This window comes from Bacillus vallismortis, assembly GCF_004116955.1.
Taxonomy (GTDB): Bacteria; Bacillota; Bacilli; order Bacillales; family Bacillaceae; genus Bacillus; species Bacillus vallismortis.
On record NZ_CP026362.1, the window covers coordinates 2,552,501 to 2,783,186 of the forward strand.

The following is a 230,686-nucleotide window of genomic DNA, read 5'->3' on the forward strand; positions in this document are numbered from 1 at the left end:
CCGGCAGTCACCTTAGAGTGCCCAACTGAATGCTGGCAACTAAGATCAAGGGTTGCGCTCGTTGCGGGACTTAACCCAACATCTCACGACACGAGCTGACGACAACCATGCACCACCTGTCACTCTGCCCCCGAAGGGGACGTCCTATCTCTAGGATTGTCAGAGGATGTCAAGACCTGGTAAGGTTCTTCGCGTTGCTTCGAATTAAACCACATGCTCCACCGCTTGTGCGGGCCCCCGTCAATTCCTTTGAGTTTCAGTCTTGCGACCGTACTCCCCAGGCGGAGTGCTTAATGCGTTAGCTGCAGCACTAAGGGGCGGAAACCCCCTAACACTTAGCACTCATCGTTTACGGCGTGGACTACCAGGGTATCTAATCCTGTTCGCTCCCCACGCTTTCGCTCCTCAGCGTCAGTTACAGACCAGAGAGTCGCCTTCGCCACTGGTGTTCCTCCACATCTCTACGCATTTCACCGCTACACGTGGAATTCCACTCTCCTCTTCTGCACTCAAGTTCCCCAGTTTCCAATGACCCTCCCCGGTTGAGCCGGGGGCTTTCACATCAGACTTAAGAAACCGCCTGCGAGCCCTTTACGCCCAATAATTCCGGACAACGCTTGCCACCTACGTATTACCGCGGCTGCTGGCACGTAGTTAGCCGTGGCTTTCTGGTTAGGTACCGTCAAGGTGCCGCCCTATTCGAACGGCACTTGTTCTTCCCTAACAACAGAGCTTTACGATCCGAAAACCTTCATCACTCACGCGGCGTTGCTCCGTCAGACTTTCGTCCATTGCGGAAGATTCCCTACTGCTGCCTCCCGTAGGAGTCTGGGCCGTGTCTCAGTCCCAGTGTGGCCGATCACCCTCTCAGGTCGGCTACGCATCGTTGCCTTGGTGAGCCATTACCTCACCAACTAGCTAATGCGCCGCGGGTCCATCTGTAAGTGGTAGCCGAAGCCACCTTTTATGTTTGAACCATGCGGTTCAAACAAGCATCCGGTATTAGCCCCGGTTTCCCGGAGTTATCCCAGTCTTACAGGCAGGTTACCCACGTGTTACTCACCCGTCCGCCGCTAACATCAGGGAGCAAGCTCCCATCTGTCCGCTCGACTTGCATGTATTAGGCACGCCGCCAGCGTTCGTCCTGAGCCAGGATCAAACTCTCCATAAAGTAATGGAGCGCAGATTAAGTTCGTCACATCCTGTGACAACATCTGCATGACCTGCATCGTGCAGGCCCCTGACTACGCACATCGCTGTGCGATTTATAAAAAATGAATTAACAGGTACGTTTTGTCTTGTTTAGTTTTCAAAGATCATTTTCACTTCTTGTTGAAGCGACTTTATTAATATAACATTTTGACTTTCTTTTGTCAAATGTTTTTTTGTTTTATTTCTCCGCCGCTGTGAGCTTATTTTTCAGTAGCGCATCAGCGACGTTTAATAATATAACACGGTCAAGAATCAGAGTCAACATCTTTTTCGAAAAAATATCCTCGGTGATAGACAGCCTGTCCTTTCGTTTCTATCTGGCAGACGTTAATCAATCCCTTGTCCGTTAGGTAATCAAGCATAACGCCAAGGTCTTGGGTAAAGTGCTTTAAGTCAGAATGCTGAAGAAGCTCACCGAATTGCCAAATGTCTTTTTCTTTCATCACCTCAAAAAGATGTGCCGACCCGATATCAGATTTAGAATGGATGAGAAAATCATTTGCTAAGAATAATAATTCGAGTCTTTTCTCTAAGCTCTCGTGACTTTCAATCAGCTCGGAATATAATTTGTACACTTGCGGCTCCATCTGGCGCACTTGGCTCCACACCGTGGTTTCCGGATGGAATCCCCTGTCGATTACTTCTATACGCGCTAAATGATGGAGCGCATGAACAACCGCGTTGTAGGCATCTAAAAATTGATTGGCTTCAAAAAAAGCTTTTCCTTCAATATATCTTCTGATTAATTTGCCGTATTCAAGTCCGATCTTCAGTTTGCGCTCAGCAAACGGAAATGTATTCAGCCTGTCAATCAGCTCGGCAATGTATTCATTACGGTCAAACATGACTTTTCCATTTACAATCCAATCTATGATTCTTCTATTTGTCCCGAGCAAAATCCATTCTTTAATCTGAGAATCCGTTACCACATGCAAAGAAGCTGTTTTTTGATCAAATTCATAATGCTTTATAAAAACAGGCTCGTCAGCCTCCTTTACAATCACCAGCAAAGCGGCATCAAAGTTATCTGTTAAGGAAGATGTTCTGTTTCTTCTCTCAATCATAATGACAGCTAATGTGTTGGGATGACTTGCTCTTTCTTGGTAAATTGGACGGAGAAGATTATCCATCACTATTCCTCCAATGCAATTGTTCAATTTTTTTATCTCTACTTGATTCAATTCTATGGTTATAACGAAATTCCTTTTATTCTAAACACATTGAACTATTATAAACAATTTCACTATAAGTCTCCATATGTAAATTCCAGTTCAATCGAAAACATGAAGAAAATCCCATTGGGTTTGTGCTATAGTTAAAGTCAGAGGGGGATGGACATGGCGAAATACTCCAGCAAAATTAATAAAATCAGAACATTTGCGTTAAGTTTGGTTTTCGTTGGGTTTGTCATTATGTACATCGGGATCTTTTTCAAGGATTCAGTTTTGCTATCTAGTTTGTTTATGATACTTGGGCTTTTATCCATCGGGCTCAGCACGGCTGTTTACTTTTGGATCGGTATGCTTTCGACCAAAGCGGTCCGCGTCATATGTCCGGGCTGTGAAAAAGAGACAAAGGTTTTGGGAAGAGTAGACATGTGCATGCATTGCAGAGAGCCGCTGACTTTAGATAAGGGCTTAGAAGGAAAAGAATTTGATGAGTCTTATAATAAAAAGAAAATGTCCAAATAAAATAAGCTGACCGTTTCGTGCGGCCAGCTTATTTTTAATGGTTTTCTTTTTTTGAACACTCTTGGCAGACGCCGTAAATTTCTAAACGGTGGTGGCTTACTTTAAAGCCCGTCACATGGGCAGCAAGCTGCTCCACTTCGTCAAGGCCCGGGTAGTGGAAGTCCACAATTTTGCCGCAGTTTTCACAGATTGCGTGATAGTGATCGGATGTGACAAAATCGAATCTGCTGGAAGCATCACCGTATGTGAGCTCTTTTACCAAACCGGATTCCCGAAATACACGCAAATTGTTATATACCGTCGCTACGCTCATGTTAGGGAACTTCCCTTCCAGAGCTTTATATATATCGTCCGCTGTTGGGTGAGCCATAGAGTTAACGAGATATTCCAGAATCGCATGACGTTGAGGAGTAATGCGAACTCCGGTTTCCTTCAACGTTTCTAAGGCTTCTTTTAGTTCATGTGCAGCCATCCGTCATGCACCTCTCTTCTAAAAAAATTCTTACATTGTAATGTTTATAATTAGTGTAACTCTTTTTACGATAATTTGTCAATTGATATCAGGGCAAAAGTAAGCACATCATTTGAAATTGATAGACATATTTACTTTTCCGACATCTCTTTGAGTGTCTGAAGCGCTTCGGCTACATGGTCTTTTACTTTTACCTTTCTCCATTCTTTAACGAGCCGGCCTTCCTTGTCAATCAAAAATGTAGAGCGCTCAATTCCCATATATTCTTTTCCGAAGTTTTTCTTCAGCTTCCAAACATCAAATGCTTCCGCCAGCTTGTGTTCATCATCAACAAGAAGCAGAAATGGAAGGTTATGCTTCTCTTTAAACTTTCCGTGTTTTTCCTGGCTGTCCGGGCTGACCCCGATAATGACCGCATCCAATTCCTCAAAGCTTTCGTGGCTGTCCCGAAAATCGCATGCTTCGGTTGTGCATCCCGGTGTCATGTCTTTTGGATAAAAGTAAAGCACGATGTACTTCCCTTTATAATCCGCTAACGTTACTGTTTCCCCCTGATCGCCTTTTAACTCAAGATCAGGCGCTTTTTGTCCGATTTCTATCGTCATTTTCTTTACCTCCGGATGTCTTTTTATTAAGCGTATCCAATTCTTGTCCAGATTACAACTGTCGTCCCTTGCGTCTTGAGCCCGAATCCATTGTTCTTGTACGGAAGCATGCTACAATAGAAAAGACGCATGTACATATAGGAGGTTTTTATTCTTGCATACAAAATCAATTGAACTTCACAATGAGGCATTAACGCACATTGTCGGCGGTGTAAACAGCCCGTCTAGATCATATAAAGCGGTCGGCGGCGGTTCTCCCATCGCAATGGAAAAAGCAAACGGCGCTTATTTTTGGGATGTGGATGGCAACAAATACATCGATTATTTAGCGGCGTACGGTCCGATTATTACCGGACATGCCCACCCTCATATTACAGAAGCGATTAAAGAAGCGGCAGAGAATGGTGTTTTATATGGTACACCGACGAAACATGAGGTTACATTTGCAAAGATGCTTAAAGAAGCCATTCCTGCTATGGACAAAGTAAGATTCGTCAATTCGGGGACAGAAGCAGTTATGACGACCATCCGTGTGGCTCGCGCATATACAGGACGGACAAAAATCATTAAATTTGCAGGCTGTTATCATGGACATTCGGATCTTGTTCTTGTCGCAGCCGGTTCTGGTCCGTCAACTCTCGGCACACCCGACTCGGCCGGTGTACCGAAAAGCATCGCAAACGAAGTCATCACCGTTCCATTTAATGATATAGAAAGCTATAAAGCGGCTCTTGATAAATGGGGCAGTGAAATCGCGGCGGTTCTCGTTGAGCCGATTGTCGGCAACTTCGGAATTGTTGAACCGAAAGAGGGCTTCTTGGAAAAAGTAAATGAACTGACACACGATGCGGGCGCTCTCGTTATTTACGATGAAGTCATTACGGCTTTCCGCTTTATGTACGGCGGCGCGCAGGATCTTCTGCAGGTGAAACCGGATTTAACAGCACTCGGAAAAATTATCGGCGGCGGTCTTCCGATCGGTGCCTATGGCGGCAAAAAAGAAATCATGGAGCAGGTGGCTCCGCTTGGGCCGGCTTACCAGGCTGGTACAATGGCAGGCAATCCCGCTTCCATCCTATCTGGCATCGCTTGTCTGGAGGTGCTTAAGGAGGAAGGCGTATATGAAAAGCTTGATCACCTTGGCGCTATGCTGGAGGAAGGCATTTTACAGCATGCAGAAACACACGGCATCACGATTACTGTCAACCGCTTAAAAGGCGCACTCACGGTTTATTTCTCTGATGAAAAGATCGAAAATTACGAGCAGGCAGAACGCAGTGACGGAGAAACATTCGCCAGATTCTTCAAACTGATGCTGGAACGCGGCGTTAATTTAGCACCATCTAAATATGAAGCTTGGTTTATTACAACAGCACATACAGAGCAAGATATTAAAGACACGCTTGCAGCGGTAGAAGATGCTTTTAAACATCTTAAAAACTAGTATCAGACACCTTTGACAGGAGCAGAAAGCTCCTGTTTTTTTATTCATTCGAACAGCGTGTAAGATTTTGGTCTATTTCTCGAAAAATAGCTTGAATATTTGTATCGATCCCTGTATATTACTTAGTTGTTTAGCAAATCAACTGACCGGGAATTTTAAGGATTAGCATTTGCTATGTCATACAATTTACTATAGAAAGGAATGCACGCACAAACCAATGAAACTTGGTGCCCGCATTTTCAAAACCGGGATTGCGATTACACTTGCCCTCTATCTGGCTTCGTGGATCGGACTTCCCTCGCCGATTTTCGCTGGGATTGCAGCGATATTTGCGATTCAGCCGTCGATTTACCGCTCTTTTCTTATTATTATTGATCAGGTTCAGGCAAATATTATCGGAGCTGTGATCGCTACAGTGTTCGGCCTTATTTTTGGACCCAGCCCGATTATGATCGGGTTGACAGCAGTTATTGTCATTACAATTATGCTGAAGCTTAAAATTGAACATACCATTTCGATTGCACTTGTAACAGTTATCGCGATTTTAGAATCCGCCGGTGACGACTTTTTAATGTTCGCGCTGGTCAGAACAAGCACAGTCATCTTAGGGGTGCTTTCTTCTTTTATCGTCAACCTGGTGTTTTTGCCTCCTAAGTACGAAACAAAGCTGATTCATAATACAGTGGAAAACACAGAGGAAATTATGAAATGGATCAGGCTGAGCATGAGGCAGTCCACAGAGCATTCGATTTTGAAAGAGGATATTGAAAAACTGAAAGAAAAAATGATCAAGCTTGATCAGACATATCTTCTATATAAAGAAGAAAGAAGTTATTTTAAGAAAACGACTTATGTGAAATCAAGAAAGCTTGTCCTATTCAGGCAGGCAATTATCACTGCAAACAGGGCGCTTGATACATTGAAAAAGCTGCATCGCCTGGAAAACGACATCTACCATATGCCTGAAGAGTTTCAAGAAACACTGACTGAAGAACTTGATTACCTGCTATACTGGCATGAACTGATTTTGATGCGGTTTGTCGGAAAAATCAAGCAGCATGATGACGCAGATGAAGAAGGCATTCAATATAAACAGCTCTTAACAAAGTCATTTTTAAAAAATCAGCAGAACACAGATGATGAGCTAATCGATTACAATATGCTCAGTATTATGGCAAGCGCCGTAGAATATCGTGATCAGCTTGAACATTTAGAAACTCTGATCACAAGTTTTCAAACGTATCATCCGAAAGACTGCGAAATAGAGACAGAAGAGTAACCCGGTTGAACAGCCGGGTTTTTTTCATATAAAAAAATCTTATATCCTTTGCAGAAAGGATATAAGATTGATGTTCAGCTCAAATTTTGAATGGTAAATAAGTGCTTGTACTGGCTGTCATATTCCATCAGTTCATGATGGGTTCCAGTTTCGGTGATTGTGCCGTTTTCCATAACAACAATCTTATCCGCATGTGTGATGGTCGATAAGCGGTGGGCGACAACAAAGGTTGTTCTGTCCTTTGCCAGTTTGTCCATTGCTTCTTGAATGTAATGCTCGCTTTCCAGATCAAGAGCTGAAGTCGCTTCATCCAAAATGAGGAGCGGCGGATTCTTCAGAAAAACCCGCGCGATTGAGATGCGCTGTTTTTGCCCGCCTGACAGCTTAACGCCTCTTTCCCCCACCCGGGTCTCATACCCTTCTGGAAAACCCATAATAAATTCATGGGCATTGGCAGCTTTGGCGGCTTCGATAATCTCCTCAAGCGTGGCACCAGGTTGGCCGATTGCAATATTTTCCCGAATCGTTTCGCTGAATAAAAAGGTATCCTGAAGCACCATGCCAACCTGATTGCGAAGGCTTCTCGCTTCATAATCGCGAATATCTGTCCCGTCAATCAGCAGCCTGCCGCTTGTCACGTCATAAAATCTCGGAATCAGGCTGACGAGTGTTGACTTGCCTCCTCCGCTCATGCCAACGAGAGCTACAGTTTCCCCTCTATTTACTTTTAAAGAGACGTCATGAAGAATGTTTTCTTTTTCCTTTTCATATTGAAACGAAACATTTTGAAATTCCACTTCACCGCGAATTTGGCCGGCCTTAATGGCATTTGGTTTGTCAGTGAGTTCATATGGCTCGTCAATAAATTCAAACACCCTGTCCATTGATGCGATTGACTGTGTCAATGTTGTAGAGGAATTAATCAGCCTTCTAACAGGATTGTACATTCTGTCGATATATCCGACAAACGCGACCATTGTTCCGACAGTCAGCGGTCCATTAATGACAAAATAGCCAGCGCACGCAATCACGATAAGCGGCGCCAAATCTGTAATGGTATTGACGACTGCAAAGGTTTTGGCATTCCAATTCGTGTGGCTGATGGCTTTATCTAAGAAATGGCTGTTTTTCTCATTGAAATGATCCTGTTCATGATCTTCGATTGCAAAGCTTCTGATAACAGGCATGCCTTGAATGCGTTCGTGCAAATGTCCCTGCACTTGAGCGAGCGCCTGCGAGCGCTCCCTAGTCAGCTTTCTTAAACGGCCGTAAAAATACTTCACTGATATGCCGTATAATGGGAATAAAACGATAGAGATCAGTGTTAATTTAACGTCTAGTGTGAGCATGATAGAGATTACAATCAAAATCGTCAGCATATCGAGCCAGATATTCATCAGGCCAGTAATGACAAAATCCTTTGTTTGTTCCACATCATTGATCACTCGGGAAATGACTTCCCCTGTTCTCGTATTCGCATAAAAACGAAGGCTCAGTTTCTGTATATGGTCAAACAGCTTGGCTCTTATATCGTAGAGCACCTTGCTGGCGGTCCACTGGGCAAAATATTGCCGATAGTATTCAACAGGCGGGCGCAAAATTAAAAATAAGGCGAACATAATCGCCATAATGGTGAACAATGACGTTGTTTTGTCACTGGCCGTGCCGCCTCCTTGAATAATGTCGTCAACTACGTACTTCAGAAGCAATGGGAGAGCAAGCGGAATGGAGAATTTGACAATCCCGATTAACACAGTAACGAAAATTTGTTTCTTATAAGGTTTGACGAATTGCATGTAGCGTTTCATAACCCCCACGTTGATTCCCCCTCTCTCTTTATCATGATGTGTGTGAGCCCATGTGAAAAACCTGTTGTACCCCGCAACAGGTTTTTACGTAACTTTATTTTGTATAGCGCAAAAACCGTTCATACCACATATCGACAAACTCGGGCGCAAACGGTCCTTGGCGCTGGTGAATCCAATGGAGCAGCGTGTTTAAGTAGTCTCTTAAAATACTGTCGATTTCTTTTGGATAATTCATGGCTTTCCGATGATCATCATATTCGTCTTCATCGAGAATATTATAGGTCATGTCAGGAAAAACCTTAACATCTAAGTCATAATCAATATATTTAATTGCTTCGCCATCATAGGCAAAAGGAGAACTGATATTACAATAGTAATGAACCCCGTCTTCCCTCAGCATCCCGATGACATTAAACCATTGTCTTGCGTGAAAATAACAGATTGCGGGCTCTCTGGTTATCCATGTCCGTCCGTCTGATTCGGTAACCATCGTCCGGTCATTGGCTCCAATGACACACATTTCTGTACTTTTTAAGATTGTCGTCTCATTCCAAATTCTATGAATCAGCCCGTTATGCTTGTAGCTGTGAATTTGAATGGTTTCTCCTTCCTTGGGATAGCCCATATTTCTCCCCTACTTTCTATAAAGCCCTGCAGTTAGTATGTCCAAATTTGCTTACCGACAACGTCTTTTACCTATTATAACGTTACAAATTGAAAAATGAAAATAAAAGAGCCATTCCGGCCGGGGAATGGCACATTCCTGCTCTACACAAAGGAAGACGGCTTTTCTGAGCTGCGATATGAACGAATCACCTGCTCTGTCTGCTTTTGAAACATGTCCTGTATATCGGCAAGTTGTTTTCGTTTTACCGCAATTTCATTCCGAATACCGCGCAGCCTTGCACCCCTTTCCAAATGCCGGAGTTCTGCTTCAATTTGTTTGCAGCGGTCGAGCTCTGATTGGAGATCGAGAAGCTTGTCCATCGTCTTCATCTGTTCAATTACGAGCTTTTCAAATTCCGTCATCGGTTCCTCCTTCAGCTTGGCAAAAGTCTAAACGTTCCTCCTATCATTATTTCGATCTTATGTATGCAAACCCTTTGACTCATTCTGTAGACCTTCCACAAGTTTTGTCGTTTTACAAACAGAAAAAAAGCACGTTCATCCTAAGATGAAGTGCTTTTTTCTGTTTCAGTGATTAGCTGTTTTGTTGTTTGTTTTGTTCAGCAGATTGGTTTTGCTGTCTTACCTGCTGTACGTTTGTTTCGCTAGCGAATTCAGTGCCGAATTGACCTTGTTGGCCAGCAGCTGATTGCTGGTTTTGTTTTCTGACTTGCTGAACGTTTGTTTCGCTAGCAAATTCAGTGCCGAATTGGCCTTGACCAGCAGCTGATTGTTGGTTTTGTTTTCTGACTTGTTGTGCGTTTGTTTTGCTGAAATTTTGGTTTGCCATTGTTATCACCTCCACGATCATTAGAATGTGCAGGTGACGGTATGGCTATTCCTCTTTTTAAAAATTTTTAAACGAGCAGCGAGCGTCCGCCATCGATGATAATGGTCTGTCCGCGGATCATGTCAGCCTTAGATGACACTAAAAACTCGACAGTATCAATCATGTCTTTAATTTCAACCATGCGTCCTGCCGGCGTGTTCTGACGCGCATCCTCGAGCAGATCCTCTCTGTTTGGGAAGTGTTTGAGCGCATCTGTGTCAATTGCTCCGCCTGAAACGGCGTTGACGATAATGTGTTTTGGCGAAAGCTCAACCGCAAGATAACGGGTTAACGCTTCTAACGCCGCTTTTGACACGCCAACTGTCGTGTAGTTTTCAAGGTAGCGGATTGAGCCTAATGAACTGATGCTGACGATATGCCCGCCTCCGTTCTTTTCCATTAGTTTGGCCGCTTCCTGGGCGCAGAAAAGCAATGCCTTCGCATTAATGTTCATCGTCCAGTCCCAGTGTGTTTCTTCTAGTTCCATAACAGGTCTCAGAACGCCTGAAGCGGCATTATTTACAAAAACATCAAGTCTGCCAAACGTTTCATCAATTTGCTGAAACATTTCTTTGATTTTTGCCGGCTGTCCTACGTTTGCTTTTACGACAAGCACTTTGACGCCAAGCTTTTCGATTTCTTCCGCTGTTTCCAAAGCGGCTTTTTTGCTGCGTGCATAGTTAATAACGATATTATAACCGTTTTCAGCCAGTCTGATCGCGGCCGCTTTACCGACACCGCGGCTGCTTCCTGTTACAAGTGCGCATTTATTTTGTTCCATTTTTCCTCATCTCCTTGTAGCGTATAGTTCTCTTATTTCCACAAACAATAATGGCAAGAACGTAAAGGGGGTCTTCTGTTATGTATGTCGGACGTGATATGAGCGAATTAAACATGGTATCCAAAGAAGATTGGAAAAACAGTGAACTCGCCTATTTTCATCATGCTTTTCAGCAAATTATGCCTTATTTGAACGAAGAAGGCCAATCAAAATACCGGGAATTAACGCAGGAAATTGAAGCGCGCGGCGGAATGAAAAGCAATGAAGCGGACTACACCCACGGCACGCGCGTTACTTATGATTAAGAACGTTTACGGAGCAGCCGTGTATTCGGCTGCTTCCACTGCCATCTTCCAGATTTTTTGATGTGATACCGGGAACGCAAATTGTTCGAGCTCTTCTGTTGTCACTTTTTTCAACTCAGCGGTATCCGACACTTGTTTTACTTTACCGAAAAACACAGAAATATTCCATACCAGGTGGGTGAAAACGTGCTCGACTACACCTTGCAGATCACTGATGTCAGCTTGTATCCCACAATCGTTTTCTAAAAATGCAGTGAGCTGTTCACGCTCGGTTTTGATCCCTTTTTGTGTTTCAAGATTAGGGAATTCCCACAGGTTGGCGAGCAAACCTTTTGATGGGCGTTTGTGAATATACACCTGTCCATTTTCATCAGTCAGAACGATTGCGGCCATTGTTTTAATCCCGGGCTTTTTCTTTTTGCTTTTTACCGGAAGCTCCCGTTCAGTTCCTTCTTCAAATGCTGAGCAATGCTGTTGAACCGGGCATAGCAGGCATGAAGGTGATTTCGGCGTACAGATCAAGGCTCCGAGCTCCATCAAGCCTTGATTAAATTCAGATGGTTTTTCACTTGAAATAAATGCACGGACTGCATCTTCAAAGATCGTTCTCGTTTTTGGTTTAGCGATATCATCCCAAATGGAAAGAATTCTGGACATGACACGCATCACATTTCCGTCAACCGCAGGAACGGGTTTGTTGTAAGCGATGCTGAGCACAGCCCCCTTTGTATAAGGGCCTACGCCTTTTAAGCCGCCAAATTCTTTCTCGTCTGGAGGAACAATGCCCCCGTATTCCTGTTTCACTTCTTTTACCGCGCTTTGCAGATTTCTGACTCGCGAATAATAGCCGAGTCCCTCCCATGCTTTCAGCACTTTTTCTTCATCAGCATCAGCGAGCGCTTCCACTGTCGGGAATTGTTCCACAAACCGCAGAAAGTAAGGAATCACCGTCTCTACTCTCGTTTGCTGCAGCATCACTTCAGATACCCACACTTTATATGGATCTTGGTCCTCTCTCCACGGCAGAATGCGCTGTTCTCGTTCGAACCATGAGATTAAATCATCGCGAAATTGCTGTATGTCTTTTTGTTTTAATTTGTCTTCAAGTACGTTCATATGTGTTTCTCCCCAGTCTTTCGCGCCCCGCTTTTCTTTAGACTGTTATTTGTTGTACACTAAGGGCACAGTACGATAATATGTTACATTAAATAGAAGTAAAGAAAAAGCGGAAACATATGAGAACGATTAAATCTTTTGAAAAATTGGGTATATGAAAATGGGGAATATTTTATAAAAGTGAGTGGGCAGGACAATCCTGCAAGGAGGTCACCTATGGATACGGGCACACATGTCGTCATGGGCATCGCGCTTGGCGGTATTGCGACGCTTGATCCTGTTGTCGGATCAGATCCGGCAATGGCTCACGCTGTTATGATCGCAACGCTCGCGGGCTCTCAGGCTCCGGATATTGATACTGTGTTAAAGCTGAAAAATAATGCGGTTTATATCAGAAATCACAGAGGGTTTACCCATTCTATTCCCGCTGTTTTGTTTTGGTCTTTGATCATCCCGGCCATACTGTATTTATTTTATCCGCAGGCCGATTTTCTGCACCTGTGGCTGTGGACGCTGCTGGCAGTCGTTCTGCATGTTTTTGTTGATATTTTTAACGCGTACGGAACACAAGCCATACGTCCATTTTCAAAAAAATGGGTTGCGCTAGGGCTGATTAATACGTTTGATCCGTTTATATTTATCAGTCATCTTGCTGCGATTGCGATTTGGTATGCGGGCGGCAGTCCCGGCATCACGTTTCTCAGCTTATATATCATATTGGCTGGTTATTATATGGTTCGCCTGATTATGCAGCTCAGAATTAAACGGAAGCTTCATGAGATGATTCATGATGAAATCGAAAGCATCATTATTTCTCCGACGATGAAATTCAGGCAATGGCGGATCGCAGTTACGACAGCCCATGCTTTCTATGTGGGAAGAAGCATGGAAGGGCACGTCGTGATTCTGGATACGTTTAACCGTGTGCCTGTTCCTGAAACCGAAGTAATGCATGCGGCAAAGCAAGATGATAACATTGGGGCGTTTCTGTCATTTTCTCCGGTTTACCGGTGGGAAGTCGATACGTTTAAAGATCACTATGAGGTAAGGTTTATTGACCTGCGTTACCGAAGCAAAGGCCATTATCCGTTTGTGGCCATCGTTCATATCGACCATGATCTCAAGATTCGCTCATCCTATACGGGATGGATATTCAGCGAAGAAAAGCTCCAGAAAAAATTAAAGCTCGGCTCTATTTAGAGCCGGGCTTTTTTCGTCTGATATACAAAACAGCAAGCAGCAAACTGACGGCCGATAGGAGCGCCGATTGTTTAAAGTATGGCGGGTAGTAGGTCAGTTCAATGTGATTGTCTCCCTTTTGCGCCTGAAAACCGATGAACGCATAGTCCGCTTTTTTGATCGGCTGTTTTTTCCCGTTGATCTTCAACTCCCAGCCTTTTTCATATGGAATTGGAAGCATGATGTACTTGTCTTTTGACAGATAAGAGGTAAACGTCAATTGGTTTTTGTCCCATTTCAGTTTGTCTGCTTTTTCTGTTTTATTTTGCTGTACAGCGCTTTTCAGCGTTTCATAATTTTCTTCATAGAGCGCTATGTTTTTGATCTCATACGTTCCTTCCGGGAGCTTGATTGAAATATGTTCTGATTTAGGCACTCTAATCGTGATATCATTTACCCCGGTCTTATAAATCGATTGATTCGATTTCCTTGTTGTGGCATAATCATTGACCCTTAACCTAAACCCTTTGTCTTTTGCTTTGCTTTTCAAATAAAAGCTGACATAGTAGTCTCCCGGAGCTGATGACGCCTGTTTCGGGGTGATGTTCAGCTCTCCTCCGTTTTCTCCAGTCACAGTAAGCAGTCCTTTTTGATAGCGGGCATGCTTTGTGGTGATGTCCGACTCAGGGATTAGATCGGCCGGTTTGGGTGCCTGCTCTGTCTCCCCCGATGGATCGGCTACTACAATACCTGCCAGCATCGCCTGCTCTTTCGCTAGAACGGGCGATTTGTCCAGCTCGCTTTCGCTGTATATGACATCGGCTGTCTTGACGAAAGGCAACATGTATTGATTTTCATAAACGGCATAATGCTCAGATTCCAAATTCTTTTTGAAGCCGTACGGAACGCTGGCTTCGTTTGTTTTTTCCGTCATATAATACTTGCCGTAAAGCAGGCTGTACAAATTCGCTCTGTCTCCCAAGGACGCATAACGGCTGACGCTTTCCCTCCCCATATCGATGCTCAGATCATGCCAATAGAAGGTCAGCAGATGTTTGTTTAAAATGCTGGAGTAAGCGCTGAATCCATTAAACCCGTAAATGATTGGCGTATTATTGCGGACCCCGTTCATCCAGTCGATTCTCATGAGCGGATCATCGTCTTCCTTTTGTAAACGCCTGATGAGCTCAGATGATTCTTGCCCTTTGTATTCCTCGCCCATGAGATATGCTTTTGTCACACTGTCCAGACCGCCCCCTTCCGAGAGCGCGTATTTTTGATAGGTGTTGGCGACAAACAGCGTAGAAAGAATAACCACACCGTACACAGCAAACTTTGTCCATTTTTTCGCAAAAACCGCAGCAAACAAGGCTGCGATTGTCAGAAACAAGAGCAAGAGAATGCTTTGATTCGCAGGCTTCCCTATGTCCAGCTCATACCTTTGGATATGGTACAAGTAAAGAAGCAGGACAAGGGCAGTTGCCGGCAGCAGTTCTTTGAGCTTCAGCTTGTTCAGCTGTGACAAGCCTGCCGCTGCCGCACCGGCGATCGTAAAGGCAAGAACATACTCAAACCGGTTTTGCGGGGCGGAAAAGCCGTTAAATGCGCTTGCCGCATACGGACTGAAATGAAAAAGAATAAACAGCAGACTCAATCCGGCAAAGAGACGAAACACGCGGTTTTTGTAAAAAGACAAAATAAATAAAAACAGCAGAAAAACTGCCGGCAAAATGATGATCCGGCTTGTAAATAAGATATTATCATCGAAATGAAGCCACTCTATGTTCTCTCTGTACGGAGGGCGCAGGTTGTTAACATAACCGTATACCACCGGCACAAACGCCGCCGCACTGATGCCGAAAGAAATAAGGCCTGAAACGATAAACATTCTGCATTGAATCCATCTTTTCTCTTCATGCTGTTCAAGCCGGATCAGCCATCTAAACAGCACATAAATTGCGATAAATATAAGGTTTATGTATGCAAAGTAAAAGTTGTTGATTAAGGTCATCGAGCACGCAATGATAAACCATGCCGGACGCCGTTCTCTCATGATTTTCTCCGCTCCGAGCACTAACAGCGGAAGCCAGATCATGGTATCGGTAAAGAATTCCCAATACGCTTCGTGGCGGAAATAAATGATTGAGGCACCATATAATACGGCGCCCGTAAACGACGCCGCTCTGTGCTTGAGAAGATAGTGAAAAACAGAAGCGGCTGTAAAGATGATCAGACTCAGTTTGATCACACTGATAAAAACAGCTGACTCAGCCCAAAAAAGCGCATCCGCTTCTCCGATCAGCTGCACGCCTTGAAGAAGCCAGACGACGGCGGCTAATGCAAGAAAAAGAAAGGAAGCAGAAAAATAATAGCCGAGCTGACTGAATGTGCCGCCGCCGAGTCCGAATGTATAATTGTAGAAAAAATTTCCGTGTGTATATTGTTCAAATAATAATTTTTTAAATACGACCATTTGCGCAAGCCCGTCACCCGGACCTGTCATGTATCTGCCGTCCGACCATTCTTTCACAAAAAAAGCGTGAGCCAGAATGGAAGCGAGCAGACTGGCCGCATAGATCATGACATATTTTTTTTTCATATAGATTCTCCAGTCTTGCTTTTAAGATGCAAAAAAGCACCGCTTAGTGATTTCAGTGCATTTTTGTCAGGCGCTGTACGTTTTTCAGTTCGTTCGTTTCAGGTATATCTTTATTCGGGATATTCGCTTCTTTAATCAAATAATGCGGGCGTTTTTTTGTTTCATAATAAATTCGGCCGATATATTCACCTATGATTCCGAGGCTTAACAGCTGAACCCCGCCGAGAAATAAGATTGCTGAGATGATTGTGAAATATCCAGGTACAGAAATGCCCTTAGTCAGAATGTTTACAAATGTGGCAATGATATAAATGATAGAAAGCAGCAAGATGAGAATGCCGGTATAAAAGCATACTCTCAACGGCTTATGATTAAATGAAACAACCCCGTCCATTCCGTAGTTAAACAGGCTGCTGAATGACCATTTTGAGGTGCCGTTTTTTCTTTCTACATTTTCATAAAACACGATTTTCTGATCAAAGCCGATCCAGCAAAACAGCCCTTTTGAAAAGCGGTTGCCTTCGCTCAGCTTCAAAAGAGCATCCACAGCTTGGCGGCTTAACAGCCGAAAGTCTCCGACACCGTCACGCAAATCAACCTCCACCGCTTTATTGATGAACTTGTAATAAAGAGAGGACAGGACTGAGCGGACAGGGCTGTCCCCTTTTCTGTTCCTCTGGGCAATGACTTGATCATAGCCTTCTTCATAGCCTTTGATAAATTCCTTCAGCAAATAGGTCGGATGCTGCAGATCGGCGTCCATGACAATAACCGCCTCGCCTTGGACATGCTCAAAGCCCGCCAGAATTGCGGCTTCTTTTCCGAAGTTTCGGGAAAAAGATATGTATTTTACCCGGTTGGATATCGCTGCCAAGTCTCTAATTTGCTGAAGCGTATCGTCAACACTTCCGTCGTTTATGAAGAAAATTTCATAATCATAATGAATGCTCTTGAATTCCTTTTTCAAGGATTCATGAATGAGTTTGACATTATACCCTTCATTGTAAGACGGGATAATAATCGAGATTAATCCTTGCTTCATTAAGGCACCTTCTTTTTATATTCTTTTTTTAGTATTGCCTTAGGGGGAGTTGCAGACAAATCTTCAGTAAGGCTATTCCTTTTTTAAAAGTCGTTTAAACCTGATTTTTGTTACATTTTTGTCGTGACATTCAATTTTTAATGTTATTTTGTGATGTTTAAAAAAGACTATGAAAAATACGCACAGAAAAAGTCTGCCACTTATGACAGACGATTGGGAGATATTCTGACTTATGGTTTTTTAAGATATTCCAGAATCAGCTGATTGACGATGGCAGGTTTTTCGTGGTTAATCCAATGGGAGGCTTCATCAACAAAAATGAGGTGTCCATTCGGGCAACGCTTTTCCGTCTCTTTCGCAAGCTTCCTGCTTAAAAAGCGGTCCTCCATTCCCCAAATCATCCGGTAAGGTGCTGTTTCACAAGTTACTTTCTCTGACAGGCTTCCTTTTCTGAGGGCTCGGTACCAGTTCAGCATAGCTGTCAAGGCACCCGGCTGTTTCCAGGCTTCTTTGTACCTGCTAACATCCTCAGACGAAAAAAGCTCAGGGCGTGTCGATAACCCAATCGCTTGATCTAATGATTCATAATCATTTTCTTTTAGTGATGCCTCTGGAATGTCAGGCAGCTGGAAGAAGGCGATGTACGAGCTTTTCAGCCATTGCGGAGGATAAACCGGTGTTACGGTTTTCATGATGCCCGGGTGCGGGATATTAATGGCGATCAGCTTTTCAAGATATTCCCGGTGCGTTGAAGCCAGATGCCATGCGACAGCGCCTCCCCAGTCATGTCCAATCACGATTGCTTTTTCATCTGTGAATTGCGTGATCAACCCGATGATATCATCTCTTAATGTATCAATCCGATATGCTTCAATTCCCTCCGGCTTGTCACTGAGATTGTAGCCTCGCTGATCAGGAGCAATGACCCGGTAACCCGCATCGGCTAGCGGTTTGATTTGATTTTTCCAGCCGTACCAAAACTCAGGGAATCCATGGAGCAGGACAATTAACCGACCGTCCTCCGGCCCTGCAGACGCAACGTGGAGCGTGACTCCGTTTGTTTTGACAAACTGTCTTTTAATTCCGTCCACTTCTATCTCCTCCTTGACTGTACGTCATGTTTTTCAGCCTTTTCTCCGTTAGCATAAACGTAATGACACAGGCGGCCATCAGCAGGGCAAGCTGAAAAATGATCAAGTTTGATCTCAGCAGCAGACCCATTGCCATAATCACCAAGCCTGACAGGATCATCAATGATGCACTGTAGCGGTTCGCTTCATTCCATAACCTTTGATCTGACATTGAACGCCTCGTTCTATATCCGTACACACTGTTGATGGATGTGGGAGGAAACAGTTTGATCAGTATGCCTGCAATGATCATGAGACCTCCGCCGATTAAACCAACCAAATGATCATCTCCTTTCTCATTGTTACGTGCAGAAAGAAGAAAAGTTTCATACTCCGGCAAAAAGACAAGCCTCAGCCTGCCTTTTTTATCGTAGCTGTAAGTCCTTTGTCTGAATGTAACCCATGACTCCACCATACTTAACGAATGCCCACGTGAAGTCAAATCCGCCGTTTTCACTGAATCCCCATCCGTGGAATGTTACCTCTGTCCCAGATGATAGCTTCTTGGCTTTTCCGTTTTCGGGTGTCGGTGCGTAGAAGGCTGTCTGTTTCGCCGTTTTCACTTGGCTTGCCGTTTTCATTAAGAAGTGTGTTGAAATATAGGCTTTTTTTCCTTTGAATTGAATGTGAGCCCAATCGGCATTTACGAAACCATTGACTGTGACTTTTTGTTCTGATGATAAAGTGCCAACAATTTTGCCTTTATGATTTGGCTCAGTCCGGACATTCAGCTTTCCTGCTTTTATGATGTAAGAATCAGATGATGGCATACTGACAGATATGTCGTGAAGGGGCGTAGCTTTTGCTGCGGGAGCGGAATGAAGGGATGGTAAAGCCAGGCCTGCGGCAGCTGTTAAAGCGAGCATTACTTGTTTCTTTTTCATACAAAGCTCCTCCTCGCAATTTGACAAGATATTTTTGGTATTCCCTGATTGACAGGGGGGCGAAACACGTTTTGTTTATTTTTATGATGTTCAGGTAATCAAAAGGAAATGAAAAAACCTGCCGGATGCTAACGGCAGGTTGTTTAATGCAAAAGGCCTCTGCTTTGGTTTAAGTAATCATTCACGTTGTCACGGGAGCTTTGGAAAAGGTGAAGCTGGCCGCCATAGTTCTCGATCCATTGTGTGACGATTTTTTCGGTCATTTTTTCACCCTGATAGGCATGTCCGGCTTTTGCATAGGTTGCTTCAAAATCGCTCCATAATAATTCCACCCATGTTTTTGCCTGTATATAGCTGATCATCTCGTTCTTTTCCAGAAGCAGATTTGTCAGTTTCTCAATGTACGTATTCATGTGTCCAGTCTCCTTTCTTCAGGAAAAAAATGACGCTTTAAAACGTGCTGTTCTCCATATACTAACCTTACGTCTTCATCTGGAAAGACGCAACTTTTTGATCTCGAACCTAGGGGGAAATGACATGGTCCGGAATAAAGAAAAAGGATTTCCTTACGAAAACGAAAATAAATTTCAGGGTGAACCGAGAGCAAAGGACGACTATGCTTCAAAGCGTGCTGACGGATCAATCAATCAGCATCCTCAAGAAAAAATGAGAGCCTCCGGCAAACGGTAAAGAAGAACAGCTGCACGCGCTGCAGCTGTTTTTTTACCCTTTATTGACTTGATACTCATACACGCTCTTCTTTTCTGACAAATGTGCGAAGGTAGAAAGCACGAGACCGCATGCAGTCATAAGCGCTCCGCCCGCAAACAGCCACGAATAAGAACCTGTTCCGCTCAAAATCATTCCGCCGATCCACGCACCGAGCGCATTAGCAAGATTAAACGCCGACACGCTGACAGCGGCGGCAATTGTTGTACCGCTCTCAGAAGAAGAAATGACCTTTGTTTGCAGCAAAGGAGGCGTACCGAATGCGCAAGCCCCAAATAAGAACGTTGCAACAATGGCTGCGGCCGGGTAAATGGCGATGTAAGGAAATACAGTCAGAACACCGATCAAACCGATCATCACACCGATCATCGTCCGAGTCAGCAGAGGCATCGGCACTTTTCCCGCAAAGAAATTCCCTGCAACGCCCCCTAGTCCATATGCAAAGAGAGCGCCTGTTATGCCGACTGTGCTGAATCCGGCTGAATGTCTCAAAATCGGTTCGATAAAAGTGTAGGCGATAAAGACGCCGGAATAGCCTAAAATCGTAATTGCGAAGGAATACAGCACTTGTTTGTTTTTAAATACGCCCCACTCATTCATGAGCATCGGGATCACTTTTGGTTTTCTGTTCGGCACAGCAGCCATGAGGCCTAAGAATCCAACGGCGCCGAGTGCTGTAATGATGGTAAATACAGCTCTCCAGTTCAGGACATCTCCGAGATAAGAGCCGAATGGGACACCAAGCATCAAAGCCACTGTCAGCCCGCCATTCATTGAGGCAGCGGCTGCGGCACGCTTTTCCGGCGGAACCATTTCACTGGCAAATACCATGGCGATCGCAAAGAAAGCGCCATGAATGGACGCGGATAAAATTCTTGAGACAGCCAATACCGCAAAATTCGGTGCCAGCGCGCTCATTAGATTGGCTAGGATAAAAATCGCCATCAGCCCAAGCAGCACAGGCTTTCTCGGGAGTTTGACCGCAATGATGGTGACGAGCGGGCCTGTCAGACATACGCTTACGGCATAGGCCGTGACAAGAAGCCCGGCGGATGAAACATGTATATGAAAGTCATTGGCAATCGACGTCAAAATCCCCATCACTGCGTATTCAGTGTATCCGATTGAAAATGTGCAAATCATAAGAACAAAAATAATAAATTTCACTGATGGGTTTTTGATACTCAACGTCATCGCCTCCTTCGATTTTTAAAAACAACGAGTTTCATCTTAAAAGATTATTGGAGTGAATTCAATGATTTTTTCCTTAAAATGCCGTGCAAATGTGCTGAAAATATAAAGAGGCTGATATTCAGCCTCCCTGTTACGCTTGCTTCTGTTCTCGCAATACTGAGATTGGCAGCGCTTCCTCTTGATCAGGGGCCGAGGTTCTGTATCCCCATGCGAAAACGCCGTTTACATAACTGATGATAAACCCATCTTCAGAGCCTTCCACGCGATATGTTTCTCCCGGTGTGAAATCTTCCGGGTTCAGCAAATATGCTTTTGCCATTGCAATTTTCCGTTCGAGCACGGCCAGTTCGTTGATGATGCCGTGCTGTTCAGCTTTTCTTGCTTTTTCAGAAAGTGATGCGATTTCGGTATTGAGTTCGTGCGGTGTCATCTGACTGTATCGTTTCTCCATTTTTCAGCTACTCCTCTTCCTGCAGAAATTGCTCGATTAAATCGAGTGAGAATCCTTTGCGGAATAAAAATTGTTTGACCTTCATGGCGCTTTCATATGAGCCGTCATAGCGGTATTTTCTAAACGCTTTTTCGGCGTGAAGACGCAGCGCTTCTTTCTCCGTGTCTTCATCATTTTCATATTCAATCTGCTCGAGCGCGGCGCTGATGACATCAAATGAGAAACCCTTGCGCTGAAGCTGCATCTGGGCGCGCTGTTTGAGTTCTTTTGTGGAACATTTTTTATCCTTTTTAAGAAGCTTTTCAACATGCTTGACCGCTTCCCTCGTCTGATCCTCAAAGGAAAAGGAACTCAGCGATTCCTTAATAGTATCGTCGTCGATTCCCTTCGCTCTCAGCTCTCTGAACAAAACGTCAGGGCCTTTTCCGTTCGTTTTTTTGTGGGTGCTGACATAGGCCGCGGCAAATTCCTGGTCGTTTAAGTACTTGTAGTCGTTGAGCTTATGGATGACTTCTGCAATGACAGGCGCTGAGGTTTCTTTTTTCTTTAAGTGGTCCTCTACCTCTTTTGTTGACCGCATTCGATAGGATAAAAAGTCAAGCGCACGGTTGAAGCCTTTCTTTACTTCATCGCCGTATTGAATCTCAATAATGTCAAGGTCATCAAGCTCTTTTCCCTTTTTAAGCTCAAATTTTACGAGCACGTCCGCGTCCACACTGAAGGCGTATTTATCATCGAGAAAGATATTGAAGCGTTCCGTATTCTTTTTTTGTGCAGATATTTTTGTAATAAATGGCATCTTAATCTCCCTTCTGAGGCCTGAAAAGCGTTTTCTTTTATGAAAATGAGGTAAAGTATTGTTATTAGAACGATGAGGAGAGATGTTTATGAATATCGCAATGACGGGCGGAACCGGTTTTCTCGGCCAGCATCTAACAGGCGTTCTTACCCGCCAGGGACACCATGTTTATATTTTATCAAGAAACGCAAGGGAAACTGAACAAAAAAATATCACATATGTCCAATGGCTGACGGATGGAGCCGCACCGGAGCAGAAACTTCCTCATATTGATGTCTGGGTAAATCTCGCGGGACAATCGATTTTTGGCCGCTGGACAGAAAAAACGAAGCAGCAAATCCTCTCCAGCCGTATTCATGCCACGCGTGAAGTGCAGCGTCTTATTCATAAACAGAAGGAAAAACCGAAAGCGCTGATCCAGGCCAGTGCGGTAGGCATTTACGGCACAAGTCTTGAGAAGACTTTCATAGAGGATTCCGCAACGTCAGATGAGGATTTTCTCAGCCATACTGCACATTTATGGGAAAAAGAAGGACAGAACATTGAGGCGATGGGCATCCGGACGGTTTATGCGAGATTTGGCGTGATGCTTGGGGAAAAAGGCGCTCTCCCGCTCATGGTTCTTCCTTATAAACTTCTTGCCGGCGGCACGATCGGAACGGGCAGACAGTGGCTGTCATGGATTCATGTCGAGGACGCCGCCCAGATGATTCGATTTGCGATGGAAAACACCGACATCTCAGGACCCATGAATGTCACCGCGCCAAATCCTGTGGAAATGAAGCAATTCGGAAAAACGATTGCACGGGTGAAGCACCGACCGCACTGGCTCCCCGTTCCGGAATTCTTTTTATCAAAAGCATTGGGTGAAATGAGTCTTCTGATTGTGAAAGGACAGCGCGCTCTTCCTAAAAAAGCGATAACCTCCGGATTTCGTTTTACATATTCGGACCTTGAATTCGCGCTCTCACAGCTGATAACGGACAGAAAGGCTGTATAAAAACGGAAGGAAGCGTCAACCTTAAGAATAACATGGTTGAAGGAGGTCCTTTAATGGAAAAGAAGAGGGAGAAACATCAGCAAGGCGCCAACCTGAAGAAAATGCAGGAAGTTCTTTATTCAGGCGAATTTAAAAAAGCGGAAAAAGCTGCTAAGCGGAAATAGGAATACATAGCCCCTTTATGCCAGATACTATGTTTGTTTGATATCACTTTTTAGGGGGAATTTGATATGGGCAGAAATCATATCCACAAAAACCGTGATAAAAACAAACAAAAGCTTCCTCAAGTTCCCGACGCGTTGAAAAGGGAAACTGACGGCGTTTACGAAGAATATTCAAGCGAGCTTGCTGATGCGGATGACCGCGAAGCGCAAGAGCGCGCAAAAGCAGCAGACAGCAGAGCGAAAAAGAAAAATCGTTAATGAAAAACCCCTTGTCTCCGTTTGAGACAGGGGGTTTTTTTACAACTCGGTGAACCGTTCACGGATGGGCGTGCGCTTTTTGACTTCCGGCGCTTCGTCAGGATAGCCCGTTTGTATGATGGCGGCGAATCGTTCATCATCCTGTAAACCAAAGGCCTTGTGCACTTCTTTGTCGTAAAGGATTTTACCGCTTTTCCAAACCATGCCGATCCCTTTTTCCCAAGCAAGAAGCTGAAGATTTTGGATCAAGGAGCTGGTTGCCGCAAAATCATCGTCCCGCGCTCTTTCATTTTCATCTTCTTGAAACACGACGAGCAGAAATCCGGGGACGCGTCCAAGTGTGTTTTTAAAATTTTGAAGCTTTTCCTCTGTCATATCCGGCTTGGATTTTTTAGAGAACGCTGCAAATGTGTTAATTAGGTTTGCTTTTCCCGTCTCACTGGAAACGTAAATAAATCTCCATGGCTCAGTCACTCTGTGATTTGGCGCATATTTTGCCGTTTCAAGCATGTCAAGAATGACTGCCGAAGGCACTGGCTCTTGTTTAAATTTTCGAATCGATCTTCTGCTGCGTATGATGTCCCGCAGTGCTGAATGTTGATCTATCTGTTCGGATTGAGGCATACCGTCTCACCTTCCTAAGCAATTGAAAATGATTATCATTCATAATGATAACGGAAAGTGCATCTTTTTGTAAACCTTCATCTGTATTAGATTTTAAGAATACGGGTTTCTGAGTATACAGCCGTTCCTGTCATGTTCACTTTCACTTGATCGCCTTCTTCGTTAATTTCAATTCCAACCTTTCCGTCTTTCCCGATTTCCTGCCCTTGTTCAATGATAAATTCACGCTGCTTGGCATGACCGTACTGTTTCATATAAGCCCCCATCACACCGGATGCAGTGCCCGTCACAGGGTCTTCTATCGTTCCCGAATACGGGGATGAAAAGTGGCGTCCGTGCAGGTCGCTGTCGGGGTGAACGGTTTCAAAGGTAAACGGGTGGACTGAAGCCTTTGGCAGATCAACTAACACGTCCGGAAACTGTTTGTTATCGGGCCTCATTTTTTTAGAGGCCTTTAATGATCTAAGCGGAACGATAGCTGTCCATATGCCAGTGCTGCCAAACACAATCGGAAGGTCTTCATGAAAATCTTCTTCCGTGATTCCTAGTGCGGCCGCAAGTTTTTTCCGATCGCCTGTAAATGGTTTGAATTGCGGGGAAGCCTGTTCAAGCGTAATATGAATGCGGCCGTCTTTTTCAGAAATCTTCACAGGCAGGGTACCGGCTTTTGTCTGGATGCTGTACGTTTTCCCGGTCTCCAGCATTCCTTTTTCGCATAATGCGTAAAGAGAAGCGACAGTTGCATGGCCGCATAAATTCATTTCGTGTCCAGGGGTAAAGTAACGGAGTTCAAGATCAGCCGACTTGCTATCCCGAATAAAGGAGGTTTCTGAATATCCGGCACGCTCCGCTATGATCTGCATCTCTTCTTCCGTGTAATGGTCTCCCTTCAATACAACGCCTGCGGGGTTTCCTTTGCCGGGACTGCTTGTAAATGCTTCATATTTTAATACCTCTATTTCTTTCACTTGTCTGCCGTCCTTTCTTTATCAATGTCTCTGTTAGTATAGCAAAAACGATTGAGAATTTTCTGTTATTATCAAAAAAACCCATTTTCTTTTGAAAATGGGTCAGATTATTGTTTTAGGATTTTGTCATCTTTTCAGCGTGATTGAAACCTCTTATGGACGAGCATCGGAGCAACCTTTCATAGGTTAGGCAAGACGCGCCGCCGTTCCTTTCAACAAGTGATCACCGAAGCGCAGGACTTGCAACGAGTGCGAGGTTTTATCGACACGCTGGGACCCCGTCTCGTTAGAGGGAGTCTTTTTTGCTTTTGCCGATCAGCCGCGTGACGAGGAACATGGTGACAGAAAGGGATCTGTTTTTTCGGTACGCCAAGTATTTGCCGCGCCACTCCGGTTTGTATTTTTCTTTAAAGGCCCTAAGCCCGCTGAAGCTGTACATGTATCTGACATTATTAAAAATGACAGCGGCAAATCTTTCTGACCAGAAGGATGTAAAGGAGGTGCCGACATTGGACAGTGGCGCCATTCCCATATTAAACGACGTACAGCCTTCCTCCTTCGCCCATAAAAACATGCGGATGAACAATGCGTCCATAATGCCACTCGGGGCGTCATCACGGTAGCGCATCAGATCGACCGAGATCTCCCCTTCTTGGTACATTGGCATGACATTTGCAAACGCAACGATCTCTCCTTCTGCGTTTTTCATGTAGGCAATCGGTGCTTTCTGTAAATATGAGGGATCAAAAAAGCCGAGCGAGAACCCCTTTTCTTTTTTCGAGCCGAGCCATTCATCTGAGATCTGTTTCAGTTCCTCCAAAAACGCCTTAGAAAATGGAGGATGGTCCACATGAAGGGAATATTCCTCCCGCTCAAAGCGGTTATTGATTGCCCGAAGGCCGGCTTTTTTCTTCCCGGTCAAGGTAAACGTATTTAAATCCACATAGGCTTCCTCGCCCAGTTTAAAGAAGTTATAGCCAAAATCGTGATACAGCGCCATGTCAGCTCGTTCAATTTGGTAAAACAGAACACTGAATCCTTTCTGATGCGCTTCGTTCAGAAATTCTTCCAGCACGAGCGAAAACGATTCCCTTTGGCCTGACGGATCACCGAGCACGACCAGCCTTCTGGCGATTTTCCCAAACAGAAGAAGGGCATTCCCATCACTTGAAAAATAAAACCGCTTATCTCCAAGATAGCCGAGATGGCTCAGCGCGTTCCCGCCATTTTCATTTAAAAATGAAGCAAGGCGCTCTGGGTCAGCTTTTTCCCCGATTGGTTTTGTCTTTTTGTGATACACCACTGTAAATAAAAAGAAGAACAGCGGCACAATAATGATCGCCATGATGGTTGCATGGGTAATATGCGAGGTGCTGTGAACGAAATATTCGTGGCGCATCACCTTCTTCATATGGTCCCAAATGAAACCGGCAATGAGGTTATAGTTAAAGAGCGCCACAGTGAAAAGCGCTGCAGCAAATATCATTTGTCCGAGTGTATAGGATGCCTGTTCTCGGACAAATTGTCTTTTCAAAAGCACCAGCAATACGATAATGATCGGCAGTACGAATATCGCACTGATGTTAAGTCCTTTTAAAAAGCTGAACACAAACCCGCCCACAAGCGCTGAAATCGCCATCGTATAGGAGCGTTTTGTCCGTTTATAAAGCTCAATCGGCAAAATCAGCAAAATGAGCGCTGAGCTTAAGGACAGGCCATTGAACAGCAGAAGGGCCGGGTGCGGTATGTGCGGAATAACGGTCAGCCTGTCAATCGGCAGAGATACTGAGGCTAGGACAATCAACCCGGCAACGAACACGATAAGTGAAAGCGAGCCTTGCAAAATTCTGAGTAATATCGCCCGCTGGATGACAAGCAAAACGTTTGTCGTCTCAATTGCCGGTGCGATGCGCGGGTTCGTTTCGAGCCGTTTCATTGTATTTTCAGTCAGGTCTCCGGCAGCAAAGAACAGCCCGAGACCGAATGGGATAAATGAATAGACGAGCCTGTACAAAACAATAGATGTCACAATGGCCTCTTGATGATAGCCAAGCTGCTCCATACCAAGCAAAAACAAAAGGTCAAACGAGCCGAAGCCGCCCGGCACGAGGCTGATCATTCCTCCGATCGACGCGATGACGAACACTCCGAACACAGACCTGATATCAGCATGAATACCCATAGCGGACAATGACAGATAGATGACGGTTCCGGCCATAAGCCATTCGGAAACGGAAGCGCCGATATAAGCGAAAATCGGATTTTTCACTTTGTCCGCATTCTCTTCGTCTCCGCTTTTTCGGCTTTTGATTTTCGCCACCGCCAAAGATACCGGCAAAATCAGCGCAAAACCGATAACAACTGCCCACAGCCAAGGCTTTTCATTGATCATTTTATCCACTGGCAGCACTCGCACGGCGACAAAAACGCTGAAAACGGATAACCCGAGAAGCATAGATGATGTAAGCCAGGCGATTCCTTTTACGAGCGCCCTATGGTCTTTTGTATGCTCCTTATAGAACATCATTCTTAACCCGACCCCGGCTAAACCGCCGAACCCAAGCACATTATTAAATGAATTGGCGATCCAGGAAACCCTGAATACCTTTCCGTTGGTGATCGATAGGCGCATCGAGTATTTCAGGACGTAATCATACAGCGACATGGCCGCAACAGCCAGCAAGCCGACCAATACAAGGATAAATAAGTCCATGCGTTCCAGGCCGTTGATGACCATGAGCGTGCGTTTGAATGACAGATTTGTCAGTTCTTTTTTTGATTGATAAATAACAAATAGTAAAACCGCAATAGGAAAAACAATTTTTAAAACGGATAAAGCATTCTTTTTAATCAGCAATGGTCTCTCCAATCATATTCTAGTTCAATCTGCTTCCCTAATAATCTCCAACCCATTATACACTACCGTTATTTTTCGGACAAAGTCCCGCATGCGGTTTCTGCTCACTTTCTTTCAGGAGTGAAAATCGAGTAATATGGTAAGTGGAGCGAATGATGAGGAAGTGATGAAATGGAATATAATTTACATGATACAACGGTATTAAACGAAAACATTCTTTCATCTGAGGAACGGGAAATATGGGTGCTCTATATGAAAGTACTAACCTCTGCCGGGCTCGGTGATGTGTCCGAGTGGATGAAGCTTGATATGAGCATGCCGCAAATGAAAGTGCTGATGCTATTAAACAACCATGGAACTCTGAAAGTAAGCGATATTGCTGAAAAAATGGGGGCATCTCTGTCCAATACAACAGGGCTGCTTGATCGCCTTGAGAAATCAGGGTTTGTCAAACGGTCACATTCTGAAGAGGACCGCCGCTCAGTGGTTGTTCAGTTGACGGAGAATGCAAAAAATATTTTTCGGGGCCTTTATGAAAAAGGCCACCTGAAATTAAAGCGTTCCTTGGAGCTGCTGTCCCCTGAAGAAAAACAGGCTGTTTCCGAAGGGCTTTCTATCCTTTCCAAAGCATTAGAGAAAGCGAAAAAAGAATAAATCTACCAAGTCTGTCTTCTGCAAACCGTGGAGGCAGGCTTTTTTTGATTGACATTTAATTCACTTAGAATGAATAATATATTTGAAGTGAACAAAAAGGGAGTTGATGAATATGTCTGAAGCATCGATAGAACAGAAAAGCCAAAAGTGGGCGATCAGCCTGTTTACCATCGGTGTGTTTATGGCTGCGCTGGATAATGGTATTATTTCGGCGGCTTTAACAACGATAAACGAGTCGTTTGCCGTTTCTCCTTCCTGGGGGTCGTGGGGCATTACCCTTTATACGCTCGGCCTTAGCGTCAGTGTGCCGATCGTCGGAAAACTTTCCGACTGCTACGGCAGAAAGAAACTCTTTCTCATTGAGGTTTGCCTCTTTGGACTTGGTTCTTTGCTTGTTGCTTTGAGCCAAAGCTTCCCGCTCTTTTTGATCTCACGGCTTATTCAGGCGCTTGGGGGCGGCGGTATTTTCATTATCGGCAGCTCACACATTCTCGCTACCCTTCCAAAAGAAAAACAAGGGAAGGCGCTTGGGCTGCTTGGCGCGATGAACGGGATGGCTGCTGTGCTCGGGCCGAATATCGGAAGTTTCCTGCTTGATTGGACCGGATCTTGGCACTGGCTGTTTCTGATTAATCTGCCAATTGCCGTGTTATTGGTTGTTTTCGGCGCATGTTTTATTGCAGAAACGAAAGCGCCTGTAGCTAAACGGCTTGATACGGCGGGAATCTTCCTTTTATCCTTGTCGATTTTAGCTGTAATGTACGGCATGACGAATCTTGACGGGGCAAATCTCTTCACCAGCTTGGGAGATCCAAAGGTTTATGGGTGTATTGGTTTTGGCATGCTCTGTTTTGTGGGGCTTATCTTGTTTGAAAGGCGGGTTGAACTGCGCGGAGGCGATCCGATTTTGGCTTATTCTCTGCTGCGGAACCAACTATTTCAGCGCACGCTTATCATCGGTTTGTTATCTGGCGGACTCTTGGCGGCGGTCATTTTTATCCCGTCATATGTTGAGCAGTATTTGGGTGTTCCTGCCGCAAAAGCAGGCTATTGGATGACTCCGCTTGCGTTAGCTTCAGGCATCGGCGCTTGGCTAGGCGGAGCGCTCACCGACAAAAAAGGGCCGGTGAAAACCGTTATACTTTCCGGAATTATTTCATGTGCGGGGTTTGCTTTATTTCCGCTCTGGGTGACGGGGAAATGGGAGTTTGTGATCGCAAGTGTGGCAACCGGAATCGGCTTTGGCTTTCTGTTGGGCGCGCCGCTGAACGTCCTAGTATCAGAGGCGGCGAAAACGAATAAGGGCACAGCGCTTGGCACGCTTTCATTGGTAAGGCAAATCGGGCTGACATTGGCGCCGACTCTTTATGCAGGTTTTATCACAGCCGGGTTTGACCAAATCGGTGATGAAATCAAGAGCCGCTTATCGGACAGCGGGCAATCAGAAACGGCAATGCAGATGATGCCGGAGATCGACAGTTCTGATGTTTCTTCTTTACAAGAACAAATCGAACGCATTCCCGTACCTGAAGTCAAAACCGCGATAAGCGATGCCATTCATGCGAGTGTCGCCAGCGGCTACGATCATTTATATGCTGCCGCCGCTTTGATTTCTCTGCTGGTGATTGCCGCTATCAGTCTTCCGGCTTTCCGCCGGAAAAAGCGTTAAGACCAACCCATCCGTTTAGAAAGCTCCGTCATCTGGGCGATATGATGATGTGAGTGCCAGACATACAGCCCGAGCGCGTTCTCCAAGGTCATGACCTCTTTTGTGTCGGGATGATAAAAACCGCGCTGAAATTGCTGATCCGTCAGGGTGCGGAGAAGAGCCGTCCATCTCCCGTGAAGCGCCTGCAAAAGCGCGAGTGAATCGCTTGGATCTGCTGTTTTCGAGTCCTTTAGCTCCGACCACGCTTTTTCATCATATGGACGGATGGCCGGTGTCTCTTCCGTCAAGCTTAATTTAAACCGAATATAGCTGTTCATATGACTGTCAGCCAGATGATGAACCACTTGCCGAACGGTCCACCCCCCGTCTCGGTAAGGTGTGTCAAGCTGGCTGTCCGTCTATGCCTTCAACGGCTTGTTTCAGTTTTGCCGGCACTTCTTCAAGAGCTTGAATCCATTCTGCTTTTTGCTCCTTCGATACAGATTTCCTCGGCTTGTATTCTCCAATTGGATAGCTTAGATTGGCTATTGTCATGGAAGTTCCCCCTTCTGATTCGTCATCTCACTTATTTTACAAGAAAATAGTGCACGCTGCATAAATTAAAACCCGCTGAAAGTTGAAGGAATGGAGGACTGGAATCATTATGTAAACAGAATAAAACAATCGGCAGGAGCCTCTCTCCTGCCGATTGCTTTCACCCTGCGTGATCACGCACTTCCACTGTTGCTTTCTTCTGTTTTGGCTGATAGACCTTCCCCACAAATAAATAACCGTACTTGAATTTATTCAGTGCCCATGAGGTCAAGATCGGGCCGGCTGTACACACGGCAAACAATAGAAGAACAGCCGGTACGGCAGGAATTCCGGGCATATTTGTAAGTAAAACGTAGCCTATGATCATAAAATAGGCATGGAGCAGATAAATCGAAAAGGAATAGTTGCTGATAAACATCATGATTTTTGGCACATGCTTCATTTTCGAAAACAAGTGAAAGCACAGGAAAATCATGCTTGTCGAATACAGCATGATATCAGGCCGTTTCGAGCTGATCATGCCGGTATCCCCGGCATAAGAAACCGTGACAACAAGCGCAGCAGAAGCTAATGCAGCGCCGTATATCACCCAGCGGTATTGGTTCAGCAGCGCTAAAAAGCGCTTGTACTCTTTTCCGCAATAGTAGGCAAGACAAAAGTAGAAGAGCCAGCCTGCGAACGGAACCCAGAAGAACGGAAACGACCCGCCTTCTTCAGAAGCAGGAGCCGGGCTGACCGCTGAGAAATAGCTTAAATAAAAGGCTGTCACCACAAATGAGATGGACAGCACCCATTTCGGCGATGCTTTTTTCAAATACTCGTGAAACATCATGTGCAACATGTAAAATTGAAAGATGACAAGAATGAAGTATCCGATAAAATTTCCTAACAATACATTCGCCAGATACTTTTGCACTATCGCGAGAAAGGTAACCTCTCCCCCCATCGCACTTGTCATCAACAGGGCATCAATAGCCGCGATAAATAAAAAAGGAACGAAAATCACTTTTCCCCGCTTCTTTAAAAAACCGTCAGGCACCCCGCCAGGATAAGAACGGGCCAGCAAAAATTCAGAGATGAAAATGAAAGCAGGCGTGCTGAACATCAGAAGTGTCCGAAAAGAATCTACGGTGTGAGAAATATTTGCGAGAGCTTCTGCTTGAAGCATCAAGACCATTGAAATGATATGGAGCAGGACGACACTTAAGCACGAAATGCAGCGGATCATAAAAATTTCTTTAATTTGCATAACAGCGCTCCTTTTATTTCAAATTTTTAGAAATCGATGGTTGTACCTTAACATGGCCTTTGTATTTGAAAAAGTGCCTAATGTCATAAATGAGAGTATGTATGATTGACGAAATCACTTTTTGGCAGATTTACTCAAACAAGATGCTGTGAGAATCGAAAAAACCTGCTGTAATGGAGACAACAGGTTTTTTCATATGAAAATATTAATTTGTATTGAGGCCTCCGCCATTCAGCCCTTCTTTGATATAGCCGTTCACTTGGCTATTCGAAAGCAAGCCAATATGGCCGATGCCATAAAGCTGGATGTTTCTCGCTCCCTGTAATCGAGACAAGCTATTCATTACGATTTGATCATTTAGGCTGTAGATAGATGTATAGAGGATTTTTTGATTAGGATCTGTACCGGGCAGCGCTACAGATGACACTAAACCATTAGCCCCTCCAAGTGTTACGACATTTTGAATCTTGTTGCCCCCGCCTAGATATTTAATATAATACAGCGTGTTGGCGCCGCCCATACTATGAGCAACAATATCTACTTTTTTGGCTCCCGTCTCTTTTAAAACCCGGTCAATATATGAAGCAAGCTGCGGGCCATTGTTAAAGTTGTTACCTGTCTTATCATAAAAATCAATGGCATACAGTTTGTTGCTTTGCCAGCCTTGAGAAATTAAGTAGTTTTTAATAGTAAAAAAGTTGTATGAGGCACCGCTTATTCCATGAACAAGAACGACAGGATTATGTACTGATTCAGCTTTTGCGCTTGACGGCGGTGCGGCTAGAACAGATAGAATCAGCGATAAACAGATAGTGGATGCAATAAGTATTTTTTTCACGTTCATTCCCCCTTAAAATGTTTGTACCACCAATTTCCTATTATACATAAAAAAACTATTTTGTTAATACCTTTTTTCAGAAAAGTCAATTAAATATATAGTCTTGCTAAGTTTAAGGGGTCCAATATGATAATTTCTGGAACACAAGACCTATCTGCCATCTTTATTTAACAAGCTAACCGGGTTGTGTTCCCTTCCTCCCTTTTCTATAATAAGGGGAATAGGCAGTTAGGATCACAGTTGAGCATTGGCTAATCTTTTTTGTGAAACAGCCATAGACACGGAGGATAGCATGAGAGTATTGAAATACGCCATATTAGGGCTTTTGCGGAAAGGCGAATTGAGCGGATATGATATTACAAGTTATTTTAAAGAGGAGCTCGGCCAATTTTGGAGCGCCAAGCACAGCCAGATTTATCCTGAGCTCAAAAAGCTCACGGATGAAGGATTTATCACGTTCCGCACAACGATTCAAGGCACGAAGCTGGAGAAAAAGATGTACACCCTGACAGACAGCGGAAAGCAGGAGCTGCATGAGTGGCTGATCCGCCATCACCCGATACCGGAGACGGTGAAGGATGAATTTATGCTGAAGGCTTATTTCATTTCTTCCCTGTCGCGGCAGGAGGCTTCTGATTTGTTCACAGACCAGCTGCGAAAACGCAAAGCCAAGCTGTCTGATCTGCAGGGAAGCTATGAAAAGCTTATGGCTTCAGCGGAACCTATATCGTTTCAATCACCGGACTTCGGACACTATCTCGTGCTGACAAAAGCGCTGGAGCGGGAGAAAAATTATGTTTCTTGGCTGGAATCGATTTTAGCGATGATAGATGAGGAGTAGCGGGAGCAGCCTTCGGACCGGACGCGTATGTAGCCTGCTTTCCTTCATGGGCCGACGTAAGGGTTTAACGATATGAAAAAAGCATCTGCCTCGGGGACAGATGCTTTTTTAAGGTCGGAGCGCTTTCAGCCCCGCCGCAAAGGTAATGGCCGCAAAAGCAAGCAAGATCCCGCAAATCCCGAGAATATCTGTGACGTGCGCACCGTTAGCGAGAATCTCAGTCAGCCCGCTCATCGCCCACTTTTGCGGAAGAAATTCAGCGATGGCCTGCATAAATGTCGGCTCAATGTCTATCGGCCAATACATTCCGCTTACCATACACGTTGCGATAACGAACAAGTTGCCGAACGCAAGCTGCTGTTCCGGCGTTCTGACATTGGCCGCAATGGCCAACCCGATGCCGACAACGGTCAGCAGGAAAAGCGATACTAACACAATAACCGCAGCCGGATTGCCCCAGCTGATGCCAAACAGCCAATGGGTAGCGAGAAGCAAGATGCCGAATTGAATCCACCCAATCACAAAGAAGGACAGCACATATCCTGCACCGATTTCTGTCCGGCTGACAGAGGCTGTAAGCAATCTGGACCAGACCCCGTTTTTTCTTGCCTCTAAAATGGTTCCCGCCGCCCCCATCATGGTCAGCATGACAAACAAAATAGAAAAGCCTGCTGCTCTGGAGGCTGTGTCACTTGGGCCAGCCCCTTCTTTTTTATCGCTGAGCGTCTTTCGTTTGACGGCTGGTGCCGCATCTTCATGCTCTTTGGCGATAATTGTTTTATAGGCCGCCTTCCAGCTCTCCCCCGCTGCCTGAGCTGACGTTTTCGCCGCGGCAACCTGAATGTTGAGCTTTGCCAATGTGCTTTCTGCATATTGTTTGGCCATCGGTGCTTCGGACAATTCCGGGCCATGGCGGAAGATCAGCTCGGGATGTTTTCCTTTTTCCAACTGTGTCTGGAACGATCGGGAAATGGTGATGATCCCGGCAATCTTCTTTTGTTTCAGCTTTTCTGACGCTTTGCTTTCAGACATGTTTTCAAATGTATACATATCATCGTGTGTCTTCAGCAGCCGAACATAATGCTGAGAGAGAAGCGTGTCGTCCTGATCTACGATCGCAAGCCGCAGCTTGTCGTCACTGCCGCCGAGCATCCCTCCAAAAACAAAGGTCAGCAAAAGCGGGGCAGCGAACATCATCAAATAGTTCTGCCGCTTCTTGAAAATAAGAGAAAGCTCTATGGCGCAAATGGCTAAGATTTTTTTCACTTGGTGTACCTCCTTATCTTGTATGAAGCCGTCTGATGCCAAGCATGAGTGAACAAAAGCCGATCGCTGCAAAAAGAAGCACAGGCTTTTGAAGGTCAGCCCAGCCTCCTCCTTCCATTAAAGAAAGAAAGCCGTCAAGCGCCCATCGATTCGGCACCGCTTTGGATACAGACTGCAAGAAGTCCGGAAATTGGTACAGCGGCAGCATGGACCCGCCAAGAACCGCAAGCAATTGAATGCCGAAGCCGCCGATCGCATCCGCCGATTTCATATCGCTGATACATGACGCAAGCAACATTGAAACGCCAGATACAGCGGCAGCGTATGAAAGACCGAGTACACTGACAAACAGCAAATTGCCTCCCCAATCTACTCCGAATACTTTGATCGTGACGATCAGGAATATCAAAAATTGTATAATGGCAAACAAATAGGTTCCGAGCCATTTTCCGAAGAGAATGACAGCTTTTTGCGCAGGCGTCATCAGCATTCTGGCAAGCGTTTCCGTCTCTTTTTCCTGTAAAAAGGATTTCGCTCCGACTGTCATATGAAACAGCATAAACATGCAAAGCATGGCCGCCGAATAGTACTGAAAACTGGTAACGGCCTTGCTGCCGACTGATTGTTCTTTCATAGTAAGCTTGTTACCCGTTTCTTTTTCAAGCACCTTGACCAGGTTGTCTGCAAAGTGTGAAAGATCAAGCTTCCCTTGTTTAACAGCTGATGTTTTGCTGACGTAGTCCATTGAAGCTGACGCAGCTTCTTTTACCGTTTTATATTGGTCTATGAACGACGCGGCGGCTGTTTCGATGATGGAACTTTTTAATGTTTGATCAGAAGCAGCATAAACGAAAGCTGATGTTTTGCCGGCTTCCCAACCGTTCGGGATGACGATGCCAACATCGATTTTCTTTTCATCGAGCAGGCTCTTCATCTCATCTTCGCTGCTGGCTTGTATGACCTTTAGTGACTTCATTTTTTTGAGCACATCTGTTTGAAACATGTTCACTGCATCTGACTGGTCTGACTGGACAAAGCCGACTTTGATGCCGTCAATCTGGCTGCCTCCGTCAACAACCGATCCGAGCGCCGCCCCTAAAATACAAGTCAGGATCAACGGCATTAAGATCAGCATCATAACCCCTTTTTTGTCCGTGATTCTGATTTTGACATCTTTCCATGCGATCCACATGCTTTTTTTCATAGCCGTTCCTCCTAATCCCGCAACGTGCGGCCGGTCAGATTCAGAAACAGGCGCTCCAGATTTGGTTCCTGCACTTGAAGAGACAGCAGGTTGATATGGTGGGCAGCGGCCTCCGCAAGCAGTCCGGTGACGACGTTCTCATGGTGTGCCGCAGAAATTTCAATTCTGAGCCCTGACTCATGTACGGTCACATCATTTACATGGGCCAGTGAACGGATCGCAAAAAGAAATGCTTCATCGATTGCATTGACAGTGAGCTGAATAATGGTATCGCCGCCAAGGCGGCTGCATAAATCGGTTTTTGTGCCGATCGCAATCATTTCTCCCTGATCAATAATGCCGATCCGGTCGCATAAATACTCGACCTCTTCCATGTAATGGCTCGTATAGATCACCGTCATGCCCGTTTCATTGAGCTGTTTCACCGTTTCTAAAATGTGATTCCTCGATTGAGGGTCGATGCCGACAGTCGGTTCATCCATGATCAGCAGCTCAGGCTTGTGCATTAAGGCGGCACCGATGTTGATTCTCCGTTTCATGCCGCCTGAGAACGTTTCAATTTTATCCTTGGCCCGCTCAGTCAGGCCGACATATTCAAGGACCTCTGCCGATCTTTTTTTGGCCTCACCGTGCGTAAGTCCGTACATTTTCCCCCAAAACATAAGATTTTCATGAGCCGTCAGCGTCGGATATAAAGCAATTTCCTGCGGAACAACGCCGATTTTTTGTTTCGCTTTGGCGGTTTGTTTGCCGATCATATAGCCGCCCACTGTGATATTCCCGCTGTCATGCGGCACGAGGCCGGAAATCATCGAAATGGTTGTGGACTTCCCCGCACCGTTCGGCCCGAGCAGCCCGAACGACTCCCCTTTTTGGAGGGAAAAAGAGATGCCTTTCACGATTGTTTTCTTTCCATATGCCTTTTTAATGTTTTCTGCTTGCAGCACTTCGTTTCACTCCTTTTGTAATCCCATTGCCATTGTAGAAAAAAGAAAGGCGTGCGGCATGTAGCGGCAGATAGAATGTAAGGCATGAAAAAAAGGCCTTCAACAGGCCTTTTCAAAGAAGCGCATATGCCGAATGTCACATGTCAAAAGTCAGACACACCATGTCTGACCGAATAGATAGCGGCTTGGGTTCTGTCTCTGACAGACAGCTTGCTGATAATGTTCGACACATGATTTTTCACTGTGCCTTCTGTAATGTACAGTTTTTCGGCAATTTCTTTATTATTCAGCCCATACCCCAGCTTAGCCAGAACTTCCAATTCACGCTCGGTCAGGTCGAGCAGCTCCTTAGGTTTATCTGTCTCGTTTATCCCTTTCAGCTGTTTTTCGCGCTTCCATTCATTCAGCATCTGTGCAGTCAGTTCCGGAGGGAGAACCATTCCGCCAGATTGAACCGTCATCACCGCTTTTACAATCGTGTCGGCTGACATGTCCTTCAGCAGGTATCCGCTCGCCCCTTCTTCGAGCGCTTCTGCAATCAGCTCTGAATCCTTGAAGGTCGTCAGCATCAAAACCTTGACACCAGGCAAAGAACTTGTAATCAATTTTGCCCCCTCAACTCCGTTGGAGACCGGCATTCGGATGTCCATTAACACGATATCCGGCTCAAGTTCTTTCGCCTTTTCGAAGGCTTCCTGCCCGTTTCGCGCTGTTGCGATCACATCAAGCTCTTCCCTGAGCTGCAGCAGTGATGCCAGCCCTTCTCTGACGATATCCTGATCGTCGGTAATGATGATCTTAATCATGATAAACTCTCCTTTTGCTGCACGGGCCCGAAGCTCCATTTTTTATTAGCCAGTGAAAATTCGGCGATTACAGTAAACCCCTGATTTTGTTCGCTCTCAAAGCGGATGCTTCCACCATGCTCCGCTGCCCGCTTTTTCATGTTCAATAGGCCAAAGCCAAGTGCCGTCTCGGGATTTCCTTTTCCGTCATCCTTAAAGACAAGGCTGATGTTGTCCGTTGCGCAGGCAAGCTGTATCGAACAAGCTGTGGCGCCCCCGTGCCGTTTGGCATTGGTCAGTGCTTCCTGCACTGTTCTGACCAATGTCGGATGAAGAGATAGCGGGATCAGCGCAGGATCGCCGCTGACCGCAAACTCGGTTGTGACTCCTGCATTTTTGTAAAAGTCTTCTGTCAGCTGTTTCAATGAATCGATTAACGAAGGGTCGTTATCCGTTTGCAGGGTGCGTACTGATAAGCGGACATCATCGAGCGCTTCACGGGCAAGCGTTTCACATACCCCAACGGTCTCCTCCGCTTTTTGGCTGTCTCTTTTTTGCCATTCACGCAGAAGCTGCAGCTGCACGAGGAGCGCCGTCATTTTGTGTCCTACTGTATCATGGATGTCCCTTGCCATTCTGTTCCGCTCATGAATGGCAGTCAGCTCTTCAACCTGCTTCGCATATAAATGGAGTTCCTGGTGCGCAGCAGACAGCGAAAAGTGAGACTCTGTCAGTTCCTGAAACTGCTGTTTTGCCGTTTCCTGCGTATCCAACAGCTTGCGGATTAATTTGCCGACGACTCCGCAAAAGACAACGAATGTCATGCTGATACAATGATCCATAACATATTCATCGCCGAACATACGATATGTACGAATAAGCACAATCAGCCACATCATAAAACAAAAACAAAGCACAGACCATACTGTTTTTCGGTCAAACCCTTTCAAAAAAAAGGTAACAGCAACCGGGCTGAGCAATGTGATATATAAACCTGTACCCGGAAACATGAAACCGAACGAAAAGCCAACTGCAATATCAATCAAACAAAAAATAACGGCATATTTCCCTACTCTTAATAAGAGATGATTTGCTAAGAACACACCCGCACCGCCAGCGATGAACAAATACTCAAACCAACGGTCATCTTTTACAAGAAAAAAGTAAACCGAACAACTTACCATTAAGGTGAAAATCCTAGTAAATATAAGAGCCTTCACGCTCATCACTCCCGATACCCAATTCCTTTCTTATCATACCTGCCTCAGGTCATTTTTTACAGGAGTTTCTGGAAAATAAAAACCGCATATGAACTTTATGTCATATGCGGCGTCTTCCACTTATTATTCAAATTCAACCCATACGGACCCTTGGTCTGCTGAACGTACACAATTCTCAATCCAGCGGATGCCCTCGATCCCTGCGTCAATGTCAGGATAAACCAAGTTGTTCAGTGTTTCTTGATCTTCGCGTTTTTTTGCGTCAATTGCAATGGCACACTTGAGATAAATGTTGGCCCACGCGTCTGACAGCCCTTCGCTGTGTAAAGCGCCCAGACGTTCATCGGCGCTGCACGCACCGTCTAAATACGGCATGCCGCGAACGAGTGTCTGAATAGGCTCTCCCTGCACTTCATACATCAGTTCGTTCGGTTTGCTGTCCCACCATTCGAGGCTTGCTTTTGAGCCGACAATTCTGATTCTGTGGCCATCCATACACCCTGCATTGATTGATGATGTCCACATCGTCCCGACCGCCCCGTTTTCATAATGCATCAGCACATGGGCATTGTCCTCAAGCGGCGCACGGCTGCCGACGAAGCTCTGGCGGTCACACAGCAGTTCTTTGATTTTCATCTGCGGCATAATGAGCTGCGACATATAATACGTATGGGTAGATAAATCGCCCAGCACAAAGCTTGGCCCGGCGATCGCAGGGTCGACACGCCATTTCTGTGCAGCGCTTATGTTCTCGCCCTCATCTGCTGCACAAAAACCGTGTGTGTACTGCAAGTCAACCACACGAATATCGCCGATCTTGCCCTGCTCAATCATCGCACGCATTTGAAGGAGTATTTGATTGCCGGAAAAGCCGTATGTCACGCCGACGATTTTGCCTTTTTTCTCTGCGAGCGTTTTGATTTCATAGCCCTCTTCTGAAGTGAAGAACAGCGGTTTTTCACAGATGACATGAAGATCTGCTTCAAGTGCTGCCTTACAGATCTCATAATGAGTGCCGTTTGGAGTGGCAATCGATACAACCTCTATGCCATCGACTCTTTTCGCTTCCTCCGCAAACATGGTTTGATAGTCGGCATAACAGCGCTCCGCATCTACTCCGAGGTTCACCCCGAAGTCTTTTCCTCTTTCGGCATCGATATCAAAGGCCCCTGCGGTTAATTGAAAGGCAGTATTATCTCTCAACGCTCCAATACGATGTTTATATCCAACCTGGCTGAGCCGTCCGCCGCCTACCATTGCCCAGCGCAGCGGCTTTGAAATGATTCTTTCTCCATTTAGCATCATGAAAACCTCCTATTGGCTGATGGTTTGTTTTAAAGCTTCTACAGAAGTGCGGACGCCCGCTTCAGGCGACATCGTCAGGTCCTCCATTTCTAAGGAAACCTCACCGTCATACCCCATCATTTTGACGACTGAAAAAAATTCCTTCCACCACTGTAAATCCTGTCCGCAGCCGACTGCTACGTAATTCCATGCCCGGTTCGCAGGATCTGTCACTTCTTTTGTTTCTAAAAACCCATTTACCGCGGCTAAATGTCTTTCAATTCTGACATCTTTCCCATGAACATGGTGAATGGCTTCTCCGAGCTTCCTTGCTGCGATGATCGGGTCTGCACCCATCCATAATAAGTGGCTCGGATCAAGATTCAAACCGACCATCGGGCCGACCGCGTTTCTGAGCCGAAAGAGAGTCTCAGGATTATAGACTAATTGAGAGCTGAAATTTTCAAGCGCAATTTTTTCCACTCCGCAGGCTTCCGCTTTTTTGACAAGTTCCTTCCAATACGGAATCGCAACGTCTTCCCATTGATAGTTGAGAATATCTTTTAAAACGGGAGGCCAGCTCACTGTGTATGTGATCCAGTTCGGCACTTTGTCGTCCGGGCCGCCGGCTGGCAGGCCGCTCATCATGATCACTTTTTTGACACCTAATAATCCAGCCAGCTCCATCGTTTTGTCCGTTACTTCTCTGTGCGATTTGCCCAGTTCGCCTGGATCTAAAGGATTCCCCGAGCAGTTTAAAGCGCAAAGTGTCATATTCCGCTTTTCCAGCGCGGCTGAAAGTTCTTCTCTTTTCTTGCTGCTTTGCAGCAATTCGTCAAGATTCAAGTGAGGTGCCGGCGACCAGCCTCCAGTTGTCATTTCAAGCGTATCAATGCCAAGTTCCGCGGCAAAATCGAGCATTTCTTCAAAAGGCAAATGTCCTAAGCTGTCTGTTACATAAGATAGTTTCATTGATAGATTCCTCCTAGTATCTGCAAGTTACGAAAAGTGAGTCGTTTGATTCGGCATTTCCTGATCAGCTTGGCGGCCATACTGGCGGAATGAATGCTCAAGCTGTTCAAGTGACCGCCCTTTTGTCTCAGGCACATATTTTTTCACAAATAGAATCGCTAGAATATTCATTGCGACAAAGATAAAAAATGTTGCCGACATTCCAATATGATTGAGCAAAATGGGAAAGGTGAATCCAATGAGAAAGTTAGCTATCCACAAGCAGAAGGTGCTGATCCCCATGCCAAGTCCCCGCACATGCATCGGAAATATTTCCGAGAGCATGAGCCACGTCACCGTAGAAATGGCAGCCTGCTGAAACGCAAGAAACAAAACGGTCAAACTCAGCACAACATACGGCAGGGCGGGTGTTCCTTCAAGGACAATGGATAAAATCCCGATCAGCAGAAGGGCTGTCATCGTGCCAATCTGTCCGATGATCAGCATGGGCCGGCGGCGGACTTTGCCGAGAAGCCATATCCCAAAAATGACCGCAATAACTGAAATAACACCGTTTGCAATATTGCCAATTAATGCAGCTTCTGTTTGAAAACCGGCTTCTCTCAGAATTTCTGTCCCATAGTACATGATCGAATTGACACCGGTAATTTGCTGTACGATGGCGATTCCGATCCCAATCAATAGAATGCGCCTGATCCACGGCTCTTGAAAATCATGAAAGCCGGCCTTTTTTGCTGTGCCCTCAATCGCATGTTTGATTTCTTTTATTTCCTGCTGAGCCCGGCTGTCTTCACGGATTTGCCGAAGCACCCGCAGAGCGTCACCCATTCTGCCTTTAGCCGCCAGCCAACGCGGGCTTTCAGGCACGATGAGCATTCCGAACCATAACACAACAGCCGGAAGTGTCGCGATGACCAGCATATACCGCCAAACATTTGCGCTCTCCCCCATTGTGCTGCCGATAATGGCGTTAAAGGTGTATGCCAGCAGCTGGCCAATTACGATCATCAGTTCATTTTGTGTCACGATTCGTCCCCTGCGTTCTGCCGGCGAAATTTCCGCTAAAAAGGTTGGAACCGTTACAGAAGCGCAGCCAACCGCCAGTCCGAGCAGAAAACGAAAGGCAATCATCACGGACGCGTTTGGTGAAAAGGTACAGCCAAGTGTGGCTGCGATGAAGAGTAAGGCTAAATAAAGGATCGTTTTTCGGCGGCCGTGCCGATCGGACAGACGTCCTCCAAACATCGCCCCGAAGGCTGCCCCGAAAAGCAGGGAACTCGCAACCAGTCCTTCTGTAACAGGTGTAAGATTGAGTTGACCTGCAGTTGCCATAAAAGGAAGTACCCCATTAATGACACCCGTATCATAACCGAACAACAGGCCGCCGAATGTAGATACCAATGTAATCGTTCGTAAAAGCCCTTTATGAGCTAAGCTTTCTTTTTCTTTTACAGCCTCTTTCTTTTTTGTACTCACGGCTTTCTTCCCCTTCTTTCAAGAATGGCAGAGCACCCGACACCAAGCATAAGCCAATGCATCCCTCCTTCAGAACATTCATTGTTGTAACCGCTTTCTAAAGAGATTATAAGACAACGAGATTTCTCGCGTCTTTATCATATGAAGACATTGTTTTGTCATTTCAGGACATCTTATTCGTGCGGCTTGGCCTGTTCGATTTTTTGAAAAGGTTTATTGATTTGAAATGCGGTCATTTTTGAATCTTTATAAAGGGAGCGGAAAAGCCCTGGTGAGCTGCCGATTTTGGCAGAAAATATGCGAGTGAAATAATGTACTGAGAAACCGATTTCTTCCGCTACTTCTTTAATCGATAGATTCGTTGATTTCAGCAGCTCGGCAGCTTTGTTTATTTTTTCATTTTGGACAAATTCTGAGTAGCTGACGCCCAGTTCTGCTGCAAATAAACGTGATAAGTGCCTCCCTGAGATATGAAAGTGGCTGGCAACATCCGTCAGCTTTAATGGCTGTGACAGATTGTCTTTTATGTGCAGTTTCACCTCTGTCAGCAAAGCAGAGGATGTGTGAATGGGCTGCTTTTGTTTCGGGCGTTGGGCGGACGGGAGAAAGGTTTGGATTAATGACAGGATCAATGCATGCGACAAATGAGATAGGATCTCTTTGTCAAAAGCATCGACAGGCTGCGCTGCTTGCAGCATTAATGTTTTCCAAAGCAAGCCCGGCGGTTCGCCATCTTTCAATTGCATTGTGATAAAGGGGCTTTGTTTCACTTCTTTCATCACTTTGATCCATTCGGCGCTTGACTGATCCTCGCTCAGCTCGAAAGCGACGTAAAAAAGGAACAGCCCTGTTTCACTTTTGATTTGGTGCAAATGCTCCGGCTTTGACAAAAAAATCGTCTGTTCACGAAGCGGATATGTACGATCGCCTTCAAGGTAATATCCTTCACCTCTTACGACGTAACAAATTTCATAAAAGGAATGCTTATGAAGCAGTGTGTTATAGTGGTTCGTCATCGCTCCCCAATAGTGGACGTAAAATGAAACATCCTTTTGCTCTAAGCGATGCACATATTGATTTAAAGCTATTTTGCCTGTCACAAGGTGATTGAGTTCCATGTAAACGCCTCCTTACAAGTTGGTTCTCTCATCATAACAAGGCGAACAAAAATAAAAAATCCCTCTGCCGTTTTTTCGGCAAAGGGATTACAGTCAAATCACAAATAGAATATGGGCTCCGGAAACAGGATCTTTCACCCGGAAGCTGCTTTCCTTTTCTTCGATCGAATATCCGGCATGTTTGACTCGGTCTGTCACTCGATCCAGTTCCTCTTGATGAGGCAGAACAACCTTGTACTCATCTAGTCCGCTGGCATTTGTCGGTTTAGGCGGTGCGTTTTTTCCCGCCCAAATGTTTAAACCGATATGATGATGATATCCTCCGGCTGAAACGAAGAGCGCGGACATGCCCGTATAGTTTCCGACAATGTCAAAGCCCAGTACATCTGTATAAAACGTTTTGGCTTCGTTCAAATCACTGACATGCAGATGAATGTGTCCGATGTTGGTACCATTTGGAAGCATTGTTTTCCGCTCATCTTCGGCCTCTTCCAAAAGACCCTCGATGTCAACAGAGGTTGTCGTCATGACGTAGTTTCCTTCACGATCACGCTGCCACGTGCTGCGGGGGCGGTCAGCGTATATTTCAATGCCATTTCCATCAGGATCAGACAGATAGAGTGCTTCGCTGACCGCATGATCCCCGTGGCCGATGGCAATGCCGTGTTCAATCAGGCGGGCAAGCGCCATACCAAGCTCCTTCCGGTTCGGAAGAAGAATCGCAAAGTGATAAAGCCCCGCTACAGACCGTTCAGGCAAGACAACAGCGCTCGGATTTTCTTCAAGAATAAGCAGGGCGCGTTTTCCATCAGCCGTTAATTGAGCTTGGCGGTCCGTCTTTTGTAAGACTTGAAAACCGATGACGTCACGGTAAAACGCAAGAGACCGCTCCAGACTGCGGATTGTGAGTTTGACATCTCCAATATGTGTGTTTTCATGAATGCTGGCCATGCTGTATGCCTCTTTTCTTATGCTGATACGTTTTCGCTCTTTTTTCCTTTAAACACAAATGGGTCCAGCGCCAAGAAACGGCTTCCTGAAAGCGCAAGGTGGATGGATGTCAAAAGCAGTAGGTAATCAAATTCTGCATTCCCCATGAAAGGCGCTTTCAGCTTGACTGTAATAATGGCTCCGATCATTGTGAGGGCAAACAGGACGCCGACAATACGTGTAGCCAATCCGAAGAAGACAAGCACGCCGCCAACGAGTTCAATCGTTGCGATGACATACGCCATAAAGCTTGGCAGGCCTAGGCTTCCGAAAAATTGGATGGTGCCTTCCATTCCCTGAAACTTTGATAAACCGTGAACAAAAAAGATAATACCTGTCATAACTCTTAAAAGTAATGTGCCGATTTCAAATGATTTATTCATGTTATCCTCCTTGATAAATGTTATCACTTACTTAATGTAAGCTAGTATATATACATAACTTATTTACGTCAAGTAATTTTGTTACATTTTACGAAAATGAAATAAAATTACTATAAAACTGTAACAAAAAAGACCTTTGTGCAAGACAAAGGTCTCAGCGTGTCGACAAACCCTCGCATTCGTTGTCAGGCCTGCGCGTCGGTGCTCACGAATTCCTACATTCGCTGTGCTCCGATGCTCGTCCTTCCTAGACTTCAAAGGTTTTCAATCACGCTGAATAGATGACAAAGGTCTATTTCTCAAATTGGCTTTCATATAAGTCACTGTAAAATCCTTTTTGCCGAATCAGCTCGTCATGGCTACCTTTTTCAATCATTTCGCCGTCTTTCAGTACCACAATCTGGTCCGCTCTTTGAATGGTGTTCAGCCTGTGGGCGATGATGACGCTTGTTCTTCCCTCCATTAAACGGGCGAGCGCTTCTTGAATGTTGACTTCTGTGACGGTATCAATGTTGCTTGTTGCTTCATCCAAAATAAGAAGAACCGGATCGGCAAGCACCGCCCTCGCGATGGAAAGCAATTGTTTCTGTCCTTGGCTAATGCCTGATCCATCTTGCGTCAGCACTGTATCATACCCTTTTGGCAGCCTTTCAATAAAACTGTGGGCATTCGCTGTTTTTGCAGCGGCTTCGACTTCCTGATCAGATGCATCGAGCCTGCCGTAGCGGATATTTTCTCTGATCGTTCCCTGGAACAAGAACGAATCCTGAAGGACAAACCCCATGTTTTTCCTTAGGCTTGAGCGAGTAACGGATCTGTACCGTCGATTAAAATCGTTCCCTCTTTAGGTTCGTAAAAACGCGCGAGCAGGTTGGTGACGGTGGTTTTCCCCGCTCCCGTCGGCCCGACAAACGCGATGGACTGCCCGGCAGGCACGGTAAACTGCAAATGCTTCAATGTCTGCTGCCCCTCGTCGTAACCGAAGGACACATTCCGGAATTCAATACTGCCGGTTTGAATCGGCTGATGTACGGCATTCCTTTCATCCTCGCGCTCCTCTTTTTCATCAAGCACGTCAAACACCCGTTCAGCGCCAGCAATCGCGGACAGCATCGTATTAAACTGATTCGCCAGATCGTTTAAAGGGCGTGTAAATTGCCTTGAATACTCGGCAAAAACGACAATAGTGCCGATCGAGATCCAGCCTTTCAGCGCGAACAAACCGCCGATTGCCGCAATCAACGTAAAGCTTAAGTTATTCAAAGAGTTCATGACTTTCGGGATAAACCCGGAAATCGTCTGTGCCCAGAAGCCCGAGGTCTTGAGCGCAGCGTTTTTTTTGAGAAACTCTGCAGTCATCTGCTTTTCTCGCGAATAAGCTTTGATGACCTTTGCACCCGAAACAGACTCCTCAATATATCCATTCAGCTCACCAAGGTTTTTCTGCTGTTCTTTAAACAGCTTTCCCGTCCTGTTGGTGATCCATTTCAGGCTCGCTGCCATCACCGGAATGATGGTCAGGGTAATCACTGTAAGAAGCGGACTCATGTACAGCATGACTGCAACCGTTCCAACAAAGGTGATGACACTTGATAATATTTGAATGACCGACGTGTTTAAGGTCGAGCTGACATTTTCGATGTCATTTGTCACCCGGCTCATCAGCTCGCCGTGCCGCTGTTTATCAAAAAACGGAATTGGCAGCTCGTGCAGATGGGTGAACAGCTCGCTTCTCATTCTGAACACAGTGCCTTGCGAAACCGTAATCATCCAATAGTTTTGAAACCAGAGCGACAAAGACTGAATCACGTAAATGGAGAGCAAAAGAAGCAAAACGGGTGTCAAGCCGCTGACTGTTTTTCCAACGATAAAATGGTCGATGGCCTTTCCGATCACAAAGGGGCCAAGGAGACCAAATATGGCGCTGATGACAACCATCAGCATGACAAGGATGAGCAGTCCTTTTCGTTCAGCCAAGTAAGACCAGATTCGCTTCAGTGTGCCTTTTGCATCCTTTGCTTTCGCCCGTTTTTTCGCATTTTCATTTTTATCGATTGGCAGTTTAGGATATTGGAAAGGTTTGCGGATGTCTTTTAGCATGACTCGCTTCCCTCCCTTCCGAATTGCGATTCGTAAATGCGCTTGTATAAGTGCGATTCAGAAAGCAGCTCACTGTGTGTGCCTTTTTCAATTAGCTCGCCATCCTCAAGCAGCAAAATCTGATCAGCTTTCATCGCCGTGGTCATTTTTTGCGTAATAATCAAAGTTGTGCACTCATATGTGCTGACCGCCTCAAGCAGCTTCGCCTCCGTTTGCAGGTCGAGTGCGCTTGTGCTGTCATCTAAGAGGAGAATGGCCGGCTTTCGGATCAATGCCCGCGCAATGGAAATCCGCTGCTTCTGGCCGCCGGACAAGTTGACGCCTCTTTGTCCCAATACCGTGTCATATCCATTTGGGAGCTTCATAATCGTTTCATGAATTTGCGCATGTTTGGCCGCTTCCATTATTTCATCAAGTGAAGCATTTTCTTTGCCCCAAGCGATGTTTTCTTTGATTGTGCCGGAAAACAGGAGCACTTCCTGCGGTACATAGCCAATTTGCTTGCGAAGCCCCTCGGCCGGAACATCACGAATCGGCTTTTCATCTATGTAAATCCGGCCTGAATCCGGCTGATAAAGCCGGGGAATGAGCTGGAAGAGCGTGGACTTGCCCGATCCCGTCGCTCCGAGAATCGCGATTCTTTCCCTTGGATTTACGGAAAATGAGACATCTCGCAGTGCTTCTCTGTCCATGTCAGGATAACGAAAGGATACATGCTGAAACACAATCCGTCCCGACAAACGTTCAGATATGACGCCTTCCTCCCGCTCATCACCTTCCGTTTCAAGCACTTCGCCGATCCTATCCCCTGAAGCCTTCGCCCGGGTGAAAATCATAATCAAAAACGGAAACATCGAAAGCGCGCCCGTCATTCGTGTTGCGTAGTTAATAATCGCAACAACATCGCCGACCTGAGTGCCGCCGCTTGTGATACTGGAGGCCCCTGCCCACAAAATCAACAGGATGCAGAGGTTCATCAGCAGCATCAGCACAGGCATCGTGAATTCCACAAGCTGAAAGGCTGAAACCGTTTTTTCCATCAGCCTCGTGTTGGCTTTGATAAATCGTTTGACCTCGTGGCTGCCGCGAAGCAGCGCTTTGATCAGCTTCATCGCGGTTAGGTTTTCCTGCATGACGGTGTTCACCTGATCCAGCCGTTTCTGCACGGAGCGGAACAGCGCCCCGCCCTTCTTTAATACCCAAAGCAAAAACAAGATCAGGATCGGGATCGTCACAAGCAGAAAAAAGCCGAGCTTCACATTAACGGCGAGTGACAGCACAATGCCGCCTGCAATCATTAACGGAGCCCGCAGCATAAACCGCAAACCCATAAAAATCATATTTTGAACCTGTGTGACGTCGTTTGTCAGTCTTGTGATATACGAAGAGGACGAAAACTGTCCAAATGTAGAATAGGAGAAGGACTGGATTTTTTGAAAAAGTCCTTTTCTCGTATCGTAGGAAAAGCTTTGGCTGACATGGGCGGCATAAAAGGAATTCAGCATCCCCGCCGCAAATGATAACGCGGTCAGTCCAATCATGACCGTGCCCCATGTCCACACATGACGGAGATCTTGCTTCAAAATCCCATCGTCGATGATTTTTGCGATCAATAAAGGCTGCATCAGTTCAACCGCAAGCTCCGTCAGCATGAGAGCCAGAGCAATTCCCACCAGCAATGAGTGTGGTTTTAAAAACGATAAAGCCTTTTGCATGTGAAAGCCCCCAAACCCCTTTTTACTCGATTATCTTTTTCTTTACTTTACTATGATGGCCTTTTTGACGGCAAACGAAAACCCTCCCGAACAGGAGGGCTGGCTTTATTGATTCAATATTTTTTCCACACGCTCCCGCATTTGCGGAACGCTCAATCCGACAATCACTTGAAAGGCTTTCCCGTTCCTGACGACACCGTGAGCGCCCAGCGCGCGGAAGACGCTGTCGGGTTCAACCTTTGTTTCATCCTTGACGCTGACTCTGAGGCGGGTGGCGCAGTTTGTGACTTCTGTGATGTTGTCTTTTCCGCCCAATGCTTCAATATACAAAACGGCGGTGTCAGCTGCCGTTTCAGCAGCGGCGGCTGTTTCGTCCCTTTTGTTTTTTCTGTCTCTGTATTCTTTTTTCGAATACAGCTTTGTTTCCTGCTGGTCATCCTTTTCCCTTCCTGGTGTGGCGATATTGAATTTGAGGATTAAAAACCGGAAGACGAAAAAATAAATAGCTGTAAAAGAGAGACCGATCACAATTTGATACACATACGTCATACCGTGGCTGCCAAAGAGCGGTATCCAGTTCAAGGTGGCCGCTTCAATCAGCCCGCCTCCCATGTTTCCGACGACACCCGCCAAATACATAACCGTTGACATTGATGCGGCAAGCACGGCGTGAACCGCAAATAAGAAAGGAGAGATGAAAAGAAAAGTGAACTCAATCGGCTCTGTAATACCGGCGACAATCGCCGTCAGCGTGACAGGAATCAGCAGTCCTGCGACGAGTTTTTTCTTTTCCTTGCTGGCTGTGGCATAAAACGCCAGAGCGATCCCCGGAATGCCGAAGATTTTCGAGTTGCCGTGGAGCGCGAAGCCGCCTTGCGGGAAGAGCTCCTTCAGCGGTTTGGCGCTTTGCGAATATTCGCCGAGATGCTGCGCCCAATACGTGACGATGCCGCCTTCCGCTACAGCAGGCCCATAAATAAACGGGGTGTAAATAAAATGATGAAGACCCGTCGGGATCAAAATCCGTTCCAAAAACGTGTAAATCCAAACGCCCACTGCTCCGGAAGCGACCAGGAAGCTTTGCATCGAGGCAATTCCCGATTGAACCATCGGCCAAATATAAGATACGGCCAAGGCGATCGGGATCATAATGAAGAAGGAAATCATCACGATATACGTTGAGCCTTGAAAGATGCCGAGAAAATCGGGCAGTTTTTTATCAAAATAGCGGTTATGCAAAAAGACGACAATCGAGGAAATAAAGATGGCTCCGATAATGTTGGTATCAAGCGTTTTAATGCCCGCGATCATCGTTAACCCGCTCGTTCCGCCGGCCTCTTGGTTCATATCGACGCCAAATGCGCCTCCCCATACCGTCAAGATCGAGCTGACAAAGTAATTGAATGTCAAGTAAACCGTAAGCGCTTCCAAACAAGCGCGTGCCTGAGCTTTCTTCGCCAAAGCAACCGGGATGCCAATAGCGAATAAAAGCGGCATTTGATTAAATACTGTCCAGCCGCCCTGCTCAATGATATACCAGCACTGGTACCATAACCCGTCAGGATTCGCGAGCGGGCCCATGAGGGTTTTATTTTTAAAGAGCGTGCTGACACCGACGATAATGCCGGCGAACGCGAACAATAGAACAGGCACAAACATCGCGCTTCCAAAGCGCTGAATTTTTTGCATCATACCAGAAACCCCCTGCTACTCAATGTCATTTTTTTCTGCCTCTTTGTAATCAACATATGCGCGGAACAATGCTTCGCCAACGAGAAAAAACGGTGCAAAAGCGACAATTTCCGTTTTATCGCTTAATGTCACAGGTTTGCTTGTCGCATAAAGGTTATGCGGCGTCAGCTGGGCGAGGACATTGTTTTTTAAATTTGTAATGGAAATAAAGGGAATCCCCTTTGCAGAAAGCGTTCTTGCCTGAGGAATCAGCTCCGGCGTTTCTCCGGAAAGAGAAATGATGATAAACAGATCGTTTACTTTAAAATCATCGCGCATCAGATGAAATTCATTTCTGTCTTCAATCAAAATGAGATACCGATGGCGCGGAATAAACATTCTTTGCAGATCGCGGGCGCATATCTTTTGCGCATTTCCCGATCCGTACACGAAAATGCGGTCAGCTTCATCAATCAGCTGGCACATGTCCGTCATGTCCTTTGTCCTTAAGAACTTCAAATTCGCCTCCATATCGTCAAGCAGCTTTTGAAAACTCATACTCTCGCCTTCTTCCGGCTGATCTTCCCACTTTAAAAAGACGCGAAATTCACTGTAGCCGCTGAAACCGAGCTTTTGGGCAAGCCGCAAAATCGAGGAACGCGATACGCTGCAAGCTTTGGCCAGCGCGTCGATTCCAAGGTGATAGCACGTGTGCTTATGATTCAATATATATTTCAAAATATGAAAATCGTTGTCATTTAATTTACTGTAGTGCTGATTAATCAGTTCTTCGAGCTTCATATCAGATCCCCCCATTTTCTTTCTATTATATACAATTACAAATTTGAAAATGGGGGAATTTCAGTTATGAAATGCGGGTTGGGCTTTGATCAAGCTCTGGCCAATAGTCTTGATTGGCCTCTATTAAATCCTCAAGAATGAGCCTTGCCACACGCGCGTTCGGCACTGTTTTTGACAGGATCAGCGCCTGCCACAGCTTTTGGAACGATTTCTCCGCCCACGCTTCAACCGTCAATTTCTCTACAGATACCTGCTGTTCCATCAGCCCTTTTTGGAATTGCGGAATGGTGCCGACGGTGACCGGTTCAGGCCCATTAGAGCCGACGATACAAGGCACCTCGACCATCGCAGTCGGGTCAAAGTTCGCAATCGCGCCGTTGTTTTCAACGATCAACAGCATTCTTTCACCCGTGTTGTAGGCAATTGCCCGAGCCAGATCAACGATATATGATGCGTGATCATCAATTTTGATTTCGCTGTTTTGAGATGACTGCTCGCGTGTGATCATGTCACATTGGCTGAAAATAAAGGCTTCGCGCCCTTCCATCACTTCGTTTGCCCGCGTGTGATTTGGATTTGATTTTTTCACCATATCATCCGGGAACAAGTAATATTGCAAATACGTATTCGGCAGAGTGTCCGGGTCTGCTGCCTGCACATCACGCGCTTTGGCGAACGTGTCATTCCAGCTCGCCTCCACAGCTTCAGCCTCCGTTTTCGGAATGTACCCGTATTGAGATACATGCTCCTTCAGCTTCGGCATTAAATCGTTGCCCTCTTGATCTTGAATCGATGTCCACCAGCCGAAATGATTTAATCCGTAATAACGGACCTTCATTTCTTTTCTTGAGGACAGTCCGAGAATATGCGCCATCCGGTCTTCAATGCCAACCGGCATATCGCAGATGTTCAGGATTTTCGAATTCGGTCTAAGACGTCTCGTTGCTTCGGCTACGATCGCCGCCGGGTTGGAGTAATTGAGCATCCACGCATCAGGCGAATATGTTTCCATGTAATCTAATATTTCAAGCACACCGCCGATCGAACGCATACCGTACGCGATACCGCCCGGCCCGCACGTCTCCTGGCCGACAACTCCGTACTTTAACGGAATTTGCTCATCGAGCGCGCGCATCGCGTATTTCCCTACCCTGATGTGCGCCATGACAAAATCGACATCTGTAAAGGCTTCTTCCGGGTCAGTCGTCGCTGTAAATTCTATATCCGGCGCTTTTTCTCTAATAAATACATCACAGGCGCCCGCAATGCGATCCTGTCTCTCCTTATCATTATCATACAGCTTCAGCTTTCTGATCGGAAACTCCTCCAAATGGTCCAAGAGCATCAGAACAATCCCGGGAGTAAATGTGCTCCCTCCGCCCGCTATGACAATTGAGAATGATTTTTTCTTCATATGACGACCTCCTTGATAACGTTTACAATTCCATTTATATCATGGGAAGGCCCGTTCCGTAACACGTTTGGCGCACTTAGGTCATTTGATCAACTTTAGTGTTTTTTCTCATAGGGCGGGAAATTTCTCGAGTTGCATTGAGAATTAGCAAAAAGAATAAACCAACCTAACATACCTTATTATTATCAAATAAATGTTAGTTAAAAGTGAATGTACCAGGAGAGGATATCAATTGAAAAAAGACAATGGTTTTTTACCCCAAAAAAATAAATGAAGCATTACTAATAGGCACTATTTTACAGATACCATTTGGGATTTCACTTTCTGCATGCTTTATTGATTAATAGACAGTGAGACTCCTCGGGAGATAATATATATAATGATTTTTGTTATTTTCTTTATTATCCCGCTATGTTTACATATTTCTGGTTAAAAAAATATCCAAATCTAAAGAAAAATGTTAGTCCATTTAAAACCATAATAGTAGGTACTAATTATTAAGGAGAAACACTGTGAGAAATATACGGGTTACTTATATTAGAAAAATCTTTTTTATCCTTCATTTGCTCCTTATGACGGGTACTGACACTCGGAGTCTCATTAGTTCCCGACATGACAATAAAACAAAAATTGATTTTATTGATCATTATGTATGTAATGAGCAGCTTGTTTATATTTTTTTATTTTGTATTAAATATGGTTATAAAATCTGTTTTTCATAAATCGTAAGCAATTGACCCTTCATTTTTAGACCTATAGTGAATAGTGCAATTTGTTTAGAGCCTAATTTTCAGGCTCTTTTTTATATACTGTTAGCTCAAAAACATCCGTCTCCCTCATGAAAAAACACCTAATATTAAGCTGATTCCCTCGTGTGGATTCATTTTTTTACCTTTTTTGTAATCTCAAAGTCTCATCAACTATGAAATTTAAGTGAATATACGCCCTTCCAGTTCTTATGAAAAGGTTCTTTTGTACGATTCGGATACATGCCGAATTATTTATAATCATTTATAGAATACATCCATTTGTGCGTGAATTTAGAAAAGGCAGGGGACAAAAGTTGGACTCATATAAAGTCATTGAGCTGGCAAACAAGTACAGTGCGGCCGCGGAAGAGGTCAGAAGCTCCAAAATGCTGCTTGAATCCCGGTTATCTGCAATGGGGGATGATTGGCAAGGGAAAGCAAGAGATTCGTTTGACCAGGATTTCGAGGAAACGAAAGCCGCCTACGATCAATTCGAACAGGAGCTGCTTGAAACGAGCCAGGAGCTGAAGGCCGCCGCCGCCAAAATCGAAGAACGAAAAGCTGAAATTGCCAGAATGGAAGAACTGGAGCGTAAAGCCAGAGAGGAAAGACATAAACTCAGGGGGTGAACAGTGTGTCAGGAAACATTGCAGTTGATCCGGACAAGCTCGAACAGCTGGCAAATGATGTTGTCACTGAATTAACCGATATGGAAAACAAATATAAGGACCTGCATGCGGAGCTGGGGCAGATGATTTTGCAATGCGATCCCCGCTATAGCAGCTGTTTTTCCGGAGTCGGCGATGCGTGGAGTTCAGGAAAAGCGCTTGTCACCAAGCTGAGTGACAATGACATTTTCATCAGGAAAACGGGCGATAAATTTGTTGAACAGGATGATCTATTACGAAAGCTTTATCATGCGTACGACAAATATGGGACAATGACAAGCTTAACCGCTCTCATGCTGACGCAGGGAAAATACTACGGACTCGGGCTTACGACATTCGAAAAACAGCCAAGCGGCTTACATGCCGCCCGTCATTCGAAGCTACTCTTGGATATTTCCGGAGCTGTCGACAGGTCACGTTATCAAAAAGCGGCCAGAGTGCTTTTGAATCCTAAATATTTATTTAAAAAGACAAACCGGCCATTTTCAGATTTGGTACATAAAAAGTTTACAAAGTACTTTCCTCAGGATACGGTGGATTTTTCAAACAGTGTCAGAAGCTACACAAGAGGATTTCTTAATGAAGCCGGCGTACGCTCAACTTTGAAGGATGTCGGAAAAACAGGCTTGAAATTTGCAAAAGGAAATGCCATAACCGCCACACTGCTCACCGGTGCGACCGAAACATTCGGAGCAGGCTTGAAAATAGCTGAAAATTATGCGAAATACCAAGACAAACCGGACGTTCTCAAGCGTGAAAACGCCAAGGCCGTCGGGAATGCTGTGAATAATACGATTTTCATCGCAGGAGGGGCAACGGCAGGCGCTGTCGTCGGCGGCGCCCTTGGAAGTGTGTTAGGCCCTGTTGGTACAGTAATCGGAGGTACAATCGGAGCAACAGCAGGAGGCTTTGTTGGGGAAAAAATCGCAAAATTTACATCAGGCTTTGCTGAAAAAGCAGCTATCAAGCTGAAAGAGCCGATTCACGCTGTCGTTGATACGGCCAAAAAAGGATTGGAATCAGCCGGCAAAGTCGTCAAATCGGTAAATGACGGGATAGATGCAGCAAATAAAACGATACATAAAGGGATAGACAGCGCGAAAAAAGGAATGGAAAAAGCAAAGAAAACAGCGGATTCGCTTATACATGGCGCAACCCATTTCCTCAAAGGGAAATTTTCATTTGGATAGGAGAATAATCAATGAAGCAGTTTACGATCAGCATAGAAGAACTCTTATTTTGTTTTTACAGCGAAGGGTTTTTTGAACAAGGCATGGCCTTGAAGCAAGCCTATTTTCCGGAAATAGAGGATGAACAGCTCGGCGCTTTGTTTGAAGCGGCGTGCCGCTCACTCCTAGCCAAGGATGCGGCGGAATATCGGAATCACCAATATCGGTTAAAGGACGAGTACTGTCCGTTTATCCACGTATTAAACGACGCGGATTATACAGTGAAACTGTCCAAATTTGATGAACAAGGCAAAGAACAGAATGTTTCCTGCCATGTTTCTAAGTTCGGCACTTACTCTCATGAACTGCTGTTTGATGAACAAGTGCACAGCATTAATAAAATGGATTCAAATGACGGATTACTTTCTAAAACATCGGATTTTTTAAATATAATAGATGCAGAGGATCACAAAGAATCATTGATGACTCTGACATCAACCGAATTTGAATTGCTTCTGGAGGGTGCTTCAGACACTCCCACACATCTGAAAGAGTTTCTACATAAGCATGACCACCAAGAGGATGTTACTCGATTCGTAAATGATTTGGCTTTGCGAAAAGGGAAAATGGATACGCTGATGCGCCTTGTTTATGACAAAGACAACTCGCCTGAAGTGGCTGACATGGCTTTCGTCTTGCCTGGGAGCCGTCATACTTGGCTGGTAACATGTATCACCCAAAATGAATTTTCTATCGTGCCAGCAAATAAAGATGTGGTAAAAGAATTACTTTTTTGCTAAAGAGCGATAAAGGAGAATAGCAATTGAAAAACAATGAAGTTATTAAGGTTAAAAGCAGACTGTTTTTTAGAATATGGCTGTTCCTAGCCACAGGGGGCGCCTTTATTGCAGGGGTGTGGCTGGTGTCTGAAGCTCTCACATTTGAATCTAAGTATGCCCTGCTTTATTTGGGCGGCGGATTAATGGCGATTATTTATGGATTAATCACATTTTTTATGGCTCTTCCGGCGTTTACAAGCCGGGGAAATATTATTTTCAGCGTAAAGACAGGGCCTGATGGCGAGATCTTCTCGAGAAAACGAAGTGCGCGTTTTCCTGAGATCAAACGGATTTATATGGGGCGGCATCGTTTCAGTTTAAAGGGGATCTTTTTTGAGGATATCATCATCGAGAAAACAGATGGCAAGGTCGTTCGCATCCCTACCTGGAACATTATCGCCAATCCGCTGTTTTTTGAAGCGGTGGAACGCTATATCCTCCCCCACCTGAATGAAGAGGCGAAAAGCAACTGGATCAGCCAGTTCACGGAGATTCAGAGAAAGGCGTATTTGAAAGAATTTGAGAATAACCCGAAGCTTTAATAACTCTCCTCCTTTATAATTGAAGGGAAAATAGCAAATTGAGGAGTGCACGTGATGCTGATGACCATTCTTTTATTTCTCGCGGCGGGGCTTGCCGAAATTGGCGGCGGGTATTTGGTTTGGCTGTGGCTGAGAGAAGCAAAGCCAGTCGGCTACGGGATATCCGGAGCGCTGATCTTGATTGTCTACGGCATTCTTCCGACGTTTCAGTCCTTCCCTTCCTTCGGCCGTGTATATGCCGCTTATGGTGGGGTGTTCATCGTGCTTGCGGTTCTGTGGGGATGGCTTGTCGACCGAAAAACACCAGATCTTTATGACTGGGTCGGCGCAATGATTTGCCTCATCGGCGTCTGTGTCATCTTATTTGCGCCGCGCGGATAACAAAATGGCCTGCTTATGAAGCGGGCCATTTTTGTTTAGTCCTCTTTTAAGTTGGTCAGCTGTACTTCATGCTCCTCTTGTGGTTCGTCGAGCGGATAAATTCTCGCTGTTCCGCTCTCTTCATTCACATGCTGAATGTAAATAGGAACTCCGTTGTGTGTGACTTTCTTCATGTCGGGAGATTCTACAATTTCTTTCGCCCTTTGAACATTCATTCTAACACCCTCCTTCATACATAATGTTTCCATTTATTGAAAGAAGTATGCTTTAGGATTCAGCGGACAAGTTGAATTTTTTGAGCCGTTTGTAGAAAGTGCTGCGAGGAATCCCGCTGATTTTGGCGGCTTGAGAGATGTTTCCTTTCGCGGATTCAAGCGCTCTAATGATGACCTCTTTTTGGATTTGCTCACGAAGGGTCAGGGCGCCGGCGGCAGCCGGCTTTTTTTGTGCCGGGCTGATCGGCAGTCCTGCGGCCTCAAGTAAAGCGGTAAGCGGCTCATCCGTCAGGCAGCCATCCGGAAATCTAATAGATAGACGTTCAAACACATTAAACAGCTCGCGAATATTCCCCGGCCACCTCCATTGCTTCAGCACATCCAAAAAAGCGGGAGGAAGTTCGCCAGGCCAACGATTTTTCTGTTTGTAGTACTGAAAGAGATCCGGAATATCCTCGGGGCGGTCGCGTAAAGGAGGGAGCTCGATTGGATAGACATGAAGGCGGTAAAACAAGTCCTCTCTGATTTTTCCGCTTTCGGCAAGCTCGCGCAAATCGCCATGTGTGGCGGCAACCACTTTGATATCAACCGGAATGTCTTTCGTTCCGCCAATCGGCGTGATCTTGCGTTCTTGAAGCACCCGTAATAGCGCAACCTGCATTGAATGGGAGATTTCTCCGATCTCATCTAAAAATAAGGTCCCATGATTCGCTTTTTGAAAGGCGCCTTTGTAGCCTTGTCGTTTCGCTCCCGTAAAAGCGCCCTCCGCATAGCCGAACAGCTCGCTTTCAATCAAATCAGACGGAATCGCTCCGCAATTGACAGCAACAAACGGGCCGTGCCGCCGCTCGCTGTTCTCATGAAGCGCGCGGGCCGCAACTTCCTTCCCCGTGCCAGTTTCGCCCGACAGACAGACCGTTGTATCCGCCGCAGCCGCTCGTTCAAGGTTCTTCAGCATTGCTTGCGATCGGCCGCTTTGTCCGATAACTCCATTGAATCGAAACGCTGCCTTTTTCTTTTGTTCCGACAAATAAAAACAAGTGCCGCCATCCCCCACAGTGACGGCTTTTTCGATCGAAAAGCCCCGTTCCTTCACCTCATACAGATGCCGGCCTTGCCAATCAGGCATTGAGGTTCGAATCGGTATGCTCGCGTTGATAATGTGCTGTTTGGCATTGCAAAGCACCATTGGCACACGGGATGCTGCCCTATCGCCAAAACGGTTGATCAGCTCCAGCTCTTTCTCACGGCTTTTGGCTGCCAGTTCCCGTTCCGCGGCATAGGCGATCGCCGTGGCAATGCCGAGCATATGAGGATGCGCGCCTGCCGCCGGACACGATATGTCAATCACCCCCGCAAGGCTGCCATCTTCATGGTGAACCGGAGCGGCTGAACAGTTCCATTGATGGGAAGCGATAGAATAATGCTCTGATCCTTGTATGGCAACGGGCTCACTGATGTGGAGCGCCGTGCCAATCGCATTTGTTCCGACAGCTGTTTCCGTCCAGCACGCGCCTTCGACGAAGTTGATGCGCTTGGCTTCATAGAGCGCACGGGGCTGGCCGTCCAATGCCAGAACAACACCGTCAGAATCAATTAACAGCGCCATCATTTCCATTTCTTTCATGGCAGGCAGCAGTTTTTCCAAGTAAGGCTTAGCGGTCGTCAGGAAGAATGAATGCTTTTTTGACTGCTGATCCAGCTCCGTTTGCTGTAAAACCTTTGGGCCTTTTTCTAAATACGGATTGACCTCAGCTTTTTTGCAGCGATGCCATGACTCGGCGATCCGTTTTCTTAATCGGGCTTCGTCTAGTACACCGTCTTTCACAAAACGTTTCCAGGTTTGCAAATCGTTTGGGATCGAATTCATTTCCTTGATCGCTCCTCCCTTACACGCCGTTTTCATCTATTGTAGGGGAAAAATAAAGCGCTTTCAATAATAAAAAAGCAGACGCTCTGTATTCCATGCGTCTGCTTCTTCCCGTTCTATGCATGCACCGCAAGACCGATTGTGCTTAACAGCGCCTCGTGCAATGTTTCCGATAGTGTTGGATGGGCGGCAATGAAATGCTCAGCCATATCAGCGGTCATCTCACCATTCATGATCGCAGCCGCCTGCCCGATGAGCTCGGTCACATCAGGGCCAATCATCGAGACACCGACGATTTCCCCGAATTCGGGTTCTGCCATGATTTTAACTTTTCCTTCCGCTTGCTGTTTAATGAGCGCTTTGCCGTTTGCTGAAAAAGGAAATTCTCCAATCTTCACATCCCCGTATACGCATCTTGCCTGTTGTTCCGTCATTCCGATGCACGCGATTTCCGGTGATGTGTAGATACAGCGGGGCACATGCTTCTCATTGATTTTGACATCTCTTCCGGAAGCATGGGAAGCGGCGATAATGCCCTCGTGGAAAGCCGCGTGCGCCAGCTGAATGCCTCCGATTGCATCTCCGCACGCATAAATATGAGGCACGTTCGTCTGCATGTGCCCGTTCACCGGAATGCCTTTTGGAGAAAAATCAACACTGGCCTGCTCCAGCTGCAATCCGTCAAGACGGGGTTTTCTGCCAATCGCCACCAGCACATAATCAGCCTTCGTTTTAAACTCCCTCTGTCCGCTTTTCCATATTGCCGTTTTGGCCGTTTGATCCACCCGCTCTAACCTGGATGAAGTATGCACTTCAACACCGTCTTCCTCAAGCTTCTCCTGAAAGAGCCGGGCAATATCTTCATCTTCAGCCGGAATCAGCTGGCCGGCTGTTTCAATGATGGTCACCTTCGATCCCAGTCTGGCAAACAGCCCGGCATACTCACAGCCGATGACACCGCCGCCAATAATGACAAGTGAAGACGGAATGTCAGAAAGGGAAAGCGCATCCTTGCTGTCGATAATCCATTCGCCGTCATACGGGGCGAATGGCAGCTCGATCGGCTCTGATCCAGATGCAATCAAGATTTGGTTCGCCTCTCTGATTTCTTTTCCGTTCTCTCCTTCGATTAAGAGCTTTCTGTCAGAAAGGAAGGAGGCCGTCCCCTTTACAACCTTTATTTGATTTTTCTTCATTAAATATTGAACACCTTGGACAAGCTGTCTGACAACCTGTTGTTTTCGGTTCAGCATTTTGCTCCAATCAACCGAGATCGCACCGGGCGGAAGTTCGACTCCAAAGCGGTCGGCATGCTTGATTTTATCGAGAACGTTTGCGCTTTCTAACAAAGACTTCGTCGGGATGCAGCCTTCATTCAGGCAGGTTCCCCCAAGCGGTCCTCTGTCAATCAGCAGCACGTTTCTGCCCTGCTGAGCCGCGGAGACTGCGGCGGCATAACCTGCAGGTCCGCCGCCGATAATGGCTAGTGTCATGTCTTTTTCACCTGCTTTTCCTATAAAATTAATGCTGCCGGGTCTTCCAAATATGTTATAATCGCCTTCAGAAAGGCAGCCGCAGGAGCACCGTCACAGGCTCTGTGATCAAATGTCAGACTGAGCGGCAGGAGCGTGCTTCTGACGATGTCCTCGCCTTGATATACCGGCGTGTCATAGCTTGCTCCGATGCCGAGAATGCCTGTTTCCGGTGGATTTAATATTGGTGTGAAATGCTCCACTCCAAAAGCGCCAAGGTTTGTAATGGAGAAGGTTGAGCCTTGCAGGTCTCCGCTTTCCGCCCGTCCCTCACGTGCTTTTTTGGCTTGTTCTGAGATGGATTGGGCCAGTTGAATCAACGACTGCTTTTCAGCATGGCGGATCACAGGCACAACTAACCCATTTTCCACCGCCACAGCCATTCCGAGGTGCACATGAGGATGTGTGATGATGCGCTCATTTTGATAAAAGCTATTCAGCGCAGGATGAGCTTGCAGAGCGAGAACGGCGGCTTTTGCCACAAAATGAGTCATCGTCAGCTTTGTGCCATACCTCTCTTCCGCAGTTGGAGAAAGCTGTTTTTGAAGAGCTGCCAGCTTGGTGATATCAGCTTTCATCGTAATCGTCAGCTGCGCGCTGTTTGCCAGGCTTTCCTGCATTCGGGCCGCGATGACTTTTCTCATGCCTGTCACCGGCGTTTCCTTCGCCTTATGCGCAGAAATCGGCTCTGCCCGGTCATTTTTCTGTTCAGCAAGCGCCTTTGTCACATCATCCTTTACAATTCGCCCGCCTGGTCCAGTGCCTTTCAGCTGTTTCAGGTCTAATCCCGCTTTTTCCGCTATTTTTCTGGCGACTGGAGATATTTTGATTCGTTCTTTTTTCGCGGCTGCGGGTTTGTTTTCTTGTTTTTCGGGCTGGACGGCTAGCGGCTCGCTATCTTCTGCAGCAGGTGCTTTCGCCTCTTCCTGCACCGATTCATTGGCGTCCCCAATGTAGCAGATCGCTGTGCCGGGCGGAACCTCTTCACCCTCTTTTACTTTGATATCGATCAGCGTTCCTTTTTCAGGCGCCTCGATATCCATTTCAATTTTCTCCGATTGAATGCTGGCAATGCTTTCTCCCTTTTCAACCGGGTCGCCTACTTTTTTATTCCATATCGATACTTCCCCTTGTTTCATGGCCATTCCCAATTTTGGCATCACTACTTTTACCGCCATTTGTGTCCCCCCTTTAATTCATTGCCGGCTCGCCAAGCAATTCAAGCGTGACGCTGACAATTTGATCTGGTGTCGGCAAATATTGATCCTCAAGCACTGGCGAAAACGGCACCGGTGTATGCGGCGCTGTAATCCGCTTAATCGGCGCATCCAGCAAATCAAAGCCCTTGTCGGCGACAATCGCAGCGATATCTGTGGCAATGCTGCAACGCGGATTGGCTTCATCAATAATGATCAGCCGGTTTGTTTTTTCTAACGATGTGAAAATCGCTTCCTCATCCAGAGGAGACAGGCTGCGGGGATCAAGCACCTCAGCTTCGATGCCTTTCTCTGAAAGCTTCGCCGCCGCACTAAGCGCGGTATTCACCTGCTTGCCGACCGCAAACAGGGTGATATCATTGCCTTCGCGTTTGATGTCCGCTTTTCCGATCGGGATTGTATAATAATCTTCCGGCACCTCGCCCTTCATGTTGTAGGACGTTTTGTCTTCAAAAAAGAACACCGGATCATTGTCTTCGATTGCCGCCAGCAGCAAGCCTTTGGCGTCATACGGATTGGATGGAACAACCGTCTTCAGTCCCGGGATGCTGGTGAATAGGCCATACAGCGCCTGCGAATGCTGGGCAGCGGCCCGGAACCCCGCTCCGTACGTGGTGCGGACGGTAATCGGCACTTGCGCTTTTCCGCCGAACATATAGCGGAATTTCGCGCCTTGGTTGATCACCTGGTCAAAGCACGTGCCGATAAAATCATTAAACATCAGCTCGGCAATTGGTCTCAGCCCGGTTGATGCCGCAGCCATAGCCGCACCCATGTAGCCCGCCTCAGAAATCGGTGTGTCCAGCACTCTTGTGCGCCCGAATTCCTGCACGAGACCCTTCGTGACCCCTAATACACCGCCCCATGCTTCATCATCCTGCAAATGATCGACCGCCGCTCCCCCGGCGACATCCTCGCCGATCAAAAGCACATTTTCGTCTTTTCTCATCGCAAGCTTCATCGCTTCATTGAGCGCGTCTGACATGCTTATGACTCTCGCCATCTCACATTCCCCCTTTTTCGTATGACACGTAGACGTCTGTCAGCAGCTCAGACTCTTTCGGATATGGGCTGTCTTTGCTAAACGAGACGGCTTTTTCAATCGATTCATTGACACGCTTTTCAATGTCTGACAGTTTATTGGCATCTGTTTCTTTTAAAAGATAGTTTTTAAAACCTTGGATGGCATCCTTTTCTTCAAGGTGCTCAGCTCTTTCATTCTTTGTTTTATACGTTTGGGCATCCCCTTCGAAATGGCCGTAGTTTCTGTAGGTCATACATTCGATCAAAGACGGCCCCCCGCCGTTTCTTGCTCTTTCTATCGCTTCCTCGGCTGCCTGGTAAACTGCTAAAATATCTTTTCCGTCCACCGTAACCCCAGGCATATTATAGGCAGCCGCCCGATCGGCGATTGAATCACAGGCCGACGCGTACTCAAATGGAGTGGCTTCACCGTAGCCGTTGTTTTCGGCTACAAATACCACAGGAAGGTTCCATACTGCCGCTAAGTTCAGTCCCTCATGGAAGGTGCCTTGGTTATTTGCTCCATCTCCAAAAAAGCAAACGCTTACATTTTTAGTCTGTTTATATTTAGCAGTGAGCGCTGATCCGCATGCGAGCGTAAATCCGCCCCCGACGATTCCATTTGCCCCTAACATACCTTTATTGAGATCGGCAATGTGCATAGAACCGCCCTTTCCTTTACACAGGCCGGTCGCTTTCCCGAATATTTCCGCCATCATGCCATCCAGATCACAGCCTTTGGCGATACAATGGCCGTGTCCTCTGTGCGTGCTTGTAATGCTGTCTCCATCATGTAAATGAGCGCACACCCCTACAGCTACCGCTTCCTCACCGGCATACAAATGGACGAATCCGGGAAGCACTCCCTGTGCGAACAGCACATGTACTTTGTCTTCAAAGCCCCTGATTTCCAGCATCTTTTGGTACATCCACAGCGCTTTCTCCTCAGTTAATGACAAGCCTTCTCGTTTTAACAATTCCATTTTGTGCGCCTCCTTCTATTTAGGGTTCACATTTATCAATGCAAGAAGTGTGCCAGTCATTAGATCCTGTAAAATCAGCCTTTTCATTTTTACACTGGAGACAATTTGAGACAGGTGTCTCATTTTGTCTCGTTCTGATCCATTTGTCTCGTTTTATGGCATGCAATAAAGACCGGGCACCCCGGTCTTTGACAATGATCGACGTATTTATTTCCTTGGAAATCTTTTAACTGCCCAATTCCTCTGCATCGTTTGGTTGAATGGCTGTTTTCGGAAGAAAATCAACTGAATATTTGACATAACCGAAACCGCCGTCCGCGTCCTTCTGCATACAGTCTACCGTGCCGTTTGCATATGTATATCCCTTTTCATTAAGCGTCTTTCTGACTGTTTCCGCCATCTTTGCGGCATCTGTTTTTGATAACCCGCTCGCGTCTAACTGAATCGTCATGCTCATCGGCGCTTTTTCAGCCAGCTGTTTGTTCCATTTTGTATCTAATGTGAACTGGCCGTTTCCGATGCTCAAAGCAGCGTCAGTTTTTATGATTTGCGGCATCTCTTTTTTTAGATCTGCTTCGATTTCCTTCGATGCTTCTTCATTTACATGTTTTGCCACTGATTCGGTATACGCTTCTTCAATTCCATCGCACGTGACTTTCGGATGGAGAAATCCCTTCGTGCACATTGGATAACGATGAGATTGGGTATTTGCTTGGAACACATATTCAGAGGTTTTAGCGCTATATATCCCATTTGTAATCTTGATTTCTTTATTGGGGTAGGTCTGTTTCACATAAGAAATAAGCTCTTGCTCTGCAGCATTTTTCGTAAATGGATCACCGAACCATACATGATAGGTATATAAGCCGCATCCGAATACCGCAATGGCAATCAAGCCAACCACAAGTTTTTTCATATTCACACCCTTTTCTTGATATGTTGTGCTACAATTCTTGTTTTTCTTCAACAGCCCGATTCAGCGCTTGAAGCATGTAGCCAATGCCTTTGTACGATGACAGCGGCCAGCTGATTCGTTGATGCTCGCCGGTGACGGTGTTTAGGACGCTTCGATATTTTTTTCCGCCAAGCATGACGAGCTCTTCGATATCAGAAAATCCCCTTTCGCAAAATTGGCGGCGCAGCTCCCCTGTTGTCATGATTTCCGGATGACCGGTGCCAAACGTCACATCGTAATTTCCAGATACGATATCATCTGGGCGAAGAAATCCGTGCTTCGCCGACAAAATCACCCACTCATCGAAAAATACTTTCGCATATCGCTCGCACGCTTGATGGAACGGGCTGAGATAAGCGTCTTTCGCCCTTGTTGGACCGTTATCCGGATAGATGTCCCATATTTTTTTCTTGCCGCAGGGGATGATGCATAGTCGTTTCATTTTTCTCTCCCCCCTATTTCTGCTTCATATAATGGTTTTCCATATCCTGCAGTTAGTTCCTCACATTATGTGAAAGAGGCATTAGGTCAAATTCATTTTTACCTTCCAGATGTAAAATCTCCTTTGATCATTGAATACATATATAAATCTTCAAATGTACCACAAGCAAATTCATAATGTCTCAGCAAACCCTCTCTGCTAAAACCTTGTTTTTCTATGAGTTTTATCGATGGGATATTAGAAGGTTCAATAAGAGCTTCAATCCTTTCCAGCTGCAAGTGGTTATATCCATATTTGACGACAGCTTCTAATGCTTCACTGGCGATGCCTTTTCTCCAGTAATCTTTGCGTAATTCATACCCAACCTCAGCTCGATAATGTTTTGCGATTCTATTAAGAAATCCACAACTTCCTATGACGATGCCAGAATCTTTACGTGTAATGCCCCATCTGATTCCTGTACCTCTTTCATATATCGATTTATACCATGTAATCTCTGTACAAACATCACTAGTTGTTTCAAAGGGTTCTAATCCCATCGGCTTCACAACATCTTGATCTGAAAGATAGAGTAGCATATCTTTGGCATCTTCAACGTTTACTTCTCTTAAAATCAATCTTTTTGTTTCAATTATAGGAAATTCTTTCATCAAACTCCCCCCTTCATTGTAGCCCCTATTATTACCATGTATTTTATCTTATCCTTTTAGATAAAAAAAGATAGCAAGGAAAATGATCCCTGCTATCTTGATTCTTATAAGATTTCAACAGTTTCTCGGCAGCATGTCTGCCTGGATATCGAATTTTTCATGATGATGCGGGACGCCAATGTCCTATTCAAGTCATGCCTGTGGGCAATGATTTTACGCACGCGTTCCTTCACATCTCGGTGGGCCTTCTGAATCGGAGCGTGTTTCTATGAATCATTTTAGCGTGCTGCGGGATGATGTTTGCCGGCATTCTGCCCTCAAGTTTCTTAAAAAAGAAGTTGTGGGTATCTTGTATGTACGAGCATATTCATCCATTGTTAATTCAGATAAAAAAGAAGGGATAAAAAAATTAGGCAACCATACACCAAAAAAATTTGGTAACATAGCGGCCTAATAGCGTATATTAACTTGATCCTACATTCGTTTATTCCAACTAACTCACATTAACCACGATCCATTTGTTCTCTAATTACTCTTACATAATAGTCATTTCTCTTTATTAATTCCTCGTGCGTTCCTATATCCTCTAACTGCCCATCTTTCATTACGGCAATTTTATCGGCACCTTTTACAGTGGAAAGTCTATGAGCAATAATGATAAATCCCATATCTCCTCTTAACTGAGAAACTGCTTTAATTAACTCCTGTTCAGTGTCACTGTCAACATTAGAAGTATACTCATCTAATAAGACAAATGAACTTTTTCTTAAAAAGGCTCTAGCAATTGCTATTCTTTGTTTTTGCCCACCAGAAAGATAACTACCATAGTCACCAATATCCGAATCATATCCTTCTTCTAATTTCATTATAAATTCATGAGCGCTCGCTTGTTTTGCTGCAAAAATAACTTCATCATCTGTTGCATTTGGATTTGCATACTTAATATTATCCTTAATTGTTCCATCAAACAACGACGTATCTTGCGAAACAAGGCTAAACCCCTTTCGCCAAATTTGCGGAGGAATATTCTTATAAGAAATGTTATCAATTAGCATGTTGCCAGAGTCTGGTTCGTAGAATCTTTCAAGCAAATTAATAATTGTCGATTTCCCTGCACCGCTCTCGCCAATCAGCGCCAGTACTTCTCCACGACAAACATGTAATGAAAGATTAGCGATGACATTCTCCTTCTTATCATATGAAAAATGAACATTTTCAAGCTTAATCTCATTAAAAGGAAATTCCATTTTACTATCTTTCGCTGTTTTGCTCTCTTCTTCTTTTTCCATTAAAATTCCAAACACTTGTTTTAAGGAACCTTTCGCTTCATGATAAGAGCCAATATTCATCCCAATGCCCGCGACATGTACAATAACCTGGAACAAGTATAAGACAAATGCAACTAACGTACCCATTGTAAGGTCTCCAGAACCTAAACGCCAGAAACCAAATCCAACAACGATTACAACAATCACAAAACCAATCACACTCAATAAAGGATAGATGACGGAATCTATAATCGCTTCTTTAATACTTAGTTGATACATACTAGAAAAGAAATTCTTTCCTTTGGCTTGTTCATCTTCTTCCCTACCATAAGCCTTCACAATTTTAAAATTCCTTAGTATTTGCGAAGAAAATACGGTAACCTCTGATAACTTTTCTTGTCGAGTATAATGAATAAGCTCTATTCTTTTAAAAAGCGGTATAACTAGTACAAAAGTAAGCGGTACAAGCACAATCACTAATATTGTTAGCCAAAAGTCAGTAAACATTAAGACAATAATGGCTCCAATCACAGATATAATGGCCATTACGAAATCTATTAGATCTTTTGTTAAGATGGATGATATTAATGTGGCATCTTCTGTAAGACGACTAACTAAAGACTCAGACTTATTTTTTTGGAAATACGAAACAGGCAGTTTTAATATCTTACTCCATAAAATTTCTCTTAATAGATATACTACTTTTTGTTCCGTGAATTTTATAATAGATGAAGCAACTGTAGAGGACACGCTGTCTGTTATTAACAAGCCAACTACAAGAGCAATTAACGTCCAATCTAGCACTTGGTTTGAAAATTGATCAACAAACTCCTTTACGATCAATGGAGAAATCAAACCAATCGCAGCACTTAGCAACGATAAAGTAAACGCTATAACCAGGGCGACTCTGCTTTTCACTGGTAAAGTATATTTTATAACGTCTACTATTGTTTTTTTAGTCATATGATGTATTCCCCCATGCTGGTTAGTCATAGATACATAGTATAGATTTTTTATTTTATTATAAATTAACTCTTCCAAATAAATTAACTCTTCCAACTCGCTTATCGCTAGATTTTTTTCACAAACGCATTTGACTAATTTTTATTCAGCTTTTCCCTCAAAATTAAAATAAGATCTCGGAAAATAAGGCATGAAAAAGGCCCGGATATCGGAATTATTTATTTTTACCGAAATCCAGGCCTCGATTAGGCAGTGTTTATTTTATTAAACATAACAGATCAAAAATCGAAATACTTCTACTATCGCTCCGCCCCGTCAAGATACTTTTTCTCAAATTCATCGAGCAATGCACGCACTTCATCTGTTGACTTTGTGTTCATGCATTGGTTTCTTAATTCACTTGCGCCTCGGAATCCCCGGAGATAAATCTTGAAAAAGCGAGGAAGGGGCTTGTACGGACGGGCTTCGAATGCTGAATATTGATCATGAAGATCGAGATGCAGCCTTAAGAGATCCAGCAATTCTTTGCTGCTATGCTCTTTCGGCTCCTTTTCAAAGGCGAATGGATTTGTAAAAATACCTCGTCCAATCATAATTCCATCAACACCGTATTGTTCAGCAAGTTTTAAGCCGGTTTCACGGTCAGGAATATCTCCATTAATAGTAAGAAGAGTATCCGGTGCCACCTCGTCACGAAGTTTCTTAATCTCCGGGATGAGTTCCCAATGCGCATCTACTTTGCTCATTTCCGCTCTTGTACGCAGATGGATGGAAAGATTCGCAATGTCTTGTTTCAGTACGTGTGTCAGCCAGTCGCGCCATTCATCCACATCCGTGTAACCAAGCCTTGTCTTCACACTTACAGGCAGTCCCCCTGCTTTTGCAGCTTGTATTAATTCTGCTGCAATGTCAGGACGGCAAATAAGGCCGCTTCCCTTGCCATTCCCTGCCACATTAGGTACAGGACAGCCCATGTTGATATCTAGACCCTTAAACCCTAATTCCGCCATGCCAATACTCATTTGCCGAAAGTTTTCAGGCTTATCTCCCCATATATGGGCTACCATTGGCTGTTCATCTTCTGTAAATGTCAAACGTCCGCGCACACTATCCTTCCCATCTGGGTGACAGTAACTTTCTGAGTTTGTAAACTCCGTAAAGAACACATCGGGTCTGCCAGCTTCACTCACGACATGGCGAAACACAACATCCGTCACATCTTCCATTGGTGCCAACACAAAAAATGGTCGTGGCAATTCACGCCAGAAATTATCTATCATCACACATTCAAATCCTTTCATTATCGATATCAGGCCAAACGTAATGAAGCAAAATTGTTCTGTTACACTTATAGCATGCTGAAGCGCTTCTTATCAAACGATAGTAAATTGTGAACATTATATCTTTACAAACAACATATAAAAAGCAATAAAGCACACCGATCACAGGGTTAGGCACAATACCGGATTTCTGCTGTTTCTGATCAATCGCTGAGGGCTTATCACCCTATTTCCATGAAAGACGCATGAAAAAGACCCGGAAATCGGCAACGTTCATCCTGCCGAAATCCAGATCTGATTAGAACTCGTTTCTATTCATTAGACGATTTCAATACAAGCTTCGCCACCGCTTCCACATGCGCCGTCTGCGGAAACATATCCACAGGCTGAATATAGTCCACACGATAGTCCTTCGAGAGCGCCTGCAAATCTTTCGCAAGCGTGGATGGATTGCAGGAAACGTAGACAAAGCGTTTCGGTTTGACTTTTTTGATCGTGTCCAAGAATGTGCTGTCACAGCCTGTTCTCGGCGGGTCAACGATGACAACGTCCGGACGGAAGCCTTCTTTCGTCCATTTCGGGAGCCAGTGCTCGGCTGTTCCTGTTACGTATGTGGCATTGGCCATGCCGTGTTTTTTGGCGTTTTTCTTGGCATCGTCAATGGATTCCTTGATGACGTCCATGCCGCGGACTTCCTTCGCTCCGTCCGCCAGCCACATGCCGATGGTGCCGACGCCGCAATACGCGTCAACGACTTTTTCTTTTCCCGTTAGCTGCGCCGCTTTTTTCACTTCGTCATACAGCTTGACGGTTTGCTCCGGATTGAGCTGGAAGAAGGCGCGGGCGCTCAGTTCAAATGATACGTCGCCGAGCACCTCTTGGATCACTGTATGTCCGGCGAGCGGTTTTGTTTTCTCACCGAAAATAACAGAGGTTTTCGCTCCGTTTACATTCTGGATAATGGATTTGACCTCAGGCAGGCGCTTTTGGATTGCTTTGACGATTTCTTCCTTGTGCGGAAGGGTTTCTTTTGCTGTCACAAGCACGACCTGCACCTCGCCTGTTTCAAAGCCGACTCGCGTCACAATGGTGCGAACATCGCCTTTTCGTTTCCGTTCATTATAAACAGACACATTGAAGTCCTCTAAAATCCGGCGGACGATGCCTGTTGTTTTGTTGGTTGCCGGATGCTGAACGATGCAATCTTTGATCGGCACGATGTCATGAGAATCAAGGCCGTATAAGCCGGCGATGATGCTCCCGCTTTGCGAGCGCCCGATCTGGAATTGGCTTTTGTTGCGGTAATTCCACGGGTTGTCCATTCCGATCGTTTCTTTGATGTCCATGCTTTCTACTTTAAACTTCGTATGGCGTTCCAGAGACTGAATGACGATATCACGTTTTTCACGAAGCTGCTGGCTGTATGCAAGGTGCTGAAGCTGACAGCCGCCGCATTGTTCATATACGGGACAAGGCGGTGCCACGCGGTGCTCCGATGCCTTGCGGATCTTCTTCACGCGGCCCTCCGAAAACTTCGGCTGAACCTTTGTGGCTTGCACGACAACCTCTTCGCCTGGAAGCGCGCCGGGCACGAAGACGACTTTTTTCTTAAAGTAGCCGACTCCTTCTCCGTTAATGCCAAGACGCTTAATCGTCAGGGGAAAGGTTTGTCCGACTTTCAGTTCGACGGGCGCCTGTTTTTTTTGTTGGTTCACGTTGTTCTCTCCGTTTCTATATAGAGCTTTCTGCAAATGTCAGAAAGTGAAATGTTTTATTCACATCTTTCTAGTATAACATGCTTGCCTAGTTTCCTTCATATTTTTCAAAAACATTTCCATTTTTACTCAATCATTTAGCAGAACAGCCGATACAAGTTATGACTATTACATAAAAGAGGGATAAAATGAAGAAATTTCTAACCGCTGCCTGCGCATTAGGGTTACTATTCAGCGCAGCAGGATGCGGAAACGACAGCACCGCAACTTCTGCAAAAACAGAAAAAAAGGCAGAAGATGAGAGCAAAAATCTGGATCTGCTAAAAAAAGACTTTAACAGTATTACCAAAGAAGAGTGGGATAAAATCTATATTTCCAAAAAGGATTTAAACGGTGCATTTGAAAAAATGACAGAAGCCAATTCCGATGGAGAAAAAGTGGTTAAAAAAGTGGAAATAAAAAACAATACGGTTGTTGTCACCTTCAACAACTCAGACGGAAAATCGATGGAAAACGGTCTCTTGGCCATAGTCTTTGACCAGTTTCTTCGCACATTGTATAAGCATTCGTCTTATTATGACAGCAGCGAACCGACCATTCGATTTGTTGATTTGGACAACCAGCTGGTTCAGGAAAGCGATCAGCCGTTGGATACCGATAATGAAACAGATGATTCAAGCCAAAAATAACGTTTTCACCTGAAATACCGATTCAGACCAAAGCATGACAGTGAAGCTTGATTAATCTCAGGAGGCTGCCGAAAAGGCAGCCTCAGATTGTTGACAAAGACATAAAACGGTTTTTGTTTTATGTCTTTGTCATCTATCAGCGTGATTGAAAACCCTTGAAGTCTAGGAAGGAGGAGCATCGGAGCACAGCGAATATAGGAATTCGTGAGCACCGACGCGCAGGACTGACAACGAATGCGAGGGTTTGTCGACACGCTGAGGCTGCCGAAAAGGCAGCCTTTTTTCATTCGATACTCCTCCACAAATACAAAGACGCATAGCTTAAATAAGGCTCCCACTCCTTGCTCATCGCCAGCATGACATCCTTTGCCGGCTTATCGTCCAGATGGAAATGGCGTTTGATCGCATTTTGGAGTCCGATATCGGCTAGCGGGAACAAATTAGGGCGCCCAAGTCCGAACATGAGGACGTTTTGCACGGTCCATGGGCCGATGCCTCTGATTTTGACCAATTTCTTCATGATATCTTCATCCGTCATGTCCGGAAGCTTCGACAAGTCGAGTGTGCCTTCTGCGATCATCCTTGACGTGTCAATGGCGTATTCCGCTTTTCTCATGCTGAATTGCAGATCGCGCAGATCCTGATAATCGAGATCCGCTATCGTTTCCGGCTTTGGATAGCACCACACGCCGTCCTTCTGCTCGCCAAACGCATGGACAAACCGTTCTGTTAACGTATAAGCGAAGGAAAGATTGAGCTGCTGGTGGATGATGCATTTCATGATGCAGTTGTACACGCTATAGTCCAATATAAGCGGCGTACCCGCATGCTCTTCAAAAATGGCGGACAAACTCGTTTTCGAAAAATGATCGAGAACGTGCTGTAAATCATGTTCCCATTGAAAAATCCGCTTGATTTCCTTCATCATCTCTTCCTGGTCTGTTTCTCCGCTGACAAGAAACTCAGGGGCATCCGCTTGGCCTAATGCCTGTACCTTCACAATGCAGACGTCACCCGCTTGGTTTCTGATCGGCACGCGGATCTCCCGCGCTTCTTTATCCGCCGCATTGAGAGGATCTAAAGAGAGCCTGTCCAGCACGCGGTCAAAATGGTACGGAGGCGTGACAAATACGTTTTCCTTCCACATGCAATCCACCCTTTTTCCGTTTTTGTCCAGTATAACATCCGCTAGGCGGAGAATACCGTATACTTTTCTGATATAGGCCGCATGATATAATGGCAGGTGGAGGGTTGTTTATGATCAACATTACCGCAATGACAACAGAGCATCAGCTGCTGAAAAATATACCGATCGAACGAGTGGAACAGCCTGATATTGCGTGGTACTGGGTTGATTTATACGGCCCGGAGGATACGGAAACGGCAATATTGAGAGATTTTTTTCATTTTCATCCGCTTGCCATTGAGGATTGCTTCCAGCATATGCAGCGCCCCAAGCTTGACCATTATGACGGCTATCGCTTTTACGTGATTCATGCGCTGAATAAGGATACGCTGGAGACGGAGGAAGTGGATATCTTTCAAGGCGAAAGATTTGTCGTCACCTTTCATTTACACGAAACGCCCGGTATCGCCAAAGTCCGGGAGCGTTTGTATGCTTCACCGGACATATTAAAAAAAGGGCCTGGGCATATCACTTATATGATCATGGATCAGCTTGTCGATGAATATTTTCCTCTCGTGTACAAAATTGAAGACAGGCTGAACGAGATTGAAGAAAGCCGTTCTCAGAAAACATATGGAACGCTGATGAACGAGGTGTTTGATCTTAGGACAGATCTTTTGCATCTGAGACGGACGGTTATTCCGATGCGTGATTTGCTCTATCGGATTTTAACCCTTGATCATGTGAAAGAGCATCAGGAAACGAAAGCCTATTTCAGCGACATATATGATCATTTATTAAAATTATCTGAGATTGTGGAATCCAACCGTGACATGACGTCCGACTTAAGAGACAGCTATGTGACACTGAATTCAAACCGGATGAATGCGATTATGATGACACTGACGATCGTATCGACCATTTTTATCCCGCTTACCTTTATTGCCGGTGTGTACGGGATGAACTTCGACTACATGCCAGAGCTGCATTGGGATTACGGATATTTCGCCGTGCTCGGCCTGATGGCTGCGCTTGTGATCGGGATGCTGATATGGTTTGTACATAAAGGATGGTTCAACATATTTAAATGAGGGCAGCGTAAAGCTGTTCTTTTTTATATTGGCAAGCCGCTTTTCATGCATATGATGTTCAATTTGTTTATAATGGAAAAAATGTTCAGGGAGTGATCAGATTGAAAATCGCTGTTATCGGACTCGGCAATATGGGACAGCCCATTGCCCGAAACGTGCTTCAGGCAGGCTACGAATTAACTGTTTATAATCGGACGAAACAAAAAACGGAAGAGCTCGCATCAGAAGGCGCACAGGCAGCGGACACGCCGCGACAAGCGGCTGAGTCCGCTGATATTGTCATCACAATGCTTTCAGATGACGATTCTGTCAGCGCCGTGACATTCGGAGAAGACGGGCTGATTGCAGGATTAGCAAAGAACGGCATCCACATCTCAATGAGCACCATCAGTGTCGAGTTCTCTGAGAAGCTCGCCGCAGCCCATGCGGCAAAAGGACAATCCTTCCTCGCCGCTCCTGTGCTTGGAAGACCGGATGCGGCCGCTAAAGCCGCGCTCCGCATTATCTCAGCCGGACCGGCGGAAGCGAAGCAAACTGCCAAGCCTCTGCTTGACACCTTGAGCCAGCAGGTGTTTGACGTAGGCGAAGAAAGCAAGACGGCAAACGCGGCCAAAATCAGCGTCAATTTTTTGCTCGTGTCTATGCTGGAGGCGTTATCTGAATCATTCTTAATGATGGAAAAGTACGGCTTAGAACAAAAACAATTTTTAGAAATCGCCAGCGCGCTCTTTGGCTCTCCTGTCTATCAAAATTACGGAACCATCATGGCAGAGCAGACATTTGAGCCGGCCGGTTTCAAAATGTCATTAGGGCTGAAGGATACCAATCTGGCACTTGCCGCCGCTGAACAGGTTTCTGCACACCTCCCTCTCGCCGAGCTGGCCAAGAGCCATTTTGAAAGCGGGATTGAAAAAGGATTTGGAGATCTGGATTGGGCCGCACTCATTAAATGTATCAAATAAGAAGAAAGCCTCTCCATTCTGGAGAGGCTTTCAGGCTGTCGAGAAAATCTCGACAGCCTTTATTTTTCCTTAAAATATCCATTCTTCTGTAATAAAATAAAAGAAAGACTAAAAAGGACGGTGTCTTTCTCATGTTCTACACAAGAAATTCTTCTCAAAACGCAGCCGAATTTGTTCTGCTTGACCAACTCGTCGAAGAGGATCATTTGCTTCGAAAAATTGATAAACACATAGACTTCTCTTTTATCATTGAAAAGGTTAAGCCTTACTACAGCGAAAACAAAGGCCGCCCCTCACTCGACCCGCTGATTTTATTCAAAATGATGTTTATCGGCTACCTCTACGGTATCCGTTCAGAAAGACAGCTTGAAAAAGAAATTTACTACAATATGGCGTACAGATGGTTTTTGGGCCTGAATATCAATGACCCAGTTCCGCACCACTCCACCATCAGCTGGAACAGACGCACACGCTTTAAAGATACAACGATTTTCCAAGACATTTTTGATGAGATCGTTCTTCAGGCCATCAATCATGACATGGTGGGTGGACGTGTCCTATTCACCGATTCAACTCATCTGAAAGCCAATGCCAACAAGCACAAATACACAAGAAAAACGATTGAACAGGATACACAAAACTATATCAAAGATTTAAATGAAGCCATTCAAGAAGATCGGGAGGAGCACGAAAAAAAGCCATTACCGGCCAAAGAGGAGGTGAAAGCTGAAAAAGAGATCCGCCACAGTACCACTGATCCGGAAAGTGGATATATGTATCGTGAAAACAAACCGGAGGGTTTCTTTTACTTAGATCACCGAACAACGGATATGAAACATAACATTATCACCGACGCCTATGTTACGCCTGGAAATGTCCATGATTCTGTGCCTTATCTTGACCGATTAGATCACCAAATTGCACGATTTCATTTTGAAGTAGAAGCCGTCGCTCTTGATTCTGGTTATTTAACGACTCCGATCTGTAAAGGGTTAGCCGACCGCCATATTTTTGGCGTTATTGCCCATAGACGATATCACCCTACTAGAGGCTTGTTTCCAAAATGGAAGTTTCATTATGACAGTGAACAAGACAGTTACATTTGCCCGAACCAGCAGGTACTTACATACTCAACAACTGACCGAAAAGGCTACAGGTCATATAAATCAAATCCTGAAACCTGTTCCGCATGCCCATTGCTTGCGCAATGCACAAGATCAAAGAACCGCCAGAAGATCATCACCCGGCATGTATGGGAGGACCATAAAGAAAAGGTCAGACAAAATCGTTTATCTGTTTCAGGAAAAACCCTCTATAAAAAAAGAAAAGAAAAAATAGAGCGAAGCTTTGCAGATTCAAAACAGCTGCATGGGCTTCGCTATTGCAGGTTGAGGGGAAAACGGAATGTGAGTGAACAAGTTCTCCTCACAGCCGCATGCCAGAACATGAAGAAGATTGCCACATACCTAGCCAAGCAGGGCTAGGTATGTGGGAGCTCTTTTTGAGTTTTTGAAATCCGCTGAATAACTAAGGAAACAGCAAAAAACAAAAAAGCTTGTAGAAAAAACGTCGTTTTCTCTACAAGCTGAAAGCCTCTCCATTCTGGAGAGGCTTTCTGGTTACAAGGACGGCAGGTTCATTTCTTTCTCAAACATCAAATCATCAATGCTTTTAAATGTGTAGCCTTGTTTTTTCAGGTCTGTGATCGCATCATCCAATGCTTCGGCATTGTCCTTCGATACGGTGTGAAGCAGGTAAATCGCTCCTGGGTGCGCCTGCTTGATCATATGATCGTAAGCGTATTTACTCCCCTTTTGGCTATTGATTTTCCAATCAACAAAAGCGACCGACCAGAAAACGGTTTGATATCCGAGGCGGTTCGTTTCTTTCAGCACGTATTCACTGAACACGCCGCGCGGCGGACGCAGATACAGGTTGTCCTGCCTTCCCGTAATTTTATAGACCTCTTCATTGACTGAATCGAGTTCGTCCTGAATCTGGTCCGCTGTTTTTTTCGTCAGATCCGGATGGTGAAACGAATGGTTGCCGATAATATGCCCTTCATCAGACATGCGCTTAATCAACTCAGGCTGATCCTTTACGAAATGCCCGGTGACAAAAAAGGTTCCTGTTACGCGGTGTTTTTTTAAGACATCAAGCACTTTTGGCGTATAGCCATTTTCGTAGCCGTTATCAAACGTTAAGTAAATCGTTTTTTCCTTTGTATTGCCTAAATAAAACGCGCCATATTTTTCAATTAAACGGTTTAGCTGCTTCCCGGCATCAGGCGGCTGATGATTGACACTTCGTTTAAAGCCCCAGTTAATCGGGTCATTTGGCACCGCTGTCGCCTGTACTGCGCCCCCGGCAAGCAAGACGGCGGCGCAGCATATTGAACACATCCACTTCATGGCCAGCGCTCCTTCTGCATTTTTTTATATTTTACAGAAAGGCGCTTCGTTTTATACTGACGCTTTATGTCAAAATAAAAAACCGCGGCGTGCGCGCGGTTCTATTCCCAGTCTTTTTTAAAGCGTTCGTATTTGGCTTCCAGGTCATCAAGCATGCTGATGAGCCTATCTATATCTTCAACTTCGGTTGCTTCAGGGTCTAATGAATCAATGACATTCATAAACATGTCGAGTCTGTTCTTTAAATAATCAAGCTGCTGATCCTTATTGTTTACGGCGTTTCCCATTCTGTTCCTCCATTCATTTTTTATTATGGTAGCTCATTTTTTCCCGTTTTTCAATCACTCCGCTACTTGCGCACTTATCAAATCAGGTCTAAAATTAACTGTTGGCAGCATTAGTATGCCCCATTTATAAAGGAGTTAGATAGTCATGACACAAAACACGAAGCTGCGTCCCATTACACCTGAGTTTGACCCTTGGGAAGCCTATATGGATGTTGAACAGTATGGAGACATGCAGCTGACAAACGTTGAATTTACAACGACGACACTGTGCAATATGAGATGTGAGCATTGCGCTGTAGGCTATACATTGCAGCCTAAAGACCCGAATGCTCTGCCTATAGATCTTCTGTTAAAACGGCTGGAGGAAATTCCGCGCCTGAGATCCATCAGTATTACAGGCGGAGAGCCGATGCTTTCTTTAAAATCAGTAAAGGAATATGTCGTTCCGTTATTGAAATACGCCCATGAACGGGGCGTGCGGACGCAGATCAATTCTAACCTGACCCTTGATATTGATCGATACGAATGGATTATTCCGTATCTTGATGTCCTGCATATTTCTCATAACTGGGGTACAGTTGAGGATTTTGCTGAGATCGGCTTTGCTATGATGGACAGAAAACCGACCTTCGAACAGCGGGCGCGTTATTTTGAAAAAATGATCGAAAACAGCCGCACGCTCGTGGATGCCGGGGTGATGGTTTCTGCAGAAACGATGCTGAACAAACGCACACTTCCGCATATTGAGCATATTCACCGCCAAATCACAGAAGATATGAAATGTCAGCGTCATGAAGTCCATCCAATGTACCCGAGCGATTTCGCAAGCGCTCTTGACTCTCTCAGCCTGAAAGAGATGAGACAGGCCATTCACCGTTTGCTGGACATTCGTGATGAAAAGACGTGGATGCTGTTCGGGACACTGCCGTTTTATGCCTGCAGTGCGGACGAAGAGGATCAAAAGCTGCTTCGCCGGCTTCGCGCGGCGAAAAACGTCACAGTGAGAAACGATCCTGACGGCCGTTCCCGCCTGAATGTGAATATCTTCGACGGAAACATCATCGTGACTGATTTCGGCGACACACCGCCGCTCGGCAACATTCAGACGGACAGCCTCCCTTCCGCCTATGAAAAATGGAGAGAGACAAAGCTTGCAAAAGAGCTGAATTGCCACTGCCCGAATGTCCGATGCCTCGGGCCGAATGTTCTCGTCAAAAATAGTTATTATCAAGATGTGGATTTCACAAAACGTCAAGCCAGGAGTTAGATGCGAATGGAAGAAACACTTACAGAGATTTTCCAGAATAAAATCGTCGATATTCTTCTCGTTGCCGTCATTCTATGGATCAGTGTTTTTATCATCAACCGGCTGGTCCAGCTATTTTTTAAACGGACAGATTTTATTGAAGAAAGAAAAGAAAAAACGATTGAAAGCCTTATCCGTTCTGTCACCCAGTACACAGCGACAATCGCTTTTATTTTTTACGTTATTTCTTTATTTGTGCATGATTTCGGCAATATTTTAGCCGGGGCGGGTGTAGCCGGTATTGTCATCGGTTTTGGCGCCCAATCACTGATTAAGGATGTGCTGGCAGGTGTGTTTTTAATTTATGAACGCCAGCTGCACAAAGGCGATTATGTCACCGTCAACAATATGTTTAACGGGACTGTTGAAGAAATCGGCCTTCGCTCGCTGCAAATCCGGGAATGGAGCGGGAAGCTGCTCACCATCAGCAACGGCGAGGTCAGACAAATAGAGAACTATAATATCGATTTTATGCGGATCACCGAATCCTTTCTCATCAGCTTTAAAGAAGACCCAGACCGTGTGTACGGCGTATTAGAAGAGGCATGTGACATGCTGAATGAAGAACTTCGAGACTCATTAAAGCTGGATGAATTCGGCAATCCGGCAGAGCCCTTTCAAATACATGGGATTACCGCATTGAATCAAATCAATCGCGGCGTGGAATTTACGGTAAAAGGCATGGTGAAAGATGACGATTATTTCAGCGCCAGCCTTGCAGTCAGACGGGTTCTTGTTCGAAAGCTCTATCAAAACAATGTGCAAATGCTTGAGGAAGCGGTCAGAATCGAGAGAACGCAATAAACGAAAAAAACTGATTCCGAGTTGGAATCAGTTTTTTGTTTATCTTGGCTGCGAAGCAAGCTGAAAACCAAATGTGACGTGGTCTTGAACCGGAATCCAAGCGCCGATTCCCTGTGACGTGACATTTTTCACGACTAGTTTTCGTTTATTCCCTTTCAGCACTAAGTACACTTCTCCGTAAGTCACTTTTCCTTTTTCATTCACAGCCGGTGCATACGCATTCAGATAACCCAATTTTTTAGGAGCGACTTTATAAATTTGATCCCGCTTTGTGCCCGCTCCGACAACCGTATCGAATGCCAGCGGAAGATTCGTTTTCTTCATCGCTTTTAGCATCATCATGCTTTTGACATCTTCAGCGTTTGGAACCTTAGCTGTCAGGCCGCCCTTCACTTTGTACTGTTGTTCCTGGGCATAATGCATTTCAGCTGTTTCTTTTCCGCCGCGGTTATCCGCACGGTTTGTATTGATTTTTTTGTATTCCCAGTTTGCGACTGTTTCATTTGATTCATAGCCGAGCGCCCATTTCCCGAGAAATATTGTCGCCCGGTAGCCGACCGCGAGCGGTGTGCCGGATACGTTGGATTCATTCAGCATTTTGATGAGGTGCGGGTTTTCAATCTTCACCTCAGAATGATCGAGCAATTCCTTTGCAAGTTTGCTCGGCTGAAGCATCGGTTGATCCTGTGAAGCATTCGGATACGTGTTTTCCTTCGAAATGCTTGCAACTGAGTCAGGAACCTTAAACTGCTTTTTCGCATGGATGGGCTGAACGCCGAAAAAACTAAAGAATAACAACACGATAAGTGTGGAATGAAATAGCTTTTTCATCATATCACTCTTTCTATGGCATTTTCCCTTAGTCTTTTCATCCCGCTTTATTGTTATCCATCATTTTTTCAGGTTATAGAAGGAAAAAGCCGATCGCCATAATGACATAGGCGGCAAGCAGCGTCGCCCCTTCAAACCAGTTGGAATCGCCGTCATTCGAAATGGCGATCATCAAGAGAACGGACGATACCATCGCCACGAGCTCCGGCAGCGTGAACACAAGCGGCATGCTTACCGGGAAGAAGATGGAACAGATCACAAGAACCGGTGCAACAAACATAGCAATCTGCAGCGTCGAACCGACTGCGATTTCAACCGCAACGTCCATTTTATTTTTATAGGCCATAATGACGGCGGACGCATGCTCCGCGGCATTACCGACAATCGCCACGATGATGACCCCGATAAACAGCTCGCTCCAGCCGAACTGCTCAGCTACAGAGTGGAACGTGTGAACCAGGTTTTCAGATATGTATGCCACAGCAATCGTAGCCGCAAACAAGACAATTGTGGCAATCTTGCCTGACCACTCCGGCTCTTCCTCTTCCACATGCTGGCTGTCATTGTTCTTCGGCTGATAAACACCGCGGTGCGTGACGAGTTTAAAATACAGAGCCGCCACATATAACAGCATTAATATAATGCTGATGCCGATGCTTAAATTAAGCTTGCCCACGTCGCCCATCCCTACAGAAAATACCTCCGGAATGACAAAAGCGACAATGATGGCAAAAATCAATAGACCGGAGTTATGGCGCGCATCATGAATATTAAACTCCTGCCGCTTATATTTTAAACCGCCGACAAAAAACGATAGCCCGGCCACCAGCAGCAGATTCCCCAGCACTGAACCGGTTAAAGAGGCAAGCACGATACCGGTCAGGCCCTCCTTCAGTGCAAATAGAGAGATGATTAACTCAACCGCATTCCCAAAGGTGGCGTTCAACAAACCGCCGATCCGCGGGCCTGCGATGATTGATAATGATTCTGTCGCCCTTCCCATATAGCTTGCAAGCGCGATAATCGTTACGCAATACAAGGCAAAGAGAATGACAGAAGGCCAATGCATCAAACTGCCGATTACAGAAAGCGGAACACCCGCCGCCACTAAAATAAAAAAAATACGATTCATAGTGAATTGGCTCCTTTTATATGACTTGTTTTATTTGTATTCTTCACAAAAATCATCATGATTACACGAGGTCGCATGTTCACATGTGATATAGGCTTTTTTCAGGTTGCCTGCTATTGGAAAACATTGTACGATCAACATAGATTCCATATAAGGAGAACAGACACGATGTCACGATTTCATTTTTTTATCCTAGTCTTGCTCGTTTCCATTTCCGGGTTTTCACAAGGCATGCTGCTGCCTGTCATCTCGATCATCTTTGAAACAAATGGGGAATCGGCCGCTATTAACGGCCTGCATGCGACGGGACTCTATATCGGCGTGCTTTTGGCTTCGCCGTTTATGGAAGCGCCGCTTAGAAAGCTCGGATTTAAGCCGCTGATTGTCATCGGGGGAAGCATTGTCATTTTAAGCTTGTTTGGATTTATTTGGCTTCAGTCCGTTTGGATCTGGTTCCTGCTTCGCCTGTTTATCGGAATCGGCGACCATATGCTTCACTTTTCTACGCAAACGTGGGTGACTTCGATATCATCAAAACAAAATCGCGGAAGAAACCTGTCTGTTTACGGACTTTCCTTCGGCCTTGGCTTTGCCGCGGGTCCTTTCATGGTTCCGCTTGTCAAGCTGAGCCCGGCGCTGCCTTTTATCGTGTCCGGCTGCTTCAGCCTGTTTGCGTGGCTTTTTGTTTTCTTTCTACAAAATGCATACCCGGAAACCAGTCCTCACGAAACCAAATCAGACAATAGCTTCAGGCGGTTTTATCAAGCGTTACTCTTTGGGTGGGTTGCCTTTATGCCCACATTCGGCTACGGCTTTCTTGAGACGGCGCTAAATGGAAGCTTTCCTGTATACGCACTCCGGCTGGGGATATCTGTGGACGCAGTGGCGCTGATCCTTCCCGCATTTGCGATTGGAAGCATTATTTTTCAGTTTCCGCTCGGCATCCTCAGCGATAAATACGGGCGGCGAAATGTGCTGCTTGTGATTTTGTTGACAGGAGCGCTTTGCTTTTTGATCGCCGGCGTATTCCCTTCGCCTTATGTGATCGGATGCTGCTTTTTTATGGCGGGAATGGCAGTCGGATCAACCTTTACACTTGGCATCAGCTATATGACAGACCTTCTTCCTCCCCACTTGCTGCCGGCGGGGAACCTGCTTTGCGGCATTACATTCAGCCTTGGCAGCATCCTCGGCCCGATTGCCGGCGGCTGGTATATGCAGACATTTGACAGCGCAAACTTATTTTATTTCATTACCCTCACGCTTAGCGGTATCTGGCTTGCTCTCGTGCTTGGCAAACCGAAAAGCTGGTCACCAGCCGAAACCTATTCTTCATCTTCATAAAAAAAAGCCTAAAACGGTTTGCGTTTTAGGCTTTTTGTCATCTTTTCAGCTTGAGTCAATGCAAGTTTGCCGCATGTTAAAGCCTCCTGACATGACATCAGGAGGCTTTTATGCTAATGATAGCCGTTTTGCCCGTTGGCGCTTCCGCTTGTTTTATGGCTCGGTTTGCTTTTCGAATTTTGTTTGTTATGGCTTCCGCCTTTTTTCTTGCTCATCACGATAGCCCCCCGACATCAATTTGAACCGAAGTTCATTTATAGGATGCGCTAATGGTAGGGATTTTCATCAGGAAGCTTTTTACGTTTATGTAAAAGAGCGTTGATTTCTCCCCCAAGGATAATTAAAATGCCGCTCAAGTAAAACCAAATCATCAGAACGATGATTCCCCCGATGCTTCCATATGTGGCGCTATAGTTCGCAAATGTGCTGACGTAAAATGAAAACAGGGTGCTGACAACGATCCATCCAACGGCCGCAAACAAAGCGCCCGGCATGACAAAACGGAGGGATAGTTTTTGGTTCGGCGCGATAATATACAGGGCGGAAAAAACGATCAGCAGCACAAGCGGGCTGACCCCCCAGCGCACTGCAGACCAAACGGATAAAAACAGATCCGACGCGCCGACGAAGTCTGAAGCAAGCACCCCGATCTGCCGGCCGAATACCGGCAGAAGCAAGGCCACTAAAATCGTAAATACCATGGCAATCGTCAAAAAAATTGAGGTTAGACGAACGATGATAAAAGAGCGGTTTTCATCCACTTCATACGCGTGGTTTAGCGATCGGACGATGGCGTTCATTCCATTAGACGCTGACCACAAAGCCGCGATAATCCCGAATGACAGCAAACCGCCATTTCGGTTGTTTAAGGTTTGTTGGGTAATGGATTCAACGAGGGACATCGCGCTGGCGGGCGCGTATTGTTTGACAACTCCCAGAACATCATCGGTAGAAATGGGAAGATACGCGGTGAGCGTCAGCATAAAAATCAAAAACGGAAACAATGACAAGAGAAAAAAATACGCCAGTTCCGCTGATTTGCTCGGCCCCTCATGCAGGGTGTATCTGCTGAAAAGCTCTTTCAAAAAATTCATGTCGCCTCACCTCGCATGTTTGATCATTTTTTTGAAAAATGCTCTTTCGTTTCTTGCACAAGCTCCATCACTTGCGGCGTTGTTTTCTTCAGCTCTTTCACCTGCTGATTGACAAACCCGACTTCATTTGACAAGGATTGGGCCAGCTTCTTGGCTTCATCCATTTTTGTGATGACCGTGTTTTTCAACAGCTCCGGATTGCTTTTATACAGTGAAAGTTTATGCTTGCATGTCAGCCATCTCATGCCGCATGCCTGTCTTGTCGGCTTATGGAGCAGCGATAATGCTGCGCCTGCCGCAGCTCCGAGAAAAATACCTTTCAGCATCAAACGTTCGTTGTTCATGCAAATTCTCCTTTCACTTACAGTTGTTTTTCTTTTTGAATGGCTGCAAGCAGCTTGTCACAGCCCGATTTGATTAATTGACAGACCTCTTCAAAGTTTCCTGTGTAGTAAGGATCGGGAACATCGGCCAGATCTGAACCTTCAACATAGTCCAAGAGCCTTTTGATATGCGGCGTGTTCTTAAAACCCGCCATGCTTCTGAGACTCCCGATATTTTCTGCATCCATCGCAATCACGTAATCAAAATCGTCCAGATCCTGTTCGCTGACTTGCCTCGCCAGCATGCCCTCAAAGCTGATTCCTTCTCTCTGCAAGATCTCCTGTGTTCCTGCATGCGGCGGATTGCCAATGTGCCAGCCGCCGATACCGGCTGAGTCCGTCTTGATTTTCCCCTCTAATCCTTTTTTGGCTGCCAAGTCCCGAAACATCGCTTCAGCCATCGGAGACCGGCAAATGTTTCCTAAACAAACAAATAACACGCTTATCATGTTGTACAACCTCCCTATTCTTTGCCCATATTTCTCTAAAAAAAAACCTTCATGACTATCTTAGTAGGATGTTCATTTTCTTTTCAACTGATGTCTCCACTTTTTTGAAAACAAGAGCTTGCTCTTAGAATAGGGTTTTTTTCTGATTGAATTCTGTTAGAATAAAACATACCGAATATCGAGCTAAGAAAGGATGGAGCCATTTGTCCAGCCCAAATACAGAAACATTAACTCAAATGATTGAAGAGATTTCCCAAAAACTGAACATGCTGAATGTCGGCGTGATCAAAGCGGAGGATTTTAGCGATGAGAAGATCGAAGACCTCACGTACCTTCACAGCATGGTGATGAAAAAAGAATCATTCAGCCCTAGTGAAATGCAAGCGATTGCTCAAGAACTAGCCTCGCTTCGAAAGTAATGGAGACTGGCCGGAAACCCGGCGAGTCTTTTTTATCATTTTTTATTAAAATAGGTCATGAAAACAGCAAAATGTTCGAATCAGATGTGAAGGAGTACAAGCATGAAAACGACATCTATCAAAACAGCCTCCGGAATGTATATCAACTACTTCTTTCTGGGAATGGTCAACATTATTCTCGCATCCAATATGTCCTCCTTAACAAAACAGTGGAATACCGACCCGACCGGCATCAGTTATGTCATTGCCGCTATCGGGTTCGGCAAGCTGCTGACCTATGGCGTTTCCGGCGTGTTATCAGATAAAATTGGCAGAAAGCCGCTTGTTGTCGCTTCTGCGGGAATCATGTCCGTCTTTTTAGTTGGTATTCCTTTATCACCTAGCTATGAACTTGCGTTTGTGTTCGCCTTATTAGCCGGAGCCGCAAACTCGGCAATGGATGCCGGCACCTATCCAGCCTTAACCGAACTTTTCCCGGGTGCTCCCGGATCGGCAAATGTCTTGGTCAAAGCCTTTATGTCTGTCGGGGCCGCACTTTTGCCGCTTGTGATCACATATTTAGCAGACCACGGCATGTCTTATGGAGTTGCTTTTTATCTCCCGGCAGCAGTCTATGCGCTGAATATCGTTTATTTATCAACACTTTCGTTTCCCAAGAAACAGAAAAAAACCACTAACAGCGGCCAACAGGAAGCTCCGGCTTTCTTGTCTGAACCCGTTTTTCGAAAAGAAGGCGCCGCATTGATCATGATCGGGTTTACATCAACGGCTTTATTTACGGTCTCTCAAATCTGGCTTCCGAGCTATGCTCAAAAAGCAGCTGGTTTGGCTGAATCAGCTTCCGTGCAATTGCTGAGCTATTACAGCATCGGATCTCTGACATCCGTTTTATTATTGGCCGTTCTGCTGAACAGATGGGTAAAGCCAGTCTTGATTACGCTCTTATATCCTGTGATGACTTTATGTACACTCGCAGTCATGCTGACGGTTCATGTGCCAATTGTGCTGGATATCACCGCTTTTTTCTTAGGCTTTTCAACCGCGGGTGTGTTTCAAATCTCCATTACATTAATGACAGAGCTTTTCTGGAAACGCAAAGGTACCGTTACCGGAATTGTAGCGACGGCTTCAAGCATCGCGTCGATTGTGTTGCCGATTGCCACCGGGCTTATCGCAAAAGCGGGAGGCATCGCCCATATCTTTATGTTCGACTTCTGCATTGCGGTCCTCGGAACAGCCGCAGCCGCCTTCTTGTATTATAGATACAGGAAACTGACGGGTGCTCAGGCTGATGTCAAACTGTAATCAAAAAAACGGACGCCCCGCGGGCGTCCGTCGTTTTCTTATTTCTCAAGCAATGCCAACGATTCACGATTAAACGCCGGAATATCATCCGGTGTGCGGCTTGTGACCAATTGATCTTGGCAAACAACCACTTCCTTGTCCACAACGTCGGCACCTGCGTTTTCCATGTCAACACGAATAGACGTATAGCCTGTCGCTTTTCGGCCATCGAGCGCTTTCGCATTGATTAAAAGCTGCGGGCCGTGGCAAATGGCGAATACCGGCTTTTTGTCAGTCATAAACGCTTTCGTAAACTGAACGAAACGGTCGTCAGCGCGAAGCTGATCTGGTGAAAATCCTCCGGGAATCAACAGCGCGTCAAAGTCTGAAGGGTTTACGTCGTCAATGGACGCGTCAACCGTCACTTCCGCGTTCCCCTGCTTGCCTTTTACGGTTTTGCCTTTTTCATTTTCGATAACAGTCAGTTCATGTCCCGCATCTTTAAAGGCTTTCGCAGGCTCAGTGTATTCGCTGTCCTCAAAATAATCTGTCAAAACAACTGCAATTTTTTTCCCCATTTTTCATAACCTCCCGTTTAATCTGTCTACATAAAACACTCTTCCCCAGCCACACTAAAATAAACATTTTCGCAGGCCAGAGAAACGATAAGCATAAATGCCCATCATTTGCCGTTTGACGATATTACATAATACTCATTTTTCTCCCTTTTACAATAATCATAAAGAAATACCTACAAATAGTAACAAAATATTCTTACAATAGGAGCTGTAACACAAATTTCGTTGAAAGGTGGAGAACTGGTGAGAATACAGAAAAGACGAACGTACGTCGGCAACATTCTCCGTATTCTTTTGCCCCCTATTATGATACTTAGCCTAATCCTCCCAACACCACCCATTCATGCAAAAGAAAGCGCGGCCCCTCAAGTGCATCTGAGTATTTTGGCCACGACTGATATTCATGCCAACATGATGGATTACGATTACTACAGCGACAGAGAAACGACGGATTTCGGGCTGGCAAGAACGGCACAACTGATCCAAAAGCACCGCCAGCAAAACCCCAATACCCTGCTTGTGGATAACGGAGACTTGATTCAAGGGAATCCGCTTGGAGAATACGCGGTGAAGTATGAAAAAGACGACATTATCTCCGGCGCGAAAACCCATCCGATTATCAGTGTCATGAATGCGCTGGATTATGATGCCGGCACGCTGGGCAATCATGAATTCAACTACGGGCTCGACTTTCTCGACGGCACGATCAAAGGAGCCGAATTCCCGATTGTAAATGCAAACGTCAAAACAATAAGCGGGAAAAACCGTTATACGCCGTATGTCATTACAGATAAAACCGTCACTGACGAAAACGGCCATGAGCAGAAAGTAAAGGTCGGCTACATAGGCTTCGTTCCGCCGCAAATTATGACTTGGGACAAAAAGCATCTCGAAGGTCAGGTGCAAGTGCAGGATATCGTAGAATCCGCCAATGAAACGATCCCGAAAATGAAGGCGGAAGGCGCAGATGTCATTATCGCCCTCGCCCACAGCGGCATTGAAAAACAAGCCCAATCGCCAGGCGCGGAAAATGCCGTATTTGACCTAGCCACAAAAACAAAAGGCATTGACGCGATCATCTCTGGCCATCAGCACGGACTCTTCCCATCCGCCGAGTATGCGGGTGCTGCCCAATTCGATGTTGAAAAAGGCACGATCAACGGCATTCCAGTCGTCATGCCAAGCAGCTGGGGCAAATACTTGGGCATGATTGACCTTAAACTCGAAAAGACGGACGGCTCATGGAAGGTGGCAGATTCCAAGGCCAGTATTGAATCTATCGCAGGCAACGTCACATCCGGTAATGAAACCGTTACAAACACCATCAAACAAACGCATCAAAACACACTGGAGTATGTCAGAAAACCAGTCGGCAAAACAGAAGCCGATATTAACAGTTTCTTCGCGCAGGTGAAAGATGACCCTTCCATTCAGATTGTGACCGACGCGCAAAAATGGTACGCCGAAAAAGAAATGAAGGGTACCGAATACAAGGACCTCCCGATTTTGTCCGCTGGAGCGCCGTTTAAAGCGGGCGGCAGAAACGGAGCCAATTACTATACGAATATTCCGGCCGGAGATCTCGCCATTAAAAACATCGGTGACTTGTATCTTTACGATAATACCATTCAGATTGTCAAGCTAACTGGAAGCGAGGTCAAGGACTGGCTTGAGATGTCAGCAGGCCAATTCAATCAAATTGACCCGTCAAAAGGCGGCGATCAAGCCTTGCTGAATGACAATTTCCGATCCTATAATTTTGACGTGATTGACGGTGTCACTTATCAGGTCGATGTGACAAAACCGGCGAAATACGATGAGAACGGAAAAGTCATCAACGCGAATTCTTCCCGGATCATCAACCTTTCCTATGAAGGCAAGCCCATCAGCACGAATCAGGAATTTCTCGTCGTCACCAATAATTATCGTGCGTCCGGAGGCGGCGGTTTCCCTCACCTGACAAGCGATAAGATTGTCCACGGCTCCGCGGTTGAAAACAGGCAGGTGCTGATGGATTACATTCTTGAACAGAAAACAGTCAATCCAAAAGCGGACAACAACTGGTCAATCGCACCTGTTTCCGGCACGAATTTGACGTTTGAGTCCTCCCTTTTGGCCAAGCCATTTGCGGATAAAGCAGACGACGTCGCATATGTAAGTGAGGCTGCGAATGAGGGCTATGGTGTATACAAGCTGCAATTCGACGATGATTCAAATCCTGAGCCACCTAAGGACGGACTGTGGGATCTGACTGTCATGCACACAAATGATACGCATGCACACCTCGATGACGCGGCGAGACGAATGACGAAAATCAACGAGGTTCGAGACGAAACAGACCGTAACATTCTCCTTGATGCGGGAGATGTGTTTTCCGGCGACCTGTATTTCACAAAATGGAACGGTTTAGCCGATTTGAAATTGATGAACATGATGGGCTATGACGCCATGACCTTTGGAAACCATGAATTTGATAAAGGCCCGGCAGTGCTTTCTGATTTTCTCAGCGGAAACAGCGCAACAGTCGATCCAGCCAACCGTTATCACTTTGAAGCGCCTGAATTTCCAGTCGTCAGCGCAAACGTCGATGTGTCAAATGAACCTAAGCTGACTTCATATGTCAAAAAGCCGCAAACCTTTACAGCAGGTGAAAAGAAAGAGCCCGGCATCCACCCTTACATTCTGTTAGATGTTGACGGTGAGAAAGTCGCCGTATTCGGTCTGACAACGGAAGATACAGCCACCACCTCAAGCCCGGGCAAAAGCATCGTATTTCATGACGCGTTTGAAACAGCGCAAAACACAGTGAAAACGATTCAGGAAGATGAAAAAGTAAACAAAATCATCGCTTTAACCCATCTCGGGCATAACCGAGATCTTGAGCTGGCCAAGAAAGTAAAAGGCATTGACTTGATTATCGGCGGGCATACGCACACCCTCGTAGACAAAATGGAGGTTGTGAACAACGAAGAGCCGACGATCGTGGCGCAGGCAAAAGAATACGGCCAATACTTGGGACGTGTCGATGTCGTGTTTGATGAAAACGGCGTAGTGCAAACAGACAAATCAAATCTGAGCGTGCTGCCAATTGATGAACATACGGAAGAAAACGCAGAAGCAAAAAAAGAGCTTGATCAGTTCAAACATGAATTAGAGGACGTCAAAAATGAAAAAGTCGGCTATACGGATGTGGAGCTTGACGGCCAGCGTGAGCATGTGCGCACGAAGGAAACGAACCTCGGAAACTTCATTGCGGACGGCATGCTCGCAAAAGCGAAAGAAGCAGCAGGCGCCAGAATAGCGATCACAAATGGCGGCGGCATCAGAGCCGGCATTGACAAAGGCGATATTACACTCGGCGAGGTCCTGAACGTCATGCCGTTCGGCAACACGCTTTATGTGGCCGACTTAACCGGAAAACAAATTAAAGAAGCCCTTGAACAAGGCTTAAGCAATGTGGAAAACGGAGGCGGCGCCTTCCCTCAGGTGGCCGGAATCCAATATACGTTTACATTAAACAAGGAACCCGGACACCGAATTCTTGACGTCAAACTCGAATTACCTAACGGAGACACGGTTCATCTCGATTCCGATAAGACCTATCGCGTGGCAACGAATAACTTTGTCGGCGCCGGAGGAGACGGATACTCTGTCTTTACGGAAGCGTCCCATGGTGAAGACCTTGGTTACGTAGATTATGAGATTTTCACTGAACAGCTGAAAAAACTAGGAAACAAGGTCTCTCCTAAAATCGAAGGACGAATCAAAGAAGTATTCCTTCCGACAAAGCAGAAGGACGGCAGCTGGACACTTGATGAAGACAAATTCGCAATTTATGCCCAAAATACCAACACGCCGTTTGTCTACTATGAAACATCTGAAGGATCTCAGGAAAAGCCTATCAATCTTAAAGTAAATGAAGATCAGGTTAAACGTTTGAAAGAAAGAGAGTCAGATCCTTCATTGACAGTGTTCAACTACTGGTACAGCATGAAGCTGCCAATGGCGAACCTCAAAACCGCAGACACAGCAATCGGCATCAAGTCAACGGGAGAATTGGATGTTTCACTTGCAGATGTGTATGACTTTACAGTGAAGCAAAAAGGAAAAGAATTGAAATCATTCAAGGAGCCTGTACAGCTTTCGCTTCGCATGTTTGATATTGAAGAAGCTCATAACCCTGCTATTTACCATGTTGACCGGAAAAAGAAAACGTTCACTAAGACAGAACAGGGTTCAGTTGACGATGATATCGTGACAGGATATACAACCCATTTTAGTGAATACACGATCTTAAATTCCGGTGCGAACAATAAACCGCCGGCATTCCCGTCCGATCAGCCGACAGGCGGTGATGACGGGAGCAATGGCGGAGGCTCCGACAAACCAGGCGGAAAACAGCCGCCTGACGGGAGCGGAGGAAAAGATACACCTCCCGGCAATGAACCAACAAACGGATCGGGAGGAAACGGATCAGACGGATCGGGAACGGACGGCCCGGCTGGCGGCTTGCTTCCGGACACAGCCACTTCCATGTACTCGTTTCTCTTAGCCGGATTACTGATCAGCGCGCTCGGGACAGCATTGTACTTGCATCAGAGGAGAAAACAAAATAAAGCGAATCAAGCATAAAAAAGAGCTGCTCGTTTTGCGAGCAGCTCTCTTACTTTAAACCCATTTCACAACATCTTCAACAGCAGATCTTGTTTTCGGACGAGGGTCTCTCACACGGTAGCCAAACGCCACCATCACAGAGATGTCGAAGCTTCCGTTTTCCAGAAGGCCTTCTTCTTCAAGAATACGGTGAATGTGATCATACTGGAAACCTTCCACAGGGCAGGAATCAACGCCGATTTGCGCAGCGGCAGTCATCATGTTGCCAAGCGCAATATATGTTTGTTTTGAAGCCCAGTCAAACAATGTTCTGTCACTTTCAAGCAAATGCAGATCGTGTTTCTGGAACTCTTCCGTTTTGCTGAGATAGCCTTCGTAAACGTCCTGAGGCATTTGTTTTACTTCTTTTAAATGACGTTTGATGTAGTCCGCATCGTATTTGATATCCTTCGCTGTACGCGCAAGAATCAGAACGAAATGGCTTGCGGTTGGAAGCTGCTTTTGCGCGCCCCATGTGTATTCGCGAAGCTTCTCGCGAAATTCCGGATTTTGAACGACAACGAATTTCCAAGGCTCAAGGCCGAGTGAACTCGGAGACAGTCTTCCTGTTTCTAAAATAAATTCAAAATCGCTGTCTGATACTTTTTTATTCGGGTCAAATTCCTTTGTCGCATGTCTGAAATGGTATGCGTCCAGAATTTGTTTCTTTACATCTGCCATGTTAAACACCTCTCCTTTTGGTTACTCTCATCTCTATTGTAGCCATTATGATAAAAAGTAAAAGTACGCACATTTTTGTTGGATAGTATCAATTTTGATACCAAACAAAAAAAGCGCGCTGCCGCAGGCAGGCGCCTCTCATTTCCCCCGGCGCGCAAAATCCACAAAGCGGAGTTTGTCAAGGCGGTGTCTGCTTTCCGTATATTGAAAGAAACTCGTATCCTCCAAAAAGACGTAGTTTCTTCACGACAATATGTCGAGCAGCTCCCTGTCCTCATCCATAAACGTCTCAGCGACAATTTCTTTTTTGGGCGCAGCTGATTGAAAGACCGAGTTCTCCTTCTATCATATATATAGTTCTCAAAAATTGCGTTCGTCAGGCGAAACACATACTTCCTGAAAATGTAATCCTTGTCCAAAATCACATGCTCCCCGGCACTCTTTCGAGACTGATGACTTCCCAGATGTCGTTATCCGGATTGGCCGGAGCTGCTTTTGGACCAGCTCTGACGGAGGCTCCAGCCCGTATTTGTGTACAGTTTTTTCTTTTCTTGCCAAGCGTTTGCGCGAGCTCCTTGAAGCCGACAAAGTCTGAGACGGGAAATAGCATTTTTTCGCTAAGAATGGCGGCCTTATCCTCTGATTATCTGGATTTATGGTCCATCCTGCTTAGTTTAGATTGTTTCTTCACATGCAGTCCACAACTTTAATAGCACTTTTATTCTAGAGTGAGAATATCTGAAACAAACAAGGTTACCCTAAAAGTCACAAGCACTAGTTATATAAGACATTGAAAAAGCAGGGTGAGCCTCTATGAATAAACGCGACAAAGCGCTTCAACTCATCAAGGAGCTTGAAAATAATCAAGATAGGCCGATCTCTCCAGATTTGAAGGAAAACCTTGATAATCTGACCTTATTAACAGAGAGCTGCTCAGACATCGTAATTAGGCAATTTGACTTCGGAAACGGGCTGTGCGGATTTATTGTTTATATTGAAGGAATTGTAAAGTCTGAACATATACAGGATCACGCCCTCCGTCCATTCTTGAGGCATCTGACAGATCAAATAGATGAACATGAGGAAGAGCTGCAAAACACACTATCGATATCGAGCGTTGCCGCAGAATCAAGTATAAGCAAAGTGGCTGAATCCATCATTGAGGGAAATGCGGTTTTGTTTGCAGATGGGCATTCAAAATGCCTGATCTTAAAAATCAAAGGCGGTCAAAGAAGAAGCATTCAAGAACCGATCACAGAATCAACCATTAGAGGATCAAGAGAGGGCTTCACTGAAAGCCTCAGGGTCAATACCGCTCTTGTACGCTTTCGCGTCAAAACGCTCCAGCTTAAAATGCTATCGTTTAAAATCGGCACGAAAACCAAAACTGACATTGTCTTGGCCTATATAGACGGGCTTGCCGATCCAAAGGTTATTGACAAAGTGAAAAAAAGAATTAAAAACATCAAGATTGATGCCGTATTAGAAAGCGGATATATTGAGGAGTTTATCGAGGATGACACGTACTCGCCTTTCCCTCAGCTGCAATACACGGAAAGACCCGATACCGTCGCCGCCCAGCTTCTCGAAGGCCGATTTGCCATTTTTACAGATAATACGCCTTTTGTTTTAACAGGCCCGATCACGTTTTGGCAGTTGATGCAGGCCAGTGAAGATTATTATGAGCGCTATTTGATGTCTAACTTAATCCGTTGGCTGCGTTATATGTTTTTATTCCTTGCTCTTTATTTGCCGGCTATTTATGTTGCCGTAATTACATACCATCAGGACTTAATGCCAACAAACTTAATGTTCAGTGTGGCATCTGCCCGTGAACCGATTCCTTTCCCCGCCATCGTAGAAGCTTTAATTATGGAAATTTCTTTTGAGGCTCTTCGAGAAGCGGGAGTGCGCCTGCCGAAAACCATCGGCCAGACCGTCAGCATTCTCGGGGCTCTGGTCATCGGGACAGCAGCCGTTGAAGCCGGAATAGTATCAGCTCCAATAGTGATCATCGTATCGTTAACAGGGATCGCATCTTTTACAATTCCACGATTTAATTTAGCCATTTCCATCAGGATGCTGCGATTCCCCTTTATGTTTCTGGCAAGTATTTTCGGGGTGTTCGGCATTATGCTTGGAACGATTCTCTTAGTGCTCCATTTATGCAAGCTGCAATCGTTCGGCATCCCTTATTTATCCGGGATTTCTCCGTTTAAACGAGATGAAGTAAAAGATATTTTTGTCCGGGCGCCTTGGTGGACGATGACAAGAAGACCTAGCACGTATTCTCGTGAAAACGGACAGAAAGGAGAAAGAAGAGAGGAAACACGAGATGAAAAAGACAATATATAAGGCTGTTGCGCCGCTACTCGCTTGTATACTTCTCGCTGGCTGCTGGGACCGGACTGAAATCAATGACATTGCGTTTGTCGTCAGCTCCGCGATTGATAAGAAAAAAGACAAGTATCAAGTAGCTATGCAGATTCCCTTAGTCGGGCAGTTAGGCGGACAGACAGGGGGAGGTGGCGGCACAACAGGTTCACAAACGTGGTATGTTGATTCCGCTTCTGGCAAAACTCTTAGGGAGACCAGCAACAAGCTGCAAAGTTCATTGTCGCGAACAATTAATACATCCCATAGACGCACGGTTGTCATCGGAGAGAACTTGGCGAGAGAAGGTCTGGCACCGGTATTTGATCTCTTAACGAGAAATCCGCAGAACAGATTGACGGCATTACTATTAATCAGCCAGGGTGAAGCGCGCGATATTATCAATACTGAAGTGCAGCTGGAACAATTTCCAGCGGAGATGATACGGGAACTGGCCATTCTTTCAACAAAACGACCGGTTTTTTTAAGCCGGTTTATGTCGGACTTATTAGAAAAAGGCAATGATCCGTATGCCCCGGTAATATCCGCCACAAAAACCAAACCGGGCGGCAAAGGAAAAAGCAATTTAAAGATTGACGGTATTGCCATATTCAAAAAAGACAAACTGGTGGATATTTTTAAAGATGAGCACCTGACGTCCGCTCTGATTTTGTTAAATCAGGCCCGTCAGCCGGAATTCATTATAGACCTGCCGAATCAGATGGGAAAAGCTTCAGTTCAGCTTCAAAAGTCGGCTGCTGACTTTCGCGCTACTGAAAAAAACGGCAAACTTGCAATGACCGTGGAGATCAGAGCCAAAGGAGTCATCATCGAAAATCAATCCACCTATGATACGGGAGAAAATGACCAATTTTACATCATTCAAAAAGCGGTAAATAAAGCAGTAAAAAAAGATATCACCAGTACCATCCAACGGCTTCAGAAGCTGAAAGCGGATCCTGCCGGTTTTCAGGACAAAACAATAAGAAGCATGGGAATAACGAAAGACTTTTTGAATAAAGACTGGAACGAGGTATACCAAAATATGGATGTAAACGTTATCCCATCTATCGTAATTGAATCGGGCGGCGTTTTGTATAAAACCATCAGCCGTTAAGTGGGGGGCATCAGCATGATCAGCTTTATCACTCAGACAGTGATTGTGTGCATTGCAATATATATATACGAATGGAAAAATTTTTATTCCGCTAATACGACAACAAAATGGGTCTTCAGTCTAATGATTGCAGGAAGTTCTATTCTATGGATTTATCTTAGAGTGAACCCCCTACTCCCGCGGCTCGGCCACCTGTTTAAATATATTCCGTTTTGATACATGACAGAAAGGACGTGCTTTATGAACAAGAAGACTTCTGCCTATCAAGGATTATTTTTCGGAGCGCTGTATACGTTAGCAGTCGGACTGAAGCATGCCCCGATCCTCATGATCGAATCGGCAAAACAAAACGCCTGGCACAGCTACATTCTAGGCGTTATCATCGTCATTCCGGTACTCTGGCTGATGCACAGGCTAATGAAAAAACAGGATAAAAATATCTATGAGCTACTGAGTGATTCCTCACCTATCGCCGGCCGGTTTATCATTTTTCTATTTTCTTTGTATTTCCTGTTAATCAATGCTCATGATATCCGTTTTTTCATCAATCTGATTAATATTTTATTTCTCCCTAGAACACCGATGGCCGTTATTGGCGGCGCCATTATTTTTGTGGCGATCTGTATGGCCAGAGAAGGAAAAGAAACGTTAACGAGAATGGCTCAGATCTTTTTAATTCCATTCGGGGCCTTGTTCTTACTCCTTCCTTTTATGCTGGCCGCACAAATTGAGCTGCAAAATATAACACCGGTCCTTGAAGGGCCAATCCAATATCTTCAATCAGGTTTTTACGCCTTTGGGACAATGGGTGAATTAATCATCCTGCCGCTCCTCTTCTCAAGCCGGAGCGTTCCGCTGAAACACACCATTTTCGCGATACTGCTGGGAGCTTTTTTGCTTGGTGTAATGTTATTTTGTTCTATTGCTGTCTTCGGTCCCAACCTGACATCTACTTTTTTTGATCCGGCTTATATGGTGATCAGACAGATCCGAATTACTGATTTTCTGGATCGTTCAGACCTGATCATCGCGGCCTTCTGGATTCCGGTCATTATGGTGAAGATAGCCGGTTCACTTTATATTGTGGTATACGGGCTTTCCTTTTTACACTCAAAAATCGACCTGAACGCCATGTATACACCAACCGGCATGTTTTCGCTCGTATGCAGCTTTTGGTTCTTCCTAAATACAAATCAGCTGATCGACTTTAACCGAATCAAGCCGATCATCAATGTAGTCATTTCTCTTTTGCTTCCTTTATTCATCTATTTCATCATCAAAAGCAAAGCGATGTTCGGCGCCAAAGCAAAACACTAAGAGTTTTTGGCTTCTTTTGTCTCATAAACAGCATTCTGTTTCGTTTTTCCCCTGTCTTTCAAGTAGTACTGTTCAGATGTGAAAAACTCGGTATACAGCGCTTTTACCTTTCTGCTTAATAACAGCAATGCGATGACATTCGGAACGACGATAAAAACCAATGCTAAGTCCAGAAAGCCCCAGATGGCTTTTGCTCCGCCTGCGGCCCCTATGATGATAGCCGCTAAATAAACGATTTTGATCACATGTCCTGCCAGCCGCCCGAACAGAAATTCAGCTTGCTTCACGCCGTAAAAAATAACAACCATAATGGTCGATATCACAAAGAAGACAAGGGAAATCGAGACGAAGTACCCTCCTCCAGAACCATAATAGTGCTGGAATGCATCCGTCGTCAGTGCCGCCGGATCATTTGAGGCATTTCCCCCTGTCCAAACACCGGATGTAATGACGATAAACGCCGTGGTGGTGCAGACGATCAAGGTGTCAATGACAATGCCGATCACAGACCAAAACCCTTGCCTCACAGGGTGATCCGTCATGGCCGCCGCATGTGCAATCGGGGCTGTTCCCATTCCGGCTTCATTAGAATACAGCCCGCGGGCAAAGCCCCAGCGAACGGTTTCAGCCAGCGCAGCGCCAGCGAACCCTCCAACTGCTGAAGTTGAGGTAAACGCATTCGAAAAGATAAGAGAGAAAAACGCCGGAACCGCTGAAAGATTCGTGAGAAAAATCAGGAGGCCGGCCCCAACATATGCCCCTGCCATAATAGGCACGACGAACTCTGTTACTTTTCCAATCCGCTTTACCCCTCCTATTACCACTAATCCAATCAAAAACGCAATTCCGATTCCCGCGTATATTTTATTGAAAGAAAACGTTTCGGCAAGAGAGACTGAAACCGAATTCCCTTGAACCATAATGCTTGGGATCAGTTCCACGATCAGCGCAACAGAGAAAAATACGCCCAGCCACTTCATCCGCAGCCCTTTTGTTATGTAATACATCGGTCCTCCGACAAACTCCCCCTGCTCATTTTTTTCCCTGTAATGAACAGCAAGCACACTTTCAGAAAACTTAATCGCCATGGCAAATAAGGCAATAAACCACATCCAAAAAACCGCTCCGGGGCCGCCAAACATAATAGCGGCAGGCACACCGACAATGTTCGCCGCGCCGATTGTTGAGCTGAGGGCGGACGTCAATGCCTGAAGCGGTGTGACTGTTCCCTCTCCCTTCGGCTTCTTTCCTACGCTGCCAATCGTTTGCTTAAAGATATATAAAGGATAACGAAATTGAAAACATTTCAGCAAAATGGTGAAATACAATCCCGTTCCCGTCAGCAAAATGATTAGCGGCGGCCCCCACAGCCAATCAGATATACGCTCTACCCATTCTAATAGTCGTTCCATCCCATCACCCTTTTTTCGTTTATGAGTCATTTCCCCCACGACGGATAAACATAAACATTTTAGACAGAGACCATTGGAACATAAAGAGGATGGCTTTTAAAAATCACCATCCTTCTGACAAGACAAATCAGCTGGAAGAAGGTCTGTCTCGTCCAAGCCGATCATATACTTTATTTTTGTAAAAAGCGGATGCCGGCTTTGAAAACATGCCTTTTTTGTCGACAAGCTTATCAAGCATCATCTGCTTTTCGGTTTTTTTTCCGATTAATTGTTCCCGTTCTTTTTCGTCAAGGCACTTTGCGATGAGATGGTCGATGGTCATGAGTTCTTTTTTGAGCGCGCCCTCGTCCTCTGCCATTCCCGCATTTTTTAACATACGGTAGCTCATGCGGAGCGATTCCGGCAAGTGTGCCGCGTCATCCTTGGGCAGCGGTTTTCCCATTCCCGGCAGGTTTTCAAAATCTCCGTCTTTGATAGCCCGCTTTATTTTATCTTCAGACACAATATGGGAAAAATCCATCCTTTCACCTCTTTTCAGTGATTTCTTCTATTTTATCATACAGCAGCCGTTTTTCCATTTTATTACTCTTTTTCTAGGAGAAAACCTTTTTTCACATTAGGCCATATGCAAAGGAAAACATTGATTCGACGGCGTTTTTCGCCACTTTTTCCACCAGACGATTTTCACTTTTCTAATCCGCTGATTCGTGTTATATTTGATACGTTCGTTTTTTCTATCGTTTCGCTCGAACTGTGATCGGAAAAAAGGAGTGTCACAATGAAAACATTTATAAAACAAAGAGGACTGGCCTTCTTCCTCATCGCGGTCGTCCTATTATGGATCAAAACATATGTCGGTTATGTCCTGAATTTCAACTTAGGAATAGACAACACGATACAAAAAATATTGCTTTTTGTGAATCCTCTCAGCTCAAGCTTGTTCTTTCTTGGCTTTGGACTCTTGTTCAAGAAAAAATTACAGCAGACAGCCATTATAGTGATTCATTTTTTAATGTCTTTTTTACTGTACGCAAACATTGTGTACTACAGATTTTTCAATGATTTTATTACCATTCCGGTCATTATGCAGGCTAAAACAAACGGAGGCCAACTCGGTGACAGCGCATTTTCGCTGATGGGACCAGCTGACGTCTTTTACTTTATCGATACGATTATTCTGATCATCTTGGCGATCAAAGTGAACAAGCCTGCCGAAACGTCGAACAAAAAATCATTCCGAATCGTTCTTGCATCTTCCATTCTTGTTTTCCTTATCAACCTGGCAGTTGCGGAATCAGACCGTCCTGAATTGCTCACAAGATCATTCGACCGAAACTATCTTGTGAAATACTTGGGAACATACAATTTCACGATTTATGACGCTGTCCAAAATATCAAATCCAACAGCCAGCGCGCGCTTGCCGATTCCAGCGACGTGACGGAAGTGGAAAACTACATGAAAGCCAATTACGACGTGCCGAATAACGTGTATTTCGGCAAAGCGGAAGGTAAAAACGTGATTTACGTTTCACTTGAATCCTTGCAGACCTTTGCCATCGACTACAAAATTGACGGCAAAGAAGTCACACCGTTCTTAAATAAACTGGCACATGATAACGAAACGTTCTACTTTGATAACTTTTTCCACCAAACGGGACAGGGTAAAACATCCGATGCGGAATTTATGATGGAAAACTCTCTGTACCCGCTGGCTCAAGGTTCCGTTTTCGTAAACAAAGCGCAAAACACGCTTCAATCCGTTCCTGCGATTCTGAAGTCTAAGGATTACACATCTGCCGCGTTCCACGGAAACACGCAGACGTTCTGGAACCGTAACGAAATGTACAAAGCGGAAGGCATCGATAAGTTCTTCGATTCTGCCTACTATGACATGAACGAAGAAAACACGAAAAACTACGGCATGAAAGACAAACCGTTCTTCAAAGAATCAATGCCGCTGTTGGAAAGCCTGCCGCAGCCATTCTATACGAAGTTCATTACCCTATCTAACCACTTCCCATTCGGAATGGATGAAGGGGATACAGACTTCCCGGCTGGAGACTTTGGTGACTCTGTCGTCAACAACTACTTCCAGTCAGCCCACTACCTTGATCAGTCCATTGAACAATTCTTCAATGACTTGAAAAAAGACGGGCTATATGACCAATCGGTTATCGTGATGTACGGAGACCACTACGGCATCTCAGAAAACCACAATAAAGCGATGGCCAAAGTGCTTGGCAAAGATGAAATTACCGATTATGACAACGCTCAGCTTCAACGGGTTCCGCTCTTTATCCACGCTGCCGGCGTGAAGGGCGAGAAAGTTCATAAATATGCCGGAGACGTCGATGTGGCTCCTACCATCCTGCATTTGCTCGGAGTGGATACGAAAGACTATCTGATGTCCGGTTCTGATATCTTATCGAAAGAACACCGTGAAGTGATTCCGTTCCGTAACGGAGACTTTGTTTCACCGAAGTACACGAAAGTATCCGGAAAGTATTACGATACGAAAACCGGAAAAGAGCTTGATGAATCTGAAGTCGACAAATCAGAAGACTCACTCGTCAAGAAGGAACTTGAAATGTCCGATAAAATCATAAACGGAGACCTGCTGCGTTTCTACGAGCCAAAAGGCTTTACGAAGGTAAACCCTGCTGATTATGATTACACAAAACGTGACGAAGATTCTTCCGAAACGTCAACGGATGTTGAAGAGAAATAAGAAAAAGCGGAGAGGTTGCCCTCTCCGCTTTTTTATTTCACAGCAGCTCTCAATTCCTCCGCCGCAAATTCCACATTTGGCCCAATGATGACTTGAACCGATTGCCCGCCTGATTTGACGACCCCTTTTGCGCCCGCTTTCTTTAACAGCGCTTCATCAACCAAAGCGGTATCCTTCACAGTCAGCCGCAGCCTTGTCGCGCAATGATCAATCGTTTGAAGATTTTCTTTTCCGCCAAGCCCTTTCAGCATGATGTTTTCATTGACATCCTGAACAGTGTTTTCATCAAGCACTTCATCCACATCATCATCTTCCCGTCCCGGCGTTTTTAAATTCAATGCCTTAATCAGCACATAAAACACGATAAAGTATACAGCCGCATAGCATATACCTACCAATAGAAGCAGAAGCGGCTTCTCAGCGATTCCGTAACTGAGCACATAATCGATGGCTCCGGCTGAAAAAGAGAAGCCGGAGCGGATGCCGAGCCAGTTGACGAGAAATAAAGACAGCCCGGTTAAGACTGCGTGAACAGCATATAATAGCGGGGATAAAAACATAAAAGCAAACTCAATCGGCTCCGTAATCCCTGTGATAAACGCAGTCAAGGCAAATCCGATCATCATTCCCGCCGTCGCTTTCCGCTTTGACGGCTTTGCAGTCACAATCATCGCCAGACACGCAGCCGGAAGACCGAACATCATGATGGGGAAGAAGCCCGTCATATATGTGCCCGCCGTCGGGTCTTTCGCGAAAAAGCGCGCCAAGTCTCCTGTCACTCCGTTATATTCTCCGAATTGGAACCAGAAAATATTGTTGAGCACGTGGTGAAGGCCAAGCGGAATTAACAGCCTGTTGAACAAACCGAATATGCCTGCCCCGATGCCGCCGAGTCCAAGCATCCATTCTCCAAACGCGTTAATGCCCGATTGAATCGGCGGCCAAACGGCTCCAAAAATGCCCGCTAAAATAATCGTAATGATGGCTGTTACAATCGGCACAAGCCGTCTGCCGCTGAAGAAACCCAGATATTCAGGCAGCTTTGTATCCTTGAAGCGGTTATAAGTATAACCGGCAATTAAACCGGCAATGATTCCCCCGAACACCGCCATGTTGTTTGTTTTATCAATGGTCTTTGTTGCCGCGTCCAGCATCAAATATGAAATCGCTCCTGACAACCCCGCGGCCCCATTGCTGTCCTTTGAAATGCCGATCGCAATTCCGATCGCGAAAATGAGCGGCAGATGATCAAAAACTGCCGTCCCCGCTTGATAGACAAACGGGATATTCAATACATCCTCTCTGCCAAGCGCAAGGATTATTCCAACTGCAGGCAGAACCGCAATCGGGAGCATAAATGACTTCCCGAGCTTTTGTAAAAATGAAAGCATACCCATCCCCCTCATACCCTTTTTTTTCAAATATACCATATAGGATATCTAGTGATCTATACCAATTTTCCCACGGTTCCTTTTTTCTCAGGTTTGCGTGTTTCCTATTTTTAAGACAGTTGTGGTAAGCTTAATCTAGATTATTTAAAAAGAAAGCGGGAATGACAGATGATTGTAACAACCGATCAAGAATTAGAAGGCCTGAAAAAAATCGGAAGAATCGTCGCGCTTGCGCGTGAAGAAATGAAACAAAAAGCGGAGCCCGGCATGAGCACAAAAGACCTTGACCTTATCGGGAAAGCAGTGCTTGATGAGCACGGTGCCGTTTCAGCTCCTGAGAAGGAATATGATTTTCCGGGCGTGACATGCATCAGCGTAAATGATGAAGTGGCTCACGGCATACCCAGCACTTCCAAAATTCTAAAAACGGGAGATCTTGTGAACATTGACATCTCTGCAGAATTTGGCGGCTTCTATTCCGACACAGGCATCTCATTTGTGCTCGGCGAAGGGGAAGAACGCCTTCATAAGCTTTGCCAATGCGCGGAAAACGCTTTTCAAAAAGGGCTGCAGCAGGCAAAAGCAGGCAAGCGCCAAAACCAAATCGGAAGAGCCGTGTATCATGAAGCTCGCTCTCAAGGCTTTACCGTCATCAAAACCCTGACCGGCCACGGAATCGGCAGAAGCCTGCATGAAGCGCCGAACCACATCATGAACTATTATGACCCATTTGATAACGCGCTTTTCAAAAACGGCACAGTCATCGCGCTTGAACCGTTTATTTCAACAAAAGCAGAAACGATTGTTGAAGCTGGAGACGGCTGGACGTTCAAGACGCCAGATAAAAGCATGGTTGCCCAGGTTGAACACACCATCGTCATCACAAAAGATGAACCGATTATTCTGACGAAGCTGTAAAACACATTTCGGGCTGCCAGAAGGTTTAACCTCCTCCAATTGCAGGTAAAACATCACTATTCCGCAGGAGGAGGTATTGCAATGAACAGAGATCCAGAAAAAATCCAAATTGAAAACGAAATGCATGCCATGCATGGCTTAACAAAAGAAGAAATCTTAAAAGACTTTGAGGAATTTAAAGACTACCTGAGTAAACAAGTCAACCGAGGCAAAAAACTGGGATTGGACGACGGCAAACTGGTCAAAAGCGCCGCGATTCTGGGAGATTACCTCGCGAAGCATGAAGAGCCGCACAACAGTGAAGAAATGCTGCTGCAAGAGCTTTGGAGCGTTGCGGACGAAGACGAGAAAAAACATTTGGCACAGCTGCTGGTCAAATTGGTTGATAAGCAATAAAAACAAGAGCCGGGCGCATCTGCTGCCCGGCTTTCTTGATATTTCCACAGCCGGGCAGCAGATATGCTACACTACTATTATGTCTGCGAAAGGAGCCTTTATTTGCATGTGGTTTATCATTTTTGGCATCATCTTTTTCATTGAAGGCATCATATTGACCGTTTACGGCGTGAAGAAAAAAAACGGGATGCTCACATATATCGGCATTGTTTTCAGCATTATGACATTTGGCGTTGTCATCATCAAACTGACCGGCCATTAAATCATATTCAGCCTTTGCTCCGCATATACATACAGAAGAAGATTCGTGCATCTAGTACGAAAGACTTAGTTTTTCCCGCACCTCTTTTCAGCATCTTTCTATAGATGTTACAATGCCAATCGCTTGGTAAAATCCTCTCCATTAGGAGAGATAGGGAAAGGAGTTTTCTGACATGCATTACGGCAGTAAAGGCTGGTATGTGGCAGAATTAAAAAAGCAGGGGATCACGCACCATGAAGGAAGAAAGCTTCAAAGCTATAAAACCCATTTTCTTGCCAACCTGCTTGAAACTAAGAAAAATTAATCTAAACAAAGCTAAAGCCGCGCACGTTGATATGCGCGGCTTTTTTCTATTCAGCGGGCTGCAGCCTGTCCCTCTTTTTCAAAAAGGACGCTCTCCAGCTTTCCGACAGTGTGTCTTCACTTAGTATCCGTTCAATGGCAGCGAGATTGTTCACATCATGGTATTTGATACGGTTAGCAAATTGAACGGATATGTCTTTCTCGCCTCTGGACAGCAACTCCAGTTTAGCGCCGGGAGCCACCCTGCCCTCTTCCAGCACACGAAAATAAAAACCGGTATAGCCCGTTTGCTGAACCTTCAGCACCATTTCCTTCACGCCAAATTTTTTTGCCAGCTTAACACATGGCTGACGCGGCTGGCTGACCTGAACAACAGCTTCATCAAGCTGAAACACATCCCCGATGCAAATATTCTCCTCGGTCAGGCCCATGACGGTCAGATTTTCACCAAACGCAGCGCTTGGCAGCGGCCTTGAGAGGAAATCTTCCCAAAACGGATAATGCTCCGCCGGATAGACACAGACGGCCTTATCAGGTCCTCCATGGTTCATGAGATCCGCCTGTCCGTCTCCTTCAAAATTCTCCCGATACAGCATGACAGCTGAAGCAGCCGGCTGCTTCATGATGCCAGTTTCGATTTTTCTTCCGTCATATTCAAGCGTTTGCGGCTTCCCGAGGTTAAGTGAAAGCACTGAATAGTGCGGTGGTTTCATACATACACATCCCCTTTACAGGTTGTAAAATGATTGATTATCATAAAAAGAAAAGGTGGTTTTTCCATGCTTCAATATCGAATCGTTGCAGACGGCCGGGTTCAAGGTGTGGGCTTTCGCTATTTTGTTCAAATGGAAGCTGACAAGCGAAAACTGGCCGGCTGGGTCAAAAACCGTGATGACGGCCGTGTCGAGATTTTGGCGGAAGGCCCGGAAAACACGTTACAATCGTTTCTTGAGGCTGTAAAGAAAGGCAGCCCTTTCTCAAAGGTTACCGATCTCTCAGTCACTGAATCCAGCACCCTTGAAGGCCATCATCGATTTTCCATTGTTTACTCGTAAGGCTTATCCTGATAAAAGTAATTCGGCTTAACGATTGAGTTATCATAGGAACGGTGGAAGATATGAGTGGCAGCGGGTGAAATCGGCGGAATCAGCCACGTCCAGTCCCCCGTCAATTCCCTGCCCGCTTCTTCCTCCTGTTCTTCAAACCGTTTAAACTGGCTTGCAGCCGTATGATGGTCAACGATGCTGACACCTTGCTTTTTGTACGAGTGCAGCACCGCTTTATTCAGTTCAACAAGCGCTTGATCCTTCCATAAATCAGCATTGTAATCAGCGGCGATGCCGATAACGGACGCCACTTTTTTGAGCTTGTCATATCGCTTTTCATCTGCCAGATTTCTTGCTCCGATCTCCGTGCCCATGTACCAGCCGTTAAACGGCGCGGCATTATAATGAATGCCTCCGATCTCGAGCTTCATATCAGAAATAATCGGCACGCCATACCATTTCAGCCCCAGATCAGAAAACGCTTCGATGTCCGGATGTATGATGGGAACCTCAATCACAAGTGAACGCGGCAGTTCATACCAGACCGGCTGTTGATCGCCTTTCATGCGAAAAATGAGCGGCAGCAGGTCAAAATCGGTTCGCTCTCCGCGCCAGCCAAGCTGCTCGCAGGCTGCGGTCAGGGACCGGGAAGCCGGGTCGCCGATTCTTTCTCCGCCTGACTCATAACCAGCATACCGTATCAGCTGATGATTCCAAATCTCGACTTGCTTTTCACCATTCTCTTCCGGAGGAAAAATCGTAATGGTCGGCCTGATTTTCCCGTTATTTGTGGCGGTTTCAATGTGATGAAAAAGGGCATCCCTCACATCCTCCTTCGTCCGGACGTCACGCCTGTCGATGACATTCAGAGAATTCCAGAACAATCTGCCGATGCAGCGATTGCTGTTTCTCCAAGCCATTTTCGCTCCGTGCGCAAGCTCTTCCTTCGTATGTGTATAGCTCCCGGTCCGGTCAATTTCATTTTTTATGCTATCGAGACGGCCTTTCACTTCCTCTTCCTTCCCCAATTCCTGATAGCATGCGGCAATAAACGCTTTCGCTTCGTTCCAGAGTATTTCTTTTTCTTCCAACAAACTCTCCCCTTAAAATCGCATTGATGCTTTTCATTGTATCGTTTTTAAGCGGGAAGACAAATGATTTTCCTGCATCTTCTTGGAAAAACAATAAAAACACCCGCGCGTGCGGGTGTCAAAGAGACGATAAGCGGTTTGCCAGTTCAGTTAACTCGCTGCGAAAGTTTTTGCCGGCCATCGGTATGCCGTGTCCGGTCAGCAGCGCTTCCGGTTCAAGTCCGGCCAGCTTCTGAATGGATTCAGCCGCCGTCTCTGTGTCAGGCGTAAAATAAGCCGGCGGCCCATGAAGCTCCTGTTTTTGAATCAAGACATCAGCCATTTTCTCCTGCTCCACTGTTATGACAGCATCGCCTGCCACAAGCACACGCCCGTCCTCACGAAATAACGAAATATGGCCGGGGGTGTGTCCGGGAGTCGCGATCCACATCCATTCGTCAAGAAACGGTACAGAGCCGTCTTCCGGCAGTGCCTGCACATGTGAAGAAATATCGATGGCGTGCCGGGGAAACAGCGGCGACAGCTTGGCGACCAGCCCGCTCTTGCTGTCAGGACGGGCCGGTGGATAATCTTCTTTGCCTGTTACATATGGCATTTCCCGAGAATGGATATAAACAGGGACATCCCAATGCGCAAGGAGTTCTTCTATCGCCCCGATATGATCAAAGTGCCCGTGTGTAAGGATAATCGCCTTCAGCTGAAAATCATCGCCAAATCGTTGTTTGGCTTCATCTACAATCATGTCGGCTGATTGAGGCATGCCGGCATCAATTAAAACAATTGAGTGAGGTTCAGAAGGCAGCTGAATAAAATAGACATTTGCAATTTGCACGGTTAAGCCGTGCACTCCTTTTGCCGCTTCAAACCCCGTTCCGCTTCTGACTGAAGTCAGCGGCATATAAGGATCACTCATGAAGACACCTCCGGTATGTTGTTCCCGTTAGTGTATGTCATTACGCCTGATTTATCATACAGAAATCGAAATCGAACCAATCAATAGAGCGATAGCCGTCATGACGATCACTGCGAGAACCGCCCACTTCAAGGCGAATTTTTGATGATCGTCGATGGAAACCCCTACAAGCCCTACAAGCAAATGAGTGGATGGCACAAGCGGGCTCAGCATATGAATCGGCTGGCCGATAATAGAGGCTCTGGCAATTTCCACTTTATCCACACCGTATGCGACAGCTGTTTCTGATAAAATCGGCAGCACCCCGTAGAAATATGCGTCATTCGGCATCAGGAATGTGAAAATGCCGCTTGTTAAGGCCACAATCGCCGGGATCAATCCGCCCATTTGTTCTGGAATCATGGACACGAGCGAAATCGCCATTTCATCAACCATTTTCGTGCCTGTTAAAATCCCCGTAAATACTCCCGCCGCAAAAATCATGGAACCAATGGCCAGCACGTTGCTGGAATGTGCAGAGATACGCTGTCTCTGGTGCTCAAGGTTTGGATAATTTACAATCAGTGCAATACAGAACGCAATAACAAACAGTACGGTTAAACTGACTTTACCCGATACTAAACATCCTATCAAAGAAAGCGTTAACAATAAATTAAACCACCAAAGCTTCGGCCGCTTCCACTCATCTTCAACCGCAGCCGCCGGTTCATTGGCATTAGCCGGCTGTTTCAGTTCAATGACGCCAAGGCGCTTTCGTTCCGCTTTTCCGAGCACATACGCAACCGCCGTCATGCAAAGCATCCCGCTTGCGATCACAGGAATCATCGGCCCTGTAAGCTCAGCCGGATCAACCCCCAACGCGCTCGCCGCCCGCGGTGTCGCGCCTCCCCACGGAATCGTATTCATGATCCCCATGCCGACGCCCGCGATTCCCGCCAGAATAATCGGCCGGATGCCAAGCAGCAGGTAGAGCGGAAGCATCGCGCTTGTCGTAATCATATAAGTGGTTGAACCGTCTCCGTCTAAAGCAACGAGCATCGTAAGTACAGCTGTCCCGACAACGATTTTTAACGGATCTCCTTTGACCATACTTAAAATTTTGCCAACCATCGGATCAAACAGCCCTGTATCAATCATGATCCCAAAGTATAAAATCGCAAACATAATCATGACCGCGGTCGGCGCTACCTGCTGAATGCCCGAAATCATCATATCGCTGACTTCAGTAAATCCAAATCCGGCGATCAAAGCAAATACAATCGGCGTCAAAACTAACGCTGTCAGTACAGAGAGCCGTTTTGTCATGATCAATGCCATAAACACGAGCATCATGAGAAAGCCTAAGATTGCTAACACATCCATTCCCCCTTAAATGAATCCGCTTACATTTTTCTCTTTTATTCCCCTTTTCTTGCCTTTTTGCCATCGTATGTGATTTTCATTCGCAAGTAAATAATTTGGTTTTTTTGTATTTTTAATTTTTTAAAACCGTTTTGTTCTTTTTGATCATTTTTAAGGCACATCAAAAAGATCCCGGAAGGCCGGGATCTTAATTTCCTGTCATCATGCTTTGATAAAAAACGGATTGCTGTGCTAAGAAGCGTTTCGTTTCCCTGCTGTTCAAATAAAAGCTTTCCCAATCCTGTTCTTTTATTTTCCGCTTCCATTCAGGCGAGGATGTAACCTGCTTTAGCGCTTGATCCCAATAAGAAATTTCTTCCTCAGACATGTTTTTCGGGCCCAAAACGCCTCTCCAATGCGAAAATACAAATGGAATCCCCTGCTCCTTCCACGTTGGTACATCAGGAAAACCGGGGAGTCTTTTATCAGATGTGACAGCGGTTAACGTGATATCACCTTGCCGCTCATATGGCTTCGCTTCAGAAAGTGTCATTGAAGCCGCCTCTACCTCATGTCTGATCAGCGCCTGAATGAGCTGCTCGCTGCTGTCATACTGCAAAAATTGAATGTCGAAAGGGTCAATGCCGTACATATCAGCCGCTCTGACAAATGAGAGCTGATCATCATTGCCGAGCCCAGGGGCAAAGCCGATTTTCACCTTGCCGGGATGCAGCTTAATCTCATTCAGCAAATCCTTGCCGTCCGTTAATGCCGATCCTTTTGGCAGCGCAACTGTCTGCCATTCCTTTGAGAGAATGGCGAGCGGAGTAAAATCGTCCGTTTTTAATTTGCTTTGCCCGAGAAGATGATTGCTCAGGATTAAACTGGACGTCATGCTGATGGTCTGTTTGCTGCTTTCGTTAACGTATTTCCAGCCTTTATCTCCTCCGCCGCCCGGTATATAAACGATATGAACCTCATCCTTCACGATCTGCTTCTGCCTCAGAACAGATTGGATTGCCTGTGCTGTGACATCCCAGCCGCCTGAAGGCTCAGCGGGGACGACAATTTCGATTGGCCCATCAGGCAGGCGCGGCGCAGCCGCCTGCCTAATGTCACCCTGCATAAAGATCAATAGCGCAATCAATAGGATTATCCATTTTTTCATATCTAGTCAGCCGCCACATAATATTTTCTCTCCGGCCTGCCGATAATCCCGTATTCAAGCTCTGCTCTCGCCTCTTCCGTTGACACAAGGTACTCGGCATAACGGCGGGCAGTTGTTCGTGACGCCCCCATTTTTTCTCCAAGCTCTTCCGCTGTCAATCCTTCTGACGCAGTTCGAAGCGCTTCCTTAATTTTTCGCAGTGTAATCGAATGAATGCCTGTCGGCAAGTCCTCTGCCGACAATGATGATTTCATGCCGTTCCCGAAAATATGATCGATCATGGATTGGCTGACCTCCGGCTGAGACAAAAGCAGCTTCCTTTTTTCCTTATATTGATTCAGCACCTGTCTGAACCTGTCAGCCGTTACGGGTTTGATCAAATAGTGGGCAACCCCTGCCCTGAGCGCTTCCTGTAAATGACGGGTTTCTGTTGCCGCTGTGATGACCATAATATCCACTTCAGAAAATCGGCTTCGTATCTCGGGAATCAATGTGGTCCCAAGCTCGTCCGGCATATAAATATCCAGCAAAAGCAAATCAGCATTTTGTTTTTCCAAAAGCGCCATTGTTTCTTTAGCGTTGGCCGCCTTGCCGATCATCTTGAATCCATCAAGCTGTTCAATCAATCTCTCGTGGATTTGCGCAACTCGAAAGTCATCCTCCGCAATCGCGATGTGAATCAAATGGATTCCCCCTTTGTTTCTCCTTCGGTATAAACACAGTGAATACCGCACCGCCACTTTTTTGATTCGCCAGTTCAATCCAGCCGCCCAGTTCACGCACTGATTCTTTGACATTGGCCAGGCCGTAGCCTCTCTTCATCCCCTTTGATGAATAGCCTCTTTCAAACACAGCTTCCGTCTTATCGGGCGGCACACCGGGCCCTGTGTCTGATACTTCGATGACAATGTCACGGCCCATATCGGTGATGAAAAACAATACCTCCCTCACGCTTTGATCCGCTACAGCTTCGAAAGCGTTATCAATTAAGTTGCCAATCATCGTAATGAGATGGGACAAGCCGATATGTGCAGGAAGAGGTCCGAGCGAGCTGTTCTCATCAATAGACAGCTTGATCTTTTTTTCCGAAGCTTTGCCCATTTTCCCCAGCAATATCGCCTGCACCTGCTGTGAATGGATATGTTGGAATAAAATATCATGCTGTTCATTCTGTATCGCGTACTCCTCTTTAATCAGATCGATCGCTTCATCATACTCCCCAAGCTCAAGCAGCCCTAAGATCGCGTAAAGCTTATTTGAAAATTCATGGGTCTGCGCCCTGAGATCCTCTGAATATTTGCGAACCTCTGTCAGTTTGTCAATCAGCTTTTTCAGCTCTGTTTTCTCCCGGAAGGTGGCGACAATCCCATACGCCTGCCCGCCTTGAGCCATCACTTTCGTATTGAGAATAAAAACTTGGCCGTTAACACATACTTCCTGGTTCGGAAGCATGTCTCCTTGTGTAAGAGCACTTTTCAGCCCGGCGCCCGGCATCACGTCATCAATAGGGAGTTTGATCACAGGCTCGGGAAGCTTCAGCATCTCAGCCGCCGACACGTTCATCATGGTGACGGAGCCTTCACGATTGGTGGCAATGATCCCCTCTCGAATCGCGAAAAGCATGGCGTTCCTCTCCCGATAAAGAGCGGCGATCTCATGCGGCTCAAGGCCGAGCGTATCCTTTCTGATGCTTTTCGCCAGCGCGGCGGCACCGGTAAATCCGAGCAGCAGCACAAGCACAGCGATCACACTCAAATTGCTCAGATGCTTTTGGATGCTTTGCTCTGTCTCCGTTTGCAGAAAATCAACAGACACGCTGCCAATGACTTGGCTGTATCCCTTCTGCTCTAACATAATCGGCGCGCTTCCTCTAATCACTCTTCGCCCATCCGCTTTTGTTTCAGAAACATGCGAGCCGCCAAACAACATTTCTCTGCTGCGCTCCAGCTTCTTTTGGCCGCTTTTTCCAGAGGTGCTTCGAATGTCCCCTTTTTCGTCCAGCACATAAATGGCATACGCGCCCGTCTGTTCTTTCATTTGTTCAATGACCTCTTGCGTCTCAGCTGCATGCCCCTCTTTACTCACAATGAGCTCTTTAGCCGGCGGCATGTAGGAAATAGTTCTCGCCGTCTGAACCGCCAGCTGCTCTGCCTGTTTCCGTTCTTCCTGTGTATGCTGAACGGCTAACGTAATGGTCAGCACACCAATGACAAAAACAAGCAGAGCCGCAATCAGCCCCATTATTTTTGTTTGCAGGGAAAAATGGAACCGCTTTTTCACCACAGCACCAGCCGTCCTTTCTATCTAGATCATACCATTTTTAGAGGCCATTATCTCATTTTTCAACATTCATTTTCTTGTGAAAGGGTTAGCTATTTTTACAGATGAGTTGGCCGTCTGTTTTATAAACATAAAAAAGGCAGACCTCGGTCTGCCTTTTTCTCTCTACCATATCCCCAATACTTTCCACCATAATCCGCCGATCACAAGCCATACAACAATATGGACGATTGACAGGATAAATCCGATGGACCACCATTTGCTTTGCGGAACGTAGCCTGCTCCGAAGAAGACCGGAGCCGCTCCAGCACCGTAGTGAGTCGTTGATCCGAACAGGTTGCTGAAGAACGCGAGGCTCAGCGCCGCTAAAAGCGGAGGTGCGCCCGCGGCCACGATCACAGCCAAAAATGCTGAATACATCGCGCTGATGTGGGCTGTCGCACTTGCAAAGAAATAATGAGAGTAGAAATACACAACAATTAAGATTAAAAACGCCACAATCCAAGAGAATCCTGATACGGATGATTTCATGGCGTTACTGAACCAAGACACCATGCCTAACTCATTCAAGAAGTTGGCCAGCATGACTAGCGCCGCAAACCAAGTGAGCGTATCCCAAGCGCCCTGTTCTTTCTTAATATCATCCCACGTCAGAACCTGTGATAATAAGAGAACAGCCAAACCGATCAATGCGGTTGTCGTTGCGTCGATTTTGAAGCTGCCGCCAAAAATCCACAGCACTAGCACCAATAGAAACACGATCACCATGGAAAGCTCTGACTTTTTGAACGGTCCCATTTCTTTTAGTTTTTCTGTGGCGATTTTCGCTGCATCCGGTGTTTCTTTGATTTCCGGCGGATACAGCTTGTAAATCACAAGCGGCGTAAGGATTAAGCTGACAAGCCCCGGCACAATCGCGGCAATTGCCCAGCTTGTCCATGTTAAGTCCACCCCTGCGACATCATGGGCCAGCTTGGCAATCAGCGGGTTCGCTGCCATCGCTGTTAAGAACATAGCAGATGTGATCAGATTCCCCTGAAAACCGGTTTTTAATAAGAATGCGCCGATTTTTCTCTCTGTTCCATTTGCCGGGCTTGATCCGAATGTTTCGGATAATGATCTGATAATAGGAAAGATAATGCCTCCTGCACGCGCCGTATTACTTGGAATAGCAGGTGAAAGTATTAAATCACTGAACAGCAGTGAATAAGAAAGACCAAGGGTTTTTTTTCCGAATTTCTGAACGAATACATACGAAATCCTCGCACCGAGCCCGGTTTTGATAAATCCCCGGGAAATAAAGAATGCGATGACGATCAGCCAGATGGTTTTATTCCCGAATCCGCTTAATGTATCCTCAATTGAAAGTGTTCCAGTTAGTGCAGTAACCGCCAATGCAAAAATTGCGATTGCACCCATTGGCAAGGGCTTGGAGATAAAGCCGATAATTGTCGCGACAAAGATCGCAAACAAATGCCAAGCTTTAGGTTCAAGTCCGGACGGAGCGGGAATAAACCAGATGATTAGTCCCACAGCGACAGTAATAAGCAATGGTACAAGTTTTACTGCTGACTGTTTTCCTGCGTCTTTTTCTGAAGCCATAAATAGGTCTCCTCCTATATCCTTGTTTTCTAATCCCCTTTCCCATTTTACTCCTTAACTAAGTTAATAAATAATTTAATTAATTAAAAAACACAAAGGTGAGCAGCCCTTTGTGTTTTTTTCATTTCTTAATTTAGTTTACCCGCACCCGCTTGAGACATAACATTCGACTTCACATTCGCGGAAGCATCAATTGTGCCGTGCAGAGACGGTTTCCAGCCGACAGAGGAACTGAGCCCATTTGCAGCTGATGCGCTGATCTGCGTGCCATTCAACAGTGTGCCTGAGTCATATAAAGCCGTCCCGCCCTTAAACACGCTGATTGTTTTCTCAGCTGACAGTCCCGGTACGTCAATGACATTGTTTTGAGCATAGATTTTAGATGACTTGCCGATCCCCCACGCATAACTGAAAGCATAGCCGGAGGAGCTTTTGCTGCCTTCATAATAGTTGTTGTATACGTGCACTTGCCCGAAACGGACTCTTGGTGCGCGCTGAACGATATTTTTGTAGCGGTTATGGTGAAGCGTAACTTTTAATTTGCCATCATCGGAGGTTTTGCTGTCGCTTGATCCGAAAATGGAGCTTTTATCATGGTCGTGATAATAATTGTAAGACATCGTGATATAGTTGGCACCGTTAGAAACATCGGTTTGGCCGTCATGGTGCTGATATTTTCTGCCGAAATACTTTGGCGATGTGCTGTCAGGACGGGATCCGTCATTAAATGTGCAATGGTCTATCCATATATGCGTGCCGCCATTGATTGTGATGTTGTCATATTGTGAGTTCCAGTTTCCTGAGCTCCCGTCAGTCGGGTCCCATTGCGGAAAATAGTCATAAGCATCCTGGAATTCGATGTTGCGGATAATGACATTATCACTCTTGATTTGGAAGTTTCCGCCCACGATTTTGGCATTTGACCCTGAACCGACAATCGTTGTATTCGCAGGAATGTCAACCAGCACTCGTGCTTTTTGGTTTTTTTGAGAACGTTCTCTGGCTTCTTCCAGTGTGCCGGATGGCTCTTTTTTGCCCCATGTGCTTGGATCATAAGCTTTTAAATATTTGTTCAAGTCGTACTTTGGATCTGCATAATCATCTGCGTCAAGCGGTTTCAGATTGTCATCGACATTCATATCAATCGTTCCCTTGATATAAATGATTTTTGGCGTTGTATTGGTGTCCTTGCCTAATGCAGAGACAAGTTGGTTTCTGTTGCTGACGGTATACACGTTCGACGACGATGCTTTTGATCCGCCTGTCGTGCCCGTCGAGTACGCGCCCCAGCCATCATTTGACCGTAACGTCTGATGGCCTAAATCCGCCGCATTCGCGCCAGCTGGAGTCAACCCTAACAATAGGGCCGTAGCTAACATCACTTTTTTCATTCTCTATGAACCTCCATTTTCTATTTTGTGAGATTTTATACCAATTTCTCACAACGTTATAATATCAAATGGAGGGACATGCAGAACCGAAAATGTTCCTCTGCCTGATTGCGGCATTCAGCAAACATACACCGCAAAGACCGCAAAGGCCGCAAAAAACCCAAAAGGCCAAAGTTGCCTTTTGGGTTATATCTCTGCATTAAGCCCAGGATTTCACTTTTTCATTATCTGTCACAAAGAGAAGCACTTTTCCTTCATCTAAGCGTTTCTCAAATTGAGCGGCCTCATCTTCTGAAAAGCCGATTTCATGAATTTGATTGCGGAGCTCGTCTCCTTTTTTATTAAACATGTTTCCTACCGCGTGCTTGAGACCCGTTTCTTTGGCTCCGATCGTGTTGGCATTCGTGTTGTCTGCCAGCCGTTCCGTTCTATCATCGTCGTGAGCTAAAACGTATACATCCTCTTTCGCGACACCCATTTGCTGTAACTCTTCCACATCTTTCATGAGCTGTTCATCGTTTGTATACTCTTTTACAACTGGTTTCATGTCAATATTCCTCCTTCATGTTTTCTATATTTCTTTCATACCCGATCGCATTTTGATAAAACAGATTCCAGAACATTGAGGAGAAAAACAGGAAGAATGGTAGTAGCCATTTCTTTTCCGCCCATGGTAAAGTGATAGGAGGCAAAAATTTTCAGAAAAGTCAAAATCGATGAGAAACCGCTGCACGGAGCTAACGATCATGAATGGCTGTCTTTATCCGTACGAGCAGGAGGTATGTCTAATGCAATACTTTTCACCAGAACAGCAATACAATGCATGGGTTGTGAGTGATTTAGTGAAACAGATTTTCCATCAGCGGGCCGGCTGTTCGCCAGGAATTCACGAGCTTGCGGTCTTTGCTGAGGAAATATTTCAAATCGATATCGACTTTGTTTTCTCGATCATTATGAATATCGGCGACATTGAATTCGCTCTCCCAGAAGAAATAGAAAAGAAATTATCCAGCTATCTCGGCGCTCTCCTTCCAACTGTCAATGCTGATATGCTTGAAACCTCTAAAGCCAATGCCGATGCCTTTCTATCCCGCAGGCACGGCAACGCTGAATACCATTTATTTGTGTCTGATGATGTTTTCATGAAAAAGCTGTAAAACCAGAGCTTTCTTTATTTAAAAAAGATTGACATGGCAAGCTATCCTATTATAGTGTTTACATGTGATAATGATTCTCATTACAAAATTTTAAAAAGGAAGAATGACATGCGCATCTATTCTAACAAGTTGATAGCCATCATGAGTGTATTATTGATCGCCTGCTTGATGATATCCGGCTGTTCATCCAGCCAGAATAACAGCGGAAGCAGCGAAAGCAAGTCTGAGGATTCCAGAGTGATCCAGCACGAAGAAGGAAAAACGACTGTAAGCGGCACACCGAAACGAGTGGTTGTCCTTGAGCTTTCATTCTTGGATGCTGTCTACAATCTCGGCATTACGCCGGTGGGCATCGCCGATGACAACAAAAAAGATATGATTAAAAAGCTGGTCGGCAGCTCCATTGACTATACATCTGTCGGCACACGCAGCGAGCCGAATCTTGAGGTCATCAGCTCACTGAAGCCTGATCTCATTATCGCCGACGCTGAGCGCCATAAAAACATTTATAAACAGCTGAAACAAATCGCCCCGACGATTGAATTAAAAAGCCGGGAAGCGACTTATGACGAGACGATCGACAGCTTTACAACCATTGCCAAAGCATTAAATAAAGAAGATGAAGGAAAAGAAAAGCTCGCCGAGCACAACAAAGTCATCGACGGTCTAAAAGCGGAGCTACCAAAAGATGAAAACCGCAGCATCGTACTCGGGGTGGCAAGAGCAGATTCTTTCCAGCTTCATACATCATCATCCTATGACGGAGAAATCTTTAAAATGCTTGGCTTTGCACACGCTGTGAAGTCGGATAACGCCTATCAAGAGGTCAGCCTTGAGCAATTAAGCAAAATCGATCCGGATATTTTGTTTATCTCAGCCAACGACGGCAAGACCATTGTAGACGAGTGGAAAACGAACCCGCTCTGGAAAAATCTCAAAGCGGTGAAAAACGGACAAGTCTATGATGCGGACCGTGACACTTGGACTAGATTCAGAGGCATCAAGTCTAGTGAAACAAGCGCCAAGGACGTGCTAAAAAAAGTGTACAATAAGTAGGACAAATGAGAAGCGAGGGGAAATCCTTGCTTCTTCGTTTTTGCAACCAGACGCAGTAAGGAAGTGAGACTGTTGTATCATTCAGCCAAACGGCGCTCATCATCAAGACTGGTGATGTTCTTCATCGCACTTATTCTTTTGATATTTGGTCTTGGGCTGAATCTTTCAGTAGGAGCCTCAGACATTGGCATCATAGAGTCATTGAAATATCTTTTTGTATGGGATGGGTCAAAGGAACAGCTCATCATCTCTACTCTTCGCCTTCCCCGCACATTAATCGGCGTGTTCGTCGGTGCCAGTCTGGCCGTAGCAGGGGCGCTGATGCAGGCCATGACCAGAAACCCTTTGGCTTCACCTCAAATCTTCGGTGTGAATGCGGGTGCGTCGCTTTTTGTTGTTGCTGCTCTCGTCATTCTGCCGGCATCGCCCTATTCCTCCGTTGTATTCGCTTTTGCGGGTGCGGCTGCAGGCGGCGCGATTGTGTATACGATTGCCTCATCCGGCGGAATGACACCTGTCAAGCTGGCGCTGTCGGGGATGGCGGTGCATTTGTTCCTCTCCTCCATGACACAGGCCATCATTATTTTAAATGAGTCGGGAGAGGATGTGCTGTACTGGATGACAGGCGCGATAGACGGAAGCAATTGGCAGGATGTCATGACCATCGCTCCGTTTTCTGTCATCGGCATCGGGCTTGCCCTCGTGTTTTCCGGTTCTATTTCTGTTCTCGGTCTCGGGGACGAAACGGCAAAAGGGCTTGGGCAAAATATGAACGGTATCCGGATTCTGATCAGTTTTATCATTTTCATTCTTTCCGGCGCTTCCGTAGCCGTCGCCGGACCGATCGGTTTTGTCGGACTGCTCATACCCCATATTGTCCGCAAGCTGATCGGAGAGCATTATCAATACGTCCTTCCGTTTTCAGCGCTGTTCGGTGCCATTTTGCTGGTGTACGCCGATGTTCTGGCCAGATGGATTGCCTTTCCTTATGAATCACCGGTCGGCATCGTCACGGCGATTATCGGAACACCGTTCTTTTTATATTTGGCAAGGAAAGGGCGAAATCTGAAATGATGAAAACAACCAGAAAACAAAAACGCCCCTTGCTGGCGATACTCATATTAGCCGTGCTTCTGATCGTTCTGTCAATCATCAGCATCGGCTTTGGTGCGTTATACATTTCACCGGATGCGGTGGTGGCGAATTTGCTGGGACTGGATCATTCCTTTGCATTCATCATCCAGCAATACCGCCTTCCACGGATACTATTAGCGATTTTGGCCGGTTCCGGGCTTGCCGCGGCCGGAGCGATTTTGCAGGGCGTCATCCGCAATCCGCTCGCTTCTCCGGACGTAGTCGGCATTTCAAAAGGCTCCGGGCTTGCGGCGATGGCGGTGATTCTCATCTTTCCTGAATCGCCGGTGTACGTGCTTCCGTTCTCCGCGTTTGCCGGAGCAGCCATTATTGCTGTACTATTGTTAATAATAGCCCGCAAAAAAAGCATTCAGCCCTCTTCATTGGCTTTATCAGGCATCGCATTAGGCGCTGTTTGCCACGCGGGGATGCAATTTATGATGGTCAAGTTTCCGGGCGACGTGAATGCCGCACTCATTTGGCTGACAGGCAGCCTCTGGGGGAGAAATTGGGAAGAAATTAAGCTGCTTGCGCCATGGCTATTGATTCTTTTGCCGATCGTCTGCATTCTCATACCGAAGCTGGATCTTATGTCACTCGGTGATGAGCTTGCACAGGGACTCGGCGAAAACGCCAACCGGCTGAGGTTCATTCTGATTTTCACCGCGGTGGCCCTGGCGGGAAGCTGTGTAGCCGCCGTCGGTTCAATCGGTTTTATCGGCTTGCTTGCTCCGCATATCGCCAGACGGCTTACTGGAGAAAAAGCTAAATATTTACTGCCTGCATCGGCATTGATTGGTGCTATTATTTTATTAATTGCGGATACGTTAGGGCGCAGCATCATGCCTCCGGTTGAAATACCGGCGGGAATTTTGACAGCCGTGATCGGCGCGCCTTATTTCTTATATCTATTGAAATTCGAAGCGAGGAAACAGTAGGGAGAGGATACCATGGGAAAACTGGCTGCGGACCAGCTCACTCTTTCATATGACAGCACAGTGATTATAGACGGAGTCGACTTACAAATAGAAGAAGGAAAAATCACTGCGCTTATCGGCGCCAATGGCTGCGGGAAATCAACAATCCTCAAATCGCTCGCCAGATTGATGTCTCCGAAAAGCGGTACGGTTCTATTAGATGGAAAAGATATACACCGCCAGCCGTCAAAAGAAGTCGCAAAAAAACTTGCCATACTTCCTCAATCGCCCCAGGCGCCTGAAGGATTGACGGTAGAGGAATTATGCTATTTCGGCAGACATCCTCATAAAAAGCTGTTATCCAAGCATACCCAAGAGGATCACGATATGGTAGAGTGGGCGCTGGAAGCGACAGGAATGACGGAGCTGAAAGAGCGGACACTGGATGCCCTCTCAGGCGGCCAAAGACAAAGAGCATGGATTTCCATGGCGCTTGCTCAAGGCACTGATTTGCTTTTGCTTGATGAACCGACCACGTATCTAGACATATCACACCAGATTGAAGTGCTTGAGCTGCTGAAAAAGCTGAATCGCGATCATGGCCGCACCGTTGTGATGGTGCTCCATGATTTAAATCAAGCCGCTCAATATGCGGACTATCTGATCAGTGTACTGGACGGAAAAATTTATAATGCCGGAACACCGGAAGACGTGTTTACCCAGCCGTTTTTCCGTGAAGTCTTCGGCTTGGAATGCTGCATCATGAGAAGTCCGATCGACCAGAAGCCCATGTGCCTGCCGACCGGACTGTGCCCGAAATTACGGGCGACATAAAAAGGAGAGGAACCCCCTCTCCTTTTTTGTATGCCGACTTACCTTTTGTATTTCTTCCCCTCTCCATGTTACAGTGGTGTCAATCAAGTAATAGTAATAGGAGGATGAAAATGACAGCATCTCAACAGCAAATTCAATTAGCAAGACGTCCGCAAGGTGTTCCCGTTCATGAAGACTTTCGCTTTGAAACCATTCAGGTTCCCGAGCCGAAGCAAGGGGAAGTGTTAGTGAAAACACTTTATGTATCCGTTGACCCTTATATGCGCGGCCGTATGCAGGATACGAAATCATATGTTGAACCTTTCGCCTTGGATGAAGCACTCTCTGGCGGGGTGATCGCTGAAGTCGTGTCAGACGGAGAGCATCTGAAAAAAGGAGATATCGTTATCGGAAACCTCGGCTGGCAGGAATTTTCCGCTGTGAGCGAGTCTGCCTTGCGAAAAATTGATACAAGCCTCGCTCCCGCTTCGGCCTATCTCGGCATTTTGGGAATGACCGGCTTAACGGCATATTTTGGACTGCTGGACATCGGGCGCCCGAAAGAAGGCGAAACCGTGGTCGTCTCCGGGGCTGCGGGAGCCGTCGGTTCAACGGTCGGACAGATTGCCAAAATCAAAGGCGCGCGAGTCGTCGGCATCGCGGGCTCTGATGAAAAAATCGCCTATTTAAAACAGGAGCTGCAGTTTGACGAAGCCATCAATTACAAAACAGTGGATGATATCCAAAAAGCGCTTGCAGACGCTTGTCCTAACGGTGTCGATGTGTATTTCGACAACGTTGGCGGCCCAATTTCAGATGCGGTCATGAACCTGCTCAACGAATTTGCCCGTATTCCGGTGTGCGGCGCCATTTCTTCCTACAACGCGGAAAGTGAAGCAGATGACATGGGCCCTCGCGTCCAATCGAAACTCATCAAAACGAAGTCGCTGATGCAAGGATTTATCGTAAGCGACTACTCTGATCGTTTTCCTGAAGGAGCAAAACAGCTGGCCGAATGGCTGAAGGATGGAAAGCTCCATTACGAGGAAACCGTCACAGAAGGCTTCAAAAACATTCCTGACGCGTTTCTCGGCTTATTTAAAGGAGAAAATAAAGGCAAACAGCTGATCAAAGTCAGTGATCCGAACTGACATGAAGGAGGGCAAAAAGCCCTCCTTTTGTTTTTTTATAAAGTCAGATGCGCAAAATCAACGTGAGAAAGCCATCTTCATCAGGTTCCGTGTCTTCCAACGTAAATCCCGCTCCTTGAAAGCAAGCCAAACTGATTCGATTGTCTTCTTCAATGCATGCAGCCCATTCCCGCACTCTAGTAAAATCAGGGTCACCTAGCAGTTTTTTTAATATCTGTTTTCCGTACCCTTGAAGCCGATACAAAGGATTGACGATCAATCCAATATAAGCCCGCTCCTCCACGAACTCCATAACGACCATTCCCGCCGGCAGCTGCCCGTCATATGCCATAATGACAGAATCGTTTTCATCTTCATTCACTCGTGCATACCACACGTCTAAAGGCAGCATCCCATCCATTCTCCGTCTGGTCTCCTTATTCCGGAACCAGTGTTCAATGATTTCCAGCTCAGGCTCCTTCACTATTTGAAACCTGTCTATTGAAGCCATCTCCCCACCCCCGCGCATACTCTTTTCTATTATTTTACAACAAAAAAGAAGGGCTTTCCGCCCTCCTTTATTTTATCTTCAGTTTTCCGCCTGCATAAACAGCTTCACTCAGCTCCACGCCAAGCTTCTTCGCCATTTTTTTCAGCTTTGATTCTTCCAGTTTAGTCACGAGGCTCAGCACGTTGCCTTCTTTTCCGGCCCGGCCTGTTCGGCCTGATCTGTGAACGTAGCCGTCTTCGTCAGGAATATCAGCATGGATCACATATGGCAGGTTTTCAATATCCAAGCCGCGTGCGGCAATGTCAGTCGCTAATAAGAGCGGAAATTCCCCGGATTCGAACGCGGCAATGATTTTCGCCCGCTCCATTTTTTTCGCTTCACTGTGCAGCACGCCGAGATCGACATGGTGATATGCCAGCTTTTCCGCATATACACTCAGGTTGCCGATATCTCTCACAAATACGAGTGCCTGCATGCCTTGAAGCCTTGATAGCTTTTGCAGCAGCTTCACTTTGTCACGCTGCTCGCAAATCAGATATTGGTGCTTCACTTTCCCAGCTTCCGCCTTGCTACGCTGCACCTTCAATACCTCAGGCTCTTGGGCCAATTCGCGGAGCACGTCCTCTGTTTCCTTTTTGAGCGTGGCAGAGAAACACAGAAGCTGGCGGTCTCTTAATGTCGTTTTCATGATTTGCTTGATCGTTTCGCGATGCTCCGGCAGGACAAGCTGGTCCGTCTCATCAAGCACGATCGTTTTCACTTCATGCATCTTTAATTTCTTCGCTTTAATCAGCTCAAATACCCTGCCCGGCGTGCCGACAATGATATGCGGATGTTTTTTCAGCTTTTCGATCTGCTTCTTCACATTCGCCCCGCCGATTAAGGAAGCCGCGCGCAGCTCTGATCCCGCTTTCCAATCCTGAATCACCTGAAAGATCTGCATCACCAGCTCACGGGATGGCGCTAAAATCACTGTCTGCGGATGCTTCTGATCTGGTTTGATCCGTTCCATGACCGGAAGCGCGTACGCCAGCGTCTTGCCTGTTCCTGTCGGCGATTCCGCAATGACATCCCTTCCGTCCATAATCAGCTGAGCCGCCTGTTCCTGAACAGGTGTCGGCTTTTGAAAACCGGAAGCATTCCAATTCTCTTGAATAAATGATTGTGCATTATGTAAAAATGGCCAAGTTTGCGTCATTTTTTTCTCCTCAATTCGTGAAATCTATTCCATAGTATCTCAAAACCTCGCCCGGAACGCAATTTTTCTTTTTCTTTCCTATACCTTTCAACATTCCGATTCCTCCTTTATAATCATAAGGGTAAATAATACACGCCGGCTGTGCGTGTTTGATAAACGATAGAGGTGTAAATATGAGTATTTTATCTGTAAAGGATTTAAGCCACGGCTTTGGTGACCGGGCCATTTTTAATAACGTCTCCTTCCGCCTGCTAAAAGGCGAGCACGTCGGGCTGATCGGCGCAAATGGCGAAGGAAAATCCACTTTTATGAATATTATTACCGGAAAGCTCGAACCTGATGAGGGAAAAGTCGAATGGTCAAAAAATGTACGTGTCGGCTATCTGGATCAGCATACCGTGCTGGAAAAAGGAAAATCCATTCGTGATGTCCTGAAAGACGCGTTCCATTATTTATTTGCGATGGAAGAAGAAATGAACGAGATTTACAACAAAATGGGCGAAGCTGATCCCGACGGGCTCGAAAAGCTGCTTGAAGAAGTCGGCGTGATTCAAGACGCCCTGACGAACAATGATTTTTATGTCATTGATTCCAAGGTGGAAGAAATCGCCCGCGGCCTCGGTTTGAGCGATATCGGATTAGAGCGTGATGTCACCGATTTAAGCGGCGGACAGCGCACCAAGGTTCTTCTCGCTAAGCTTCTCCTTGAAAAACCGGAAATTCTGCTTCTCGATGAACCGACCAACTATCTTGACGAGCAGCATATCGAGTGGCTGAAACGCTACCTGCAGGAATATGAGAACGCGTTTATCCTGATTTCCCATGATATTCCGTTCTTAAACAGCGTCATCAACCTGATTTATCATGTTGAAAATCAAGAGCTGACACGCTATGTCGGCGACTACCATCAGTTTATGGAAGTCTACGAGGTGAAGAAACAGCAGCTTGAAGCAGCGTACAAAAAGCAGCAGCAGGAAGTCGCGGAGCTGAAGGATTTCGTTGCCCGCAACAAAGCGCGTGTCAGCACGAGAAATATGGCGATGTCCCGCCAAAAGAAACTCGATAAGATGGATATGATCGAGCTTGCGGCAGAAAAGCCAAAGCCGGAATTTCACTTCAAGCCGGCGAGAACGTCAGGCAAGCTGATTTTTGAAACGAAGGATTTAGTCATTGGCTACGATTCCCCGCTGTCACGCCCGCTCAACCTCCGCATGGAGCGCGGCCAAAAAATCGCCCTTTACGGCGCGAACGGGATCGGAAAAACGACCTTGCTGAAAAGCTTGCTTGGCGAAATCCAGCCGCTTGAAGGCTCGGTTGAACGCGGCGAGCACCTCTTTACCGGCTATTTCGAGCAAGAGGTTAAGGAAACAAACAACAATACGTGCATCGAAGAGGTATGGAGCGAATTCCCTTCTTACACGCAGTATGAAATCCGGGCCGCTCTGGCAAAATGCGGATTGACAACAAAACATATCGAAAGCCGCGTTTCCGTATTAAGCGGAGGCGAAAAAGCGAAAGTCAGACTGTGCAAACTGATCAATTCAGAAACAAACCTGCTGGTGCTCGATGAGCCGACAAACCACTTGGATGTCGACGCGAAGGAAGAGCTCAAGTGCGCGCTCAAAGAATACAAAGGCTCCATTCTGCTCATTTCCCATGAGCCAGAGTTTTATATGGATATCGCGACAGAAACGTGGAACTGCGAGTCTTGGACGACGAAAGTGCTTTAAATCGAAGAAAACCCGCCTGCTGAAGGGCGGGTTTTTTACTGCCATTTTTTCTGAACGATTCTCAAAAGCTCTCTGTCTTTTAAAATGAGCTGCAATGGCGATGTGAATTCATCAAGTGTCAGCTCTCTTTTGGCAGACAGCTCAACGTCTTCCTCGTTAGCCCATGCGGTGAACCATTCGACGGAAAAGCTGTTTTTCATGATGCTGTATGTATATTGATACAGCAAGGTTGTAATGGGAAGTTGCACGATTCAAAAAGACACTGCCTCATGAGCAGTGTCTTTCGTTATTAATGTCCCGCCTTAATTCCGGCAAGATGTTTACGTCCCATGAGAAGGACAAGCATGCCGACAAAAACGACGATCCCGCCTACCGTATATGGTGTGCTTGCGGTGAAGTGTTCTGACAGCATTCCCGCAATCCACGGAGCGAGCGCGCCGCCGATGAAGCGGACTGAGCTGTAGGCTGAAGACGCGATAGAACGTTCAACCGGCGCAGCCCCCATCACAGCTGTTGTCATGATCGTATTCACCATACCGAGGACAGCACCGGCGACAACGATACATGTAATAATCAATGTCTGATGGCCTGTCCAGATCCCCATGATGATGAGGATGGCCGCAAAAGCGATAAAGAGAACGACGAGCGAACGCACTGTGCCCAGCGCTTTATGCACGAGCGGCGCCGTAAAGACTGACGTAATCGCCAGCAGAAGTCCCCAGCCGAAGAAGACATAACCGAGACCGTGTTCATCTAAATCCAGAACGAACGGAGAATAAGCAAGCAAAATAAAAAATCCAAAGTTATATAAGAACGCCGATGCCGCCATTGTCAGCAGCCCTTTATATTTGAGCGCCTTCATGGCATCAAACACACCGACGCGTTTCGCCGGTTTCGGCAATTTCGGCAGCATGATAGAAATCGCGATTAACGCAATAAACATCAGGACAGATACGCCGAAAAACGGCGCGCGCCATGACATGCTTCCGAGCTCTCCGCCTGCAAGCGGCCCGACAGAAATCCCGAGACCGAGCGCCGCCTCATACAAAATAATTGCTTGGGCGCTGCCCCCGACTGACACGCCGACGATGACCGCAAGCGCTGTTGAAATAAACAAAGCATTCCCTAATCCCCAGCCGCCGCGATAGCCGACTAACTGGGCAATTGAGCTTGAGCTGCCGCCAAGCCCCGCAAACACAATAATAAAAATGAGTCCTAGAATTAATGTCCATTTCGCGCCGATACGGCTGGAAATGGCTCCTGAGAAAAACATCATAAATCCTGTGACAAGCAAATAACTTGTAAACAAGAGTGATACTTCACTAGGTGAAGCATGTAATTGTGCGGCAATTGCCGGAAGAATTGGATCGACCAGCCCGATTCCCATAAAGGAAATCACACAGGCAAACGCGACAGCCCATACCGCTTTCGGCTGGCTGAGCAAGCCTGTTTTCTGATTCACTTGTGTTGTCTTATCCATTTGACTTGACCTCCATTATGATTCCATTAAAAGAAACGCTACAAAATAGCGTTTGGCAAATTTTTCATTCGATTGACTGAATGGCACGTTCCGCTTTGTTTTTCATGCCTTGCAGGCGTTCTTTAAAGCTTTGGAATGTACGGATTTTCTCATCAATCAAATCCAGCTGGTGATTCAGGCTTTCCTGAATTTCCTCCAGTTTTTCTTTCCGTTCCTTAGGGTCCAGTGACAACAAATACCCCTCTTTGTTTAACTCTAGCTGGCGGCTTGTCTCCATGAAATGCTGAAGCTCCTGAAGGGAGAACCCGAGCACCTCTTTTGTGCTGATGACTTTCTCAAGCTCCTCCATATCATCCTCTGAATAAAGCCTTACGCCGCCGTCTGTCCGTTTCGGCGCCGGAATCAAGCCGATTTCTTCATAAAATCGGATGGTACGCTTCGTCAGGCCGCTTCTTTTGGCTACTTGATCAATCTTCATCCATTCCAAGGTAAATCCCCCTTCGCCGTTTCTGTTACCATTATACACCTTTTAAACCTTAACGTAAACGTTAAGGTTTAAAAAACAATAAAAAAAGACGAGCAGCATAAAGCAACCGTCTTTCACATCCTGATTAAGCTATACTTCCTGTCACTGACAGAGATCCTTTTTGAAGGCTTTCAGAAAGCAATTGATACGCAATGACTTTCTTCTTGTATTGTTTGACGACGTCGATATGGTCGTCATAGCTGTATACAAACAGTTTCACATCTTTTTTGCCTTTTTTCATATCTATTACCAACGGCGTGCCGCCGTTTTCCGGATGTAAATAACGCTCTTCGTCACCTGGGTAGATATAATATTTCTCTAGGAAGACAGCTTCGTTAAATTGGGCAATCACCTTCTGTTTCTTTTCACCCTCAAGACGTTTTCCATCTAGGGAGAGAACAGCATTTTCGTCACTCAGCTTGGCGTGCACCGCGAATTTGCTGAGCAGCCATTCCATGACGCCTGTTGGAAGACAGGTTAATACGATTTTCACCAGGCTCATGAGGATTAACATCACGATCGTCCATGTCATACTACATCATCTCCGTTCGTTTTCCATGTGCCGATGACACACCATTTTATCCTATCATAAGCAGGACGTTACGTTTTTGTATATTGTGTGAAAAAAAGCGCGGCACCTGCGGGCCGCGCTTTTTTCAGCTTTCCAGCTCTTCGATCATGAGGGACAATTCTGTCCACCGGTCCATGGCAGCCTCAAGCTCTTCCGCCGTTTTCGCCTGCTCGGCCATCAGCTCTTGGATTTTTCCAAAATCGCTTCCTGCTGCGGCGATGTCAGCTTCGAGCTGATCATGTTTTTCTTCAAGCTGGGCAATTTTATCCTCGATTCCGTCCCATTCAAGCTGATCTTTGTAAGAAAGCTTTTTCCGTTTTTTCTTTGGCTCAGCTTCGGCCGGTTTTGCTTCAGCAGCCGGCTTTTCAGCTGTTTTTTTCGCTTTTGACTCCTCCATATAGTCGCTGTAGGAGCCTTGGAAGCGGGAAATGACGCCATTTCCTTCAAACACAATCAAACGGTCGACGACACGGTCAAGGAAGTAGCGGTCATGGGATACGGTGATGACAACACCAGGGAACTGGTCGATGTAATCTTCCAGGATGCTCAGTGTTTCAGTATCCAAATCGTTCGTCGGCTCATCGAGAAACAGGACATTCGGCTCCTGCATGAGAACCTGAAGCAAGTATAAACGGCGTTTTTCCCCGCCGGACAGCTTACGGATATACGTCTGCTGCATCGAACGCGGGAAGAGGAAACGCTCCAGCATTTGTTCAGCTGTAATGATATCGCCCTCCGCTGTTTTCACGACCTCCGCCGTTTCTTTTATATAGTCAATGACCTTTAACTCGCCATTCATTTCACTATGATCCTGCGTATAATAGCCGATTCTGACCGTCTGCCCGATCGTTATATGGCCGCCGTCAGGCGTATGACGGCCGGCAAGGGTGTTTAACAGTGTTGTTTTTCCGATACCGTTTGGCCCGATGATTCCGATCCGTTCACCCGGTATGATCAGTTCATCAAAGCTGTCGACAAGCATGCGGCAGTCATAAGCGATCATCACGTTCTCCGCTTCAATGACCTGTTTGCCAAGACGGTGAGAGCCAATCGCAAAGTCGAGTGAACCCGATGATTGAGGGCCTTTCTGCTCCTTAAGCGCCTCCACTCGGTCAATTCTCGCCTTTTGTTTTGTGGAACGGGCTTTCGCTCCCCGTCTCAGCCAAGCCAGTTCGCGGCGCAGCAGGTTTTGGCGCTTCGTTTCCTTTTGCTCAGCCTGCGCTTCCCGTTCCGCGCGTTTTTCTAAAAACACTTCATAGTTGCCTTTGTACGTGTAGAGGCTGCCTCGTTCAAGCTCATAAATGCGGTTCGTGACACGATTTAAGAAATACCTGTCGTGCGTCACCAGTATGACAGAGCCGGGGTATTGGCTTAAATATCCTTCAAGCCACTCAATCGTTTCATTATCCAAATGGTTCGTCGGCTCGTCTAAAATGAGCAGATCAGCGGGCTGAATTAAGTTTTTGGCAATCGCCACCCGTTTTTTCTGGCCGCCTGATAGCTCGTTGACTGGCTTTGTTACGTCGTTGACGCCGAGCTTAGACAATACGGTTTTCGCCAAGGTGTTCGCATCCCACGCGTGGTTTGCGTCCATTTTCGCCTGCGCCGCCAGCAGATGCTTCTGGCGCTGTTCATTTTCAGGGTCTTCCCCCAGTTCATACAGTGCTTTTTCATATTCGCGCAAGGTTTTCATCACAGCCGATTCACCGGAATAGATATGTTCCAGCACGGTTTGCCCCGCAGGCAGCTCCGGGTCTTGATGCAGAAATTCGACGTGCACACTGCCGGATGTCGTGATATCTCCCTCTTCAATAGATTCCAAGCCGGCAATCACCTTCAGCAGCGTTGATTTTCCAGTTCCATTCGGCCCGATTAATCCGATTCTCTCATTCTCTTCAATATGAAAGGAGATGTGGTCAAATAATGTCTTATCTCCGTATGTTTTATACAGATGTTCCGCTTTTAATATGCTCATGGTTCTATCAATCCTCACGTAAGTTCATGTGTACATTTTAAATCAGCCGCTGGAATAAAACTAGTAAAACGTCAGACATATTTCATGGAAATAAAGGATAGAAAAAGACCGGGGACATTTGTCCCCGGTCTCTTATTCTTCCTCTAGCGCTTTTTCTGCCATTTTCGCGAGATGCTGCGCGCTTCCTGAAATCTCCTGCATCGTGGCTGAGATTTGTTCAACAGCGGCGGCTTGTCCGTCCGTATGCTGATTAATCGACTCAATGGATTCCTCCAGCCCTTTCAGCAGGCTGTGGATTTTTTTCGTGATCTGATCGATCTGGCCGACATTTTCTTTTGAGTGCGTTGCTAGCTTTCTGATCTCATCCGCGACGACAGAGAAGCCTTTTCCGGACTCTCCTGCTCTCGCCGCTTCGATCGCGGCGTTCAAGCCAAGCAGGTTGCTTTGGTCAGAAATGCCTTTCACGGTTACTGAGATATCGGCGATTTCACCGGCGCTTTCGCTGACCTTTTTCGCCTGAGAGGAAATGCCCGTCATTTGAGATGAAAACCCGTTGATTGAGTCAGAAATATCAGAAATGGCCGCGGCCGTTTGTTCAACGACAGCTGATAAGCTTTCCGCCACATCATGCAGCTTTGACGACTCCTCAAGGCTCGTTCCGAGGCCGACGCCTCCTACCACTCTTCCATTCTCGTCGTGCAGCGGGATGGCACGTGCAATCAATGGGAATCCGAACAATTCTTTCGGAACCATGCTCGTCTTCTTCTGATTGGTGCGGATGGCATCTGTGATAATATCCCCTTCCTGCAGCGGATCACCGGCTTTTACGTTTAGCGAAAAGGTTTTGGCCGGTATATTCACAAGCAGTTTTTCCGTATCGTAAATGCCGATTGTAATATCATCCTGGACCAAGCTGTTTAGATAAGGGGCTACTTTGATAAACGCGTCCAGAAGGTCTGCCGTTTCTTTTTCCGTTCTTATGCTCAATTCCATTCACTCCTTTTTTTATTAATAAGGGAAGCTGCGTTTTTCGTGCTGGACCGAGATCCATTTCAGCGTCGTAAATTCATCAAGGCTCCACTCGCCGTTCAAACGGCCGAGACCAGATTGCTTTTCACCGCCGAAGGCCACATTCGGTTCGTCATTGATGGTCGTGTCATTGACATGAATCATGCCTGTTTCAACGCGCTTCGCAAAAGCCACGCCGCGCTCAAGATTTGACGTATGTACGGCACCGCTCAAGCCAAACGGCGTTTCGTTTGCGATATCCACCGCTTCGTCTTCTGAATCAAACTTCATGAAGGAAACGACAGGTCCGAACAGCTCTTCCTTGGCGATGCTCATGAACGGTTTCACGTCTTTTAAGATCGTCGGTTCCACGATCGTCCCGTTAAATCCGCCAAGCTTCACTGGAACAGCGCCTTCTTCAATTGCTTTTTCAACAGATTTCATCAGCCCGTCCGTCTGTCTGCTGTTGATTAATGGCCCAATAATCGTATCAGGGTCCATTGGATCGCCGACCTTCAGTGATTCCACTTTTGCCTGATACATTTCAAGGAACTTATCATAAATTGATGAGTGAACAAGTACACGGTTGGCCGACATGCAAATCTGCCCTTGGTGTGTAAATCGGCTGAACACCGCCGCATTGACCGCATATTCGATATCCGCATCCTCAAGTACGATGAAGGCGCTGTTGCCGCCGAGTTCAAGAAGCGGCTTTTTAAAATGCTTCATCGCAAGCTGGCCGATGTAGCTGCCGACTTTCGTTGAACCTGTAAACGAGATGATCCGCGGTACCGGGTGTTCGACAAAGCTGTCTCCGATTTCTGCAATGTCTGTGACAACGACATTCAGCAGCCCCTCTGGAATTCCCGCGTTCTCAAAAATTCTCGCAATCAGCGTGCCGCCGCAGATCGGCGTTTCCTCATGCGGTTTGAGCACGACGCCATTGCCGGCTCCAAGCGCGGGCGCCACTGATTTCATCGATAAAAAGAATGGGAAGTTAAATGGGCTGATCACGCCGACCACGCCTGCCGGCACGCGATATAATCTGTTTTCCTTGCCGTCTATTGTTGATGGAAGAATTTTTCCGTCCATACGGACTGGGAACGTTGCCGCTTCTTTTATGATATTTTTCACAAGCCCGATTTCAAAGGCCGCTTTAAGCCTTGTTCCGCCAAGCTCTTCCATAATCAGATAAATGATGGCTTCTTCGTTTTCTTCAATATACGTGACGGCTTTTTCTAAAATGGTTCTTTTCTCAAACGGATTGACCGCATCCCATTTTTTCTTTGCCAGCGCCGCTGCGCGGTACGCTTCATCTACATCGTCAGCAGTCGCTTTTTGGAAAGTTGTGAATGTTTTTTGAGTATAAGGATTTTTGTTTTCCAATACATTTGGGCTGCTGCCCTCCTGCCATTTCCCGCCGATAAACTGTTTATTCAACTCTTCATATTGAAACATGGTCAGCATCTCCTTTTTAATCGAAAGTCATAATGTGGGCGAATCTATTGTTTCTATCGGTTCCCCCTGCATAAAATTGAATATCTTATTAGTAAATTACTATTCTATCCTACGACAACGCTGTTTTGCTTCTATCATTTAAAGTGAAAAAATATTATGTTGACTGCGCCAAATTTCGACAATATCATATAAGAAGAACTGTATATAATGATTAGAATATTTTGAATTTTTCAGGAGGAACTTTGATGAGTTCATTATTTAGAAAAAAAACGCTTGAAACATTGAGTGCGCAGAGCAAGTCAAAAAGCCTTGCCCGTACGTTAAGCGCATTTGATTTAACCTTGCTCGGCATCGGTTGTGTCATCGGTACAGGGATTTTTGTCATTACAGGAACAGTGGCCGCGACCGGTGCAGGTCCAGCTCTCATCATCTCGTTTATTTTAGCGGGTCTCGCCTGTGCGCTCGCCGCCTTCTGCTATGCTGAGTTTTCGTCTTCGATTCCAATTTCGGGAAGTGTGTACTCATACTCCTATGTGACACTCGGAGAACTGCTCGCCTTTTTGATCGGATGGGATCTCATGCTTGAATACGTCATTGCGCTGTCGGCAGTTGCCACCGGCTGGTCTTCATACTTTCAATCCCTGCTTGCCGGCTTCAACCTTCATATTCCGGCCGCACTGGCAGGAGCGCCGGGGAGCACGCCGGGCGCCGTGTTTAATCTTCCGGCTGCGGTGATCATTCTCATTATCACTGCGATTGTCAGCCGAGGCGTCAAGGAAAGCACACGCTTTAACAACGTCATCGTCCTGATGAAAATCGGGATCATTTTATTGTTCATCATTGTCGGCCTCGGTTATGTCAAGCCGGATAACTGGTCTCCTTTTATGCCGTTCGGGATGACAGGCGTCATTGTCAGCGCGGCAACTGTATTCTTCGCGTATCTCGGGTTCGACGCGGTTTCTAACGCTTCAGAGGAAGTGAAAAATCCACAAAAAAACATGCCCGTCGGCATTATTTCAGCTCTTGCCGTCTGTACGGTTCTGTACATCACGGTATCGCTTGTGCTGACAGGCATGATGCCTTATACGAAATTGGACGTTGGAGATCCGGTCTCATTTGCGCTGAAATTCGTCGGCCAGGATGCTGTTGCCGGGATTATATCTGTCGGTGCCATTATCGGGATTACGACGGTGATGCTCGCTTTGCTGTACGCTCAGGTCCGTTTGACGTTTGCCATGAGCAGAGACGGCCTTCTGCCTGGATTGTTCGCAAAGGTCCATCCGTCGTTTAAAACGCCTTTCCGCAACACGTGGCTGACAGGTATCGTTGCGGCGGGAATCGCCGGGTTTATCAACCTCGGAACGCTGGCCCATCTCGTGAACATGGGGACGCTGGCCGCGTTTACGGTCATTTCCATTGCGGTCATCGTGTTAAGAAAGAAACATCCGGAAATCAAAGCGTCCTTCAGAGTGCCGTTCGTTCCGGTTGTGCCGATCATCAGCGCAGGCATCTGCCTCTGGTTTATGTACAGCCTTCCCGGCGTCACATGGCTTTCATTTGCCATCTGGATCGCTGTTGGAACAGTGGTTTACTTCCTGTATTCGAGAAATCACAGCTTATTAAACAAATAATCTCATTTCAGCCGGCGGTGCCTCACCAGCCGGCTTTTCCCTTTTTTTATGTGCTATACTTTAAAGAACCTAGCAGAATGGGAGACAAACTGATGAAACAATACCGCACTTTATTATTTGATGTAGACGATACCATCCTTGATTTTAGAGCGGCAGAAGCATTAGCGCTTCGTTTGCTGTTTGAAGATCAGAACATTCCTTTAACAGATGAAATGAAGACGCAGTATCGAACAATCAATCAAGGCCTGTGGAGAGCCTTTGAAGAAGAAAAGATTACCCGTGATGAAGTCGTGAACACACGTTTTTCCGCTTTGTTCAAGGAATACGGTTATGAGGCGGACGGCGCTTTGCTTGAGCAAAAATACCGCAGCTTTCTCGAAGAAGGGCATCAGCTTATTGATGGCGCCTTTGATCTCATCTCAAATCTGCAGCACCGGTTTGAGTTGTATATCGTGACAAACGGCGTGTCTAAAACACAATACAAGCGTCTTCATGATTCAGGATTATTTCCGTTTTTTAAAGATATTTTCGTATCTGAAGACACAGGCTACCAAAAGCCCATGAAGGAATACTTCGATTACGTGTTTGAACGGATTCCCCACTTTTCAGCAGAGCACACATTAATCATCGGCGATTCGCTGACTGCCGATATCAAAGGCGGACGGCTCGCCGGACTTGATACTTGCTGGATGAATCCTGACATGAAACCAAATGAGTCAAAGATCATGCCAACTTATGAGATTCGCAAGCTTGAAGAGATGTATGACATATTGAATATCAAAAAAACCGTCAGCTGCTAATGAAGTGACCCCCTAAAGTTAGACACGGGTTTTCATTAGGCAGTATTTGAGGCATGAGTTCGGTATTGTACCGGACTCATGCCTTTTAGTTTTGCCTTTATTCGTTTTTGATTGTAGTAGTCAATATATCGTTCAAGTTCTTGCTTTAAGTGTTCGATACTTTCAAATTCTTTTAGGTACAGAAATTCAGACTTTAGGATGCCGAAGAAATTCTCGATCACTGCGTTATCGTAACAGTTGCCTTTTCGGGACATGCTTTGTGTAATCCCGCGTTCTTTTAAGGCTTGCCTATAATGCTTCATTTGGTAATGCCAGCCTTGGTCGGAATGCATAATGGGCTTGTCCCCATCTTTCAAATGCTTGAATGCCTGATCAAGCATCACCGAAACAAGAGAATAAACAGGCCTTAAACCAATCGTATAGGTAATGATCTCACCATTAAACAGATCTAATACGGGCGATACGTACAGCTTCTGCCCAAATAATTTGAACTCCGTCATGTCCGTGACCCATTTTTCATTTGGCTTTTCAGCTTTAAAGTTGCGCGCTAGAATGTTAGGCGCCACTTTGCCGATTGTTCCTTTATATGAACGATATTTCTTCTTTCGAATCATACATTTTAGTCCGAGGGCTTTCATGATGCGCTGCACCTTCTTGTGATTGACCTTTCGTCCCCGATTCTTTAGTTCATCACGAATACGGCGGTATCCATACCGGCCTTGATGTTCTTTAAAAATAAGTTGAACCATCTTTTTTATGTCGGCATCTCGATCAGGGCGATCAAAATGCTTTACGCAGTAATAGTAGGTGCTGCGTGGGATACCTGCGAGCCTGAGAAGTGCTTTCACCGGATACTTATGCCTTAAATCATAGACTACTTGCGCTTTGTCTTGTTTGGTGATTGTTCCTTGTTTTGAACTAAGGCATTCAACTTTTTTAAATACTCATTCTCCATACGCAACCGTTCGTTTTCCGCCTGTAATGCTTCTATTGAGCCTATAGCTGGTGCTTGCTTTCTTGTTTTCTTTTTCATGGACGGACGCCCCTTTTTCTTTGTTTTGAGGGCGTCTGCTCCTTGTGTTTGTACTACGTGCTGCCAGTTCCAAAGCGTTGAGTCAGAAGGCAAATTAAATATCGCAGCTGTTTCTAAGATAGACGTCCCATGTTCATTCATATAGTCAAGTACGTCTAGTTTATATTGGACTGGATAATTTGTATATGACTTTAAGAACGCTTTTTCACCGTGATATTGATATTTTCTCACCCAATATTGGAGTACCCTTTTATGCACTCCAATATGATTTGCGATCACAAGCAAACTCTCGTTGCCGTTTATATAGCGTAAGACCGCGTTGATTTTTTCTTCGTTTTTAAATTTAGCCAAAAGAAAAAGCACCTCCAAATTTTAGACTGTGTCTAAAATTTGGGGTGCACTTCATAATCAGGCTGATGTTTTTTCTTTTAGAAGCGTCTTTTTACCTCTTGATAAATTCTTCACCTTATGAATAATATGGTGATATGCTTTGGTTATATATGTAAGGAGGAGACTCACTTGGCTATCGCCGCCCCGCTAAAAGAAAAAACAGTTCAAAAACCCGGCACGACGGTATATCCGATTTTGATGATCATCGGCATCTGCCACATGCTCAATGATTCGCTGCAAGCCGTGATTCCTGCCATGTTTCCTATTTTGGAACGCTCCATGAGCCTGACGTTTACACAGCTCGGCATCATCGCTTTCACATTAAACATGGTGTCATCAGTCATGCAGCCTGTCGTCGGCTGGTATACCGATAAACGGCCGCGGCCGTACGCACTGCCAATCGGCCTGACCGCGAGCATGCTCGGCATTTTGGGCCTTGCATTTTCCCCGTCATTTGTATCGATCTTATGCTGTGTGTTTTTCATTGGATTAGGCTCGGCCATTTTCCATCCGGAAGGCTCCCGTGTGGCGTATATGGCCGCCGGCACCAAACGCGGGCTCGCCCAATCGATCTATCAGGTGGGCGGAAACTCAGGTCAGGCGATGGCGCCCCTGATCACCGCACTGATCCTTGTGCCGCTCGGCCAATTCGGCGCCGTTTGGTTCACGCTTGTCGCAGCGCTCGCTGTTATGTTGCTGCTGTATATTGCGAAATGGTACGCCGCACGCCTCGGAAGCCTTGCCAAGAAGTCCGGCAGCATACAGAAAACGGCTGAAAACAAGGCAATCTCCAAGTCTGTTGTATCTGCTCTTATTATGATTATATTTCTCATTTTTGCGCGTTCTTGGTACACAAGTGCAATCGGCAACTTTTACACGTTTTACGCGATCGATACATACCACGTAAGCATACAGCAGGCACAAAGCTATATTTTTGTCTTTTTGCTGTTCGGCGCTGTCGGCACGTTTCTCGGCGGCCCGCTCGCAGACCGTTTCGGAAAACGCTTTGTGATCCTCTGTTCGCTGCTGTGCTCGGCGCCTCTGGCGATTCTGCTTCCATTCGCAGGCCCTGTGCTCGCCTATGGCTTGCTCGCATTGATCGGCTTGGTGTTGATGTCCAGCTTTTCCGTAACGGTTGTCTACGCACAGGAGCTTGTTCCAGGAAAAATCGGCACAATGTCCGGTTTGACCGTCGGACTCGCCTTCGGGATGGGCGCGATCGGCGCTGTGGCGCTGGGCGCTCTGATTGACGCCGCGGGACTGACCCCGACAATGATTGCCATCGCCTTTCTCCCTGTTCTCGGCATCCTAGCCTTCCTATTGCCGAGCGATCAAAAGCTGAGAGAATAGCATAGCTGAAAAACCCCTGCCATGCGGCAGGGATTTTTTAATCCAGCTGTATAAAATGAGTGTCAGGCACTGCGTGTTTCGGGATAAAGCCGTCCGCAAAGTCGGGGAATGCCGACTGAATTTCGTCAATCCACCTTTTTAGGTTTAACACATACGGCATATAAATCATTTCAATTGTCGCTTCGTCTTCAATCCGGTAATACCAGCAAAGATTAAACTCTTTTTCCGTCACCAATGTAAACCCGGAGAAATGATAGAAAATCAGCGGTGTTTCATCTATATACACGCGTCCGTCCTTTTGTCCGACTTTATAGTTTTCAATATTCCAAAGCGCTGTATTGGCTCCGATTGATTTGACCACATGCACATCCTTATAATGCGCCGGCCATTTCTCCACATACCTTTGGTCGCCGTACGTCTTTCGTTCCGTATTCATTTCTACCGTACAAAATGCAACGCAGTCCTGTCTCCACTGCCACACCGCTTCATATGCTTCCTTCGTATTTCCGGCACCGACAAAACCTGTATTAAAGCGGCCGGTCCGCTCATAATACGACATGAATCGCGGCGAGTTCCGGTGATCGGTCAAATATAGAGACGCCGCTGGGTTTTCGGCAAAAATACGTGCTGGATCAGAAAAGAAAAATAGATCGGTATCCATGTGGGCAAAGTATTCAGCATCCCCCCATTTGCTCATGACATGGAACAAAAAGGCGGGTTTTAATGTCCAGCAATATTCATGAAACGTTCGATTGCCTTTCGCTTGCAGCAGCTCCGGGTCTTCCATTTCATGCAGCTGCACAAAGGTCACATGCTCCCATGGCACGTGCTGAAGCAATTCATACGCTTTTTGATCGACACACAGCACATATAAATGAAAATCATTGCAATGCTCATGGAGAGAATGAATCATGGGCATGAGCTTAAAGATATGCGTCCTTGACACTATCGTTGAAAAATGAAATGTACTCACCATACCACATCCAATTATCTAAGATCCACGTGCAGCAAATCGTTGACAAGCGCATACAGCGCGTTGGCAAAATCGTTTACGCCTAGCTTTTTCTTCGCTTTTGGCAGAAGCTTACGGACAGATTGCAAATCAAAGTTTTTCGCCGTCACCCTCGGGGCTTTCTTTTGCCAGTCCGGGTCAATATTGCGTTCTTTAACAACATGGAGCAGCTCAAGAAACACATTCAGCAGCATATCGTATTTCTTAGATTCCAAAAGCTTATGAATATCAGCCATGATGCCGTTCGTCATGTCAGGCGGGAACGGCCCGTTAAAAGCGAGATGAACGTCTAAGGACCGGATGTTGTTGTATTTATCGCACATATAGGCAATATTTGCCCGAATATCGTCCACAGACTTACAATTGCTCGGGTGCTCCTGATGAACACTGACGATGTCGCGATGCAGCCTGAACGTCAGTCCGGCCTGATGTAGCCTGATCCCAAGGTCATAATCCTCAAACCCGTACCGCACAATGCCTTCATCAAATAAACCGAGATCAATCACATGCTTGCGTTTGACAGAGGAATTATTCGTGATAAAAAAGCGCCATGGCATATGATAGCCTTTCAGGTCATCGCCGTACTCAACTAAAATCTGCTTGAGTACGTCAATAAAGTCGGTATCAAGGTCAAAGCTTTTATCCAGAAAGCTTCCGTTCTTGATATCCGCTTCCTTCAACAGCTTTTGTTTGTCTTTTTTCGGCATTTCGTCTACGATCTTTGCGAGCTGTTCCTTATGCTCATCTTCAAACCGTTCGTAATAAAAACTGTAAATCCGCTTCCAAAACAAACCGCATACTACGAGATTCTCTTCGTTCTCATGGGCCTTGATATGCTTTGCCACAAGGTCCTTTGCCGCGAGCATATCGCTGTCATGAAAAATCAGGATATCTCCTCTGGCATTGCGAAGCGCCTGATTTCGTCCGTACGCAATGCCCCTGTTTTCTTTAATCCTTGTAAAAACGAGCGGAAAATCCGCTTGAAACGACTCAAGCATCGAGAGCGTTCCGTCCTCAGATCCATTGTCGGCTACAATGACTTCAAATTCTTCATCGCACTCCTGCTCGTTTAACGACAGAAGGCTGTTATAGAGACGCTCCTTTGAATTATATGCAGGAATAATCACGCTTGCTTTCACTTCATTTTCACTTCCTGTATTTAATCATTTATTTGTTGTCATCTTTTGAAGCAAAACCGTTAAATTCAGGGTCTAACGTGTTGATGTGCCGAATGATATGCGGCAGTGTCTTTTGATACAGCTCATGCACAAACGGCAAGTCTGTACGGGTTGTTTCATGGATCTGTTTGATTTCATTGAGGCTGACGATTCGGTAGCCGCTGAAATGGTAAAAGATCAGCGGGCTGCCATCCTCCAACACGATCCGGCCATCTTCCCAAGAAAACGTATGCTGTCCGTAGTTCCAGTGGCCAATGTTCACACCGGGTGTCGTAATGTCACACACATTCGGAAACAGCTCAGACATATAATCCAAATAGCCCTGATCACCGAATTTCCCTTCACCCGGGGCATTTTTGCATTCCTCAAGACAGCGTTCCTTCCACCACTCCAAACAGTCCATGCCGGCATCATCATGCTTGAAGCTGATAAAACCCGAGTTATATTTGCCTAAAAGACGCTGCAGCATGTCAATCTGCTCTCTCTCAAAGGAAGGGATGACGATATCCCCCCGTGAAAGGAGCACCGAGCAGTTCGGCTGGTTTTCAAAAACCAGTGATGGATCGGCGTAAAAAAAGAGATCCCCGTCAATATACGTCACACGCTCCAGTTCGGGATTGCTGTTCAGCACAGCTTGCAGAAAGATCGGCTTCATCGTCCAGCAGTACTCGCTTTGATCTCTTGTTTCCTTCAGCTTCAGAAGCATCTCATTTTCGAACGCGGCCACCGGCACAAGGTTCAGCTGCTTCATCTTTAGCTTCTGTAAGACGCGGTGCGTATCTTCATCCATGCATAACGTATAAATCGGACTGTCTTGATCAACTTGCTCCAACGACTTAAATAACGCGACTGCCTGATATAATCTCCCTTTTGATAAAACGGTGCAATATGCGCTGGTCACAGTCATGTTCACCTCGTTTCATATTACTTTTTGAAGAATTCCGTATACCACTCAATCGTTTTTTCAAGTCCTTCATCAATGGTGTAGGCGGGTGTCCAATTCAGCAGCTTTCTCGCTTTTTCCGCGGATAAATATTGATGTTTGATTTCATTGCTTCCCTGGTTCAGCACCTTCGGCTTCAGATTACTGTTCATTTTGTTCAAGATTTTTTCGACCAGTTCAAGTACAGTCAGCTGAATCTCATTGCTAAAGTTAAAGGCCTCTCCGGCAAGGTTGTTTTCCTCCATTTTTTCTGCCAGAAGCATATACGCCTGAACGGCATCTTCGATATAAAAGTAGTCGCGGACAAACGTGCCGTCACTGCGGATTTCCGGCGCTTCCCCGTTCAGCACAAGCTGAATCGTTTGCGGAATAATCCGGTTGAAGTTCAAATCCCCGCCGCCGTATAGGTTTCCGCACCGTGTGATGCAGACCGGAACCCCGTACGTATGATAATATGTGTGGCTGATCAGATCTGCGCAGCTTTTCGAGACGTCGTACGGATGCTTGCCTTGCAGCGGCATATTTTCATCGTACGGAAGGTTTTCTTGGTCGCCGTAAGCTTTATCGCTTGAAGCGACAATGACCCGTTTGATAAGTGGGTGCTTCCGGCAGGCTTCGAGAATATTCCACGTGCCAAGAATATTCGCTTCAAAGGTCGAAATCGGGTTGCGGTTGGCCACGCCGACAATCGCTTGTGCAGCGAGGTGAAAGACGGTGTCAATTTCATACTCGCCAAGCGCGCGCTCAATCACAGGCAAGTCTTCAAGAGAGCCCCGCACAATGTTCATTTTCTTGATATGTTCTCCCTGGTAAAGGTTGGATTGAGGCACATGATCCCTGACAAGCCCCGTCACGTTTGCGCCCTGTTCGATCAGCTCTTTCACCAAACAGCTTCCTAAGAGACCTGTACACCCCGTAACAAATACGTTTTTATTTTTCCAGAAACTCAAATCAGTTCACCATACCTTCCATACTTGTTGTCCTTGATCCCACATCTTGTTGACTTCTAAGAGGTTTTTATACGTATCGATAGCCGTCCAAAATCCGTAATGGCGGTACACGGCAAGCTCCCCGTCTTTGGCAAGGTTCTTCAGCGGTTCATCTTCGAACATCATGTTCCCGTCCTTCGGCAAATAATCGAAAACCTTGGGACTGAGAACAAAGAATCCGCCATTGATGATTCCGTCACTCGAGGTCTTCTCAGAGAATGTTTTCGCGATGCCGTCCTCAACCGTCAAGGTGCCGAACTGCGAGACTTTGTCAATGCCTGTGACAGTCGCGGCAGCTCCTTTTGCCTGATGATAGCTGATGAGATGGAAAAGATTGATATTGGCCAGCCCGTCTCCATAGGTAAGCAGAAACGTTTCATCGCCGATATAGTCTTTCGCCTGCAAGATTCTTCCAGCTGTCAGCGTGTCTTCCCCTGTCTCCAAAAACGTCATTTTCCACGTTTCGGGCTGTCCCAGTATCTGCACCTCTCCCGTAGAACTGTCGAGAGTCAGGCTGTTATGCTTCCATTCATAGTTGAGAAAGTATTCTTTGATTTTTTCTCCTTTGTAGCCCAAAAGCAGAATAAACTCGTTCACTCCGTAGTACTGATAGATTTTCATAATATGCCATAGAATCGGTTTGCCGCCTATCATGGCGAGCGGTTTAGGAATGTCATTCGTGACTTCACTCATTCTCGTTCCTTTTCCGCCGCAGAGAATGACCGCTTTCATCTCTACCCCTCATCTCTATGAATATTGAGTTCGAAACCTGGTACAGCTTTACAATCTATCAAGGCGTTTCCCCGATAATTTGTCCACTTCAATACCGGTTTCAAAATCTACTGTAATGATATGAGAGAAAGCCGGCCTTGGTGACCAAATGGAATCTATTTTTTCAAGTTGGTTATGTAACCAAAAAAGAGCCTTGAGCGAAGGCAATGTGCCCGCTCAAGGCTCTTTCTCGTCTTATTTGATTTCTTTTTCCTTGCCGTAATGATAGTCAGACGGATCAACGGCTTTGAAATCACTCAGTTTGTGGAATCTCAGCAGGTCTTTGTACAGAACACTGTCTGAAAGGCTCAGCTGCTGGCTCACTCTTGTTTTCAGATTCTTCGTTTCTTCATTCGCTTTCAGTTTTTCACCAGTTTTCGTATCGTAAATGATATTATCGACCGATGTGTACTTCGGCGTCACGAAGTCCCCGTTTCTGAACGCCACTGTGTCATCGTGGTCTTTAGAGAATAAATCAGTGCCAAAGTTGATATATTTCTGTGAATCAATTCCTTGTAAGTGCAGAAGTGTCGGCATGACGTCGATTTCACCGCCATACGTGTGGTTCACTCCGCCTTTTTTGCCAGGAACGCGGATCATCAGCGGCACACGCTGGTTCTGCGCGTTTTGGTAATCTGTAATTTCTTTTCCGAGAATCTCTTTCATCGCGCGATTATGATTTTCGGAAATACCGTTATGGTCACCGTAAATCACGATAACTGAGTCATCATACAGGCCGGCTTCCTTCAGCTCCTTGAAGAATTGCTCAATCGACTCGTCAAGGTAACGGGCTGTCTGGAAGTAATTATCAACCGTTTTATCACCCGTTGTCGCTTTCTTAATGGTCGCATCTTTTTCATCAAGGTTAAACGGATAATGGTGTGTCAACGTAATCAAATGCGCGTAAAACGGCTGTTTAAGAGATTCAAGTTTTGGAATCGACTCTGTAAAGAACGGCTTATCCTTGAGTCCCATATTTACGAGGTTTTCTTCAGACATGTCATAACTGCTTGCGTCGAAGAACTCGTCATACCCAATATGTTTGTAAATCTGGTCACGGTTCCAGAATGATTTGTAGTCACCATGCAGGACAGCGCTTGTGTAGCCTTCCTTCTGGTCTAAAATCGCCGGAAGCGACTGGTATGTGTTTTCGCCTTTCGTCACAAACGCAGAGCCTTCAGGAAGGCCGAAGAGGGAGTTGTCCATTGTCAGCTCGGCATCAGATGTTTTTCCCTGGCCGGTCTGATGGAAAAAGTTATCAAAATACATCATATCTTCTGCGCCGTGTGCGAGTTTATTTAAGAAAGGCGTCACCTCTTCACCGTTCAGCTTATAATCAATCAGGAATGTCTGGAAGCTTTCCAGGTGAATCTTGATGATGTTTTTGCCTTTAGCAGAACCGAAGTACTCGGCATTCGGTTTCGCATAATGAGACGTCGTGTAATTCTCGACGCTTGTTAAATCATCGCTGCTCGCGTAGGCTCTTTGCGATTCCGTTTGAGCCGTCTGCACACCGTCATAAATGGTGTAATTGTAAAGACCTAAATATTTCACGATATAATTGCGGTCAAATGTTCTTGTCAGCAGCTGCGGACGGTCTTTTTCCGCATAGTGCAGGTTGATGAAAAACAGTGCGACCCCGGAAAGGATCACCAAAGACGCAAAGCGTTTTTTCATTTTGTATTCTTTTAATTCAGGTCTCCAGAACAATACCGCAATCAAAATGATGATATCTAAGAAATAGAAAATATCATGAGCGGCCATGATGCTGAAAATCCCGTCTCCCATGTTTCCGACGTTGCCGGACTGTTTAATGTTCGGGAACGTCAGGAAATCGTCAAAGAAACGGTAGAATAAAATATTCGCGTATAACACAAATGTCATCACAAAATCGATAATCAGCATGATAATGGCTGATTTGCGCCCTTTCGCAAGCAAAGCCAGTCCTAAAAAGAAGACAGCGCTTGAGATTGGGTTAAATACCAAGAGGATCTCCTGGGTTGTGCCTTTTACCCCTAGGTTAAACTCTGCTTTGTAAGATAAATACGTTTTTGCCCAAAACAGTATAACCGCCAGCACAAAAAAGCTAAGTTTGTAAGAGAAAAGTTTCTTCATAGCAACCTCTACTTTCTTAAACACTTTAAGTCTTTATTTCTATTTACCTGCTCTTGATTCTGTCTCCAATTCTTTCTTTTCAAACAGAATTAAGGCATCACACAACAAATAAATACACCGGTAAGCCCGGAATATTTATGTTTGGCACCATACCATTTTGATTGCACCTATTTCAAACCAAACACTGGACGAAAGAAGCCTTCGTTTCGTTTCACATTTTTTTCGGGAAATAAAAAAGATTTCTTTTGTCATAAATGCCTTTGAATAAATAGATACCGAGTATAAGAATAACATAAACTAGCAAAAACGAAAAATAGGTCTTGCAGACAGCCTGTCCTGCCAGAGGGCTGTGGCTATTGTATGCACTCATGTTTAGCGTGATCACAATTTTTTCAAAAGGGCAAAAAATTCAGCTGCAAATCCAAAGAAACAGCACAAAAACAAAAAAGCTTGTAGAAAAAAATCGTTTTCTCTACAAGCTGAGACTGGATGCCTCCAGTCTTTACATCCCCGACCAAACATCTTTTGCATATATGCCGGTATCCTGCAGATGTTTCAGCCAGTTTTGCGCTTCTTGTTCGCCGGTGCCATGAACAGACTGATACGCTTTTTGCAGGGCGGCCTCCACATCTGGGGCCATTTTGCTGCCGTCACCGCATACATAGAGCCTGCCTCCGCGATCAAGAATCGAAATCAATGTTTCTGCATGGTCAGCCATGAGATGCTGGACATACGTTTTTGGCATGCCTTCTTTTCGGGAAAAGGCTGTGTGCACAGTGGCGATTCCGTCTTTTTCAAACTGCTCAAGCTCGCCACGGTAAATAAAATCACGATCGTTCCTGCATCCGAAATAGAGATGGGCTTCGCCGAGCGTTTTTCCCTCCCGCTTTAAAGCTGAACGCGCTTGGAGGAAACCGCGGAATGGCGCAACTCCTGTGCCCGGCCCAACCATAATGATAGGGGTTTCAGGGTCTTCCGGAAGCTGAAACCGGGATTCGGGTGTGCGGATAAACACTACGACATCATCACCCGCTTGGCGTTCAGCTAAGTGATTTGAAGCCACGCCCCTGTATTCGCCAAGGCCGCTCCACGCTTGACCGCGCACAATACCGACTGTAATGGATGCTTGCTCCGGATTCACCCTTGGCGAGCTAGAAATCGAGTAATATCTTGGTTTTAACGGCCGTAAAAGCTCTAAAAATCGTTCAAACGGCATATCGCACGCTTCATATTGTTCAAGCAGATCCAGCATGGACATCCGTTTTTGCAAAATTTGTTCCTGGTAGACACCCTCTGCCGCCAGTTCTTCTAATTCGCGTTTATGCGGCGGGCAGACTGTAAATGCCGCAAGCTCCCGTATTTGCGCCCTTGTGGCGGCTTCCTGCACCTCGACGCTGTAGCTGAGAAGGTCTTGCAGGCTGACAGGCCGCCCTAATGGCAGATGCCCCGCACTGCGTCCGCTTGCCGACAATGTTACTTGGTCGGTTCCCTTTAGGCCGAAGTGATGAAGAATCCGGCTGACATTGGTTTGGCTGTTCCTCGGCAATACACCAAGGTGGTCGCCCTCCCGATACCCAATATCCGGCGGCAAAATGATTTCAATGTGTCGGGTGCTGCGACCGCTGTCTGCGGACTGAAGTTCTCGATTTTCAGCGATGGATGCGTGAACCGCTTCGTACGATCGGGCCAGCGGAGACTCTCCAAGCCCTCTGACAAACTGAAGGCTCAGCGTGCCTCGCTCCTTATTGGCGTTTTCATTAAGCTCAAGTCCGAATGCTTTGATGGCGTCTGTCCACATGCTGTTTTTCCACTCGTCAAGCTGCCCTTCAAAATCACCGCTTACATCCCCCTCTCCCCGCGCAGAAAACCGAGTCGCGCCTTTCTCCGCAAACTGCTCATCAATGAATCTCGGCACGTCCTGGTACGTGCTCGCCCAATTGTGATCGCCGCAGCCAAATACCGTGTAATGAACGCCTTCAAGCTCACCCGGTTTGACTTCTTGAAGCCACTGCACGAACTGCCCCGCATTGCTTGGCGGTTTTCCGTTATAAGACGAGGTCACAATGACAACCGCTCCCTCTTTCGGCAGTTTTCCAATCCTGTCGTTCAGCGGTGCCACTTCAGTTCTTACGCCGTGAAGACTGGCTGTATCGGCAAGCTCGCGGGCTACGCCTTCCGCGGTGCCGGTATCAGATCCGTACAGCACGAGAAGCGGGCGGTTATTGAGGCCGATGACCGATGCACCCTTCGTTTCCGCTTTCTCTTTTTGCCCATCAGGCGCCGCTTTTTCAGCTGCCGGGACGTCGGCATGAATGGCCTCCTGATGCCGTGTTTGAACCCTGATCCGGAAATCGCCCGGTTTGAGTGTCAAAGTTTGCTTGATATCAAGCTCATAATTCTCATGGTCAATCAACGTGAAATATTTTAATATCATGCCCAGCACAAGTGTGGCTTCATGAAGGGCAAACTGCATGCCGATACAGGCACGCTGCCCATTTCCGAACGGTTTGTACGCATGATGGGGCACTTGGTCCTGATGTTCAAACCGTTCTGGACGGAATTCCTCGGCATCCTCTCCCCAAGCGTCTCGATCTCGGTGAAGCTGCGGAATCAGCACAGAAATTCTGTCTTTCGTCGTAATCGGGTATTTTCCGCCAATGACTGTGTCTTCCTTTGGATAAAGGCTGAAAGCCGGGGCTGTCGGCCATAAACGCAAGGACTCATTTAAAATCATCCGGATATATTTTAGCTCAAGCACTTGTTTGTAGGCCGGTGCTGCATCCGTCAGCACCCGGTCGACCTCTTCATACGCCTTTTTCAGTTTGCCGGGATGATTCAATAAGAAATAGATCGCAAAGGAAAGCAGGCCGCTCGTTGTTTCATGCCCAGCAATTAAAAACGTAATGATCTGAAAACGGATATTTTCATCATCAAGTTTGTCTCCCGTCTCAGGATCCTCCACCTTCAGCATGCGGGCGAGCAAATCTTTTTCATCCTGATCCCCATCCGCCTTGCGCTCCGCAATAATGCTGTCGACTAACGAAAACATCGTTTGAATATCATGATGAAATTGTCGCTTTGTCCTCACCATCAGCTTATCTTGAAAATCAAGCCGCTGCATCTGGTGCATCGCTTCATCAAGCGCGCGCACCATGCTGTTGATAAACGGGTGGGGCGTTTCTCTATAGTAGCTGTTAAAGCGATAGTTAAACCCGCACAGACCAATCGTGTCCAGCGTCAAACGGGTCATATCCCCTGAGACATCAACTGCTTCATTCGGATTGAGCCTGGCCCATTTTTGAATAAGCTGAACGGCGATATCGACCATTTTCTCATGATAATCCTTCATGGCCCGCTGGCTGAACGTCGGCATCAGAATGTTGTGCGCTTTTCTCCAATTAGGCTCATGCGTCCAGCTTGTAAACAATCCGTCCCCGGAAAACGCGCGAACCTTTTCCAAGGCGCCTTCAATGCTTTTATCGAATCGCTCTTCATCACAAACCTCTTTCACCAGCTCATGGCCGGACACAAAGATCGTGGTGCCTGCAGGTGTGTGCATTTGAAAAATCGGGCCCTGCTCTTCCGCCAGTTTGATCAGCGAAAGTGTCGGTTTGTCTTTATCAATAAGAGGCAGATTGCCGAGCGGACCAAATGTCTTCGGCTGAGGAATCGGGCTTGTTTCCTTCATCGAACCATTCCTTTCCGTATGAAATGCCTTCTATCTGACTACGTTTCCCTTTCATGGTGATGATTATTCCGTTCCTCCGATTGACGTATGAACACCGTTTTTTCTATACTTGAGAAGCTGTACAATACGCGAATAAGGTGAGTTCACATATGGATTTTGAAATTCGATTTTTATCCTTTTATGTCATACAGGTCGAAGGCAAGGACGAGCAGGCGAACAAACAGTTCAAGCACTTCCAGACCCTTGATACGGGTGAATTTGAAGAAAGCGAGCTGAAGGACTTTCTCGACGGGGAGCTGAAAAAAATCGTCAAACGGAAAGCCGACCGCCATCCGCAGTCCGAGCAAGTGCCGACGAAAATCGGCCATTTTATCGTCGAGCCCGGCCACGAGCTCGATTCCAATCCGAATTACAATATGTTCAACCGCGCACGTTTGGCGGAAACAAAAGAGGATTTTAACGAGCTGAGCGAGCAGTTCGTCCGCACGTATCTCGATACGAGCGCGGTCCGCGGCGGCGTATTCCTTGTGGCTTCAGCGGTGCCGAGGAAATACTTCGACGAGTCATTTGTCTTCATTATGAAATGTGACTTTGAGCCGAAGGTCGCCCGCATCTCAGACACGTCATCTCTCATTAAAAAAGTCGAAATGGCGATCACGACAAAAAACATGAAAAGCATCCAATATCCGTACATGCCAGAGGAGGGAATGGTCGAGGAAAGCGAGCTGAAAATCCATCAGGCCTCGCACGCCCGCTATTTCGAAGACTTTCTGAAATTCGTCGAATACGGCGAATCAATGCCGGAAATCATGAAAAACCAGGTCATGAACATGGTACAAGAGCATGTCTACGAGACATTTGAAGACAATAGCGAAGAGCTCAAGCAATTCGAGCAGGACATTGAGATTTGGGAAGCGAGCGAAAAACGGGAAATCCAAGAGCGCCTCGACACCCATCAAGTGATCGAAGCCTCCGCCCAAATCATCGAGCACACGCCAGAGGCCCAGCTGAAAATGAAAGTCGGAGAAACCGAGATTAAAGGATTGCTAGCGGATTTTGGCGACTCCATTCACCTCGCCAAAGTGAACGGGCGCTATGTCGCGCTGATTGAAGCCGAGACGATTTCGTTTGAGAAGGGCAGTTCCCCGGTGGAGTTTTATAAGCCTGAGGGGCTGCATGAGGTGATTGAGCGGATACGCCACAAAACAGAGCAAGATTAAAAAAGTCCAGAATTTAAATCTGGACTTTTCCTATTTAATATCCTTCCCTCAACACCGCATAGCACTCCCCGATCAGTTCTTCCGCTCCCGGCTCTCCTTTCACCCAGAGGTTCTGGACGCTGAGAAGTTCGTAAAGATGCTTGGGGATATCTTTGAAAAGCGTGTTTAAAAACTAAAAAACCCGTCCGATCAGGACAGGCTACAGCGTCTTTTCTTTTGAAGCCGGATACGCATCCGGCTGTTTTTTCTTTATAACTGTAACAAATATGCCGCTGATGACACATGCAATGCCGATCAAATGCACAAGTTCAAACGGCTCCTTTAATATCACACCTGACAACATGACAGCGGAGACAGGAAGAACGGATGTGAAAATGCCAGACACCCCCGCCGGCACCTTCGTCACCCCGCTATACCATAAGTAAAACGCCAAAACGGTGACAAAAAGCGCGTAATACAACACATACGACCAATCCAAAACTGTCGGCACGCTAAAATCAAATGAAGAGGCCTCAAACAAAGCAAACGGTAGAAAAAACAGAAAACCGAAGAGCGATACGAAGGTCGAAATCGCCAATGCCGAAATATGTGGAGATAACTTCTTGGCCAGCAATGTAAACAATGCTTCACCAATGACTGCAGCAATGATCAGCATGTTGCCAAATAAGGCGTGCGGCGTCCCGTCTTGGCTCCCCGCTCCAAATAGATTAATCACCATCACGCCGCAAACCGCCAGCATAATGCCCATCAGTGTCTTTTTCTCTATTTTTTCTCTCAGCAGGAAAAAGGATAAAATACCGATCACCATCGGGGTTGTGCTGGTCAAAATACCGCTTTCCGTTCCCGTCGTATATTGAACCCCATACAGCAGGCAAATACTGAACAAAAAAACGCCTGTGAAAGACTGCACAAGCAAGACAAGCACATCTTTTTTCGTCAAAACCGGAAACCCTTTTTCAATGCAAAACAGCAGGGCCAGCAATACGATAGAAGCGATTAGAAACCGCAACCCTGAGGAAAGAAAAACGGGAATACGCTCGACCATGAGTTTTCCTACAACGACCGAGCTGCCGACGATCGCCATGGCAGATGCCATGGATACATAAGCGCCAATTTGTTTTTTCATCATCTCTTCTCCTGCCTTTTTTATCTATAGCAAGAAGCACCTATCCAATGACAGGCGCTTTCTGATTAATCATCACTGCTCAAAATGCCGAAGAAACGAAGCAGGTTGATGAATAGATTGATAAAGTCGAGGTACAGCGATAATGCCATAACCGGAATTAAGTCTTCTGTAATATGGCGATGTTTGATTTGGTTTAGATCATACAAAATGTAAAGGGAAAAGACGATGGTTCCGATCACGGAATACGCCATCATCGCCGCTGAGTTTAACGGACTGAAAATGTTGAAGATGCCAACCGCAACAAGTGCGAGCACGGCAACCAGCAGAAATGACGACAGGAAGGATAAATCCCTTTTCATTTTCGCGCCAATTGTGCCCAGAACAGCAAAAATGACAAATGTAGAACCAAAGGCTTCAAGCACGACATAGGCGCCGGCGATGGAAGCGTAGTGGCTGACGATCGGAAATAAGGTAATGCCGGAAACAAACGCGAATGTATATACAAACGCATACCCCACCGCTTTTCTCCTGCGCATCCAGAAAGCCAGAATAATCATTCCCACTTCAAGAATAGAAAGCGGCAGCATCAAAGCGGCAGGAACAAATTGGCCGATAAAAAGACCGACAGTCGCGATCAGCAGTGTGAAAACAAAGACTGTCAAAATGCGCTGCATGATCGATTGCTTACTCTCGTGAACCGTAGCTTGCATGTCAAAAATCCTCCTAAAAAATGATCTTAAAGGTCTATTATATAAAAAATGGATGAAATATGTATGTGTTTTAAGGTAAATTTAAAGAAACCAAACACCATTACGCCAAGACTTCCTTCTTTCCTTTTCAGCGAAAAACGATGATTTTCTATTTATCCCCTTTTTGTAAAATTGGGAAAGCCAAAAGGCATATGATCACCCGTTGACGGACAATCATATGCCTGACCATACTTCCTATTGGTTTTCTTCCAATTCATCCACAATACAGCGGACGCCCATGTTTTCTAACGCCTGCTTTAGCGTTCCGTACGTTTCATATTCACTGAAATCAAGCCCCAATTGAATGGATGTCTGGGCCACATCCGGTCGAATCCCTGAAAATACAGCTTTAATCCCTAGTAAGAAAAGCGTTTTTGACAGGTTGTACAGCTGCTGCGCCACCATGGTATCCACGATCGGAACACCTGAAAGATCAACGACAAGGCTTGTGATTTTTCTCTCGATACAGCGGACCGGCACTGTTTCTAAAATGACCTGTGCCCGCTTTGTATCAATGGAGCCGATTATCGGCAATATCCCGATTCCATCCGCAATGGAAATCACCGGGCAGCCCAGCTCAGAAATCAGTTCCTGCTGAGACGTGAGCCTCATCAGCATAAATTTTTGGTACTGCTCCGAAAATTCAATAATCAGCTTATCAAACGACTGATTCACAATGCGGTTCCATCGGTCGGCATCCTCATCTGTGACGATATCCCGATTCTCTTTGATAAACGCAGCGACTGCGCCCCAGAATGAGATTCTTGAGTTTGAAATAGCTTCTACGACCTCATGCACCTGAACATCTTGCTCTACTCTGTTTTTCGCAACGGTTTGCGCCCATTTTGCCATATTTTCTTGAAACTCGGTTTGATCGTCCAGAAACGCGCTTGCGATTGTGATATTGGTAAACGTATGCTGCTCAGTTAGGAGCTTTTTCGTTTCTGCACTTAAATCGTCGGCGGAATATAGCTCGCCTTTCAGCTGACATCGCAAACTGAACCATTTCTCGGTAATACCCGCAGTGTTGTCTATAATATATTGATATAATAATTGATCGATATTCACGGTTTGTCTCCTTTTTCATAATAGAAGCTCTTTTATTATAAAATGATACACCGGAATTGTGAATGGGACTAGGGAAAAATAGAATGATTCTGCTTCACGAACGCATTCCATTTTCATCCATAGGCAAATGCACCAATAAATGCCCGCTCGCATAAACTGCATATGTAAAGTTTACAATGAGAAAGGACGTTATTGCATGTATTATGTCGATCCTTATATGTTTGCCGGGCATTTTTATGAGCCTTGGCCTGCTTTTGAATATGAATACCGTTATCCGGATGGTTACCCATGGTCCGGAATTGGCGGCGGCGGTGTGCCCGGCATTGGCGGCGGTGCTGTGCCCGGCTTCGGCGGCGGTGTGCCCGGCTTCGGCGGCGGTGTGCCCGGCTTCGGCGGCGGTGTGCCCGGCATTGGCGGTGCGCCGCAGGGACCTCCTCCTTCCAAAAAACCCGAGAAACCGAAAAAGCCGCAGGGCGCTCAAGCAGGCACTTATTTAGTTGAACCCGTTGCCATTCAGCCATGCCTCTTCCGCTTTACTTATGTTTGGCTAACCAACGGCAGCTCATTTTGGTTCTATCCAATCATCCTTGGCAGAAGATCAGTCGGCGGCTTTTATTGGGATTCTTACCGGCAGCGTTGGATTTATTTCGCCTTAGACACAAATTTGATAGATGTTGTAAGCTGCTCGTATTAATCGAAAAACGGCCGGTTTTGCCGGCTGTCAGCTTGTAGAGAAAACGACGTTTTTTCTACAAGCTTTTTTGTTTTCTACTGTTTCTTTAGTTGTTCAGCGGATTTCAAAAACTGAAAAAGAGCTCCCACATACCTAGCCCTGCTTGGCTAGGTATGTGGCAATCTTCTTCATGTTCTGGCATGCGGCTGTGAGGAGAACTTGTTCACTCACATTCCGTTTTCCCCTCAACCTGCAATAGCGAAGCCCATGCAGCTGTTTTGAATCTGCAAAGCTTCGCTCTATTTTTTCTTTTCTTTTTTTATAGAGGTTTTTTCCTGAAACAGATAAGCGATTTTGTCTGATCTTTTCTTTGTGGTCCTCCCATACATGCCGGGTGATGACCTTTTGGCGGTTCTTTGATCTTGTGCATTGTTCAAGCAATGGGCACGCGAAACAGGTTTCAGGATTTGATTTATATGACCTGTAGCCTTTTCGGTCAGTTGTTGAGTATGTAAGTGTTTGCTGGTTCGGGCAAATGTATCTGTCTTGTTCACTGTCATAATGAAACTTCCATTTTGGAAACAAGCCTCTAGTAGGGTGATATCGTCTATGCGCAATAACGCCAAAAATATGGCGGTCAGCTAATCCTTTACAGATCGGAGTCGTCAAATAACCAGAATCAAGAGCGACGGCTTCTACTTCAAAATCAAATCGTGCAATTTGGTGATCTAATCGGTCAAGATAGGGCACAGAATCATGGACATTTCCAGGCGTGACATAGGCGTCGGTGATAATGTTATGTTTCATATCCGTTGTTCGGTGATCTAAGTAAAAGAAACCCTCCGGTTTGTTTTCACGATACATATATCCACTTTCAGGGTCAGTTGTACTGTGGCGGATCTCTTTTTCAGCTTTCACCTCCTCTTTGGCTGGTAATGGCTTTTTTCCGTGCTCCTCCCGATCTTCTTGAATGGCTTCATTTAAATCTTTGATATAGTTTTGTGTATCCTGTTCAATCGTTTTTCTTGTGTATTTGTGCTTGTTGGCATTGGCTTTCAGATGAGTTGAATCAGTGAAAAGGACACGTCCGCCCACCATATCATGATTGATGGCCTGAAGAACGATCTCATCAAAAATGTCTTGGAAAATCGTTGTATCTTTAAAGCGTGTGCGTCTGTTCCAGCTGATGGTGGAGTGGTGCGGAACTGGGTCATTGATATTCAGGCCCAAAAACCATCTGTACGCCATATTGTAGTAAATTTCTTTTTCAAGCTGTCTTTCTGAACGGATACCGTAGAGGTAGCCGATAAACATCATTTTGAATAAAATCAGCGGATCGAGTGAGGGGCGGCCTTTGTTTTCGCTGTAGTAAGGCTTAACCTTTTCAATGATAAAAGAGAAGTCTATGTGTTTATCGATTTTTCGAAGCAAATGATCCTCTTCGACGAGTTGGTCAAGCAGAACAAATTCGGCTGCGTTTTGAGAAGAATTTCTTGTGTGGAACATAAGAAAGACACCATCCTTTTTAGTCTTTCTTTTATTTTATTACACGTGAATGGATATTTTAAGGAAAAATAAAGGCTGTCGAGATTTTCTCGACAGCCTGACAGCCGGTTTTGCCGGCTGTTTTTTTATGTTGTTTCAGAGGAAACAAGTTATCGCATGCGAAGAAAGTTCTATTCCGCCATGCTCTTCCTTTGACATTGAGAATGAATTTCATTTACAATTATGTATATATGAAAATGATTGGAGAGGGACAGATGTTTGTTCAGTTGAGAAAAATGACGGTAAAAGAAGGCCATGCAGACAAAGTAATCGAACGTTTCAGTGCTGAAGGAATCATTGAAAAACAAGAAGGTTTGATTGATGTAACAGTGCTTGAGAAAAACGTCCGCCGCGGTGATGAGGAAGTTGTTGTCATGATTCGCTGGGAATCTGAGGATCACTGGAAACAATGGGAAAAAAGCGATGCGCATATCGCGGGCCATAAAGCGAACAAAGGCAAACCAAAGCCAGACTATCTGATCAACACTGAAGTGAGCATGTATCATGTAAAAGCTGTGAAACAAGGGACTCATGAATAATGAAAAGAGCTTGCACGAGCTGCAAGCTCTTTTTTACGGTCATGACGAACCGCTTTCTTCATACGTGGTGACATAAAGCGGCTGGTCGGCATGCCATTCCGCGTATAGGACATCCTCAACCTTTTCAACGCCTTGCTTTTGCAGCGATTGCTTCAGCCATTGTTCATCCACATCTGCTTCCGCCAGATTATCATACACAATCTCCCCATCAAGAATTAACGTAATCGGCAATGACACTTCCTTTACTGGGAGGTTCATATCTTTTCTGGTCGGTTTACCAAAATCGGCTTTCGGGAGTACACTGATCATTCCGTTTGTTTCCAGAATCGCATATTCCACTTCCTGAATCGAAAAACAGCCTTCCTGCCTCAGAAGGCTTTGCAGCTGGTTAATATCAAGCTTGTTTTTCTTCAGCGCCTTGTATTTCACTTTTCCTTTATGAATTACAATATTCGGTTCGCCTTCCAGTAACTTTCTGGACCCTTTTAGCTTTTGTGTAATCAATTCAATCAAATAGATAAGAAAGCCCCATAGGAGTGAAGCAAAAATAATTTCTTTAATCTTGATTTCATGATCATAGACGGCATTTCCGACTAGCTCCCCTAAAATTAAAGCAGAAATAAAGTCAAACGGGGTGAGTTGAGAGAATTGGGTTTTCCCAAGAAACTTCAAGATGACAAATAAAATGCCGAGACCGCAAACTAATTCTATTGCTACATTTACATAATCTCCCACTGTTGATAGCACCTACTTCTTAAAAACTACTACCATTATAGTCAAGTGCCATCTTTCTAAACCGAAACTGCTGATTTCGACCAAAAAATCAGCCCGTTCGCCGGCTGACATTTTTCACATTGTTTGGTGCTTCGCCAGCATGTCATCAAAAAGCGGTTCTGCATCACTGCGGTCAATCGTGACAAGCGGATCATTGAGAAAGGCTTGAAAAGCAAGCGTGCGATTCTTTGTTAAACCGGCTTCCGCCACTGCCTCCTGATTGGACACGTGCCTCGCCGCAATCATTTCCACACTCTTTGGCAGCGCTCCAGAGAAAATCGGCTGGACACTATTGCGGGTAATCAAGGCGTTCGTTTCGACAATCGCATGTAAAGGAAGATTGGAAACTTGGCCTTGATTCGGCACATTTACATTCGTGACAAGTTCACCCACTCCGAGAAGAGCCGCTATGATGCTCACCCCTTCCTCTCCCGATGCCTTCCCGGCAACGCCCCGTTTTTGCACAATCAATTGTTCTGATTCTTTTCGTTTTTCCTCTCTGTCTTGTTTTCTGAATGATACAGGTGTGAGATGAAATTTCCATGATTCAGGCTGTTTGAGGTAAGGGCCGGGAAGAAATTCCGCCAGATGCCTGTCACCCGCAGCGGGGATGGCACCATACGTTTCAAATAAATCAAACGCCACACGGTGCGCCGAACGAAAGACGCTGTCCCTCCAGCTCTCCCCCTCAAGCTCATATCCTGATTCTCCATAATGCGCGCTGAATTCATGGAATATAGGCAACAGATCAATATGGCGGTAAGAGGCTTCCGTAATCCATGTGAAATGGTTAATGCCAAGTACATTGACGCGGATATCCTCACGCCGCAACACATTTGCTCCGAGCCGTTCTTTGACCATTTCCGCAAGCAGCTTTTGCGTGCCGAATACCTCGTGGCAGCAGCCAATCGCTTTGATGCCGGGAAACACTTTATACAGCACTCTTGTACAGACAGACATCGGGTTTGTATAATTGATGACCCATGATTCAGGTGCGTAGTCTCTTATTGCCCGGGCAATTTCGGCAAACATCGGAACAGCCCGCAAGCCTCTGATGATTCCGCCCGGCCCGACAGTATCACCTACGGATTGATAAATGCCGCAGCGCTCAGGCAAGTGGACATCAACTTCCATATCATCCAATGAACCCGGCAAAATGGAAATGATAACGATATCCGCGCCCGATAACGCTTTTTTCATAGTAGAAACCGCTTCATACCTCCATCTGCCGTCTCCGCTGTGATTGCCAATCACTTCATTTTTCTGAGCAGCTTCAAAATCAAGATCGTAGAGCGCCACCATGCCTGACAACCGCTCATCAATCGACAGATCATTCATCAGGCTTCTGGCCCAGCCCTGGGACCCCCCGCCGATATAGGCGATTTTAATCTGGTCTAACGTACTGATATGAAACACTCCCTTTCTCAGCCTTTCACTGATCCGATCAGCATTCCCTTCGCAAAGTGTTTTTGCAGGAATGGATAGACCGCCAAAATCGGCAGCGTCGCAATGACAATGACCGCGAGTTTAATCCCCTGCTCCGGCGGAACGGTATTTTGCATCGTATCGCCATTGGTCGCTGTTAAATCCGATAAAATTGTGACTTGGCGTAGCACCATTTGCAGCGGCCATTTTGCACTGTCATTGATATATAAGAGAGCGTGGAAGAAATCATTCCAAATCCCGACCGCATAAAACAGCGCAAAGGTCGCAATAACCGGCTTTGACAGCGGCAGGGCGATCCGCCAGAAAACGCCGATTTCTGAACAGCCGTCAATTTTTGCCGATTCCTCCAGTTCGCGCGGCAGCTGCTGAAAGAAGTTTTTGATAATAATCAGGTTGAACGGATTAATCGCCATCGGCAGAATCAATGCCCAATACGTATCCAAAAGGCCAAGTGATTTTACGACAAGGTATGTCGGGATCATGCCGCCGGAAAATAGCATAGAGAAAATGACCAGGTTCAATAGCAGATTCCGCCCCTTCACATGCCGCTTCGCCAACGGATACGCCATCGTAAAGGTGAAAAACAGCTGCACAGCTGTTCCGACCACTGTGATGAAGATAGATACACCCATGCTTCGGATGAATGTCGGTGTCGAAAACACATACTTGTAAGCGTCAAGCGTAAAGGTTTTCGGAAAAATAAAGAAGCTGCGCTGGGCAAGTTCCGCTTCTGTCGCAAAGGAACCGGCGATAATGTACAAAAACGGCAAAATGGTAATTGTACCGACACCGCCGAGAAACAGAATGTTACAGACGTCAAACACCCGTCCTGCTTTTGTGTTGTGCATCGTGTGAATGTCAGCCATACCTCTCCCTCCTCTAAAACAATCCTTCCTGATCAAACTTTTTCGCAATATAATTGGCGCCGAAAATCAAGATAATCCCGACAACCGATTTAAACAGTCCGACAGCCGTGCTGTAGCTGTACGCGCCTTGGGTAATCCCCATCATGTATACATACGTGTCAAAAATGTCAGCCACGCTGCGGTTGAGCGAGTTCGTCATTAAATACACCTGTTCAAAGCCAAGATTCAAAAAGCTGCCGATTCTTAAAATTAACAGAACGATAATGGTGCTTCTGATCGCCGGCAGCGTAATATGCCACATTCTCTTGAATCGGCCCGCTCCGTCCATAATGGCCGCTTCATACTGCTCCTGATCAACCGTCGCCAGCGCGGCCAGAAATAAAATCGTTCCCCAGCCCGTCTCCTTCCAGATGCTTTGCATCACAATCATCGGCCGGAACCAGTCCGCGTCCGATAAGAAGGAAATCTGCTCACCTGTCAAGCTCATGATCAATTTGTTGATCACACCTGTATCGACAGTAAAGAAAACAAAGGTGATGCTGACCACGATTGTCCATGAAACAAAATGGGGCACGTAAATAAAGGTTTGGATGCATCTTTTATACACAGCTTTCCTTACCTCATTCAAAAGCAAGGCCAAAATGAGAGGCGCTGGAAAAGCAAACAAAAGATCCAAACTCGCCAGCATGAGGGTGTTGCGCAGCAGCCGGAAAAAATCCGGATTCATAAAAAAGTCTTTGAAATAATCAAAGCCGACCCATTCGCTTTTCCAGAAGCCGAGATATGGCGAATAGTCTTTAAATGCGATCAGCACGCCCCACATCGGCAAATATTTGAAAATCAAAAAATAAAGCAGTCCGGGAATAAGCAGAAGATAAAGCCATTTGTCACGTTTGAACGCAGCCATCCAGCTGATGCCTTTTCCAGCAGTGAGAACAGGTGCATCTCCCTTCTTCGGCACAGTTTCCATAACTGTTCTCCTTTCGTGATACCGGCGCGCCCGCCATACGGCAGGCGCATCGGTTTATTTTGATGATTGATACAATTTGTTTAAGTCCTTCATCAGGTCATTGCCGCCGCTGTTTTTCCAAAGCTCCACCGCATCCTCGAATCCTTTTTCATCAATTTCTCCGATAATAAATTGTGTTCTCGCGTCGAGAATGATGTTGTCAAGCTGGGCTCCTTTTTGGGTATAGACATCAGATACAAGCGACTCAGCCGGGTTAAAGACGGCTATTTTTTCTCCTTCGGTGATGATGTCCTTGCGATGCTGGAAGAGCTTTGTTTTCTGGTCTTCGATGTAATACTCGCTTTTCGGAATCGACATGCTGAACTGTGCCAAGCCTTCATGCTCATACAGGAGAGATTTGTTGTTTTTTTCAAGTGAGGTGAATACGCCGTCCTTGAGCTCGTAATTGCGTCCCTCCACTCCGTTGTTTGTGAGAATCTGCGCTTCTTTATCGTTCATCTTATCTAGGAAGGACAGCACCTCTTTCAGCTCTTTTTCGGTTTTGACGCTTGTTTTTGGTATCGCGATCATCCCTGAGTAACCGGATGTCGGGAAGGTGCGCTTGCCATTCGGCCCCTCAAGCGATCCGACGATATCAATCACATCCTTGTTCGACTCATCCGCTTCCTCCATCGCGCTTTGGATTTGAGACGCTCTGGAGCCGGTATCAACGATGACACCCGCTTTTCCTTTCACAACCGGATCATTCCACTTCGCTGAATCCATGACCGCAAAGTCCTTATTAATCAAACCCTCGTCATATAGCTTTTTAAAAAACGTGAGCGCCTCCATGTATTCCTTCGTTGTAAAATCAGGAATCAGCTTTCCGTTTTCAACGCCGTAGCGGTTCGGGGCGCCAAACCAGATTTGCAGAACATCCCACGGGCTTCCGTTGCCAAGCCCCATCCATTTCGGCACGACCATGCCGTACGTATCATCCTTGCCGTTTCCGTCAGGATCTTTTTCCTTAAAGGCTTTCAGCACTTCATAGAAATCATCAAGCGTTTCCGGCATATCCAAACCGACGTTTTCAAGCCAGTCGGTTCTGATGATCATACACGCTCTGATCAGGTCCCTCGTTCTGTAGATCCCGTATACCTCTCCATTCACCGAGCTGTTCTTTAAAATCTGTTCATCTGCCTGACTTAAATTCTTATAGTCTTTTAAATAAGGAGACAGCTCCCAAAATGCCCCTGCTTTGACAGACTTGATAAAGCCTGCTGATTTATCTTTTATCACAATCGCATGAGGCATCTCTCCAGAAGCCATGACGATATTGAATTTGTCGTTGTAAGATGAATCAGGCACCCATGTGACCTGAATCTCTTTGCCTGTGTATTTCTCCAGTGCTTTTAGTGATGGGCTCTTTTCACTCGGGCTTTCCGGCGATAAGAGCGGCGCCATGATTTTGATCGTGTCTTTCGAGCCGCTTGCTGAATTGGATGTTTCCGAATTGCTGCATCCGGCGATCATCATGGCAGCGAGCGGCAAGGCCAGCCATTTTGTTCGTATTCTATTTTTCATGATGCATAAGTCCCCCTTTTTCTCATTTTGCAATTCCCCTTTGCCCCTTCTAATATAAAGCGCTTACATAAATTCTTGCAACCTTCATTTTTTGCACCAATTCTCCTATGAAATTCCGGCTGTTATCCTTTTTTGCCGGATGTCTCTTTTTTTGCCGGCAGGGCATCTCCGATTAATTCCAGCGCCGCTATGACGTTTAAACACCATTGCGAGACGGTGTTCGTCGTCACCCATGGGAGCTCCTCCAGCTGCGTCCACGTCTCAATACACTCTGGTTTGATCGGAAGCGGTGTATGGCTCAGCTTGTCATCGAGCAAAAGATTCCATGCTTTGGCGGCGAGCTTCTGATCCTGTTTGTTTCTCGCGGCATAGGCTGTCATGGCAGCCGCGAACATCGGCCAATGAAAATGCCCGTCATGCAGCGCACCTCCGCTTCGTTTCCGTTTTTCTTCATCACTGAGTGTGTAAAATTCGCCGAATTCACTCAGCATTTCCTCCCATTCCCGGTCATCAAGAAGCTGAGCCAGCTCCATCCATACTTGCGGCGCGCCAAAGGCGATCATCATATGGTATCCGCCTGCTATGCCGTCGCCCATGTGATGAAGCATCGAGGTCGCCGGATCATATTCAAATGTCGGGCCGGATAATAGGCGAAGCGGCAGCCGCTTCAGGCAGCTGATGCCCGTTTGGATTTTGTGTAGATAATCTGGATTCCCGGTTCGCTCCCATTCTGTCAGCCAATTCGAGCAAAATGCCGCCCAGTCAGGTCCCGTTCTGGCATGGGTCGGATGCTTGCCTTTCTCGTAAAAAGCGCGCATCGGATCGGTTTTGACGAGGGCGTAATCGGCGTCCTTCACTTCTGTCAACAAATCTCCCGTCCGCTCATCTCCCGTCAGATAATAATAAAATTTATAAAGGCCGGCCATGCTGATCCTTGCTTCCTTGCAGCCGCATCCCCAGTGCACCACGTTATGCCGTGAGCCAAGACCTGCGTATTCCCCAAGGTGAAAGCTGTCCGTTTCGCTCGTATGGCGGGTCATCGCTTCCGCCATGCGGAAGATGTCCTCTCGGCCTGAGCGGAAAAACGCCTGCCACAGCCATAAAGTCGGAACGAGCTCATTGTTTTGCCATGCGTATCCGCCGAGATCATACCGCCACATATGCCGAATCGGATCATACGTATGCATGACATCGCCATAATGCCAAAACCCGTACCACCTGCGCTGCTCTACTTCCTTTTTGTAAAATCGAAAGGCGGCGTCGAGCTGTTCTTCCAGCTCTTTTTTGAGCGGATGGGATGTATCAATGACACTCCAAACCCCGAGCGCCTTTGATTCGTAATAGACTTCCGGCTCGCATACAATGAGCGGCGGCGCCTGCCATTTGTCAGCGAGCGCATTGAGGACTTCGTCAGACGGCATGTGCGAAAAGCACGCCAGGCTGATTTCATTTGTGTTGGCAATGCCGGTCGGATCAGAACGCATTTCATCAAAGCCTTCATATGCGCTGGCCACATGGGTGTTTCCTGTATAATGCCGCAAATCCATCGCTTCTCCGTCCGGAGGCCAAAGCCAGACAGTCATTTTTGGGTGGCCGCCGGCAAGGCCTGTGATTTCCAATGCTGACGGATATTTCTCAAAAAAAGACCGCAGGCCGAGGGCAATGCCGCCGTTTTCGCCGCCTGCATAAAAGAGCCCCTTCGCCCGGCTGCCATGCAGCATGCCGACCCACGCATAATCTTTTCCGGTCCGTTTTGACAGGCTGTAATGATCGCTGGAATCCTGAACAAGCTTGACATCGTTCCACACCGCGTTTTGTGTGCCGTGAGCGAACCATTCCTTATGCTCTTCACTTGGAGACAGGGTTTCGCCATTGATTTGGTTTTCATAAAGCGGATACCGTTCATTGAATTTCCGTGTACCAAACAGCTGGGCGGGTTCTTTGTATATCCCTTTCTCTCCCGCAAAACGGAAATGGCGGTTGTACGGCTCCCCTTCGAAACAAAGATCAAATGCTATACCGAGCCCTTTCACGAATTCTTGTTTGCCATTCCTGTCGATCAGCTGCGTATGCACGATGCCGATCTCAGAAAGCCCGGCGTAAAACGTCAATCTAACCACAAACGGCAGCCATTCCTCATTTATTTTTTGAAGGACATGCACACCCTCTATTTTGATTACCGCTTTGACAGGGCCTTGCTTCTCTATCGCCGCACGTTTGATAAGGCTGACAGACGCTTCATGAAAAAGAACCGTTTCCGCCGCCGACTCCCGTCTCGTTTCTCTTATAGCAACGAGCCTCCCGCCTGCGGCGATCGGCTTTCCGTTGATCTGCAAGGATTGAAAGAGATCCGAGCCTGTTTTATGAATGGTACAAATGAGCGTTCCTGTATCCACTTGGATGTCATGCTTTGACTCATTGATGCTGAGCGTTTCGTCTGGCTCCGGGACTTCGCCTTTTTGCACTGTATAGCTTTGATGCTCCTGTTCTCCAAACACTGCCGCGTGTTTCGTCCACTTGATGCTCCCGTCCGGCCAATAGGCGGACGGTTCGCTTTGTACATATTGATTTTCCGCATTTTCATTCACAAGCACCAGACAGTCTGCTTGTTTCAATTCTCCTTTTTTCCATGGCACGCCCCACGTCACACCGCTTGTCACCTTTGGCTGTTCTGATAACCATTTGATTTTTTTCATCAGTTCTCTCCTTCCATAGAAAAAAGCTGATTCGATGCAAAGAATCAGCTGTGATTGTCAAACTGAATCACACGGTATTCATGCGGTCCGACCGCCAGCCTCCCCGCTTTTTCCGAACGGTTCGCCAACAAATCCGTTCCCGCTTCCGGCAATGTTACGCTTCCGCCTTTTCCATCCATATTGACGATGATCCACACAAGGCCATGATCGCCTTTGCGCGGGGCAACGATTGTGCCGGGTGTCACATCCGACCGGACGGAAATGGCCGCTTCAGCCGCGTAATGCCTGACGAGCGCTTCCAGCATCGCATCCCCTTCTTTCCCTGATGGAAGCGAGCCGAGCATAACGATTTTCCCCTTGCCGTGCTTTCGTTCTGTCAAAAAAGCATGGCCTGATCCCGGTCCTGACTCAACCGTGCCAAGAGCATTTCCGCTCTCTGTATCAAATACCGCGCTCCACAGCCCGAGCGGCGCCGTGATGCCAAACGCTTTTCCGGTATTCACATCTTCGTTCATTGGAAAGGTATACAGCGTTTTGATCCCGGCTGTTTTCTCAAGCTCACCAAGGCCGCAAGCGGTATGAATTGTATGCTCGCTTGTGCGCCCTCCTGTCAGCGGCCCAGCGATCCAAATGCCTCCCGCTTCAGCGAATGCTGAAGCTTTGTTGATAAATTCGGAAGACAGAAACGGCACAAATGGCGTAAACAGCAAGCGGTAGCCGTCCAGCGGAACGCCTTCCGGAATAAGGTCACGGTGAATCCCAGTATGGAGAATACGCTCATAAAAATGCGTCACAAGTGAACGGTGCTGGAGTCCCCGATGAGGCTCTGTTTTAATAAAGGCTTTTGCTCTGTCGGAGTATGTCATCGCCACCTCGGCTTGAACAGGTTCTGTCGATAGAATGATTGATTCGATCTCCTTTCTTGCCCGTTCGACCGCCAGTACATTCTGGTAGCCCACGGCCGGCTCACCCCAGGCACTGAGAACCGAACCGTGTGAAATCTCGCTTCCTGAACGCTGCTGGCGCCACAGCCAATAGCAAAAACCCTCGCTTCCTAAGGCATAGGAAGATACGGCTTCGGCCTGTAAATACCCATCGGCATGCGGAAAAGCAAAGCTTTCGAGCGAGGCGGCATACGACGGACTCGTTTCTAAAATCCAGAACGGGCGCCCTTGTTTCAAATTCCTCCACAAATCACAGTTCAGTAAAAAGGCGGAGGCATTTTCCTGCGAAGCGTACGTATCATAGGAGACAAAATCGAGATTCTGAAAGATCCGCTCATTGTCCACGCTAAACATGACAGAGCTGTTATGCGTGATCGGCGCATCCGAATAGCAGCGAATCATTTTGGCCTGTTCATCCGCAAATGAAGCGATCATCTCCATCGAAAACAGCTGATACATTGTGCTTAGAGAGGCGTGATGCAGAAACGGGGCCGGCCCGGGCTGCGGCACCTGCTCAAACGCCTGATACGTTTCGCTCCACACATCGGTTCCCCATGCCTCGTTTAACCGCTCAATCACGCCATAGCGGTTTCTGAGCCAGTCATGCCATAAGTGCAAGCACGTCTCACACATGCATGCTGCAACATGGCATTTAAACTCATTGTCTAGCTGCCAGCCGATCAGTCCCGGGAGCTCGCCAAGCTCCTTGGCGATGCTTGTGGTAATAATGGCGGCTTTTTTTCGGAAATACGGGTTGTTCGTACAAGCATGCTGACGGGAGCCATGCCCCATGACCTCTCTTTTTTCATTTACATGCATGCGCTCCGGCCGGCCGTGAGACAGCCAAATCGGCGGTGTAGGCGTCGGCGTGCACATGATCGTGTCGATGCCGTTGTCATACAGCCGGGTGATGATCTCTTTAAAAAAACCGACGTCAATTTTCCCTTCTTCCGGCTCCATGACAGACCAGGCAAACTCGCCGATCCGCACAACATTCACGCCAACTTCACGCATCTTGTCAATGTCCTGCTGAATCGTTTCCTCATCCCATAATTCCGGGTAATAGCAAGCGCCGTGATACAGTTTTCTCCTCACATTCTTCACCCTTCTTTGATGATCGATTCTGTCAATGGCAGGCCGAGCTCCTTGATGCCTTTTGCCACAAGTTTCGCCATTTCATTTGCGCCTTTCTTTGTAAAATGCGTGTAATCGTTTATTCCTTCCGATACCATAAAATAGGTGTACACCTTTTCCTCACCCTTCTCGGTAAAGAAAGCGAGACTTTTCTCCATGAGATCAATGAGCCGGACATTCTCCTCAGCAGCCGTCTGCTTCATGGCAATGCAATAATCAGGAAAGTCGTTCAAAAACACGCCGTTCTCGTAATGAAAGCGGGCTACAGGAGTGATGAGCAGCGGATGGGCGCCTTTTTCCCGCGCGCCTGCGATATACTGTTTTAAATATTGTTTGTAGGTTGTATAGGGCTCGGTGTAGCGCTCCGGCTTATTTTTCGACGCGTCATTGTGGCCCATCTGCACAAACAGCCAGTCATCCGGCTCAATCACATCCAGAATCGCCTGAAGCCTGCCTTCTTCCACAAACGTTTTCGAGCTTCTTCCCCCGATCGCTCTGTTGATCACCTGAATATGCTCCGGCAGATGCGAGCCGAGAAACTGCCCCCAGCCCCCTTGATTTGTGCTGTCTCCATACGTTTGAACCGTCGAATCTCCAGCAAGATAAATGTGATTTTCCATTTCTCATTCCCCCTCGTTTTTTTCATTTCAACTGGCATCAATCTGGACGGCTTTTTCCTTGAAAAAACCGATCTTTGGTCTTCCTGCTCTTAGCTACGTCATCTTGCCGTATTGTTCAGCCTTTGATTTGTATCCTCCTATAGCGGCGCCTCCGCTTTGCTGCCCGCTATGTACAGGGCGGGCTTCGGCGGTTTTTTCATTCCCGTTCCAAGATAAAAGCCCGTGTGCGGCGGCTGGTTGTAGGCGGTGTTCTGCCAGGCGATGCCGAGCCGGTACACAGGATCGTGCATAAGCGTGTACAAGCGGTGGCCAGTGAGTTGTGTCGTTGTATAGATGCAAAGCGCGCTGCTGTCTTCGTTTCTCCATATCACTTCTTCCCGCCAATCGCCGAACAGGTTGGCCTGAAGAACAGGGTTTCCTTTTGTCCCGTTGTTGGACAGCACGCCTTCCGGCTGAAAAATCGTCTTCAGGCAGCGGTTTTCAGCATCCCATTTCTCAATCTTTGGCCTGCCGACCGTTCCATCCCAGTCATGATCGAGCAATTCCCTGACCAAGTCGCCGTCCCACCAGATGGCGAAATTGGCTGAGGCCGGGGCTTTGTCGCTGATTTTCTCTCCTTTACTGGTAAAAAGGCCGTATGACATTCCGTCATTGCCCGGCGGATCGATTCCCCAGACGAGCGAGCCTTTGTAGTTTGGGTCGATATGAGCCGCCATGCCCCTGCCGACGTCAGTTCCGGCATGAACGCCCCACAAAATCTCGCCGGTTCCGGCATCACGCAGCGACAGACCGTACGGCTTGGTGGCATCCTCATGAACCTGAAATACTTCAAGCCCTTTTCGGGAAGGATCCAAATCCCCTACATGCATCGCGTCTCCGTGTCCGAGCCCCGTTGTATACAAGCCTGTGCCGTCATGATCAACCGCCATGGCGCCGTAAATGATTTCATCCTTCCCATCTCCGTCAACGTCCGCCACACTCAAGCTGTGGTTGCCCTGTCCTGCGTACGCTTCATGGCCCGGCTGATTGGAATCAAATAGCCAGCGTTTTTTGAGCCTTCCTTTTCTGAAATCGTATGCCACGAGTACCGCTCTCGTATAGTAGCCGCGCGCCATCACAAGGCTCGGGCGCTCCCCGTCCAAATAAGCGATCCCGGCGAGAAAACGGTCCATCCTGTTGCCGTAGCCATCTCCCCAATCCTCCAGCTTTCCGCGGGGCGGTTCATATTCCACGGTCGTGAGCGCTTCACCGGTTTCTCCTTTAAACACCGTTAAATATTCCGGACCGGACAGGATTCTGCCCTGTTCGTTCCTAAAATCGGCATGCTCATCGCCAATGATGTGTCCTTTCCCGTCTATTGTGCCGTCGGCTGTTTTCATGGCGATTTCTGCTTTTCCGTCACCGTCTAGGTCATACACCATAAACTGGGTATAATGCGCGCCCGCTCTAATGTTTCTGCCGAGATTGATGCGCCACAAAAAGGTGCCGTCCAGTTTATAGGCATCTATCAGCACGTCCCCGGTATATCCGTCATGGGCGTTGTCTTTTGAATTGGACGGGTCCCACTTCAGGATGATTTCATATTCTCCATCCCCGTCCACATCCCCGACACTGGCATCATTGGCGCTATAGGTGTAAGGCTTTCCGTCCGGCGTCACACCGCCTTCCGGTTTGTTAAGCGGGACCTTCAGGACATTTTCCCGCCAGACGGGAGCTTCTTTGGAAAGCTTTTCTTCCCGCCCTTTATTGACAGCCGCCACCTGGTAAACAGCGTCCGCCGTTCCATTTTGATCAAGAAAATTGGTGCTGTCCGCGATCGGCTTGCGGGTGATCCGCGTTCCATCCCGATAAAGGTGAAAAGCCGTCGTCTCATGATCCGTACCGAGAAAACGCCAGCTGACAAACACGCCCTGCTCTGTCTTGACCGCAATTAAACCTCTGGTCAAGTATTCCATCTGCCTCTTTTTTGGTTTCATTTTAGAGGGAACGGGCTGCGCGCAGCCCGTTCCTTCCCCCCTTTCTGTTAAGGTGTATACATATTCGGTTTTGCCTGTTCCGCCATGCCGTCACCTAAAAAGAAGCTTGTATGCGGCGGCTGGTTGTACGCGACATTTTGCCAAGCGATGCCAAGCCGGTACACAGGATCGTGCATCAGCGTGTACAGCCTATGCTCAGTCGGGATGGTCGTCGTGTAAATGCGCAGCGCACTGCTGTCCTCTGTTCTCCACACCACTTCCTCGCGCCAGTCCCCAAGCAGATCAGCCTGAAGCGCCGGTGTTGCTTTTGTGCCGTTGTTGGCGGCCGCGCCTGATGCAGTCAGGACATTTTTCGATACGCCGTTTTGATAATCCCACTTATCGATCCGGTTGCTGTCCAGCTGTTCCCGCAGCAGATCGCCGTCCCACCAGATGCCGAAGTTCGTCGAGGACGGGGCACTGCTTCCGATTTTGATCCCTTTCGCTGTGTAAAGAGAACCGTTTGCCCATACTTCCTGTCCCGGATAACGCGGGTCGATATCAGCAGCCATGCCCCGGCCTACATCCTTGCCCGCATGAACGCCCCAAAGGATTTTACCGGTTGCCGCATCACGGAAGGATAAGCCGTATTTCGCGTTTTTATCCTCATGTACCTGGAATACCTCCAGACCCGGCCGGCTCGGATCAAGATCCCCGGTATGGAGGGCATCCCCGTGTCCCAAGCCAGTCGAATACATGCCTTTGCCGTCATGGTCTACAGCCATTGAGCCGAAGATGATCTCATCTTTCCCGTCTCCGTCAACATCGGCGATGCTCAGGCTGTGATTCCCCTGTCCGGCAAACGCTTCATTTCCCGGCTGCGAGGAATCAAATGTCCATAGCTTTGAAAGTTTACCGCCTCTGAAGTTATAGGCAACAATCATGGACTTTGCATAATACCCTCTCGTCATAATCAAGCTCGGCCGCTGTCCGTCGAGGTAGGCAATCCCAGCTAGAAACCGGTCCACCCGGTTGCCGTAGCTGTCCCCCCAATCCGACACTTTGCCGCGGGCCGGTTCAAAGTTTGTTGTAACAAGCTCTTTCCCGGTTGCACCTTGAAACACCGTCAAGTATTCCGGCCCTGAGAGCACACGCCCCTGTTCATTTCTGTAATCAGCGTTGGCATTACCAATCACTTTGCCCGTGCCGTCTTTTGTCCCGTCCGCCGTTTTCATCGCCACTTCCGCTTTTCCGTCACCATCAAGGTCATACACCATAAACTGGGTGTAATGCGCTCCCGCTCTGATGTTTTTGCCGAGATTGATCCGCCATAGCTTCGTTCCGTCCAGTTTATACGCGTCAATCAACACGTCACCCGTATAGCCATCCTGTGAGTTGTCCTTTGAATTTGACGGGTCCCATTTCAGGATCAGCTCGTATTGCCCATCTCCATCCACATCGCCAACACTGGCGTCATTGGCGCTGTACGTGTAAGCTTCGCCCTTTGGCGTCGTGCCGCCAGCCGGTTTATCCAGCGGGACCGAATGATACGGCTGCGCCCATACAGAGGCTTTTTCAGAAGCCGCCTGTTCGGTTCCTTTTACGACAGCCCGCACCGTATACGTTGAGCCAGCCGATCCGTTTTTATCCACATAATTCGTGGTTTTGACAGGTGAAGCATTCAGCTTTTGCCCGTCTCTGTACACATTGAACGAAACAGATGCGTTTTCAGTGCCAAGAAACCGCCAGCTGACAAAAATCCCGCCATCCGTCTTGACCGCCACAAGCCCCCGGTTCAACGCTTCCATCTGCCGGGCTGCCCCTTCAGCTTTCACAGGACATACAGAGGCTCCCATCACCAACAAGACCAGCAGTGTAACAGCGGTAAACATGCGTTTCCTTCGTGTGTTCATCAGACAGCTCCTTCTCATTTATTTGTAAGCGCTTACTTAAATTGGATTTTATGCGCTGTATGAGCTGCCTTCAATTTCACTTTTTTGCATCCGCCTTATTCAGACACTGCACTTTTTTGCGAAACTGGCACTTTTTTGTTACCCGGCTTGGCGGTGCTGGGCCTCCGTCTTTTGAAACCCTCTGAAAGCAAAAAACATCGACACTAGCCCAAATAAACAAGGGCCGTAAAAGGGGATCAAGCCCGGGAGCGTATACAGCAAATAAAGGACAAATCCACATCCGATCAGCATACAGCCGGTTGTCATCGGCCGCATGGCGCCAAACAGCAGCGCTTGCGGAATATATTTACGGAGCGGGAGCTGGTAGTGCACGTAAAGGGGAAACACATACATTAGGGCAATGATATACAAAAACCCAGCAAGCAACGTGCAGCTTGTTACGGCAAAGGACAGCCAATCCGTACTGGCAGAAAAATAATGATAATTCGCGGACAATATGAGCAAAAGAGCCGCAAACGCCAAACCAATCGCATTGACCTTGAGAAACTCTTTTTTGTAGGTATCAAGAAATAACGGAAACACCGGGATATCCTTTTGCCCCATCAGCCATTTCCGTATGACGGCACACATTGCGGCTGTACTCGGCGCCCACCCGAAAAGAACGCCGCCCAAGAGCGTAAACAATAGCCACAGCCCGTTGAGCCACGCGATTTTCACCACCGCTTCGCAGCCCGCATAGAGCGCATCCGTTACCGTTGTTTTCATCTTCTCACCGCTTGATGCACGGCAAAATCTCGATAAGCCGCTTTCATGGGCGCCATCTGCCGGAACCCGATTTTCCCTTTTGTTAACAGAGGCCCATATGTGCTGCCGTCGTCCGTCCACTCAAGAATGGGCAGATCATTAATTGAAAAGTGCACATAGCCTTTGTCTTTGATGAGCTTCATATGGTACGGAGAATCAGCGTCGTCTGGAGAAGGAAGCGGATCGGCTCCCATCGCGGTGAGATGGAAACCGTAGCTTTTTCTTAAATTGCAGGTGCGGAACGCTCTTTCCTCCGCGTATTTTCTGCGGAAATACGATAGGTGAAGCGCGTTGATATCCCCTGAATGATATTCGGGGTACTTTCCCGTCCTGTTCTTGAGACTTGGATCAAACAAATCCTCGCCGCCAATCCCCGCAGCGGAAAAAAACAGCATACACAGTCCAGGCTGCTCAATCGGGGAGAAGTCCCACGTCACAATGATGCCGTCCGGAAACGTTTCCGGGCACCAATAGACAAAGTGCGCTTCGTCCTGAACATGCGACAGGTGTAAGCGATGATCGCCAAAAGAGATCTGTCCGCCTCCCTCCATCCGCCAATCCTTCACATCGCTTGCTGACCGGAGCGGATTGCGGTACAGGCACGCGCCTTCCTTATACATATTCTTTTCCCTCCCGGCTCACAAGATGATCCTTCAGCGGAAGGCCGAGTTCTTCAATGCCTTCTGCCACAAGCTTCGCAACCTCCTTCGCCCCTTCTTCTGAAAAATGCGTATTGTCTTCAATGCCGTCCGGATAATTCGGATGTTCATTCGGCTGAAGCCAAACGAACAATCGCTTCGACTTCTCCGGCCCGTATGTTTCATACAGCACCTTTGTTTTCGCCAGCAGGTCGATCACAGGCACATCAAGCTCCTTCGCCAGTGCTTTCATCGCATCAGGATACTCGCCAAGTGTATGCTCGATCCGCCCGTTTTCATCAAAACGGCGGCGCTGCACTGATGTGACGAACACAGGATGCGCTCCCTTTTCGCGGGCCGTATCGACAAACAGGGTGAGAAATTGCTGAAATGTGGAGTACGGCTTCGTCCCCCGGGGTTTTTGGTCATTGTGGCCGAATTGAATAAACAAATAATCTCCTTGTGTGATGCGCTCGGCAATTGCCTGAAGCCTTCCCTCCTCCACAAAAGAATAGGTGCTCGCCCCTCCTTTGGCGTGATTGTGCACCTTCACATCTTCAGAAAACAATTGCCCGAATACCTGGCCCCACCCCGCCATTGGCGCTTCATGAGGCGGGCAGTCACTCACGGTGGAATCCCCCGCTAAAAACACTTGAATCGCTTTTTCCATCACATGTTCTCTCCTTTCACGGCGTTTCCTGATACATTTGCCTGAAGACACCCGGCGGCACGCCGACTTGTTTTTTAAAAATCCGATTAAAGTAATTGTGGCGATAGCCGACTTCTTCTGATACATCAAGTATTTTTTTATCCGTATTCACCAGCAGCTCTTTCGCCTTTTCAATTCTGATTTGGGTTACATAATCAATAAAATTAATGCCGGTTACTTGCTTAAACGCCTTGCTTAACGTATATGAATTCATGCCAAGCTCATCGGCACAGCTTTCCAGCGAAATATCCGCCATATACTGTTCGTGAATCATGGCGATCACACGATCCGCCAGCTGCTTCTGGTGTCTGTTTTTTCTGCCCTCAAGCTTGGATAGGTAAGGCGTAACGACAGCATCCATCAGCCAGGCCGCCGCCTCATATGGTTCGCGCAATTCTGAAATTTCAAGAAGCAGCTCCCGGCATTGAAACAGTTCGCTCGGATTGAGCCCGGAGTGCAAAATATCCTCCTGAATGCGGGAAAGCAGCTGTATCAGGGCGGAGTGCACATGTCTGTCTATGGCCGTCTTCTCCGCCAGTTCCTCCATGCAGATACGAATCAGTTCCCCGGCTTCCTGTTTTCTTTCCAGCCGGATGGCCTGAACAATTTGTTTTTCCAACTCAAAAGGGTAATAAGGGGCCGACTGCTCATCCTGAGGGAAGTTTGTCTGCAAATCAATCACCTGATGCCGGTTAGCAAACTGCCTGTGGGATTTGCCGCTTTTCACATCCTGATATAATGAAGGGATTTCCGAGATGAGCTCCGTCTTTCTGCTCATCGTCCCGGTCAGGTGTAAACCGGTTACATCACAAAATTGGTGTGCTAAGTCCGTTACATACGCCTTCAGATCACCTCTGTTTGTTTTCATTACAAGCACGGTGACGGAAAGCCGGCCGACATCAAGAATGGAGGGCTGAAAACAGTGTTTTGCCGCAAGCTCCTCGGCGAGATTGGTCAGAGTAAATACAGCGAGCTGTTCATCATCAGGCCGAAAGATGCTTGTTTCACAGCGGAGGCCTGTCACCTGAAGATCAAGCACCTGAAACTTTTTTTCTCCGATGTTCCATCCAGCCTCTCCCATTCGTGATCTGAGACTTGCCTCGTTTTCATAATAAAAATCGCCCTGCAAGAGATGCTGCAAAAAACTTTTTTTCATATGGGGCGTCTGCCGCAGAAGCTGCTCTTGAAGCTTCCGGCTTTCAAGGGATAGGTCATGCCATCTCTTTTCAATCCACTTGAATTCATCCTCCCCGGACACCTGCCACGTTTTCTTCTCTCCGCCGGTAAACAGGCCAAGCAAATGCTGAATAGGACGATAGATTTTTTTTGAAGCGTACCACGTCATGCAGACCGCTAAGCCGATGCAAATGACAAGCATGGTGATGATCACTTTTGATAAAAACACCATCGGCGCTGTAATAGCTGAAAGAGGCGCCGCTGACACAAAGGTCCACTGCTGATGCATGCGGTTCAGTTTTCCAAATGAGACAGAATACACCTTGCCCTCCCATTCCATCTGAAAATGGCCTTTCCGGTCCGGCCGTTTTTTCACCTCTTCAATTAAAGTCTTTTCTATATCCTTTTCTCCTTCATGAAAAAGCACTTCCCGATTTTGATCCAGAAGCAGGGCACTGCCATCAGGATAAGGGGACAAGCTTTGCAGGATCGACTCCATTTCTTTCTGATCAACCGCCAGCATGATCGCGCCGAACGGTTTCTCCGCCGAGCCCGGAATGAGCTGGATCAGCATCGCCTGATTTCCATATCGCTCCCAATAAATGCTGTTGTCCGAGGCAAGCAGCGAGCGATAGTGGCGAAGCGTCTCCTGTTCTGTCAAAGGGCTGTATTCGGGACTCAACACAAGAGGCCGGGGGCTGTTCAGAAAGATGGAAGCCTGCTCGATCAGCGGCTGCTGGTCCCGTAAAAGAAACAGCTTTTTCGTTAATTGATAGGAGAATGTATAATCTTTCTCCAAATCCTTTTCTGCCAATCCATTCATCAGCGAAGAATCGTATGCCATCTGGGTGAGAGTCAGCTCCAGCACGCCGAGCTTTTCATCCATCCGGCTGACTTCCCGCGCCACCTGTGTTTCATGCGACCTCTGCAGTTCCTTCTCCACCTTATCGATCGAAAGAAAATAGATAGCGCCGCCAGTCAGCAATCCGGGAATACAGGCAATCACCAAAATGAAGACAAAGTTTCTTTTGAAATACGTTCCCTTCCAGCGTGAAACCCGTTCCTTCTGTTGAGGCTGTTTTTTCATCCCTTTCCCCCCGCCGCCATCTCTACTGGTACACGCGTTTTTTCGTTCTCAGCACATCAGCAAGAAACGTCAGCGCAAGTCCCTGTCCCCAACCTTGTATTCGTTTGTAAGGCACCTGTTTGTATCCTTCGGCATTTTTCATGACGGCTGTTCCGGCCGATACCTTGCTGACCCGTCCGTCCTCTTCCACCGCATCCAAAATGGCGGCTAGCGATTTCTGCACATATTTTGTATACAGTTTTCCGTTCGACAAAAGAGCAGATGCAATGCCCGCCGATGCCGAAACCTCGAGATACGAATCCGAATCATCCAAAATCGTATGCCAGAGACCTGATTCATCCTGCAGCCGGACGAGCGCGCTCAGCTGGTCTCTGAGAGAGCCGTCAATGATCATAAAAGAAGAGTGCGTCACCTCAATGAGGGGAAGCGCCTTCGCCATCGTGAGTGCCGCCCAGCCGTTCGCCCTGCCCCAATAAATCCCCGACAGATGATTTTGCGCTTTGTTGTCCCAGGCGTGGTAGTACAAATTCGTGACAGGGTCCTGGAGCACGTCTTCATGTCCGTGAAACTGGCGCAGGCCGTCTTCAAAATAATCCTCACGCTCCATCACCCGCCCGATTCTCAGCATAAACAGCCCCGCCATCATCAGCGTATCCGCCCATGCCTGCTCAGGAAACACATAATCCGCGGAATTAACCGTATGCTGAAGAATCCCCTCGCCAAAGCGCGGCGCTTTATGCAGCACATATTCAGCCATCTCACCCGCCGTTTCCAAATACACATGATCACCCGTCACCTTGTGGAGAAACAAAAGCGTATGGCCGATGGAAACCCCGTTGATCGAAAGCGGCGGCAGCCCATCCTCCAGCTGTTCATCCACCCACGTTTTTAGCAGATTGATATATTCCTCGTTTTCCGTCGCTTCATACGCCTCCGCCACACCGTAAAACGCGACGCCGCCCGGCCAATCCCATGCAAAATCCATCTGAAATGTCCGTTTCACAATGCGGTCAATCACGGATGTAACCTTTTCTTCATCAAAGATAAGCTGTGCCATCTGCAACACTCCTTTTATTTTAATCCGGTCGTGCTAATGCCCTGAACGATATATTTCTGAAACATAAAGAAGACAAGAATCACAGGCAATAACGAAACGGCCGACATGGCAAACATCGCACCCCAGTTCGAAGCCGATTCCGTATCGAGGAAAAGCTTCAGCGCAAGTGAAACAGGGTAAAGCTCAGGTTTATTCAAGTACAAAAGCGGCTGAATCAGCTCCTCCCACTTCCAATAGAAAGAGAAAATCGCAGATGTCGCAAGCGCCGGGGCAATCAGCGGCAGAATGATCCGCCAAAAGCAGGCAAATCGCCCGCATCCGTCGATTCTCGCCGCTTCATCCAATTCCACGGGAATCGTCCGGATGAATTGGATCATCAGAAAAATAAAAAACGCATGCCCGAAAAATGGCGGAACGACAATCGGTTTAAAAGAATTCAGCCAGCCCAATTTCGCAAACAAAATATACTGCGGAATCATCAGCACTTCATGCGGCAGCATTAACGTCCCCATCATGCAGACGAACCAAAACGCTTTTCCCTTAAACGGGATGCGCGCAAATCCGTACGCAATGACAGCCGATGACAGGACGGCGCCGATTGTGGACAGCCCGACAATGATCGCAGAGTTTTTAATAAAGGTCAGAAACGGCTGCCCCGCAATGCCCTTCCATCCTTCAGCATAGTTGCTGAGAATAAAAGGATCGGGAATGAGAGAATGGGAGGTTGTGAAAATACTGGAGCTTTCCTTAAACGAGCTGACAAACAGCCAAATGACCGGATACAGCAATAACACCGCCAGCGATGCTGTAAACACATGGAACAGTATGCGCTTGAGCTTGACGCGCCCGGCTTTTTTTCTCTCAAAAACCGGGTCTTCTCTGACAGGCTGGTTGACCGGCTCCATCCGTCATTCCTCCTTTGACTCGTAATGAACCCAATAGGCCGATGTTTTAAACAAAATCAGCGTAATCAGCCCGACAATGATCAGCATGACCCACGCCATCGCCGATGCGTAGCCCATTTGAAAATAGTTGAACGCCCGCTGGAACAAATAGAGCGAATACAAAAGCGTCCCGTCAAGCGGCCCGCCCTCACCCTTTGAAATGATATAGGCAGGTGTAAACGTCATAAAAGCAGAAATCGTCTGCATCACTAGATTAAAGAAAATAATCGGCGTGAGAATCGGCAGCGTGATTTGAAAGAAGCGCTGCACCCGATTTGCCCCGTCCACACTGGCCGCTTCCAAATACGAAGACGGAATATTTTTCAGGCCGGCCAGAAAAATCAGCATCGACGATCCGAACTGCCAGACGGACAGCAAAATCAATGTCCACAGCGCGCTAGTCGGGTCCTGATACCAAAGAATTTTTTGATCAATCCCCACAAAAAACAGCAGTGCATTGATGACCCCGTCATTGCCAAAAATATTGCGCCACATAATCGCCACGGCCACGCTCCCGCCAATAATTGAAGGCAGATAAAAGAGCGTTCTGTAAATAGCCGTTCCTTTTGATGCATTGTTTAAAATGACAGCGATAAAAAGCGCGAAGCCAAGGCGGAGCGGAACTCCGGCAAGCACATACGTAAACGTCACCTTGAGCGACTGCCAATACTTTTCGTCACCCGTAAACATTTCCTTGTAGTTGTCGAGCCCGATCCATTTCGGCGCCGTAAACAAGTCATAGCTTGTGAAGGACAGAAACAGGGACGCTCCCATCGGAATCACCGTAAAGCAAAGGAACCCGATAATAAACGGAGAAATAAAAGCGTATCCCGCCAGATTGTCTTTTCTCATACTCCGGCTTTTTTTCATTGCGTCAGCCCCATTTCCCGTCAATTATTCCTCTCTAAAATTTCATTGGCCTGCTTCCGGAACGTTTTGGCGGCTTTTTCCGGTGTTACCTTCTGGAACAGAATCTGATCAGACGTATCCTTCAGCAGCTTGATGACCTCCGCGCTTCCCACCGGTTCCGGCGGATCGGCTTTGCTGATGTGTTTTGAAGCGTTTTCTACATATTCCACAATATTGGCCTCTTCCTCATTCAGCTTCGGTTTAATCGCGTCTGCCACCTTGTCGGATACCGGTACGCCCCGCTCGCCTTTGATCAGCTGGTTCGCTTCTTCATTATTGACGAAGAAATCAATAAATTTCGCGGCCTCTTTTTTATGCTCAGAGCTTTTCGGAATCGAAAACAGCATACTCGGCTTCAGCGTCAGCGCCTTTTCCTGCATTTGCTCCGGCGGCAAATACAGAGACAGCGGCGAGTCTGTCAGCTGTGCAAATCCCAAATACTGATTGGAGTAGTTCCACGTAATCGCCGACTTGCCTTTCACGATAAAGTCGTCCTCCATCCCTTTAATCTGTGCGCTTTCATCAGGTGTTGGGGATGTTTTCGCTTTCACCAGCCTCAGCTGCCGTTCAAAATAATCGACAAACAGCTGATCATCTTGATACGCGAGGCCTGTGCCGTCTTCTTTATAAAAACGCTCACCCTTCGTTCGCAAATAATAAGGGAAGAAAATATCAGGCGGGTGCATGCCGTTAGAGCCGTAAACGCCGGCATTTTCCTGAAGGTCATACGCCAGCTTTTCGTAATCCTCCCACGCCCAGTTTTCCTGATTGATGGACACACCCGCTTTCTTCAGCAAATCATCATTCGCAATCACAGACAGCACGTTGACGCCCAGCGTAAACCCATAGAGCTTATTGTCGATTTTTCCGCCCGACAGCATATTCTCGTCGATTGAACTGACATCAATCGTTCCATCCTTTGTATACGGCGTTAAATCTTCCAGCTGGTTCTTCTTTCCGTACTGTGCCAAATAAGCGGTATCCATTTGAATGACATCGGGAAGCTGGCCGGCGGCAGACATCGGCGCGAGCTTTTTCCAGTAGTCATCCCAGTTCGCAAATTCGGCATCAATATGGACATGCGGATTCTTTTTTTCGTAAAGTTCAATTACCTTCGTTGTATAATCATGCCTTGGCTGCCCGCCCCACCATGCAATTCTGAGCGTAATGTCTTCTTTTTTCCCTGATGCCTCTTCACCCGCGGAACATCCGCTGAAAAAAAAGACGCAGACAAGCGACAGCAGCACGTAACAAATCTTCTTCAAACCAATCCCCCCTTTAATGTAAGTGCTTACATTTTATTGTAAAGCGTTCAGTGAAGGCGAAACACTCAAAAAACAGTGGCGAAAGTAAAAAAAACAGAGATGGCTATCCTGCGGAAGCGCCTCCCTGTTTTCTTCTGAATTCTGACGGTGTCAGCCCGGTATATTTTTTAAAGACGAGACTGAAATACTTCGGATTATCGCCAAAGCCGATTTCTTCCGCGATGTCTGAGACACTCGCGTCCCGCCTGATTTTCAACTGCTTCATCGCATGCTCAAGACGCACTCGCGTCACGTATTGGGAAAATTTCTCTCCTGTTTCCTGTTTAAATAATTTCCCGAGATAATCGGGATTCATAAACAGCATATCCTTCGCCGCCCATTTTAAGGATAAATTCGGATTTGCGAGCTCATCGGCAACAAGCCTGATCATTTTCGAAATCACCGCGCTCCCGTGCAGGTCACCAGACGCTTCAACGGTATCCCGAAACAGCTGCCCTGCGTGCCGGAGTTCTCCCGTCTGGCTGATTGCCATCTGATAGTCTGTGAAGACGTCCGCCGCCTTTTCAGCGGCGTTCTCTTCCACAGCGAGCACCGTCCAATCTCCGCTGCTGCAAACCGCTGTCAGCGCCGAGCCAAGCGCTTCTCTAACCGCGGAATCAATAGATTGTTCCCCTTTTACAATCAAAAGGCGGACCTTTTTTCCGGCAAGTGAAGGCGGCGGTGACAGCTGGGCCACTCCGGCGATCAAGCCCTCCAAGTATTGATCGGCGGCAAAGGAACGGATATGATCGAGCTCATGCTTCAGATGAGCGGTTCTCTTTTGCCGCATATCGTGCTGCTTCAGCTCGGCAATGATTTCCTCCAACGAGCTGATAATCTGCTGTTCATTGCAGGGCTTCAGCAAATAATGTTTCACTCCGTATTTCATTGCTTCCTTCGCGTATTCAAACTCTCCAAAACCCGATAAGACGATAAATTGAACCGACGGATTGGCGGCTGACACCTTTTTAATCAGCTCAAGCCCGTCCATGCCGGGCATTTTCACGTCTGTGATGACAATATGCGGCTGGTTATTTAAAATCTTGTCATACGCTTCATTCCCGTTCTGCGCTTTGCCGATTAAAGAAACGCCAAGCGCCTCCCACTCAATGATTTCTGCCATTCCCTCAAGAATAATCCTCTCGTCATCAGCCAGCAATACTTTATACATCACGCCACCTCATTTCGGCACGGTATTGTGATCACAATCCTTGTTCCCTTGTCTTGTTCACTTTGAATGCGCAGGCCGTACGGTTCACCGAATGTCAGCTTGATGCGTTCTCGAATATTCCAAAGTCCGATTCCTCTCCCCACCGAAGTTTCGAGAATTTGTTCATCCATGCCGGGACCGTTATCTTCGACCGTAATACAAACACAGTCCTTCATTTTTTTCGCCTGAAGGCGGAGGGCGCACGGCCTTGTGAAGGGCTCAAGCGCGTATTGAATCGCATTTTCGACCAGCGGCTGAAGCGTCAGTTTCGGAATAAGGCAATGCTTTACTTCTTCGTCTATATCCAAAGTAAAATTCAGGCGCTCTTCAAATCGAAACCGCTGAATGGTCATATAGTGAAGAACGATGTCCGCCTCCTCCTGAATGGTCACTGTATCTTTTTTCATATGAATGCTGTTTCGCAGCAAAAAACCGAGCGATTCCACCATTTTCGAGATTTGCTTTTGCTGATTCGCTTTGGCCAGCCAATTGATGGACTCAAGCGTGTTATATAAAAAGTGCGGGTTGATCTGGGCTTGCAGTGCTTTCAATTCGGTTTCTTTAATGATGAGCTGCTTTTCCACATTTTCTTCCATAAGCTCGTTAATTCGTTTCATCATCACAGTAAAATGGCGGTTCAGCATGCCAGCCTCATCTTGTGTATGTTCCGGCAGAGAAAGCGATACCCCCGCTTCAATGCCGCCGTCCTGCACCGATTTCATCGCGGACACAAGCTGCTCGATCGGCTCCGTGATACTATTGGCGATTTTCCTTCCAGCAAGCAAAACCACACAGAAAAACAGGAGAAAACACGTGCCGATCACCGTTTTCATAAAGGAAATTTTTTCGAACATCTGATCAAAGGGGATGACGTTATAGTAGCTCCAATTTTGATAGGATGATTGAAGGAAAGAAATAAAGTACCGTTTGCCATTCTTTTTTATCAGGTCATAACCTGGATGCTTCAGCGTCTCCTTTGCCGCCTCGGGCGCAAGCACCGAGGCATGTGCAGAATACACCAAGTTCCCGCCTTGGTCGGCGATCATGATGTCTCCGACCGCATCGCCCCAATCCTTCGGCAAATCACGAATCATCTGTTTCACATTGACTTGGATCAGCACCATGCCCAAGTCGTTCAAACTCAGCTGGCGATACGATCTGATCTGCCGCGCTGAAATCAGGACAGGATCTGAACCGCCGAGCGTCATCCAAAGATTTCTTCCGTTTTTCGCTTTGGCTCGTGTAAACACCTCTTCCTGCTGCTGCTTCAACATGTCTGAAGAACTGCTTCCGGCTGAATACGCTGAGCCGCGGGCATCAATCAAATGAATGGAATCGATGTACTTTTCATCTCCGGCATATTCCGCAAGCTGATCCCACAGCTCCTGCTTCATTTGATACTGATCATACGTATCATCACGATGTTGCATGCTCAGGATGCGCTGAATCTGTTCGTTCGTAATGATTTCATATGACACATCCTCAATCTTCTTCAGCTCGTCTTCGATCCTTTCAGAAGACATCCGCAGCACCTCCGAAGACTTGCGGTAAATCTGCTCATCATACACATGAAAGGCGTACTGCACCCCGCTGTATACAAACAGAAAGGACACGGCCATAATGAAAGATAGAAACACAAACAGCTTATCCCTAATCTTCATCCGCCTGTACCAGCCCGCAGCTCTTTTTTTCATGCTGCCTTTTCTTTCTCCTGACGCTGATCCATTGACTGAAACGCTTTAAAGGAAAGCTTCGTTAAGATCAGGCTAAGCAAACTCCCGCTGAAAAACAGCAGAAACGTTACGTGAAACAGCATGAGAAACAACACACCGACTGCGCCCGCCGCCATCATGAGCGTCACCGCAGGACGGCTGAAGGCAATCAAAAAGCTGATGCTCAGCACTTCTCTGATTTTCACATCAAAATGAGAAAACACCGGAAACACATACAGGACAACAAATGCAAAAATCAAGCTGATGCTCAAAAACACATTGACGAGCACAGGCTGATTCATCTGCGCCGCAATCCGCATATCCGCAAACAGAAACAAGCCGGCCGTCACAAGAATGAGCCCGAGAATCTGTGCGGCCCGCCACTCCTTTTTGAATGCCTGAAAAAAGACAGAAAACACCGGGGCATCCATGTTCCCCTTCGCCCATTCTCTTGCCACTGAAAACATCGCGGCAGTAGCGGGCATCAAACCAAACACAACGAGGCCCGCAAGAGAAAATAACAGCCAAAGCACATTCAAATAGGCCAGTCTCATCACCCACGTGCAAAAACGATTCAGCCCATTCGCCACACTGTGTATCAACAATATCACCTTCCTGTTGTAGAAAACGCTTTCATTCCAAAGTAATATGTATTTCTCCTTTCGAAAGAAAATTCCTGCCTCCCTATAAAAATTCGACATCACAAGAAACATCAGCCTTATCTATTCCTGTATCGCATGATGGCCTTTTCGATCAAATACCCCGCAATGGCTCCGCCAATGACATGAAATCCAAGCACACCGAGCATAGCACCCTCCCAGCCGCGTACATAAACGAGGCTATACCAGATCGCAAGCACACCAAGGACAACCAGCCCTGCCAATATCCATTCCGGCCATCTTTTATCAGGAAGTTTCACCCTAACAAAAACGGATGCGCCTGCGAAAAGACAAGCCGTCAAGATCCCTGCCAGCAAAACAAATGACCACATTCCCTGTCCCTCCTTTTAGAAAAAGACAAAAAAGCCTCCTGCAAAGGACGCTTATTCTGCCGACATTTCTTTTTCAAACAAATGATATCCAGATGCATCAGCACCCCTGAAATCATATCCCATTCGCCGGTAAAACGAGTGCAAGGCGTCATTATCAGCGACACAGTCAAGCCGAATCCGTGTTTTCCCCGGATAGTCAACACCCGTCTCTGCCCAATGAAGGATACGCGCACCAAGCCCTTGTCCCGCAAACCGGCGGCTGACCGCCAAACGGTGCAAATAAATGGACGCGTCATGCCCGTCGTCTCCCCAAAGTGTCCGGTCCCACTCGCTCGGTTCCGGCAGCAGCATCACGACAGCCGCAAGCTCTTCGTCTTTTTTAAACACAAACACATGCCCATTTTCAATTGAACCCGCGATATCATGAGTATCTTGTCCTTCCAGCAGACCGCTCCATTGGTTAGAGCCCCGGTCCCGGAGCCATTCAGCTGTTCGGACGAGCAGCCCGGTAATCGATTCTGCATCCTCATACACGGCCGGACACGCGCAAATTCCATCAGCTAGTGTTTCATTCGTAATCTTAAAAGGTGACATAAAGGCCTCCCAATCAAAAAGTAAACTTTCACCCACCTTGATTATAATGCAGACCTGCCAGCAAAAACAGACATTTTCTCTGTATGTAAAAGGGTGCATGAAAGAGAGGCCCGGCTGCCCGTTAGAAAAACTTCTTCTTATCCCGCTCTTCTTTTAAAATCTCCACCGCTTCTCTGAAGCGCATGGAATGCACAATTTCACGCTCCCGCAAAAAACGAAGGGAATCGTTCAAATCAGGATCATCCGAGATATCAATCAGCCATTGATACGTCGCCCGCGCTTTTTCCTCTGCCGCAATGTCTTCGTATAAATCGGCAATCGGATCGCCCTTCGCTTGGATATAGCTCGCTGTAAACGGCACGCCCGCCGCATTATGATAAAACAGCGCGCTGTCATGATTCACGTAATGTTCGCCAAGCCCCGCTTCACGCAGCTGCTCCGGCGTGGCGTCTTTCGTTAACTTATACACCATAGTCGCGATCATTTCCAGATGGGCAAATTCCTCCGTGCCGATATCTGTTAAAAGGCCGATGACTTTATCAGGAATCGTATACCGCTGGTTCAAATACCGGAGTGCCGCGGCCAGCTCACCGTCCGCTCCGCCATACTGCTCAATCAAGTATTTCGCCAGCGTCGGATTGCACGTGCTGACCTTAACAGGGTATTGCAGCTTCTTTTCATACACCCACATTCAGGCATTCCTCCTTATACTTGCCACGGCCAAGGCCCTTGATTCCAATCCCAATCCTCGCCCGCGGGGCTGTTGCCGTACTGCAAAAGCGGCCCGTAAGAGGATTCGAACTTTCTTTTTAAGTGCCTTGAATAGCCGGAGTATTGATTGAACTGCTTCAGCGCGTCTTCATCATGAGGATGTGTATCTAAATAAAGGCTCAGCTCAACAAGCACAAAATCCGCCGCCTGTATTTGCTCTAGCTGACGGTAATATTCGGCATCAACCTTTTTTGCCATATGCGTCTCCCCCTCGATAAGGGTTTTCATAAAAATCATAGAGATCCTTCCAAAGGGTGCCTTTCCTTAAAGCCTCCATCGGCGAAAACTGTTCCATATGCTCAGGCTGAAACGCCATATAGAGATTGGGCGGCGTTCTGTAGTACTTCTTCCCTATGGGCGGACAGGGATCAAAACGGCTGTGAAAGGGCGTATATGATTTGACAGGCGTAAACGGCTGCATATCCTTCATTCCGGTTCCTCCTTTCTCAAAAACAATGACCTTAATAGGTATGAGGCGGGAGGTATGATTATGACTGAAACTGCTAATAAGGAAGCTTGATCTGCTCCTCAATCCCCGCGATACGGAGCGGGCCCAGCAGCGTTAAACGCGTTAACTGATTCGCCATAAATAACGGACTGTACTTCATGCCGCTCTCCAGCCAGGAACAAATGACCCCGATATGAGCGGATGTGATATAGCTGATGAGAATCTCTTTCGGCACCTGTAGCGCCTTGTCTGATTCCTTAATGGAAGAAAGCAATTCCTCGTAAATTCGCTTCTGTACGAACTCCGCCATAAGACTTCTGAATTGCGGCAGACCCCTGTCGCTTAGCATCACTTGAAAGTATTCGGCATGTTCATGGATGTACTCAAATAGCTTAACAAAAGATAAAGGCGGATGATCCTCATCAATGCTGACCGGTTCGACCGGCGTTTTCGGCTTTACCTGACGGATCAAATCATCTAGAACCTCGGTCATGCTTTGAAACAGAAAATCCTGTTTATCCTGATAATGCAAATAAAAGGTGCCGCGGGTGAGGTCCGCTTTTTCCGTAATTTCCTGAATCGTAATCGAGTTGGCATCTTTTTCTTTCAGTAGAGCAATTAAAGCATCTCTTAAATATTGGTTTGTTCGTCTGATTCTCGGATCGACTTTGCGTTTTTTAGACATTTTTTTCCTCCTTGTCTAACTTTCATTTTCTTCTGAACAAATCTTCTGCGGATGTCTACTTCTAAACATTTGAGCGTTCTCTGTTTATTGACCTTTCTCTAAAATCTACTGTACCATGAACGTACATCTTGTACATGGTGTAAAGTAATGAACATAGTGTTCATTATCTTTCTAAACGAAGCTTCGTTACGTAAAATGAGTGCACTCCATCTAATCTCACCCGCTATGATAAAGAGAGGAGTCTTTGCCATGAATGGAAAAATCGCTTTAGAAGAGCATTGGGAATCTCCTGATTTTCCGGCTACAGGAAGCCACAATTTTACTGACGATGAGTATTTCAGCGCTGTCCAAAAACGATTGCAGGAATTCGAAAACCGAATTGAAGACATGGATCGAAACGGCATCCAAACGTCAATTCTCTCCTTGACACAGCCTGGAATTGAAGGCATCACTGATCCTGAGCGAGCGGTGAAACTCGCAAAGCAAATGAACGATCACGCTGCGGAATTCTTCGTTTCTAAGCACCCTGACCGCTTTAAAGCATTTGCCGCGGTGCCGTTGCAAGATCCTGAAGAAGCCGCGAAGGAACTCGAACGAGCCGTAAACGAACTCGGCTTTGTGGGCGCCTTGATCAACGGCTACAGCAACATCGGGGACGAAAACAATGCCCAATATTTAGACGAGCCCCAGGTGCGCCCTTTCTGGGAAAAAGCCGCACAGCTAAAGGTTCCCGTCTACCTGCATCCGCGTATCCCGCTGCCGAATCAGCAGCGCATTTATAAAGGCTACGAAGGGCTTCTCGGTTCAGCGTGGGGCTTCGGTTTTGAAACAGCAACACATGCCATCCGCATGATGCTCAGCGGCCTTTTTGACGAATACCCTGATTTGACTGTCATCCTTGGCCACTTAGGCGAGGGCCTGCCGTTTACATTGCCGCGGGTTGAACACAGACTTCGCCATCAGCGTCCTGAAACCCATGGCAACCATCAGAAAGCGCCGACTGAATACCTCCGCAAAAACTTTTATCTCACAACAAGCGGCGTGTTCAGAACACAGGCCCTAATTGATACATTGTTGGAGGTTGGCTCAGACCGCATCCTCTTCTCCGTCGACTATCCGTATGAAACGATGGAAGAAATCTCTTCCTGGTTTGACCAATGCCCAATCAGTGAAACGGACCGATACAAAATCGGCACTGAAAACGCGGCTAAGCTTTTTCAATTGAATCAATAAAAAGAAGACCTTCGGCAGAGCCGAAGGTCTTTCTAGATTAATCAGTCCTTGCAGCATAAGCAGCCGCAAACCTGCCGCCTCTATTCTCTGCTACAGATCGGAACGGAAAACCCGGCGTCCCCACACAGCTCCGTTGATCCCCGCCGCTTTGCCTCATTTAGAAACAGGAACAATAAAGCGGAGAAATCTGTTTCAGCCGATATCCGTTAAAAGGCCAATGACTTTATTCACAATACACATTTCAGCATCAGCAAATCGTACCCTTTCACCGTCCGGTGGGAATACGCCCCCTGTGCCCGAACTCAATCAAACGGTTAGCGATTCGATTTCAGACTGAACAGTCAAAACAAAAAAACACCCTTGGTTTGCAAGAGTGTCCCTTTTTACCTCATCTTTATTTATAGCCGCCTTGTCCCCAGTGGCCCATATGGTGGTGATTATCTTTTCCATCATGATGGGGGTTACCCTTATGATGATGGGGATTCCCATCATTCTCATGATGCATGCCATAGCTCGGAGAACTTACAGTTCCAGGATAGCCTCCATAGCCTCCGCCTTGCATACCGTAGCCCGGGTAGCCTCCGCCTTGCATACCGTAGCCCGGATAGCCTCCACCTTGCATGCCATAGCCCGGATAGACCCCGCCCTGCATACCGTAGCCCGGGTAGCCTCCGCCTTGCATACCGTAGCCCGGGTAGCCTCCGCCTTGCATACCATAGCCCGGATAGCCTCCAGCTTGCATGCCATAGCCCGGATAGCCTCCGCCTTGCATGCCATAGCCTGGGTAGCCTCCTTGCATGCCATAGCCTGGAGAAACGCCAAAACCAGGTCCGCCATAGATATGTCTTGTATCCATATCGTTCATATTCACTCTCTCCTTCACATAGGTTACAGTCCAGAGTATGAGAATACCTGACAGATCGTATAGGCGGCCGCCCATATACAGCTCATACAAATTCAAGGGAGAAGAAAAAAACAGGCTGTGGCAGCCTGCTCATTTTTTATTCACCTAAATCTACGTTGTGGTACACCTGCTGAACATCTTCCAAATCCTCTAATGCATCAATCAATTTTTCAAACTGTTCCTTCGCATCATCTGGAAGCTCCACTTCACTTTGCGCAAGCATCGTCAGCTCGGCAACAGTAAATTCTTCAACACCGGCGTTTTTAAACGCCTCCTGCACCGCATGGAATTGATCAGGCTCGGCATACACGATGGCGCTGTCATCCTCTTCCAAAATGTCACGGACATCAACATCCGCTTCCATCAAGATTTCAAGCGCTTCGTCAGCTGATTTGCCATCTACACCGATAACTGCCGTCGCGTCAAACATATAAGCAACAGATCCGCTCACACCCATGTTTCCGCCGTTTTTCCCAAATGCTGCACGCACTTCCGGCGCTGTACGGTTTACATTATTCGTCAGCGCATCAACGATGATCATTGATCCGTTCGGCCCGAAGCCCTCATAACGAAGCTCATCGAAACTTTCTTCCGCTCCGCCCTTCGCCTTCTCAATCGCACGCTCAATGATATTTTTCGGCACGCTGTACGTCTTCGCGCGCTCAAGCACAACCTTCAGCGCCTGATTGGATTCCGGATCAGGCTCGCCCTGCTTTGCCGCCACATAAATCTCACGCCCAAACTTGGCATAAATCCGACTCGTATTCGCGTCCTTAGACGCCTTCTTCTCTTTAATATTGTTCCACTTACGGCCCATGTTGCTCCACTCTCTTTCATATATATCAATCTACATATTGTGATTCACTTTATCCATTATACCTCAAATGGTTTGGTTGTTTCGAGTCTCTTGCGTCAGAAATAGAAGGAATGCCGCGGGTGAAAAAGCGAACGTCTGCGGAAAGCAAGAAAAAGCCCTAGCTAAGGGCTTTCTCCTTCTGGTCACTTATAAGATGAGGGGCATGATCGATAGACGTCGTGTTTCGATCCGTTGATTCCTTAAAGTCCCCGGAATTTGTCAAGAAAAGAAACGAACTACTTCCGCAAATCAGGGTAACAGCAAGGCACATCATTACTTTTTTCTTAATAAGCATATAAACACTCTCCTTTTTGAATTTCTTCTTGCGCTTTCAGCACTTTTCGATAAAACGCGGCAGCGAGTTCAAAATGGCAGCGGCTCTCAAAAACAGCGGCAGCACTTCGGGCACAGGCTTCCATGTAAGCGTGCAGGTTCTTTTTCTCAAAATAGCTTAAAAGATCATGAATTTTGCTTTCGTCAACAGCTTCTTTGTACACGGTTTGCAAGAACGTATACAATTCTTTATAGAATTGATAAGAAGTCAGTTGCGGATTGTTTGTGATATGCGCCAATCCTTCTTCTATTGACCGAAACGCCTCTTGTATCCGGCCAGCTTTACATCGTGTCCAGCTTAAACCTAACAAGACTTTCGGAAGCAGATCAGGTACCGTTTCTCTGCTTATTTTCGCCGCTTTTTGAAAGTGTTCTATCGCCATATGATCGTTTCCTGATCTGTCATAGCTGTTCGCGATGTTCAACAAAGAAATGGCGATAAACCGGTCGTTTTGAATATCCATTGCCAATTGCAGCGCCGTATCTAAATGCGGGAGCGCTCTGTCATAACGCTTGAAATCATCATAGTTGCCGGCGATCACAAACAAGCTTTGTATCGTTCTAATACTGTATAGAGGATGTTTTTGATAAATATCTAAGGCCTGAAGGATATGGTGCATTGACACATGGGTTTGCTTCATATGGTAATATGCTTCTGCCACTTTAAAATGGAATTCCGCTTTCTCGATTTCATCTGACACAAACGGCAGCTCGTTCTCCGCCTCGCGATAATATCCGATCGCTTCCACGTATTCTTTCTGATCAAATTCATACATGCCGCGGAAAAACAAAGAGTAGTATTTCAAAAGACCTGTGAGTTTTTTCTGAGGAGTTTCAATCGTTTCCCGAAGCTCTGTCACTGTAGGGCGATTCCCGTATGATTGTCCCGGCTCCAAATAATCCAGCATCAGCTGGTGCCGAAAACACATGAGAGAATAATAGATCAGCAAGTCCTGATCCTCTTCCATCTGCTGAATGTCCTGCTCCACCTCCGCTTTGAGAATCTCAGCATCCGGAACACTAAATTGACGTATCATCTTATACCAGTCATTAATCTTAACACCAACACGCGAAGATGGTATGGCTTGACCCAACGGCTTCCCTCCCTCTATGTAAGATATGTCATATTCTATCAATCCAAAAATTTGAAAACAAGACGAAAGGAAGAAATTGTTTTTTCATCCTGTCAATTCGTTTTTCTCAAAATAAATAATGCCTGACAGAGAAATCACATCAGAATCTGTCAGGCATTACGTGTTATCCATTCATTTGATTCATATGGGCCATAATCTCTTGAGACACCAATAAAGGATTGTCCAGCATGGAATAATGGCTGCATTCCGGAAGCACTTTAAACGTGGAATTCGGGACCGTCTCCTGCAGCTTGAATCCCCAGTATGGCGGAAGGTACCGATCATATTGCCCATACAAAAACGTGGCCGGTACGCGCACTCCCTGAAGCCCGGGAACCACATCTTCTGTTTGATGATGTTCAAGCGCGAGGGAAGCTTCCTGTAACTCCCTTGGCCCGTTTTCATGATCAAACGGCGCGATAAAAGCTTGAAGAATCTCGGGTGTAACCATCTGCTGATGAAAGATCCCTTCTCTGATCATCCGCTCAATGAAATATGGAGACGGCTCAAACTCAGGCGCTGTCGGATACCGCAGCGATACAACTTTAGGGAGCGGCCAATTGCTGAAGGCCACGCCATCAATTACCACAAAACTGTCTACCCGGTCCGGATACTGGACGGCTAATATTTGCGCGACTCCTCCGCCCAGATCATGCCCGACAACGTTTACTTTCTGAATACCGATCATATCTAGCAGCGATATGATGTACTGCGCCTGCATCGGAAGGGTCAGCTCTTCTTTTGCCGCCCTGCCTGAAAGTCCGTATCCAAGCATATCAGGGGCAATAACAGTGTACTGCTTGGCCAGCTGCGGGATCACATTCATCCACAAAAAAGAGTTTGTCGGAATTCCATGTAACAGCAAAATCGTTTTGCTGCCGACACCTGCAGTCCGGTAAAACAATTTGTGCTCGCCAATCTGTATTTCTTTCTGAAGCATGTCCAAGCAAAAGCACCTCCTGAATAAAACTCATTATTTGTTGTTCCCTTTTTATGTAATATTACTCAAAAAAGCCTTTCCATTTGATCATTGGAAAAGCTTTCACCTATGGTTCACTCATTCCCGACATGCTGATAGTGCTGCAGCGTCAGCCGCTGCATTTGTTCACTGGCCATCGGAACAAATGCACCATTTCCTCTTCTGATCAGTCGGGTATACAGCATTTGCAACGCGGCATCTTGGAAAGACATTTGAAGATGAATATTCCTCACGTTAGGATGTTTCATCATTAATGCGGAATTAAAATTATCACTTCCCATGAGTTTTGCGGTCGACCTAGCCTCAAGAGCAATATCTTTTTCAGCAGCCGAAAGAGCCCCTGAATGCTGGTGAAAATGCACGTGCGGCATCTCAGGCAAATGCACCTCACTCGTTTGATCCGGGTTGATCAGTGCCAGCATCGCCGTGACATGAGTTCTTAAAAGATTCGCATGCAATTGGATCAAATCCCTCAAATCGCGATGCCCAACAGCAGATCCGTATGCTTTCAGCTTAGAAATCACACCTTCATGGGTGCTCAAATGCTCTGCCATTATCCCCAGATCTACGGCAGGAAGTTTCATCAACATCCCTCCTTTATGGTCTGTATAGGCTATGAACGATCGAAAAAATGGTGCATTGTTTTCCCAAAGAATGATGAAAATAAAAAACAATGATTCGAATCTATATAAAAGGAGCTTTCGCCAATGCCTATTCCTCAACTGATCATTAGGCTGATTATCGCCTTTATCACCTTGTTGGTGTTAACCAGACTGATGGGCAGAAAAGAAATCGCCCAGCTGACCTTTTTTAACTTTGTTTCAGCCATTTCGATTGGAACCATTGGAGCCTCGCTTGCCATTGACTCTACCCTCAGCATCAGAAATGGATTCATCGCCCTGTTTGCCTGGAGCGCTTTTACAATCATCGTCGGATTTCTGGATATTAAGTTTCCTGCTATTCGATATGCGGTTGAAGGGCAGCCGGTCATCTTAATAAGAAAAGGCAAAATAATGGATAAGCAGTTAAGAAGCGTCCGTCTTGATCTCGATGCTTTGCAAACCTTACTGCGTAAAAAAAATATATTTTCCTTAGCCGATGTCGATTATGCCATTTTTGAAACGGACGGCAGTCTCTCCGTCCTGAAAAAGCAAGCAAAACAAAACGTGACGAAAAAGGATATGAACGTTCAAGGTGAAAATACAACTTCAAACGTTTCCCACCCCGCTTCAGTCATAGCCGATGGGAAAGTGAGAGAAGACAACTTAAAAAAATTGAATCTGAACAGACAATGGCTGATGGACCGGCTAAAAGAATCCGGCATCCAACAGCCTAAAGAAGTATTTTATGCAGAAGTTCAAACAGACGGCACTCTGTATATTGATAAAAAAGAGAATTCTCCATCTGAATAAAAAAAGGGCTTGAAACAGTCTCATCTCCACTGTTTCAAGCCCTTGTTTGACTCAATGTTAAACCGCCTGTTTACAAGCCTCGGCACAGGAAAAACAAGCTTCCGCGCAATCCTGACAATGCTCTTTGTCATGCTTTTTGCATTCATTTCCGCAAGCCTCGCAAATCGCCGCGCAAGCCTGTGTCAGCTCGGAAACAAACGGCGTGCCTCTTACAATCGATTGCGCTACATACGCACAAATATCAGCACATTCCCGGTCCAGCCGAATGCAATCCGCCATCATATTTTCATTTTCTTCTTTTAAACAGGCGTCATAGCAATGGTTGCAAGCCACCATGCAGTCGTGAAGTGTCTCAACTAGCGATTGATATTGTTCATATGCCATTCGTAAACCTCCTCAAGAATGATTTCATTTATACCATATCCACTTCCCCCGCTTGTAAAACATGACTCCCTTATTAACAAAAAAGGTCTATGTCCACAACACAGATACGTTGCGGCATAGGCCTTTCGTTTATACCAAATACGTATTTACCAGCTCGTAACAGCGCTCTTTCGTCCGCTTTTCCAATTCCATCACTTTGTTGACGCGTTCTAATGGAACCGCTCTCTTCTTCCTTATGCTGATCTGCCGCCGCATCTCTATCCTTTATCCATTGGCGCTGCTTCATGCGCAAAGCACCATTTCTGAAGAAGAAAGAGACTGAAATACACTCAATCAACCACAACAAAGCCCTGAACCTTCACCTGTTCCTCAGGCAAATCAAACTGATAAAGCGTCTCCTTAGAATGGATATCAAACACACCCACATATCCCCCAATGCCCTGCTTATGCTCTTCCTGGGCAACTATATAAAGTTGATCCCCCTTAAACTTCGCCTCCATATAAGGAAATGTCAAGCCGTATGTCCGAAAAGAAAAATCCTTCTCATACTCCAGCAAGTTCGCCTCGCCCTCTTTGTCTTCATACGTCACGTAAAAATAGCCGCTTTCTTTGTCATAGTACACGGTATCAGCGTATTCAAGATCATCAGGATACCGAATATATTTCGTCTTCCATGTCCCTTTTTCAATAACAGTCAATTTATGCTCTGAGCTCGCGACAATAAAATCCTCGGAGTCTGCGAATTGATCTGCATATGAGGCTAAGCTCAGAGTCTCTATGATTTCCTCTGTTTTTCTGTCGATCACGTAAATAGACATGCTTTGAATGATATAAATATAGTTTTCATCACTGGCCCCCATCTTGACAAGCGAAGGCAAGGTGAGCCGATATTTCTTCTTCGTTTTTCTATCGTTTATATGGATCTCATTCCCTATCGTATCAACATTATAAGCCTTTACAGAGACATCCTTCCCCTCATACCAAAACGCAAAGGGATTTGGCAACGGATGCTCTCTGATCACATCCTTCTCAAGCGTGTAATAAAACGGCTCGTGCTCAGCTAATAACAAAATGTCCGTTGATGCGTCAGATTTCGTTTGAATGTAAGGCACATCCGCCACCTTAAACGTGCGCCTGTTAAATCGTTCGCCTGTTGAGGTCGAAAGCAGCATGCTTTCTTTAATGAAAGGATTGGAGTAGATAAAAAAGATGCGGTCTTCTTCGGGGAGGATGGCGGAAGTTGTGACCGGATATGTACTTTTATTTTGAGAGTAAATATATACAGCCAACATAAAAACACTTGCGAACAAGCCTAATAGTATAAAACGCTTCTTCATATAACCAACTCCCAATATATGGTTTTGAACTTATATCGTTTTCAACATGTTCTATACATTTCCCTTGTTACCCAATAAAAAAAAACTTCTCAATGGAAGTTCTCACTTATTTTTCTCATAGGATTGTTTGATCAATCCCATGATATATTCAATGTGTTCATCATCTTTTATGAAAATCTCATAGTCGCCATTTCCCCAATGGCCGGTCTCAGAGACATCTCGCATTCTATCTTCGGGATCATCCAATTCTCCCTTTTTCATATTCACCCACAGCTTAAGTCCGCTTTTTAAAAGAAGAATATCAGTGAAATTTCGTTTATTTGACGTAAACGCAATATAAAGCTTTGTCGGTTTGATTGAAATATGATCGTCCATATTAAAAATGAATTCCTTTAGCTGCTCATAAAGCTCTATGACGTCAAACGGCTTATCTGCAAGATGATCCTCTTCAGAAAACACTTTAATTTCTTTACTGACCTCTTGAATGGTCTCACTTTGCCGCGAAATGGTCTTAATCGACTCGGATACGCCATCCGCTTTCATTTGGTTCAACTGAATCAGATCATTTTCGTATCTTTTCATCTCCCATAATTCAATGGGCAGATCTTTAAAATGGATAGATTGCTTTTGATACACCGTAAAAACAGGAGATATAAAAATAACCTTCGACTGCGACCAATCCACATCATCACGCCTTAAAGGAAGATCATGATTCTCATTGTACTCAAGAATGAAATCCGCTTTATGATTGAGCATTGCCGCTAAGTAGGCGTAGCCCTGATCAACAACACTGAAGTTTTTTGTATTTTTATACTCGATAATCACGAAAGCATTTGTCTCATCATCAAACGCTAACGTATCAATGCGGAAATTGCTGATCCTGAATTCAGACTTCACAAACCTGAGCCCCAACATCCGCTGAAGGTTGATTTCACATAAATCCTGAATCTCCTTTTCTTTCTTAAACGGTTTCTCGCGAATATCTTCGATTTGATTTTGGTTGTTTACTTTATAGAGATACATAGGGCTGCTCCTTTACTCAATCTAACTATGCTAACGCTTCTTCGCTACAAAAAGTTTACCATATGAAACAGAATCCAAGCACAAAGACACGGATCAAAAGTCTAGTTTTTTCTTAAAAATAAGTTCTGACAGCCATTCTTTCCCGCTCCGTGGTAAAATTTTGATATTGAGTGTAAAAAAGAAGGGAAATGGTCATGAAAGTATTTGAAGCGAAAACACTGCTTTCGGAAGCGACAGACCGTACAAAAGAGTACAAAGAACTAAGAACGCAAATGGTCAACTTGAGAAAAGCATTAAAAAGCGTGGCCGATCTTGGGGACAGCGAATTCTCAGGAAAAGGCGCAAGCAACATCAAAGCATTCTACCACGACCACGTTGGTGTCACCGACCAATGGATCGACTATATCGACATGAAAATCGCATTTTTCAACAGCATCGCCGGAGCCGCCGAGGACAAAGGCCTCTCTGACGCATACATCGAAGAATCCTTTCTGGAGCACGAACTGGCAAATGCCCATAAAAAATCAAAGGCCATCATGTCCGGACAGAAAAAAGCGATGAAAGACATCCTGAACGATATCGACAACATCCTCCCGCTCGACCTGTTTTCAACAGAAACCTTCAAAGACGAGCTGGCCGATGCCAACGACAAACGCAAAAAAACACTGGAAAAATTGGACGCCTTGGACGAAGACCTAAAGACAGAATACGCCCTGTCAGAACCAAACGAACAATTCATCAAATCCGACTTCCAAAAGCTCCAAGAAGCAACAGGCAAGGGCAAAAACGCCACACCCATCCACTACAACGCCAAGGCGTACCGTGAGAGTGACATACATAAGAAAAAAGGCGACATTGAAAAGCAGACTGAGGCTTACTTGAAGATTAAGAAAGAGGAAGCGAAGGAACGCGAGATTGAAAAACTGAAAGAAAGACTGAAAAACTACGATTATGCGGATGCCGATGAATTCTACGAAATGGCAAAAACGATCGGCTATGAAAATCTGACAGCAGAACAACAGAGATATTTCACCCAAATTGAAAACACGCGTGAACTCGAAGCAGGCTTCAAAGGGGTTGCCGTCGGCCTTTATGATTCCGGGAAAGACGCGGTCGTAGGCCTGTGGGATATGGTCACAGATCCGGGGGGAACCGTTGAAGCAATTACAGGAGCTGTGGCTCACCCGATCAAAACGTATGAAGCCATTTCAGCGGCAATCGAAGAATCGTACCAAAAAGACATGGTGAATGGTGACACCTACTCACGAGCAAGATGGGTGTCATATGCGGTTGGCACTGTTGTCACATCAATTGTCGGCACAAAAGGTGTTGGCGCCGTCTCTAAAACAGGCACAGCTGCCAAAGTGACGACCAAAGTCAAAACAGCAGCAAGCAAATCAGCAAAAGCTCAAAAAGCCATCACGGTCTCAAAACAAACCGTTGATCACATCAAACAAAAAATAAACACAGGCATAGAAGTATCAAAAAAACACGTCAAAACCAAATTAAATCAAATCGGAGATCTCACACTTGCGGATATTCTCCCCTATCATCCCCGTCACGATTTAGTGCCGGCAGGCGTTCCTTACAACGCAGTCAATGGGGTCACACTTAAAGAGGGACTTCAGAAATTCGCCAAGGTCATCCTGCCGAAACCGTACGGAACTTCTTCAAGCGGAAGAAGAACTCCAGCGCCAGTTGTACCGCCGGTAACCGTCAAATACGGCGAGCATTATGCAAAATGGAGCAGAAAGAAAGTACTGAAGCCGAATGTTGTCTATAAAACAAAAGAAGGCTACACGTACACCACTGACAACTATGGTAGAATTACAAGTGTCAAAGCAGACTTGCAGCTGGGAGAAGCAAAACGAAACCAATATGCACAGTCGAATGCTGGAAAGCCCCAAGACCGAAAGCCTGACGATGACGGAGGCCATTTAATCGCCACCCAATTCAAAGGCTCAGGCCAGTTTGACAATATCGTGCCGATGAATTCTCAGATTAATAGGAGCGGTGGGAAATGGTATGAGATGGAGCAGGAGTGGGCAAAAGCTCTAAGCAAAAAACCACCTAAAAAAGTAGCAGTTCAAATAGAGCCAGTCTACTCTGGGGATTCACTTAGACCATCATATTTCGATGTAACCTACAAAATTGGGAGCAGAAAAGAAATAAGCGTCTCTATTAAAAATCAGTCTGGGGGTTAAAAGAATGGAAACTAGGAAGATGCAAGATTTGTATCAACTTATTGGAGAAAAACTCAATGACATCATACCTGGTGAATGGACAAAGATATATCTTTATGCAGAAGTATTAGATGATTCCACAATGGTTCTTTTTCACTTCAGAACACCAGAAAATAATCAAATTATTTATTCACAAGATATACCTAACCATTACAACGTAAGCAAGGATATCTTCAAGACGTTGTTAAGAGAGCTAAGAGAACTTTTTGAAGAGCTAAGAACTGAACACAGAAATAATAACGATGATGTTTGGACGAACCTTACACTAACATTGGATCGTAGCGGAGAATTTCAATTAGATTATAATTATGATGATATTTTAGCATCAGAATTAGATGGATATGAAAGAATCGCAATATGGGAATATAAAAACCTTGGTATTTTGCCTGAAGATGAGGATGATAAAGAATTTGTAATTAGCTACCTCGGTCTATAATTAAAAAATAGCTCAGCCCTACTCTGCTGAGCTATTTTTTATAAATCAATTTCAATCTAAAATAAAGAAATTTTAGAGGTTTCTATAATGAGGCTAACCTTTCTCAAGACAATTATCTATCATTATGCAAACAACCTAATATACTACCAGAAGAAATAAAGTCATTTGTAAAATCAATGGAGATACATTTTGAGAATATAAGCATGGATGAAATATGTCCCTCAGCTGCTTATCAGTTTGAATTTCCTAAATTTGAGAAGAATGAGTTTCATGTACACTATACCAGTAAACTTATGATTTCAAAATTTGCTCCTGTCTATTACCTGCAACACCATTTTCACAATAGAAAATGGTGATCCCGAAAGAGCAACTCCCGTGTTAGATGGTTTCAGTACACAATCTTATTCTATACCTCAACAGAAACTAGACACAAAACTGAATTAAATCTTAAAAGAAATGGGATACATTGCTCTTACTTACCAAGAGAACGAAGTCATTTGTGATCTTGATATAAAAACAGAGCCTTTATTCGGCCCCAGAATCACGGTAGAAACTAGCATTATTTCGTGACTTGCTAGAACTTTGCCCATACTAGATGCTGGAGGATTACTTTTTTATAATCTAACATTACCTTAATAGATCATCTGTCCTGAAAGATGAACTCTATAAATGTCTTGAACCAAATTATAAATTTCAAAAAACAACGAACTTGTCTCATTTCCTTAACTTGTATATAAAGTTATTAAATGTTAGTATTTTACTTGAAGGAATAAAAAACTATTAAAAGGGAGATGACTATGAAAAAAATATTGTGTTTTGTTTTAATTTCTGCGGTGACATTAGGTTCTTCACTTTTCGTATCAGAAAACGCACAAGCGAAAAGTGTACAAGTTCAATCCGAAAATGAAATTGAATTTGATTTAACTAAGAATGAAAAGCAAGAGTTTACGTTTGAAAATGAAAAAGGACAAACTGTAAAAGTAGGAATGGAACCAATCAATGATTTTCACATCAATAAAGACTACACAATCGGAAAAGGGACAACTACATGGCGGACATACTATGATGTAGGAACACTCATGGGAAGTTTTCATTCAACAATTTATGTTCCAAGTAAGGGATATTCTCAAATTCAAGAAGTCTATAATCCACAAAATAGAGGGGTAGGAGGAACTATAACTAATGATAAACTATCACTTATCAGAAAAACACAGACTTCATCATTACCTGCCCTTGCTCAATATCGTTTAGAATACAAAGTAGGGATTGGAGATTTTGGTTACTCTGGGACAGCAACTCTAACATTAAAGGTAAAAGGGACGAAGGTAACTACTGAACAATCAGGATTTTATTGGTGATAGTAAAGAGGATGTTTCTTACAAGAGACATCCTCAGCTTGTAGAGAAAACGACGTTTTTTCTACAAGCTTTTTTGTTTTCTGCTGTTTCTTTAGTTGTTCAGCGGATTTCAAAAACTAAAAAAGAGCTCCCACATACCTAGCTCTGCTTGGCTAGGTATGTGGCAATCTTCTTCATGTTCTGGCATGCGGCTGTGAGGAGAACTTGTTCACTCACATTCCGTTTTCCCCTCAACCTGCAATAGCGAAGCCCATGCAGCTGTTTTGAATCTGCAAAGCTTCGCTCTATTTTTTCTTTTCTTTTTTTATAGAGGGTTTTCCCTGAAACAGACAAACGATTTTGTCTGATCTTTTCTTTATGGTCCTCCCATACATGACGGGTGATGACCTTCTGGCGGTTCTTTGATCTTGTGCATTGCGCAAGCAATGGGCATGCGGAACAGGTTTCAGGATTTGATTTATATGACCGGTAGCCTTTTCGGTCAGTTGTTGAGTATGTAAGTACCTGCTGGTTCGGGCAAATGTAACTGTCTTGTTCACTGTCATAATGAAACTTCCATTTTGGAAACAAACCTCTAGTAGGGTGATATCGTCTATGCGCAATAACGCCAAAAATATGGCGGTCGGCTAACCCTTTACAGATCGGAGTCGTTAAATAACCAGAATCAAGAGCGACGGCTTCTACTTCAAAACGAAATCGTGCAATTTGGTGATCTAATCGGTCAAGATAAGGCACAGAATCATGGACATTTCCAGGCGTAACATAGGCGTCGGTGATAATGTTATGTTTCATATCCGTTGTTCGGTGATCTAAGTAAAAGAAACCCTCCGGTTTGTTTTCGCGATACATATAACCACTTTCCGGATCAGTGGTACTGTGGCGGATCTCTTTTTCAGCTTTCACCTCCTCTTTGGCCGGTAATGGCTTTTTTCCGTGCTCCTCTCGATCTTCTTGAATGGCTTCATTTAAATCTTTGATATAGTTTTGTGTATCCTGTTCAATCGTTTTTCTTGTGTATTTGTGCTTGTTGGCATTGGCTTTCAGATGAGTTGAATCAGTGAAAAGGACACGTCCGCCCACCATATCATGATTGATGGCCTGAAGAACAATCTCATCAAAAATGTCTTGGAAAATCGTTGTATCTTTAAAGCGTGTACGTCTGTTCCAGCTGATGGTGGAGTGGTGCGGAACTGGGTCATTGATATTCAGGCCCAAAAACCATCTGTACGCCATATTGTAATAAATTTCTTTTTCAAGCTGTCTTTCTGAACGGATACCGTAGAGGTAGCCGATAAACATCATTTTGAATAAAATCAGCGGGTCGAGTGAGGGGCGGCCTTTGTTTTCGCTGTAGTAAGGCTTAACCTTTTCAATGATAAAAGAGAAGTCGATGTGTTTATCAATTTTTCGAAGCAAATGATCCTCTTCGACGAGTTGGTCAAGCAGAACAAATTCGGCTGCGTTTTGAGAAGGATTTCTTGTGTGGAACATAAGAAAAACACCGTCCTTTTTAGTCTTTCTTTTATTTTATTACAGAAGAATGGATATTTTAAGGAAAAATAAAGGCTGTCGAGATTTTCCGACAGCCTGAGGATGTTTCTTATAAGAGACATCCTTTTTTCTTATAATCAATTAGACCTCCGCCTTTTAAATGCTCTCACAATCGCATATACAATACCAATTACAACTAAAACAGAAATTATTGCAGTTCCTAATGGCATTCAATAACCTCCTAACGAAAAATTTCCTTTTTCATTTATTATTTTAAATCACCTTATACAAATGTAAACCCATTTATAACCTTTTGATCCTTTATGCTCACTATCAATTTGAAAGTTATTATGAATTAGAGTTTAAGGAGATGAATATACCATTTGATGATGCACTTTTAAGCCTTCTTGCTTTGTTAGCTTCTTAAATCTCTCAGAGACTGCAGATAATTATTGTCATTGTATTAATTATCCTTGGTAATTATGATTGTTGTAATTGCCTCTTTGTCAATTCATACTGAGAATTGTTATGAAGGAGAAACTCAGGTATAAGATTAACAGATTAATACCTTTCATATCTTAGTGAAAAAGAAGTTGTAGGATTATAATGGGCAGATGGATGATTCTGTTATCTGACTCAAAAAGATGGTTCATGCCCGCAAACAAATTCAGAGAGGGGATTGTTTGTATGAAATGTAAACTGACTTTGTGCGCTGTAATTGCTTTGATCGGTGTAAGCTTTATCAGTTCTTCCTTAGGCAATGAAGTAAATGTGGCATCCAGAAACATGACAAGCAAAGCTGCAAACGATTCAACGAACTCCCTGGAAGACAAAGCCATCTTTGACAAGGAAATGACGATTGCAGAAAACGGAACGCTTGGTTAAGGCAAGACGCAGCTTTGGGCTGCGTCTATTTTTCTGAGAAAATAGGTGACAAAGCGATAGAATGTTTATGTTCAAACTCTATATGCCGGCCCAAACCAATTCCTTAAAAATAAGATAGGTGGAAGCAATGTATAACCAATTACGAGAAATAGTAAACCTTTTAGAAAAGATAAATAGCTACTGTCAAACAAATACAATTTCCGTTGAACAATTTAAAGAACAACAAGACAATCTAAATGACTTATCTGCAATAATAAACGATATGGATAAACTTCTACAAAAGAGTAAACGCATTGATCTTAACAATGTTCAAGAAGTTGATCTACTCTTGTTCGAAATCCACAAAATGACAACCTTACTTGAATGGCATATACCCGAAATAAGTGATTTAAATATAAGATTGCTGAAGAAAAACATGGAAGCATAAGCATTTTCTTTAACAATAAAAAGGCAACACCCAACAAAGGGGTTAGTTGCCTTCTCTAATTTCAAGTACAGCCACACACTCCACATGATTCGTATGCGGAAACATATCAACAGGCTGCACTTCGCGCGTCGCATACCCGCCATCCTCAAGCACCCGCAAGTCCCTCGCAAGCGTGCCAGGATTACAGGACACATACACCACCCGCTTCGGTTTCATCTCCACAATCGTCCGCAGGAGGGCTTCGTCGCAGCCTTTTCTTGGCGGGTCGACGACTAGCGTATCTGCTGTGATGCCTTCTTCGTACCACTTCGGAATTACGGTTTCCGCTTCTCCGACCGCGAATTCTGCGTTTGTGATGCCGTTGAGCTCAGCGTTTCGTTTCGCATCTTCAATCGCTTCTGGCACAATTTCTACACCGTACACTTTTTTCGCTTGCTTCGCCAAAAATAGAGAAATCGTTCCGATGCCGCAGTAGGCGTCGATGACGGTTTCTTCGCCTTGCAGCTCCGCGTACTCTAGCGCTTTGTCGTAGAGCACTTTGGTTTGCTCCGGATTGACCTGATAGAACGATCTGGCGGAGATGGCGAATTTGACGTCTCCGATGAGGTCGTAGATGTATTCTTCGCCCCAGATGACGTTTGTTTCGTTTCCGAAGATGACGTTTGTTTTGTTCGGGTTGATGTTTTGCACGATTGATTTGACGTGCGGGAACGCTGCTGTGATGTCTTCGATGATCTTCGCTTTGTGCGGGAAGTCGTTTGTTCTTGTGATGAAGACGATCATCATTTCGCCCGTAACGACGCCATATCTGACCATGATGTGGCGGAGCCAGCCTTTGTGGCGTTCTTCGTTATAGGCTTTGACACCGTATTTGGCGCAAATGTCTTTGACGGCTTGGACGGCTTCGTCGTTTTTGGATTGCTGGATCAGGCAGGCGCTCATGTCGATGATGTCATGGCTTCTTTGCTGATAGAATCCGGCGACGAGTCCGCCTTCTCGTTCTCCTACCGGCACCTGTGCTTTGTTTCTGTAGTTCCAAGGGTCTTCCATGCCAAGTGTCGGGTGGACGGTGACGTTGGACAGGTCCAGCTTGCCGATCCGTTCTAATACGTCTTTGACTTGTTTCTGTTTAAACAAGAGCTGGCCTTCGTAGGTCATGTGCTGAAGCTGGCATCCGCCACATTGCTTGTAGATCGGGCAAGGAGCATCTGTTCTGTGCGGGCTTTCTTCCTTCAGCTCGATTAGGCGTCCGAAAGCAAAACCTTTTTTGACGCGTGTCACTTTGATTTGGGCTTTTTCTTCCGGAAGGGCGTTTGGCACGAAGATCGGGAAGCCCTGCACCTTTGCGACGCCTGCTCCTTCGTGGGTCAAATCTTCAAATGTCACGTCGTAGTATTCGTTTTTTTCTACTGGGGGTTTCATTTTCATATATGTTCACCTCTTGTTTTAAGCGAAAGAAAAACTTGGCCTATTCAAGCCAAGTTTTTAGTCATCCAGCTGTTCCGCTTTCTCCTTCGGCATGACGACGTGAATGTGCCGGTACAGATTCACGAATTCGCCTGGCAGCATGCCGCCATACTCGCCGTCCAGGTTCAGCTGCATCTTTTCTGATACATTGACTTTCACGCGGTTCGCTTTTGTATAAATAATGTGCTGGTCGTTGATGTGTTCGCCGCGGAGCGCCATCGTTGCGACCCTGATAAATTCAGCAAGGTTTGCTTTCTTGAGTATCATCAAATCAAACATGCCGTCATTCAGGCTGGAATCCGGCGCGAGCTTTTCGAACCCGCCGACGGAATTTGTCAGCGTGACCAAAAACAGCATGATTTCACCTTGAAACAGCTTGCCGTCATATTCAATCTCGACTTCTGTCGGACGAAGTGAGGGCAGCATTTCCATTCCCTTTAAATAATAAGCAAGCTGGCCGAGCATCGTTTTCAGTTTGCTTGGCACGTCGTACGTCAGCTCCGTCAGGCGGCCTCCGCCGGCGATATTGATAAAATACTGGCCGTTCACCTGTCCGATATCAATCGGGCGGGCAACGCCGTTAATGACCGTATCTGCCGCTTTTAAAATATCCTCGCGTGGAATATTGAGCGCTCTGGCGAAGTCGTTCGTTGTGCCGACTGGAATGACACCGAGAGTCGGACGGTTGTCTAAAGGCGCAAGCCCGTTAACGACCTCGTTGATCGTTCCGTCCCCGCCTGCCGCAACGATTAAGTCAAACTCACGCAATGCCGCTTCCTTGGCGGCGTGCGTTGCGTCTCCTGCGCATGTCGTAGCATGGGTGGAGGTTTCATAGCCGGCTTGTTCAAATTTTTGCAGGACCTGGGCAAGATGCTTTTTAAAGATCTCCCGTCCTGAAGTCGGATTGTATATTATGCGTGCACGTTTCATTATCTCATCATCCTACTTAAGAGTATCCGATCCATTTTTACACTAACAACCTTTAATTATACTATGAGTTAAAAAAATCGCAACAAAATGTACATAATCTTACAGGTGAAAACGTACAAAAGCCCCAGCAAAGCTGAGGCTCCAGCATGTGGCTAACCCTCGCATTCGTTGTCAATCCTGAGCGTTGGTGTTCACATTCTCAAAGGAGCGCCTTGGTCATCACATCTTATGAAAGTGTGCTGCTCGGCTTTCCTAAACTTCAAAGGTTTTCAACCATGCTGAAAAAAAATCCTAAAACGAAAACCGTTTTAGGATTTTGTCAACATAATATAAAGCCTCAGCAAAGCTGAGGCTTTATCACTTTTACTCTTCTTCCGTTCCCGGTTTTTTCTTGCGGAACTTCGCCAATACTTCGTATACGATTGGCACAATCAAGAGCGTCAGAAGCGTTGAACTGATTAAACCGCCGATAACCGTGACGCCGAGTCCTTTAGAAATGACTTGGCTTCCGCCTTCGAAGCCGAGCGCTAACGGAATCAAGGCGCCGATTGTCGCGATGGCTGTCATCAGGATCGGACGGAGTCGTGTAGAACCGGCTTCTAGGAGCGCTTCTCTCGTAGACAGTCCTTCCGCTTCCTTATGAATGACGCGGTCAATTAAGACAATGGCATTCGTGACAACGATACCGATCAGCATGAGCATACCGATCATCGCGTTCAGACTGATCGTTTCACCTGATACATAAAGTCCGACCAGGGCACCGATGACTGTGAACGGCAATGAGAACAGAATCGCAAATGGCGCTAGTGCTCCGCCGAAAGTAATCACGAGCACGAGGTAGACGATTGCGATTGCTGCCAGCATCGCCAAACCTAGCTTCGTGAAGGAGTCAGCGATATCTGCTGATACGCCGCCTGTATCGATCGAAACGTTATCAGGAAGGTCAAGCTTATCAATTTTCTTCTGGACATCAGCTGATACAGCTGTGACGTTGTCTGTTGTCACTTCACCTGTGACATCCGCATACACTTTTCCATCACGTTTTGACACAGTATCAGATGTTGATCCTTCTTTCACTTTTGCGACATCGCCGATTTTGACTTGCTGGCCAGTCGGAGAAGTGATCTTTTTGTTTTCTAAATCTTTCACACTCTTATACTCGTCTTTTTCTGTCTTAATGTTCACATCAAGCTCTTTGCCGTCTTTTTTCACGGTTGTGAGCGGTTCTTGTGATGTTTGTGTCATTAAGGCTTGAGAAATGTGAGACGCGGTTAAACCGAGTTTGCTTAATTTTTCTTGGTCAGCGACAAATGTGTATTCATCATATGTGCTGGAAAGGCCTGTGCTTACATTTTTCAGATCCTTTTCATCTTTCATGACTTTTTCAATATCTTTGACTGTGTCTTTAATGTCGCTTTCTGAATTGCCATACACATAGTATGTTAATTCATTGTTGTTGCCTGAAGAACTGAAGTCCTGTGACTTCCATTCTCCGCGATCTGACTGATCTTGGATTTTCTTCAGCACGTTGTCTTTTTCTTTATCAAAATCAGGCGTGTCGCTTTCATATTTGATATAGAATAACGCACCGTTTGAATCTCCCCCGGCTAGCGGGCTGCCAGAGCCTAATGAATACTGAACCGTATCGACATGCTTGCGGTCAAGCAGAATTTTTTCCGCTCTTTCAGCTTCAGCTTCGGCTTCTTTTTTCGTTTCACCCGGTTCAGGGCTGTATGTGAGCTGCATTGTTTTTTCTTCTTCGGACGGCAGGTAGCTGGCACCGATTAACGGTACAAGGAACAAGCTTCCAAGCAGGATCAAAACGGCGATGATAGACGTGATCCACTTGTGGCTCAGCGCCCAGTTCAGAACTTTTTTATAGAAGCCTGCCAGTCTGCTAGGTTTATGTTCTTTCGCTTTGATCGGTGCGCCCATTAATGATTTTTTGAACAGGCTGTGCGCGAGCATTGGCACAAGCGTGATTGAAATCAATAGGGATGCGGCAAGCGCAAATACGATCGTTAAGGCAAACGGAATAAACAATTCACCGATTTGTCCGCCTACAAGTGCAAGCGGCAGAAATACCGCGATTGTCACAATCGTCGATGACATGATCGGTTTAAACATTTCCTTCGTCGCTTCACGAACCAAGGCTTTTCCGCGGAGCGGCTCATCTTTGAGTCTCATGCGGCGGTAAATGTTCTCAATAACAACAATGGAGTCATCGACCACACGTCCGATGGCCACGGTCATCGCACCGAGCGTCATGATATTCAGTGTGATATCAAGCTGTTGCAGCACAAGAAGCGCGATCAGCAATGATAATGGAATCGAAATAATCGAAATTAATGTTGATTTGATATCTCTTAAGAATAAGAGAATAATCACGATCGCGAAAATCGCACCGAAAATGGCTTTGCTTAACATGGTTTCAACTGACTGTGTGATCGGCTCCGCCATGTCGAGTGTTGCGCTGTAGTCGAAGCCTTTATGGTCTTCTTTGAACTGCTTGAGCTCATCTTTGACATGATCGGCAACCTCTACTGTATTCGCATCGTTTGCTTTGACGACGTTGATGCCGATGCTGTCTTTGCCATTTGTGCGTGAAACAGATTCAGCTTTTTTCACATCTTTTATTGTGGCAATGTCAGAAAGCTTGACCGTCGGCACGTCTACGCTTGCGCTTTGCTGCGCCTGGGCTGCCGCTTGTGCGCTCTGCGCCGCCGCTTGAGATGCTGCGCCGCCTGCACTTGAAGCAGATGCCATCGGGATTCTCATATTCTTCAAATCTTTAATGGTTTCAATATCGCCGCTGACGACGACAGACTTTTCTTCATTTCCAAATGTGTACAATCCAAGCGGAGTTGTCACATCTGAACCTTGAATCACTTGCTTGACTGTATCTTCATCAAGTCCGTATTCTTTCAGTTTGTCTTCTTTAAAAGAGAATTCAACCTCTTCAACCTGCTGGCCTGATACTTGGACGGAAGCAACGCCTTCTATCCCTTCAAGCTTCGTAACGAGGCTGTCCTCCACTTTTTTCGTCAGCTCTTGCAGATTATCTTTATCACTGGACACGCTGAGCGTCAGAATCGGGAAGGAGTTCAAGCTGTAGCGTGAAATTTCCGAATCTTTCGCGTCATCAGGGAGGCTGACGTTTTCTAATGCCTCAGCCGCTTCTGTTTTGGCTTTGTCCATATCTTTCTCATAGTCATATTCAATCATGACCGACGATGCATTTTCATAGGAGGTCGAAGTCACAACACTGACCCCGTCCAAATTCTGCACCGCTTGTTCAACCGGTTTGGTCACCTCATCAGCCACTTGGCTTGGCGTTGCGCCCGGATATGTAGTGCTGATCGTCAAGTAAGGCATGTTGACATCAGGAATGGATTCTTGCTTCATATTCATACCCGCATACAATCCGGCTGCCGTTACAATAATCGTCATCAGCCATACGGCGAATTTGTTTTTCAGAACGAAATTAATAACGTGATTCATCATATCCTCCATTACATTTTTTATTGACTGACTGGTCATTCTATATAATACTAAACGTTATATTGCAACAACGTCAACTCATATACCAGAAAATTTTACTAAATTTTTCAAGGATTAAGGGGAAGCACGTCATGAATGAAAAAAAAGAGAAAATCATAAAAACCAGCATTCATTTGTTTGCGAAAAAAGGATTCGCCTCTACGACGATCCAGGAAATCGCCAGTGAATGCGGCATCTCTAAAGGCGCTTTTTATTTGCACTTCAAATCAAAAGAAGCGCTGCTGTTATCCGCCTGTGAATATTATATCGGCATGTCTATGAAAAAAATGAAAAATATAGAAGAGGATCTCGCCGAAAAACCGCCTAAGGAAGTGCTGAAAAAGCAAATCGGCGCCCAATTTGAAGATTTCCGCGATCATAAAGATTTTATCGTTCTTTTGCTTACTGAAAATATCATTCCGGAAAATCAACAAATCAAGCAGTACTTTTACAAAGTAACCGCGGAGACGGATAAACTGTACCGGAGCGCCTTGCTGGCATCCTATGGCAAAGGGATCGAGCGGTACATCGCGGACCTCTCCATCATGGCAAGAGGCATTGTGCATTCCTATATGAATGTCATGGTCTTTAACGGAGAGCTAAGCATCGATGCGGAAGAAATCTCAGCCTTTTTGATCGAAAGACTAGATGACCTTGTACAAGGACTAATCCATTCAACCCTCAATCCGATTGTGCCAAAAGACATTTTCAGATTGATGCCGGCCGGCAAAGAACAGCTGCTTGAGGACATTCGGAAAGTGAAAGAAAACAGCACACTGCCCGAGGATATCGCCGTGTCGCTTGATGTCATCGCGGAAGAATTGTCTCAGGATAAACCGCGCAAGCCGATTATGAAAGGCATGCTGTCCAATTTAACCGGAACCACCGACAAAGAAGTTGAAAAGCTTCGGGCTCTGATCTCTGTCTTCATCTCGATTTGAACATAAAAAAGCAGCCCCCTCTCTAAAGAGGCGGGCTGCTTTTTAATTAGCGTTTTTTAATTTCTTCAAGCAGGATTTTGTTAACCATCGGCGGGTTGGCTTGTCCTTTGGACGCTTTCATAATCTGTCCGACAAGGAAACCGATCGCACGGTCTTTCCCGTTTTTAAAGTCTTCGATTGATTGAGGATTGTTGTCAAGCGCCTCTGTGACAAGCTTCAGAAGCACGCCTTCGTCAGAAATCTGAACGAGGCCTTTCTCTTTGACAATCTTCTCAGCGTCGCCGCCTTTTTCAATCAATTCTTTAAACACTTTCTTCGCGATCTTAGAAGAAATGGTTCCTTTTTCAATCAATTTGATCATGCCGGCAAGGCCTTCAGGTGTCAGCGCCACATCAGCAAGCTCTTTTTGCTCAGCGTTCAGATAAGCTGATACTTCACCCATCAGCCAGTTAGACGCTTGTTTGGCTTCAGCGCCTTTTTGAACGGTTTCTTCAAAGAAATCAGCCATTTCTTTCGTCAGCGTCAGAACCATCGCGTCATACGCAGGCAAACCAAGCTCATCGATGTAACGCTTGCGGCGCTCATCCGGAAGTTCAGGAATGCTTGCTTTCACGCGTTCCTTCCATTCTTCATCAATGTAGAGCTCGACAAGGTCTGGCTCTGGGAAGTAACGGTAGTCGTCAGATCCCTCTTTGACACGCATGAGAATGGTTTTCTTCGTTGCTTCGTCGTAACGGCGTGTTTCCTGCTGAATGACACCGCCGGAGAGAAGAACCTGCTCCTGGCGTTTTTCTTCATGCTCAAGGCCTTTTTGAACAAACGCAAAGGAGTTCAAGTTTTTCAATTCTGTTTTTGTGCCGAATTCCTCTCGGCCGATCGGACGAAGAGAGATATTGGCGTCACAGCGAAGCGAACCTTCTTCCATTTTACAGTCAGAAACACCTGTGTATTGGATGATGGACTTCAGCTTTTCAAGATACGCGTACGCTTCTTCCGGCGTGCGGATATCCGGCTCTGATACGATCTCAACTAGCGGCGTTCCCTGGCGGTTGTAGTCAACGAGAGAATAGCCGTCGCCTGTATGTGTGAGTTTTCCGGCATCTTCTTCAAGGTGAAGGCGAGTGATGCCAATGCGTTTTGTTTTTCCGCCGACTTCAATTTCGATCCAGCCGTTTTCGCCGATTGGCTTATCAAATTGAGAAATCTGATACGCTTTCGGGTTGTCCGGATAGAAATAGTTTTTGCGGTCAAACTTCGTATCCGTTGCGACCTCACAGTTAAGCGCCATAGCGGCTTTCATTGCGAATTCAACGGCTTCTTTGTTCAGAACAGGCAGGACGCCCGGGTATCCGAGGTCAATGACGCTTGTCTGCGTGTTCGCCTCCGCGCCGAATGGCGTTGGAGAGCTTGAGAAAATTTTTGATTTTGTTTTTAACTCAACATGGACTTCAAGTCCGATTACCGTTTCAAAGTTCAATTCTTTTCACCCCTTACAGTTCAGGTTTTGCTTTATGATGGTCTGTCGCTTGTTCAAATGCATGAGCAACGCGGTATACAGTGCTTTCGTCAAAGTGTTTTCCGATGATTTGCAGGCCGAGCGGAAGTCCGCCTGCTAATCCGCATGGCACGCTGATTCCCGGTACGCCGGCAAGGTTGACTGGAATCGTTAAGATATCGTTTGCGTACATTGTGAGCGGATCTTTCGTGTTTTCACCGATTTTAAACGCAGGTGTCGGAGTCGTCGGTCCGACAATGACGTCATATTTATCAAATACGTCTTCGAAGTCTTTCTTGATCAACGTACGCACTTTTTGCGCCTTTTTGTAGTACGCATCATAGTATCCTGAGCTTAAAGCGAACGTTCCGAGCATAATGCGGCGTTTGACTTCATTTCCGAAACCTTCAGCGCGCGTTTGCTTGTAAAGGTCGATCAGATTGTCCGCGTTGTCTGTGCGGTAGCCGTAGCGGATGCCGTCAAAGCGTGCAAGGTTGGCTGACGCTTCAGATGATGACAGCAGGTAATATGTCGCCAGCGCGTATTTACTGTGCGGAAGAGACACTTCTTCCCATGTAGCACCGAGGCCTTCGAGAACCTTCAGCGCGGCAAGCACAGATTCTCTCGCTTCTTTGCCGACACCTTCACCAAGGTATTCTTTCGGAACCGCGATTTTCAGTCCTTTGATGTCGCCAGTTAATGAAGAAAGAAAATCAGGCACGTCCACATTTGCGCTCGTTGAGTCCATTTTGTCGGCGCCGGAAATCGCTTGAAGCAAAAATGCGTTGTCCTCAACCGTACGGGTAATCGGCCCGATTTGGTCTAATGAAGACGCGAATGCGACCAGCCCGTAACGGGACACGCGGCCGTATGTAGGCTTTAATCCGACAACGCCGCAGAACGATGCAGGCTGACGGATGGAACCGCCTGTGTCAGATCCAAGAGAAAACGGAACTTCTCCCGCAGCAACCGCAGCCGCTGAACCGCCGCTTGAACCGCCGGGAACTGTATCCAAGTTCCAAGGGTTTTTCGTCAGCTTGTAAGCTGAGTTTTCGGTAGATGAGCCCATGGCGAATTCGTCCATGTTCAATTTTCCGATTGTGACTGCTTCAGCATCTTGAAGGCGCTGAACAACAGTAGCATCGTAAATCGGATCAAAGTTTTCGAGAATTTTGCTCGAGCATGTTGTGCGCAGCCCTTTTGTTACGATATTATCTTTTACGCCGATCGGCATACCAAAAAGAAGACCGTGCTCTGAACGGCCGTCAACCGCCTCATCAAGCTCCTTCGCGTACGCGCGCGCTCTTTCTTCATCTAATGCCAAAAAGGCTTGTACCTTATCATCAACCGCTTGGATGCGTTTATAAGATTCGTCAACAAGATCAGAAATCTTAATCTCTTTTTTATGTATGAGCTGTTTTAATTCTGTGATTTTGTGATCAAATAATGACATTCTTGTGTCCCTCCTTTAGTCCAGAATTGATGGCACACGAATATAACCGTCTTTATGGTCAGGCGCATTTTTCATGACGTCCTCAACCGGAAGACCTTTACCCGCTTCATCTTCTCTCATGACATTTTTCATTTTCAGCACGTGAGTTGTAGGCTCTACATTGTCTGTATTGACCTCATTAAGCTCCTCGGCAAATGAAATGATGCTGTCAAGCTGTTCAGTGAACATTTTTGCTTCTTCTTCAGTAATCGCAAGTCTCGCAAGGTGCGCAACGTGCTTTACTTCTTCTATTGAAATTCGTGACATCTGATCCACCTCCACATATTTCTCCGTTAAGTCATATAATACTGATCATATCAAAAACAAGCCCTTCAAAGCAACAAAACGCCATGGAACAGGCTTGGGTTTTCGAGACAATACCCTATATATTTTATACTAAAAAGAGACAAAGGAGAAACAAAATATTTTTCAGAATATTTTTACTTTTATCCATTCATGAAAGCGGTTTATTTCTTAATCCACTCTAGGTTTACAACTGTATTTCCCACTGTTTTTCCAAGTTTCATCGCTTGAATGACTGGGAATACTTTGTTAGGTTAAGTTAACAAGTGCACCAAACAGGTGACACTTGGGCCAGGCTTAACTGGCACCATCAATTGGAGAGGTGATGTCACATTTATAGAATTGAAGAGAGGGTAAAACGTGAGTATTGAAATTATTATATCGTTAGGAATTTACTTTACTGCCATGCTGTTAATCGGCTGGTACTCGTTTAAGAAAACAACTGATATCAACGATTACATGCTTGGAGGAAGAGGTCTCGGACCGTTTGTCACTGCTTTGTCTGCCGGAGCGGCGGATATGAGCGGATGGATGCTGATGGGAATTCCGGGGGCCATGTTTGCCACAGGCTTGTCGACATTATGGCTTGCACTCGGATTAACAATCGGCGCGTATTCGAATTATCTTCTTTTGGCTCCGCGCCTTAGAGCGTATACAGAAGCGGCGGATGACGCGATTACGATTCCCGATTTCTTTGATAAACGATTCCAGCATTCATCATCCGTGCTGAAAATTGTATCAGCTTTGATCATTATGATCTTTTTCACTTTGTATACGTCTTCTGGTATGGTATCAGGCGGAAGATTATTTGAATCTGCTTTTGGAGCCGATTATACACTTGGACTCCTGCTGACTGCGGGCGTTGTCGTGTTATACACACTGTTTGGCGGTTTCCTTGCTGTCAGTCTGACTGACTTTGTACAGGGTGCGATCATGTTTGCAGCATTAGTGCTTGTGCCGATCGTTGCTTTTACCCAACTGGGCGGCGTCTCTCCCGCTTTACATGAGATTTCAGCCGTGGACCCGAAGCTATTGGATATTTTTAAAGGCGCGAGCGTCATTAGCATTATTTCTTATTTGGCTTGGGGCTTAGGCTACTATGGCCAGCCTCATATCATCATCCGTTTTATGGCGATTAAGCATATCAAAGATTTAAAACCCGCGCGCAGAATCGGGATGAGCTGGATGGTAATCTCTATCCTCGGTTCAACTGTAACGGGTTTGGTCGGTGTGGCTTACGCACATAAATTCGGAGTTGTTGTAAGCGATCCTGAAACGATTTTCATTATTTTTTCTAAAATATTGTTCCATCCCTTGATTACGGGATTTTTGCTGTCTGCTATTTTAGCAGCGATTATGAGTTCGATCTCTTCTCAGCTTCTGGTCACAGCGAGTGCTATGACAGAGGATTTATACCGGACATTTTTCAGACGTGAAGCATCAGATAAAGAACTAGTCATGACTGGCCGGCTGTCAGTGCTCATTATCGCGGTCATCGCGATTCTGATGTCCTTGAATCCGAGCAGCACGATTTTAGATTTGGTTGGTTATGCGTGGGCCGGATTCGGTTCTGCTTTCGGGCCTGCGATTCTTCTGAGCCTGTATTGGAAACGGATGACTGAATGGGGCGCCCTATCAGCCATGGTTGTCGGAGCTGCGACAGTATTAATTTGGATTACAACTGGTTTAGCTGACTCTACAGGCCTCTATGAAATGATTCCGGGCTTTTTCCTGAGTATGATCGCGGGTATTATCGGAAGCTTGATCACGAAACGACCTGCAAAAGCTTCTTACCGATTATTCGGCGTCATGGAAAAGCTGTTAAAACGCAAAAAGTAAGCAATAAGCCATCAAGCGCCGCTTGGTGGCTTTTGTGCTCTTGTTTTGCTATAAATACTGTGAGAAAATCATATTTATTTAAAAACACCTTAGAGAAGGGGGAAGTTGCTGTTGAGCTGGTATATTGATCCGGATATTTTATTAAAATTGGGCATTGCCACATTGATTGGCATGGTCATCGGGCTTGAGCGCGAATTAAAAAATAAGCCGCTCGGATTAAAAACCTGTATCGTTATCGCCGTCAGCTCATGCATGCTGACGATCGTCAGTATTAATGCGGCATATCATTTCCCTAAATACTACCGCATCATGATGGACCCGCTGCGTCTGCCGGCACAAATCATCTCAGGCGTCGGATTTATCGGAGCCGGCGTCATCTTGCGGAAAAGCAACGACGTCATATCCGGCCTGACAACATCGGCTATGATCTGGGGAGCGGCGGGGCTTGGGCTCGCAACCGGAGCGGGGTTTTATAAAGAAGCCTTTGCCAGTCTTCTGTTCATCCTGATCAGCGTTGAATTTTTGCCATGGGCGGTTAGAAAAATCGGACCGGATCGCCTTCAGGAAAAAGACATCCGCATCAGAATGTCGCTTTCGGATAAAGACAAAATGACAGAGATTTTAAAAGAAATGAAAAGAAAAGATATCAAAACACATTCCGTCCGGATCGACGACCTGGGCGAAAAGGAATTTCCGATTATGGAAGTGAAGGTCCGCGTCCATAAAAACAGGTACACGACCGACGTCTACTACGACATTAAAAACATTGAAGGCGTAGTCGGGGTAAAATGTGATACATTATAAAAGCCAATGGGACATGAATCCCATTGGCTTTTCGCTGTCATCGAAAAAAACATTGAAGTCTCTTTTAATTTCAAATAAAATACATATTAGTAAATAAATATAATAAAAGGAGATGTTCCTCATTACCAAAACCCGGTTTACAGTAACTGTCACCCTCATTTTGACTGCTTTCTTAAGTATTTTTGCCATAACAGAATTCATATCCCCTCTTCATTCTCAATCATCCAAGAGCAGCGGCAAGAACCCTAAAAATATAATTTTAATCATCGGAGACGGAATGGGTATGCCGATGATTAACAGCTATAGGACATTAAAAAGCGAAAAGCTGAATACTCCCGCCCAAACAGCATGGGACCCTTATTTAACAGGCATGCAGATGACACATCCTAACGATCCCAGAGACAATATTACTGACTCTTCGGCTGCCGCAACCGCCATGGCAACCGGAACGAAAACATATAATGATGCAATTGCTGTTGACAACAAACATCAGCAGCTCAAAAGCGTAACAGAAGCTGCCAAAGAGAAAAAGATGTCTGTCGGCTTCGTCGTGACTTCGGACTTAACCGACGCCACTCCCGCAGCTTTCGGCGTACATAACGTCTCACGGAAAAACTACACTGATATTGCCGACCAATTCTATGATGAACGGATTAATGGTTCTCATAAGGTTGATGTTTTACTCGGAGGCGGAGCGAAATATTTCATTCGCAATGACCGAAATCTTGCTGAAGAATTTCAAAAAGACGGCTATCATTATGTGACCACAAAGCAAGACCTGAAAAAAAATCAGCACGATAAGTTGCTCGGACTGTTTGGAGAAGTTGAATTAGATAAAGCGATTGACAGAGAGAATAGTACACCTTCTCTAAAAGACATGACAGAAGCTGCACTCACCCAGTTACAGAAGAACGAAAACGGTTTTTTTATGCTTCTGGAAGGAAGCAATATTGACAATGCAGCCCATGAAAATGACGTGGTGGGCGCTTTAAGTGAAATGGAAGATTTCGAGAAAGGTGTTCAAGCTGCTCTGGATTTTGCGAAAAAAGATAAAGAAACGCTGGTTATTATTACAGCTGACCACTCTACAGGCGGATTCTCTTACGGCGCAGAGGGAATGACGCGTGAGACCGGCTATAAATGGGATCCTTCCCCAATCATCGCCGCTAAAAAAACGCCGGGCTATATGGCAGAGAAGATCGCTGAAGGCCAAGATGCCGAAAAGGTGCTCAGCACTTATATTAATATGAAGCTAACGGAAAATGAGATCAATCAGGTGAAAAACGCAGTCTCACAATCAAATACTGCTGCAGTCCAAAAAAGCATTCAATTGATTTTTGATAAACGGTCTTTTTCAGGCTGGACGACGTTAGCCCACACTGGCAAAGACGTACCGGTATATGCTTACGGTCCGGGAAAGGAAAAATGGAAGGGGCTCATCGACAATACGCAGCAGGCAAAAAACATTTTTGCAATTTTAGAACAAAAATAAAAAACTCCGGCTCACGGGACTGACCCCATAAGATGAGACAAATAAAAACACCTTCAAGTTTGAAAACGGATGATTGTTATCCGAAATTAGACTTGGAGGTGTTTTTTCTATGGGGACAAGAGTGAGTTATCCGCTTGAAGTGAAACAGAAGGCTGTAGAAATGAGATTGGCAGGCGTACCTATGAAAGAGATCATGCAGGAGTTGAATATCAAAAATAATACGCAGATTAAGACATGGGTCAGATGGTATAAGGCTGGTGATACACATCGATTTGAACAGCCTGTTGGTAAGCAATACACTTATGGAAAAGGTCCGGAGTATTCTTCCGAATTAGAGAAACTGCAGGCAGAGAATCGTTACCTGAGACAACAGAATGAAGTTTTAAAAAAGTACAACGAATTGGAAAGGAAGTTGATAGCAAAACGTCAGTCGAACTTGTAGAAATATTGCACAGCACAATGACCGTGCAGGATATCTGTATTCATTTAGGTATCTCTCGGGCGTCTTATTATCGTTGGAAGAAGAATCTGATGAAGGATCATCCCAAACGCCATTTGGAAAAACAAATCGGCACGTTGTGCCGAGAGCACAAGTATCGATATGGATATCGAAAAATCACAGCCATATTAAAAAAGGGAATGTGTATTAACCATAAAACGGTTCAGCGTATTATGCAGAAAAATCAGTGGCAGTGCCGGGTTAAGGTGAAAAAGCGCAAGAAGAATGGGCAGCCATATGCCGTGGTCGATAATATATTAGATCGGAACTTTCAGTCTGATCATCCTCTTGAAAAACTAGTAACGGACATCACGTATTTGCCTTATGGACAGAAGCAATTGTACCTTTCCAGTATATTGGATGTATACAATGGAGAAGTGATTGCTTTTACGATTGGAGATAAGCAGGACACAGACTTTGTCTTACACACACTTGATCAACTGCCAACACTGCCTGAGAACTGCGTGTTACATAGTGACCAAGGATCTGTGTATACATCTTACGAGTATCAGAAAGCTGTTAAAACAAAAGGCATTACCATGAGCATGTCCCGCAAAGGGACGCCCGCTGATAATGCCTCCATCGAATCGTTTCATTCCTCACTAAAGTCTGAAACGTTCTATCTTAACAGCATTGATCGAACCACGACCGCCATCGTAGAACGCACTGTCATAGAATACATTCATTATTATAACAATATTCGTATTCAAACGAAACTAAACAACCAATCACCGATAAACTATCGGCAATTGGCTGTTTAAAAGGTGTTTTGATCCCTGTCTTAAAAACGGGGGTCAGTCCCCACAGCCGGAGTTTTTTAATAAGGAGCAACGTCTCAAAAGGGATCAACGCAAATTCCTTAAGCTAACTTCGAAAAGTCAAATTCGGTTATCGGCGTTTGATTTTCGATATCGTTTTTGAATCCCTTCAGCATTTCTTTTTCTTCTTCTCCTATTGAATCAAGGTCAAACATTTGGTGGAGCAATCCATAAATCAGCATATGACGCAGGCGGAGGAAATCCGGAATTTTCTTGAGCCATTCGGCGGCAATTTCATTTTCTTCCCTGTACCCTTTCATAAAGTGCGTCATAAATTCTTCTGTAAAGGCTGCTTTATTTTCATATGGGACGACTGGATACCATAATACATTGTAGAGGAGAATGCTGATATCATTCACAAACCAGTTGTACCCGATATCATCAAAATCAAATGTAGTGATCTTCCCATGGTCCCAGTTAAAATTACCATGATGAAGATCTGCGTGAACAAGCCCATAGCTGTCACGGTTTTTTGGCAGTTGCCGCAACTCATTCATTAAATCGTCTGCCTGCTGAAAAACCTTTGTCTGATCTTCAGGGACATATTTTCTGAGCTTCAACTGCTCTTCTTCATCCCACTCTTGCCTTTTAAATCTTGGATTGCTCAGTTTATAGCTTTTTGTCAGGCTATGCATCTTCCCTGTATATCTGCCAAGCTCGAAAAATAGGGTTTCGTTCCACTCAGATTCGTCTACTTTATGACCTGGCGCCTTTTCATACACTCTCAATAAAAATGCTCCGCCGTTTCCGTCCGGCACTTCCTCAACATCCTTACCGTTTAATGACGGGATCGGTTTGGCGACTGAAAGCCCGCCTTCAGCAAGATGATGGAGCCATTCCATCTCCCCCATAATATAATCCGGCGACCGTCGAATCGTGTGTGTAATCTTTAAAATATAAGATTCATTGTCTTTAGCAAACTCATACACATAGTTTTCCGCATCCGCCAAAAACTGCACTTGATCTCTAGTAAATCCATATATAATAGAAGCTTCTGCCAAAACCTTTTCTTCATCAAATATTGCTTTAATATCTTTATGCATGCTGATTCTCCCTCTTCATATATTTAGATAATTCTCTTATCGTGTGTTTTTTCACAAAATTCAAATCATCAACATACCAGCCTTTCTTTTCCATCTCTACTTCCATTTTGACAGCGAGCAGCGAATTTCCTCCCAAATCAAAGAAATCGTTGTCAATTCCTACATAATCCAAGTGGAGAATTTCCCTCCAAATATCTGAGAGAATTTTTTGCTGTTCTGTCTCCGGCACGTCTTCTTCTGCTCCGGCTTCTAAATGTTCCTTTATTAATATAGACCGCAAATGCTCTGGTCGGTTTTTATCTAAGGCGATTAAATATGGAGAATGCAAGGTTTTCTCAGCATGCAGCACTTCCCACTGAGTGTTTGTGTTTTCAATCAAAGCTTCCGGCAATACTTCATTGGCAGCCGCTCTCTCCGTTTTGTCCGATGCAGGTTGCACAGATGATACCCATTCAATATGCCCGCTTCGATCCTCAACATCATGCACAGAGATTTGACAAACTGTTTTTAACGGACCCGCTGCTTCCTCAAAACGATGTGCAGCAAAAAACTCAGAAAAGGCGCGGTTTCTGCCTGAATCCTTAAACTCCAAGGACAACGTCGCAAGCTGTTTATCCCGTGCATATGAAGCAAGGCCTGACAGCACTTTATGTTCAATTCCTTTGCCTAGTGCGCGGCAGCTGAGCAGAAAAGTATCTAGCTTTAATGAATCTTCTGTTCGAATCCCCATGATTGCACCAACGATGCCTTCATCACTGAATCTGTCCGCTGCTTCAACGATCCAGCCGATATGGCCGTCCGTATTGAGCCGCTGGGCAAGCTGCTCTTCACGATAGACTGATGGATTCATATTGAACTGATTGATTCTCGCACTCATTTGAGCAACTCGCGGCAAATGCTCTTCTGTCATCTCAGTCAAGGCGATACGCAGGTGTAAGCCGGAAAGAAATTCTTCAAGCGAACGGGACGTATTCAGCTCTATTTTTCTTTCTTGTGCTGCCAAATATCGTTCCGTGCGCTTTTGATCAGCTTCTGTCACTCTGAATCTATCAAATGCCCAGACATGTTCTAAGAACATCGGAATAGAATCTGGATCAGACGGCAGAAGCAAGGTCAGAACCTCTGGCAGGCGTTCGTTCATTTCCAGGCATTGAGCCGGATCATCATCTAAGAATATGAACCGATCCACTGAAATGTTCAGCTCATCAGCCATTTCTTTCATGTTTCTGGCTTTCTCATCCCAATTAATGCGTGACAGGACAAAGTCCTCTTTCTTCAAAATCATATCTGGATGACGTTCAAACACATTCCAGACGTCTTCTTCATTATTTCTGCTTGAAAGCACAAGAAGCAGACCCTCTTCTTGTTTTCTCTTTAAAAATTGCTGCAGCGCTCGGTGGGCAGGAGTAATCATGACCCCTTCCGCTCCAGCTTCAGACACGGTGCCGCTCCATAAAGTGCCGTCACAATCGATGGCGGCCGCTTTAAATGGCGGTTTGAGCCATGCCGTAAACTCACGTGCCACGCGTGTTCCCATTGCCGCATAAAATTCTTCAGTGAACGGTATTCTTGCCGCTCTTTCACTTTGCGGGTCAAATATGGCATCAAGCTGGTATGTTTGGCGCAGCTGGCGGAGATCAATCAAATGTACATCCGTTTCTCCAGCAAGCTGCGCGATCCAATTCTGCTGGGATTGCACAAGGATGTCCCGGAGCTCCTGCTCTTTCACATTTTCCAGCGGAAGCAATCCTATGAAGTAAGGCACTTCCTTTTTCTTTTGTTTCATGATGGAGAGCAGTTCATCTGAATTATATTGAACGTGAGCCATTCTTTCTTCCAAAGAAAGACCAGAATCCCCTGCCATATCCTCAAGGCGAATCAACAGCAGATTGGCACCATTTTTTTGCCGTGACAGCAAGCTTTCTTCATTAAGCAATTCTTGAAACACCTGACCGTAAGGAGACAGCTTTATATCTAGATTGATATCAAACTGTTCGCCCCACCATTTTAGGTAAGGCACAATCGGATCAGCCGTAAAATTGGAACAAATGGTTAATGGGCACGAGATGACTCGGTTTGACTCTCTCTCCCTTTTCCGTTCGGCCTCTTCCTGCTCTTTTTGGCTCAGCACCGGAATGTCCTTTATGCGTTTTTCAGGCTCTTCTGCAGCTTTTTCAGCAAGAGAGATAAAATGAGAAACAAATGCCTGCATGGATTCATGAGTGAAAAGCGACCGGTTGTATTGAAGCACACATTTAAGCTCTCCCGTCACTTCCTTCACGACGTCCATTTTCATATCAAGCTTTGAAATGCCCTTTGCGAATTCGTATGTTTCAAATGTTAATCCGCCAGCCTCTATTTTTATATTCGGGTCATACTCATTATGATAGATCAGCATGGTATCAAAGAAAGGGTTGCGGTTCGGCTTGATCACCGGCTGCAGGGCTTCTGCCATTTGATCGTACGGATAATCCTGGTGGTCATAAGCTTCAAGCAACGTTTGTTTTGTGTGATGAAGGTTGCCGGCAAACGATTCTTCAGGATTCAAATGAATTTTGATCGGCAAAAAGTTTGTAAACATGCCGATCGTATTCTCAATATCCGCATGACGCCTGCCTGCCACCAATGACCCAATCATCAGCTCCTGCTGTTTTGTATAGCTGGACAAAAGCATGGCATAGAGCTGAAACAGCATGACATTGTTGGTCAGCTGCTGCGCCTCTCCGATTTTCTCAAGCTTTTCTAAAACGCGCGGCGGGATTGTAAACTTAATTGCCCTGCCTAGAAAGCTTTGTTCTTTTCGTTCATAATCAAGAGGCATATTCAGCACAGGCACTTCACCCTCAAGCTGCTTCAGCCAATACTCTTTTTGGCGTTGAAACATGTCACTATTAAAAAATGTCTGCTGCCACTCCGCATAATCTTTATACTGAATGATGTTTTCCGGGAGCTGTTCCCCTCTATATAATTGGGTAAATTCTTTTATAAAAATATTCATCGAGGCGCCGTCCGCCACAATATTATGCATATCAACAAGCAACGCATGTTTTTCTTCCTCGATTTTGACGAATTTCACCCGAATTAATGGAGAAACTTTAAGATCAAACGGCCGTATAAATGAACTGATTTCGTCATCAAGCTCATCCATTTTCGCTTCGGTTTGTTCAATCGAAAATTCAAAGTTCTGATGGATTCGCTGCACAGGTTCTCCATCCTTAATTTCAAACGTTGTACGCAGTGTTTCATGCCTTTCGATCAGCTTTTTGAATGTGTCCTCAAAGCGGGCGGCATCAATTTTCCCGAAGCATAAAAGAGCCATCGGCATGTTATATGTGGTGACTTGCCCGATTCTCTGATGAATCAAATACGTTCTCCGCTGTGCTGCTGACAGCCTGTATACGTCTTTTTTCTCTGAAGGCTGAATGGATGTATATTGGTTTCGGTCAGCGCGCTCAATAAGTGCGGCAAGCCCACGGATTGTCGGGTGCTGGAACACATCGCTTAGCGTAAGCTCCGCTCCAAATTCCTTGTGAATGCGGGAAATCAGACCAGCGGCGTTCAATGAATGGCCGCCTGTTTCAAAGAAATGGGTATCTAATGTGACACGTTTGACTCCGAGAATGTCCTTCCACATAGCAGCCAAGACCGCCTCTGTCTCATTAAATTGAACATCTGATTCTGTATCCGCTGTCTTCCCGTCATTTGCTTGCTCAGGCACCAAAAGCTGAAAATTTTCTTCCACCGGTGTTCCCGCCTGTTCTTTTGTCCGGCCAATCCAGTATCTTTCTCTTTCAAAAGGATATGTTGGAAGCGGAATAAGCTGGCATTGCTCCTGATCATAAAAAGCTGTCCAATCGACCGGCACCCCGTGCAGCCACATCTCACCCAGTCTGCTCAGCAAGTAACGGTAATCAGAAGCTGCCTCCTTTGGATGCCTCATCAGCTGGATTGCAATGTGCTGCTTGTCCTCTGCCTGATACAATTTGCTGACAAACGAACGCAGCGCATTTCCAGGGCCGACCTCTATAAAAATTGGATCCAGCTCTTCTTTTAAGCGTTTTGCGCAGTTCATAAATCTAACGGTTCCCCGCAAATGATCAGCCCAATATGACGGATCTCCAGCTTCCTCATCAGTGATCCAGTCTCCGGTTACATTTGAGACAAACGGGATTTTTTGTTTTTTAAATTGATAGGCTGAGAGCTTTTGTTTCATGCTTTCTAAAACCGGTTCCATCATATACGAATGGAAGGCATGTGATGTATGAAGCTTTCTGCAGCTGTGTCCTTCAGCGTTCAGCTTCCTTTCCAATGCATCAATCACACTTGATTCTCCTGATACAACACATGAATCCGATGCATTCACAGCAGCGATTGAAATGGTTCCGTCTGTATACGGTTTGATGTCTGCTTCACTTAAGGAAACGCTAAGCATAGAACCGGACGGCAGATTTTGGAGTGCTGCCCCTCGATAGCTGATGATGTCAAGAGCATCTTCTAATGAGAGCACACCCGAAATGGCTGCAGCCGTATACTCACCGATGCTGTGTCCCGCCATTGCTTTCGGCTTAATCCCCCAATGGATCAGCATTTTTGCAAGTGCATATTCGATACAGAACAGCAGAGGCTGCGTATATTCAGTTTGGTTAATCAATTTTGCATCATGCTGATTATTGTCAGAGAAAAGCACCGTGCTCGGATCTGTGTCCATATGATTTTTTAATATGTCAAAACAGGCATCGAGCTCTTCCTTAAAAATCGATACAGTATCGTAAAGCCCTTTAGCCATATCAACATACTGCGCCCCCTGTCCCGGAAAAAGAAAGACAACGGGCCGGCTTGCAGATTGAGAGCTGCCGGTTTTAACAGACTCATAGTCATTTTCATGAATAGCCTGAAGAAGCTCAGGCACATCCGCTGCCACAATCGCTTTTTTATAAGGAAACGAATGACGCCCTACTTTGAGGGTATATGCCGCATCTGCCAAATTGGCCTGCGGATTTTTCACCAAATAATTTGACAGCCGGTCTGTCATGCTGTTTAAAGCGGCCGGTGTTTTGGCTGACAGCAATAAGAGTTCAGCATCATGTCTTTCCGCTGCCTTTTGCTGTGCAGGCGCTTCCTCTAAAATGACATGGGCATTTGTTCCCCCAATGCCAAATGAGCTAACACCCGCTCTGCGCGGGAACTCATTTTCTTCCCAAGGGGTGAGTTTCGTATTGACGACAAATGGTGATTGCTCAAAATCGATTTTGGCGTTTGGCTTTTCGAAATTCAGAGTCGGCGGAATCACTTTATACTTTAAGCTTAGAACTGCTTTCATAAATCCAGCTACACCAGACGCATCATTTAAATGACCGATGTTGGATTTGACAGAACCAATTCTGCAGTAGCCGCGACGGTCCGTTTGGTAAGCTTGTTTTAATGCTTCAATTTCTATCGGATCACCGAGTGTCGTCCCTGTGCCGTGAGCCTCGACATAGGTAATGGTTTCAGGCTCCACCTCGGCCATGTGCAGGGCTGTTTTGACCGCTGTTACCTGGCCTTTGGTGCTCGGCGCTGTATATCCAACCTTTCTGCTGCCGTCATTATTGATCGCAGTGCCTTTTATTACAGCATAAATATGATCTCCGTCTGCTTCAGCATCTTCAAGCGTTTTTAAAATGACCGCTCCTGCCCCGTCTCCAAATACTGTGCCTGCCGCCTCATCATCAAAGACGCGGCAATGCCCGTCTGGAGAATGGATCATACCTTCTTGATAGAGATACCCGGATTTTTGCGGGAGGCGGATAGAGACTCCGCCTGCAACCGCCATATGGCAGTCCCCATTTAACAAAGCCTGAGCAGCAAGGTGAATAGAAACCATCGAGGTTGAGCAAGCAGTCTGCACCATCATGCTCGGCCCTTTCAGGTTAAGCTTATAAGAAATAAGTGTTGCCATGTAATCTCTCATATTCAAAACAGCTGTTTCCAGCGTCTTTGAGTCTTCTCCAGACTTTGCCCCCTGAAGAGCCCTCAGCACCCACTCTGCATTGAGGCCCGCTCCGGTATAAAGGCCGATCTGCCCTTTATAAGTGAAAGGATCGTAGCCGGCGTCTTCCAAGGCGGTCCACACGCATTCATGAAAGATACGGAACTGCGGATCCATCATGGCAGCTTCCTTCGGCGTATAATCAAAGAAGCCGGCGTCAAACAGATCTACATCCTCCACAATTCCTTTTGCTTTTACAAATCGCGGATCATTCAGCAGCTCTTCATTAACACCCTCTTCTTTCAGCTCCTCATCAGTGAAAAAAGAAATTGTCTCTTTCGCATTTTTTAAATTGCTCCAAAACTCCTGCACGTTTTTTGCTCCCGGAAATCGGCCTGCCATACCGATTACCGCAATTTCCGCTCCATGATTCGCATAATGAGAATTACTCATTCTATTCGCCGCCTCTCAATCTTTTATCTCGCTGATTGCGTATCCGCGTTTTTCTCCGTCCCTTGGATACAGCTGCCATTTCTTCTTTATCCTCTTCACTTTCCTCTTGATCAGGATTGATAAATTGCGCTAAAGCAGCTACAGACGGGTATGTGAATAAAGTCACCACAGCCTCGTTGGTTCCCAATTCTTTATTTAAACGGTTTGTCACCTGTACAATGTCTAAAGAGCTGGCTCCCAAATCAAAAAAGTTATCATGTATGCCGACTTGCTCCAGACCCATGAAATCTTGCCAAATGCCGCATATGACCTCTTCTGTTTTGTTGCGGGGAGCGACATACGGATTATTCAATTCGGGTCGGGTGTGTAAGGCGGCCGTCTTCTTCTCCTCTTTCGCTATGCTATCGGCATTCATGGATATCCATTGCTTCATTCTGTGTCCCAAATCACCTGTTGACACTAATAAATGGCGATTGTTGATATCTGACAGCACATATTGAAAAAGAGCTGCTCCTTCTTCAGGCAAAATGGCAAGTTCAGCAATAGATTCTCCGATAGTAGATTCAAGCTGGCCCCAGAAGTTCCATGCATCCCAGTTCACGCAAACCCAAGGAGTCTTGCTGCGCTGATTCACCCTCGCCGCAAAAGCATCCATATAAATATTCGCTGCAGAGTAAGCTGAGAAACCAAGACCTCCAAGCAAAGCACTAATCGATGAAAATAAGAAACAAAAATCTATATTTTCGTTTTCTAATAGAGATTCAAGCACTTTCAATCCTCTGACTTTAGACTGGAACTGGTCTTCTCCGCCTTCAATCGTTGCAGGTATATCTGTAATCGCCCTGAAAGACGAACTTCCCGGAAGACCTGCAGCGTGAAAGACGCCGTTCAGCTGGCCAAACTCAGTATGAACCTTTCTCATAACAGCCTGCATATCCGACAGGCTTCCCGCATCTGCCTGAAGAGCTGTCACCTTTGCGCCTAACCGTTCCAATTCTTTTATTTTCATAATTTTCACGGTAATCGGATCATCTTCCTCATGTTTCTCGCACCAGCTTTCCCACTGGCTGCGCTGCGGAAGTTCACTTCTTCCCGTCAGAATCAGACGGACGTTTCCTTCTTGCGCAAGCAGCTTTGATAATACAAAACCGATTCCGCCAAGCCCTCCCGTAATAAGATAAACACCTTTCGGGCGGATCATATTCGGCAATCCGGACGCTTTATTTAACTGAACAGGCTGATACATCTGCACCCATCGGCGGCGGTTTCGGTATGCGATCATTTGACCCTCGCCCGCAGCATCAGTTTCCGTCAGGATTTGGTCAATCAACTCCTCTTCTTTCCATGTCAATGTATCCGATAAAGGAGGAATGTCGATGTTCCAGCATTTCAAATGGTTATATTCTTGCGGGATAACTTTCAACGGCCCCAAAATCGTCGCTTTTTCAGCATTGATTTGTTCTTCTCCAGTCACCTCATGAATCCCGCTTGACAGTACAAACATGTTACATTCGTTCATTTGTTTTTGATTAGATGCCGCCTGTGCAGTAAAAATCAAACTATAATAGCCGTTTTCACTGTACGTGCTGAACGTTTTGAAGGATTCCCCTTGCTCCGAAACGCTCCACAGATGCATCATACAGTTTGGAAGAAGCCCATCTGAAGCAAGTGAAGAAAATAAACGCTCATAATGTGTCCCATCAGCCGGATTGATGACATACAATCCGCTGTTTACTTTTTTGAATTGCCGGTCTCTCGTGACAATTACAGTCTCATGTCCTCGGCGGCGTATGGTTTGCACCAGCCGATCTCCAAAGGCTGTTCCTTCATGGAAAACCAGTGTTTTTCCGCTTTCAGCTGGCTGCTCTTTTTTTCGGCTGTCAGCGGACTTGATCTTTCTTTCCCATGACGGAAGATAGAACCATTGATCCATCGGTTTCTTTTTATTCCATTCATCAACTGCGGTGAAAGCAGCTGGATTGTCAGCCGCTTCTACCCAATAGCGTTTTTTCTCAAAAGGATAAGACGGAAGCGATATCAGACGCTTAGGCTTATTACCGCCATACTGCCTCCAGTCAATCTCACATCCGCAGACCCAAAGCTGGCCTAATTTCTTCAAGAAATAGGAATGATCATGCGCTGGTTCTTGAACATGTCTGACGAGATTGACGATGTCATGCTGGCTAGATCTCTTCTTGTTCCTTCTGGCAAATGTGCTTAATGTGCTGCCCGGTCCGACTTCTATTAACAGAACGTTATCATCACTCAAAATCTGTTCTAATCCTTCATGGAAGCGGACTGTGCCTCTTAAGTGCTGAGACCAATAAGCCGGGTCTGCTGCTTGTTCCGGTGTTATCCATGTTCCCGTTACATTCGAAACAAATGGAATCCGAGGGGCGCTCATATCCTGTTGCTTTACAATCGCGGCAAATTCCTCAAGAATGGGTTCCATCATATAAGAATGAAAAGCGTGAGAAGTATGCAGCTGGCGGCCGGCAATGCCCTTTTCTTCAAGAAGAACCGCAAACGTCTCAATGTCTTCGCTTTTTCCTGATACTACGCATAAGTCATGAGCATTGACAGCCGCAAGCGACAGACTGTTCGTAAGCAGCGGCTGCAGCTCTTCCTCTGATAGCTGAACACTCATCATTGCTCCAGATTCCAGCTGCTGCATCAGCCTTCCCCGCTCTATGACGAGCGTTAAAGCCGTGTCTAATGAAAACACGCCTGACAAACATGCAGCAGTGTATTCACCAATGCTGTGTCCAATCATATAATCCGGTGAGATGCCTGCACTTTGCAGCAGCTTTGCGAGCGCGTATTCAAAGATGAACAGCAGCGGCTGCACAACAGCGGTCTCCGTCAGCTTCGCCCCATCATTTGAATCTGGGAAGACGACCGCCTTCAAATCAATTTGATGTGACTGCTGTGCGAAGGCAAAACAGCGGTCCGCTTCTTTCTGAAATACAGGTTCAGCTTCATATAAATCTTTCATCATATCAATATACTGAGAGCCTTGGCCGGAGAACATAAAGGCAGTCGGACGACCGCTGTGTCTTTGATAGGCTGTGAGCTCTGCACCGCTTTCCCATTCCGTTAATTTTGACAGCACGACCGCTTTTCGATATGAGAATTGTTTTCTGCCGACTTGCAAGGTGTATGCCACATCCTCTAACGGAACGTTTGGATGCATACGAAGAAATTCCTTCAATCGATTTGTCATCTGCTCTAAGGCTGTGTCTGTTTTTGCTGATAGAACTAGCAAATGCCGTTGGCTCTCGGAAGCTTCTCTGCCTGACTCCGGCTCTTCTTCCAGTACAATGTGCGCATTTGTGCCGCCAATTCCGAAGGAGCTGACACCCGCCCGCCTTGGATCAGCGGATTCCTTCCAGTATGCCGCCTCGGTATTAACATAAAATGGGGTTTGATCAAAATGAATATGCGGATTAGATGTCTTATAGTTCAAGCTTGGCAAAATGGTTTTATGTTTTAGCGATAAAACGGTCTTAAAGAGTCCTGCAATGCCGGCAGCGCTGTTTAAATGTCCGACATTGCTTTTCACTGACCCGATTGGAATTGACATTGGCCTGTCACTTTTAAAAACCTGGCTCAGCGCTTCCATTTCGATTGGATCACCCATTTTTGTACCGGTTCCGTGAGCTTCGATATACCCTACTGTATTCGGGTCAATCCCTGCATTCTCGTATGCATTCTTTAGCACTTCGGCCTGGCCTTCTACGCTCGGGGCGGTAAAACCGACTTTTCGGTTTCCGTCATTATTCATTCCGACCCCTTTTATGACCCCATAAATGGTATGCCCTTCTTTAACGGCGTCCTCATATCTTTTTAAAACGACAATCCCCGCGCCATCGCCAAAAACTGTGCCGCCTGCATTCTCATCAAAAGGACGGCAATGCCCATCAGGTGATTGAATCATGCCATCCTGATAAACATAGCCTGACCGTAAAGGGGTGCTGACAGTTACGCCTCCCGCAAGCGCCGCGTCACATGCTCCGTTTTGCAGCGCTTGACATGCCGCTCCAATATTGACTAAAGAAGTGGAGCAGGCTGTTTGCATTGTGATGCTCGGCCCGTGCAGGTTTAATTTATAAGCAAGCTGGGTACTGAAAAATTCTCTATCATTTAACAGCATGGAACTGAACTGTTCAGTCCCATCCAGTTTCCCTGCGAAACGTGTAATCCATTCGAGGTTCGGACTTGTCCCAGAGTAGACGCCAATTTTCCCTGTTGTCCGCTCAGGGTCGCAGCCCGCATCTTCTAAGGCCTCCCAGGCACATTCATGTAAAAGCCTGAATTGCGGATCCATCAATTCTGCTTCCCTTGAGGAATATTGGAAAAAATCCGCATCAAACATATCAGCGTCCTCGATGATCCCCTTCGCTTTTACAAAATCGGGGTGCTTCAAGAGCTGGTCATCAATGCCTGACGCTTTTAATTCTTCATCCGTAAAGAAGCTGATAGATTCTTTGCCGTTTACGAGATTATTCCAAAACTCATCCAAATTGCCGGCTCCCGGAAAACGCCCTGCCATACCGATAATCGCGATATCAGATCCCTGACCGTTCGGACTGCTTTGCGACACCTTTTGATGATCCGTCATTTCTGGCTGCCCGGCCTTCGTTTGAACCTGTTGATGAAGGTGCTTCGCCAGGCTGCGAACTGCGGCAAATTGATAAAGCAGAACTGGTTCCACCTTCCAATTCAACTGATCTGTTAATTTTGCCGCTAATTGAGAGATATCAAGCGACGTAGCTCCCAGCTCAAAAAACGGCGCATCATTGTCAAGCTCATTGAATCCAAAATGCTTCATGACGATTTTTCTGATTGTTTTTTCAATAGCAGATAACGGCATTGCACGAAACAGTTCTGCCGGCTGGTAAGCCTCATCTTCTTCAAGTTCAGCCAGTGCTAAGCCGTAAGGCAACGGGAAATGCTGCTTTGTAAAAGGATAAGTCGGCAGAGCTAACCTTTTATTAAGCTGAGATTCATGCAGGTCGCTGAAATCAACCTCAGCCCCGAGACTCCACAACGCTCCGTATATATGTAACTTTAAAACGTCTGTGTGTCCTTGTGTGCCGAGATCACCTGTCATGCCAATTGCTTGGCGCTCTGTAAACACTGATGCCCCCTGAGTCAAACGCAGGTCTATGCAAATAGCAGGTTCCTCCAGCAAACAAGACGAGATGTGTTCAAAAAATCGTATCGGCTTGCAGATTTTGCCGGCCCAATAACTGGCATCCGCTGCTTCGTCATCTGTTATCACTTTTCCAGTGACAGATGAAACGACTGGAATGTCTGGTGACTTCATGTCCAGCGTGCTAAGGAAGTGCATGAATTCTTCCGCAGCGTCGACCAGCAGATCCGATTGATACGCGATATCCCCATCAAATAACTCAGCAGCAATCCCTTTTTGTTCAAGCCGCGCCTTCAGCTGATACACATCCTCTGGCAAACCGGAGACGGCACAATACCGCTCATCAATCAGCGCAAGG

At 46.1% G+C, this 230,686-nt stretch carries 202 protein-coding genes, 1 rRNA gene and 6 pseudogenes (2 of these 209 cut by a window edge); 63 read left to right on the forward strand and 146 right to left on the reverse strand.

All coding sequences use genetic code 11. The features are described from left to right. Together BV11031_RS13795 and BV11031_RS13800 are read right to left on the reverse strand one after the other, a co-directional pair. A 16S ribosomal RNA gene (locus BV11031_RS13795) occupies positions 1-1,171 on the reverse strand; it reaches 379 nt to the left of the window's first position. 286 nt (positions 1,172-1,457) lie between these two features. Then, entirely contained in the window at positions 1,458-2,342 is an 885-nt protein-coding gene (locus BV11031_RS13800) for a nucleotidyltransferase-like protein (protein ID WP_010331492.1), read from the reverse strand. Positions 2,343-2,549: 207 nt separating this feature from the next. On the opposite strand from BV11031_RS13800, the gene BV11031_RS13805 reads away from it, so the two are divergent. Then, positions 2,550-2,903, forward strand: a complete 354-nt coding sequence (locus tag BV11031_RS13805; RefSeq protein WP_010331493.1) for a YgzB family protein — start codon at positions 2,550-2,552, stop codon at positions 2,901-2,903. Between the two features lie 34 nt (positions 2,904-2,937). Here BV11031_RS13805 and perR read toward each other — a convergent pair whose 3' ends face one another. Together perR and bcp are read right to left on the reverse strand one after the other, a co-directional pair. Next, entirely contained in the window at positions 2,938-3,375 is a 438-nt protein-coding gene (perR, locus tag BV11031_RS13810; RefSeq protein ID WP_003223285.1) for a peroxide-responsive transcriptional repressor PerR, read from the reverse strand. A 131-nt stretch (positions 3,376-3,506) separates the two neighbouring features. After that, complete coding sequence (gene bcp / locus BV11031_RS13815; protein ID WP_121642186.1) at positions 3,507-3,980, reverse strand: thioredoxin-dependent thiol peroxidase; 474 nt, start codon at positions 3,978-3,980, stop codon at positions 3,507-3,509. Between the two features lie 154 nt (positions 3,981-4,134). Here bcp and BV11031_RS13820 point away from each other — a divergent pair, with 154 nt between their 5' ends. Together BV11031_RS13820 and BV11031_RS13825 are read left to right on the forward strand one after the other, a co-directional pair. Beyond that, complete coding sequence (locus BV11031_RS13820; protein ID WP_010331495.1) at positions 4,135-5,424, forward strand: glutamate-1-semialdehyde 2,1-aminomutase; 1,290 nt, start codon at positions 4,135-4,137, stop codon at positions 5,422-5,424. Between the two features lie 217 nt (positions 5,425-5,641). Then, the gene (locus tag BV11031_RS13825; RefSeq protein WP_010331496.1) at positions 5,642-6,703 is read left to right on the forward strand and encodes an aromatic acid exporter family protein; all 1,062 of its coding nucleotides are present in this window, start codon (positions 5,642-5,644) and stop codon (positions 6,701-6,703) included. A 74-nt stretch (positions 6,704-6,777) separates the two neighbouring features. Here the strand turns inward: BV11031_RS13825 and BV11031_RS13830 are convergent, their stop codons facing one another. The 5 genes from BV11031_RS13830 to fabL all read right to left on the reverse strand — a co-directional run bounded on the left by BV11031_RS13830 (position 6,778) and on the right by fabL (position 10,787). Further along, positions 6,778-8,520 (reverse strand): ABC transporter ATP-binding protein, encoded by a 1,743-nt coding sequence (locus tag BV11031_RS13830; protein ID WP_010331497.1) that lies wholly within the window; start codon positions 8,518-8,520, stop codon positions 6,778-6,780. Between the two features lie 85 nt (positions 8,521-8,605). Next, the gene (ntdP, locus tag BV11031_RS13835) at positions 8,606-9,136 is read right to left on the reverse strand and encodes a nucleoside tri-diphosphate phosphatase (protein ID WP_010331498.1); all 531 of its coding nucleotides are present in this window, start codon (positions 9,134-9,136) and stop codon (positions 8,606-8,608) included. A 143-nt stretch (positions 9,137-9,279) separates the two neighbouring features. Further along, positions 9,280-9,540, reverse strand: coding sequence for a YgaB family protein (locus BV11031_RS13840; protein WP_010331499.1), 261 nt, complete (start codon positions 9,538-9,540; stop codon positions 9,280-9,282). Between the two features lie 172 nt (positions 9,541-9,712). After that, positions 9,713-9,967, reverse strand: a complete 255-nt coding sequence (locus BV11031_RS13845; RefSeq protein ID WP_121642184.1) for a gamma-type small acid-soluble spore protein — start codon at positions 9,965-9,967, stop codon at positions 9,713-9,715. A 67-nt stretch (positions 9,968-10,034) separates the two neighbouring features. After that, complete coding sequence (gene fabL, locus BV11031_RS13850) at positions 10,035-10,787, reverse strand: enoyl-[acyl-carrier-protein] reductase FabL (RefSeq protein WP_010330857.1); 753 nt, start codon at positions 10,785-10,787, stop codon at positions 10,035-10,037. An 80-nt stretch (positions 10,788-10,867) separates the two neighbouring features. On the opposite strand from fabL, the gene BV11031_RS13855 reads away from it, so the two are divergent. Continuing rightward, entirely contained in the window at positions 10,868-11,092 is a 225-nt protein-coding gene (locus BV11031_RS13855) for a hypothetical protein (protein ID WP_010330858.1), read from the forward strand. 6 nt (positions 11,093-11,098) lie between these two features. Here the strand turns inward: BV11031_RS13855 and mutY are convergent, their stop codons facing one another. Beyond that, positions 11,099-12,208, reverse strand: coding sequence for an A/G-specific adenine glycosylase (gene mutY / locus BV11031_RS13860; protein WP_010330859.1), 1,110 nt, complete (start codon positions 12,206-12,208; stop codon positions 11,099-11,101). A 216-nt stretch (positions 12,209-12,424) separates the two neighbouring features. Here mutY and BV11031_RS13865 point away from each other — a divergent pair, with 216 nt between their 5' ends. Continuing rightward, positions 12,425-13,408 carry a metal-dependent hydrolase gene (locus BV11031_RS13865; protein ID WP_010330860.1) on the forward strand — a complete coding sequence of 328 codons (984 nt, stop codon included), beginning with the start codon at positions 12,425-12,427 and terminating at the stop codon, positions 13,406-13,408. On the opposite strand, the gene BV11031_RS13870 is transcribed toward BV11031_RS13865, so the two are convergent. The 6 genes from BV11031_RS13870 to BV11031_RS13895 form a co-directional block, all read right to left on the reverse strand. Beyond that, the gene (locus BV11031_RS13870) at positions 13,401-15,986 is read right to left on the reverse strand and encodes a YfhO family protein (protein ID WP_010330861.1); all 2,586 of its coding nucleotides are present in this window, start codon (positions 15,984-15,986) and stop codon (positions 13,401-13,403) included. The genes BV11031_RS13865 and BV11031_RS13870 overlap by 8 nt on opposite strands. A 52-nt stretch (positions 15,987-16,038) precedes the next feature. Beyond that, the gene (locus BV11031_RS13875) at positions 16,039-17,028 is read right to left on the reverse strand and encodes a glycosyltransferase family 2 protein (protein WP_010330862.1); all 990 of its coding nucleotides are present in this window, start codon (positions 17,026-17,028) and stop codon (positions 16,039-16,041) included. Between the two features lie 230 nt (positions 17,029-17,258). Beyond that, positions 17,259-18,119 carry an alpha/beta fold hydrolase gene (locus BV11031_RS13880; RefSeq protein WP_010330863.1) on the reverse strand — a complete coding sequence of 287 codons (861 nt, stop codon included), beginning with the start codon at positions 18,117-18,119 and terminating at the stop codon, positions 17,259-17,261. Then, a complete protein-coding gene (locus tag BV11031_RS13885) occupies positions 18,106-18,438 on the reverse strand; it encodes an SdpI family protein (protein WP_026014554.1) in 333 nt (110 codons plus the stop codon). The genes BV11031_RS13880 and BV11031_RS13885 overlap by 14 nt, the downstream gene beginning before the upstream one ends. An 85-nt stretch (positions 18,439-18,523) precedes the next feature. Continuing rightward, positions 18,524-19,042: an SH3 domain-containing protein gene (locus BV11031_RS13890; RefSeq protein WP_010330865.1), complete on the reverse strand. Its 519-nt coding sequence runs from the start codon at positions 19,040-19,042 to the stop codon at positions 18,524-18,526. Between the two features lie 143 nt (positions 19,043-19,185). Next, entirely contained in the window at positions 19,186-19,455 is a 270-nt protein-coding gene (locus BV11031_RS13895; RefSeq protein WP_010330866.1) for a YfhJ family protein, read from the reverse strand. A gap of 124 nt (positions 19,456-19,579) precedes the next feature. On the opposite strand from BV11031_RS13895, the gene BV11031_RS13900 reads away from it, so the two are divergent. After that, positions 19,580-19,732: a small, acid-soluble spore protein K gene (locus tag BV11031_RS13900; protein ID WP_010330867.1), complete on the forward strand. Its 153-nt coding sequence runs from the start codon at positions 19,580-19,582 to the stop codon at positions 19,730-19,732. Between the two features lie 33 nt (positions 19,733-19,765). Here the strand turns inward: BV11031_RS13900 and BV11031_RS13905 are convergent, their stop codons facing one another. The 3 genes from BV11031_RS13905 to recX all read right to left on the reverse strand — a co-directional run bounded on the left by BV11031_RS13905 (position 19,766) and on the right by recX (position 22,215). Further along, entirely contained in the window at positions 19,766-20,959 is a 1,194-nt protein-coding gene (locus BV11031_RS13905) for an MFS transporter (protein WP_129550776.1), read from the reverse strand. Positions 20,960-21,095: 136 nt separating this feature from the next. Then, positions 21,096-21,416, reverse strand: a complete 321-nt coding sequence (locus BV11031_RS13910) for a YfhH family protein (RefSeq protein ID WP_010330868.1) — start codon at positions 21,414-21,416, stop codon at positions 21,096-21,098. A 7-nt stretch (positions 21,417-21,423) separates the two neighbouring features. Then, positions 21,424-22,215 (reverse strand): recombination regulator RecX, encoded by a 792-nt coding sequence (recX, locus tag BV11031_RS13915; protein WP_129550777.1) that lies wholly within the window; start codon positions 22,213-22,215, stop codon positions 21,424-21,426. An 88-nt stretch (positions 22,216-22,303) separates the two neighbouring features. Between recX and BV11031_RS13920 the strand changes: the two genes are divergently transcribed. The 3 genes from BV11031_RS13920 (at position 22,304) to BV11031_RS13930 (ending at position 23,637) form a co-directional block, all read left to right on the forward strand. Beyond that, positions 22,304-23,215 (forward strand): TIGR01777 family oxidoreductase, encoded by a 912-nt coding sequence (locus tag BV11031_RS13920; RefSeq protein ID WP_010330869.1) that lies wholly within the window; start codon positions 22,304-22,306, stop codon positions 23,213-23,215. 53 nt (positions 23,216-23,268) lie between these two features. Next, a complete protein-coding gene (locus BV11031_RS13925) occupies positions 23,269-23,379 on the forward strand; it encodes a YfhE family protein (RefSeq protein ID WP_003223230.1) in 111 nt (36 codons plus the stop codon). Between the two features lie 66 nt (positions 23,380-23,445). Continuing rightward, positions 23,446-23,637, forward strand: coding sequence for a YfhD family protein (locus BV11031_RS13930; RefSeq protein WP_003223225.1), 192 nt, complete (start codon positions 23,446-23,448; stop codon positions 23,635-23,637). 39 nt (positions 23,638-23,676) lie between these two features. On the opposite strand, the gene BV11031_RS13935 is transcribed toward BV11031_RS13930, so the two are convergent. The 3 genes from BV11031_RS13935 to mprF form a co-directional block, all read right to left on the reverse strand. Further along, positions 23,677-24,261 (reverse strand): nitroreductase family protein, encoded by a 585-nt coding sequence (locus tag BV11031_RS13935; protein WP_010330870.1) that lies wholly within the window; start codon positions 24,259-24,261, stop codon positions 23,677-23,679. An 86-nt stretch (positions 24,262-24,347) separates the two neighbouring features. After that, complete coding sequence (locus BV11031_RS13940) at positions 24,348-25,229, reverse strand: PhzF family phenazine biosynthesis isomerase (protein ID WP_010330871.1); 882 nt, start codon at positions 25,227-25,229, stop codon at positions 24,348-24,350. 286 nt (positions 25,230-25,515) lie between these two features. Further along, positions 25,516-28,086 carry a bifunctional lysylphosphatidylglycerol flippase/synthetase MprF gene (mprF, locus tag BV11031_RS13945; protein ID WP_010330872.1) on the reverse strand — a complete coding sequence of 857 codons (2,571 nt, stop codon included), beginning with the start codon at positions 28,084-28,086 and terminating at the stop codon, positions 25,516-25,518. Between the two features lie 171 nt (positions 28,087-28,257). On the opposite strand from mprF, the gene BV11031_RS13950 reads away from it, so the two are divergent. Continuing rightward, positions 28,258-28,740, forward strand: coding sequence for a MarR family transcriptional regulator (locus tag BV11031_RS13950; protein ID WP_010330873.1), 483 nt, complete (start codon positions 28,258-28,260; stop codon positions 28,738-28,740). 112 nt (positions 28,741-28,852) lie between these two features. After that, entirely contained in the window at positions 28,853-30,409 is a 1,557-nt protein-coding gene (locus tag BV11031_RS13955; RefSeq protein ID WP_010330874.1) for an MFS transporter, read from the forward strand. Here BV11031_RS13955 and bstA read toward each other — a convergent pair. The 3 genes and pseudogenes from bstA to estB all read right to left on the reverse strand — a co-directional run bounded on the left by bstA (position 30,406) and on the right by estB (position 33,030). Continuing rightward, positions 30,406-30,943: pseudogene (gene bstA, locus BV11031_RS13960) on the reverse strand (bacillithiol transferase BstA). The gene BV11031_RS13955 and the pseudogene bstA overlap by 4 nt on opposite strands. 160 nt (positions 30,944-31,103) lie before the next feature. Further along, positions 31,104-32,192, reverse strand: coding sequence for an acyltransferase family protein (locus tag BV11031_RS13965; protein WP_010330875.1), 1,089 nt, complete (start codon positions 32,190-32,192; stop codon positions 31,104-31,106). A gap of 205 nt (positions 32,193-32,397) precedes the next feature. Then, positions 32,398-33,030, reverse strand: coding sequence for an esterase EstB (gene estB / locus BV11031_RS13970; RefSeq protein WP_026014555.1), 633 nt, complete (start codon positions 33,028-33,030; stop codon positions 32,398-32,400). 292 nt (positions 33,031-33,322) lie between these two features. On the opposite strand from estB, the gene padR reads away from it, so the two are divergent. Then, on the forward strand, positions 33,323-33,871 hold the full coding sequence (gene padR, locus BV11031_RS13975; RefSeq protein WP_010330877.1) for a transcriptional regulator PadR: 549 nt from the start codon (positions 33,323-33,325) through the stop codon (positions 33,869-33,871). A 108-nt stretch (positions 33,872-33,979) separates the two neighbouring features. On the opposite strand, the gene lnrN is transcribed toward padR, so the two are convergent. The 16 genes and pseudogenes from lnrN to glvA all read right to left on the reverse strand — a co-directional run bounded on the left by lnrN (position 33,980) and on the right by glvA (position 53,217). Next, on the reverse strand, positions 33,980-35,137 hold the full coding sequence (gene lnrN / locus BV11031_RS13980; protein WP_010330878.1) for a linearmycin resistance permease LnrN: 1,158 nt from the start codon (positions 35,135-35,137) through the stop codon (positions 33,980-33,982). Positions 35,138-35,150: 13 nt separating this feature from the next. Beyond that, positions 35,151-36,341, reverse strand: a complete 1,191-nt coding sequence (gene lnrM / locus BV11031_RS13985; RefSeq protein ID WP_010330879.1) for a linearmycin resistance permease LnrM — start codon at positions 36,339-36,341, stop codon at positions 35,151-35,153. Positions 36,342-36,352: 11 nt separating this feature from the next. Next, on the reverse strand, positions 36,353-37,288 hold the full coding sequence (gene lnrL, locus BV11031_RS13990; RefSeq protein ID WP_010330881.1) for a linearmycin resistance ATP-binding protein LnrL: 936 nt from the start codon (positions 37,286-37,288) through the stop codon (positions 36,353-36,355). Positions 37,289-37,431: 143 nt separating this feature from the next. Then, on the reverse strand, positions 37,432-38,094 hold the full coding sequence (gene lnrK / locus BV11031_RS13995) for a two-component system response regulator LnrK (RefSeq protein WP_010330882.1): 663 nt from the start codon (positions 38,092-38,094) through the stop codon (positions 37,432-37,434). Next, positions 38,091-39,293: a sensor histidine kinase gene (locus tag BV11031_RS14000; RefSeq protein ID WP_026014556.1), complete on the reverse strand. Its 1,203-nt coding sequence runs from the start codon at positions 39,291-39,293 to the stop codon at positions 38,091-38,093. Before BV11031_RS14000 ends, lnrK begins: the two co-directional genes overlap by 4 nt. 123 nt (positions 39,294-39,416) lie before the next feature. Next, complete coding sequence (locus BV11031_RS14005) at positions 39,417-40,598, reverse strand: Gfo/Idh/MocA family protein (protein WP_082246399.1); 1,182 nt, start codon at positions 40,596-40,598, stop codon at positions 39,417-39,419. A 9-nt stretch (positions 40,599-40,607) separates the two neighbouring features. Beyond that, positions 40,608-41,549 carry a sugar phosphate isomerase/epimerase family protein gene (locus tag BV11031_RS14010; protein WP_010330885.1) on the reverse strand — a complete coding sequence of 314 codons (942 nt, stop codon included), beginning with the start codon at positions 41,547-41,549 and terminating at the stop codon, positions 40,608-40,610. 27 nt (positions 41,550-41,576) lie between these two features. Beyond that, the gene (locus BV11031_RS14015; RefSeq protein ID WP_010330886.1) at positions 41,577-43,025 is read right to left on the reverse strand and encodes a sugar porter family MFS transporter; all 1,449 of its coding nucleotides are present in this window, start codon (positions 43,023-43,025) and stop codon (positions 41,577-41,579) included. A gap of 173 nt (positions 43,026-43,198) precedes the next feature. Continuing rightward, complete coding sequence (locus tag BV11031_RS14020) at positions 43,199-44,143, reverse strand: AraC family transcriptional regulator (RefSeq protein WP_010330887.1); 945 nt, start codon at positions 44,141-44,143, stop codon at positions 43,199-43,201. 93 nt (positions 44,144-44,236) lie between these two features. Beyond that, positions 44,237-45,094 carry a catechol 2,3-dioxygenase gene (gene catE / locus BV11031_RS14025; protein WP_010330888.1) on the reverse strand — a complete coding sequence of 286 codons (858 nt, stop codon included), beginning with the start codon at positions 45,092-45,094 and terminating at the stop codon, positions 44,237-44,239. Between the two features lie 17 nt (positions 45,095-45,111). Next, positions 45,112-45,516 carry a DoxX family oxidoreductase CatD gene (catD, locus tag BV11031_RS14030; protein WP_010330889.1) on the reverse strand — a complete coding sequence of 135 codons (405 nt, stop codon included), beginning with the start codon at positions 45,514-45,516 and terminating at the stop codon, positions 45,112-45,114. Between the two features lie 292 nt (positions 45,517-45,808). After that, positions 45,809-47,616: pseudogene (locus BV11031_RS14035) on the reverse strand (ABC transporter ATP-binding protein). After that, positions 47,610-49,331 (reverse strand): ABC transporter ATP-binding protein, encoded by a 1,722-nt coding sequence (locus BV11031_RS14040; protein WP_010330891.1) that lies wholly within the window; start codon positions 49,329-49,331, stop codon positions 47,610-47,612. Before BV11031_RS14040 ends, BV11031_RS14035 begins: the two are co-directional and overlap by 7 nt. 105 nt (positions 49,332-49,436) lie before the next feature. Continuing rightward, the gene (gene malP, locus BV11031_RS14045) at positions 49,437-51,023 is read right to left on the reverse strand and encodes a PTS maltose transporter subunit IIBC (protein ID WP_010330892.1); all 1,587 of its coding nucleotides are present in this window, start codon (positions 51,021-51,023) and stop codon (positions 49,437-49,439) included. A 15-nt stretch (positions 51,024-51,038) separates the two neighbouring features. Next, positions 51,039-51,803: a MurR/RpiR family transcriptional regulator GlvR gene (glvR, locus tag BV11031_RS14050; protein ID WP_010330893.1), complete on the reverse strand. Its 765-nt coding sequence runs from the start codon at positions 51,801-51,803 to the stop codon at positions 51,039-51,041. A 64-nt stretch (positions 51,804-51,867) separates the two neighbouring features. After that, positions 51,868-53,217: a maltose-6'-phosphate glucosidase gene (gene glvA, locus BV11031_RS14055; RefSeq protein WP_010330895.1), complete on the reverse strand. Its 1,350-nt coding sequence runs from the start codon at positions 53,215-53,217 to the stop codon at positions 51,868-51,870. A gap of 1,063 nt (positions 53,218-54,280) precedes the next feature. On the opposite strand from glvA, the gene BV11031_RS14060 reads away from it, so the two are divergent. The 5 genes from BV11031_RS14060 to BV11031_RS14080 are packed head-to-tail and all read left to right on the forward strand — an operon-like array spanning position 54,281 to position 57,565. After that, the gene (locus BV11031_RS14060; RefSeq protein ID WP_010330896.1) at positions 54,281-54,595 is read left to right on the forward strand and encodes a WXG100 family type VII secretion target; all 315 of its coding nucleotides are present in this window, start codon (positions 54,281-54,283) and stop codon (positions 54,593-54,595) included. Between the two features lie 5 nt (positions 54,596-54,600). Further along, positions 54,601-55,824, forward strand: a complete 1,224-nt coding sequence (locus tag BV11031_RS14065; RefSeq protein WP_010330897.1) for a glycine zipper domain-containing protein — start codon at positions 54,601-54,603, stop codon at positions 55,822-55,824. Positions 55,825-55,835: 11 nt separating this feature from the next. Next, complete coding sequence (locus tag BV11031_RS14070; protein WP_010330898.1) at positions 55,836-56,603, forward strand: hypothetical protein; 768 nt, start codon at positions 55,836-55,838, stop codon at positions 56,601-56,603. Positions 56,604-56,626: 23 nt separating this feature from the next. Continuing rightward, positions 56,627-57,184 (forward strand): YfjD family protein, encoded by a 558-nt coding sequence (locus tag BV11031_RS14075; protein WP_010330899.1) that lies wholly within the window; start codon positions 56,627-56,629, stop codon positions 57,182-57,184. 51 nt (positions 57,185-57,235) lie between these two features. After that, a complete protein-coding gene (locus BV11031_RS14080; RefSeq protein WP_082246400.1) occupies positions 57,236-57,565 on the forward strand; it encodes a YnfA family protein in 330 nt (109 codons plus the stop codon). A 35-nt stretch (positions 57,566-57,600) separates the two neighbouring features. Here BV11031_RS14080 and BV11031_RS14085 read toward each other — a convergent pair whose 3' ends face one another. The 9 genes from BV11031_RS14085 to BV11031_RS14125 all read right to left on the reverse strand — a co-directional run bounded on the left by BV11031_RS14085 (position 57,601) and on the right by BV11031_RS14125 (position 66,452). Continuing rightward, entirely contained in the window at positions 57,601-57,780 is a 180-nt protein-coding gene (locus BV11031_RS14085) for a small acid-soluble spore protein H (protein WP_010330901.1), read from the reverse strand. A gap of 52 nt (positions 57,781-57,832) precedes the next feature. Then, positions 57,833-59,650, reverse strand: coding sequence for an acetoin dehydrogenase operon transcriptional activator AcoR (acoR, locus tag BV11031_RS14090; protein ID WP_010330902.1), 1,818 nt, complete (start codon positions 59,648-59,650; stop codon positions 57,833-57,835). A 116-nt stretch (positions 59,651-59,766) separates the two neighbouring features. After that, on the reverse strand, positions 59,767-61,143 hold the full coding sequence (acoL, locus tag BV11031_RS14095; RefSeq protein ID WP_010330903.1) for an acetoin dehydrogenase complex dihydrolipoyl dehydrogenase: 1,377 nt from the start codon (positions 61,141-61,143) through the stop codon (positions 59,767-59,769). A gap of 20 nt (positions 61,144-61,163) precedes the next feature. After that, positions 61,164-62,360, reverse strand: coding sequence for a dihydrolipoamide acetyltransferase family protein (locus BV11031_RS14100; protein ID WP_010330904.1), 1,197 nt, complete (start codon positions 62,358-62,360; stop codon positions 61,164-61,166). 13 nt (positions 62,361-62,373) lie between these two features. Then, positions 62,374-63,402 (reverse strand): acetoin:2,6-dichlorophenolindophenol oxidoreductase subunit beta, encoded by a 1,029-nt coding sequence (acoB, locus tag BV11031_RS14105; RefSeq protein ID WP_010330905.1) that lies wholly within the window; start codon positions 63,400-63,402, stop codon positions 62,374-62,376. Position 63,403: 1 nt separating this feature from the next. Next, positions 63,404-64,405 (reverse strand): acetoin:2,6-dichlorophenolindophenol oxidoreductase subunit alpha, encoded by a 1,002-nt coding sequence (gene acoA, locus BV11031_RS14110; RefSeq protein WP_010330906.1) that lies wholly within the window; start codon positions 64,403-64,405, stop codon positions 63,404-63,406. A 226-nt stretch (positions 64,406-64,631) separates the two neighbouring features. Next, on the reverse strand, positions 64,632-65,321 hold the full coding sequence (locus BV11031_RS14115) for a YfjL-like protein (protein WP_010330907.1): 690 nt from the start codon (positions 65,319-65,321) through the stop codon (positions 64,632-64,634). Between the two features lie 28 nt (positions 65,322-65,349). Further along, complete coding sequence (locus BV11031_RS14120; RefSeq protein WP_010330908.1) at positions 65,350-65,802, reverse strand: DUF6884 domain-containing protein; 453 nt, start codon at positions 65,800-65,802, stop codon at positions 65,350-65,352. Between the two features lie 98 nt (positions 65,803-65,900). Further along, a complete protein-coding gene (locus BV11031_RS14125; RefSeq protein ID WP_010330909.1) occupies positions 65,901-66,452 on the reverse strand; it encodes a GNAT family N-acetyltransferase in 552 nt (183 codons plus the stop codon). A gap of 268 nt (positions 66,453-66,720) precedes the next feature. Here BV11031_RS14125 and BV11031_RS14130 point away from each other — a divergent pair, with 268 nt between their 5' ends. Further along, a complete protein-coding gene (locus BV11031_RS14130; protein ID WP_010330910.1) occupies positions 66,721-66,906 on the forward strand; it encodes a hypothetical protein in 186 nt (61 codons plus the stop codon). 49 nt (positions 66,907-66,955) lie between these two features. Here the strand turns inward: BV11031_RS14130 and BV11031_RS14135 are convergent, their stop codons facing one another. The 3 genes from BV11031_RS14135 to rlmD (BV11031_RS14145) form a co-directional block, all read right to left on the reverse strand. Further along, the gene (locus BV11031_RS14135; RefSeq protein ID WP_010330911.1) at positions 66,956-68,761 is read right to left on the reverse strand and encodes an ABC transporter ATP-binding protein; all 1,806 of its coding nucleotides are present in this window, start codon (positions 68,759-68,761) and stop codon (positions 66,956-66,958) included. Between the two features lie 221 nt (positions 68,762-68,982). Continuing rightward, positions 68,983-69,963, reverse strand: a complete 981-nt coding sequence (locus BV11031_RS14140) for a tRNA dihydrouridine synthase (RefSeq protein WP_010330912.1) — start codon at positions 69,961-69,963, stop codon at positions 68,983-68,985. A gap of 311 nt (positions 69,964-70,274) precedes the next feature. Then, complete coding sequence (gene rlmD / locus BV11031_RS14145) at positions 70,275-71,678, reverse strand: 23S rRNA (uracil(1939)-C(5))-methyltransferase RlmD (protein WP_010330913.1); 1,404 nt, start codon at positions 71,676-71,678, stop codon at positions 70,275-70,277. A 188-nt stretch (positions 71,679-71,866) separates the two neighbouring features. Between rlmD (BV11031_RS14145) and BV11031_RS14150 the strand changes: the two genes are divergently transcribed. Beyond that, positions 71,867-72,367, forward strand: a complete 501-nt coding sequence (locus BV11031_RS14150) for a hypothetical protein (protein ID WP_010330914.1) — start codon at positions 71,867-71,869, stop codon at positions 72,365-72,367. A 283-nt stretch (positions 72,368-72,650) separates the two neighbouring features. Here BV11031_RS14150 and BV11031_RS14155 read toward each other — a convergent pair whose 3' ends face one another. Further along, positions 72,651-73,514 carry a DNA-3-methyladenine glycosylase family protein gene (locus BV11031_RS14155; RefSeq protein WP_010330916.1) on the reverse strand — a complete coding sequence of 288 codons (864 nt, stop codon included), beginning with the start codon at positions 73,512-73,514 and terminating at the stop codon, positions 72,651-72,653. A 110-nt stretch (positions 73,515-73,624) separates the two neighbouring features. Between BV11031_RS14155 and corA the strand changes: the two genes are divergently transcribed. The 3 genes from corA (at position 73,625) to BV11031_RS14170 (ending at position 77,030) form a co-directional block, all read left to right on the forward strand. Further along, the gene (gene corA, locus BV11031_RS14160; RefSeq protein WP_010330917.1) at positions 73,625-74,584 is read left to right on the forward strand and encodes a magnesium/cobalt transporter CorA; all 960 of its coding nucleotides are present in this window, start codon (positions 73,625-73,627) and stop codon (positions 74,582-74,584) included. Between the two features lie 101 nt (positions 74,585-74,685). Next, on the forward strand, positions 74,686-75,546 hold the full coding sequence (locus BV11031_RS14165) for an NAD(P)-dependent oxidoreductase (protein ID WP_010330918.1): 861 nt from the start codon (positions 74,686-74,688) through the stop codon (positions 75,544-75,546). Between the two features lie 131 nt (positions 75,547-75,677). Next, a complete protein-coding gene (locus BV11031_RS14170) occupies positions 75,678-77,030 on the forward strand; it encodes an IS1182 family transposase (RefSeq protein WP_010330919.1) in 1,353 nt (450 codons plus the stop codon). A 135-nt stretch (positions 77,031-77,165) separates the two neighbouring features. Here BV11031_RS14170 and pdaA read toward each other — a convergent pair whose 3' ends face one another. Together pdaA and BV11031_RS14180 are read right to left on the reverse strand one after the other, a co-directional pair. Then, a complete protein-coding gene (pdaA, locus tag BV11031_RS14175; protein ID WP_010330920.1) occupies positions 77,166-77,957 on the reverse strand; it encodes a delta-lactam-biosynthetic de-N-acetylase in 792 nt (263 codons plus the stop codon). A 101-nt stretch (positions 77,958-78,058) separates the two neighbouring features. Further along, the gene (locus tag BV11031_RS14180) at positions 78,059-78,244 is read right to left on the reverse strand and encodes an SE1561 family protein (protein WP_039076206.1); all 186 of its coding nucleotides are present in this window, start codon (positions 78,242-78,244) and stop codon (positions 78,059-78,061) included. 145 nt (positions 78,245-78,389) lie between these two features. Here BV11031_RS14180 and yfkAB point away from each other — a divergent pair, with 145 nt between their 5' ends. After that, entirely contained in the window at positions 78,390-79,511 is a 1,122-nt protein-coding gene (gene yfkAB / locus BV11031_RS14185) for a radical SAM/CxCxxxxC motif protein YfkAB (RefSeq protein ID WP_010330922.1), read from the forward strand. After that, complete coding sequence (mscC, locus tag BV11031_RS14190) at positions 79,512-80,354, forward strand: mechanosensitive ion channel protein MscC (protein ID WP_082246401.1); 843 nt, start codon at positions 79,512-79,514, stop codon at positions 80,352-80,354. A gap of 39 nt (positions 80,355-80,393) precedes the next feature. Here the strand turns inward: mscC and BV11031_RS14195 are convergent, their stop codons facing one another. Both BV11031_RS14195 and cax read right to left on the reverse strand, forming a co-directional pair. After that, positions 80,394-81,188 carry a YfkD famly protein gene (locus BV11031_RS14195; protein WP_082246402.1) on the reverse strand — a complete coding sequence of 265 codons (795 nt, stop codon included), beginning with the start codon at positions 81,186-81,188 and terminating at the stop codon, positions 80,394-80,396. Between the two features lie 70 nt (positions 81,189-81,258). Continuing rightward, entirely contained in the window at positions 81,259-82,317 is a 1,059-nt protein-coding gene (cax, locus tag BV11031_RS14200; protein WP_129550778.1) for a calcium/proton exchanger, read from the reverse strand. Between the two features lie 168 nt (positions 82,318-82,485). Between cax and BV11031_RS14205 the strand changes: the two genes are divergently transcribed. Next, positions 82,486-83,661 (forward strand): MFS transporter, encoded by a 1,176-nt coding sequence (locus BV11031_RS14205; protein WP_129550779.1) that lies wholly within the window; start codon positions 82,486-82,488, stop codon positions 83,659-83,661. Positions 83,662-83,927: 266 nt separating this feature from the next. Here the strand turns inward: BV11031_RS14205 and BV11031_RS14210 are convergent, their stop codons facing one another. The 3 genes from BV11031_RS14210 to BV11031_RS14220 are packed head-to-tail and all read right to left on the reverse strand — an operon-like array spanning position 83,928 to position 85,587. Next, positions 83,928-84,755: a YihY family inner membrane protein gene (locus BV11031_RS14210; RefSeq protein ID WP_010330290.1), complete on the reverse strand. Its 828-nt coding sequence runs from the start codon at positions 84,753-84,755 to the stop codon at positions 83,928-83,930. Between the two features lie 23 nt (positions 84,756-84,778). Next, entirely contained in the window at positions 84,779-85,099 is a 321-nt protein-coding gene (locus BV11031_RS14215; RefSeq protein ID WP_010330291.1) for a hypothetical protein, read from the reverse strand. A 17-nt stretch (positions 85,100-85,116) separates the two neighbouring features. After that, positions 85,117-85,587 (reverse strand): low molecular weight protein-tyrosine-phosphatase, encoded by a 471-nt coding sequence (locus BV11031_RS14220; protein WP_010330292.1) that lies wholly within the window; start codon positions 85,585-85,587, stop codon positions 85,117-85,119. A 203-nt stretch (positions 85,588-85,790) separates the two neighbouring features. Between BV11031_RS14220 and BV11031_RS14225 the strand changes: the two genes are divergently transcribed. Next, on the forward strand, positions 85,791-86,006 hold the full coding sequence (locus BV11031_RS14225) for a DUF1128 domain-containing protein (protein WP_010330293.1): 216 nt from the start codon (positions 85,791-85,793) through the stop codon (positions 86,004-86,006). Between the two features lie 102 nt (positions 86,007-86,108). Beyond that, entirely contained in the window at positions 86,109-87,311 is a 1,203-nt protein-coding gene (locus BV11031_RS14230; protein WP_010330294.1) for an MFS transporter, read from the forward strand. 38 nt (positions 87,312-87,349) lie between these two features. Here the strand turns inward: BV11031_RS14230 and yfkM are convergent, their stop codons facing one another. After that, a complete protein-coding gene (gene yfkM / locus BV11031_RS14235) occupies positions 87,350-87,868 on the reverse strand; it encodes a general stress protein 18 (protein WP_010330295.1) in 519 nt (172 codons plus the stop codon). 243 nt (positions 87,869-88,111) lie between these two features. On the opposite strand from yfkM, the gene BV11031_RS14240 reads away from it, so the two are divergent. After that, positions 88,112-92,500, forward strand: coding sequence for a multifunctional 2',3'-cyclic-nucleotide 2'-phosphodiesterase/3'-nucleotidase/5'-nucleotidase (locus tag BV11031_RS14240; protein ID WP_082246368.1), 4,389 nt, complete (start codon positions 88,112-88,114; stop codon positions 92,498-92,500). A gap of 36 nt (positions 92,501-92,536) precedes the next feature. Here the strand turns inward: BV11031_RS14240 and BV11031_RS14245 are convergent, their stop codons facing one another. Together BV11031_RS14245 and BV11031_RS14250 are read right to left on the reverse strand one after the other, a co-directional pair. Beyond that, entirely contained in the window at positions 92,537-93,202 is a 666-nt protein-coding gene (locus BV11031_RS14245; RefSeq protein ID WP_010330297.1) for an NAD(P)H-dependent oxidoreductase, read from the reverse strand. A 138-nt stretch (positions 93,203-93,340) separates the two neighbouring features. Next, a pseudogene (locus BV11031_RS14250) lies at positions 93,341-93,818 on the reverse strand (UTRA domain-containing protein); the annotation flags it as partial. 197 nt (positions 93,819-94,015) lie between these two features. Here BV11031_RS14250 and BV11031_RS14255 point away from each other — a divergent pair. Genes BV11031_RS14255 through BV11031_RS14270 form a run of 4 tightly spaced genes read left to right on the forward strand, consistent with a single transcriptional unit; the run spans position 94,016 to position 98,009 of the window. Beyond that, positions 94,016-95,557, forward strand: a complete 1,542-nt coding sequence (locus tag BV11031_RS14255) for a spore germination protein (protein WP_010330300.1) — start codon at positions 94,016-94,018, stop codon at positions 95,555-95,557. Beyond that, the gene (locus BV11031_RS14260) at positions 95,538-96,692 is read left to right on the forward strand and encodes a Ger(x)C family spore germination protein (RefSeq protein ID WP_010330301.1); all 1,155 of its coding nucleotides are present in this window, start codon (positions 95,538-95,540) and stop codon (positions 96,690-96,692) included. Before BV11031_RS14255 ends, BV11031_RS14260 begins: the two co-directional genes overlap by 20 nt. Before the next feature lie 15 nt (positions 96,693-96,707). Further along, positions 96,708-96,908 carry a hypothetical protein gene (locus BV11031_RS14265; RefSeq protein ID WP_010330302.1) on the forward strand — a complete coding sequence of 67 codons (201 nt, stop codon included), beginning with the start codon at positions 96,708-96,710 and terminating at the stop codon, positions 96,906-96,908. Positions 96,909-96,932: 24 nt separating this feature from the next. Beyond that, a complete protein-coding gene (locus BV11031_RS14270; RefSeq protein WP_010330303.1) occupies positions 96,933-98,009 on the forward strand; it encodes an endospore germination permease in 1,077 nt (358 codons plus the stop codon). On the opposite strand, the gene BV11031_RS14275 is transcribed toward BV11031_RS14270, so the two are convergent. Next, positions 98,006-99,421, reverse strand: a complete 1,416-nt coding sequence (locus BV11031_RS14275; protein WP_010330304.1) for an alanine/glycine:cation symporter family protein — start codon at positions 99,419-99,421, stop codon at positions 98,006-98,008. The two genes, BV11031_RS14270 and BV11031_RS14275, sit on opposite strands and share 4 nt — an antisense overlap. A gap of 127 nt (positions 99,422-99,548) precedes the next feature. Next, positions 99,549-99,941 carry a DnaJ family domain-containing protein gene (locus tag BV11031_RS14280; protein ID WP_010330305.1) on the reverse strand — a complete coding sequence of 131 codons (393 nt, stop codon included), beginning with the start codon at positions 99,939-99,941 and terminating at the stop codon, positions 99,549-99,551. A 258-nt stretch (positions 99,942-100,199) separates the two neighbouring features. Here BV11031_RS14280 and ltaS point away from each other — a divergent pair, with 258 nt between their 5' ends. Then, positions 100,200-102,149: a lipoteichoic acid synthase gene (ltaS, locus tag BV11031_RS14285; RefSeq protein WP_010330306.1), complete on the forward strand. Its 1,950-nt coding sequence runs from the start codon at positions 100,200-100,202 to the stop codon at positions 102,147-102,149. A gap of 32 nt (positions 102,150-102,181) precedes the next feature. On the opposite strand, the gene nagE is transcribed toward ltaS, so the two are convergent. Beyond that, a complete protein-coding gene (nagE, locus tag BV11031_RS14290) occupies positions 102,182-103,540 on the reverse strand; it encodes an N-acetylglucosamine-specific PTS transporter subunit IIBC (RefSeq protein ID WP_010330307.1) in 1,359 nt (452 codons plus the stop codon). A gap of 168 nt (positions 103,541-103,708) precedes the next feature. Between nagE and map the strand changes: the two genes are divergently transcribed. The 4 genes from map to BV11031_RS14310 all read left to right on the forward strand — a co-directional run bounded on the left by map (position 103,709) and on the right by BV11031_RS14310 (position 105,420). Next, positions 103,709-104,458 (forward strand): type I methionyl aminopeptidase, encoded by a 750-nt coding sequence (gene map / locus BV11031_RS14295; RefSeq protein ID WP_121642133.1) that lies wholly within the window; start codon positions 103,709-103,711, stop codon positions 104,456-104,458. 81 nt (positions 104,459-104,539) lie between these two features. Continuing rightward, positions 104,540-104,854: a DUF3243 domain-containing protein gene (locus BV11031_RS14300; protein ID WP_010330310.1), complete on the forward strand. Its 315-nt coding sequence runs from the start codon at positions 104,540-104,542 to the stop codon at positions 104,852-104,854. Positions 104,855-104,960: 106 nt separating this feature from the next. Then, positions 104,961-105,116 carry a hypothetical protein gene (locus tag BV11031_RS14305; RefSeq protein ID WP_010330311.1) on the forward strand — a complete coding sequence of 52 codons (156 nt, stop codon included), beginning with the start codon at positions 104,961-104,963 and terminating at the stop codon, positions 105,114-105,116. Positions 105,117-105,288: 172 nt separating this feature from the next. After that, complete coding sequence (locus tag BV11031_RS14310) at positions 105,289-105,420, forward strand: YflJ family protein (RefSeq protein WP_010330312.1); 132 nt, start codon at positions 105,289-105,291, stop codon at positions 105,418-105,420. A 46-nt stretch (positions 105,421-105,466) separates the two neighbouring features. Here BV11031_RS14310 and BV11031_RS14315 read toward each other — a convergent pair whose 3' ends face one another. After that, positions 105,467-106,132 carry an MOSC domain-containing protein gene (locus BV11031_RS14315; RefSeq protein ID WP_010330313.1) on the reverse strand — a complete coding sequence of 222 codons (666 nt, stop codon included), beginning with the start codon at positions 106,130-106,132 and terminating at the stop codon, positions 105,467-105,469. A 66-nt stretch (positions 106,133-106,198) separates the two neighbouring features. Between BV11031_RS14315 and BV11031_RS14320 the strand changes: the two genes are divergently transcribed. Continuing rightward, complete coding sequence (locus tag BV11031_RS14320; protein ID WP_010330314.1) at positions 106,199-106,474, forward strand: acylphosphatase; 276 nt, start codon at positions 106,199-106,201, stop codon at positions 106,472-106,474. Here the strand turns inward: BV11031_RS14320 and nosA are convergent. The 9 genes from nosA to BV11031_RS14365 form a co-directional block, all read right to left on the reverse strand. Then, on the reverse strand, positions 106,465-107,556 hold the full coding sequence (gene nosA, locus BV11031_RS14325; RefSeq protein WP_010330315.1) for a nitric oxide synthase: 1,092 nt from the start codon (positions 107,554-107,556) through the stop codon (positions 106,465-106,467). The two genes, BV11031_RS14320 and nosA, sit on opposite strands and share 10 nt — an antisense overlap. Before the next feature lie 118 nt (positions 107,557-107,674). After that, positions 107,675-108,469, reverse strand: coding sequence for an MBL fold metallo-hydrolase (locus BV11031_RS14330; RefSeq protein ID WP_010330316.1), 795 nt, complete (start codon positions 108,467-108,469; stop codon positions 107,675-107,677). A 54-nt stretch (positions 108,470-108,523) separates the two neighbouring features. Further along, complete coding sequence (citM, locus tag BV11031_RS14335) at positions 108,524-109,825, reverse strand: Mg(2+)/citrate complex secondary transporter CitM (protein WP_026014519.1); 1,302 nt, start codon at positions 109,823-109,825, stop codon at positions 108,524-108,526. A gap of 193 nt (positions 109,826-110,018) precedes the next feature. After that, on the reverse strand, positions 110,019-110,978 hold the full coding sequence (locus BV11031_RS14340; protein WP_010330319.1) for a tripartite tricarboxylate transporter substrate binding protein: 960 nt from the start codon (positions 110,976-110,978) through the stop codon (positions 110,019-110,021). A gap of 2 nt (positions 110,979-110,980) precedes the next feature. Further along, entirely contained in the window at positions 110,981-111,661 is a 681-nt protein-coding gene (locus tag BV11031_RS14345; protein WP_010330320.1) for a response regulator, read from the reverse strand. After that, positions 111,633-113,261, reverse strand: coding sequence for a two-component sensor histidine kinase CitS (yflR, locus tag BV11031_RS14350; protein ID WP_010330321.1), 1,629 nt, complete (start codon positions 113,259-113,261; stop codon positions 111,633-111,635). The genes BV11031_RS14345 and yflR overlap by 29 nt, the downstream gene beginning before the upstream one ends. A gap of 162 nt (positions 113,262-113,423) precedes the next feature. Further along, positions 113,424-114,860, reverse strand: a complete 1,437-nt coding sequence (locus BV11031_RS14355; protein WP_010330322.1) for an anion permease — start codon at positions 114,858-114,860, stop codon at positions 113,424-113,426. A gap of 128 nt (positions 114,861-114,988) precedes the next feature. Beyond that, positions 114,989-116,251, reverse strand: a complete 1,263-nt coding sequence (locus BV11031_RS14360) for a pectate lyase (protein ID WP_010330323.1) — start codon at positions 116,249-116,251, stop codon at positions 114,989-114,991. Positions 116,252-116,450: 199 nt separating this feature from the next. After that, positions 116,451-116,798 (reverse strand): YflT domain-containing protein, encoded by a 348-nt coding sequence (locus BV11031_RS14365; RefSeq protein ID WP_010330324.1) that lies wholly within the window; start codon positions 116,796-116,798, stop codon positions 116,451-116,453. 241 nt (positions 116,799-117,039) lie between these two features. On the opposite strand from BV11031_RS14365, the gene BV11031_RS14370 reads away from it, so the two are divergent. From BV11031_RS14370 to BV11031_RS14395, 6 genes are all read left to right on the forward strand, one after another. Beyond that, positions 117,040-117,408 (forward strand): DUF3212 family protein, encoded by a 369-nt coding sequence (locus BV11031_RS14370; RefSeq protein ID WP_010330325.1) that lies wholly within the window; start codon positions 117,040-117,042, stop codon positions 117,406-117,408. Positions 117,409-117,516: 108 nt separating this feature from the next. Next, positions 117,517-118,464: a Fe(3+)-citrate ABC transporter substrate-binding protein YfmC gene (locus BV11031_RS14375; RefSeq protein ID WP_010330326.1), complete on the forward strand. Its 948-nt coding sequence runs from the start codon at positions 117,517-117,519 to the stop codon at positions 118,462-118,464. 72 nt (positions 118,465-118,536) lie between these two features. Beyond that, on the forward strand, positions 118,537-119,538 hold the full coding sequence (gene fecD, locus BV11031_RS14380) for a Fe(3+) dicitrate ABC transporter permease FecD (RefSeq protein ID WP_010330327.1): 1,002 nt from the start codon (positions 118,537-118,539) through the stop codon (positions 119,536-119,538). Continuing rightward, positions 119,535-120,536, forward strand: a complete 1,002-nt coding sequence (gene yfmE, locus BV11031_RS14385) for a Fe(3+)-citrate ABC transporter permease YfmE (RefSeq protein ID WP_010330328.1) — start codon at positions 119,535-119,537, stop codon at positions 120,534-120,536. The genes fecD and yfmE overlap by 4 nt, the downstream gene beginning before the upstream one ends. Positions 120,537-120,548: 12 nt before the next feature. Beyond that, the gene (gene yfmF, locus BV11031_RS14390; protein WP_010330329.1) at positions 120,549-121,349 is read left to right on the forward strand and encodes a Fe(3+)-citrate ABC transporter ATP-binding protein YfmF; all 801 of its coding nucleotides are present in this window, start codon (positions 120,549-120,551) and stop codon (positions 121,347-121,349) included. Positions 121,350-121,459: 110 nt separating this feature from the next. Then, positions 121,460-122,479, forward strand: a complete 1,020-nt coding sequence (locus BV11031_RS14395) for an NADP-dependent oxidoreductase (RefSeq protein ID WP_010330330.1) — start codon at positions 121,460-121,462, stop codon at positions 122,477-122,479. Between the two features lie 43 nt (positions 122,480-122,522). On the opposite strand, the gene BV11031_RS14400 is transcribed toward BV11031_RS14395, so the two are convergent. Together BV11031_RS14400 and BV11031_RS14405 are read right to left on the reverse strand one after the other, a co-directional pair. Continuing rightward, complete coding sequence (locus BV11031_RS14400; RefSeq protein WP_010330331.1) at positions 122,523-122,969, reverse strand: GNAT family N-acetyltransferase; 447 nt, start codon at positions 122,967-122,969, stop codon at positions 122,523-122,525. A 67-nt stretch (positions 122,970-123,036) separates the two neighbouring features. Further along, a complete protein-coding gene (locus BV11031_RS14405) occupies positions 123,037-124,167 on the reverse strand; it encodes a DEAD/DEAH box helicase (protein ID WP_010330332.1) in 1,131 nt (376 codons plus the stop codon). A 173-nt stretch (positions 124,168-124,340) separates the two neighbouring features. Here BV11031_RS14405 and BV11031_RS14410 point away from each other — a divergent pair, with 173 nt between their 5' ends. Further along, positions 124,341-125,897, forward strand: a complete 1,557-nt coding sequence (locus BV11031_RS14410; RefSeq protein WP_010330333.1) for an ABC-F family ATP-binding cassette domain-containing protein — start codon at positions 124,341-124,343, stop codon at positions 125,895-125,897. A 35-nt stretch (positions 125,898-125,932) separates the two neighbouring features. On the opposite strand, the gene BV11031_RS14415 is transcribed toward BV11031_RS14410, so the two are convergent. The 7 genes and pseudogenes from BV11031_RS14415 to yfmT form a co-directional block, all read right to left on the reverse strand. Further along, entirely contained in the window at positions 125,933-126,145 is a 213-nt protein-coding gene (locus tag BV11031_RS14415; protein ID WP_010330334.1) for a hypothetical protein, read from the reverse strand. Positions 126,146-126,186: 41 nt separating this feature from the next. After that, a complete protein-coding gene (locus tag BV11031_RS14420) occupies positions 126,187-127,377 on the reverse strand; it encodes an MFS transporter (protein WP_010330335.1) in 1,191 nt (396 codons plus the stop codon). Positions 127,378-127,441: 64 nt separating this feature from the next. After that, positions 127,442-127,864, reverse strand: coding sequence for a MerR family transcriptional regulator (locus BV11031_RS14425; protein WP_010330336.1), 423 nt, complete (start codon positions 127,862-127,864; stop codon positions 127,442-127,444). A gap of 124 nt (positions 127,865-127,988) precedes the next feature. Further along, the gene (locus BV11031_RS14430) at positions 127,989-128,435 is read right to left on the reverse strand and encodes a YfmQ family protein (RefSeq protein WP_010330337.1); all 447 of its coding nucleotides are present in this window, start codon (positions 128,433-128,435) and stop codon (positions 127,989-127,991) included. Positions 128,436-128,559: 124 nt separating this feature from the next. Continuing rightward, positions 128,560-130,449 carry an ABC-F family ATP-binding cassette domain-containing protein gene (locus tag BV11031_RS14435; protein WP_010330338.1) on the reverse strand — a complete coding sequence of 630 codons (1,890 nt, stop codon included), beginning with the start codon at positions 130,447-130,449 and terminating at the stop codon, positions 128,560-128,562. Positions 130,450-130,581: 132 nt separating this feature from the next. Further along, positions 130,582-130,947: pseudogene (locus BV11031_RS23390) on the reverse strand (methyl-accepting chemotaxis protein); the annotation flags it as partial. A 510-nt stretch (positions 130,948-131,457) separates the two neighbouring features. Then, positions 131,458-132,915 carry a benzaldehyde dehydrogenase gene (yfmT, locus tag BV11031_RS14445; protein WP_010330340.1) on the reverse strand — a complete coding sequence of 486 codons (1,458 nt, stop codon included), beginning with the start codon at positions 132,913-132,915 and terminating at the stop codon, positions 131,458-131,460. A gap of 245 nt (positions 132,916-133,160) precedes the next feature. Between yfmT and bcaP the strand changes: the two genes are divergently transcribed. Continuing rightward, the gene (gene bcaP / locus BV11031_RS14450) at positions 133,161-134,546 is read left to right on the forward strand and encodes a branched-chain amino acid transporter BcaP (RefSeq protein WP_129550780.1); all 1,386 of its coding nucleotides are present in this window, start codon (positions 133,161-133,163) and stop codon (positions 134,544-134,546) included. Positions 134,547-134,638: 92 nt separating this feature from the next. Beyond that, the gene (locus BV11031_RS14455; RefSeq protein ID WP_010330342.1) at positions 134,639-135,346 is read left to right on the forward strand and encodes a YjjG family noncanonical pyrimidine nucleotidase; all 708 of its coding nucleotides are present in this window, start codon (positions 134,639-134,641) and stop codon (positions 135,344-135,346) included. A 35-nt stretch (positions 135,347-135,381) separates the two neighbouring features. Here the strand turns inward: BV11031_RS14455 and BV11031_RS14460 are convergent. Beyond that, positions 135,382-136,730, reverse strand: a protein-coding gene (locus BV11031_RS14460; RefSeq protein WP_128568190.1) for an IS3 family transposase whose coding sequence is annotated in 2 segments (ribosomal slippage) — positions 135,382-136,286 and positions 136,286-136,730 — 1,350 coding nt in all. Because the reading frame shifts where the segments join, the coding sequence is not laid out codon by codon here. A 168-nt stretch (positions 136,731-136,898) separates the two neighbouring features. On the opposite strand from BV11031_RS14460, the gene BV11031_RS14465 reads away from it, so the two are divergent. After that, entirely contained in the window at positions 136,899-138,119 is a 1,221-nt protein-coding gene (locus BV11031_RS14465) for an MFS transporter (protein ID WP_010329177.1), read from the forward strand. Between the two features lie 37 nt (positions 138,120-138,156). On the opposite strand, the gene BV11031_RS14470 is transcribed toward BV11031_RS14465, so the two are convergent. The 7 genes from BV11031_RS14470 to BV11031_RS14500 all read right to left on the reverse strand — a co-directional run bounded on the left by BV11031_RS14470 (position 138,157) and on the right by BV11031_RS14500 (position 148,815). Further along, positions 138,157-139,092, reverse strand: coding sequence for a putative nucleotide-diphospho-sugar transferase (locus tag BV11031_RS14470; protein WP_010329176.1), 936 nt, complete (start codon positions 139,090-139,092; stop codon positions 138,157-138,159). Positions 139,093-139,106: 14 nt separating this feature from the next. Then, positions 139,107-140,270, reverse strand: coding sequence for a glycosyltransferase family 2 protein (locus tag BV11031_RS14475; RefSeq protein WP_010329175.1), 1,164 nt, complete (start codon positions 140,268-140,270; stop codon positions 139,107-139,109). A gap of 28 nt (positions 140,271-140,298) precedes the next feature. Beyond that, on the reverse strand, positions 140,299-141,210 hold the full coding sequence (locus BV11031_RS14480) for a putative nucleotide-diphospho-sugar transferase (protein WP_010329174.1): 912 nt from the start codon (positions 141,208-141,210) through the stop codon (positions 140,299-140,301). Between the two features lie 23 nt (positions 141,211-141,233). Next, on the reverse strand, positions 141,234-142,202 hold the full coding sequence (locus tag BV11031_RS14485) for a GDP-mannose 4,6-dehydratase (protein WP_041952554.1): 969 nt from the start codon (positions 142,200-142,202) through the stop codon (positions 141,234-141,236). Between the two features lie 6 nt (positions 142,203-142,208). Continuing rightward, the gene (locus BV11031_RS14490) at positions 142,209-142,973 is read right to left on the reverse strand and encodes a glucose-1-phosphate cytidylyltransferase (RefSeq protein WP_010329172.1); all 765 of its coding nucleotides are present in this window, start codon (positions 142,971-142,973) and stop codon (positions 142,209-142,211) included. 234 nt (positions 142,974-143,207) lie between these two features. After that, positions 143,208-145,127: a lipoteichoic acid synthase LtaS1 gene (gene ltaS1, locus BV11031_RS14495; protein WP_010329171.1), complete on the reverse strand. Its 1,920-nt coding sequence runs from the start codon at positions 145,125-145,127 to the stop codon at positions 143,208-143,210. A gap of 502 nt (positions 145,128-145,629) precedes the next feature. Further along, positions 145,630-148,815 (reverse strand): bifunctional cytochrome P450/NADPH--P450 reductase, encoded by a 3,186-nt coding sequence (locus BV11031_RS14500; RefSeq protein ID WP_010329170.1) that lies wholly within the window; start codon positions 148,813-148,815, stop codon positions 145,630-145,632. A 149-nt stretch (positions 148,816-148,964) separates the two neighbouring features. On the opposite strand from BV11031_RS14500, the gene BV11031_RS14505 reads away from it, so the two are divergent. Continuing rightward, the gene (locus BV11031_RS14505; RefSeq protein ID WP_010329169.1) at positions 148,965-150,035 is read left to right on the forward strand and encodes a DUF3900 domain-containing protein; all 1,071 of its coding nucleotides are present in this window, start codon (positions 148,965-148,967) and stop codon (positions 150,033-150,035) included. Between the two features lie 34 nt (positions 150,036-150,069). Here the strand turns inward: BV11031_RS14505 and BV11031_RS22960 are convergent. The 4 genes and pseudogenes from BV11031_RS22960 to BV11031_RS14520 all read right to left on the reverse strand — a co-directional run. Beyond that, positions 150,070-150,159 (reverse strand): annotated as a pseudogene (locus BV11031_RS22960) (hypothetical protein); the annotation flags it as partial. Between the two features lie 75 nt (positions 150,160-150,234). Further along, entirely contained in the window at positions 150,235-151,185 is a 951-nt protein-coding gene (locus tag BV11031_RS14510; RefSeq protein WP_411813428.1) for a DMT family transporter, read from the reverse strand. Positions 151,186-151,226: 41 nt separating this feature from the next. Continuing rightward, positions 151,227-151,871 (reverse strand): Bax inhibitor-1/YccA family protein, encoded by a 645-nt coding sequence (locus tag BV11031_RS14515; RefSeq protein WP_010329167.1) that lies wholly within the window; start codon positions 151,869-151,871, stop codon positions 151,227-151,229. 234 nt (positions 151,872-152,105) lie between these two features. Beyond that, a complete protein-coding gene (locus BV11031_RS14520; RefSeq protein ID WP_010329166.1) occupies positions 152,106-152,978 on the reverse strand; it encodes an STAS domain-containing protein in 873 nt (290 codons plus the stop codon). A 196-nt stretch (positions 152,979-153,174) separates the two neighbouring features. Here BV11031_RS14520 and BV11031_RS14525 point away from each other — a divergent pair, with 196 nt between their 5' ends. After that, a complete protein-coding gene (locus tag BV11031_RS14525) occupies positions 153,175-153,672 on the forward strand; it encodes a hypothetical protein (RefSeq protein ID WP_010329165.1) in 498 nt (165 codons plus the stop codon). Positions 153,673-153,804: 132 nt separating this feature from the next. On the opposite strand, the gene BV11031_RS14530 is transcribed toward BV11031_RS14525, so the two are convergent. Next, complete coding sequence (locus BV11031_RS14530; protein WP_010329164.1) at positions 153,805-155,157, reverse strand: IS1182 family transposase; 1,353 nt, start codon at positions 155,155-155,157, stop codon at positions 153,805-153,807. Positions 155,158-155,411: 254 nt separating this feature from the next. Here BV11031_RS14530 and hmoA point away from each other — a divergent pair, with 254 nt between their 5' ends. Continuing rightward, positions 155,412-155,735, forward strand: a complete 324-nt coding sequence (gene hmoA / locus BV11031_RS14535; protein WP_010329163.1) for a heme-degrading oxygenase HmoA — start codon at positions 155,412-155,414, stop codon at positions 155,733-155,735. Positions 155,736-155,774: 39 nt separating this feature from the next. Here hmoA and BV11031_RS14540 read toward each other — a convergent pair whose 3' ends face one another. The 27 genes from BV11031_RS14540 to BV11031_RS14670 all read right to left on the reverse strand — a co-directional run bounded on the left by BV11031_RS14540 (position 155,775) and on the right by BV11031_RS14670 (position 185,655). Further along, positions 155,775-156,470, reverse strand: a complete 696-nt coding sequence (locus BV11031_RS14540) for a DUF421 domain-containing protein (protein ID WP_010329162.1) — start codon at positions 156,468-156,470, stop codon at positions 155,775-155,777. 114 nt (positions 156,471-156,584) lie between these two features. Beyond that, complete coding sequence (gene lplD, locus BV11031_RS14545) at positions 156,585-157,925, reverse strand: alpha-galacturonidase LplD (protein WP_010329161.1); 1,341 nt, start codon at positions 157,923-157,925, stop codon at positions 156,585-156,587. Positions 157,926-157,933: 8 nt separating this feature from the next. Beyond that, a complete protein-coding gene (locus BV11031_RS14550; protein WP_010329160.1) occupies positions 157,934-158,821 on the reverse strand; it encodes a carbohydrate ABC transporter permease in 888 nt (295 codons plus the stop codon). A 13-nt stretch (positions 158,822-158,834) separates the two neighbouring features. Further along, positions 158,835-159,791, reverse strand: coding sequence for an ABC transporter permease (locus BV11031_RS14555; protein ID WP_010329159.1), 957 nt, complete (start codon positions 159,789-159,791; stop codon positions 158,835-158,837). A gap of 54 nt (positions 159,792-159,845) precedes the next feature. Beyond that, positions 159,846-161,354, reverse strand: a complete 1,509-nt coding sequence (locus BV11031_RS14560; RefSeq protein WP_010329158.1) for an extracellular solute-binding protein — start codon at positions 161,352-161,354, stop codon at positions 159,846-159,848. 122 nt (positions 161,355-161,476) lie between these two features. After that, positions 161,477-164,050, reverse strand: a complete 2,574-nt coding sequence (locus BV11031_RS14565; RefSeq protein ID WP_010329157.1) for an exo-rhamnogalacturonan lyase family protein — start codon at positions 164,048-164,050, stop codon at positions 161,477-161,479. 44 nt (positions 164,051-164,094) lie between these two features. Further along, positions 164,095-166,089: a beta-galactosidase gene (locus tag BV11031_RS14570; protein WP_010329156.1), complete on the reverse strand. Its 1,995-nt coding sequence runs from the start codon at positions 166,087-166,089 to the stop codon at positions 164,095-164,097. Positions 166,090-166,094: 5 nt separating this feature from the next. Beyond that, entirely contained in the window at positions 166,095-166,748 is a 654-nt protein-coding gene (locus tag BV11031_RS14575) for a rhamnogalacturonan acetylesterase (RefSeq protein WP_010329155.1), read from the reverse strand. 137 nt (positions 166,749-166,885) lie between these two features. After that, the gene (gene rhgX, locus BV11031_RS14580; RefSeq protein WP_041952553.1) at positions 166,886-168,724 is read right to left on the reverse strand and encodes a rhamnogalacturonan exolyase; all 1,839 of its coding nucleotides are present in this window, start codon (positions 168,722-168,724) and stop codon (positions 166,886-166,888) included. A gap of 47 nt (positions 168,725-168,771) precedes the next feature. Next, the gene (gene rhgW / locus BV11031_RS14585; protein ID WP_010329153.1) at positions 168,772-170,616 is read right to left on the reverse strand and encodes a rhamnogalacturonan lyase; all 1,845 of its coding nucleotides are present in this window, start codon (positions 170,614-170,616) and stop codon (positions 168,772-168,774) included. Positions 170,617-170,754: 138 nt separating this feature from the next. Then, complete coding sequence (locus BV11031_RS14590) at positions 170,755-171,381, reverse strand: YesL family protein (RefSeq protein WP_010329152.1); 627 nt, start codon at positions 171,379-171,381, stop codon at positions 170,755-170,757. Beyond that, positions 171,378-172,040 carry a YesU family protein gene (locus BV11031_RS14595; RefSeq protein WP_010329151.1) on the reverse strand — a complete coding sequence of 221 codons (663 nt, stop codon included), beginning with the start codon at positions 172,038-172,040 and terminating at the stop codon, positions 171,378-171,380. The genes BV11031_RS14590 and BV11031_RS14595 overlap by 4 nt, the downstream gene beginning before the upstream one ends. Then, positions 172,033-172,731, reverse strand: coding sequence for a rhamnogalacturonan acetylesterase (locus BV11031_RS14600; protein WP_082246318.1), 699 nt, complete (start codon positions 172,729-172,731; stop codon positions 172,033-172,035). Before BV11031_RS14600 ends, BV11031_RS14595 begins: the two co-directional genes overlap by 8 nt. A gap of 13 nt (positions 172,732-172,744) precedes the next feature. Next, complete coding sequence (gene yesS, locus BV11031_RS14605) at positions 172,745-175,030, reverse strand: transcriptional regulator YesS (protein WP_010329149.1); 2,286 nt, start codon at positions 175,028-175,030, stop codon at positions 172,745-172,747. 22 nt (positions 175,031-175,052) lie between these two features. After that, the gene (gene yesR, locus BV11031_RS14610; RefSeq protein ID WP_010329148.1) at positions 175,053-176,087 is read right to left on the reverse strand and encodes a rhamnogalacturonyl hydrolase YesR; all 1,035 of its coding nucleotides are present in this window, start codon (positions 176,085-176,087) and stop codon (positions 175,053-175,055) included. A 14-nt stretch (positions 176,088-176,101) separates the two neighbouring features. Further along, positions 176,102-176,992: a carbohydrate ABC transporter permease gene (locus BV11031_RS14615; protein WP_010329147.1), complete on the reverse strand. Its 891-nt coding sequence runs from the start codon at positions 176,990-176,992 to the stop codon at positions 176,102-176,104. A 3-nt stretch (positions 176,993-176,995) separates the two neighbouring features. Beyond that, positions 176,996-177,925: a carbohydrate ABC transporter permease gene (locus tag BV11031_RS14620; protein ID WP_010329146.1), complete on the reverse strand. Its 930-nt coding sequence runs from the start codon at positions 177,923-177,925 to the stop codon at positions 176,996-176,998. After that, on the reverse strand, positions 177,922-179,205 hold the full coding sequence (locus tag BV11031_RS14625) for an ABC transporter substrate-binding protein (RefSeq protein ID WP_010329145.1): 1,284 nt from the start codon (positions 179,203-179,205) through the stop codon (positions 177,922-177,924). Before BV11031_RS14625 ends, BV11031_RS14620 begins: the two co-directional genes overlap by 4 nt. A 103-nt stretch (positions 179,206-179,308) precedes the next feature. Then, the gene (locus BV11031_RS14630; RefSeq protein ID WP_010329144.1) at positions 179,309-180,415 is read right to left on the reverse strand and encodes a response regulator transcription factor; all 1,107 of its coding nucleotides are present in this window, start codon (positions 180,413-180,415) and stop codon (positions 179,309-179,311) included. Then, positions 180,415-182,148, reverse strand: coding sequence for a cache domain-containing sensor histidine kinase (locus BV11031_RS14635; protein WP_010329143.1), 1,734 nt, complete (start codon positions 182,146-182,148; stop codon positions 180,415-180,417). The genes BV11031_RS14630 and BV11031_RS14635 overlap by 1 nt, the downstream gene beginning before the upstream one ends. Further along, positions 182,145-182,774, reverse strand: coding sequence for a YesL family protein (locus BV11031_RS14640; RefSeq protein ID WP_082246322.1), 630 nt, complete (start codon positions 182,772-182,774; stop codon positions 182,145-182,147). Before BV11031_RS14640 ends, BV11031_RS14635 begins: the two co-directional genes overlap by 4 nt. Positions 182,775-182,884: 110 nt before the next feature. After that, entirely contained in the window at positions 182,885-183,157 is a 273-nt protein-coding gene (locus BV11031_RS14645) for a YesK-like family protein (protein ID WP_010329141.1), read from the reverse strand. Between the two features lie 51 nt (positions 183,158-183,208). Then, on the reverse strand, positions 183,209-183,751 hold the full coding sequence (locus BV11031_RS14650; protein ID WP_010329140.1) for a GNAT family N-acetyltransferase: 543 nt from the start codon (positions 183,749-183,751) through the stop codon (positions 183,209-183,211). A 121-nt stretch (positions 183,752-183,872) separates the two neighbouring features. Next, a complete protein-coding gene (gene cotJC / locus BV11031_RS14655; protein ID WP_010329139.1) occupies positions 183,873-184,442 on the reverse strand; it encodes a spore coat protein CotJC in 570 nt (189 codons plus the stop codon). A 14-nt stretch (positions 184,443-184,456) separates the two neighbouring features. Beyond that, positions 184,457-184,720, reverse strand: coding sequence for a spore coat protein CotJB (gene cotJB, locus BV11031_RS14660; protein ID WP_010329138.1), 264 nt, complete (start codon positions 184,718-184,720; stop codon positions 184,457-184,459). Then, complete coding sequence (gene cotJA / locus BV11031_RS14665) at positions 184,704-184,952, reverse strand: spore coat-associated protein CotJA (protein WP_010329137.1); 249 nt, start codon at positions 184,950-184,952, stop codon at positions 184,704-184,706. The genes cotJB and cotJA overlap by 17 nt, the downstream gene beginning before the upstream one ends. 73 nt (positions 184,953-185,025) lie before the next feature. Further along, positions 185,026-185,655, reverse strand: a complete 630-nt coding sequence (locus tag BV11031_RS14670) for a TetR/AcrR family transcriptional regulator (RefSeq protein ID WP_010329136.1) — start codon at positions 185,653-185,655, stop codon at positions 185,026-185,028. Positions 185,656-185,904: 249 nt separating this feature from the next. Here BV11031_RS14670 and BV11031_RS14675 point away from each other — a divergent pair, with 249 nt between their 5' ends. Beyond that, positions 185,905-186,888: an amidohydrolase family protein gene (locus BV11031_RS14675; RefSeq protein WP_129550781.1), complete on the forward strand. Its 984-nt coding sequence runs from the start codon at positions 185,905-185,907 to the stop codon at positions 186,886-186,888. 394 nt (positions 186,889-187,282) lie between these two features. On the opposite strand, the gene BV11031_RS14680 is transcribed toward BV11031_RS14675, so the two are convergent. From BV11031_RS14680 to BV11031_RS14705, 6 genes are all read right to left on the reverse strand, one after another. Next, the gene (locus BV11031_RS14680; RefSeq protein ID WP_010329134.1) at positions 187,283-187,753 is read right to left on the reverse strand and encodes a chromosome partitioning ATPase; all 471 of its coding nucleotides are present in this window, start codon (positions 187,751-187,753) and stop codon (positions 187,283-187,285) included. Between the two features lie 136 nt (positions 187,754-187,889). After that, positions 187,890-188,609 carry a YebC/PmpR family DNA-binding transcriptional regulator gene (locus tag BV11031_RS14685; RefSeq protein WP_010329133.1) on the reverse strand — a complete coding sequence of 240 codons (720 nt, stop codon included), beginning with the start codon at positions 188,607-188,609 and terminating at the stop codon, positions 187,890-187,892. 157 nt (positions 188,610-188,766) lie between these two features. Beyond that, entirely contained in the window at positions 188,767-188,943 is a 177-nt protein-coding gene (gene phrH / locus BV11031_RS14690) for a phosphatase RapH inhibitor PhrH (protein WP_010329132.1), read from the reverse strand. Next, a complete protein-coding gene (gene rapH / locus BV11031_RS14695) occupies positions 188,933-190,075 on the reverse strand; it encodes a response regulator aspartate phosphatase RapH (RefSeq protein ID WP_010329131.1) in 1,143 nt (380 codons plus the stop codon). The genes phrH and rapH overlap by 11 nt, the downstream gene beginning before the upstream one ends. 163 nt (positions 190,076-190,238) lie before the next feature. Continuing rightward, positions 190,239-191,054, reverse strand: a complete 816-nt coding sequence (locus BV11031_RS14700) for an alpha/beta fold hydrolase (protein WP_121643713.1) — start codon at positions 191,052-191,054, stop codon at positions 190,239-190,241. A 113-nt stretch (positions 191,055-191,167) separates the two neighbouring features. Then, on the reverse strand, positions 191,168-191,677 hold the full coding sequence (locus tag BV11031_RS14705; RefSeq protein ID WP_010329129.1) for a hypothetical protein: 510 nt from the start codon (positions 191,675-191,677) through the stop codon (positions 191,168-191,170). 123 nt (positions 191,678-191,800) lie between these two features. On the opposite strand from BV11031_RS14705, the gene BV11031_RS14710 reads away from it, so the two are divergent. Next, entirely contained in the window at positions 191,801-192,505 is a 705-nt protein-coding gene (locus BV11031_RS14710; protein ID WP_010329128.1) for a YetF domain-containing protein, read from the forward strand. Positions 192,506-192,562: 57 nt separating this feature from the next. On the opposite strand, the gene BV11031_RS14715 is transcribed toward BV11031_RS14710, so the two are convergent. The 4 genes from BV11031_RS14715 to BV11031_RS14730 form a co-directional block, all read right to left on the reverse strand. Beyond that, entirely contained in the window at positions 192,563-192,889 is a 327-nt protein-coding gene (locus BV11031_RS14715; RefSeq protein WP_010329127.1) for a four-helix bundle copper-binding protein, read from the reverse strand. Between the two features lie 73 nt (positions 192,890-192,962). Continuing rightward, positions 192,963-193,175 carry a hypothetical protein gene (locus tag BV11031_RS14720; protein WP_128568206.1) on the reverse strand — a complete coding sequence of 71 codons (213 nt, stop codon included), beginning with the start codon at positions 193,173-193,175 and terminating at the stop codon, positions 192,963-192,965. Positions 193,176-193,218: 43 nt separating this feature from the next. Beyond that, positions 193,219-194,226 carry a YncE family protein gene (locus tag BV11031_RS14725; protein WP_010329125.1) on the reverse strand — a complete coding sequence of 336 codons (1,008 nt, stop codon included), beginning with the start codon at positions 194,224-194,226 and terminating at the stop codon, positions 193,219-193,221. A 102-nt stretch (positions 194,227-194,328) separates the two neighbouring features. Continuing rightward, on the reverse strand, positions 194,329-195,249 hold the full coding sequence (locus tag BV11031_RS14730; RefSeq protein ID WP_010329124.1) for a DUF5655 domain-containing protein: 921 nt from the start codon (positions 195,247-195,249) through the stop codon (positions 194,329-194,331). A gap of 194 nt (positions 195,250-195,443) precedes the next feature. Here BV11031_RS14730 and yeeF point away from each other — a divergent pair, with 194 nt between their 5' ends. The 3 genes from yeeF to BV11031_RS14745 all read left to right on the forward strand — a co-directional run bounded on the left by yeeF (position 195,444) and on the right by BV11031_RS14745 (position 199,286). Next, on the forward strand, positions 195,444-197,453 hold the full coding sequence (gene yeeF, locus BV11031_RS14735; protein WP_010329123.1) for an LXG family T7SS effector deoxyribonuclease toxin YeeF: 2,010 nt from the start codon (positions 195,444-195,446) through the stop codon (positions 197,451-197,453). A 19-nt stretch (positions 197,454-197,472) separates the two neighbouring features. Then, positions 197,473-197,928 carry a TIGR01741 family protein gene (locus BV11031_RS14740; RefSeq protein WP_082246321.1) on the forward strand — a complete coding sequence of 152 codons (456 nt, stop codon included), beginning with the start codon at positions 197,473-197,475 and terminating at the stop codon, positions 197,926-197,928. 797 nt (positions 197,929-198,725) lie between these two features. Further along, complete coding sequence (locus tag BV11031_RS14745; RefSeq protein ID WP_010329121.1) at positions 198,726-199,286, forward strand: DUF5626 family protein; 561 nt, start codon at positions 198,726-198,728, stop codon at positions 199,284-199,286. A 138-nt stretch (positions 199,287-199,424) separates the two neighbouring features. Here BV11031_RS14745 and BV11031_RS14750 read toward each other — a convergent pair whose 3' ends face one another. Then, positions 199,425-200,777, reverse strand: a complete 1,353-nt coding sequence (locus BV11031_RS14750; protein WP_010329120.1) for an IS1182 family transposase — start codon at positions 200,775-200,777, stop codon at positions 199,425-199,427. A 687-nt stretch (positions 200,778-201,464) separates the two neighbouring features. On the opposite strand from BV11031_RS14750, the gene BV11031_RS14755 reads away from it, so the two are divergent. Both BV11031_RS14755 and BV11031_RS14760 read left to right on the forward strand, forming a co-directional pair. Continuing rightward, on the forward strand, positions 201,465-201,662 hold the full coding sequence (locus BV11031_RS14755) for a hypothetical protein (protein ID WP_026014470.1): 198 nt from the start codon (positions 201,465-201,467) through the stop codon (positions 201,660-201,662). A gap of 127 nt (positions 201,663-201,789) precedes the next feature. Further along, a complete protein-coding gene (locus BV11031_RS14760; protein WP_010329118.1) occupies positions 201,790-202,089 on the forward strand; it encodes a hypothetical protein in 300 nt (99 codons plus the stop codon). A 42-nt stretch (positions 202,090-202,131) separates the two neighbouring features. Here BV11031_RS14760 and rlmD (BV11031_RS14765) read toward each other — a convergent pair whose 3' ends face one another. The 3 genes from rlmD (BV11031_RS14765) to srfP all read right to left on the reverse strand — a co-directional run bounded on the left by rlmD (BV11031_RS14765) (position 202,132) and on the right by srfP (position 207,987). Further along, a complete protein-coding gene (gene rlmD / locus BV11031_RS14765) occupies positions 202,132-203,517 on the reverse strand; it encodes a 23S rRNA (uracil(1939)-C(5))-methyltransferase RlmD (RefSeq protein WP_010329117.1) in 1,386 nt (461 codons plus the stop codon). 57 nt (positions 203,518-203,574) lie between these two features. Continuing rightward, complete coding sequence (locus tag BV11031_RS14770) at positions 203,575-204,486, reverse strand: diacylglycerol kinase (RefSeq protein WP_003219448.1); 912 nt, start codon at positions 204,484-204,486, stop codon at positions 203,575-203,577. Positions 204,487-204,849: 363 nt separating this feature from the next. Continuing rightward, the gene (gene srfP / locus BV11031_RS14775) at positions 204,850-207,987 is read right to left on the reverse strand and encodes a surfactin resistance protein SrfP (RefSeq protein ID WP_010329116.1); all 3,138 of its coding nucleotides are present in this window, start codon (positions 207,985-207,987) and stop codon (positions 204,850-204,852) included. A 131-nt stretch (positions 207,988-208,118) separates the two neighbouring features. On the opposite strand from srfP, the pseudogene BV11031_RS14780 reads away from it, so the two are divergent. Then, positions 208,119-209,013: pseudogene (locus tag BV11031_RS14780) on the forward strand (TetR/AcrR family transcriptional regulator). Here the strand turns inward: BV11031_RS14780 and gatB are convergent. Genes gatB through gatC form a run of 3 tightly spaced genes read right to left on the reverse strand, consistent with a single transcriptional unit; the run spans position 209,014 to position 212,221 of the window. Beyond that, positions 209,014-210,444 carry an Asp-tRNA(Asn)/Glu-tRNA(Gln) amidotransferase subunit GatB gene (gene gatB, locus BV11031_RS14785; protein ID WP_010329114.1) on the reverse strand — a complete coding sequence of 477 codons (1,431 nt, stop codon included), beginning with the start codon at positions 210,442-210,444 and terminating at the stop codon, positions 209,014-209,016. Between the two features lie 13 nt (positions 210,445-210,457). Then, positions 210,458-211,915, reverse strand: coding sequence for an Asp-tRNA(Asn)/Glu-tRNA(Gln) amidotransferase subunit GatA (gene gatA / locus BV11031_RS14790; protein WP_010329113.1), 1,458 nt, complete (start codon positions 211,913-211,915; stop codon positions 210,458-210,460). Between the two features lie 15 nt (positions 211,916-211,930). Then, a complete protein-coding gene (gene gatC / locus BV11031_RS14795) occupies positions 211,931-212,221 on the reverse strand; it encodes an Asp-tRNA(Asn)/Glu-tRNA(Gln) amidotransferase subunit GatC (RefSeq protein WP_003219442.1) in 291 nt (96 codons plus the stop codon). Positions 212,222-212,617: 396 nt separating this feature from the next. Between gatC and putP the strand changes: the two genes are divergently transcribed. The 4 genes from putP (at position 212,618) to BV11031_RS14820 (ending at position 217,652) form a co-directional block, all read left to right on the forward strand. Continuing rightward, positions 212,618-214,096: a sodium/proline symporter PutP gene (gene putP / locus BV11031_RS14800; protein WP_010329111.1), complete on the forward strand. Its 1,479-nt coding sequence runs from the start codon at positions 212,618-212,620 to the stop codon at positions 214,094-214,096. Positions 214,097-214,201: 105 nt separating this feature from the next. After that, entirely contained in the window at positions 214,202-214,900 is a 699-nt protein-coding gene (locus tag BV11031_RS14805) for an MgtC/SapB family protein (RefSeq protein WP_082246316.1), read from the forward strand. 112 nt (positions 214,901-215,012) lie between these two features. Then, the gene (locus BV11031_RS14815) at positions 215,013-216,392 is read left to right on the forward strand and encodes an alkaline phosphatase (protein ID WP_026014469.1); all 1,380 of its coding nucleotides are present in this window, start codon (positions 215,013-215,015) and stop codon (positions 216,390-216,392) included. 109 nt (positions 216,393-216,501) lie between these two features. After that, positions 216,502-217,652 (forward strand): IS3 family transposase gene (locus tag BV11031_RS14820; protein ID WP_128568204.1). Its coding sequence is split into 2 segments (ribosomal slippage): positions 216,502-216,775 and positions 216,775-217,652, totalling 1,152 coding nucleotides; the frame shifts between segments, so codons are not numbered across the junction. A gap of 98 nt (positions 217,653-217,750) precedes the next feature. Here the strand turns inward: BV11031_RS14820 and BV11031_RS14825 are convergent. The 3 genes in view from BV11031_RS14825 to BV11031_RS14835 are tightly spaced (at most 1 nt apart) and all read right to left on the reverse strand, a layout consistent with a single transcriptional unit that may run on beyond the window. After that, positions 217,751-218,752, reverse strand: a complete 1,002-nt coding sequence (locus BV11031_RS14825; protein WP_010329105.1) for a phosphotransferase enzyme family protein — start codon at positions 218,750-218,752, stop codon at positions 217,751-217,753. Next, entirely contained in the window at positions 218,745-225,173 is a 6,429-nt protein-coding gene (locus tag BV11031_RS14830; RefSeq protein WP_129550782.1) for a type I polyketide synthase, read from the reverse strand. Before BV11031_RS14830 ends, BV11031_RS14825 begins: the two co-directional genes overlap by 8 nt. A gap of 1 nt (position 225,174) precedes the next feature. Continuing rightward, positions 225,175-230,686: the 3' portion of a type I polyketide synthase gene (locus tag BV11031_RS14835; RefSeq protein WP_129550783.1), read on the reverse strand. 2,039 nt of this gene lie beyond the right edge of the window; only the last 5,512 of its 7,551 coding nucleotides appear in the window; its start codon lies off the right edge, out of view; the stop codon is at positions 225,175-225,177.

Coding starts and splice junctions, on each gene's coding strand:
- phrH (WP_010329132.1), bottom strand. CDS start 188,943: ATGCTTATTAAGAAAAAAGTAATGATGTGCCTTGCTGTTACCCTGATT.
- corA (WP_010330917.1), top strand. CDS start 73,625: ATGATCAACATTACCGCAATGACAACAGAGCATCAGCTGCTGAAAAAT.
- rhgX (WP_041952553.1), bottom strand. CDS start 168,724: ATGAAACCAAAAAAGAGGCAGATGGAATACTTGACCAGAGGTTTAATT.
- BV11031_RS14210 (WP_010330290.1), bottom strand. CDS start 84,755: ATGAATTTTTTGAAAGAGCTTTTCAGCAGATACACCCTGCATGAGGGG.
- BV11031_RS13870 (WP_010330861.1), bottom strand. CDS start 15,986: ATGAAAAAAAAATATGTCATGATCTATGCGGCCAGTCTGCTCGCTTCC.
- BV11031_RS14170 (WP_010330919.1), top strand. CDS start 75,678: ATGTTCTACACAAGAAATTCTTCTCAAAACGCAGCCGAATTTGTTCTG.
- BV11031_RS14405 (WP_010330332.1), bottom strand. CDS start 124,167: ATGACGCAAACTTGGCCATTTTTACATAATGCACAATCATTTATTCAA.
- BV11031_RS14370 (WP_010330325.1), top strand. CDS start 117,040: ATGCAATACTTTTCACCAGAACAGCAATACAATGCATGGGTTGTGAGT.
- BV11031_RS14515 (WP_010329167.1), bottom strand. CDS start 151,871: ATGCAAGCTACGGTTCACGAGAGTAAGCAATCGATCATGCAGCGCATT.
- BV11031_RS14500 (WP_010329170.1), bottom strand. CDS start 148,815: ATGAAGGAAACAAGCCCGATTCCTCAGCCGAAGACATTTGGTCCGCTC.
- BV11031_RS13825 (WP_010331496.1), top strand. CDS start 5,642: ATGAAACTTGGTGCCCGCATTTTCAAAACCGGGATTGCGATTACACTT.
- BV11031_RS14150 (WP_010330914.1), top strand. CDS start 71,867: ATGAAGAAATTTCTAACCGCTGCCTGCGCATTAGGGTTACTATTCAGC.
- cotJB (WP_010329138.1), bottom strand. CDS start 184,720: ATGGCAAAAAAGGTTGATGCCGAATATTACCGTCAGCTAGAGCAAATA.
- BV11031_RS14700 (WP_121643713.1), bottom strand. CDS start 191,054: ATGCTTCAGAAAGAAATACAGATTGGCGAGCACAAATTGTTTTACCGG.
- BV11031_RS13855 (WP_010330858.1), top strand. CDS start 10,868: ATGTATGTCGGACGTGATATGAGCGAATTAAACATGGTATCCAAAGAA.
- cotJA (WP_010329137.1), bottom strand. CDS start 184,952: ATGAAGGATATGCAGCCGTTTACGCCTGTCAAATCATATACGCCCTTT.
- srfP (WP_010329116.1), bottom strand. CDS start 207,987: ATGAATCACGTTATTAATTTCGTTCTGAAAAACAAATTCGCCGTATGG.
- yesR (WP_010329148.1), bottom strand. CDS start 176,087: ATGGCACAGCTTATCTTTGATGAAGAAAAGGTTACATCCGTGATTGAC.
- BV11031_RS13840 (WP_010331499.1), bottom strand. CDS start 9,540: ATGACGGAATTTGAAAAGCTCGTAATTGAACAGATGAAGACGATGGAC.
- BV11031_RS14120 (WP_010330908.1), bottom strand. CDS start 65,802: ATGAAACGACTATGCATCATCCCCTGCGGCAAGAAAAAAATATGGGAC.
- BV11031_RS14305 (WP_010330311.1), top strand. CDS start 104,961: ATGTGGTTTATCATTTTTGGCATCATCTTTTTCATTGAAGGCATCATA.
- BV11031_RS14005 (WP_082246399.1), bottom strand. CDS start 40,598: ATGATGCTAAATGGAGAAAGAATCATTTCAAAGCCGCTGCGCTGGGCA.
- BV11031_RS14435 (WP_010330338.1), bottom strand. CDS start 130,449: ATGAGCATATTAAAAGCGGAACATCTGTATAAAACATACGGAGATAAG.
- BV11031_RS14085 (WP_010330901.1), bottom strand. CDS start 57,780: ATGAATGTTCAAAGGGCGAAAGAAATTGTAGAATCTCCCGACATGAAG.
- BV11031_RS14205 (WP_129550779.1), top strand. CDS start 82,486: ATGTCACGATTTCATTTTTTTATCCTAGTCTTGCTCGTTTCCATTTCC.
- hmoA (WP_010329163.1), top strand. CDS start 155,412: ATGTTTGTTCAGTTGAGAAAAATGACGGTAAAAGAAGGCCATGCAGAC.
- BV11031_RS14710 (WP_010329128.1), top strand. CDS start 191,801: ATGCCTATTCCTCAACTGATCATTAGGCTGATTATCGCCTTTATCACC.
- catD (WP_010330889.1), bottom strand. CDS start 45,516: ATGAATAAATCATTTGAAATCGGCACATTACTTTTAAGAGTTATGACA.
- BV11031_RS14615 (WP_010329147.1), bottom strand. CDS start 176,992: ATGGAGCCGGTCAACCAGCCTGTCAGAGAAGACCCGGTTTTTGAGAGA.
- BV11031_RS14365 (WP_010330324.1), bottom strand. CDS start 116,798: ATGAAACCAGTTGTAAAAGAGTATACAAACGATGAACAGCTCATGAAA.
- fabL (WP_010330857.1), bottom strand. CDS start 10,787: ATGGAACAAAATAAATGCGCACTTGTAACAGGAAGCAGCCGCGGTGTC.
- BV11031_RS14525 (WP_010329165.1), top strand. CDS start 153,175: ATGTATTATGTCGATCCTTATATGTTTGCCGGGCATTTTTATGAGCCT.
- BV11031_RS14725 (WP_010329125.1), bottom strand. CDS start 194,226: ATGAAGAAGCGTTTTATACTATTAGGCTTGTTCGCAAGTGTTTTTATG.
- BV11031_RS14760 (WP_010329118.1), top strand. CDS start 201,790: ATGTATAACCAATTACGAGAAATAGTAAACCTTTTAGAAAAGATAAAT.
- yfkM (WP_010330295.1), bottom strand. CDS start 87,868: ATGGGGAAAAAAATTGCAGTTGTTTTGACAGATTATTTTGAGGACAGC.
- BV11031_RS13955 (WP_010330874.1), top strand. CDS start 28,853: ATGTCTGAAGCATCGATAGAACAGAAAAGCCAAAAGTGGGCGATCAGC.
- BV11031_RS14215 (WP_010330291.1), bottom strand. CDS start 85,099: ATGAACAACGAACGTTTGATGCTGAAAGGTATTTTTCTCGGAGCTGCG.
- map (WP_121642133.1), top strand. CDS start 103,709: ATGATTGTAACAACCGATCAAGAATTAGAAGGCCTGAAAAAAATCGGA.
- BV11031_RS14730 (WP_010329124.1), bottom strand. CDS start 195,249: ATGTATCTCTATAAAGTAAACAACCAAAATCAAATCGAAGATATTCGC.
- BV11031_RS14115 (WP_010330907.1), bottom strand. CDS start 65,321: ATGAAAAAACTTGTGGTTGGCTTGATTGCCATTGCGGTATTCGGATGC.
- nagE (WP_010330307.1), bottom strand. CDS start 103,540: ATGCTTTCATTTTTACAAAAGCTCGGGAAGTCATTTATGCTCCCGATT.
- recX (WP_129550777.1), bottom strand. CDS start 22,215: ATGCCATTTATTACAAAAATATCTGCACAAAAAAAGAATACGGAACGC.
- BV11031_RS14265 (WP_010330302.1), top strand. CDS start 96,708: ATGATCAGCTTTATCACTCAGACAGTGATTGTGTGCATTGCAATATAT.
- BV11031_RS14770 (WP_003219448.1), bottom strand. CDS start 204,486: ATGAAACGTGCACGCATAATATACAATCCGACTTCAGGACGGGAGATC.
- BV11031_RS14140 (WP_010330912.1), bottom strand. CDS start 69,963: ATGATAGATAATTTCTGGCGTGAATTGCCACGACCATTTTTTGTGTTG.
- BV11031_RS14310 (WP_010330312.1), top strand. CDS start 105,289: ATGCATTACGGCAGTAAAGGCTGGTATGTGGCAGAATTAAAAAAGCAG.
- BV11031_RS13895 (WP_010330866.1), bottom strand. CDS start 19,455: ATGAATACGTACATTGAGAAACTGACAAATCTGCTTCTGGAAAAGAAC.
- BV11031_RS14575 (WP_010329155.1), bottom strand. CDS start 166,748: ATGGAAAATCACATTTATCTTGCTGGAGATTCGACGGTTCAAACGTAT.
- BV11031_RS14355 (WP_010330322.1), bottom strand. CDS start 114,860: ATGGCTTCAGAAAAAGACGCAGGAAAACAGTCAGCAGTAAAACTTGTA.
- lnrM (WP_010330879.1), bottom strand. CDS start 36,341: ATGAAAAAAAGCATGTGGATCGCATGGAAAGATGTCAAAATCAGAATC.
- BV11031_RS13875 (WP_010330862.1), bottom strand. CDS start 17,028: ATGAAGCAAGGATTAATCTCGATTATTATCCCGTCTTACAATGAAGGG.
- BV11031_RS13845 (WP_121642184.1), bottom strand. CDS start 9,967: ATGGCAAACCAAAATTTCAGCAAAACAAACGCACAACAAGTCAGAAAA.
- BV11031_RS13950 (WP_010330873.1), top strand. CDS start 28,258: ATGGAATATAATTTACATGATACAACGGTATTAAACGAAAACATTCTT.
- BV11031_RS13920 (WP_010330869.1), top strand. CDS start 22,304: ATGAATATCGCAATGACGGGCGGAACCGGTTTTCTCGGCCAGCATCTA.
- gatA (WP_010329113.1), bottom strand. CDS start 211,915: ATGTCATTATTTGATCACAAAATCACAGAATTAAAACAGCTCATACAT.
- ltaS (WP_010330306.1), top strand. CDS start 100,200: ATGAAAACATTTATAAAACAAAGAGGACTGGCCTTCTTCCTCATCGCG.
- gatC (WP_003219442.1), bottom strand. CDS start 212,221: ATGTCACGAATTTCAATAGAAGAAGTAAAGCACGTTGCGCACCTTGCG.
- BV11031_RS14340 (WP_010330319.1), bottom strand. CDS start 110,978: ATGAAAAAATGGATAATCCTATTGATTGCGCTATTGATCTTTATGCAG.
- padR (WP_010330877.1), top strand. CDS start 33,323: ATGAGAGTATTGAAATACGCCATATTAGGGCTTTTGCGGAAAGGCGAA.
- BV11031_RS14410 (WP_010330333.1), top strand. CDS start 124,341: ATGAGTATTTTATCTGTAAAGGATTTAAGCCACGGCTTTGGTGACCGG.
- BV11031_RS14550 (WP_010329160.1), bottom strand. CDS start 158,821: ATGGCTGACATTCACACGATGCACAACACAAAAGCAGGACGGGTGTTT.
- BV11031_RS13805 (WP_010331493.1), top strand. CDS start 2,550: ATGGCGAAATACTCCAGCAAAATTAATAAAATCAGAACATTTGCGTTA.
- BV11031_RS14220 (WP_010330292.1), bottom strand. CDS start 85,587: ATGATAAGCGTGTTATTTGTTTGTTTAGGAAACATTTGCCGGTCTCCG.
- perR (WP_003223285.1), bottom strand. CDS start 3,375: ATGGCTGCACATGAACTAAAAGAAGCCTTAGAAACGTTGAAGGAAACC.
- mscC (WP_082246401.1), top strand. CDS start 79,512: ATGCGAATGGAAGAAACACTTACAGAGATTTTCCAGAATAAAATCGTC.
- BV11031_RS14595 (WP_010329151.1), bottom strand. CDS start 172,040: ATGTATAAGGAAGGCGCGTGCCTGTACCGCAATCCGCTCCGGTCAGCA.
- BV11031_RS14815 (WP_026014469.1), top strand. CDS start 215,013: ATGTTCCTCATTACCAAAACCCGGTTTACAGTAACTGTCACCCTCATT.
- BV11031_RS14420 (WP_010330335.1), bottom strand. CDS start 127,377: ATGGATAAGACAACACAAGTGAATCAGAAAACAGGCTTGCTCAGCCAG.
- BV11031_RS14490 (WP_010329172.1), bottom strand. CDS start 142,973: ATGAAAGCGGTCATTCTCTGCGGCGGAAAAGGAACGAGAATGAGTGAA.
- BV11031_RS13910 (WP_010330868.1), bottom strand. CDS start 21,416: ATGGAGAAACGATACAGTCAGATGACACCGCACGAACTCAATACCGAA.
- BV11031_RS14245 (WP_010330297.1), bottom strand. CDS start 93,202: ATGGCAGATGTAAAGAAACAAATTCTGGACGCATACCATTTCAGACAT.
- BV11031_RS14745 (WP_010329121.1), top strand. CDS start 198,726: ATGAAAAAAATATTGTGTTTTGTTTTAATTTCTGCGGTGACATTAGGT.
- BV11031_RS14755 (WP_026014470.1), top strand. CDS start 201,465: ATGAAATGTAAACTGACTTTGTGCGCTGTAATTGCTTTGATCGGTGTA.
- BV11031_RS14320 (WP_010330314.1), top strand. CDS start 106,199: ATGCTTCAATATCGAATCGTTGCAGACGGCCGGGTTCAAGGTGTGGGC.
- BV11031_RS13965 (WP_010330875.1), bottom strand. CDS start 32,192: ATGCAAATTAAAGAAATTTTTATGATCCGCTGCATTTCGTGCTTAAGT.
- pdaA (WP_010330920.1), bottom strand. CDS start 77,957: ATGAAGTGGATGTGTTCAATATGCTGCGCCGCCGTCTTGCTTGCCGGG.
- BV11031_RS13890 (WP_010330865.1), bottom strand. CDS start 19,042: ATGAAAAAGAAACAAGTAATGCTCGCTTTAACAGCTGCCGCAGGCCTG.
- yesS (WP_010329149.1), bottom strand. CDS start 175,030: ATGAAAAAACAGCCTCAACAGAAGGAACGGGTTTCACGCTGGAAGGGA.
- BV11031_RS14360 (WP_010330323.1), bottom strand. CDS start 116,251: ATGAAAAAAGTGATGTTAGCTACGGCCCTATTGTTAGGGTTGACTCCA.
- BV11031_RS14740 (WP_082246321.1), top strand. CDS start 197,473: ATGCAAGATTTGTATCAACTTATTGGAGAAAAACTCAATGACATCATA.
- BV11031_RS14560 (WP_010329158.1), bottom strand. CDS start 161,354: ATGAAAAATAGAATACGAACAAAATGGCTGGCCTTGCCGCTCGCTGCC.
- BV11031_RS14400 (WP_010330331.1), bottom strand. CDS start 122,969: ATGGCTTCAATAGACAGGTTTCAAATAGTGAAGGAGCCTGAGCTGGAA.
- BV11031_RS13935 (WP_010330870.1), bottom strand. CDS start 24,261: ATGCCTCAATCCGAACAGATAGATCAACATTCAGCACTGCGGGACATC.
- BV11031_RS14705 (WP_010329129.1), bottom strand. CDS start 191,677: ATGAAACTTCCTGCCGTAGATCTGGGGATAATGGCAGAGCATTTGAGC.
- BV11031_RS14100 (WP_010330904.1), bottom strand. CDS start 62,360: ATGGCGGTAAAAGTAGTGATGCCAAAATTGGGAATGGCCATGAAACAA.
- BV11031_RS14275 (WP_010330304.1), bottom strand. CDS start 99,421: ATGGAACGACTATTAGAATGGGTAGAGCGTATATCTGATTGGCTGTGG.
- yfmT (WP_010330340.1), bottom strand. CDS start 132,915: ATGTTTCAATATGAAGAGTTGAATAAACAGTTTATCGGCGGGAAATGG.
- glvA (WP_010330895.1), bottom strand. CDS start 53,217: ATGAAGAAAAAATCATTCTCAATTGTCATAGCGGGCGGAGGGAGCACA.
- BV11031_RS14230 (WP_010330294.1), top strand. CDS start 86,109: ATGAAAACGACATCTATCAAAACAGCCTCCGGAATGTATATCAACTAC.
- yfmF (WP_010330329.1), top strand. CDS start 120,549: ATGGGAAAACTGGCTGCGGACCAGCTCACTCTTTCATATGACAGCACA.
- BV11031_RS14180 (WP_039076206.1), bottom strand. CDS start 78,244: ATGGGAAACGCCGTAAACAATAAGGATCAGCAGCTTGATTATTTAAAG.
- BV11031_RS13865 (WP_010330860.1), top strand. CDS start 12,425: ATGGATACGGGCACACATGTCGTCATGGGCATCGCGCTTGGCGGTATT.
- BV11031_RS14280 (WP_010330305.1), bottom strand. CDS start 99,941: ATGGATTTTTCCCATATTGTGTCTGAAGATAAAATAAAGCGGGCTATC.
- BV11031_RS14825 (WP_010329105.1), bottom strand. CDS start 218,752: ATGCATAAAGATATTAAAGCAATATTTGATGAAGAAAAGGTTTTGGCA.
- cotJC (WP_010329139.1), bottom strand. CDS start 184,442: ATGTGGGTGTATGAAAAGAAGCTGCAATACCCTGTTAAGGTCAGCACG.
- yfmE (WP_010330328.1), top strand. CDS start 119,535: ATGATGAAAACAACCAGAAAACAAAAACGCCCCTTGCTGGCGATACTC.
- BV11031_RS14430 (WP_010330337.1), bottom strand. CDS start 128,435: ATGACATGGACGATCGTGATGTTAATCCTCATGAGCCTGGTGAAAATC.
- BV11031_RS14455 (WP_010330342.1), top strand. CDS start 134,639: ATGAAACAATACCGCACTTTATTATTTGATGTAGACGATACCATCCTT.
- acoR (WP_010330902.1), bottom strand. CDS start 59,650: ATGAATTCGATCCCAAACGATTTGCAAACCTGGAAACGTTTTGTGAAA.
- BV11031_RS14255 (WP_010330300.1), top strand. CDS start 94,016: ATGAATAAACGCGACAAAGCGCTTCAACTCATCAAGGAGCTTGAAAAT.
- BV11031_RS14070 (WP_010330898.1), top strand. CDS start 55,836: ATGAAGCAGTTTACGATCAGCATAGAAGAACTCTTATTTTGTTTTTAC.
- malP (WP_010330892.1), bottom strand. CDS start 51,023: ATGATGCAAAAAATTCAGCGCTTTGGAAGCGCGATGTTTGTGCCTGTT.
- BV11031_RS14530 (WP_010329164.1), bottom strand. CDS start 155,157: ATGTTCCACACAAGAAATTCTTCTCAAAACGCAGCCGAATTTGTTCTG.
- rhgW (WP_010329153.1), bottom strand. CDS start 170,616: ATGAACACACGAAGGAAACGCATGTTTACCGCTGTTACACTGCTGGTC.
- ltaS1 (WP_010329171.1), bottom strand. CDS start 145,127: ATGAAGAAACTTTTCTCTTACAAACTTAGCTTTTTTGTGCTGGCGGTT.
- BV11031_RS14555 (WP_010329159.1), bottom strand. CDS start 159,791: ATGGAAACTGTGCCGAAGAAGGGAGATGCACCTGTTCTCACTGCTGGA.
- BV11031_RS13930 (WP_003223225.1), top strand. CDS start 23,446: ATGGGCAGAAATCATATCCACAAAAACCGTGATAAAAACAAACAAAAG.
- BV11031_RS14680 (WP_010329134.1), bottom strand. CDS start 187,753: ATGAACGATATGGATACAAGACATATCTATGGCGGACCTGGTTTTGGC.
- BV11031_RS14130 (WP_010330910.1), top strand. CDS start 66,721: ATGAATCATTTTAGCGTGCTGCGGGATGATGTTTGCCGGCATTCTGCC.
- BV11031_RS14270 (WP_010330303.1), top strand. CDS start 96,933: ATGAACAAGAAGACTTCTGCCTATCAAGGATTATTTTTCGGAGCGCTG.
- yfkAB (WP_010330922.1), top strand. CDS start 78,390: ATGACACAAAACACGAAGCTGCGTCCCATTACACCTGAGTTTGACCCT.
- rlmD (WP_010329117.1), bottom strand. CDS start 203,517: ATGAAAATGAAACCCCCAGTAGAAAAAAACGAATACTACGACGTGACA.
- BV11031_RS13800 (WP_010331492.1), bottom strand. CDS start 2,342: ATGGATAATCTTCTCCGTCCAATTTACCAAGAAAGAGCAAGTCATCCC.
- acoB (WP_010330905.1), bottom strand. CDS start 63,402: ATGGCGAGAGTCATAAGCATGTCAGACGCGCTCAATGAAGCGATGAAG.
- BV11031_RS14010 (WP_010330885.1), bottom strand. CDS start 41,549: ATGAAACTATCTTATGTAACAGACAGCTTAGGACATTTGCCTTTTGAA.
- BV11031_RS14565 (WP_010329157.1), bottom strand. CDS start 164,050: ATGAAAAAAATCAAATGGTTATCAGAACAGCCAAAGGTGACAAGCGGT.
- yeeF (WP_010329123.1), top strand. CDS start 195,444: ATGAAAGTATTTGAAGCGAAAACACTGCTTTCGGAAGCGACAGACCGT.
- BV11031_RS14645 (WP_010329141.1), bottom strand. CDS start 183,157: ATGTGGTCATTTGTTTTGCTGGCAGGGATCTTGACGGCTTGTCTTTTC.
- bcaP (WP_129550780.1), top strand. CDS start 133,161: ATGAGTTCATTATTTAGAAAAAAAACGCTTGAAACATTGAGTGCGCAG.
- acoL (WP_010330903.1), bottom strand. CDS start 61,143: ATGACACTAGCCATTATCGGCGGCGGACCTGCAGGTTATGCCGCCGCA.
- BV11031_RS13925 (WP_003223230.1), top strand. CDS start 23,269: ATGGAAAAGAAGAGGGAGAAACATCAGCAAGGCGCCAACCTGAAGAAA.
- BV11031_RS14750 (WP_010329120.1), bottom strand. CDS start 200,777: ATGTTCCACACAAGAAATCCTTCTCAAAACGCAGCCGAATTTGTTCTG.
- ntdP (WP_010331498.1), bottom strand. CDS start 9,136: ATGGGCTATCCCAAGGAAGGAGAAACCATTCAAATTCACAGCTACAAG.
- BV11031_RS14330 (WP_010330316.1), bottom strand. CDS start 108,469: ATGAGTGATCCTTATATGCCGCTGACTTCAGTCAGAAGCGGAACGGGG.
- BV11031_RS14020 (WP_010330887.1), bottom strand. CDS start 44,143: ATGGAACTCAATCACCTTGTGACAGGCAAAATAGCTTTAAATCAATAT.
- BV11031_RS14315 (WP_010330313.1), bottom strand. CDS start 106,132: ATGAAACCACCGCACTATTCAGTGCTTTCACTTAACCTCGGGAAGCCG.
- BV11031_RS14685 (WP_010329133.1), bottom strand. CDS start 188,609: ATGGGCCGTAAGTGGAACAATATTAAAGAGAAGAAGGCGTCTAAGGAC.
- BV11031_RS14635 (WP_010329143.1), bottom strand. CDS start 182,148: ATGAAAAAAAGAGCTGCGGGCTGGTACAGGCGGATGAAGATTAGGGAT.
- acoA (WP_010330906.1), bottom strand. CDS start 64,405: ATGGAATTGTTAAAACGAGAAGGCTTGTCATTAACTGAGGAGAAAGCG.
- BV11031_RS14720 (WP_128568206.1), bottom strand. CDS start 193,175: ATGAAGCAGCGCCAATGGATAAAGGATAGAGATGCGGCGGCAGATCAG.
- cax (WP_129550778.1), bottom strand. CDS start 82,317: ATGAATCGTATTTTTTTTATTTTAGTGGCGGCGGGTGTTCCGCTTTCT.
- mutY (WP_010330859.1), bottom strand. CDS start 12,208: ATGAACGTACTTGAAGACAAATTAAAACAAAAAGACATACAGCAATTT.
- BV11031_RS14375 (WP_010330326.1), top strand. CDS start 117,517: ATGCGCATCTATTCTAACAAGTTGATAGCCATCATGAGTGTATTATTG.
- BV11031_RS14195 (WP_082246402.1), bottom strand. CDS start 81,188: ATGATGAAAAAGCTATTTCATTCCACACTTATCGTGTTGTTATTCTTT.
- BV11031_RS14830 (WP_129550782.1), bottom strand. CDS start 225,173: ATGAGTAATTCTCATTATGCGAATCATGGAGCGGAAATTGCGGTAATC.
- bcp (WP_121642186.1), bottom strand. CDS start 3,980: ATGACGATAGAAATCGGACAAAAAGCGCCTGATCTTGAGTTAAAAGGC.
- BV11031_RS14670 (WP_010329136.1), bottom strand. CDS start 185,655: ATGTCTAAAAAACGCAAAGTCGATCCGAGAATCAGACGAACAAACCAA.
- BV11031_RS14630 (WP_010329144.1), bottom strand. CDS start 180,415: ATGTATAAAGTATTGCTGGCTGATGACGAGAGGATTATTCTTGAGGGA.
- BV11031_RS14650 (WP_010329140.1), bottom strand. CDS start 183,751: ATGTCACCTTTTAAGATTACGAATGAAACACTAGCTGATGGAATTTGC.
- BV11031_RS14675 (WP_129550781.1), top strand. CDS start 185,905: ATGAATGGAAAAATCGCTTTAGAAGAGCATTGGGAATCTCCTGATTTT.
- BV11031_RS14040 (WP_010330891.1), bottom strand. CDS start 49,331: ATGCAAAAGGCTTTATCGTTTTTAAAACCACACTCATTGCTGGTGGGA.
- catE (WP_010330888.1), bottom strand. CDS start 45,094: ATGGCCAGCATTCATGAAAACACACATATTGGAGATGTCAAACTCACA.
- BV11031_RS14395 (WP_010330330.1), top strand. CDS start 121,460: ATGACAGCATCTCAACAGCAAATTCAATTAGCAAGACGTCCGCAAGGT.
- BV11031_RS14155 (WP_010330916.1), bottom strand. CDS start 73,514: ATGTGGAAGGAAAACGTATTTGTCACGCCTCCGTACCATTTTGACCGC.
- BV11031_RS14715 (WP_010329127.1), bottom strand. CDS start 192,889: ATGGCATATGAACAATATCAATCGCTAGTTGAGACACTTCACGACTGC.
- BV11031_RS14300 (WP_010330310.1), top strand. CDS start 104,540: ATGAACAGAGATCCAGAAAAAATCCAAATTGAAAACGAAATGCATGCC.
- glvR (WP_010330893.1), bottom strand. CDS start 51,803: ATGAAGCTCGAAGAACTGATTAATCAGCACTACAGTAAATTAAATGAC.
- BV11031_RS14590 (WP_010329152.1), bottom strand. CDS start 171,381: ATGAAAACAACGGTAACGGATGCGCTCTATGCGGGCTGCGAAGCGGTG.
- lnrK (WP_010330882.1), bottom strand. CDS start 38,094: ATGATTAAGATCATCATTACCGACGATCAGGATATCGTCAGAGAAGGG.
- BV11031_RS14505 (WP_010329169.1), top strand. CDS start 148,965: ATGGATTTTGAAATTCGATTTTTATCCTTTTATGTCATACAGGTCGAA.
- BV11031_RS13900 (WP_010330867.1), top strand. CDS start 19,580: ATGGTCCGGAATAAAGAAAAAGGATTTCCTTACGAAAACGAAAATAAA.
- BV11031_RS14125 (WP_010330909.1), bottom strand. CDS start 66,452: ATGAAAGAATTTCCTATAATTGAAACAAAAAGATTGATTTTAAGAGAA.
- BV11031_RS14260 (WP_010330301.1), top strand. CDS start 95,538: ATGAAAAAGACAATATATAAGGCTGTTGCGCCGCTACTCGCTTGTATA.